202 protein-coding genes, 3 tRNA genes, 3 rRNA genes and 1 other RNA gene (2 of these 209 cut by a window edge) are annotated in these 229,706 nt (G+C 66.8%); 88 read left to right on the top strand and 121 right to left on the bottom strand.

Annotated elements, in window-relative coordinates; translation table 11 throughout:
• From H3H55_RS03440 to H3H55_RS03415, 6 genes are all read left to right on the top strand, one after another.
• On the top strand, positions 1-3,898 hold the 3' portion of the coding sequence (locus H3H55_RS03440; RefSeq protein ID WP_193097664.1) for a YhdP family protein. It extends 302 nt beyond the left edge of the window; 3,898 of the gene's 4,200 nt are visible here — the last part of the coding sequence; its start codon lies off the left edge, out of view; it ends in the stop codon at positions 3,896-3,898.
• Positions 3,899-3,961: 63 nt separating this feature from the next.
• Entirely contained in the window at positions 3,962-4,789 is an 828-nt protein-coding gene (locus H3H55_RS03435; protein WP_048242938.1) for a carbon-nitrogen hydrolase family protein, read from the top strand.
• An 85-nt stretch (positions 4,790-4,874) separates the two neighbouring features.
• The gene (tldD, locus tag H3H55_RS03430) at positions 4,875-6,341 is read left to right on the top strand and encodes a metalloprotease TldD (protein WP_048242939.1); all 1,467 of its coding nucleotides are present in this window, start codon (positions 4,875-4,877) and stop codon (positions 6,339-6,341) included.
• Between the two features lie 445 nt (positions 6,342-6,786).
• The gene (gene aroG, locus H3H55_RS03425; RefSeq protein WP_046544980.1) at positions 6,787-7,860 is read left to right on the top strand and encodes a 3-deoxy-7-phosphoheptulonate synthase AroG; all 1,074 of its coding nucleotides are present in this window, start codon (positions 6,787-6,789) and stop codon (positions 7,858-7,860) included.
• Between the two features lie 125 nt (positions 7,861-7,985).
• Positions 7,986-8,255 carry a type II toxin-antitoxin system Phd/YefM family antitoxin gene (locus H3H55_RS03420; protein WP_193097663.1) on the top strand — a complete coding sequence of 90 codons (270 nt, stop codon included), beginning with the start codon at positions 7,986-7,988 and terminating at the stop codon, positions 8,253-8,255.
• Entirely contained in the window at positions 8,252-8,641 is a 390-nt protein-coding gene (locus H3H55_RS03415) for a type II toxin-antitoxin system VapC family toxin (RefSeq protein WP_193097662.1), read from the top strand. Before H3H55_RS03420 ends, H3H55_RS03415 begins: the two co-directional genes overlap by 4 nt.
• Before the next feature lie 84 nt (positions 8,642-8,725).
• Here H3H55_RS03415 and hmpA read toward each other — a convergent pair whose 3' ends face one another.
• Positions 8,726-9,934: an NO-inducible flavohemoprotein gene (gene hmpA / locus H3H55_RS03410; protein WP_193097661.1), complete on the bottom strand. Its 1,209-nt coding sequence runs from the start codon at positions 9,932-9,934 to the stop codon at positions 8,726-8,728.
• Positions 9,935-10,029: 95 nt separating this feature from the next.
• On the bottom strand, positions 10,030-10,581 hold the full coding sequence (locus tag H3H55_RS03405; protein ID WP_129513760.1) for a cob(I)yrinic acid a,c-diamide adenosyltransferase: 552 nt from the start codon (positions 10,579-10,581) through the stop codon (positions 10,030-10,032).
• Positions 10,582-10,718: 137 nt separating this feature from the next.
• On the opposite strand from H3H55_RS03405, the gene H3H55_RS03400 reads away from it, so the two are divergent.
• The 6 genes from H3H55_RS03400 to proC all read left to right on the top strand — a co-directional run bounded on the left by H3H55_RS03400 (position 10,719) and on the right by proC (position 17,829).
• Complete coding sequence (locus H3H55_RS03400; RefSeq protein ID WP_193097660.1) at positions 10,719-12,128, top strand: FAD-binding oxidoreductase; 1,410 nt, start codon at positions 10,719-10,721, stop codon at positions 12,126-12,128.
• A 38-nt stretch (positions 12,129-12,166) separates the two neighbouring features.
• Positions 12,167-13,660, top strand: a complete 1,494-nt coding sequence (locus tag H3H55_RS03395; protein WP_193097659.1) for an FAD-linked oxidase C-terminal domain-containing protein — start codon at positions 12,167-12,169, stop codon at positions 13,658-13,660.
• A gap of 185 nt (positions 13,661-13,845) precedes the next feature.
• Positions 13,846-14,934 carry a glycolate oxidase subunit GlcE gene (gene glcE, locus H3H55_RS03390; protein ID WP_048250813.1) on the top strand — a complete coding sequence of 363 codons (1,089 nt, stop codon included), beginning with the start codon at positions 13,846-13,848 and terminating at the stop codon, positions 14,932-14,934.
• A 7-nt stretch (positions 14,935-14,941) separates the two neighbouring features.
• Complete coding sequence (gene glcF / locus H3H55_RS03385; protein ID WP_129513756.1) at positions 14,942-16,168, top strand: glycolate oxidase subunit GlcF; 1,227 nt, start codon at positions 14,942-14,944, stop codon at positions 16,166-16,168.
• Positions 16,169-16,266: 98 nt separating this feature from the next.
• Positions 16,267-16,965, top strand: coding sequence for a YggS family pyridoxal phosphate-dependent enzyme (locus H3H55_RS03380; RefSeq protein WP_193097658.1), 699 nt, complete (start codon positions 16,267-16,269; stop codon positions 16,963-16,965).
• 51 nt (positions 16,966-17,016) lie between these two features.
• Positions 17,017-17,829, top strand: coding sequence for a pyrroline-5-carboxylate reductase (gene proC, locus H3H55_RS03375; RefSeq protein WP_193097657.1), 813 nt, complete (start codon positions 17,017-17,019; stop codon positions 17,827-17,829).
• Positions 17,830-17,927: 98 nt separating this feature from the next.
• Here the strand turns inward: proC and ubiA are convergent, their stop codons facing one another.
• From ubiA to recG, 6 genes are all read right to left on the bottom strand, one after another.
• Positions 17,928-18,791: a 4-hydroxybenzoate octaprenyltransferase gene (gene ubiA / locus H3H55_RS03370; RefSeq protein ID WP_193097656.1), complete on the bottom strand. Its 864-nt coding sequence runs from the start codon at positions 18,789-18,791 to the stop codon at positions 17,928-17,930.
• 211 nt (positions 18,792-19,002) lie between these two features.
• Entirely contained in the window at positions 19,003-19,491 is a 489-nt protein-coding gene (dpsA, locus tag H3H55_RS03365; protein ID WP_193097655.1) for a non-specific DNA-binding protein DpsA, read from the bottom strand.
• Positions 19,492-19,612: 121 nt separating this feature from the next.
• Complete coding sequence (locus H3H55_RS03360; protein ID WP_193097654.1) at positions 19,613-19,768, bottom strand: hypothetical protein; 156 nt, start codon at positions 19,766-19,768, stop codon at positions 19,613-19,615.
• Between the two features lie 110 nt (positions 19,769-19,878).
• Positions 19,879-22,065, bottom strand: coding sequence for a catalase/peroxidase HPI (gene katG, locus H3H55_RS03355; protein ID WP_193097653.1), 2,187 nt, complete (start codon positions 22,063-22,065; stop codon positions 19,879-19,881).
• 625 nt (positions 22,066-22,690) lie between these two features.
• Positions 22,691-23,650 (bottom strand): hydrogen peroxide-inducible genes activator, encoded by a 960-nt coding sequence (locus H3H55_RS03350; protein ID WP_048250800.1) that lies wholly within the window; start codon positions 23,648-23,650, stop codon positions 22,691-22,693.
• Between the two features lie 125 nt (positions 23,651-23,775).
• Positions 23,776-26,106, bottom strand: a complete 2,331-nt coding sequence (gene recG, locus H3H55_RS03345) for an ATP-dependent DNA helicase RecG (RefSeq protein ID WP_193097652.1) — start codon at positions 26,104-26,106, stop codon at positions 23,776-23,778.
• A gap of 167 nt (positions 26,107-26,273) precedes the next feature.
• On the opposite strand from recG, the gene queA reads away from it, so the two are divergent.
• From queA to H3H55_RS03315, 6 genes are all read left to right on the top strand, one after another.
• On the top strand, positions 26,274-27,353 hold the full coding sequence (gene queA / locus H3H55_RS03340; RefSeq protein ID WP_193097651.1) for a tRNA preQ1(34) S-adenosylmethionine ribosyltransferase-isomerase QueA: 1,080 nt from the start codon (positions 26,274-26,276) through the stop codon (positions 27,351-27,353).
• 93 nt (positions 27,354-27,446) lie between these two features.
• Complete coding sequence (gene tgt / locus H3H55_RS03335) at positions 27,447-28,634, top strand: tRNA guanosine(34) transglycosylase Tgt (RefSeq protein WP_129513749.1); 1,188 nt, start codon at positions 27,447-27,449, stop codon at positions 28,632-28,634.
• Between the two features lie 233 nt (positions 28,635-28,867).
• A complete protein-coding gene (yajC, locus tag H3H55_RS03330) occupies positions 28,868-29,191 on the top strand; it encodes a preprotein translocase subunit YajC (protein ID WP_048250795.1) in 324 nt (107 codons plus the stop codon).
• Positions 29,192-29,297: 106 nt separating this feature from the next.
• Positions 29,298-31,319, top strand: coding sequence for a protein translocase subunit SecD (gene secD / locus H3H55_RS03325; protein ID WP_129513748.1), 2,022 nt, complete (start codon positions 29,298-29,300; stop codon positions 31,317-31,319).
• 18 nt (positions 31,320-31,337) lie between these two features.
• On the top strand, positions 31,338-32,288 hold the full coding sequence (gene secF / locus H3H55_RS03320) for a protein translocase subunit SecF (RefSeq protein ID WP_048250793.1): 951 nt from the start codon (positions 31,338-31,340) through the stop codon (positions 32,286-32,288).
• Positions 32,289-32,454: 166 nt separating this feature from the next.
• Positions 32,455-33,972 (top strand): S41 family peptidase, encoded by a 1,518-nt coding sequence (locus tag H3H55_RS03315; protein ID WP_193097650.1) that lies wholly within the window; start codon positions 32,455-32,457, stop codon positions 33,970-33,972.
• A 30-nt stretch (positions 33,973-34,002) separates the two neighbouring features.
• On the opposite strand, the gene H3H55_RS03310 is transcribed toward H3H55_RS03315, so the two are convergent.
• The 4 genes from H3H55_RS03310 to H3H55_RS03295 all read right to left on the bottom strand — a co-directional run bounded on the left by H3H55_RS03310 (position 34,003) and on the right by H3H55_RS03295 (position 37,231).
• Positions 34,003-35,280 (bottom strand): MFS transporter, encoded by a 1,278-nt coding sequence (locus tag H3H55_RS03310; RefSeq protein WP_048250791.1) that lies wholly within the window; start codon positions 35,278-35,280, stop codon positions 34,003-34,005.
• A gap of 176 nt (positions 35,281-35,456) precedes the next feature.
• On the bottom strand, positions 35,457-36,038 hold the full coding sequence (locus H3H55_RS03305; protein ID WP_129513745.1) for a YceI family protein: 582 nt from the start codon (positions 36,036-36,038) through the stop codon (positions 35,457-35,459).
• A 63-nt stretch (positions 36,039-36,101) separates the two neighbouring features.
• Positions 36,102-36,662, bottom strand: coding sequence for a YceI family protein (locus tag H3H55_RS03300; protein WP_129513744.1), 561 nt, complete (start codon positions 36,660-36,662; stop codon positions 36,102-36,104).
• Positions 36,663-36,670: 8 nt separating this feature from the next.
• On the bottom strand, positions 36,671-37,231 hold the full coding sequence (locus H3H55_RS03295; RefSeq protein ID WP_193097649.1) for a cytochrome b: 561 nt from the start codon (positions 37,229-37,231) through the stop codon (positions 36,671-36,673).
• A 258-nt stretch (positions 37,232-37,489) separates the two neighbouring features.
• Between H3H55_RS03295 and H3H55_RS03290 the strand changes: the two genes are divergently transcribed.
• From H3H55_RS03290 to H3H55_RS03265, 6 genes are all read left to right on the top strand, one after another.
• Complete coding sequence (locus H3H55_RS03290; protein ID WP_129513742.1) at positions 37,490-38,164, top strand: paraquat-inducible protein A; 675 nt, start codon at positions 37,490-37,492, stop codon at positions 38,162-38,164.
• Positions 38,161-38,790 carry a paraquat-inducible protein A gene (locus tag H3H55_RS03285; RefSeq protein ID WP_129513741.1) on the top strand — a complete coding sequence of 210 codons (630 nt, stop codon included), beginning with the start codon at positions 38,161-38,163 and terminating at the stop codon, positions 38,788-38,790. Before H3H55_RS03290 ends, H3H55_RS03285 begins: the two co-directional genes overlap by 4 nt.
• A complete protein-coding gene (locus tag H3H55_RS03280; protein ID WP_193097648.1) occupies positions 38,783-40,402 on the top strand; it encodes an intermembrane transport protein PqiB in 1,620 nt (539 codons plus the stop codon). The genes H3H55_RS03285 and H3H55_RS03280 overlap by 8 nt, the downstream gene beginning before the upstream one ends.
• Positions 40,399-41,112 (top strand): membrane integrity-associated transporter subunit PqiC, encoded by a 714-nt coding sequence (locus H3H55_RS03275; RefSeq protein ID WP_193097647.1) that lies wholly within the window; start codon positions 40,399-40,401, stop codon positions 41,110-41,112. The genes H3H55_RS03280 and H3H55_RS03275 overlap by 4 nt, the downstream gene beginning before the upstream one ends.
• Before the next feature lie 474 nt (positions 41,113-41,586).
• Positions 41,587-43,710, top strand: a complete 2,124-nt coding sequence (locus H3H55_RS03270) for a site-specific recombinase (RefSeq protein ID WP_129513738.1) — start codon at positions 41,587-41,589, stop codon at positions 43,708-43,710.
• A 178-nt stretch (positions 43,711-43,888) separates the two neighbouring features.
• A complete protein-coding gene (locus H3H55_RS03265; protein WP_193097646.1) occupies positions 43,889-45,190 on the top strand; it encodes a THUMP domain-containing class I SAM-dependent RNA methyltransferase in 1,302 nt (433 codons plus the stop codon).
• Positions 45,191-45,250: 60 nt separating this feature from the next.
• Here H3H55_RS03265 and H3H55_RS03260 read toward each other — a convergent pair whose 3' ends face one another.
• Both H3H55_RS03260 and H3H55_RS03255 read right to left on the bottom strand, forming a co-directional pair.
• Positions 45,251-45,715, bottom strand: coding sequence for an SRPBCC family protein (locus H3H55_RS03260; RefSeq protein WP_129513736.1), 465 nt, complete (start codon positions 45,713-45,715; stop codon positions 45,251-45,253).
• Positions 45,708-46,040: an ArsR/SmtB family transcription factor gene (locus H3H55_RS03255; protein WP_129513735.1), complete on the bottom strand. Its 333-nt coding sequence runs from the start codon at positions 46,038-46,040 to the stop codon at positions 45,708-45,710. Before H3H55_RS03255 ends, H3H55_RS03260 begins: the two co-directional genes overlap by 8 nt.
• A gap of 162 nt (positions 46,041-46,202) precedes the next feature.
• On the opposite strand from H3H55_RS03255, the gene H3H55_RS03250 reads away from it, so the two are divergent.
• Complete coding sequence (locus H3H55_RS03250; protein WP_048250823.1) at positions 46,203-46,607, top strand: VOC family protein; 405 nt, start codon at positions 46,203-46,205, stop codon at positions 46,605-46,607.
• Positions 46,608-46,680: 73 nt separating this feature from the next.
• Positions 46,681-47,367 (top strand): helix-turn-helix transcriptional regulator, encoded by a 687-nt coding sequence (locus H3H55_RS03245; protein WP_069746174.1) that lies wholly within the window; start codon positions 46,681-46,683, stop codon positions 47,365-47,367.
• 72 nt (positions 47,368-47,439) lie between these two features.
• On the opposite strand, the gene H3H55_RS03240 is transcribed toward H3H55_RS03245, so the two are convergent.
• Positions 47,440-48,363, bottom strand: coding sequence for a carbon-nitrogen hydrolase family protein (locus H3H55_RS03240; RefSeq protein WP_193097645.1), 924 nt, complete (start codon positions 48,361-48,363; stop codon positions 47,440-47,442).
• Positions 48,364-48,443: 80 nt separating this feature from the next.
• Between H3H55_RS03240 and H3H55_RS03235 the strand changes: the two genes are divergently transcribed.
• On the top strand, positions 48,444-49,364 hold the full coding sequence (locus tag H3H55_RS03235) for a LysR family transcriptional regulator (RefSeq protein WP_048250771.1): 921 nt from the start codon (positions 48,444-48,446) through the stop codon (positions 49,362-49,364).
• An 88-nt stretch (positions 49,365-49,452) separates the two neighbouring features.
• Here H3H55_RS03235 and H3H55_RS03230 read toward each other — a convergent pair whose 3' ends face one another.
• Genes H3H55_RS03230 through H3H55_RS03220 form a run of 3 tightly spaced genes read right to left on the bottom strand, consistent with a single transcriptional unit; the run spans position 49,453 to position 52,372 of the window.
• The gene (locus H3H55_RS03230; protein ID WP_129513734.1) at positions 49,453-50,907 is read right to left on the bottom strand and encodes an NAD(P)(+) transhydrogenase (Re/Si-specific) subunit beta; all 1,455 of its coding nucleotides are present in this window, start codon (positions 50,905-50,907) and stop codon (positions 49,453-49,455) included.
• On the bottom strand, positions 50,904-51,221 hold the full coding sequence (locus H3H55_RS03225) for an NAD(P) transhydrogenase subunit alpha (RefSeq protein WP_129513733.1): 318 nt from the start codon (positions 51,219-51,221) through the stop codon (positions 50,904-50,906). Before H3H55_RS03225 ends, H3H55_RS03230 begins: the two co-directional genes overlap by 4 nt.
• Positions 51,222-51,232: 11 nt before the next feature.
• Positions 51,233-52,372 (bottom strand): Re/Si-specific NAD(P)(+) transhydrogenase subunit alpha, encoded by a 1,140-nt coding sequence (locus H3H55_RS03220; RefSeq protein ID WP_193097644.1) that lies wholly within the window; start codon positions 52,370-52,372, stop codon positions 51,233-51,235.
• A gap of 286 nt (positions 52,373-52,658) precedes the next feature.
• Here H3H55_RS03220 and H3H55_RS03215 point away from each other — a divergent pair, with 286 nt between their 5' ends.
• From H3H55_RS03215 to H3H55_RS03205, 3 genes are all read left to right on the top strand, one after another.
• Positions 52,659-53,168, top strand: coding sequence for an NUDIX hydrolase (locus H3H55_RS03215; protein ID WP_129513731.1), 510 nt, complete (start codon positions 52,659-52,661; stop codon positions 53,166-53,168).
• Positions 53,165-54,319, top strand: a complete 1,155-nt coding sequence (mnmA, locus tag H3H55_RS03210) for a tRNA 2-thiouridine(34) synthase MnmA (protein ID WP_193097643.1) — start codon at positions 53,165-53,167, stop codon at positions 54,317-54,319. The genes H3H55_RS03215 and mnmA overlap by 4 nt, the downstream gene beginning before the upstream one ends.
• Before the next feature lie 118 nt (positions 54,320-54,437).
• On the top strand, positions 54,438-56,057 hold the full coding sequence (locus H3H55_RS03205) for an FMN-binding glutamate synthase family protein (RefSeq protein ID WP_193097642.1): 1,620 nt from the start codon (positions 54,438-54,440) through the stop codon (positions 56,055-56,057).
• A gap of 122 nt (positions 56,058-56,179) precedes the next feature.
• Here the strand turns inward: H3H55_RS03205 and H3H55_RS03200 are convergent, their stop codons facing one another.
• Positions 56,180-56,791 carry a glutathione S-transferase family protein gene (locus H3H55_RS03200; RefSeq protein WP_048251619.1) on the bottom strand — a complete coding sequence of 204 codons (612 nt, stop codon included), beginning with the start codon at positions 56,789-56,791 and terminating at the stop codon, positions 56,180-56,182.
• A gap of 186 nt (positions 56,792-56,977) precedes the next feature.
• On the opposite strand from H3H55_RS03200, the gene H3H55_RS03195 reads away from it, so the two are divergent.
• The 10 genes from H3H55_RS03195 to H3H55_RS03150 all read left to right on the top strand — a co-directional run bounded on the left by H3H55_RS03195 (position 56,978) and on the right by H3H55_RS03150 (position 67,548).
• Positions 56,978-58,375: an aminopeptidase P N-terminal domain-containing protein gene (locus H3H55_RS03195; RefSeq protein ID WP_193097641.1), complete on the top strand. Its 1,398-nt coding sequence runs from the start codon at positions 56,978-56,980 to the stop codon at positions 58,373-58,375.
• 70 nt (positions 58,376-58,445) lie between these two features.
• Entirely contained in the window at positions 58,446-59,633 is a 1,188-nt protein-coding gene (locus H3H55_RS03190; RefSeq protein ID WP_193097640.1) for a UbiH/UbiF/VisC/COQ6 family ubiquinone biosynthesis hydroxylase, read from the top strand.
• 137 nt (positions 59,634-59,770) lie between these two features.
• The gene (gene dusB, locus H3H55_RS03185; RefSeq protein WP_048251615.1) at positions 59,771-60,838 is read left to right on the top strand and encodes a tRNA dihydrouridine synthase DusB; all 1,068 of its coding nucleotides are present in this window, start codon (positions 59,771-59,773) and stop codon (positions 60,836-60,838) included.
• Positions 60,835-61,068: a Fis family transcriptional regulator gene (locus H3H55_RS03180; RefSeq protein WP_006476892.1), complete on the top strand. Its 234-nt coding sequence runs from the start codon at positions 60,835-60,837 to the stop codon at positions 61,066-61,068. The genes dusB and H3H55_RS03180 overlap by 4 nt, the downstream gene beginning before the upstream one ends.
• Positions 61,069-61,112: 44 nt before the next feature.
• Positions 61,113-62,678 carry a bifunctional phosphoribosylaminoimidazolecarboxamide formyltransferase/IMP cyclohydrolase gene (gene purH, locus H3H55_RS03175; RefSeq protein ID WP_193097639.1) on the top strand — a complete coding sequence of 522 codons (1,566 nt, stop codon included), beginning with the start codon at positions 61,113-61,115 and terminating at the stop codon, positions 62,676-62,678.
• A gap of 151 nt (positions 62,679-62,829) precedes the next feature.
• A complete protein-coding gene (ruvC, locus tag H3H55_RS03170; protein WP_048251609.1) occupies positions 62,830-63,372 on the top strand; it encodes a crossover junction endodeoxyribonuclease RuvC in 543 nt (180 codons plus the stop codon).
• A gap of 157 nt (positions 63,373-63,529) precedes the next feature.
• Positions 63,530-64,111 carry a Holliday junction branch migration protein RuvA gene (gene ruvA, locus H3H55_RS03165; RefSeq protein ID WP_129513724.1) on the top strand — a complete coding sequence of 194 codons (582 nt, stop codon included), beginning with the start codon at positions 63,530-63,532 and terminating at the stop codon, positions 64,109-64,111.
• Between the two features lie 108 nt (positions 64,112-64,219).
• Positions 64,220-65,290: a Holliday junction branch migration DNA helicase RuvB gene (ruvB, locus tag H3H55_RS03160; protein WP_193097638.1), complete on the top strand. Its 1,071-nt coding sequence runs from the start codon at positions 64,220-64,222 to the stop codon at positions 65,288-65,290.
• A 24-nt stretch (positions 65,291-65,314) separates the two neighbouring features.
• The gene (locus H3H55_RS03155; RefSeq protein ID WP_193097637.1) at positions 65,315-66,268 is read left to right on the top strand and encodes an oxygenase MpaB family protein; all 954 of its coding nucleotides are present in this window, start codon (positions 65,315-65,317) and stop codon (positions 66,266-66,268) included.
• A gap of 143 nt (positions 66,269-66,411) precedes the next feature.
• Positions 66,412-67,548, top strand: coding sequence for a ParB/Srx family N-terminal domain-containing protein (locus H3H55_RS03150; RefSeq protein WP_226799922.1), 1,137 nt, complete (start codon positions 66,412-66,414; stop codon positions 67,546-67,548).
• A 58-nt stretch (positions 67,549-67,606) separates the two neighbouring features.
• On the opposite strand, the gene H3H55_RS03145 is transcribed toward H3H55_RS03150, so the two are convergent.
• The 3 genes from H3H55_RS03145 to tyrS are packed head-to-tail and all read right to left on the bottom strand — an operon-like array spanning position 67,607 to position 69,989.
• The gene (locus tag H3H55_RS03145; RefSeq protein ID WP_193097636.1) at positions 67,607-68,269 is read right to left on the bottom strand and encodes a histidine phosphatase family protein; all 663 of its coding nucleotides are present in this window, start codon (positions 68,267-68,269) and stop codon (positions 67,607-67,609) included.
• A gap of 23 nt (positions 68,270-68,292) precedes the next feature.
• Entirely contained in the window at positions 68,293-68,751 is a 459-nt protein-coding gene (gene dtd / locus H3H55_RS03140) for a D-aminoacyl-tRNA deacylase (RefSeq protein WP_048251602.1), read from the bottom strand.
• Positions 68,748-69,989, bottom strand: a complete 1,242-nt coding sequence (gene tyrS, locus H3H55_RS03135) for a tyrosine--tRNA ligase (RefSeq protein WP_129513720.1) — start codon at positions 69,987-69,989, stop codon at positions 68,748-68,750. Before tyrS ends, dtd begins: the two co-directional genes overlap by 4 nt.
• 142 nt (positions 69,990-70,131) lie before the next feature.
• Between tyrS and H3H55_RS03130 the strand changes: the two genes are divergently transcribed.
• Positions 70,132-71,280: an anhydro-N-acetylmuramic acid kinase gene (locus H3H55_RS03130; protein ID WP_193097635.1), complete on the top strand. Its 1,149-nt coding sequence runs from the start codon at positions 70,132-70,134 to the stop codon at positions 71,278-71,280.
• 102 nt (positions 71,281-71,382) lie between these two features.
• Here the strand turns inward: H3H55_RS03130 and erpA are convergent, their stop codons facing one another.
• The 3 genes from erpA to rplM all read right to left on the bottom strand — a co-directional run bounded on the left by erpA (position 71,383) and on the right by rplM (position 72,804).
• A complete protein-coding gene (gene erpA / locus H3H55_RS03125; RefSeq protein ID WP_011350956.1) occupies positions 71,383-71,754 on the bottom strand; it encodes an iron-sulfur cluster insertion protein ErpA in 372 nt (123 codons plus the stop codon).
• A 218-nt stretch (positions 71,755-71,972) separates the two neighbouring features.
• A complete protein-coding gene (gene rpsI, locus H3H55_RS03120; RefSeq protein ID WP_048251223.1) occupies positions 71,973-72,365 on the bottom strand; it encodes a 30S ribosomal protein S9 in 393 nt (130 codons plus the stop codon).
• A 10-nt stretch (positions 72,366-72,375) separates the two neighbouring features.
• Complete coding sequence (gene rplM / locus H3H55_RS03115) at positions 72,376-72,804, bottom strand: 50S ribosomal protein L13 (RefSeq protein ID WP_009687896.1); 429 nt, start codon at positions 72,802-72,804, stop codon at positions 72,376-72,378.
• 311 nt (positions 72,805-73,115) lie between these two features.
• Between rplM and H3H55_RS03110 the strand changes: the two genes are divergently transcribed.
• Together H3H55_RS03110 and H3H55_RS03105 are read left to right on the top strand one after the other, a co-directional pair.
• Entirely contained in the window at positions 73,116-73,421 is a 306-nt protein-coding gene (locus H3H55_RS03110; protein WP_129513718.1) for a DUF1090 family protein, read from the top strand.
• A 421-nt stretch (positions 73,422-73,842) separates the two neighbouring features.
• A complete protein-coding gene (locus tag H3H55_RS03105; RefSeq protein WP_193097634.1) occupies positions 73,843-74,307 on the top strand; it encodes an OsmC family protein in 465 nt (154 codons plus the stop codon).
• A 68-nt stretch (positions 74,308-74,375) separates the two neighbouring features.
• On the opposite strand, the gene rnpB is transcribed toward H3H55_RS03105, so the two are convergent.
• Positions 74,376-74,787: RNase P RNA component class A (gene rnpB, locus H3H55_RS03100), an RNA gene on the bottom strand.
• A gap of 137 nt (positions 74,788-74,924) precedes the next feature.
• Positions 74,925-75,989: a dihydroorotase gene (gene pyrC / locus H3H55_RS03095; protein WP_027788369.1), complete on the bottom strand. Its 1,065-nt coding sequence runs from the start codon at positions 75,987-75,989 to the stop codon at positions 74,925-74,927.
• Between the two features lie 205 nt (positions 75,990-76,194).
• On the opposite strand from pyrC, the gene H3H55_RS03090 reads away from it, so the two are divergent.
• Entirely contained in the window at positions 76,195-77,106 is a 912-nt protein-coding gene (locus H3H55_RS03090) for a class II glutamine amidotransferase (protein WP_114176117.1), read from the top strand.
• Between the two features lie 651 nt (positions 77,107-77,757).
• A complete protein-coding gene (locus tag H3H55_RS03085; protein ID WP_193097633.1) occupies positions 77,758-83,025 on the top strand; it encodes an autotransporter outer membrane beta-barrel domain-containing protein in 5,268 nt (1,755 codons plus the stop codon).
• Between the two features lie 123 nt (positions 83,026-83,148).
• On the opposite strand, the gene H3H55_RS03080 is transcribed toward H3H55_RS03085, so the two are convergent.
• The 6 genes from H3H55_RS03080 to H3H55_RS03055 all read right to left on the bottom strand — a co-directional run bounded on the left by H3H55_RS03080 (position 83,149) and on the right by H3H55_RS03055 (position 89,002).
• On the bottom strand, positions 83,149-83,874 hold the full coding sequence (locus H3H55_RS03080) for an amino acid ABC transporter ATP-binding protein (protein ID WP_011350949.1): 726 nt from the start codon (positions 83,872-83,874) through the stop codon (positions 83,149-83,151).
• Positions 83,871-84,548 (bottom strand): glutamate/aspartate ABC transporter permease GltK, encoded by a 678-nt coding sequence (gene gltK / locus H3H55_RS03075; protein ID WP_129513714.1) that lies wholly within the window; start codon positions 84,546-84,548, stop codon positions 83,871-83,873. The genes H3H55_RS03080 and gltK overlap by 4 nt, the downstream gene beginning before the upstream one ends.
• Positions 84,548-85,288, bottom strand: coding sequence for an amino acid ABC transporter permease (locus H3H55_RS03070; protein ID WP_129513713.1), 741 nt, complete (start codon positions 85,286-85,288; stop codon positions 84,548-84,550). The genes gltK and H3H55_RS03070 overlap by 1 nt, the downstream gene beginning before the upstream one ends.
• 84 nt (positions 85,289-85,372) lie before the next feature.
• Positions 85,373-86,266, bottom strand: a complete 894-nt coding sequence (locus H3H55_RS03065; RefSeq protein ID WP_164991988.1) for a glutamate/aspartate ABC transporter substrate-binding protein — start codon at positions 86,264-86,266, stop codon at positions 85,373-85,375.
• Between the two features lie 219 nt (positions 86,267-86,485).
• On the bottom strand, positions 86,486-87,772 hold the full coding sequence (locus H3H55_RS03060) for a Glu/Leu/Phe/Val family dehydrogenase (protein WP_193097632.1): 1,287 nt from the start codon (positions 87,770-87,772) through the stop codon (positions 86,486-86,488).
• Positions 87,773-88,048: 276 nt separating this feature from the next.
• On the bottom strand, positions 88,049-89,002 hold the full coding sequence (locus tag H3H55_RS03055; protein ID WP_048251213.1) for a LysR substrate-binding domain-containing protein: 954 nt from the start codon (positions 89,000-89,002) through the stop codon (positions 88,049-88,051).
• Between the two features lie 230 nt (positions 89,003-89,232).
• Between H3H55_RS03055 and purB the strand changes: the two genes are divergently transcribed.
• On the top strand, positions 89,233-90,621 hold the full coding sequence (purB, locus tag H3H55_RS03050; protein ID WP_048251211.1) for an adenylosuccinate lyase: 1,389 nt from the start codon (positions 89,233-89,235) through the stop codon (positions 90,619-90,621).
• Between the two features lie 70 nt (positions 90,622-90,691).
• On the opposite strand, the gene H3H55_RS03045 is transcribed toward purB, so the two are convergent.
• Positions 90,692-92,113 carry an NAD(P)/FAD-dependent oxidoreductase gene (locus tag H3H55_RS03045; RefSeq protein WP_193097631.1) on the bottom strand — a complete coding sequence of 474 codons (1,422 nt, stop codon included), beginning with the start codon at positions 92,111-92,113 and terminating at the stop codon, positions 90,692-90,694.
• Between the two features lie 274 nt (positions 92,114-92,387).
• Between H3H55_RS03045 and H3H55_RS03040 the strand changes: the two genes are divergently transcribed.
• Entirely contained in the window at positions 92,388-93,035 is a 648-nt protein-coding gene (locus H3H55_RS03040; protein ID WP_193097630.1) for a TetR/AcrR family transcriptional regulator, read from the top strand.
• Positions 93,036-93,110: 75 nt separating this feature from the next.
• Here H3H55_RS03040 and H3H55_RS03035 read toward each other — a convergent pair whose 3' ends face one another.
• From H3H55_RS03035 to edd, 4 genes are all read right to left on the bottom strand, one after another.
• Complete coding sequence (locus H3H55_RS03035; RefSeq protein ID WP_193097629.1) at positions 93,111-93,614, bottom strand: gluconokinase; 504 nt, start codon at positions 93,612-93,614, stop codon at positions 93,111-93,113.
• Positions 93,615-93,627: 13 nt separating this feature from the next.
• Complete coding sequence (locus tag H3H55_RS03030; RefSeq protein ID WP_048251207.1) at positions 93,628-94,989, bottom strand: GntP family permease; 1,362 nt, start codon at positions 94,987-94,989, stop codon at positions 93,628-93,630.
• Positions 94,990-95,212: 223 nt separating this feature from the next.
• Positions 95,213-95,839, bottom strand: coding sequence for a bifunctional 4-hydroxy-2-oxoglutarate aldolase/2-dehydro-3-deoxy-phosphogluconate aldolase (eda, locus tag H3H55_RS03025; RefSeq protein WP_048251206.1), 627 nt, complete (start codon positions 95,837-95,839; stop codon positions 95,213-95,215).
• A gap of 19 nt (positions 95,840-95,858) precedes the next feature.
• Complete coding sequence (edd, locus tag H3H55_RS03020) at positions 95,859-97,715, bottom strand: phosphogluconate dehydratase (RefSeq protein WP_193097628.1); 1,857 nt, start codon at positions 97,713-97,715, stop codon at positions 95,859-95,861.
• Between the two features lie 293 nt (positions 97,716-98,008).
• Between edd and H3H55_RS03015 the strand changes: the two genes are divergently transcribed.
• Positions 98,009-98,857: a MurR/RpiR family transcriptional regulator gene (locus H3H55_RS03015; RefSeq protein ID WP_193097627.1), complete on the top strand. Its 849-nt coding sequence runs from the start codon at positions 98,009-98,011 to the stop codon at positions 98,855-98,857.
• Positions 98,858-98,947: 90 nt separating this feature from the next.
• On the opposite strand, the gene H3H55_RS03010 is transcribed toward H3H55_RS03015, so the two are convergent.
• The 9 genes from H3H55_RS03010 to bamE all read right to left on the bottom strand — a co-directional run bounded on the left by H3H55_RS03010 (position 98,948) and on the right by bamE (position 108,184).
• Positions 98,948-99,370 carry a CopD family protein gene (locus H3H55_RS03010; protein ID WP_193097626.1) on the bottom strand — a complete coding sequence of 141 codons (423 nt, stop codon included), beginning with the start codon at positions 99,368-99,370 and terminating at the stop codon, positions 98,948-98,950.
• Between the two features lie 17 nt (positions 99,371-99,387).
• Positions 99,388-100,659 carry a glutamate-5-semialdehyde dehydrogenase gene (locus H3H55_RS03005; RefSeq protein WP_193097625.1) on the bottom strand — a complete coding sequence of 424 codons (1,272 nt, stop codon included), beginning with the start codon at positions 100,657-100,659 and terminating at the stop codon, positions 99,388-99,390.
• 137 nt (positions 100,660-100,796) lie between these two features.
• A complete protein-coding gene (holA, locus tag H3H55_RS03000; protein WP_193097624.1) occupies positions 100,797-101,891 on the bottom strand; it encodes a DNA polymerase III subunit delta in 1,095 nt (364 codons plus the stop codon).
• 18 nt (positions 101,892-101,909) lie between these two features.
• On the bottom strand, positions 101,910-102,461 hold the full coding sequence (gene lptE, locus H3H55_RS02995) for an LPS assembly lipoprotein LptE (protein WP_193097623.1): 552 nt from the start codon (positions 102,459-102,461) through the stop codon (positions 101,910-101,912).
• A 38-nt stretch (positions 102,462-102,499) separates the two neighbouring features.
• Positions 102,500-105,094: a leucine--tRNA ligase gene (gene leuS / locus H3H55_RS02990; RefSeq protein WP_193097622.1), complete on the bottom strand. Its 2,595-nt coding sequence runs from the start codon at positions 105,092-105,094 to the stop codon at positions 102,500-102,502.
• 253 nt (positions 105,095-105,347) lie between these two features.
• Positions 105,348-105,791 (bottom strand): ExbD/TolR family protein, encoded by a 444-nt coding sequence (locus tag H3H55_RS02985; protein WP_193097621.1) that lies wholly within the window; start codon positions 105,789-105,791, stop codon positions 105,348-105,350.
• Between the two features lie 24 nt (positions 105,792-105,815).
• The gene (locus H3H55_RS02980; protein ID WP_193097620.1) at positions 105,816-106,484 is read right to left on the bottom strand and encodes a MotA/TolQ/ExbB proton channel family protein; all 669 of its coding nucleotides are present in this window, start codon (positions 106,482-106,484) and stop codon (positions 105,816-105,818) included.
• An 18-nt stretch (positions 106,485-106,502) separates the two neighbouring features.
• Positions 106,503-107,300, bottom strand: coding sequence for a 4-hydroxy-tetrahydrodipicolinate reductase (dapB, locus tag H3H55_RS02975; RefSeq protein WP_048251198.1), 798 nt, complete (start codon positions 107,298-107,300; stop codon positions 106,503-106,505).
• Between the two features lie 65 nt (positions 107,301-107,365).
• Positions 107,366-108,184, bottom strand: a complete 819-nt coding sequence (bamE, locus tag H3H55_RS02970) for an outer membrane protein assembly factor BamE (protein WP_193097619.1) — start codon at positions 108,182-108,184, stop codon at positions 107,366-107,368.
• A gap of 141 nt (positions 108,185-108,325) precedes the next feature.
• Between bamE and fur the strand changes: the two genes are divergently transcribed.
• Entirely contained in the window at positions 108,326-108,754 is a 429-nt protein-coding gene (fur, locus tag H3H55_RS02965) for a ferric iron uptake transcriptional regulator (RefSeq protein WP_011350926.1), read from the top strand.
• Positions 108,755-108,926: 172 nt separating this feature from the next.
• On the opposite strand, the gene H3H55_RS02960 is transcribed toward fur, so the two are convergent.
• The 3 genes from H3H55_RS02960 to H3H55_RS02950 all read right to left on the bottom strand — a co-directional run bounded on the left by H3H55_RS02960 (position 108,927) and on the right by H3H55_RS02950 (position 111,904).
• Complete coding sequence (locus H3H55_RS02960; RefSeq protein WP_048251196.1) at positions 108,927-109,451, bottom strand: ureidoglycolate lyase; 525 nt, start codon at positions 109,449-109,451, stop codon at positions 108,927-108,929.
• Between the two features lie 14 nt (positions 109,452-109,465).
• Entirely contained in the window at positions 109,466-110,473 is a 1,008-nt protein-coding gene (gene alc, locus H3H55_RS02955; protein ID WP_193097618.1) for an allantoicase, read from the bottom strand.
• 108 nt (positions 110,474-110,581) lie between these two features.
• Positions 110,582-111,904, bottom strand: coding sequence for a C4-dicarboxylate transporter DctA (locus H3H55_RS02950; protein ID WP_048251228.1), 1,323 nt, complete (start codon positions 111,902-111,904; stop codon positions 110,582-110,584).
• A 214-nt stretch (positions 111,905-112,118) separates the two neighbouring features.
• Between H3H55_RS02950 and H3H55_RS02945 the strand changes: the two genes are divergently transcribed.
• Complete coding sequence (locus tag H3H55_RS02945; protein WP_080971041.1) at positions 112,119-112,841, top strand: FadR/GntR family transcriptional regulator; 723 nt, start codon at positions 112,119-112,121, stop codon at positions 112,839-112,841.
• Positions 112,842-112,871: 30 nt separating this feature from the next.
• On the opposite strand, the gene cynR is transcribed toward H3H55_RS02945, so the two are convergent.
• Entirely contained in the window at positions 112,872-113,762 is an 891-nt protein-coding gene (gene cynR / locus H3H55_RS02940) for a transcriptional regulator CynR (protein WP_193097617.1), read from the bottom strand.
• A gap of 310 nt (positions 113,763-114,072) precedes the next feature.
• Here cynR and H3H55_RS02935 point away from each other — a divergent pair, with 310 nt between their 5' ends.
• Positions 114,073-115,272, top strand: coding sequence for an MFS transporter (locus H3H55_RS02935; RefSeq protein WP_193097616.1), 1,200 nt, complete (start codon positions 114,073-114,075; stop codon positions 115,270-115,272).
• Between the two features lie 96 nt (positions 115,273-115,368).
• Here the strand turns inward: H3H55_RS02935 and H3H55_RS02930 are convergent, their stop codons facing one another.
• The 4 genes from H3H55_RS02930 to H3H55_RS02915 all read right to left on the bottom strand — a co-directional run bounded on the left by H3H55_RS02930 (position 115,369) and on the right by H3H55_RS02915 (position 119,835).
• On the bottom strand, positions 115,369-116,427 hold the full coding sequence (locus H3H55_RS02930) for an L-idonate 5-dehydrogenase (RefSeq protein ID WP_193097615.1): 1,059 nt from the start codon (positions 116,425-116,427) through the stop codon (positions 115,369-115,371).
• A gap of 10 nt (positions 116,428-116,437) precedes the next feature.
• Positions 116,438-117,394, bottom strand: a complete 957-nt coding sequence (locus tag H3H55_RS02925) for a 2-hydroxyacid dehydrogenase (RefSeq protein ID WP_193097614.1) — start codon at positions 117,392-117,394, stop codon at positions 116,438-116,440.
• Between the two features lie 74 nt (positions 117,395-117,468).
• Positions 117,469-118,908, bottom strand: coding sequence for an MFS transporter (locus H3H55_RS02920; protein WP_193097613.1), 1,440 nt, complete (start codon positions 118,906-118,908; stop codon positions 117,469-117,471).
• Positions 118,909-119,061: 153 nt separating this feature from the next.
• Positions 119,062-119,835 carry an SDR family NAD(P)-dependent oxidoreductase gene (locus H3H55_RS02915; RefSeq protein WP_193097612.1) on the bottom strand — a complete coding sequence of 258 codons (774 nt, stop codon included), beginning with the start codon at positions 119,833-119,835 and terminating at the stop codon, positions 119,062-119,064.
• 151 nt (positions 119,836-119,986) lie between these two features.
• Between H3H55_RS02915 and H3H55_RS02910 the strand changes: the two genes are divergently transcribed.
• Positions 119,987-120,877: a LysR family transcriptional regulator gene (locus H3H55_RS02910; protein WP_193097611.1), complete on the top strand. Its 891-nt coding sequence runs from the start codon at positions 119,987-119,989 to the stop codon at positions 120,875-120,877.
• Positions 120,878-120,953: 76 nt separating this feature from the next.
• Here the strand turns inward: H3H55_RS02910 and gap are convergent, their stop codons facing one another.
• Both gap and tkt read right to left on the bottom strand, forming a co-directional pair.
• The gene (gap, locus tag H3H55_RS02905) at positions 120,954-121,964 is read right to left on the bottom strand and encodes a type I glyceraldehyde-3-phosphate dehydrogenase (protein ID WP_014898111.1); all 1,011 of its coding nucleotides are present in this window, start codon (positions 121,962-121,964) and stop codon (positions 120,954-120,956) included.
• Positions 121,965-122,051: 87 nt separating this feature from the next.
• Positions 122,052-124,124 carry a transketolase gene (gene tkt, locus H3H55_RS02900; RefSeq protein WP_193097610.1) on the bottom strand — a complete coding sequence of 691 codons (2,073 nt, stop codon included), beginning with the start codon at positions 124,122-124,124 and terminating at the stop codon, positions 122,052-122,054.
• A gap of 217 nt (positions 124,125-124,341) precedes the next feature.
• Here tkt and speE point away from each other — a divergent pair, with 217 nt between their 5' ends.
• From speE to H3H55_RS02885, 3 genes are read left to right on the top strand one after another with little or no spacing between them, the layout of a single operon-like run.
• Positions 124,342-125,199: a polyamine aminopropyltransferase gene (speE, locus tag H3H55_RS02895; protein ID WP_048251188.1), complete on the top strand. Its 858-nt coding sequence runs from the start codon at positions 124,342-124,344 to the stop codon at positions 125,197-125,199.
• Positions 125,200-125,251: 52 nt separating this feature from the next.
• Entirely contained in the window at positions 125,252-125,668 is a 417-nt protein-coding gene (locus H3H55_RS02890) for a VOC family protein (RefSeq protein WP_193097609.1), read from the top strand.
• Between the two features lie 17 nt (positions 125,669-125,685).
• The gene (locus H3H55_RS02885; RefSeq protein WP_193097608.1) at positions 125,686-126,453 is read left to right on the top strand and encodes a 16S rRNA (uracil(1498)-N(3))-methyltransferase; all 768 of its coding nucleotides are present in this window, start codon (positions 125,686-125,688) and stop codon (positions 126,451-126,453) included.
• A 19-nt stretch (positions 126,454-126,472) separates the two neighbouring features.
• Here the strand turns inward: H3H55_RS02885 and H3H55_RS02880 are convergent, their stop codons facing one another.
• The 4 genes from H3H55_RS02880 to H3H55_RS02865 all read right to left on the bottom strand — a co-directional run bounded on the left by H3H55_RS02880 (position 126,473) and on the right by H3H55_RS02865 (position 131,158).
• Entirely contained in the window at positions 126,473-127,216 is a 744-nt protein-coding gene (locus H3H55_RS02880; protein WP_193097607.1) for a hypothetical protein, read from the bottom strand.
• Between the two features lie 207 nt (positions 127,217-127,423).
• On the bottom strand, positions 127,424-127,990 hold the full coding sequence (locus tag H3H55_RS02875) for a barstar family protein (RefSeq protein ID WP_048251226.1): 567 nt from the start codon (positions 127,988-127,990) through the stop codon (positions 127,424-127,426).
• A 16-nt stretch (positions 127,991-128,006) separates the two neighbouring features.
• Positions 128,007-128,438 (bottom strand): ribonuclease domain-containing protein, encoded by a 432-nt coding sequence (locus H3H55_RS02870; RefSeq protein WP_048251184.1) that lies wholly within the window; start codon positions 128,436-128,438, stop codon positions 128,007-128,009.
• 377 nt (positions 128,439-128,815) lie between these two features.
• Positions 128,816-131,158, bottom strand: coding sequence for an NADP-dependent malic enzyme (locus H3H55_RS02865; RefSeq protein WP_276321857.1), 2,343 nt, complete (start codon positions 131,156-131,158; stop codon positions 128,816-128,818).
• A 136-nt stretch (positions 131,159-131,294) separates the two neighbouring features.
• Here H3H55_RS02865 and thiL point away from each other — a divergent pair, with 136 nt between their 5' ends.
• From thiL to H3H55_RS02850, 3 genes are read left to right on the top strand one after another with little or no spacing between them, the layout of a single operon-like run.
• Positions 131,295-132,293: a thiamine-phosphate kinase gene (thiL, locus tag H3H55_RS02860; RefSeq protein ID WP_193097606.1), complete on the top strand. Its 999-nt coding sequence runs from the start codon at positions 131,295-131,297 to the stop codon at positions 132,291-132,293.
• Positions 132,283-132,828, top strand: a complete 546-nt coding sequence (locus tag H3H55_RS02855) for a phosphatidylglycerophosphatase A (protein WP_193097605.1) — start codon at positions 132,283-132,285, stop codon at positions 132,826-132,828. The genes thiL and H3H55_RS02855 overlap by 11 nt, the downstream gene beginning before the upstream one ends.
• A 31-nt stretch (positions 132,829-132,859) precedes the next feature.
• On the top strand, positions 132,860-133,360 hold the full coding sequence (locus tag H3H55_RS02850) for a CinA family protein (RefSeq protein ID WP_193097604.1): 501 nt from the start codon (positions 132,860-132,862) through the stop codon (positions 133,358-133,360).
• Positions 133,361-133,420: 60 nt separating this feature from the next.
• Here H3H55_RS02850 and pyrF read toward each other — a convergent pair whose 3' ends face one another.
• From pyrF to mpl, 17 genes are all read right to left on the bottom strand, one after another.
• The gene (gene pyrF / locus H3H55_RS02845; protein WP_129513681.1) at positions 133,421-134,248 is read right to left on the bottom strand and encodes an orotidine-5'-phosphate decarboxylase; all 828 of its coding nucleotides are present in this window, start codon (positions 134,246-134,248) and stop codon (positions 133,421-133,423) included.
• A gap of 39 nt (positions 134,249-134,287) precedes the next feature.
• The gene (locus H3H55_RS02840; protein WP_129513680.1) at positions 134,288-135,349 is read right to left on the bottom strand and encodes an aldose 1-epimerase; all 1,062 of its coding nucleotides are present in this window, start codon (positions 135,347-135,349) and stop codon (positions 134,288-134,290) included.
• Positions 135,350-135,399: 50 nt separating this feature from the next.
• A complete protein-coding gene (locus H3H55_RS02835) occupies positions 135,400-136,215 on the bottom strand; it encodes an SDR family NAD(P)-dependent oxidoreductase (protein ID WP_193097603.1) in 816 nt (271 codons plus the stop codon).
• Positions 136,216-136,244: 29 nt separating this feature from the next.
• On the bottom strand, positions 136,245-137,261 hold the full coding sequence (gene araH, locus H3H55_RS02830; protein ID WP_193097602.1) for an L-arabinose ABC transporter permease AraH: 1,017 nt from the start codon (positions 137,259-137,261) through the stop codon (positions 136,245-136,247).
• 70 nt (positions 137,262-137,331) lie between these two features.
• Positions 137,332-138,843 (bottom strand): L-arabinose ABC transporter ATP-binding protein AraG, encoded by a 1,512-nt coding sequence (araG, locus tag H3H55_RS02825; RefSeq protein WP_129513677.1) that lies wholly within the window; start codon positions 138,841-138,843, stop codon positions 137,332-137,334.
• Positions 138,844-138,911: 68 nt separating this feature from the next.
• Positions 138,912-139,907, bottom strand: coding sequence for an arabinose ABC transporter substrate-binding protein (locus H3H55_RS02820; protein WP_193097601.1), 996 nt, complete (start codon positions 139,905-139,907; stop codon positions 138,912-138,914).
• Between the two features lie 102 nt (positions 139,908-140,009).
• Positions 140,010-140,789, bottom strand: a complete 780-nt coding sequence (locus tag H3H55_RS02815; protein ID WP_193099437.1) for an SDR family oxidoreductase — start codon at positions 140,787-140,789, stop codon at positions 140,010-140,012.
• Positions 140,789-141,466: a 2-dehydro-3-deoxy-6-phosphogalactonate aldolase gene (locus H3H55_RS02810; RefSeq protein WP_193097600.1), complete on the bottom strand. Its 678-nt coding sequence runs from the start codon at positions 141,464-141,466 to the stop codon at positions 140,789-140,791. Before H3H55_RS02810 ends, H3H55_RS02815 begins: the two co-directional genes overlap by 1 nt.
• Positions 141,467-141,489: 23 nt before the next feature.
• Positions 141,490-142,515: a 2-dehydro-3-deoxygalactonokinase gene (locus tag H3H55_RS02805; protein WP_193097599.1), complete on the bottom strand. Its 1,026-nt coding sequence runs from the start codon at positions 142,513-142,515 to the stop codon at positions 141,490-141,492.
• Positions 142,512-143,411: an IclR family transcriptional regulator gene (locus tag H3H55_RS02800; protein ID WP_048251172.1), complete on the bottom strand. Its 900-nt coding sequence runs from the start codon at positions 143,409-143,411 to the stop codon at positions 142,512-142,514. The genes H3H55_RS02805 and H3H55_RS02800 overlap by 4 nt, the downstream gene beginning before the upstream one ends.
• Positions 143,412-143,759: 348 nt before the next feature.
• Complete coding sequence (locus tag H3H55_RS02795; protein ID WP_129513673.1) at positions 143,760-144,158, bottom strand: EF-hand domain-containing protein; 399 nt, start codon at positions 144,156-144,158, stop codon at positions 143,760-143,762.
• An 82-nt stretch (positions 144,159-144,240) separates the two neighbouring features.
• Positions 144,241-145,851: a S10 family peptidase gene (locus tag H3H55_RS02790; RefSeq protein WP_129513672.1), complete on the bottom strand. Its 1,611-nt coding sequence runs from the start codon at positions 145,849-145,851 to the stop codon at positions 144,241-144,243.
• Positions 145,852-146,276: 425 nt separating this feature from the next.
• Positions 146,277-147,014, bottom strand: a complete 738-nt coding sequence (gene mtgA / locus H3H55_RS02785; protein WP_048251169.1) for a monofunctional biosynthetic peptidoglycan transglycosylase — start codon at positions 147,012-147,014, stop codon at positions 146,277-146,279.
• Positions 147,015-147,028: 14 nt separating this feature from the next.
• The gene (gene aroE / locus H3H55_RS02780) at positions 147,029-147,895 is read right to left on the bottom strand and encodes a shikimate dehydrogenase (protein WP_193097598.1); all 867 of its coding nucleotides are present in this window, start codon (positions 147,893-147,895) and stop codon (positions 147,029-147,031) included.
• Complete coding sequence (locus tag H3H55_RS02775) at positions 147,892-149,985, bottom strand: RNB domain-containing ribonuclease (RefSeq protein ID WP_193097597.1); 2,094 nt, start codon at positions 149,983-149,985, stop codon at positions 147,892-147,894. The genes aroE and H3H55_RS02775 overlap by 4 nt, the downstream gene beginning before the upstream one ends.
• 80 nt (positions 149,986-150,065) lie before the next feature.
• Entirely contained in the window at positions 150,066-150,635 is a 570-nt protein-coding gene (locus H3H55_RS02770) for a YqiA/YcfP family alpha/beta fold hydrolase (protein ID WP_048251166.1), read from the bottom strand.
• On the bottom strand, positions 150,632-152,017 hold the full coding sequence (mpl, locus tag H3H55_RS02765) for a UDP-N-acetylmuramate:L-alanyl-gamma-D-glutamyl-meso-diaminopimelate ligase (protein WP_129513669.1): 1,386 nt from the start codon (positions 152,015-152,017) through the stop codon (positions 150,632-150,634). Before mpl ends, H3H55_RS02770 begins: the two co-directional genes overlap by 4 nt.
• 235 nt (positions 152,018-152,252) lie before the next feature.
• On the opposite strand from mpl, the gene H3H55_RS02760 reads away from it, so the two are divergent.
• The 10 genes from H3H55_RS02760 (at position 152,253) to H3H55_RS02715 (ending at position 160,502) form a co-directional block, all read left to right on the top strand.
• Entirely contained in the window at positions 152,253-152,897 is a 645-nt protein-coding gene (locus H3H55_RS02760) for a UDP-N-acetylmuramate--alanine ligase (RefSeq protein WP_193097596.1), read from the top strand.
• A gap of 7 nt (positions 152,898-152,904) precedes the next feature.
• The gene (locus H3H55_RS02755) at positions 152,905-153,456 is read left to right on the top strand and encodes a TlpA family protein disulfide reductase (protein ID WP_193097595.1); all 552 of its coding nucleotides are present in this window, start codon (positions 152,905-152,907) and stop codon (positions 153,454-153,456) included.
• 194 nt (positions 153,457-153,650) lie between these two features.
• A complete protein-coding gene (aroQ, locus tag H3H55_RS02750) occupies positions 153,651-154,103 on the top strand; it encodes a type II 3-dehydroquinate dehydratase (protein ID WP_193097594.1) in 453 nt (150 codons plus the stop codon).
• A 66-nt stretch (positions 154,104-154,169) separates the two neighbouring features.
• Positions 154,170-154,640, top strand: a complete 471-nt coding sequence (gene accB / locus H3H55_RS02745) for an acetyl-CoA carboxylase biotin carboxyl carrier protein (RefSeq protein ID WP_129513666.1) — start codon at positions 154,170-154,172, stop codon at positions 154,638-154,640.
• Between the two features lie 84 nt (positions 154,641-154,724).
• The gene (gene accC / locus H3H55_RS02740) at positions 154,725-156,092 is read left to right on the top strand and encodes an acetyl-CoA carboxylase biotin carboxylase subunit (protein ID WP_193097593.1); all 1,368 of its coding nucleotides are present in this window, start codon (positions 154,725-154,727) and stop codon (positions 156,090-156,092) included.
• 2 nt (positions 156,093-156,094) lie between these two features.
• Positions 156,095-156,997, top strand: a complete 903-nt coding sequence (gene prmA, locus H3H55_RS02735; RefSeq protein ID WP_193097592.1) for a 50S ribosomal protein L11 methyltransferase — start codon at positions 156,095-156,097, stop codon at positions 156,995-156,997.
• A gap of 45 nt (positions 156,998-157,042) precedes the next feature.
• A complete protein-coding gene (locus H3H55_RS02730; RefSeq protein WP_193097591.1) occupies positions 157,043-158,398 on the top strand; it encodes a zinc-ribbon and DUF3426 domain-containing protein in 1,356 nt (451 codons plus the stop codon).
• A 73-nt stretch (positions 158,399-158,471) separates the two neighbouring features.
• A complete protein-coding gene (tpx, locus tag H3H55_RS02725; protein ID WP_129513663.1) occupies positions 158,472-158,975 on the top strand; it encodes a thiol peroxidase in 504 nt (167 codons plus the stop codon).
• 95 nt (positions 158,976-159,070) lie between these two features.
• Positions 159,071-160,009, top strand: coding sequence for a carbohydrate kinase family protein (locus tag H3H55_RS02720; protein ID WP_048251158.1), 939 nt, complete (start codon positions 159,071-159,073; stop codon positions 160,007-160,009).
• A gap of 19 nt (positions 160,010-160,028) precedes the next feature.
• Positions 160,029-160,502 carry a glycine zipper 2TM domain-containing protein gene (locus tag H3H55_RS02715; RefSeq protein ID WP_047899750.1) on the top strand — a complete coding sequence of 158 codons (474 nt, stop codon included), beginning with the start codon at positions 160,029-160,031 and terminating at the stop codon, positions 160,500-160,502.
• Positions 160,503-160,720: 218 nt separating this feature from the next.
• Here H3H55_RS02715 and H3H55_RS02710 read toward each other — a convergent pair whose 3' ends face one another.
• The 7 genes from H3H55_RS02710 to H3H55_RS02680 form a co-directional block, all read right to left on the bottom strand.
• The gene (locus H3H55_RS02710) at positions 160,721-161,383 is read right to left on the bottom strand and encodes a histone H1-like DNA-binding protein (RefSeq protein WP_080971038.1); all 663 of its coding nucleotides are present in this window, start codon (positions 161,381-161,383) and stop codon (positions 160,721-160,723) included.
• A 28-nt stretch (positions 161,384-161,411) separates the two neighbouring features.
• Positions 161,412-161,738, bottom strand: coding sequence for a hypothetical protein (locus tag H3H55_RS02705; RefSeq protein ID WP_080971037.1), 327 nt, complete (start codon positions 161,736-161,738; stop codon positions 161,412-161,414).
• A gap of 82 nt (positions 161,739-161,820) precedes the next feature.
• Positions 161,821-163,032, bottom strand: a complete 1,212-nt coding sequence (locus H3H55_RS02700; protein WP_048251156.1) for a ribonucleotide-diphosphate reductase subunit beta — start codon at positions 163,030-163,032, stop codon at positions 161,821-161,823.
• Positions 163,033-163,395: 363 nt separating this feature from the next.
• Positions 163,396-166,380, bottom strand: a complete 2,985-nt coding sequence (locus H3H55_RS02695; RefSeq protein WP_193097590.1) for a ribonucleoside-diphosphate reductase subunit alpha — start codon at positions 166,378-166,380, stop codon at positions 163,396-163,398.
• A gap of 450 nt (positions 166,381-166,830) precedes the next feature.
• Positions 166,831-167,421, bottom strand: a complete 591-nt coding sequence (ampD, locus tag H3H55_RS02690) for a 1,6-anhydro-N-acetylmuramyl-L-alanine amidase AmpD (RefSeq protein WP_193097589.1) — start codon at positions 167,419-167,421, stop codon at positions 166,831-166,833.
• Positions 167,418-167,735, bottom strand: coding sequence for a PP0621 family protein (locus H3H55_RS02685; protein WP_129513656.1), 318 nt, complete (start codon positions 167,733-167,735; stop codon positions 167,418-167,420). The genes ampD and H3H55_RS02685 overlap by 4 nt, the downstream gene beginning before the upstream one ends.
• Before the next feature lie 13 nt (positions 167,736-167,748).
• On the bottom strand, positions 167,749-168,642 hold the full coding sequence (locus H3H55_RS02680; protein WP_129513655.1) for an inner membrane protein YpjD: 894 nt from the start codon (positions 168,640-168,642) through the stop codon (positions 167,749-167,751).
• An 89-nt stretch (positions 168,643-168,731) separates the two neighbouring features.
• Here H3H55_RS02680 and ffh point away from each other — a divergent pair, with 89 nt between their 5' ends.
• The gene (ffh, locus tag H3H55_RS02675) at positions 168,732-170,099 is read left to right on the top strand and encodes a signal recognition particle protein (protein ID WP_048251150.1); all 1,368 of its coding nucleotides are present in this window, start codon (positions 168,732-168,734) and stop codon (positions 170,097-170,099) included.
• Between the two features lie 94 nt (positions 170,100-170,193).
• The gene (locus tag H3H55_RS02670) at positions 170,194-170,745 is read left to right on the top strand and encodes a hypoxanthine-guanine phosphoribosyltransferase (protein WP_048251149.1); all 552 of its coding nucleotides are present in this window, start codon (positions 170,194-170,196) and stop codon (positions 170,743-170,745) included.
• A gap of 81 nt (positions 170,746-170,826) precedes the next feature.
• Here the strand turns inward: H3H55_RS02670 and H3H55_RS02665 are convergent, their stop codons facing one another.
• Together H3H55_RS02665 and H3H55_RS02660 are read right to left on the bottom strand one after the other, a co-directional pair.
• Entirely contained in the window at positions 170,827-171,429 is a 603-nt protein-coding gene (locus H3H55_RS02665; RefSeq protein ID WP_129513653.1) for a MarC family protein, read from the bottom strand.
• Positions 171,430-171,450: 21 nt separating this feature from the next.
• Entirely contained in the window at positions 171,451-173,187 is a 1,737-nt protein-coding gene (locus H3H55_RS02660; RefSeq protein ID WP_193097588.1) for a proline--tRNA ligase, read from the bottom strand.
• 218 nt (positions 173,188-173,405) lie between these two features.
• On the opposite strand from H3H55_RS02660, the gene H3H55_RS02655 reads away from it, so the two are divergent.
• Positions 173,406-174,053 carry an RNA pyrophosphohydrolase gene (locus H3H55_RS02655; protein ID WP_129513651.1) on the top strand — a complete coding sequence of 216 codons (648 nt, stop codon included), beginning with the start codon at positions 173,406-173,408 and terminating at the stop codon, positions 174,051-174,053.
• A 13-nt stretch (positions 174,054-174,066) separates the two neighbouring features.
• Positions 174,067-174,675 (top strand): CNP1-like family protein, encoded by a 609-nt coding sequence (locus H3H55_RS02650; protein WP_193097587.1) that lies wholly within the window; start codon positions 174,067-174,069, stop codon positions 174,673-174,675.
• Between the two features lie 96 nt (positions 174,676-174,771).
• Here the strand turns inward: H3H55_RS02650 and proB are convergent, their stop codons facing one another.
• The 4 genes from proB to rplU form a co-directional block, all read right to left on the bottom strand.
• Positions 174,772-175,890 (bottom strand): glutamate 5-kinase, encoded by a 1,119-nt coding sequence (proB, locus tag H3H55_RS02645; protein WP_048251144.1) that lies wholly within the window; start codon positions 175,888-175,890, stop codon positions 174,772-174,774.
• A gap of 87 nt (positions 175,891-175,977) precedes the next feature.
• The gene (obgE, locus tag H3H55_RS02640; protein WP_193097586.1) at positions 175,978-177,093 is read right to left on the bottom strand and encodes a GTPase ObgE; all 1,116 of its coding nucleotides are present in this window, start codon (positions 177,091-177,093) and stop codon (positions 175,978-175,980) included.
• A gap of 191 nt (positions 177,094-177,284) precedes the next feature.
• The gene (rpmA, locus tag H3H55_RS02635; RefSeq protein ID WP_006476999.1) at positions 177,285-177,548 is read right to left on the bottom strand and encodes a 50S ribosomal protein L27; all 264 of its coding nucleotides are present in this window, start codon (positions 177,546-177,548) and stop codon (positions 177,285-177,287) included.
• 24 nt (positions 177,549-177,572) lie between these two features.
• Positions 177,573-177,884 (bottom strand): 50S ribosomal protein L21, encoded by a 312-nt coding sequence (gene rplU / locus H3H55_RS02630; protein WP_006025184.1) that lies wholly within the window; start codon positions 177,882-177,884, stop codon positions 177,573-177,575.
• Positions 177,885-178,094: 210 nt separating this feature from the next.
• Between rplU and H3H55_RS02625 the strand changes: the two genes are divergently transcribed.
• The 9 genes from H3H55_RS02625 to H3H55_RS02585 all read left to right on the top strand — a co-directional run bounded on the left by H3H55_RS02625 (position 178,095) and on the right by H3H55_RS02585 (position 186,009).
• A complete protein-coding gene (locus H3H55_RS02625) occupies positions 178,095-179,090 on the top strand; it encodes a polyprenyl synthetase family protein (protein ID WP_129513649.1) in 996 nt (331 codons plus the stop codon).
• A gap of 177 nt (positions 179,091-179,267) precedes the next feature.
• Positions 179,268-179,344 (top strand) — tRNA-Pro (locus H3H55_RS02620).
• A 142-nt stretch (positions 179,345-179,486) separates the two neighbouring features.
• A complete protein-coding gene (locus H3H55_RS02615) occupies positions 179,487-180,782 on the top strand; it encodes an HlyC/CorC family transporter (RefSeq protein WP_193097585.1) in 1,296 nt (431 codons plus the stop codon).
• 83 nt (positions 180,783-180,865) lie between these two features.
• Positions 180,866-182,140, top strand: coding sequence for a GspE/PulE family protein (locus H3H55_RS02610; protein WP_193097584.1), 1,275 nt, complete (start codon positions 180,866-180,868; stop codon positions 182,138-182,140).
• Positions 182,137-183,348, top strand: coding sequence for a type II secretion system F family protein (locus H3H55_RS02605; protein WP_193097583.1), 1,212 nt, complete (start codon positions 182,137-182,139; stop codon positions 183,346-183,348). Before H3H55_RS02610 ends, H3H55_RS02605 begins: the two co-directional genes overlap by 4 nt.
• A gap of 45 nt (positions 183,349-183,393) precedes the next feature.
• Entirely contained in the window at positions 183,394-184,305 is a 912-nt protein-coding gene (locus tag H3H55_RS02600) for a prepilin peptidase (RefSeq protein ID WP_193097582.1), read from the top strand.
• A gap of 1 nt (position 184,306) precedes the next feature.
• Positions 184,307-184,915, top strand: a complete 609-nt coding sequence (coaE, locus tag H3H55_RS02595) for a dephospho-CoA kinase (RefSeq protein ID WP_193097581.1) — start codon at positions 184,307-184,309, stop codon at positions 184,913-184,915.
• A gap of 109 nt (positions 184,916-185,024) precedes the next feature.
• Positions 185,025-185,780, top strand: coding sequence for a cell division protein ZapD (gene zapD, locus H3H55_RS02590; protein ID WP_048251136.1), 756 nt, complete (start codon positions 185,025-185,027; stop codon positions 185,778-185,780).
• A 28-nt stretch (positions 185,781-185,808) separates the two neighbouring features.
• Positions 185,809-186,009 (top strand): DNA gyrase inhibitor YacG, encoded by a 201-nt coding sequence (locus H3H55_RS02585; RefSeq protein ID WP_193097580.1) that lies wholly within the window; start codon positions 185,809-185,811, stop codon positions 186,007-186,009.
• A 60-nt stretch (positions 186,010-186,069) separates the two neighbouring features.
• Here the strand turns inward: H3H55_RS02585 and H3H55_RS02580 are convergent, their stop codons facing one another.
• The 4 genes from H3H55_RS02580 to secA all read right to left on the bottom strand — a co-directional run bounded on the left by H3H55_RS02580 (position 186,070) and on the right by secA (position 191,583).
• Positions 186,070-186,513 carry an NUDIX domain-containing protein gene (locus tag H3H55_RS02580; protein ID WP_048251134.1) on the bottom strand — a complete coding sequence of 148 codons (444 nt, stop codon included), beginning with the start codon at positions 186,511-186,513 and terminating at the stop codon, positions 186,070-186,072.
• On the bottom strand, positions 186,510-187,379 hold the full coding sequence (locus tag H3H55_RS02575; protein WP_048251133.1) for an ATP-binding protein: 870 nt from the start codon (positions 187,377-187,379) through the stop codon (positions 186,510-186,512). The genes H3H55_RS02580 and H3H55_RS02575 overlap by 4 nt, the downstream gene beginning before the upstream one ends.
• Before the next feature lie 19 nt (positions 187,380-187,398).
• Complete coding sequence (gene argJ, locus H3H55_RS02570) at positions 187,399-188,640, bottom strand: bifunctional glutamate N-acetyltransferase/amino-acid acetyltransferase ArgJ (protein ID WP_193097579.1); 1,242 nt, start codon at positions 188,638-188,640, stop codon at positions 187,399-187,401.
• Between the two features lie 144 nt (positions 188,641-188,784).
• On the bottom strand, positions 188,785-191,583 hold the full coding sequence (secA, locus tag H3H55_RS02565; RefSeq protein WP_193097578.1) for a preprotein translocase subunit SecA: 2,799 nt from the start codon (positions 191,581-191,583) through the stop codon (positions 188,785-188,787).
• 256 nt (positions 191,584-191,839) lie between these two features.
• Here secA and H3H55_RS02560 point away from each other — a divergent pair, with 256 nt between their 5' ends.
• On the top strand, positions 191,840-192,319 hold the full coding sequence (locus tag H3H55_RS02560) for a DUF721 domain-containing protein (protein WP_193097577.1): 480 nt from the start codon (positions 191,840-191,842) through the stop codon (positions 192,317-192,319).
• Between the two features lie 77 nt (positions 192,320-192,396).
• Here the strand turns inward: H3H55_RS02560 and lpxC are convergent, their stop codons facing one another.
• The 18 genes from lpxC to coq7 all read right to left on the bottom strand — a co-directional run bounded on the left by lpxC (position 192,397) and on the right by coq7 (position 212,683).
• Positions 192,397-193,314 (bottom strand): UDP-3-O-acyl-N-acetylglucosamine deacetylase, encoded by a 918-nt coding sequence (gene lpxC, locus H3H55_RS02555; RefSeq protein ID WP_048251129.1) that lies wholly within the window; start codon positions 193,312-193,314, stop codon positions 192,397-192,399.
• Between the two features lie 240 nt (positions 193,315-193,554).
• Positions 193,555-194,061, bottom strand: a complete 507-nt coding sequence (locus tag H3H55_RS02550; protein WP_193097576.1) for a peroxiredoxin — start codon at positions 194,059-194,061, stop codon at positions 193,555-193,557.
• A 188-nt stretch (positions 194,062-194,249) separates the two neighbouring features.
• Entirely contained in the window at positions 194,250-195,446 is a 1,197-nt protein-coding gene (gene ftsZ / locus H3H55_RS02545; protein WP_021159911.1) for a cell division protein FtsZ, read from the bottom strand.
• Positions 195,447-195,557: 111 nt separating this feature from the next.
• Positions 195,558-196,790: a cell division protein FtsA gene (gene ftsA / locus H3H55_RS02540; protein WP_034182640.1), complete on the bottom strand. Its 1,233-nt coding sequence runs from the start codon at positions 196,788-196,790 to the stop codon at positions 195,558-195,560.
• A 26-nt stretch (positions 196,791-196,816) separates the two neighbouring features.
• The gene (locus H3H55_RS02535; RefSeq protein WP_129513639.1) at positions 196,817-197,569 is read right to left on the bottom strand and encodes a cell division protein FtsQ/DivIB; all 753 of its coding nucleotides are present in this window, start codon (positions 197,567-197,569) and stop codon (positions 196,817-196,819) included.
• Between the two features lie 19 nt (positions 197,570-197,588).
• Positions 197,589-198,530, bottom strand: coding sequence for a D-alanine--D-alanine ligase (locus tag H3H55_RS02530; protein WP_048251126.1), 942 nt, complete (start codon positions 198,528-198,530; stop codon positions 197,589-197,591).
• A gap of 1 nt (position 198,531) precedes the next feature.
• Positions 198,532-199,929: a UDP-N-acetylmuramate--L-alanine ligase gene (murC, locus tag H3H55_RS02525; protein WP_129513638.1), complete on the bottom strand. Its 1,398-nt coding sequence runs from the start codon at positions 199,927-199,929 to the stop codon at positions 198,532-198,534.
• Complete coding sequence (gene murG / locus H3H55_RS02520; RefSeq protein WP_129513637.1) at positions 199,926-201,029, bottom strand: undecaprenyldiphospho-muramoylpentapeptide beta-N-acetylglucosaminyltransferase; 1,104 nt, start codon at positions 201,027-201,029, stop codon at positions 199,926-199,928. Before murG ends, murC begins: the two co-directional genes overlap by 4 nt.
• 121 nt (positions 201,030-201,150) lie before the next feature.
• Entirely contained in the window at positions 201,151-202,434 is a 1,284-nt protein-coding gene (gene ftsW, locus H3H55_RS02515) for a putative lipid II flippase FtsW (RefSeq protein ID WP_048251123.1), read from the bottom strand.
• Positions 202,431-203,942, bottom strand: a complete 1,512-nt coding sequence (gene murD, locus H3H55_RS02510) for a UDP-N-acetylmuramoyl-L-alanine--D-glutamate ligase (RefSeq protein ID WP_193097575.1) — start codon at positions 203,940-203,942, stop codon at positions 202,431-202,433. Before murD ends, ftsW begins: the two co-directional genes overlap by 4 nt.
• A 28-nt stretch (positions 203,943-203,970) precedes the next feature.
• On the bottom strand, positions 203,971-205,140 hold the full coding sequence (gene mraY / locus H3H55_RS02505; RefSeq protein WP_006477019.1) for a phospho-N-acetylmuramoyl-pentapeptide-transferase: 1,170 nt from the start codon (positions 205,138-205,140) through the stop codon (positions 203,971-203,973).
• A gap of 16 nt (positions 205,141-205,156) precedes the next feature.
• Positions 205,157-206,563, bottom strand: a complete 1,407-nt coding sequence (locus tag H3H55_RS02500; protein WP_193097574.1) for a UDP-N-acetylmuramoyl-tripeptide--D-alanyl-D-alanine ligase — start codon at positions 206,561-206,563, stop codon at positions 205,157-205,159.
• Positions 206,560-208,098: a UDP-N-acetylmuramoyl-L-alanyl-D-glutamate--2,6-diaminopimelate ligase gene (locus tag H3H55_RS02495; RefSeq protein ID WP_193097573.1), complete on the bottom strand. Its 1,539-nt coding sequence runs from the start codon at positions 208,096-208,098 to the stop codon at positions 206,560-206,562. Before H3H55_RS02495 ends, H3H55_RS02500 begins: the two co-directional genes overlap by 4 nt.
• Positions 208,095-209,942: a peptidoglycan D,D-transpeptidase FtsI family protein gene (locus H3H55_RS02490; RefSeq protein ID WP_129513633.1), complete on the bottom strand. Its 1,848-nt coding sequence runs from the start codon at positions 209,940-209,942 to the stop codon at positions 208,095-208,097. The genes H3H55_RS02495 and H3H55_RS02490 overlap by 4 nt, the downstream gene beginning before the upstream one ends.
• A complete protein-coding gene (gene ftsL, locus H3H55_RS02485; protein WP_048251118.1) occupies positions 209,939-210,280 on the bottom strand; it encodes a cell division protein FtsL in 342 nt (113 codons plus the stop codon). The genes H3H55_RS02490 and ftsL overlap by 4 nt, the downstream gene beginning before the upstream one ends.
• The gene (gene rsmH, locus H3H55_RS02480) at positions 210,277-211,218 is read right to left on the bottom strand and encodes a 16S rRNA (cytosine(1402)-N(4))-methyltransferase RsmH (protein ID WP_193097572.1); all 942 of its coding nucleotides are present in this window, start codon (positions 211,216-211,218) and stop codon (positions 210,277-210,279) included. Before rsmH ends, ftsL begins: the two co-directional genes overlap by 4 nt.
• A 23-nt stretch (positions 211,219-211,241) precedes the next feature.
• Entirely contained in the window at positions 211,242-211,670 is a 429-nt protein-coding gene (gene mraZ, locus H3H55_RS02475) for a division/cell wall cluster transcriptional repressor MraZ (protein ID WP_006487094.1), read from the bottom strand.
• 386 nt (positions 211,671-212,056) lie between these two features.
• The gene (gene coq7, locus H3H55_RS02470) at positions 212,057-212,683 is read right to left on the bottom strand and encodes a 2-polyprenyl-3-methyl-6-methoxy-1,4-benzoquinone monooxygenase (protein ID WP_129513631.1); all 627 of its coding nucleotides are present in this window, start codon (positions 212,681-212,683) and stop codon (positions 212,057-212,059) included.
• A 276-nt stretch (positions 212,684-212,959) separates the two neighbouring features.
• Between coq7 and H3H55_RS02465 the strand changes: the two genes are divergently transcribed.
• Entirely contained in the window at positions 212,960-214,111 is a 1,152-nt protein-coding gene (locus H3H55_RS02465; RefSeq protein WP_129513630.1) for a porin, read from the top strand.
• Between the two features lie 264 nt (positions 214,112-214,375).
• Here the strand turns inward: H3H55_RS02465 and H3H55_RS02460 are convergent, their stop codons facing one another.
• From H3H55_RS02460 to H3H55_RS02425, 8 genes are all read right to left on the bottom strand, one after another.
• On the bottom strand, positions 214,376-216,049 hold the full coding sequence (locus tag H3H55_RS02460; RefSeq protein ID WP_193097571.1) for a long-chain fatty acid--CoA ligase: 1,674 nt from the start codon (positions 216,047-216,049) through the stop codon (positions 214,376-214,378).
• Between the two features lie 136 nt (positions 216,050-216,185).
• Positions 216,186-218,261: a molybdopterin-dependent oxidoreductase gene (locus H3H55_RS02455; protein WP_193097570.1), complete on the bottom strand. Its 2,076-nt coding sequence runs from the start codon at positions 218,259-218,261 to the stop codon at positions 216,186-216,188.
• A 376-nt stretch (positions 218,262-218,637) separates the two neighbouring features.
• Positions 218,638-218,750 (bottom strand): 5S ribosomal RNA (gene rrf, locus H3H55_RS02450).
• 182 nt (positions 218,751-218,932) lie between these two features.
• A 23S ribosomal RNA gene (locus H3H55_RS02445) occupies positions 218,933-221,814 on the bottom strand.
• A gap of 300 nt (positions 221,815-222,114) precedes the next feature.
• Positions 222,115-222,190, bottom strand: a tRNA-Ala gene (locus H3H55_RS02440).
• A 41-nt stretch (positions 222,191-222,231) separates the two neighbouring features.
• A tRNA-Ile gene (locus H3H55_RS02435) sits at positions 222,232-222,308 on the bottom strand.
• 63 nt (positions 222,309-222,371) lie between these two features.
• Positions 222,372-223,904, bottom strand: a 16S ribosomal RNA gene (locus H3H55_RS02430).
• The 16S, 23S and 5S rRNA genes sit together here with 2 tRNA genes alongside, the layout of an rRNA operon.
• A gap of 566 nt (positions 223,905-224,470) precedes the next feature.
• The gene (locus tag H3H55_RS02425; protein ID WP_129513627.1) at positions 224,471-225,247 is read right to left on the bottom strand and encodes an enoyl-CoA hydratase; all 777 of its coding nucleotides are present in this window, start codon (positions 225,245-225,247) and stop codon (positions 224,471-224,473) included.
• A gap of 129 nt (positions 225,248-225,376) precedes the next feature.
• On the opposite strand from H3H55_RS02425, the gene paaN reads away from it, so the two are divergent.
• From paaN to paaK, 5 genes are all read left to right on the top strand, one after another.
• Entirely contained in the window at positions 225,377-227,083 is a 1,707-nt protein-coding gene (gene paaN, locus H3H55_RS02420; protein ID WP_193097569.1) for a phenylacetic acid degradation protein PaaN, read from the top strand.
• A gap of 87 nt (positions 227,084-227,170) precedes the next feature.
• Positions 227,171-228,373 carry a 3-oxoadipyl-CoA thiolase gene (gene pcaF / locus H3H55_RS02415; RefSeq protein ID WP_193097568.1) on the top strand — a complete coding sequence of 401 codons (1,203 nt, stop codon included), beginning with the start codon at positions 227,171-227,173 and terminating at the stop codon, positions 228,371-228,373.
• 45 nt (positions 228,374-228,418) lie between these two features.
• Positions 228,419-229,210 (top strand): 2-(1,2-epoxy-1,2-dihydrophenyl)acetyl-CoA isomerase PaaG, encoded by a 792-nt coding sequence (paaG, locus tag H3H55_RS02410; protein WP_193097567.1) that lies wholly within the window; start codon positions 228,419-228,421, stop codon positions 229,208-229,210.
• Between the two features lies 1 nt (position 229,211).
• Positions 229,212-229,664, top strand: a complete 453-nt coding sequence (gene paaI, locus H3H55_RS02405; protein ID WP_048249737.1) for a hydroxyphenylacetyl-CoA thioesterase PaaI — start codon at positions 229,212-229,214, stop codon at positions 229,662-229,664.
• Positions 229,665-229,702: 38 nt separating this feature from the next.
• Positions 229,703-229,706 carry the beginning of a phenylacetate--CoA ligase PaaK gene (gene paaK / locus H3H55_RS02400; RefSeq protein WP_193097566.1) on the top strand. 1,295 nt of this gene lie beyond the right edge of the window, so 4 of the gene's 1,299 nt are visible here — the first part of the coding sequence; the start codon lies at positions 229,703-229,705; the stop codon falls past the right edge of the window.

The following is a 229,706-nucleotide window of genomic DNA, read 5'->3' as shown; positions in this document are numbered from 1 at the left end:
CCGTGACGGCAAGATCGCGCTGTCGGTGCCGCATGCGACCGCTGCGCTGTCGTGGATGTCGCTGCTGCGGCTGTCGCCCGCGCTATCGAGCCTGATCGTCGACCAGCCCGACCTCGTCGTCGCGCGCGCCGCCGACGGCTCGCTGAGCATCGCGGGTGTCGGCGTCGCGACCACCCACGGCGGCAACGACACGTTCGGTACCTGGCTGCTGAAGCAGGAAGCGATCGTGCTGCGCGGCGGCACGCTGCGCTGGCGCGACGCGCAGCACGACGCGCCGGAGCTCGTGCTGTCGGGCATCCGGATCGCGGTGCTCAACAACGGCCGCGTACACCGGGCCGCACTGCAGGCGCCCGCGAACGGCACGCTGCTGCTCGGCCCGCTCGATTTCCGCGCGCGCTTCACGCACAAGGCGCTCGCGCCGGTCGGCAAGCCGTCCAACTGGACCGGCGATGCGTACCTGTCGACCGGCCCCGTCGATCTGCAGACGCTCGCCCGTTACCTCGACATTCCGCTCACGATCCATGCCGGCCGGATCGACAACGCGATCTGGGCGACCTTCCGCGACGGCCGGCTGCGCTCGGCGGGCGGCGACCTGCAGGGCGCCGACGTCACGCTGCGCGTGCGGCCGACGCAGCCGCGGCTCGACGTGCCGGTGGTCGGATTCGGCTGGGACATGGCAATGGACACGGGGCACGACTACACGCTGCACCTGTCGCGCTTCCATGCGGAACTCGGCCAGCCGCCGCTCGACGACGGCACGCCGCTCGCCCGCTCGCTCGCGCTGTCGACGCTGACGGCCCGTTACCGCGTGCCGACGGCGACCCAGGGGCAACTGATCAGCGTTGTCGGCGACCGCGTCGATCTCGGCATCCTCAGCGAATTCATTCGCGGCCTGCCGCTGCCTGCACGCCTGCGCAACGAACTGATCAAGATCGACCCGCGCGGGATGATGGCGAACTACCAGATCGAAGTCGAGCGCGCGAAACCCGCGCGGGCCGACCTCGCGGAAGAGGAGCGCCGCACCGGCGCCGCGCCGATCGTCCGCTATCGCTTCCTCGGCGACCTGCAAGGCCTCAGCTTCGCCGCGCAGGAGCCGCCGCCCGGCCTGTCGCCGCGCGGCCACCCGCGCGCCGGCTGGCCGGGCATCGAGAACCTGTGGGGCCGCGTCGACGCGAGCGAGACGGGCGGCACCGCGCATTTCGACACGGTCAACGCGGCCGTCACGGTGCCCGGCGAGTTCGACGAGCCGCGCCTGACGTTCGACCGGCTGCGCGGCAACGTCAAATGGGCGATCACGCCCGCGCCCGGCGACAAGCACGCGCGCGTCGACGTGACGCTGCCCGACCTGCTCGTCTCGAACCCCGATGCCGAAATCGCGGTGTCCGGCTCGTACACGAATCCCGGCCACGGCCGCGGCTCGCTCGACCTGCGCGCCGAGTTCGCACGCGCGTCGGTGGCACGCATTCCACGCTACCTGCCGACCGGGATGTCCGAGCACCTGCGCGACTATCTCGGCCACGCGCTGCAGGACGGCACGGTGACCAAGGGCGCGTCGATCGTCGCCCGCGGTCCGCTCGAGAAATTCCCGTTCGAACACGAGCCGGACGCCGGCGTGTTCCACATCGTCGCGCCGTTCACCGGCGGCCGCTTCGAGCCGACGCCGTACCCGCCGCGCAAGCTCGCGAACGGCACGCCGAGCGTCTGGCCGGCGCTCGACGGGATCGACGGCAAGTTCGAGCTCGCGCAGAACAAGCTGCGCTTCGACATCGACCGCGCGCACTACAAGCGCGTCGCGCTGACGAAGGTCGCCGGCCGCATCGACGATCTCGGCAATCCGACCCACTCGCCGCTCGTCATCGACGGCCATGCGCAGGGCCCGCTCGCCGACCTGATCGACTACGCGGACAACAGCTCGCTCGGCACGATGAGCGGGCATATCGGCCAGCGGATCGATGCGCAGGGGCCTGCGTCGCTCGGGCTCAAGATCACGATTCCGCAGCACGTCGCGCATCCGCATACGCACATCGAAGGCGCACTCGCGTTCGGCGGCAACACGCTGTCGACCAGCGGCGTGCCGCCGCTGTCGGCGCTGCGCGGCAGTGTCCGGTTCACCGAGGCCGGCGCGTCGCTGCACGACCTGTCGGGGCGCTTCCTCGGCGGCCCGGTGCACGCGAACGGCAACTTCCAGTCGCACGGCCCGTACACGGTGGACGTCGACGGCCGGCTCGCGCTCGACGCCGCGCGCGGCCTGAACCTGCACGGCCCGGCCGCCGCGCTGCTCGAGCACGTGGTCGGCGACGCACCGTACAAGCTCGCCGTACGCGGCGCGCCGGGCCGCCTGCCCGACATCAGCGCGCATTCCGACCTGACGGGTGTCGCGCTGAATTTCCCGGCGCCGTTCGCGAAGCCGGCCGGCACGCCGATGCCGTTCAGCTTCACGCTGCAGCCGGCGCCGCAGGCGGACGGCAAGCGCCTCGAACACGCCGACCTGACGCTCGGCCCCGTATCCGCGACCTACCTGCTCGATGCGACGCGCGGCCAGCCGCTGCGCGCGGTGCGCGGCGCGATGGGCATCCACCGGATGCCCGACATGCCGCAGGACGGCGTGAGCGCGGCCGTCGACGTCGACGAGCTGGATGCCGACGCGTGGCTCGCGCTCGCCCACACGCTGCAGCCCGCGACGCCGCGCGCGCCGGAGCCGCCGGCCGCGCCGCGCGTCGATTTCGCGAGCTTCGCGCCGAAGCGTTTCGCGTTCCACTTCGGCACGCTGAAGCTGCTCAAGCGCAACTGGGAAAACGTGATCGTCGGCGCATCGCACATCGACGAACTGTGGCAGGCGAACATCGCGTCGAACCAGGTGTCGGGCTACCTGTCGTGGGCGCCGGGCGGCGGCCACAACGGTGCGGGCGTGCTGAACGCGCGGCTCGCGAAGCTCGTGATCCCGGACAGCGCGCAGCACGACCTCGTCGGCCGCGCGATGAACCTGCCGACGCCGACCGACCGCCCGATGCCGTCGATCGACCTGATCGTCGATCAAGTGGTCGCGCGCAATCACGACATCGGCCGTCTGGTCGTCAACGCACGCAACATCGACGAGGACGGCACGCCCGTGTGGCAACTCGACAAGCTGGAGCTGTCGAACCCGGCCGCGAAGCTGACGGCGACCGGCAACTGGCGCACGTCGCGCCGCGCGCTCGCCCGCGGCGCCGACGAAAACGACGCGCCGCGCCGCACCGTGTTCGACTTCAAGCTCGACATCGACAATGCGGGCGCGCTGCTCGACCGCGTCGGCCTGCCGCGCACGCTCGCGGACGGTCACGGCTCGGTCACGGGCAAGGTCGGCTGGCGCGGCGGTCCGACCGCGCTCGACTTCCCGTCGCTCGGCGGCCAGGTCGCGCTCGACCTCGAACACGGGCAGATCCTGAAAGTCGATCCGGGTGCGGCGAAACTCCTCGGCGTGCTGAGCCTGCAAAGCCTCGCGCGCTTCCTGACGCTGAATTTCCGCGACGTGGTCGGCAAGGGGCTGCCGTTCGACAAGATCACGGGCACCGGCCGGATCTCGAACGGGATCGCGCGCACCGACGACTTCTCGATGACGACGGCGCCCGCGAACGTGACGGTACGCGGCGCGGTCGACCTCGGCCACGAGACGCAGGACCTGCACGCGCACGTCGCACCGAAGATCGGCGCCGGCACGGCGGCAATCGCGGCCGCGATCATCAATCCGCTGCTCGGCGTCGGCGTGCTGGCCGCGAACTACGCGCTGTCGGAGACGCTGTCGCACGCGTTCGCGCTCGACTACGCGATCACGGGTTCATGGGCGCACCCGCACATCGAGCGGGTGCGGAGCGATCAGGGTAAGATAAATCACGGTCCCGCCGATGCGGTGAACCAATGAGCCGCGCGTCGAACCGCGCACGGTGCCGGGCCGCACCCCATTTATGACGCAACCGATCCCGCGATGACCGACCACACCCGTTCCGCTACACCCTTTCGGGTTGCCGCGCTGCAGATGGTGAGCACGCCGGACGTCGCGCGCAATCTCGCCGAAGCCCGCCGCCTGATCGCGGAAGCGGCCGGCGAAGGCGCGCAGCTCGTGCTGCTGCCCGAGTATTTCTGCTTCATGGGCCATCGCGACACCGACAAGCTCGCGCTCGCCGAGCCCTATCAGGACGGCCCGATCCAGCGCTTCCTCGCGGACACCGCGCGGCGCCACGGCATCTGGGTGATCGGCGGCACGCTGCCGCTGAAGGCGCCCGAGCCCGATCGCGTGCTGAACACGACGCTCGTGTTCGATCCGTCCGGCAACGAGGCCGCGCGCTACGACAAGATCCACCTGTTCAACTTCGAGAAAGGCGACGAGTCGTTCGACGAGGCGCGCACGATCCGCGCGGGCGATACGGTCGTCGCGTTCGACGCGCCGTTCGGGCGGGTCGGCCTGTCGGTCTGTTACGATCTGCGCTTTCCGGAGCTGTATCGCAGGATGGGCGACTGCGCGATGATCGTCGTACCGTCGGCGTTTACGTATACGACGGGCCGCGCGCACTGGGAAACGCTGCTGCGCGCGCGGGCCGTCGAGAACCAGTGCTACGTGCTCGCGGCCGCGCAGGGCGGCAAGCACGAGAACGGCCGGCGCACCTGGGGCCACAGCATGCTGATCGACCCGTGGGGCGAGATCGTCGCGGTCCGCGACGTGGGCGCAAGCGTCGTGCTCGGCGCGATCGATCCGCAGCGCATCGCCGACGTGCGCCAGAGCCTGCCCGCGTGGCGGCACCGCGTGCTGACCTGAATCCGCTTCGCCGCTTGAAACACCGCGCGGCCAACCCATCTGCCCAGAAGCACCCGACAACTTTTTGAGAAACCCCGATATCCGCATGAACATCATCGAACCCGGCATCCGCAACCTCGCGCTGGCGAAGGACATCCTGCTCACGCCGTACGGCCTCGACGAAAGCCTGCTCACGCGCACGATCGCCGACATCTTCACGCATCGCGTCGACTATGCCGACCTGTACTTCCAGGCGACCCGCAGCGAAGCGTGGAGCCTCGAGGAAGGCATCGTCAAGTCGGGCAGCTTCAGCATCGACCAGGGCGTCGGCGTGCGTGCGGTCGCGGGCGACCGCACCGCCTTTGCATACTCGGACGACCTGTCGCCCGAAGCGATCGCGCAGGCCGCTGCCGCCACCAAGGCGATCGCGGCGGCCGGCGGCGGCCGGCAGAAGATCAAGGCCGCGACGTCGCTGAAGGGCATCTCCGGTCGCGACCTGTACCTGCCGTCCGATCCGCTCGCGTCGCTCGACGCGACGGCCAAGGTCAAGCTGCTCGAGCGCATCGAGCAGATGGCACGCGGGCGCGACCCGCGCGTCACGCAGGTGATGGCGGGCCTCGCCGGCGAATACGACGTCGTGCTCGTCGCGCGCAGCGACGGCGCGCTCGCGGCCGACATCCGCCCGCTCGTGCGCGTGTCGGTCACGGTGATCGCCGAACAGAACGGCCGCCGCGAGATCGGCTCCGGCGGCGGCGGCGGCCGCTTCGACTACGGCTACTTCACCGATGAAGTGCTGTCGCGCTACGTCGACGACGCCGTGCACGCGGCGCTCGTCAATCTCGACGCACGCCCCGCGCCGGCCGGCGCGATGACGGTCGTGCTCGGGCCGGGCTGGCCGGGCGTGCTGCTGCACGAGGCGATCGGCCACGGCCTCGAAGGCGATTTCAACCGCAAGGGTTCGTCGGCATTCGCCGGCCGGATCGGCGAGCGGGTCGCGGCCAAGGGCGTGACCGTCGTCGACGACGGCACGCTGCCGAACCGCCGCGGGTCGCTGAACATCGACGACGAAGGCAACCCGACGCAGTGCACGACGCTGATCGAGGACGGCATCCTGAAGGGCTACATCCAGGACACGCTGAACGCACGCCTGATGAAGATGCCGGTCACGGGCAACGCGCGGCGCGAGTCGTATGCGGCGCTGCCGATGCCGCGCATGACGAACACGTACATGCTGAACGGCGACAAGGATCCGCAGGAAATCATCGCGTCGGTGAAGAACGGCCTGTACGCGGTGAACTTCGGCGGCGGCCAGGTCGACATCACGAACGGCAAGTTCGTGTTCTCGGCATCCGAGGCGTACATGATCGAGAACGGCAAGATCACCTACCCGGTGAAGGGCGCGACGCTGATCGGCAGCGGCCCGGAATCGCTGAAGTATGTGAGCATGATCGGTAACGACATGTCGCTCGACACGGGCGTCGGCGTCTGCGGCAAGGAAGGCCAGAGCGTGCCGGTCGGTGTCGGCCAGCCGACCCTGCGGATCGACAAGATGACGGTTGGCGGTACGGCATAACCGCATCGCGGCGCAGACAATCCGCGCATTTTGAAGAAAACGCGCGGATTTTCCGCATTTTCGACGTTTCCCGGTTGCCAGCCGCACGGCGACGGGGTATAAATTCCGAATCAACTTTTTTTGACGAACCGAATCCCCGTCATGTCCGCCAAGTTTTACTTTTACTTTTTTTGGTATCTCAGACCGCTGGCGGATCGAGAGGGTTGATGGCGCGTAAAGCGCAACCGAAATTCCCGAAAAAACCGCCGGCGAACCCGGCGGTTTTTTTTCGCCCTTCGCCACCCGGTCGCCGCCGCAGCGTCCCGCGGCCCCGACCGACACCACTGAATCGCTTGAATTGATGAATCTGCCGCGCGCGCACTGACCGAACGGCGCCCTCAACCGCTTTGCATGGGACCGGAGTAACCGCTAAAGCGCTAACTCCGGTCGACATAGGAGAAACAGCATGCCCCCGCACAATACCGACGACGTCCGCATTCGCGAACTCAAGGAACTGACGCCGCCCGCCCACCTGATCCGCGAATTCGCGTGCTCCGAAGCCGCGTCCGAGCTGATCTACAACTCGCGCCAGTCGATGCACCGCATCCTGCACGGGATGGACGATCGGCTGATCGTCGTGGTCGGACCGTGCTCGATCCACGATACGAAGGCGGCGATCGAGTACGCGGGCCGGCTCGTGAAGGAGCGCGAGCGCTTCAAGGGCGAACTGGAAATCGTGATGCGCGTGTACTTCGAGAAGCCGCGCACGACGGTCGGCTGGAAGGGGCTGATCAACGATCCGCACCTCGACAACAGCTTCAAGATCAACGAAGGGCTGCGCACCGCGCGCGAGCTGCTGCTGCAGATCAACGAGATGGGGCTGCCGGCCGCGACCGAATACCTCGACATGATCAGCCCGCAGTACATCGCCGACCTGATCTCGTGGGGCGCGATCGGTGCACGCACGACCGAATCGCAGGTGCACCGCGAGCTCGCGTCGGGGCTGTCGTGCCCGGTCGGCTTCAAGAACGGCACCGACGGTAACGTGAAGATCGCGGTCGACGCGATCAAGGCCGCGTCGCAGCCGCACCATTTCCTGTCGGTGACGAAGGGTGGCCATTCGGCGATCGTGTCGACGGCCGGCAACGAGGACTGCCACGTGATCCTGCGCGGCGGCAAGGCGCCGAACTACGACGCGGACAGCGTGAACGCCGCCTGCGCGGACATCGGCAAGGCCGGCCTCGCCGCGCGCCTGATGATCGACGCGAGCCACGCGAACAGCTCGAAGAAGCACGAGAACCAGATCCCCGTCTGCGCGGACATCGGCCGCCAGATCGCGGCCGGCGACGCGCGCATCGTCGGCGTGATGATCGAGTCGCACCTCGTCGAAGGCCGTCAGGACCTGAAGGAAGGCTGCGAGCTGACCTACGGCCAGAGCATCACCGACGCGTGCATCGCCTGGGACGACAGCGTGAAGGTGCTCGAAGGCCTCGCGGAATCGGTCAAGGCGCGCCGCGTGACGCGCGGCAGCGGCAACTGACTGGCACGAGCAGGCTGAATCACGATGGCCCCCGCCTGCCGGCGGGCTGGCCATCTGGCCAGCCTGCGGATGGCGTTCGGCTCTGCTAGACTAGCTAATACATCCTAGCTAACCGGGAATCGACCATGCCGACCGTCAACATGCACGATGCCAAGTCACGGCTCTCGAGCCTTGTCGAGGCGCTTGAATCGGGGCGCGAATCCGAAGTCGTGATCGCCCGCAATGGCCATCCGGTCGCCCGGATCGTTCCTTATGAAGCGCCGAAGCGGATCGGTGCGGCGCGTCAGTTGCTTGCCGGGTTGAACATCCCGGCCACTGTCGAGGCATTCAATGTCGGCGACGAATCGATCGCCGCTGACTTCGATGCCAGCGCGGACCGGGGGCTCGCGCCGTGAGACTGCTGCTTGATACGCATATCGCGCTGTGGGCCGCCGAAGGCGCACCTCAACTTTCGTCGACTGCCGCCGCGTTGATCGACGATCCCGAAAACACGCTGTACGTCAGTGCCGCATCCATCTGGGAAATCGCGATCAAGTACCGCAAAGGCAACCTTCCCGTTCATCCGCGCGACGCACGCTCAGCGTTCCGGCTCGCCGGCTTCGCGGAGTTGCCGATCAACAGCGATCACGTCGAAGCAGTCGCCGCGCTGCCCGACTTCCCGGACCACGCCGACCCGTTCGACCGCGTGATGGTCGCGCAGGCGCTCCACGAAGGCATGCCGCTCGTCAGCGCCGATCCGAAGGTGTGGCGCTACCACGCGACACTGATGTTGCACGCCTGACGTCATTCGCACGGTATCGCAAGCGATAAAAAAGCCCGGCTCGCGCCGGGCTTTCTCGTTGGCCGCACATCATCCTTCAGCCCATCACGCGAGCGCGCCCGAACCGAAGATCTCGGTATTGATGCGTTCCGGCGCGACGCCGAGCGCCACCAGCGCGTCGCGCTGCGCCTTCATGAACGCGATCGGGCCGCAGATGTAGTAATCGGCGTCCGGCACCAGCGCGAATGCCTTCACGCGTTCCGGCGTGAGCCGCCCTTCGACGTCGTGGTCGATGCCGGCGCGATCGTTCGGGCCGACCAGTTCGTACAGCACCGTGCGCCTGACGTTCGCATGCTCGCGCGCCGTATCGTTCAGCCAGTCGCGGAACGCGTGCACCGCGCCCGAACGGCAGGCGTGGACGAACCGCACGTCGCGCGTGCTGCGTTCGTCGACCAGCGTCGATGCCATCGACACCATCGGCGTCAGGCCGACGCCGCCCGAGATCAGCACGACCGGTGTCTCGACGCCCCGCTTCAGCGAGAATTCACCCATCGGCGCGGTCGCCTCGACGATCGCGCCCTCCTCCACGCCATCATGCATCAGCGTCGACACCTTGCCGGCCGGGATCGCTTCCGGCGTGCCGGCCTCGCGCTTCACCGAGATGCGCAGCCACTTGCCGTGCGGCGCATCGGACAGGCTGTACTGGCGCGGCTGGTCGACGCCGAGCTCGCCGACGAAGCGCTTCACCGTGATGTACTGACCCGGTTCGAAGGTCGGCGCCGTGCCGCCATCGGCCGGGCTCAGGTAGAACGACGTGATCTCGTCGCTCTCGCGCACCTTGCGCGCCACCTTGAACGGACGGAAGCCGCTCCAGGCCGCGCCCGCGTACAGGTCGGCCTCGGCGCCGATCAGGATCTGCGCGAGCTGGCCGTACGCGACGCGCCAGGCTTCGAGCGTATCGGCATCGACCGCGTCGCCGAGCACTTCGACGATCGACGCGAGCAGGTTCTCGCCGACGATCGGGTAGTGCTCGGGGCGGATGTTCAGGCTCGCGTGCTTGTGCGCGATGTGCGACACCGCACCGCCCAGCGCGCCGAGGTTGTCGATGTTCGCCGCATACGCGTAGACGGCCTTCGCGAGCGTCTCGGGCTGGCTGCCGGTCTTCTGGTGCGTCTGGTTGAACAGGTTCTTCAGTTCAGGATGACGCGCGAACATGCGCTGGTAGAAGTGCTTCGTGATCGTCGTGCCGTGCTCGGCAAGGACGGGGGCGGTGGCCTTCACACGGGCCATCTGGTCAGCGGTGATGTGGGTCATGTTCGTTCTCCGTTAAACATGCACATACGATACATGTTTAAAAAACGACCTTCCCCGGGCAAATTGTCGCAGTGCGCAAAAAGGGCCGCGGCGCGCTAGCGGACGCGCCCGCGCTCCCACAGCACGTCCGCCCCGCCGCCGGCGCGGTTCAGCACGCGCGCCAGCACGAACAGCAGGTCCGACAGCCGGTTCACGTAACGCCGCGGCGCGTCGTTGAGCGTGTCGGTGCGCCCGAGCGCGACGATCGAGCGCTCCGCGCGGCGGCATACGGTCCGGCACACGTGAGCGAGCGACGCCGCGCGCGAGCCGGCCGGCAGGATGAATTCCTTCAGCGGCGGCAGCGTCGCGTTGTAGTCGGCGAGCCACTGGTCGAGACGCGCGAGATGCGTGTCGTCGAGCACCGCATGGCCGGGGATGCACAGCTCGCCGCCGAGATCGAACAAGTCGTGCTGGATCGTGACGAGCGCCGTGCGCACGTCGTCCGGCAGCGTCTCGGCGAGCAGCACGCCGAGGTTCGAATTCAGTTCGTCGACGTCGCCGATCGCCGCGATCCGCGCGTCGTCCTTGCCGATGCGGCGTCCGTCGCCGAGGCCGGTGGTGCCGTCGTCGCCGGTGCGCGTGGCGATCTTGCTCAAGCGGTTGCCCATGCGAATCTCCTGTCATGCGCGGCCGCGATGCAGCCCGCTTGGTTTGGAACGTGATTATCGCAGCCCGCGGCGGCAGGCGCAGCGGGCGTTACGGCGTAGAATGAGCCGAAAGTTCGACAAGCAGCCAGGAGACATTCGTGAATCACCCCGCCCCGCCGGCCGTCACGCGCCGCCCGCTGCCCCCCGCCATGCTCGATGCGCTGCGCGCCGCCTTCGGCGAACGCGTATCGACCGCCGACGCGGTCCGCGCCCACCACGGCCGCGACGAATCGCCGTTCGATCCGCAATTGCCCGACGCCGTCGTGTTCGCCCGCAGCGCCGACGACGTGCGCGAAGCCGTGTCGCTGTGCTCGCTCTACAGCGTACCGCTGATCCCGTATGGCGCCGGCTCGTCGCTCGAAGGCCACCTGCTCGCGGTGCGCGGCGGCATCTCGCTCGACCTGTCGGAAATGAACCGCGTGCTGTCGATCAACGCCGAAGACCTGACCGTGACGGTCGAGCCGGGCATCACGCGCAAGGCGCTCAACGAAGCACTGCGCGACACCGGGCTGTTCTTCCCGATCGACCCGGGCGCCGACGCCAGCATCGGCGGGATGACCGCGACCCGCGCATCGGGCACCAACGCCGTGCGCTACGGCACGATGCGCGAGAACGTGCTCGGCCTGACCGCGGTGCTCGCCGACGGCCGCGTCGTGAAAACGGGCTCGCGCGCGCGCAAGTCGTCGGCCGGTTATGACCTCACGCGCCTGTTCGTCGGCTCCGAAGGCACGCTCGGCGTGATCACCGAGATCACGCTGCGCCTGCACCCGCTGCCCGAAGCCGTATCGGCCGCGATCTGCACGTTCCCGACGATGGGCGACGCGGTGCGCACCGTGATCGAGACGATCCAGATCGGCGTGCCGATCGCACGCGTCGAATTCGTCGATTCGCTCGCCGTGCGGTCGATCAACCGCCACTCGAACCTGACGCTCACCGAAGCGCCGACGCTGTTCTTCGAATTCCACGGCACCGAGGCCTCCGTCAAGGAACAGGCCGAGCTCGTGCAAGCGCTGGCCGGCGAGAACAACGGCCAGGGCTTCGAATGGGCGACCCGTCCCGAAGACCGCAGCCGGCTCTGGGCCGCGCGCCACAACGCGTACTTCGCGATGCTGCAGCTGAAACCCGGCTGCCGCGCGGTGACGACCGACGTCTGCGTGCCGATCTCGCAGCTCGCCGCGTGCGTCGAGGAAACCGAAGTCGACCTGCGCGCGTCGTCGCTGCCCTGCCCGATCGTCGGCCACGTCGGCGACGGCAATTTCCACGTCGCGATCCTGATCGACCCCGACAAGCCCGAGGAACTCGCCGAAGCCGAGCACATCAACGACCGGATCGTCGAGCGCGCGCTGCGCCTCGGCGGCACCTGCACGGGCGAGCACGGCGTCGGGCTGCACAAGATGCGCTTCCTGCCGAAGGAGCACGGCGACAACGCGATCGACACGATGCGCGCGATCAAGCTCGCGCTCGATCCGCGCAATCTGATGAATCCCGGCAAGATTTTCACGTGCTGAGACGGCGGCGCGACGTCGCGCCTCCCGCAGGAGACCCCATGAATGCTCCCGTCGAACTGTCGAGCGCGGCACGCGCGCAGCGCCAGCGCGAAGTCGTGCAGGCGCTGATGGCCGTGCTGCCGACGCACTGCCTGCTGTACCGCGACGAAGATACCGCGCCGTACGAATGCGACGGCCTGTCGGCCTACCGCCGCCTGCCGCTCGCGGTCGCACTGCCCGAAACGGAATCGCAGGTGCAGCGGATCGTGCAGATCTGCCGACGCATGGAAGTGCCGATCGTGCCACGCGGCGCGGGCACGAGCCTGTCGGGCGGCGCACTGCCGATCGCGCTCGGCGTCGTGCTGTCGCTCGCGCGCTTCACGCGCATCGTCGAAGTCGACCCGTACGCGCGCACGGCAACCGTGCAGCCCGGCGTGCGCAACCTCGCGATCTCGGAAGCCGCCGCGCCGTACGGCCTGTATTACGCGCCCGATCCGTCGTCGCAGATTGCGTGCACGATCGGCGGCAACGTCGCGGAAAACTCCGGCGGGGTCCACTGCCTGAAATACGGGCTGACGGTGCACAACGTGATGCGCGTGCGCGCGGTGACGATCGAAGGCGAGATCGTCGAGTTCGGCTCGCTCGCGCTCGACATGCCGGGTCTGGACCTGCTCGCCGTGATGATCGGCAGCGAAGGGATGTTCGCGATCGTCACCGAGGTCACGGTGCGGCTGATCCCGAAACCGCAGACCGCGCAACTCGTGATGGCGAGCTTCGACGACGTGGTCAAGGGCGGCGAGGCCGTCGCGGCGATCATCGCGTCGGGCATCATCCCGGCCGGGCTCGAAATGATGGACAAGCCGGCCACGCAGGCCGTCGAGGCGTTCACGCACGCCGGCTACGACCTCGACGCGAAGGCGATCCTGCTGTGCGAATCGGACGGCACGCCGGAAGAAGTCGCGGAAGAAGTCGTGCGGATGACGGCCGTGCTGCGCGAGCACGGCGCGACGCGCATCCAGGTGTCGCGCAACGAACAGGAGCGGCTGCGCTTCTGGTCGGGCCGCAAGAACGCGTTCCCGGCCGCCGGCCGTATTTCCGCCGACTATTACTGCATGGACGGCACCGTGCCGCGCCGCGCGATCGGCCCGCTGCTCGCACGCATCGAGCAGCTCGAAACGCGCTACGGGCTGCGCTGCATCAACGTATTCCATGCGGGCGACGGCAACATGCATCCGCTGATCCTCTACAACGCGAACGATCCGGACGAGCTGCACCGCGCCGAGCAGTTCGGCGCGGAAATCCTCGAATGCTGCGTGGAATTCGGCGGCAGCGTGACGGGCGAGCACGGTGTCGGCATCGAGAAGCTCAATTCGATGTGCGTACAGTTCTCGCCGCAGGAGCGCGATGCGTTCTTCGCGGTCAAGCGCGCATTCGATCCGGCGGGGCTGCTGAACCCGGACAAGGGCATCCCGACCCGCGCGCGCTGCGCCGAGTACGGCCGCCAGCACGTGCGCGGCGGGCTGCTGCCGCACCCCGACCTGCCGCGCTTCTGAGCGTCGCGCGCGGTGCGCGGCCCGCGCCGGCGGCCGGGCCGCGGCGTACTGCCGTGCCCGCGCGGCCCGTTCGCGCGTCGGCGCGGGCATGCGGTCCGCAATACCGGGCTTAGGGATAGTCGCGATGTGGAATCGCGCCACCCCGGTACAATCGACCGAACAACAAGTCGAGGCAGCAACAGAACATGGAAGAGGACGACATCGTCGCCGGATGGGCCGAACGCGTCCGCGCGGCCAGCGCCGACGGCCGGCCGCTGCGGATTCGCGGCGGCGGCACCAAGGACTGGTACGGCCAGGCGCTCGAGGGCGAAATACTCGACACGCGCGCGTTTCAGGGCATCGTGTCGTACGACCCGGCCGAACTCGTCGTCACGGTCCGCGCGGGCACGCCGCTCGCGCAACTGGAAACCGTCCTCGCCGAGTGCGGCCAGATGCTGCCGTTCGAGCCGCCCCACTTCGGCCGCGCAGCCACCGTCGGCGGCTGCGTCGCGGCGGGCCTCGCGGGCCCGCGCCGTGCCACCTGCGGCGCGCCGCGCGATTTCGTGCTCGGCGTCACACTGATGAACGGCCGCGGCGAAATGCTGCGCTTCGGCGGGCAGGTCGTGAAGAACGTCGCCGGTTACGACGTGTCGCGGCTGATGGCCGGCGCGCTCGGCACGCTCGGGCTGATGCTCGACCTGTCGATCAAGGTGCTGCCGATGCCGGTCGCCGAAGTCACGCTGAAGTTCGAGATGACCGCCACCGACGCGGTGCGCAAGCTCAACGAATGGGGCGGCCATCCGCTGCCCGTCAGCGCGAGCGCGTGGCGCAACGGCACGCTCGTGCTGCGCCTGTCGGGCGCCGAAGCGGCCGTGAAATCCGCGAAAACGCTGCTCGGCGGCGAAGTCGTCGACGCGGTCGAAGCCGAGCGCTTCTGGGCCGGCCTGCGCGAGCATACCGACCCGTTCTTCAACGGCATCCCGCCCGGTTATGCGCTGTGGCGCCTCGCGCTGCCGTCGATCACCGAACCGATGCACCTGCCGGGCACCCAGCTGATGGAATGGGGCGGCGCGCAGCGCTGGTGGATCACCGACGCCGATGCGCAGACCGTGCGCATGAGCGCGAAGCAGGCCGGCGGCCACGCGACGCTGTTCCGCGCGGGCGACGCCTACGACCGCAGCGCGGGCGTGTTCACGCCGCTTCCCGCCCCGATGATGAAAATCCACCGCGGGCTGAAGGCCGCGTTCGATCCCGCGCGCATCTTCAACCGCGGCCGGCTCTACCCCGATCTCTGAGAGCTCGATGCAAACGAACCTCGCCGATTTCATCCGCAATACGCCCGACGGCGACGAGGCCGAAGCGATCCTGCGCAAGTGCGTGCATTGCGGGTTCTGCACCGCGACCTGCCCGACCTATCAGCTGCTCGGCGACGAACTCGACGGCCCGCGCGGGCGCATCTACCTGATCAAGCAGCTGGTCGAAGGCGCGAACGTCACGCGCAGCACGCAGCAGCACCTGGACCGCTGCCTCACGTGCCGCAGCTGCGAGACGACCTGCCCGTCGGGCGTCCAGTACGGCCGGCTCGTCGAGATCGGCCGCAAGCATGTCGAGGCGCAGGTGCAGCGCCCCGTGCAGCAGCGGCTCGTGCGCCGCGTGCTCGCGAGCCTCGTGCCGAATGCGGCGCTGTTCTCGCCGATGATGCGGCTCGGCCAGCACGTGCGGCCGCTGCTGCCGAAGCGGCTGCGCGACAAGGTGCCGCCGCGCACCCGGCTGCTCGAATGGCCGCACCGCACGCATACGCGCAAGATGCTGATGCTCGGCGGCTGCGTGCAGCCGTCGATGCTGCCGAACATCAACATCGCGACCGCGCGCGTGCTCGACGCGCTCGGCATCGAGACGGTCGTCGCGCCCGACGCGGGCTGCTGCGGCGCGATCCGCCTGCACCTGAACTATCACGATGAAGCGCTCGACGACGCGCGCCGCAACATCGACGCGTGGTGGCCCCACGTCGAACAGGGCGCCGAGGCGATCGTGATGAACGCAACGGGCTGCGGCGCGACGGTGCTCGAATACGCACACCTGCTGCGCGACGATCCGATCTACGCGGAGAAGGCACAGCGCATCGTCGCGCTGACGCGCGACATCTCCGACGTGCTGCTCGCGTTCGAGGCAGAACTCGCGACACTCGCACGGCGCCGCGCGATCCATACCGTCGCGTACCACCCGCCGTGCACGCTGCAGCACGGCCAGCAGTCGCGCGGCAAGGTCGAACGCCTGCTCGAGACGCTCGGCATCGACGTGCGGCTGCCGGCCGACAGCCATCTGTGCTGCGGCTCGGCCGGCACCTATTCGCTGACGCAGCCGTCGCTGTCGTACCGGTTGCGCAAGCAGAAGCTGCTGAAGCTGCAGGCGCTCGAACCGCAGATGATCGTCTCCGGCAACATCGGCTGCATCGCGCACCTGCAGAGCGGCACGCAGATTCCGGTCACCCACTGGATCCAGCTCGTCGAGCATTTGCTGTACGGCTAGGCCTCGCGCGCGGCGTCCGTATAATGGACGGATCGATGCGCCGCGTGCCGCGGCGCAGCCGCTTCATGCCCGCTTCCGTGCCTGTCTTCGTGCCCGTCATGTCCGATCTTGCCGCTCGTCTCGAATCCGTTCATCGCCGCATCACCGACGCCGCCCGCGCGGCCGGCCGCGATCCCGCCACCGTGTCGCTGCTCGCCGTCTCGAAGACGTTTCCCGCCGACGACGTGCGCGCCGCGCATGCGGCCGGGCAACGCGCATTCGGCGAAAACTACGTGCAGGAATCGATCGACAAGATCGACGCGCTCGCCGACTTGCGCGCGAACCTCGAATGGCATTTCATCGGGCCGCTGCAATCGAACAAGACGCGCCCGGTCGCCGAGCGCTTCGACTGGGTTCATTCGGTCGACCGACTGAAGATCGCGCAGCGCCTGTCGGAACAACGCCCCGCGCACCTGCCGCCGCTCAACGTCTGCGTGCAGGTGAACATCAGCGGCGAGGCGTCGAAGAGCGGCGTCGCGCCCGCCGACGTGGCCGAGGTCGCGCGCGCGGTGGCCGCGCTGCCGTCGCTGCGGCTGCGCGGCCTGATGGCGATTCCCGAACCGGCCGGCGACACCGAAGCGCAACGCGCACCGCATCGCGCGCTGCGCGAGTTGTTCGACGCGTTGCGCGCCGACGGCCTGGCGCTCGACACGCTGTCGATGGGCATGTCCGCCGATCTCGACGCGGCCGTGCTCGAAGGCGCGACGATCGTGCGCGTCGGCACCGCGATCTTCGGTGCGCGCGATTACTCGCACTGAACGCCGCGCCCTTTCCGCCTTTCCGTTCACTCACTCGCTCAATCGGACATCATGAAAATCGCATTCATCGGCGGCGGCAACATGGCCGCGGCCCTGATCGGCGGCCTGATCAAGCGCGGCGTCGCCGCTGACGGCCTGTATGCCATCGACATCAACGAAGACGTCCGCGCGCGCGCCGCGCAGCAATTCGGCGTGCGCACCGGCGCGGCCGTCGACGCGACGCTCGCCGATTACGACGCGATCGTGCTGGCGGTGAAACCGCAGGTGCTGAAGGACGTCGCACAAGCGCTCGCGCCGCACCTGAAGTCGCAGCTCGTGATCAGCATCGCGGCCGGCATCCGCGGCACGGACCTCGCGCGCTGGCTCGGCGACTACGCCCGTGTCGTGCGCACGATGCCGAACACGCCCGCGCTCGTCGGCATGGGTGTGACGGGCCTCGCCGCGCTGCCGGGCGTCGACGCGACGGGCCGCGAACTCGCATCGAGCGTGCTCGGCGCGGTCGGCGAGATCGTGTGGTTCGACGACGAATCGCAGCTCGACGCCGTCACGGCCATTTCGGGCAGCGGCCCGGCGTACGTGTTCTATTTCATCGAAGCGCTGCAGGAAGCCGCGCGCCGCGTCGGCATGAACGACGAACAGGGCCGCGCGCTCGCGGTCGCGACGTTCGCGGGCGCCGCGCAACTCGCCGCGCAATCGGGCGAGCCGGCGAGCGTGCTGCGCGAACGCGTGACGTCGAAGGGCGGCACGACGGCCGCCGCGCTCGCATCGTTCGACGCGCAGGGCGTGAAGGAAGCGATCGTGCGCGGCGCACTCGCGGCCGAGGCGCGCGCGAAGGAAATGGGCGACGAACTCGGCCGCGCGTAAGCGCGCCCGCGGTGCTGGCTTCTCGGGCACCGGACGTAAAAAAAGCGGCCAATTGGCCGCTTTTTTCATTGGCACCGCACACCGGCGCGCAGCGCCGTTCAGCTGCCGGCCAGCAGGTAATGCGCGGCGATCCCCGCAAACAGCACGCCGCCGAGCCAGTTGTTGTGCCGGAACGCCGCGAAGCAAGGCATCCGCTCGCGGCCCTTGATCAGCGTGTAGTGATACAGCGCGCAGCCGACCGCTGCCGCCCAGCCGGCCCAGTACGCCAGACCGAAGCCGAGCGTCACGCCGATCCACACGTAGATGCCGAGCGTCGCCGCATAGCACGCCATCACGGCCGCGACGTCGAAGCGGCCGAACGTCAGCGCGGACGTGCGAATGCCGATCTTGATGTCGTCGTCGCGATCGACCATCGCGTATTCGGTGTCGTACGCGACCGACCAGAAAATGTTCGCGATCAGCATTACCCATGCGATCGTCGGCACCGTGTCCTGCACGGCCGCGAACGCCATCGGGATGCCGAAGCCGAACGCGATGCCGAGATACGCCTGCGGAATCGCGAAGAAGCGCTTCATGAACGGATACGAGCCCGCGACGAACAGCGCGACGACGGACAGCTCCTTCGTCAGCGTGTTGAGCGGCAGGATCAGCAGGAACGCGATGAACGACAGCCCGACCGCGATCGCGACGGCTTCCCATGCGCGGATCTTGCCCGACGTCAGCGGCCGGTCGGCCGTGCGCTTCACGTGGCGGTCGAAATCGCGGTCGGCGTAGTCGTTCATCGCGCAGCCGGCCGAACGCATCAGCAGCGTGCCTAGCGTGAAGATCACGAGCAGCGGCCAGCGCGGATGGCCGTCCGACGCGATCCACAGCGCGTTGAGCGTCGGCCAGAGCAGCAGCAGGCTGCCGATCGGCTTGTCCATCCGGACGAGCCGCAGATACAGCGGAAAACGGGCAAGCATGGCGAAGCACCGGGAAGATAACCCCGGCATTTTAGAGCCGAGCGGCGCTTCGCGTCATGTCGGCGCGACCCGCGGCCGGCAGTCGCGGCACGCGCATGGACCGCCGAGGCCCGCCGCACGCGGCCGCGCCGCGATACGCATCAATCAAGGGACAGACTCGACGACACCCCGGATCGCGCCGGCCGGCGCGCCCTGCCCGGCCACACCGCGCTTACGCGAGCAGCGACCGCAGCATCCACGCGGTTTTCTCATGCGTCTGCAGCCGCTGCGTCAGCAGGTCGGCGGTCGGCTCGTCGCTCGCCGCGTCGGCAATCGGGAAGATCGCGCGCGCGGTTCGCACGACTGCCTCGTGCCCTTCGACGAGCTGGCGGATCATGTCTTCCGCTGCCGGCACACCGTTCGCTTCCGGCACCGACGACAGTTTCGCGAAATCGCCAAAGGTACCCGGCGCGACGACGCCGAGCGTGCGAATGCGCTCGGCGACCGAATCGACCGCGAGCCACAGTTCGTTGTACTGCGCCTCGAACATCAGGTGCAGCGTGTTGAACATCGGGCCCGTGACGTTCCAGTGGAAGTTGTGGGTCTTCAGGTACAGCGTGAACGTATCGGCGAGCAGGCGCGACAGGCCGTCCGCGATTTTCCTGCGATCGTTGTCGCTGATGCCGATGTTGATCTGCGTGGCGTGAGTCTTCCCGGCCATGTTACGGACTCCTTATTCAATGAACCAAGGCAATGAAAGCGAATCGGGCTACCTGCCTGTCGACACCGCACCACCCGCGCGCACGGCTCGCCACTGCAGCGTGGCGCGTGACGCGCCGCGCTCAGGCGGCCGCGATCGCGTGCAGCGCCTGCGACACCAGTTCGGCCGCACCGCCGATGACGATCGCGAATCCGGCTACGTATCGCGCGATCTCGGCCGGCGCCCGCATCTTCGGCGCCGCCAGTGCGGCGCGCATGTTCAACATCAATTGCGTCATGGTCGTCACTCCTTCAACGAAACTCAGGGTCCAGAAGAAACGGCCGGTCGTTCGACCGGCCGTTTCGCGTTGCTGCGTTACTTCACTACCGCATTACGCGGCGGCAAGGTTCATGCGAGATCGAAGCGGTCGAGGTTCATCACCTTGTTCCAGGCCGCGACGAAGTCGTGCGCGAACTTCTCCTTCGCATCCGCGCTGCCGTACACCTCGGCCAGCGCACGCAGTTGCGCATGCGAGCCGAAGATCAGGTCGACGCGCGTGCCGGTCCACTTGACCTTGCCCGTCGCGCGATCGTGCCCTTCGAACACGTCGTTCGCGGCCGACGCCGGCTTCCATTCCGTGCCCATGTCGAGCAGGTTCACGAAGAAGTCGTTCGTCAGCGCTTCCGGACGGTCGGTGAACACGCCGTGCTTCGCATCGCCGACGTTCGTGCCAAGCACGCGCAGGCCACCGACGAGCACCGTCATCTCCGGCGCGCTCAGCGTCAGCAGTTGCGCCTTGTCGACCAGCAGCGCCTCGGCCGGCGTCTTGTACGCATGCTTCAGGAAGTTGCGGAAACCATCCGCCAGCGGTTCGAGCACGGCCATCGCTTCGATGTCGGTCTGCTCCTGCGACGCATCCGCGCGGCCCGGTGCGAACGGCACCGTCACCGCAACGCCAGCGTTCTTCGCCGCCTGCTCGACACCGGCCGCACCGGCCAGCACGATCAGATCGGCGAGCGACACCTTCTTGCCGCCCGTCTGCGCGTCGTTGAACGCCTTCTGCACGCCTTCGAGCGTCGCGAGTACCTTCGCGAGCTGCGCCGGCTGGTTCACTTCCCAGTCCTTCTGCGGCGCGAGGCGAATCCGCGCACCGTTCGCGCCGCCGCGCTTGTCCGAACCGCGGAACGTCGCAGCCGACGCCCACGCGGTCGACACGAGCTGCGACACCGACAGGCCCGATGCCAGCACCTTCGCCTTCAGCGCCGCGACGTCGGCGTCGTCGATCAGCTTGTGGTCGACGGCCGGGATCGGGTCTTGCCACAGCAGATGCTCAGCCGGCACGTCCGGGCCGAGATAACGGGCGCGCGGGCCCATGTCGCGGTGCGTAAGCTTGAACCAGGCGCGCGCGAACGCATCGGCGAACTCGGCCGGATTCTCGTAGAAACGGCGCGAGATCTTCTCGTAGGCCGGATCGAAACGCAGCGACAGGTCGGTCGTCAGCATCGTCGGGCGATGCTTCTTCGACGCGTCGAAGGCATCCGGAATCACGTCGCCGGCGTCCTTCGCGACCCACTGGTGTGCGCCGGCCGGGCTCTTCGTGAGCTCCCACTCATAGCTGAACAGGTGCTTGAGGAAGTCGTTGCTCCACTTCGTCGGCGTCGACGTCCACGTGACTTCGAGGCCGCTCGTGATCGCGTCCGCGCCCTTGCCGGTGCCGAACGTGCTCTTCCAGCCGAGACCCTGCTGCTCGAGGCCGGCGGCTTCCGGCTCGGCGCCGACGTTCGATGCCGGACCGGCGCCGTGCGTCTTGCCGAACGTGTGGCCACCCGCGATCAGCGCGACCGTTTCTTCGTCGTTCATCGCCATCCGCGCGAACGTCTCGCGAATGTCGTGCGCGGCGGCGACCGGGTCGGGGTTGCCGTCCGGGCCTTCCGGGTTCACGTAGATGAGGCCCATCTGCACGGCGGCGAGCGGGCTTTCGAGATCGCGCTTGCCCGAGTAGCGGCTGTTCGGGCCGCCGCTCAGTTCCAGCCAGATCTTTTCCGAACCCCAGTAGACGTCGTCCGGTTCCCACGTATCGACGCGGCCGCCGGCGAAGCCGAAGGTCTTGAAGCCCATCGATTCGAGCGCGACGTTGCCGGTCAGGATCAGCAGGTCGGCCCACGAGATGTTGCGGCCGTACTTCTGCTTGATCGGCCACAGCAGCCGGCGCGCCTTGTCGAGGCTCACGTTGTCCGGCCAGCTGTTGAGCGGCGCGAAGCGCTGCTGTCCGCCGCCCGCGCCGCCGCGGCCGTCGGCCGTGCGGTACGTGCCGGCGCTATGCCATGCCATGCGGATGAACAGGCCGCCGTAGTGGCCGAAGTCGGCCGGCCACCAGTCCTGCGACGTCGTCATCAGCGCGTGCAGGTCCTTCTTCACCGCCGCGAGGTCCAGCTTCTTGAATGCCTCGGCGTAGTCGAAATCCTTGTCCATCGGATCGGACAGCGCCGAGTGCCGGTGCAGGATGTTCAGGTTCAGCTGATTCGGCCACCAGTCCTTGTTCGTCGCGCCGGCGCCGGTGGCGTGGTTGAACGGGCACTTCGTTTCGTTCGACATGCGTTTTCTCCTTGGCTTGCTCGTATTTCCCCACCTGCGCGATCCGGCATCGTGCCGGAACCGGCGGGTGAAGTGTCATTGCGGGGGTAAGAAACGGAACGGGTGGATCCTCCTGCGTCCTACGGGATGTCGTGCGAGCGCTTCGATACGCGCGTGCCGCGAGCGGCGCGCCGCGGCAGGCGGTGGCCGGCGGGTGGCGTGCCGGCGACGCGTGCGGGTTTCCAGCTTTCTGACATGCGTTGCTCCCTCATGGCTTGACGGCGGGTGACTCGGGGGAACACAGGACCGGCGGGCGGCGGCACTCATCCACCATACGCGCGGTCCGCCAGGTACGCGAATGCGATCGGGCGCAGGCTCAGAATTGCGGCCCTGGCGCGATCTACGACATGTCCGCGCGGCGGGATGTTCCGCTGCGCGTGCCCCAGTATCGAACGCATCATGACATCCTCCTTTGACGCTTGCATTCAGCGTGCGGACCGGCTGCCGAACCGGCAAACGATCCATGTGAGAGATTCTATTAAATACTATTCAAACAAGATATTTGATTAATTTTATCTATTGAATAGATAAAATTAAACGGGGTCGTGAACCCCGTCTATCGGCCAGAGCCGTGGGCCGCGGCGACTCAGTTCATCGTCGCCGGCATGTCGAGCTTCGCGACGCCCGGCAGCACGCACGCGGCAATCGCGTCGCTGATCGCGTCGATCGCGGGCATCCGCGTGAAGCTCTTGCGCCACACGAGCACCACGCGGCGATCGGGCACCGGTTCGTTGAACGGCACGTACGACAGCAGCTCCGCATCGGGGCCGTTCGCGCGCGGGCCGACCTCGGCGACCGACATCCGCGGCAGCACGGTGATGCCGACGCCGCTCGCGACCATGTGACGGATCGTCTCGAGCGACGAGCCCTCGAAGGTTTTCTGGATGCCGTCGGCCGTCTGCGAGAAGCGCATCAGCTCCGGGCACACGCCGAGCACGTGATCGCGGAAGCAGTGGCCGTTGCCGAGCAGCAGCATGGTTTCCTGCTTCAGGTCCTCGGCGTCGATTTCCACGCGCTTCTCCCACGGATGGCCGGCCGGCAGCGCGACGACGAACGGCTCGTCGTACAGCGGTCGCACCATCAGGCCGGTTTCCGGGAACGGCAGCGCCATGATCGCCGCGTCGATCTCGCCCTGCTTCAGCAGTTCGAGCAGCTTCAGCGTGTAGTTCTCCTGCAGCATCAGCGGCATCTGCGGGACACGCTGGATCATCTGCTTGACGAGCGTCGGCAGCAGGTACGGCCCGATCGTGTAGATCACGCCGAGACGGAACGGGCCGACCAGCGGGTCCTTGCCCTGCTTCGCGATCTCCTTGATCGCGAAGGTCTGCTCGAGCACGCGCTGCGCCTGCGTGACGATCTGGTCGCCGATCGGCGTCACGCTCACTTCGCTCGCGCCGCGCTCGAAAATCTGCACGTTGAGCTCGTCTTCGAGCTTCTTGATCGCCACCGACAGCGTCGGCTGGCTCACGAAGCATGCTTCGGCCGCGCGGCCGAAATGCCGCTCACGCGCAACCGCGACGATGTATTTCAATTCAGTCAGCGTCATTGTGGGTCAATCAGAGATATACAGGCGATAGGTTTAATTTATACACCCTCTGGCACCGGTTCGCCAAGTTTCTCTGCATCGCGACGCATCGATTGGCGCTTCGGATCCGGCCCCAAACCGGTGGATCAAGCCTTCAGGTACTGCTCGCGCGCGCCGAGCCAGCGCGCGAGATGCTGCGTGACGACCTCGGGATAGCCGTCGATCAGCCGCGTCGCGGCCTCGCGGGCCGGGTCGATCAGCCAGCCGTCGGTCTCGAGGTTCGCGAAGCGCAGCATCGCCGCGCCCGACTGGCGCGCGCCGAGGAATTCGCCGGGGCCGCGGATTTCGAGGTCGCGCCGCGCGATCTCGAAGCCGTCGGTCGTCTCGCGCATCGTCTTCAACCGCTCGCGACCGGTAATCGACAACGGGCCCGTGTACAGCAGCACGCACACCGACGCCGCGGTGCCGCGCCCGACGCGGCCGCGCAGCTGGTGCAGCTGCGCGAGGCCGAAGCGTTCAGCATGCTCGATCACCATCAGCGACGCGTTCGGCACGTCGACGCCGACTTCGATCACGGTCGTCGCGACCAGCAGCTGCACGTCGTTGCGCGTGAACGCTTCCATCACGGCCGCCTTGTCGGCCGGCGACAGCCGGCCATGCACGAGCCCGACCTTCAGCTCGGGGAGTGCGGCGATCAGCGTCTCGTAGGTCTCGACGGCCGTCTGCAGCTGCAGCGTCTCGCTCTCCTCGATCAGCGGGCACACCCAGTACACCTGGCGCCCGGTCAGCGCGGCCTCGCGCACGCGGGCGATCACCTCCTCGCGCCGCGCGTCGCCGACGAGGCGCGTCAGCACGGGCGTGCGGCCCGGCGGCAGTTCGTCGATGGTCGAGACCTCGAGATCCGCGTAGTACGTCATCGCGAGCGTGCGCGGAATCGGCGTGGCCGACATCATCAGCTGGTGCGGCTGGAAATCGCGCGCGCCGTTGGCCGCGTTCGCGGCCTTCGCGCGCAGCGCGAGACGCTGCTCGACGCCGAAGCGATGCTGCTCGTCGACGATCACGAGGCCGAGCCGCGCGAATTCGACCGTGTCCTGGATGATCGCGTGCGTGCCGATCACGAGCTGCGCGGTGCCGAGCGCGGCCGCCTCGATCGCCGCGCGCTTGTCCTTCGCCTTCAGGCTGCCCGCGAGCCACGCCACCGTGACGCCGAGCGGCTCGAGCCATGCGCGCAGCTTGCGCGCGTGCTGTTCCGCGAGGATTTCGGTGGGCGCCATCAGCGCGGCCTGGTAGCCGGCGTCGATCGCCTGCGTGGCGGCCAGCGCCGCGACGACCGTCTTGCCGCTGCCGACGTCGCCCTGCAGCAGCCGCTGCATCGGGTGCGCGAGCGTGAGGTCGTGCGCGATCTCGTCGACGACGCGCGACTGCGCGCCCGTCAACGTGAACGGCAGCGCCGCGTAGAGCCGGGTCGTCAGCGCATCGGCATCGCTCGCGGTGCGGCGCGGCATCGCGGGCGCCGCACGCGTGCGGCGCTCCTCGTGCGCGCGCTTGAGCGACAGTTGCTGCGCGAGCAGCTCCTCGAACTTGATGCGCGTCCACGCCGGATGCGAGCCGTCCATCAGCGCGGCTTCGTCGGAATCGACGCGCGGATGATGCAGGATCCGCACGGCCTGCTCGAGCGACGGCACGCCGAGCGGCTTCAGGTACGCGCGATCGATCTCGGGCGGCAGCAGCTCGGGCAGCGGCGTGCGCTCGACCGCGTTCTCGATCGCCTTGCGCAGATAGGCCTGCGACACGCCGGCCGTGCTCGGATAGACGGGCGTGAGCACCTGCGGCAGCGGCGCATCCGCTTCGACGACGCGCACCGCCGGATGCACCATCTCCATCCCGAAGAAGCCGCCGCGCACGTCGCCGCGCACGCGCAGCCGCTGGCCGACGGCCATCTGCTTGACCTGCGAGCCGTAGAAATTCAGGAAGCGCAGCACCAGGAGCTCGCCGTCGTCGTCCTGGATCTTCACGACGAGCTGGCGGCGCGGCCGGTACGCGACCTCGTTGTCGAACACGACGCCTTCGGTCTGCGCGATGCCGCCCGGCAGCAGCTCGCCGATCGGCGTGAGCGTGGTTTCGTCCTCATAACGCATCGGCAGATGCAGCACGAGATCGATCGAGCGCGTGAGGCCGAGCTTCGCGAGCTTGTCGACGGTCTTTACCGGTTTGTCGGCGGCGGCCTTCTTCTTGCGCTTCGCACCGGCCGCACCGGCTTCGTCGCTCGCGGCGGCGCCGTCGGCATCGGGCGCGGCGGCGGCCGGCTGCGCGAGCCGCCCGTCGGCGCCGCGCTTCGGCCCGGCGCGGCGCGGCGCGGTGCGCGGCGGCTCGGCAGGCTCCTGCGCGCTTTGCGCGGGGAGCGCGGCATCCTCCGCGTCGAACGGATCGGCGGAATCGGCAACGGTGGCGGTGGAACGGCGTGGTGACACAGGCATCGGATCGTCTGGGTGCTTCGCAAGGCAAGTACAATAGCGGCTTTCACGTCGTCCGAACGAACGACGCCGGCCAGGCCGCGCATCCCGTCATCATAGCGGCTCGCGCGCCCCATTTACGCGTTTCCGCCCTGCCGGCAACGCTCGCCGGCCGTTTCGAACCAGCCCGCATGTTCACGCTTTCCGATTTCGATTTCAATCTGCCGCCCGAGCTGATTGCACAAACCGCGCTGCCCGATCGCACCGCGAGCCGCCTGCTCGAGGTCGACCGCACCGTCGAGCCCGCGCGCCTCGTCGACCGCAAATTCGCCGAGCTGCCGTCGTGCATCGCGCCCGGCGACCTGCTCGTCTTCAACGATACCAAGGTGCTGAAGGCGCGTTTCTTCGGCCAGAAGGCCAGCGGTGGCAAGATCGAGGTGCTGATCGAGCGCGTGACGGGCACCCACACGGCGCTCGCGCAGATCCGCGCGAGCAAGTCGCCGGGCGCCGGCACGACGCTGCGCCTCGCCGACGCGTTCGACGTGACGGTCGGCGAGCGCGTCGAGCCGTTCTTCACGCTGCACTTCCCCGAGCCGTGCCTCGTGCTGATCGAGCAGTTCGGCCGCCTGCCGCTGCCGCCGTATATCGAGCACGATCCCGACGCGACCGACGAGACGCGCTACCAGACCGTCTACGCGAGCAATCCGGGCGCGGTCGCCGCGCCGACGGCCGGGCTGCACTTCGACCAGCCGCTGCTCGACAGGCTCGACGCGATGGGCGTCGAGCGCGCGACGCTGACGCTGCACGTCGGCGCCGGCACGTTCCAGCCGGTGCGCGTCGACAACATCGCCGAGCACAAGATGCACAGCGAGTGGTACGACCTGCCGCAGTCGCTGGTCGACCGGATCGCTGCGACCCGCGCGCGCGGCGGCAACGTGATCGCGGTCGGCACGACGTCGATGCGCGCGCTCGAAGCCGCCGCACGCACGGCCGACGAAGCGGGCCGCCCGCTCGCGGCGACGCAGGCCGAAACCGACATCTTCATCACGCCCGGCTATCGTTTCCGCGTGGTCGACCGGCTCGTCACGAATTTCCACCTGCCGAAGTCGACGCTGCTGATGCTCGTGTCCGCGTTCGCGGGCGTCGAGACGATCCGCGCCGCTTACCGGCACGCGATCGACCAGCGCTACCGCTTCTTCAGCTATGGCGACGCGATGCTGCTCACGCGGCGCGACACGCCGGAGGCGGCTGGCGTGCAAACCAGCGCATAAGCGCGACGTACGCGTTTTTTCCCCGCCGCCGGGTGCCCGGCGGCGTTTCCAACATGCGCCGGACTGTTCTCCGGTAGCAAGGAGCACGACACGATGACCGAAGGTTCATCCCACGATACGCACGCCCCCGTGCAGGACCGCCCGGCAAACGGGCTCGAATTCGAACTGCTGACGACCGACGGCCACGCGCGCCGCGGCCGCGTGAAGCTCAACCACGGCGTGGTCGAAACGCCGATCTTCATGCCGGTCGGCACGTACGGCACCGTGAAGGCGATCCAGCCGCGCGAGCTGCACGAGATCAAGGCCCAGATCATCCTCGGCAACACGTTCCACCTGTGGCTGCGCCCGGGCCTCGACACGATCGACGCGCACGGCGGCCTGCACGCGTTCATGGGCTGGAACAAGCCGATCCTGACTGATTCGGGCGGCTTCCAGGTGTTCTCGCTCGGCGACCTGCGCAAGATCACCGAGGACGGCGTCACGTTCGCGTCGCCGATCAACGGCGACAAGCTGTTCCTGTCGCCGGAAGTGTCGATGCAGATCCAGAAGGTGCTGAATTCCGACGTCGTGATGCAGTTCGACGAGTGCACGCCGTACGCAACCAACGGCGTGCCGACGACGCACAAGGAAGCGGCCGACTCGATGCGCATGTCGCTGCGCTGGGCGAAGCGTTCGCTCGACGAGTTCGACCGGCTCGGCAACCCGAACGCGCTGTTCGGAATCGTCCAGGGCGGGATGTTCGAGGACCTGCGCGACGAATCGCTCGCGGGCCTGTCGGAACTCGGCTTCCATGGCCTCGCGATCGGCGGGCTGTCGGTCGGCGAGCCGAAGGAAGACATGATGCGCGTGCTGCGGCACGTGGGCCCGAAGCTGCCGGCCAACAAGCCGCACTACCTGATGGGCGTCGGCACGCCGGAGGACCTGGTCGAGGGCGTCGCCAACGGCGTCGACATGTTCGACTGCGTGATGCCGACCCGCAACGCGCGCAACGGCTGGCTGTTCACGCGCTTCGGCGACGTGAAGATCCGCAACGCGACGCACAAGAACTCGCTGAAGCCGCTCGACGCGAGCTGCACGTGCTACACGTGCCAGAACTTCTCGCGCGGCTACCTGCATCACCTGCACCGCGTCGGCGAAATCCTCGGCGCGCAGCTCAACACGATCCACAACCTGCACTACTACCTGCAGCTGATGAGCGAGATCCGCGACGCGATCGAAACCCATACGTTCGACGCGTTCCGCCAGCGCTTCGCGGAGGATCGCGCGAGAGGCGTCGACTGACGGGCCGGCGGGCCGCGCGGCGGCCCGTCACATAGGACGAGTACTAAATAACGCGTTCCAGTCGCCCGTCACGACCGCCAAATATTACAATTGCCTTTCCAAACAAGTCGCAACGGTGTCGGTTCGCGCTTTAACAGCTTGATCCGACAGCGCATTTGCCGAGCCGTTTGCGCATGGGGCCGGTGGTAGAATAACCGGCTTATTTTTCGAAGTTCCCCTACGGAGAGACCAACGTGCCGTTCATTTCCAATGCCTTCGCGCAAGGTGCCGGTGGCGCCGAATCGAGCCTGATGAGCTTCCTGCCGCTCATCCTGATGTTCGCTGTGCTCTACTTCATCATGATCCGTCCGCAGATGAAGCGGCAGAAGGAGCACCGCAACATGCTCTCGGCCATGGCCAAGGGCGACGAAGTCGTCACGAGCGGCGGCCTCGTCGGCAAGGTGACGAAGGTCACCGAAGGCTACATCGGCGTCGAGATCGCCGAAGGCACTGAAATCACCGTGCAGAAGGCTGCGGTCACGACCATTCTGCCGAAGGGCACGATCAAGTCGCTGTAAGCCCTTCACCGAGCGTCCGGCTCCCCGCGCCGTGCCCGCCTGAGAGAGCGGGCCGCCGCGGCGCCGGACGCGACGCTTTCACGCCAACCACCCGTTCGGCCCCCTCATGAATCGTTATCCACTCTGGAAATATGTCGTGATGGTCGTGGCGCTCGCCATCGGCTTTCTGTACACATTGCCCAACTTCTTCGGCGAAGCGCCGGCGGTGCAGGTGTCGAGCGGCAAGGCCACGGTCAAGCTCGACTCGACCACGCTGACCCAGGTCGAATCCGCGCTCGCCTCCGCGCAGATCACGCCGGACGACGTCACCTTCGAGAACACGGCGACCAACGCGAACATCCGCGTGCGCCTGAAGGACACCGATACGCAGCTGCGCGTCAAGGACCTGCTGCAGAAGTCGCTGAACGCCGATCCGAACGATCCGCAATACGTCGTCGCACTGAACCTGCAGAGCGCGTCGCCGCGCTGGCTGACCGCCCTGCACGCGCTGCCGATGTATCTCGGCCTCGACCTGCGCGGCGGTGTCCACTTCCTGCTCCAGGTCGACATGACGGGCGCGCTCACGAAGAAGCTCGACTCCGACGCGTCCGACGCGCGCACGCTGCTGCGCGACAAGAACATCCGCGACGGCGGCGTGAGCCGCGTCGACCAGTCCGTCGTCGTCAACTTCAGCGATGCGCAAACGGCGGAAGATGCCCGCAAGGTGCTCGCGCTGTCGATCACCGAACTGCAATGGGCGACCCAGCCCGGCGGCGGCGGCACGCAGGTCGTCGGCACGTTCACGCCGGCCGTGCAGAAATCCGTCGAGGACGCCGCGCTCAAGCAGAACCTGACCACGCTCCACAACCGCGTGAACGAACTCGGCGTGTCGGAGCCGATCCTGCAGCAGCAAGGCAGCGACCGCATCGTCGTCGAACTGCCGGGCGTGCAGGACACCGCGAAGGCGAAGGACATCATCGGCCGCACCGCAACGCTCGAAGCACGCCTCGCCGATCCGATCAACACGCACCCGAACCCGAACGACCCGGTGCCGCCGGGCGAGGAACTGTTCACGCAGGGCATCCAGGCGCCGGTGCTGCTGAAGAAGGACGTGATCTTCACGGGTGACCGCATCATCGATGCATCGGCCGGTTTCGACGACCACCAGCGTCCGTCGGTCAACATCCGTCTCGACTCGGCGGGTGGCCGCTCGGTGCGCACGGTGTCGCGCGACAACATCGGCAAGCCGATGGCGATGGTGCTGTTCGAGAAGGGCAAGGGCGAAGTGCTGACGGTCGCGACGATCCAGTCCGAACTCGGCGACCGCTTCCAGATCACGGGCCAGCCGACGCCGCAGGCCGCGGCCGACCTCGCGCTGCTGCTGCGCGCCGGTTCGCTCGCCGCGCCGATGGACATCATCGAGGAACGCACGATCGGCCCGAGCCTCGGCGCCGACAACATCCGGATGGGTGTCCACTCGGTGATCTGGGGCTTCTGCGCGATCGCCGTGTTCATGATCGCGTACTACATGCTGTTCGGCGTGGTGTCGGTGATCGGCCTGTCGGTGAACCTGCTGCTGCTCGTCGCCGTGCTGTCGCTGATGCAGGCCACGCTGACGCTGCCCGGTATCGCGGCAATCGCACTCGCGCTCGGTATGGCGATCGACTCGAACGTGCTGATCAACGAGCGCGTGCGTGAGGAACTGCGCGCGGGCCAGCCGCCGCAGCTCGCGATCCAGTCCGGCTACGCGCATGCGTGGGCAACGATTCTCGACTCGAACGTCACGACGCTGATCGCCGGCCTCGCGCTGCTCGCGTTCGGCTCGGGCCCGGTGCGCGCGTTCGCGATCGTGCACTGTATCGGTATCCTGACGTCGATGTTCTCCGCGGTGTTCTTCTCGCGCGGGCTCGTCAACCTCTGGTACGGCGGCCGCAAGAAGCTGAAGTCGCTCGCGATCGGCCAGGTGTGGAAGCCGGAAGGCGCCGCAGCCCCCGCCTCGTTCGACGCGGCGGACGAATCGACCGACACCGCGCGCGCCGCGAAGCTCGCCGCCCCCGCGAAGGGCAATGCGCCGCGCACCGGCAAGCCGCAGCTGCGCAACCGCGCGCAGCAAGGCGTGTCGCCGAAGAAACCGGGCTCGACCCAATAAGGCCCCGGAGACGAGACCATGGAATTTTTCCGCATCCGTAAAGACATTCCGTTCATGCGGCACGCGCTGGTGTTCAACGTGATCTCGCTGGTCACGTTCCTCGCCGCCGTGTTCTTCCTGTTCCACCGCGGGCTGCACCTGTCCGTCGAATTCACCGGCGGTACGGTGATCGAAGTGCAGTACCAGCAGACCGCGGAACTCGAACCGGTGCGCGCGACGCTCGGCAAGCTCGGCTACGCCGATGCGCAGGTGCAGAACTTCGGCACGTCGCGCAACGTGCTGATCCGGCTGCAGCTGAAGGAAGGCCTCACGTCCGCGCAGCAGAGCGACCAGGTGATGAACGCGCTGAAGGCGCAGAGCCCGGACGTCACGCTGCAGCGCGTCGAGTTCGTCGGCCCGCAGGTCGGCCGGGAGCTCGCGACCGACGGCCTGCTCGCGCTCGCGTGCGTCGTGATCGGCATCGTGATCTACCTGTCGTTCCGCTTCGAATGGAAGTACGCGGTCGCCGGCATCATCGCCAACCTGCACGACGTCGTGATCATTCTCGGCTTCTTCGCGTTCTTCCAGTGGGAGTTCTCGCTGGCGGTGCTCGCGGCCATCCTCGCGGTGCTCGGCTACTCGGTCAACGAGTCGGTCGTCATCTTCGACCGGATCCGCGAAACGTTCCGCCGCGAACGCAAGATGAACGTGCAGGAAGTGATCAACCACGCGATCACGACCACGATGTCGCGCACGATCATCACGCACACGTCGACGGAAATGATGGTGCTGTCGATGTTCTTCTTCGGCGGCCCGACGCTGCACTACTTCGCACTCGCGCTGACGGTCGGCATCATGTTCGGCATCTACTCGTCGGTGTTCGTCGCGGGCTCGCTCGCGATGTGGCTCGGCATCAAGCGCGAAGACCTGATCAAGGACAAGAAGACCGCGCACGATCCGGACGATCCGAACGCAGGCGCGCAGGTTTAAGCAGCACGCCGCTTCGGCAAACGCAAAAAAGGCCGGTCCGACAGGACCGGCCTTTTTTCATGCGCGGGCCGCGGCCCGCCTCGGCCGGATCGCGGCAGTCCCGCCGGGGCGTCGGCTACAATCGTCGGCGTCCCGCCCCCGCCACCCGTCCGAGACTGCGGCTTCCATGATGCCTCCCGCGCGTGCCGTTCTTCGCCTCGCCCTCTGCAGCGCAGCCGTCGCGGCGGTCGCCATGCCATTCGCGCCGCCGGCCCGCGCGCAATCCGCCTCCGCCCCACCCGCCGCGTCGCAGCCGTCGCCCTGCCCGCCCGACTGGGAACCGCAGCTCTGCGAACTGAAGGCGGCCGTCGAAGTACTGAAGAAGCAGCACCTGACCGACGTCGACATCGGCGCGCTGCTCGACGCCACCGTGCACGACGGCATGAAGACGCTGCCGTACGCGCGCTTCTTCAACGCGAAGGAGGAGCAGGAACGGCGCGACGACGAGCGGCGCGCGCGCGATGGCACACCGGCCATCGGGATCGTCTTCGAGACGCGGCCCGACGGGCTGCACATCATCGACGTGATTCCCGACGCGCCCGCCGAGAAGGCCGGCGTGCGTCCCGACGATCTCGTGGTCGCGATGAACGACAGGAGCGTCGTCGGCATCGACAGCAGCGAGCTCGTGAAACTCGCGAAAGGCGACGCGGGCGTCCCGCTGAAGCTCACGGTGCAGCGCGGCCCGAACCATGCGGTGCTGAACTTCGCGCCCGTGCGCGCGATCGTCAAACCGCATCCGGCGATTGCGAAGCGGCTGGCCGGCGACATCCTGTACACGCGACTGTCGAGCTTTCCGGAACCGGCGGTCGGCGACTACATCGATGCCGTGCAGGCCACGCGCCGCGCCGGCCCGCCGGTGAAAGGCATGATTCTCGACCTGCGCATCAACGGCGGCGGCGCGCTCAATGCGGCGATCGGCATCACCGCGCTGTTCGCGGGACGCGACCGCACCGCGATGGTGACGGTCGAGCGCGGCGACGCCAACCGCCGCCGCTTCTCGACCAACTGGCCCGACTACGAACTGCCGGTGATGCACGGGCAGGATCCGCTCGCGCCACTGCAGGCCGACGACTGGTGGCGCACCGTGCCGCTCGTCGTGCTCGTCGACGGCCAGAGCGCGTCGGCCGCCGAAGCGACCGCGGCGGCGCTGAAGGATCTCGGCCGGGCGAAACTGCTCGGCATGCCGACCTACGGGAAGGGGCTCGCGCAGACCGGTGTCGACCTGATCGACGGCACGCGCCTGAATTTCACGTTCGCGCGCAACCTGCGGCCCAACGGCTGCCCGATGGACGGTTACGGCGTCGTGCCGGACTGGCTCGTGCCACCGCGCCGCGACTCGGACGTCGACGGCGTGCTGCTGTGGTACCGGGAAGCCGATCTCGCCCGCGCGCCGTATGCGGACCGGCTGGCGCCCGACCCGTTCGCGCACGTGCGCAAGGAACGGCAGGCACTGCGGGAGCAGCGCGTGCGCGCGAAGGTCGATACGTCGAAAAGCGCGGCGCTGCCGCAGCGCGCGTTCGGCACGGCCGGCGATTGGCAGTTGCAGCAGGCGCTCGCTGCACTCGCGGGGCGCCCCGTGCGGACCGTCGACGCGCCGGCGCAGCTGATGCCCGCGCAGCCCGTGTGCGAGCGCGGCGGCAGCTGACGCGCCGCCGCCTGCCCGGTCACCGGAACGTCACCGGAACCCGAACCGCCGGCGCAGCACGATCAGCGCCGCGAGGCTCAGCACGGCCGCGAACATCAGGTAGAAGCTCGGCGCGGTCTTCAGCCCGGTCGCGCGGATCAGCCACGCGATGATGAACGGCCCGAAGCCGCCGAAGATCGTCACCGCGACGTTATACGCGAGCGACATCCCGGTCGTGCGCGTCTGCACCGGGAACACCTCGGACAGCAACCCCGGCAGCGCCGCGAAGTAGCCGGTCATCAGGAACGCGAGCAGCACCTGCAGTGCGATCAGCGTGCCGAAGCCCGGATGCGCGACCAGATACGCGAACGCCGGATAGATCAGCACGAGGATGCCGATGGCCGGCGCGACCATCACGCGCACGCGGCCGTAACGGTCCGACCAGTGGCCGACGAGCGGCGCGAACGCCATCTGGATCACGCCGACGACGAGGATCGCCGCGAACGCCGCGGACGGTGCGAGGCCAAGCTGCTTCACGCCGTAGGTCGGCATGAACAGCACCAGATAGGTCGCGACGGTACCGAGCACGACCACGCCCATCGCGGCGACCAGGCGCGCCTTGTGCGACGCGAACGTGTCGCGCAGCGGGTTCGCGGTGCCTTCGGCCGCGAGGAATTCGGGCGTCTCGTCGACCTTCGTGCGGATGTAGTACGCGACGGGCCCGAGCAGCAGGCCGAAAAAGAACGGCACGCGCCAGCCCCACGCGGCCATCTGCGCGGCCGTGAGCTGCGCGTTCAGCACGGTGCCGAAGCCGGCGGCAAGCAGCGTCGTGAGCCCCTGGCTCGCGACCTGCCAGCTCGCGAAGAAGCCGCGCCGGCCCGGCACGTGCTCGGCGAGGAATGCGGTCGCGCTGCCGAACTCGCCGCCCGCCGAGAAGCCCTGCATCAGCCGCGCGGCGACGAGGATCACCGGCGCCGCGACGCCGATCGTCTCGTAGGTCGGCAGCACCGCGATGATCAGCGTGCCGACCATCATCAGCAGGATCGACAGCGTGAGCGCGGCCTTGCGGCCCGCGCGGTCGGCATACGCGCCGAGCACGATCGCGCCGAGCGGCCGCATGAAGAACGACACGCCGAACGTGCCGAGCGTGAGCAGCAGCGACACGGTGTCGTTGCCGGCCGGAAAGAACAGCTTCGCGATCGTCACCGCGAAGAAGCCGTAGACGACGAGATCGAACCACTCGAGCGCATTGCCGATCGACGCGGCGACCACCGCGCGCCACACGCGCGGCGACGAGGCAATGGAACGGGACTGCGTGGCGGCATGCATCGGCGATCTCCTTGTCGTTGTACGTTCTGTTCGAGGCGGCCGCTTGCGGCACCGTCGGCCTGCCCGGCGCCGCGGGCGGCGCTCGGGCGATTATAGGCGCGCAAAAAAATACCGCCGCGCCCCCGGCAACGGGAACGCGGCGGTTGGCTCGCGCCGGGCTGACCCGGCCGGAAACCTTACTGCTGCTTGATCGCTTCGGCCGTGATCAGCAGCTTCGTCTTCATCTTGAAGCCGTATTGCTTGCCGTAGTCGAGGCCGAAATCGTCGCGGCTGAATTCGCCGACCGCGTCGACGCCGCACACTTCACGCTTGAGCATCGGGTGCGGCATGCACTTGAACGAGTCGATCTTCAGCGTCACCGGCTTCGTGACGCCATGCAGCGTCAGGTTGCCGACCACCGATACCGGCTTGTCGCCGTCGAACTTGATCGTGCCCTTGTAGTTCGCCTGCGGAAACTTCGCGACGTTGAAGAACTCGTCCGTTTGCAGATGCTCGTCGAGCTTCGCGCTGCCGGTGTGGATCGACGCGATGTCGGTCGTCACGTCGACCGTACCGGTCTTTGCCGCGCGGTCGAGCGTCACGGTGCCGCTCGACTTGTCGAACTTGCCGCGCCAGACCGACAGGCCGCCCATGTGGTCGCCCTCGAAGCTCGGGTACGTGTGAGCCGGGTCGAACTGGTACGTCGCGCTGTCGGCGAACGCCGAGAACGACAGCGAAGCGGCCAGCGCGCCCGCGGCGATCATCAGATGCTTTTTCAACTCTTTCTCCTTGGAACGGCGCCGCGCCCTCGCGCGGCATTCAGTGAGGTGACAGGCCGCCGCTTACTTCGTGGCGACGAGATGGAACTTGATCTGCACTTCGTCCGCGACGACCGACGTGTCCTTCCATTCGCCGGTGCCGACGTTGAACGTCGAACGCTTGATCGGCAGCACGCCGTCGAAGGTCTGCGTCGCGCCGCTCTGCGTGACGGTGACGGGCACCGTGACGGTCTCGGACTTGCCCTTGACCGTCAGCTTGCCGGTCACGTTGTACTTGTTGCCGCCCGCCGGCGCGATCGCCGACGACACGAACGTCGCCTGCGGGTAGGTCTTCGCGTCGAACCAGTCCTTGCCGGCGACCTGGTCGTTGTACATCTTGTCGCCGAGGTCATAACTCGCGACGTCGATCGTCATCTGGGCGCTGCCCTGCGCGGCCTTCGCCGGGTCGAACTTCACCTGAGCGGAAAACTTCTTGAACGCGCCTTCGGTCGGCACGTTCATCTGCTTCGACACGGCGGACACCTTGCTCTTCGCGAGATCGACATCGGCGAGCGCCGCGCCCGACGCGACAAGTGACACCGCGGCGAACGCGGTCAGCATGGAGCGGGAGAAAGACACTTTCATGGGATCCTTCATTTGGCAAAGGGAAGCATCCGCGACAGCAGGCCGTCGCGGTCCAACAGCTGGTGCTTGAGCGCGGCGACCACGTGCAGCGACACGAGCGCAAGCAGAATGTAATTCAAAGACACGTGGAGCGTCTTGAAGGTTTCCTTCAGCACCGGATCGGGGTCGATCAGCCGCGGCAGCGGCACGATGCCGAGATAGACGACCGGGATGTTCGCCGCCGAGCTGTACAGGTAGCCCGTGATCGGGATCACCAGCATCAGCAGGTACAGCAGGAAGTGCACGCCGCTCGACGCCGCGCGCTGCCATGCCGGCGTATCGCCCGGCAGTGACGGCGGCACGTGGGTCGCGCGCCACAGCACGCGCACGACGGCCAGCACGAATGCCGTCACGCCGATCCACTTGTGCCACGAGAAGTACTTCAGCTTCGTCGGCGTGAAGCCGGGGATGTCCGTCATCACCCAGCCGAGCGCGAAGCCGCAGACGATCAGCAGCGCGATCAGCCAGTGCAGCGCGATCGCGGTCTGCGTATAGCGTACCGGCTTGGCCGGCAGCGAATTCGATGCCATCTTGGATTTCCTCAGTTCAGCGAACAGCCGCGCCGGGCAGGAGTCCGACGCTTGTCAAGGGCGCCATGCTACCGCAACCTTTTGACGTGCGCGGACTCTGAGGACAGGCGTGCCAGCCGCCTGACGGTTTCCTGTCATGTTACCGCTCGGTCACTCAACATGCGATCGTTGACACGCCGAAAAAGGCCTTTTGGTAAGATTGGCGCGGGTTCCGGCCCCGTCGACGCGTCCCCCCGCCGTCGCACAACCGCATTTTCCATGCAACGAAACGACCTGATTGCCTGTCACGAGTGCGACGCACTGTTGCACAAACCGCGCCTCGGCGGCCGCGAAATCGCGCGCTGCCCGCGCTGCGACGCGCTCCTCTATCGCAACAGCGCCGCGCAGATCGAGCGGATCTGCGCGCTCGCGCTCGCGGCGCTGATCACGTTCTCGATCGCGCAGGCGTTCCCGATCCTCGAAATGGATGTGAACGGCAACCGCGTGCAGACGACGCTGATCGGCGCGATCGACTCGCTGTGGCGCCAGGACATGGCGATCGTCGGCGTGATGGTGTTCTGCTCGACCGTGCTGTTCCCGCTCGTCGAGATGGCCGCGCTGCTGTACCTGCTGCTGCCGATCCGCCGCGGCGTCGTGCCGCCCGGCTTCAACCTGGTGCTGCGCGCGATCGAGCTCGTGCGGCCATGGGGGATGATCGAAGTGTTCATGCTCGGGATCCTCGTGACGATCGTCAAAATGGTGAGCCTCGCGCGCGTGGTGCCGGATGCCGCGCTGTTCGCGTTCGCCGCGCTCACGCTGATGATCGCCGTCGTGCTGATGTTCGATCCGCGCACGCTGTGGGACATCGCCGACGACCTGCGCGCCGGGCGCGCGCCTGAATCGCCGGCGCAACCCGACGACGCCGCGCCGCTGCCCGAGGCCGCCCGCCGATGACGACACCGACCGCCGCCCGCGAAGGTTATGCGAGCTGCCACTCGTGCGGGCTCGTGCAGACGCTCGACCGGCCGCACGCGCATTGCGCGCGCTGCGGCGCCGTGCTGCATTTCCGCATCCCGAACAGCATCATGCGCACGTGGGCGCTGCTGCTCGCTGCCGTGATCCTCTACATTCCCGCGAACCTGCTGCCGATCATGCGCACGTCGTCGATCGTCGGTTCGCAGGAAGACACGATCATGAGCGGCGTCATCTATTTCTGGGTGTCGGGCGACTGGCCGCTCGCCGTCGTCGTGTTCGTCGCGAGCATTCTCGTGCCGATGCTCAAGCTCGGCGTGCTGACGATCCTCGTAATCAGCTCGCAGCGCCGCTCGCCGTGGCGACCGATGCAGCGCACGCGCCTCTACCGGATCGTCGAGCGCATCGGCCGCTGGTCGATGCTCGACATCTTCGTCGTGACGCTCACCGTCGCGCTCGTTCATTTTCGTTCACTCGCCGTCATCACGGCCGGCCCCGGCGCACTTGCGTTCGGCTCGGTCGTGATCCTGACGATGCTCGCGTCGATGCAGTTCGATCCCCGCCTGATCTGGGATCCAGTCGAAAACTCAGGAAATCTCAATGAATAGTCCACAAGGCCCGCAGCACGACGCGCCCCGGCCGCCCGATCCGACGATCTCGACGAAAAGCGGCTGGCTGCCGTCGCTCGTCTGGCTCGTGCCGCTGATCGCCGCGCTGATCGGCATCGGCCTCGTGATCAAGTCCGTGCGCGAGCGCGGCCCGGAAATCACGCTGAGCTTCCACACCGCCGAAGGGCTCGAGCCCGGCAAGACCCAGGTCAAGTACAAGGACGTCGAGATCGGCACGGTCAAGACGATCAAGCTGTCGAAAGACCTGTCCCGCGTGCTCGTCCAGGTGCAGCTCAAGAAGGAAGCCGAGGACTTCGCGGTCAAGGGCTCGCGCTTCTGGATCGTGCGTCCGCGCATCGGCGCGACCGGCGTGTCGGGGCTCGGCACGCTGCTGTCCGGCGCGTACATCGGCGTGGACGCCGGCCGCTCGCAGGATTCCCAGACCGACTTCACGGGCCTCGAGACGCCGCCGGCCGTCACCGGCGACCAGAAGGGCACGCAATACGTGCTGCGCGGCGATTCGCTCGGCTCGGTCGACATCGGCTCGCCCGTCTACTACCGCCGCGTGCAGGTCGGCCAGGTGGTCGGCTTCTCGCTCGACAAGGACGGCACGGGCGTTACGTTCAACGTGTTCGTCAATGCGCCGTACGACCAGTACGTCGGCGTGAACTCGCGCTGGTGGCAGGCGAGCGGCGTCGACCTGCGGCTCGATTCGAGCGGCCTGAAGCTGAACACGCAGTCGCTCGCGACGGTGATCCTCGGCGGCATCGCGTTCCAGACACCGCCGAACCAGGGCAGCGGCACGACGGCGCCGAACAACACGACGTTCCGCCTGGGCTCCGACGAGGGCGACGCGATGCGCGACCCGGACGGCCAGCCGCTGCAGGTCGTGATGAACTTCAACCAGTCGCTGCGCGGGCTCGCCGTCGGCGCGACGGTCGACTTCCGCGGCATCGTGCTCGGCGAAGTGACGAATATCGGCATCGACTTCGATCCGAAGTCGAAGAACTTCATGATGCCGGTGACGATGAACGTGTATCCGGAGCGCCTCGGCCGCCGCTTCCGCGAGTCGATCGAGAGCAAGGGCGAACCGGCCCGCCGCGAGATCGTCGAGCGGCTCGTCCAGCACGGGCTGCGCGGCCAGCTGCGCACCGGCAACCTGCTGACGAGCCAGCTGTACGTCGCGCTCGACTTCTTCCCGAAGGCGCCGGCCGCGAAGCTCGACACGTCGCGCCAGCCGCTCGAGCTGCCGACCGTGCCGAACACGCTCGACGAACTGCAGCTGCAGGTCGCCGACATCGCGAAGAAGCTCGACAAGGTGCCGTTCGACCAGATCGGCGCGAACCTGAACAGCGCGCTGTCGAACGCCGACAAGCTGTTCAAGCAGCTCGACACGCAGGTCGCGCCGGAAGCGCGCGACACGCTGTCGGCCGCGAAGCAGACCTTCTCGACCGCCGAGGCAACGCTGCAGCAGGATTCGCCGCTGCAGTCCGACGTGCGCGGCGCGCTGAAGGAACTCACGCGCACGCTGCAATCGCTGAACGCGCTCGCCGACTATCTGGAGCGTCACCCCGAATCGCTGCTCAAGGGCAAGCCAGGAGATCAACAATGACGACACGCGTGAACGGTTTCGCGAGCGGCGCGGCGGCGGCCATCGCCGCACTCGCGCTCGCCGCGTGCAGCTCGCCGCCCGCGCGGTTCTACACGCTCAGCCCGGCCGACGCCGCAGCGCCGGTACGCACCGCGCCGGCCAACCCGGCGTTCCTGATCGAGGTGCCGTCCGTCGGCGTGCCCGAGCAGGTCGCGAAGAACCAGCTGGTCGTGCAGAAGAACGCCGCGCAGGTCGACGTGCTCGAGCAGGAACGCTGGGCGTCGCCGCCCGCCGACGAGATCCGCCGCGCGCTGTCCGACGATCTCGCCGCGCAGCTCGGCACGATCGACGTCGCGAATTCCGCGTACCCGGCCGGCGTGCCCGTGTATCGCGTCAGCGTGAACGTGCAGCGCTTCGAGTCGTGGCCCGGCAAACGCGCGGCGGTCGACGCCGTGTGGAGCGTGCGCTCGCTCGGCACGCAGGCCGTGATGACCTGCCGCACGAGCGTCGCGGAACCGGTCGCCGACGGCTATGACGCGCTCGTCGCCGGCCACCGGCGCGCGCTCGACGTGATTGCCACGCAGGCCGCGGCCGGCGTGCGCGCGATGGCCGCACGCCGCGGCGCGACCGCGCCGCAGACCGGCAGCAAGACGGCCGCCGCGCCGGTCGTGCCGTGCCCGGCCAACCCGACGTCGGGCAGCGACGGCGCGACAGGCAAGTCCGGCGCATAAGCGCGCGGCGCGCAGGCGAACGTCCGAAGCGGCGTTCGTCCGCGCGGCTGCGTCCGGCCCGGTGCGGCCGATCGCGATCGCCGGCAGCCACCGGCATGATCCGGCCGCAGCCAGCCTCGCCCCGCCGTCATCGGCCGAACGGCCGGTTTGCATTGTTTGTCAAAGTCGGCCGGAACCGGCGTCAATCAACGCGGTCGGCTTGCGTTTTCCGGCCCGATTGACGATCCTACGCACTTTCAGGCTCGCGCCGCCCGTCGGGCGCGCCAGTCAGCGGCGCCGGGCCGCGTTCGGCCCGACCGCCGTGCCTCCCGGCGCCTGCACGCGATCGGCGTGCATCGCAGCGGGGCAGCCGCATCGCGGGTCGCCGCGCATCGTCCGGCAACCGGCCCCGTCTCACCCGTTCTCCCCGGCGCCGTGCCGAATTCCCGGCAGGCATCCCGAACCCGCCCGTCCAGGGCTTTCGCTATTCCGTTTATGTTTCGTTCCCTGACGACCCTGATCAAGAAGTGGCGCGCGTCGCGCAATGCCGGTCACCAGCTCGATGCGCTGCTCGCGCACGCCGATGCCGATGCGTCGTATGCCGAGCGCAGCGAATGGCTGATCGAACTCGCGCACTGGCTGCGCCGCGGCGGCACGATGCAGGCCGCGCAGGAAGCCGCGGCCGATCGCGACGCCGACGCGCGCGCGTATCCGGCTCATGCGCGGCTGCGCTACCTGTTCCACGTGCTCGATCGCAACCCCGCATGGAAAGCGCACGCCGCGCGCATCCTGCGCGGCGTCCTGCGCGATTGCGACGGCATCTCGCTGCTGTGCGACGCCGGCATGCCCGTGCACTCGGGCTTCTTCGGCGCGCTGTTCGAGCGGATCGACTCGTCGCTGATCCCGCCCGCGCCGAACCGCCGCGAGCTGTCGGCGCTGTTCACGCTGATGTTCCCGACGCCCGACGACGTGCAATGGATCGACGCGCTGCCCGACGACCTGCTCACGCGCCTCGCCGACCTGATCTCGTTCGACGTCACCGACGAGGAACGCCACGAGCCGGGTTCGTTCTCGCGCGACCTGCTGGCCGCGCTGCACAACCTGACCTGCCAGATCAGTTCGACCGGCCTGTCACAGACGGTGCGTAGCCGGCTGTCCGACGACGATGCGCGCAAGCCGCTCGAAACGCAGCCGTTCTACCGCCTCACGCGCGCGATGCTCGCGGTGGAGACCGCGCACGCGGCCGTCGAGGACGGCGGCGACCCGAGCAAGCTGCTGCATGAAGTGAACTACCTGCGCGTGCTGCTCGACGAATGCCGGATCGCCGTCGACGACGTGTTCTCGCACCTGTACCGCAACGGCGTATCGGTCGACATCGTGTTTCAGGTCGAGCGGATGCGCATGCGCATCCTGCGCGCCGAAACGCTGCTGAACGCGTGGATGGCGCGCGACGACCTGCACGGGATGGCGCGCCTGACGGCCGAACTGGTCGACGCGAACCAGAACAGCCAGAGCGTGACGCACCTCGTGCGCAGCAACTTCTCGCTGTTCGCGCGCAAGCTGGTCGAGACCAACGCGGATACCGGCGAGCACTACATCTCGCGCGGCCGCGCCGAGTACCTGAAGATGCTGCGGATGGCCGCGGGCGGCGGCCTCGTCACCGTCGCGACCGTGTGCGTGAAGTTCGCGATCACGGGCGCGCACCTGCAATCGATGCTCGAAGGGCTGCTCGCGGGCGTCAACTACGCGGCCAGCTTCATGCTGATGCACTTCCTGCACTTCACGCTCGCGACCAAGCAGCCCGCGATGACCGCGCCGACGCTCGCCCGCGAGCTCGACGACACCGGCCACGACGAAGGCGTGAAGACGTTCGTCTCGTCGGTGATCGCGCTGATCCGCACGCAGGCGGCCGCGATTTCCGGCAACGTGCTCGTCGTGCTGCCCGTGTGCCTGCTCGTGCAATTGTTCGCGGGCAACGTGCTGCACGCAAACCTGATCTCGCCGGAGAAGGCGCACGCGACGCTGCACTCGTTCTCGCTGCTCGGCCCGACGCCGTTCTACGCGGCGCTGACCGGCGTGCTGCTGTGGGCGTCGAGCCTGCTCGCGGGCTGGGCCGACAACTGGTTCGTGCTGCACCGGGTCGGCGACGCGCTCACGTACAACCGCCGGCTGCGCCTCACGCTCGGCGCGGCCGGTGCCGCGAAGCTCGCGCACTTCTGCCGCTCGAACGTCGCCGGCGTGGTCGCGAACGTCGGCCTCGGCCTGATGCTCGGCCTGATTCCGGCGATCGTCACCGTGTTCATGTTCCCGTTCGAGGTGCGGCACGTGACGCTGTCGGCCGGCTCGATCGGAATCGCGCTCGGCGTGCTGGGCAAGGATGCGCTCGGGACGCCCGAGCTGTGGTGGGCCGGCGCCGGCGTGCTCAGCATGGCGATCCTCAACGTGCTCGTGAGTTTCGCGCTCGCGTTCACGATGGCCGTGCGCTCGCGCAGCCTGCGCCCGACCAAGGTGCGCGCGCTCGTCGCCGCGATCGTCCGCACGATGCTGTCGAATCCGCTCGCGCTGTTCTGGCCTGCCGGCGGCCAGGCCACGCGCGCCGGTCAGCCGGGCTCGCACTGAGCCTGCGGGGCGGTATGGCGGTGCCCGGCCGGGCGCCGCCACACCGGCCTCCCGGCACGCAATCGCGGCCGTCGCGCCCGCGTCGCCGCGCCGAAACGCCCCGCCCCGCGATGCAACCCCGGCCCCGGCCGCCCGCGCCGCGTACAATAGTGGACTTTTGCACGTCCTCCCCCGCCTTATGTCCTCGCCCACCCTGTACGAATTCTTCGCCCCCTGCCCGCGCGGCCTCGAAGCGGCGCTTGCCGCCGAGCTGGCCGAAATCGCCGGCCGACACCTGAACGGCGCGCCGTTCACCGCGGGCGCGCAGGTGCCGGGCGGCATCCATTTCAGCGGCGGCTGGGCGGCCGGCATGGCCGCAAACCTTCATTCGCGGATCGCGAGCCGGGTCCTGCTGAAGATCGCGCACCGCGCGTACCGCAACGAGCAGGACGTCTACGCGCTCGCGCTCGAGCAGCCGTGGGAGCGCTGGTTCGCGGCGACGCAGACGCTGCGCGTCGACATCACCGCGATCAAGTCGCCGCTGAAGAGCCTCGAATTCGCGACGTTGCGCGTGAAGGACGCGATCTGCGACCGGATGCGCGACAAGACCGGCGCGCGCCCGAGCATCGATACCGGTGCGCCGGACGTGCGCGTGTTCGCGTTCCTGACGGCCAACGAATGCACGCTGTACCTCGACACGTCGGGTGAGCCGCTGTTCAAGCGCGGCTGGCGTCTCGACAAGGGCGCGGCGCCGCTGCGCGAGAACCTCGCGGCCGGCATCCTGCGCCTGACGGGCTGGACGCCCGGCACCGCGCTGTACGACCCGATGTGCGGCAGCGGCACGTTCCTCGCCGAAGCCGCGCAGATCGCGCTCGGCGTGGCGCCCGGCGTCGAGCGCCGGTTCGGCTTCGAGAAACTCAAGCAGTACGACATCACCGCGTGGCAGGGCCTGAAGGTGCCGGCGCTGGACGCGAAGCGCGCGGCGCGCGGCAAGCGCGCCGACGCGCTTGGCGTGTACGGCAGCGACATCTCGGGCGACATGCTCGAGAAGGCGCGCGCGAACCTCGAACGCGCGGGCGTGCCGTCGGTGTGGCTCAAGCAGGTCGACGCGCGCGGAATGACGCCGCCGTGCGACGGCCCGGGCATCATCCTCGCGAACCCGCCGTACGGCGAGCGGATCGAAGTGCGCGGCCGCAGCGCGCGCGGCGAGGTGCGCGAAACCGGCCGCAACCGCGGCAACGACGACGCATTCCGCCGCACGCACACCGACGCGCCGGACAGCGAGTTCTTCAACGCGCTCGGCGATGCGCTGAAGCAGCGCTTCACGGGCTGGCAGGCATTCCTGCTGACGTCCGACCGTTCGCTGCCGGGCCAGCTGCGGCTGCGCGAATCGGCAAAGACGCCGCTGTTCAACGGCGCGCTCGAATGCCGGCTGTTCCGCTTCGACCTGATCGCCGGCAGCGTGAAGGCGCGCCCGGCCACGCCGGAAGGCGACGCGTAAGCAACGCTAGCGCGCGGGGCCGCCATCGCGGCGCCCGCGCGCGCCTCCCCCCGGTGCCGGTCAGTGCTTCGACTTCGACCAGCGCTCCATCGTGAACGGCAGCGCCTGCCCTGTCTCGAGCAGCGTCTTCAGGCTCGACAGCACGACCGGCCACCCGCCGCGAATCCCGCGATCCATCTCCGAACCGGCCACGAGCCCGTCGTGCGTGACGGTCAGCTTCACGACGCCCTCGAACGGCTCGACGAGATAGGTCACGCGCGATTCCTCGCCTTCCCCTGACGGCGTACGCCACGTGACGACCAGCCGGTGCGGCGGATCGTTCTCGACCACTTCGCCGACGATGTCGACACGCGACGGATCGTCGTAGTCCTGATGCTCCCACCGCGAGCCCGGCCGCCAGTCTGGCGACGCGTTGCGATGCCGCACCCAGTAGTCCTTCGTCAGCTCGGCATTGGTCAGCGCGTCGAACACGCGCTCGGGCGTCGCTGCGATGAAAGTCACGTACACAAAAGCGGGATTACCCATCGTCGTCTCCTGTCTCGCGGGCCGCTTCCAGCCCGCGCTTGAGATCCGCCAGCGCCTGCAGGCGCTGACGCTCGAACTTGCCGATCCAGCGTTCCGCGATGTCGTGGATCGGCACCGGATTCAGGTAGTGCAGCTTCTCCCTGCCGCGCCACGCGGTCGCGACGAGGTTCGCGGCCTCGAGCAGCGCGAGATGCTTGCTCACGGCCTGCCGGCTCATCGCGAGCCCGTCGCACAGTTCGGACAGCGTCTGGCCGTTTTTCGCATGCAGCAGGTCGAGCAACTGGCGGCGCGTGGCATCGGCCAGCGCCTTGAAAACGAGATCCATGCCGCTCCCGGGTCAATGGCTTTATTATGCAACCAAACGGTTGCATGTCAAGGGTGACAACTCTACTGACAATACGGTGTCAGCAGGCCGCGATCACACTGCAATCCCGGCGCAATGCAAGGCTGGTTTCCACACAGAACCCGAACGAACAAGGAGCTCGTCATGACGTCCGCAACTGCCACCGCAACCCTGGAGCGCGCGATCGCGTGGTTCGACATTCCGTCCCTCGATTTCGACCGGGCGATCCGCTTCTACGAAACCGTGCTGCAAACGACGCTGCAGCGCGAAGTCATCGGCGGCGTGCCGATGGCCACGTTCGATCGCGATGCGTCGAGCACGGGCGGCAGCATCGTGTTCGATCCGCAGCAGATGAAGCCGAGCGCGAACGGCGTGCTCGTGTACCTGAACGCCGGCGAGTCGGTCGTCGCGGCGCTCGAACGCGCGAAGCGCGCGGGCGGCATCGTGCAGGGCACGGTCGTCGAACTGCCGAACAACTACGGCTATATCGGCTACCTGATCGATACCGAAGGCAACCGCGTCGGCCTGCACGCGCCGAAATGCCATTGAGCGCATCGGCCATCGGGCCGGCGCGGCGCTATCATCGCGAAGTCCCCGTTGCTGAAGGAATCGAGGTGCTGCCATGACGCGCCGTGCCGACCGCCTGTTCCAGATCGCCGAGCTGTTGCGCGGACGTCGTCTCACGACCGCGCAGCAGCTTGCCGACTGGCTGTCGGTGTCGCCGCGCACGGTCTATCGCGACGTGCGCGACCTGCAACTGTCAGGGGTGCCGATCGAAGGCGAAGCCGGCATCGGCTACCGGCTGAACCGCAACGCGAGCCTGCCGCCGCTCACGTTCACGGCCGAGGAGCTCGCGGCGCTCGCGACCGGCGCGCGCATGCTCGAAACCTGGGGCGGGGCACGCTTCGCGAGCGGCGCCCGCTCGGCGCTCGCGAAGATCGCGTCGGCGATGCCGGCCGACAAGCGCACGGCGCTCGACCGCCTGCCCGTGTTCGCGCCGTCGTTCCACATCGACGAGACGTTCTGCGCGAAGGTCGACGCGATCCACCAGGCCATCGACACGCGCCACGTCGTCAGCTTCGGTTACCGCGACCGCCTCGGCGCGCATTCGCAACGCCGCGTGTGGCCGCTCGGGCTCGTCTACTGGGGCGGCCGCTGGACGATCGGCGCGTGGTGCGAGCTGCGCGACGATTTCCGCACCTTCGACATCGCACGGATGGGCGACATCACCGTGCACGAGCAGTTTCCGGACATGGAGGGACGGCGGATCGCCGACTACATGCGGATCGCGGAAGCGCCGATGCGCTGACGCGGCACGACGGCGGGCGCGCACCACGTGCGTGCCGCGCGCCGCCGCCGTTCGTTCCCTATCTCGCCGTTCCTACCCGCCGAACACCACCGGCCGCTTCGGCCGCTCGTCGACGTGCAGCGAAAACACGTCGGCACGCGCGTAGTGGCCGACGACGTCGAAGTCGTAGCGCGCACGCACGAGCTCGTCGGTATCGATACGCGCGGTCACGAGCCCGGCCTCGCCGATCAGCGGCTCCGTCAGCAGGTCGCCGAGCGGCCCGACGATCACGCTGCCGCCGCGGATCAGCGGCCGTTCGGGATCCCAGCCCGGCACGTCGATACCGAGCGCGCGCGGCGACGGCTGCACCTGGCACGCGCTCACGACGAAGCAGCGCCCCTCGTGCGCGATGTGCCGCATCGAGCTCTGCCACAAGTCGCGCTCGTCGACGGTCGGCGCACACCAGATCTGCACGCCTTTCGCGTACATCGCGCAGCGCAACAGCGGCATGTGGTTCTCCCAGCAGATCGCGGCGCCCGCGCGCCCTGCGGCCGTGTCGACGACCGGCAGCGTCGAGCCGTCGCCCTGCCCCCAGATCAGCCGCTCGGTGCCGGTCGGCATCAGCTTGCGGTGCTTCGCGACGAGCCCGTCGCGCGGATCGAAGAACAGCGCCGTGCAGTACAGCGTGCTGCCGCCGCGCTCGATCACGCCGACCACGAGGCTCGCTCCCGTGCGCTGCGACAGCGCGGCCAGCTCGTCGGTTTCGGGCCCCGGCACATCGATCGCCTGCGCGGCGTAGCGTCCATACGCGTCGCGACCTTCGGGCAGCCGGTAACCGAGCCGCGTGCCGAAGATCTCGCCTTTCGGATAGCCGCCGAGCACGGCCTCGGGCAGCACGACGAGCGACGCGCCGCTGTCGCGGATCGCGGTTTCGTAGCCGAGGATCGTATCGAGCGTGGCGCGCGTGCCGGCGGGTGATGCGCCGATCTGCAGCGCGGCGATGACGGATGTGGACATGAGGGCGTCTCCGGTGAATGGGATGCCGCCATCTTTATCGATAAGATGTCATCGATCAAATCGATAGAACGATAACTGTCATGAATGCGGATGATATCGCCGGCCTCGACCTGAACCTGCTGAAGGTATTCGAGGCACTGTACGAGGAAGGCGGCGCAAGCCGCGCGGCGCTGCGGCTCGATCTCACGCAGTCGGCCGTCAGCGCGGCGCTCGCGCGGCTGCGCGTGATCTATGCCGATCCGCTGTTCGTGCGCACTGGCCGCGGGCTCGCGCCGACGCCGCGCGCGGACGAGCTGAAGCCGATCCTGTCCGACGCGCTCGACCGCTGCCGCGAAAGCCTCGCGATCGCCGCCGACAGCGGCGACCGCGTCGGCCGCACGATCTCGATCGGGCTGTCGGACGACTTCGAGATCGCGCTCGGCCGCGCGCTGATCGACGCGGTCGCGCGAGAGGCCGCCGGCATCCGGCTGATCTTCCGGCAGACCCACAGCGGCATCGCCGGCGACGCGCTGCTGCGACACGGCGTCGATCTCGCGATCGCGTCGGGCGGCTTCTCGGCGAACGGGCTCAGCCGCCGCGCGGTCGCGACGGGCGGCTATGCGTGCCTGATCGATCCGGCCGCCCGCGCGCGGCCGCCGCGCACGCTCACGCTCGCCGATTTCCTGCGGCGCGACCACCTGCTCGTGTCGTCGGGCGGCGTGATCGGGATCGTCGACGAAGCACTGGCCGCGCTCGGCCACAAGCGCCGCGTCGCGGCATCGACCACGCATTTCGCCGCGTTGCCGTATCTGCTCGCCGGCTCCGACGCGGTGGCAACGATTCCCGCACACGCGGCGCGCGCGATCGCGCAATCGGCACCGCTGCGCGCGCTCGCGTGCCCGGTCGAGCTGCCGCGCTATCCGGTCGAAATCGGCTGGCGCACGAGCACGCAGCGCGACCCGGCGATCGTGCGCGTGCGGGACACGATCGCCGCCTGCGTCGCGAACCTCGTCGCACCATGAAAAAAGCCCGGCCGGCTTGCGCCGGTCGGGCCGTTCCGGGCGAACCGCCCGCGAATCGAAGCAGGCGGGCGCGTTGCCGGTCCGCGCGTTACTCGACGGACTTCACCATGTCCTCGATGACCTTCTTCGCATCGCCGAACACCATCATCGTCTTGTCCATGTAGAACAGGTCGTTGTCGAGGCCCGCGTAGCCGGCCGCCATCGAGCGCTTGTTGACGATCACCGTGCGCGCCTTGTACGCCTCGATGATCGGCATCCCCGCGATCGGCGATTTCGGATCGTTCTTCGCGGCCGGGTTCACCACGTCGTTCGCGCCGAGCACCAGCACCACGTCGGCCTGGCCCATCTCGCCGTTGATGTCCTCCATCTCGAACACGATGTCGTACGGCACTTCCGCTTCCGCGAGCAGCACGTTCATGTGCCCCGGCATCCGCCCGGCAACCGGGTGAATTGCGTAGCGCACATCGACGCCCTTCTCGATCAGCTTGTCGGTCAGTTCCTTCAGCGCGTGCTGCGCGCGGGCGACGGCCAGCCCGTAGCCCGGCACGATCACGACCGATTCCGCGTTGCCGAGCATGAACGACGCATCCTCGGCCGAGCCCGACTTCACCGGGCGCTGCTCCTGCCCGCCCGCCGCACCGCCGGCCGACGCCTCTCCGCCGAAGCCGCCGAGGATCACGTTGAAGAACGAACGGTTCATCGCGTGGCACATGATGTACGACAGGATCGCACCCGACGAGCCGACGAGCGAGCCGGCGATGATCAGCATCGCGTTGTTCAGCGAGAAGCCGATGCCGGCCGCCGCCCAGCCCGAGTACGAGTTCAGCATCGACACGACCACCGGCATGTCCGCGCCGCCGATCGGGATGATGATCAGCACGCCGAGCACGAACGCGATCGCCGTCATGATGATGAACGGCAGCCACGCCTGCGTGATGACGAACAGGATGCCGAAGCCGAGCATCGCGATCGCGAGCATCAGGTTGATCAGGTGCTGGCCCGCGTACACGACCGGTGCGCCTTGGAACAGCCGGAACTTGTACTTGCCCGACAGCTTGCCGAACGCGATCACCGAACCGGAGAACGTGATCGCGCCGACGAACGTGCCGATGAACAACTCGACGCGGTTGCCGTACGGGATGAAGTTCGCCGCGACGGCGTCCTGCGGTACGAGCCCGAACGCTTCCGGCTCCGACACCACCGCATACGCGATGCACACGGCCGCGAGACCGATCAGCGAGTGCATCGCCGCGACGAGTTCCGGCATCTTCGTCATCTCGACGCGCGCGGCGACGAATGCGCCGACGCCGCCGCCGACGATCAGCGCACCGAGCACCAGTGCAAGGCCGAGCGGCAGGTTCGCGCCGAGCCAGGCCGCCTGCTTGACGATCAGCGCGACCGTCGTGAGGATCGCGATGGCCATCCCGACCATCCCGAACAGATTGCCGCGCCGCGCGCTCTTCGGGTTCGACAGGCCTTTCAGCGCCTGGATGAAGCACACCGAGGCGACGAGGTACAGCAGCGTAACGACGTTCATGCTCATCGCGCGCCCTCCTTCGCCGCCTTCGGCTCCTTCTTGCGGAACATCTCGAGCATTCGCCTCGTCACGAGAAAGCCGCCGAACACGTTGACGGCCGCGAGCGCGACCGCGAGCGTGCCGAAGAACTTGCCGGTCACGCCGACGGTGAGCGCCGCCGCGAGCATCGCGCCGACGATCACGATCGCCGAGATCGCGTTGGTCACGGCCATCAGCGGCGTATGCAGCGCCGGCGTGACGTTCCAGACGACGTGGTAGCCGACGTACACCGCCAGCACGAAGATGATCACGTTGATCACCGTGTGATTGATGACTTCCATGGTCTCCTCCGTTATTTGCGCGTGACTTCGCCGTCGCGGCACAGCAGCGTCGCGGCGACGATGTCGTCGGTCAGGTCGATGTTCAGCGTGCCTTCCTTCGTGACGATCAGCTTCATGAAGTCGAGCAGGTTGCGCGCGTACAGCGCCGACGCGTCCGACGCGACCATCGATGCGAGGTTCGTGTAGCCGGCGATCGTCACGCCGTTGTGCACGATCACCTGGTCGGCGACCGTCAGCGGGCAGTTGCCGCTCTTCCTGCCATCGAATTCCGGGCCGCGGCCGGCCGCGAGATCGACGAGCACCGAGCCGGGCTTCATCGACTGCGCGGTTTCGACCGAGATCAGCGTCGGTGCCGGGCGCCCGGGAATCAGCGCGGTGGTGATCACGATGTCGGCCTGCTTCGCGCGCTCGTGCACGAGCGCGGCCTGACGGCCGAGCCACGACGGCGGCATCGGGCGCGCATAACCGCCGACACCCTGCGCGGCCTCGCGCTCTTCGTCGGTTTCGAACGGGACGTCGAGGAATTTCGCGCCGAGCGACTCGATCTGCTCCTTCACGGCCGGCCGCACGTCGGAGGCCTCGATCACCGCGCCCAGCCGCTTCGCGGTCGCGATCGCCTGCAGGCCCGCGACACCCGCGCCGAGGATCAGCACGCGCGCGGCCTTCACCGTGCCCGCAGCGGTCATCAGCATCGGGAAGAAGCGCGGATACAGCGCGGCGGCGACCAGCACGGCCTTGTAGCCCGCGATGTTCGCCTGCGACGACAGCACGTCGAGACTCTGCGCGCGGGTCGTGCGCGGCGCGGCTTCGAGCGCGAAACCGGTCACGCCGGCCGCCGCGAGTTTCGCCGCCTGCTCGGCGTTGAACGGCTCGAGCATGCCGACCAGCACGGAGCCGCGCTTCAGCGATGGCAGTTCGGGGTCGGTAGGCGCCTGGACCTTCAACACGATGTCGGCATCAAAAGCAGCCGACTGATCGGTCAATTCGGCACCGGCGGACGCATAGGCTTCGTCGGGATAACTGGCTGCGCTGCCCGCCCCTTTCGCGATACTGACGCGATGGCCGGCGGCCGCGTATTTCTTCACGGTTTCCGGCGTCGCAGCCACACGCGCCTCGTTCGCCCGCGTTTCAGCAGGCACTCCAATATGCATCGTCAGTTCCTCCAGTCATTGTCAGTATTTCTTTTCTTGCAATTTTTACTGCACAACGAGCCGGACAGGCTGACTTACCGGCTCACGAGCAACGGCATTTACGCTGCACTTTAACCGAAAGCGATGGTCGCGCCAGCACATTCCGCACGATCGTGCGCGAATGAGACATTAGCCCGGCCCGCGCCGCCGCGCATCGGCGGGACGGATGATCCGCGGGGGTCGGATTCGTCTATCGTCTGATCAGACGGCCGGCAGCGTTCGGGCGCAACCGGTAAAATGCCGATCCATGAAACCCGAAATCTGGACCCCGCATGTGACGGTCGCCGCGCTCGTCGAGCACGCCGGCCGCTTTCTCGTGATCGAGGAAGAAACCTCGACGGGCCTGCGCATCAACCAGCCGGCAGGCCATCTCGAGGCCGGCGAAACGCTGGCCGACGCCGTGATCCGCGAGACGCTCGAGGAAACCGCGCACCCGTTCACACCCGACGCGCTCGTCGGTGTTTATCTCGCGCACTACGAGCGCCCCGGCACCGCCGGCGCGACCTACCTGCGCTTCACGTTCTGCGGCACGGCCGGCGAGCCGGTCGCGGGCCACGCGCTCGACGAAGGCATCGTCCGCACGCTGTGGATGACCGCCGACGAACTGCGCGCGTGCAGCGAGCGCCACCGCTCGCCCGCGGTGATGCGCTGCGTCGACGACTATCTCGCCGGGCGGCGCATTCCGCTCGATTTCGTGCACACGCATTCGGTCGCGCCGCGCCCCGAGGCATTCGAACGTCAGGCGGTCAACAAATGAGCAAGCGCCGTGTAGTGGTAGGCATGTCGGGCGGCGTCGATTCGTCGGTGACCGCGTGGCTGCTGAAGGAACAGGGCTACGACGTGGTCGGCCTGTTCATGAAGAACTGGGAAGACGACGACGACGGCGAATACTGCTCGACGCGCCAGGACTGGATCGACGTCGTGTCGGTGGCCGACCTGATCGGCATCGACGTGGAAGCCGTCAACTTCGCGGCGGAATACAAGGACCGCGTGTTCGCCGAGTTCCTGCGCGAATACTCGGCCGGCCGCACGCCGAACCCCGACGTGCTGTGCAATGCCGAGATCAAGTTCAAGGCGTTCCTCGATCACGCGATGTCGCTCGACGCGGAAATGATCGCGACCGGCCACTATGCGCGCGTGCGCGAGCGCGACGGGCGTTTCGAACTGCTGAAGGCCTTCGATCATACGAAAGACCAGTCGTACTTCCTGCACCGGCTGAACCAGGCGCAACTGTCGAAGACGATGTTCCCGCTCGGCGAGATCCCGAAGACGAAAGTGCGCGAAATCGCCGCGCAGATCGGGCTGCCGAATGCGAAGAAGAAGGATTCGACGGGCATCTGCTTCATCGGCGAACGGCCGTTCCGCGATTTCCTGAACCGCTACCTTCCGACGAAACCCGGCCCGATGAAGACGCCCGACGGCAAGGTCGTCGGCAAGCACATCGGCCTCGCGTTCTACACGTTCGGCCAGCGCAAGGGTATCGGTCTCGGCGGCAGCAAGGACGGCAGCGGCGAACCGTGGTTCGTCGCCGCGAAGGACATCGCATCGAACACGCTGTACGTCGTGCAGGGCCACGATCATCCGTGGCTGCTGTCGCGCGAGCTGGTCGCCGGCAACGTGAGCTGGGTCGCGGGCGAGCCGCCGGCGGAAGGCTTTGCGTGCGGCGCGAAGACGCGCTACCGGCAAGCCGATGCGGCGTGCACGTTCGGCGGCGCCGCGTCCGGTCCGGAAGGCGAAGCGCGCTTCTCGCTCGCGTTCGACGACGCGCAGTGGGCCGTCACGCCCGGCCAGTCGGCGGTGCTGTACGACGGCGAGATCTGCCTCGGCGGCGGCATCATCGAATCCGCGGCGGCCAGCCCTTCCGCACCGGCGGAAGGTCGCGCCCCGGCGCTCGCCGACGCACGCTGACACATATTCGGTTTAGACTTGCGGCACGCCGCGCCCGGCGGAACACGATTCCGCCGAGGCCGGCAGACCGCCGCGCAGCGCACGCATGGCGGTATTTCAAGATTCTTACGGAGTCCCCATGCTTTCAAGACGCTATCTGGCGATGTGGTGCGCCGTCCTGCTGCTCGTCGCAACGGCCGCGCTCGCGTCGATCCACGCCCTCTCGTGGCTGTGGATCCTGATCCCCGCCGCCCTCGTCGCGCTCGGCGTGTACGACCTGAACCAGGACCGTCACGCGATCCTGCGCAACTACCCGCTCTGGGGCCACTTCCGCTTCCTGTTCGAGTTCATCCGCCCCGAGATCCGCCAGTACTTCGTCGAGGACGATACCGACGAGAAACCGTTCTCGCGCGCGCAGCGCAGCCTCGTCTACCAGCGCGCGAAGAACGTCGCCGACAACCGCCCGTACGGCACCGAGCTGAACGTGAAGGCCGTCGCGCACGAATGGATCAGCCACTCGCTCGCGCCGACGAAGCTGCCGAACCACGATTTCCGCATCCGCGTCGGCGCGAATCGCGCGCAGCCGTACGACATCTCGATCTTCAACATCTCGGCGATGAGCTTCGGCTCGCTGTCCGCGAACGCGATCCGCTCGCTGAACCTCGGCGCGAAGAAAGGCGGTTTCGCGCACGACACGGGCGAAGGCTCGCTGTCGAAGTACCACCGCGAGAACGGCGGCGACATCATCTGGGAAATCGCGTCCGGCTACTTCGGCTGCCGCAACGACGACGGCACGTTCAACCCCGACAAATTCGCGAAGCAGGCCGCCGATCCGCAGGTCAAGATGATCGAGGTAAAGCTGTCGCAGGGCGCGAAGCCGGGCCACGGCGGCGTGCTGCCGGCCGCGAAGATCACGCCGGAGATCGCCGAGACGCGCGGCGTGCCGATGGGCAAGGACTGCATCTCGCCCGCGACGCACTCGGAGTTCTCGACGCCGCGCGGGCTGCTCGAATTCGTCGAGCGGCTGCGCACGCTGTCGGGCGGCAAGCCGACCGGCTTCAAGCTGTGTGTCGGGCATCCGTGGGAATTCTTCGGGATCGCGAAGGCGATGGTCGAGACGGGCATCGTGCCGGACTTCATCGTCGTCGACGGCGCGGAAGGCGGCACGGGCGCGGCGCCGCTCGAATTCACCGACCACGTCGGCGTGCCGCTGCAGGAAGGGCTGCTGCTCGTGCACAACACGCTGGTCGGGATCGGCGTGCGCGATCGCGTGAAGATCGGCGCGAGCGGCAAGATCATCACCGCGTTCGACGTCGCGCGCACGCTCGCGATCGGCGCGGACTGGGTGAACTCGGCGCGCGGCTTCATGTTCGCGGTCGGCTGCATCCAGGCGCAGACCTGCCACACGGGCCGCTGCCCGACCGGCGTCGCGACGCAGGACCCGGTGCGCCAGCGCGCGCTCGTCGTGCCCGACAAGGCCGACCGCGTGTACAACTTCCACCGCAATACGCTGCACGCGCTGCAGGAACTCGTGCAGGCGGCCGGCCTGTCGCATCCGTCGGAGCTGCGCGCGCATCACATCGTGCAGCGCATCTCGCCGCACGAGGTCCGGCTGATGTCGCAGTTGCTGAAGTACCTGAAGCCCGGCGCGCTGCTCGACGGCAACCATTGCGGCTTCACGCTGTACGACAGCTGGTGGCCGATTGCGCGCAGCGATTCGTTCACGCTCGGCGAGGCCGTGTACGCGTCGATCGAGTGACGCTCGCGGCCGCCCTGCTCCGGCGGCGGCCCGGCAAAAAGAAAAGCGCCCCGCGGGGCGCTTTTCTTTTGTCTGCCGAATACGTGAAGACTTGAACGCTTGAACGCGCAGCCGGCAGCGGCTCAGTTCTGCGGCAACGTGTCCGCGAACGACTGCCGTTGCTGCAGCTTGACGAAGTGCTTGTCGAGGTTCGGGTGATGCTCGCGCCAGTTCAGTTCGGGCATCCGGAAGTCGAGATAACCGAGCGCGCAGCCGAGTGCGATGTCGGCGAGCGTGTAATGATTACCGACGCACCACGTCTTGCCGCCGAGGCCCTGCGACATCGCGACGAGCGCATCGTCGATCTTGCGCTGCTGGCGCGCGATCCAGCTTGCGCTGCGCTGCACGTCGTCGCGCAGCGTGTATTCGAGACGAATCGCGACGGCCGCGTCGAGCACGCCGTCGCCCAGCGCTTCCCAGCAACGCACTTCGACGCGCTCGCGGCCCGACGGCGGAATCAGCTTGCCGACCGGCGACAGCGTATCGACGTATTCGCAGATCACGCGGGAATCGAACACCGCGGCACCATCCTCCATCACGAGGCACGGGACCTTGCCGAGCGGATTCGATGCATGAATATCCGTCTCCGGCGCCCACACGTTCTCGAGCTCCAGCTTGTAGTCGATCTTCTTTTCAGCAAGCACGATCCGCGCCTTTCGGACGTACGGGCTGCTGAGCGAACCGATTAATTTCATCATCTGCCTTTTTAAGGGAACCGCCGAGAGTATACGTTGTCGCCGATCATAACCGGGCAGGGTCGCGCGGTAGAAAATCGCCCGGCCGGCCTGTGGATGGTTTGCAACAGCCGCCGCGCGGGCCTGCCGGCGCGGCTCGCGGCCGCCCCTCTCACGCGCCGCGTCCGGCGGCGCTACAATCGCACGATGAATGCGCCCCTCGATACCGCCATCGCCGTCGACGTCTACCGCCAACGCCGTGAACGCGTGCTTGCCGCACTGCGCGCCGCGGGCGGCGGCGTCGCCATCGTCCCCACCGCGCCGGAAATGCTGCGCAACCGCGATACGGCCTACCCGTACCGGCACGACAGCTACTTCCATTACCTGACGGGCTTCACCGAGCCGGATGCCGTGCTCGTGCTGAACGCGGCCGCGCCGCACGGCGCGCCGGAGTCGATCCTGTTCTGCCGCGGCAAGAATCCCGACCGCGAGATCTGGGAAGGTTTCCACTACGGCCCCGAAGCCGCGCGCGACGCGTTCGGCTTCGACGCGGCGTTCGCGGTCGACGTGATCGACACCGAGATGCCGCGCCTGCTCGCCGACGCGGGCACCGTGCACTACCGGTTCGGCGCATCGGCCGACTTCGAACGCCAGCTCGCCGGCTGGCTCGACGCGGTGCGCGCGCTGGCGCGCACGGGTGTCGCCGCGCCGGACGCGATGCTCGACCTCACGCCGCTCGTCGACGACATGCGGCTCGTGAAGGACGAACACGAACTCGCGATCATGATGCGCGCCGCGCACATCTCCGCACTCGCGCACCGCCGCGCGATGCAGGTGTGCCGCCCCGGCATCCGCGAATACGAACTCGAGGCCGAGCTGCTGTATCTGTTCCGCAAACACGGCGCGCAGGCGCCCGCGTACGGCTCGATCGTCGCGGCCGGCGCGAATGCGTGCGTGCTGCACTACCCGGCCGGCAACGCGGCCGCGAAGGACGGCGACCTGATCCTGATCGACGCCGCGTGCGAACTCGACGGCTATGCGTCGGACATCACGCGCACGTTCCCGGCCAACGGGCGCTTCTCGCCCGCGCAGCGCACGCTGTACGACATCGTGCTCGCCGCGCAGCAGGCCGCGATCGACGCGACGCGCGCGGGCGTGCCGTTCGAGGCACCGCACGACGCGGCCGTGCGCGTGCTCGCGCAGGGGCTGCTCGACACCGGCATCATCCCGAAAACACGCTTCTCGAACGTCGACGACGTGATCGCCGAGCGCGCATACACGCGCTTCTACATGCACCGCACGGGCCACTGGATCGGGATGGACGTGCATGACTGCGGCGACTACCGCGAGCGACTCGCCGAGCGCGACGGCAATGGCGCGCTGCCGTGGCGCACGCTGAAGCCCGGCATGACGCTGACCGTCGAACCCGGCCTGTATGTGCGGGCAGCCGACGACGTGCCGCCCGAGTACTGGAACATCGGCATCCGCATCGAGGACGACGCGATCGTGCGCGAGCACGGCTGCGAGCTGATCACGCGCGGTGTGCCCGTCGCCGCGGACGAGATCGAAGCGCTGATGCGCGCAGGCGCGGCGCACGGCGCATGACCGGCCGCCGCCTGTTCGTCGCGCCGCCGTCGACCCGCCGTCGACCGTTATTTCCGTATCACGAATCAAGATGACGACCGCTTCCTCCCCGGCCACGCCGGACTACGACCTCGCCATCGTCGGCGCCGGCCCCGTCGGGCTCGCGCTCGCCGGCTGGCTCGCGCGCCGCAGCGCAACCCAACACGCGTCGATCGCGCTGATCGATGCGCGCGAACCGGTCGCGAGCGTGAACGACCCGCGCGCGATCGCCGTCTCGCACGGCAGCCGCGTGCTGCTCGACACGCTCGCGTGGCCCGCCGACGCGACACCGATCGAACATATCCACGTGTCGCAGCGCGGCCATTTCGGCCGCACGCTGATCGACCGCGACGAGCACGACCTTGCCGCGCTCGGTTATGTCGTGCGCTACGGCTCGCTCGTGCAGGCGCTTGCGGGCGCCGTGCGCGGCACGCGCGTCGACTGGCTCACGTCGACCACCGCGCGCGCGCCGCAGCAGGATACCGACGACGTCACGCTGACGCTCGACGGCCCGCAAGGCGAGCGCACGCTGCGCGCGCGCATCGTCATCAACGCCGAAGGCGGGCTGTTCCACGAACAGGCGGCCGACGCCGGCCAGCATCGCCGCGACTACGGGCAGACCGCGCTCGTCGGCACGGTCACGGTCTCGGCGCCACGCCCGAACGTCGCATGGGAACGCTTCACGCACGAAGGCCCGCTCGCGTTGCTGCCGCTCGGCGGGCCGCGCCAAGCCGACTACGCGCTCGTCTGGTGCTGCACGCCCGACGAAGCGGCACGGCGCGCCGCGCTGCCCGACGACGCGCTCCTGCGCGAGCTCGGCAGCGCGTTCGGCGAACGCATGGGCCGGTTCGTCGCGATCGCGGGCCGCGCGGCGTTCCCGCTCGGCCTGAACGCCGCGCAGACGCTCGTCAGCGGCCGCGTCGCGATCGTCGGCAATGCCGCGCAAACCCTGCACCCCGTCGCGGGCCAGGGGCTCAACCTCGGGCTGCGCGATGCGCATACGCTGGTCGACACGCTGTCCGCGCAAGGCCTCGAAGCGACCGCGCTCGCGGCCTTCAACGCACGACGCGCGCTCGACCGGCGTTTCACGATCGGCGCGACCGACACGCTTGCCCGCCTGTTTACGATCGACTCGGGCCCGCTGCCGCTGCTGCGCGGCGCCGCGCTCACCGCGCTCGAATTCGTGCCGCCGCTCAAGAAGGTGATCGCGCGCCAGATGATGTTCGGCCAGCGCAACTGACGCGCGGCGCACCTCAGGGTGCGCCCGGCCGGACCACGCAAACCGGGTCAAATCGGCGGGGCATGGGAATACGGTAAAATGCGCGTTTTCCGTCCGCCCTTTTCATGCCCGCACCTGTCGCGGGCGGTGCCATTGCGATGCCCGTTATCGGCCCTCACGTATTGCGTAACAACCTGTTCGTCGCACCGATGGCCGGCGTGACGGATCGTCCGTTCCGCCAGCTGTGCAAGCAACTGGGGGCCGGTTACGCCGTGTCCGAGATGGTCGCGTCCAACGCGCAGCTGTGGAAAAGCGCGAAGACGATGCGGCGCGCGAACCACGAAGGCGAGGTCGAGCCGATCGCGGTGCAGATCGCGGGCGCCGATCCGGCGATGATGGCCGAAGCGGCCCGCTACAACGTCGACAACGGCGCGCAGATCATCGACATCAACATGGGCTGCCCGGCGAAGAAGGTCTGCAACGTCGCGGCCGGTTCCGCGCTGCTGCAGAACGAGCCGCTCGTGCAGCGGATCGTCGAGGCCGTCGTCGCGGCGGTCGGCACGGGGCCCGATGCAGTGCCCGTCACGCTGAAGATCCGCACCGGCTGGGACCGCGAGCACAAGAACGCGATCACGGTCGCGCGCCTGGCCGAAGCCGCCGGCATCTCGATGCTGACCGTGCACGGCCGCACGCGCGCCGACCTGTACCGCGGCGACGCCGAATACGAAACCATCGCGGCCGTGAAGGCGGCCGTCAGGATTCCGGTCGTCGCGAACGGCGACATCACGTCGCCCGCGAAGGCGAAGGCCGTGCTCGACGCAACGGGCGCCGACGCGCTGATGATCGGTCGCGCCGCGCAAGGCCGGCCGTGGTTGTTCCGCGAAATCGATCATTTCCTGCAAACCGGCGAGCTGCTGCCCCCGCCGCGGATCGACGAGATCCAGCACGTGATGAACGAACATCTGGAAGACCACTACGCTTTCTATGGTGAATTCACGGGAGTCCGTACTGCGCGCAAGCACATCGGCTGGTACACTCGCGGCCTTTCCGGTGCCAACGGGTTCCGGCACAGGATGAACACGCTCGATTCCACCCGCGAGCAGCTCGCCGCCGTCAATGAATTCTTCGAGGCGCAAAAAGCGCTGTCGGACCATCTCGTCTATGTCGATGACGAAGAGGAAAACGGCCAGGGCGAGTCGGACGACCATAACCAGTTAGCAGCATGAGCAAGCACAACATCGAACAATGTGTCCGCGAGAGCCTGGACGTGTATTTCCGGGATCTAGACGGCTCCAATCCGCACGACGTCTATGAAATGGTGATGTCCTGCGTCGAAAAGCCGATGCTCGAGGTCGTGCTCGTACAGGCAGGCGGCAACCAGTCGCTCGCCGCGGAGTACCTCGGCATCAATCGCAATACGCTGCGCAAGAAGCTGCAGCAGCACGGCCTGCTGTAGCCGGCCGTCCCGTCCCCGTTTCCCTGGCTATTGGTGGTTCCATCATGATCAAGCAAGCGCTCATTTCCGTTTCCGACAAGACCGGCATCGTCGACTTCGCGAAGTCGCTGTCCGACCTCGGCGTCAAGCTGCTGTCGACGGGCGGCACCGCGAAACTGCTCGCCGACGCGGGCCTGCCCGTTACCGAAGTGGCCGACTACACAGGCTTTCCGGAAATGCTCGATGGGCGCGTGAAGACGCTCCACCCGAAGGTGCACGGCGGCATCCTCGCCCGCCGCGACCTGCCCGAGCACATGCAGGCGCTGGAACAGCACGGCATCCCGACGATCGACCTGCTCGTCGTGAACCTGTATCCGTTCGTCGCGACGATCGCGAAGGACGACTGCACGCTCGCCGACGCGATCGAGAACATCGACATCGGCGGCCCGACGATGCTGCGCTCGGCCGCGAAGAACCATCGCGACGTGACGGTCGTCGTCGATCCGGCCGACTACGCGGTCGTGCTCGATGAAATGAAGGCGAACGGCAACGCGGTCGGCTACGCGACCAATTTCCGCCTCGCGACGAAGGTGTTCGCGCACACCGCGCAATACGACGGCGCGATCACGAACTACCTGACGAGCCTGACCGACGAGCTGCAGCACGCATCGCGCAACGCGTACCCGGCGACGCTGAACATCGCGTTCGACAAGGTGCAGGACCTGCGCTACGGCGAGAACCCGCACCAGAGCGCGGCGTTCTACCGCGACATCGCGCCGCAAGCCGGCGCGCTCGCGAACTACCGCCAGCTGCAGGGCAAGGAACTGTCGTACAACAACATCGCGGATTCGGACGCGGCGTGGGAATGCGTGAAGACGTTCGACGCGCCGGCCTGCGTGATCATCAAGCATGCGAACCCGTGTGGCGTCGCGGTCGGCAACGACTCGGCCGACGCTTACGCGAAGGCGTTCCAGACCGACCCGACCTCCGCATTCGGCGGCATCATCGCGTTCAACCGCGAAGTCGACGAAGCGGCCGCTCAGGCTGTCGCGAAGCAGTTCGTCGAAGTGCTGATCGCACCGTCGTTCTCCGACGCCGCGAAGCAGGTGTTCACCGCGAAGCAGAACGTGCGCCTGCTCGAAATCGCGCTCGGCGACGGCCATAACGCATTCGACCTGAAGCGCGTGGGCGGCGGCCTGCTCGTGCAGTCGCTCGACTCGAAGAACGTGCAGCCGCACGAGCTGCGCGTCGTCACGAAGCGCCAGCCGACGCCGAAGGAAATGGACGACCTGCTGTTCGCGTGGCGCGTCGCGAAGTACGTGAAGTCGAATGCGATCGTATTCTGCGGCAACGGCATGACGCTCGGCGTCGGCGCGGGCCAGATGAGCCGCGTCGATTCCGCGCGCATCGCGAGCATCAAGGCGCAGAATGCAGGCCTGACGCTCACCGGCTCGGCCGTCGCGTCGGATGCGTTCTTCCCGTTCCGCGACGGCCTCGACGTCGTCGTGGCAGCCGGCGCGACCTGCGTGATCCAGCCGGGCGGCTCGATGCGCGACGACGAAGTGATCGCCGCGGCCGACGAGCACAACATCGCGATGATCCTGACGGGCGTGCGCCACTTCCGTCACTGATCGCACACGGCCCGCGCGGCCGTTGTACGCAAGCCCGGCGGCGTCGCACCCGCCGGGTTTTTTATTGCGCGACGCCCCGGCGCGCGACCCTGCTGCCGGGTCGCCGCACCATTCGTTGTAGTATCGCTGCATCAGGCAACTCTCCTCACTCATGCGAATTCTCGGCATCGACCCCGGCCTGCGCGTCACCGGCTTCGGCGTCATCGACGTCAGCGGCCACCAGCTCGCCTATGTCACGAGCGGCGTGATCCGCACGCCGACGGCTGACCTGGCCACCCGGCTCGGCACGATCTTCCAGGGCGTCTCGACGATCGTGCGCGAACATGCGCCCGACCAGGCCGCGATCGAAAAGGTGTTCGTCAACGTGAACCCGCAGTCGACGCTGCTGCTCGGCCAGGCGCGCGGCGCCGCGATCTGCGGCCTCGTCGCGGGCGGCCTGCCCGTCGCCGAATACACGGCGCTGCAGCTCAAGCAGGCCGTCGTCGGCTACGGCCGCGCGACCAAGACGCAGATGCAGGAAATGGTCACGCGGCTGCTCAATCTCTCCGGACAACCGGGCTCCGACGCGGCCGACGCGCTCGGCATGGCGATCTGCCATGCGCACGGCGGCACGACACTCAGCACGCTCGGCGGCCTCGCGCCGGCGCTCGCGAAGAAGGGGCTGCGCGTGCGGCGCGGGCGGCTGGTCGGCTGACACCGGGCACGCCGTCGCCCGGCACGCCGGATCGACCGTTTTGACCGCGCACGGCGCGCACACGACACGCCTTGCTTCGGCCTGACGGCCGATCCCGTCGGCATTGCGCCGCGCGTGCGCTACACTCGCGCTTTCTTCCTCGCATCCCGCCCCCCCCATGATCGGTCGCATCGCCGGCATCCTGCTCGAAAAGAACCCGCCTCACCTGCTCGTCGACTGCAACGGCGTCGGCTACGAAATCGACGTGCCGATGAGCACCTTCTACAACCTGCCGCAAACAGGCGAACGCGTCGTGCTGCTCACGCAGCAGATCGTCCGGGAGGACGCGCACCTGCTGTACGGCTTCCTGACGCTGCAGGAGCGCACGACCTTCCGCGAGCTGCTGAAGATCACCGGCATCGGCGCGCGCATGGCGCTCGCCGTGCTGTCCGGCATGAGCGTGCAGGAGCTCGCGCAGGCCGTGACGATGCAGGACGCCGCGCGCCTCACGCGCCTGCCCGGCATCGGCAAGAAGACGGCCGAGCGCCTGCTGCTCGAGCTGAAGGGCAAGCTCGGCGCCGATCTCGGCGCGCTCGCCGGCGCCGCATCGCCGTCCGACCACGCGACCGACATCCTCAACGCACTGCTCGCGCTCGGTTACTCCGAAAAGGAAGGCCTTGCCGCGATCAAAAACGTGCCGGCCGGCACCGGCGTGTCCGAAGGCATCAAGCTTGCGCTGAAGGCGCTGTCGAAGGCGTAACGCGCGGCCGAACCGGCTGTTGAAGTCAGTGTCGCGCGGCCGCGCGGCGCTCGCCAGTCGGCCGTTTGGTCAGGTGGGCGGGACCACTGCGCGCGGTACAATGGCCGCATGATTGAAACCGACAAACTCGCCACCGAGCAGCGGATCATCGCCGCCACGCCCGCCTCGTCGCACGAGGAGGTGTTCGAACGTGCGCTGCGGCCGCGCCAGCTCGACGACTACGTCGGCCAGGAAAAGGTGCGCGGCCAGCTCGAGATCTTCATCGAAGCCGCCAAGCGCCGCTCGGAGCCGCTCGACCACGTGCTGCTGTTCGGGCCGCCCGGTCTCGGCAAGACGACGCTCGCGCACATCATCGCGCGCGAGATGGGCGTGAACCTGCGCCAGACGTCGGGCCCCGTGCTCGAACGCGCCGGCGATCTCGCCGCGCTGCTGACGAACCTCGAAGCGAACGACGTGCTGTTCATCGACGAGATCCACCGGCTGTCGCCGGTCGTCGAGGAAATCCTGTATCCGGCACTCGAGGATTACCAGATCGACATCATGATCGGCGAAGGCCCGGCCGCGCGCAGCGTGAAGCTCGACCTGCAGCCGTTCACGCTCGTCGGTGCAACCACCCGCGCCGGGATGCTGACCAACCCGCTGCGCGACCGGTTCGGGATCGTCGCGCGGCTCGAGTTCTACGACGCCGAGCAACTGTCGCGCATCGTGCGACGCTCGGCGTCGCTGCTGAACGCGCAGATCGATCCGAACGGCGCGCTGGAAATCGCGAAGCGCGCGCGCGGCACGCCGCGGATCGCGAACCGGCTGCTGCGCCGCGTGCGCGACTTCGCGGAAGTGAAGGCCGACGGCCAGATCACCGCGGCCGTCGCCGATGCCGCGCTCGCGATGCTCGACGTCGATCCGGTCGGCTTCGACCTGATGGACCGCAAGCTGCTCGAGGCGATCCTGTACAAGTTCGACGGCGGCCCGGTCGGCCTCGACAACCTCGCGGCGGCGATCGGCGAGGAGCGCGACACGATCGAGGACGTGATCGAACCGTATCTGATCCAGCAGGGCTTCCTGCAACGCACGCCGCGCGGGCGCGTCGCGACGCTGCTCACCTATCGCCACTTCGGGCTCTCCGTGCCCGACACCGGCCGCGCCGAACGCGGCGCGTGGGATGCCCCCGACGGGAAGTAGCCCGTCGCCCGAGCCGTACCCGCCATGACGACGCCGCCCAGCCGCCACCCCGCCGCACCCGCACCGGGCCCGCGCTGGGCCGAGCCGATCCGCAAGCGGCTCGTGGCCGGCATCACGCACCTGACGGCGGGTGGCGGCGGCCCGTCGCTCGACCTCTCTTCGCCGCCCGGAGATCCCGGGCTGTTCGGCCCCGACGCCATCTGCTGGCGCGTGCATGCCGACTTCACGTCGATGATGACCGGCGGCATCGCCGCGCTGCTGCTGCAGGCGCTCCATCCGCTCGCACTCGCGGGCGTGTGGGATCACTCGTCGTTTCGCACCGACATCCTCGGCCGCTTGCGGCGCACCGCCACGTTCATCACGGGCACGACGTTCGGCAGTCGCGCGGACGCCCTCGCGCTGATCGAGCGCGTGAAAGCGATCCACGCGCGCATAGCGGGTACCGCACCCGACGGTCGGCCGTACCGCGCCGACGATCCGGCGTTGCTGACCTGGGTGCATATCGCTGAAGTATCGAGCTTCCTCGCCGCGCATCTGTGCTACGTGAATCCGGCGCTGCCGGGCGAATTGCAGGACCGCTATTACGCCGAAACGGCATTGATCGCCGAACTGCTCGGCGCACACGAGGTGCCCCGCTCGCGCGCCGAGGTCGCCGCCTATCTCGCGCGCATGCAGCCCGAACTCGAGGCCGGGCCGCATACCTTCGAAGTGATGTCCATCCTGCTGAATGTGCCGGTCGCGACACCCGCGCTGCGGCCGGCCGCGTCGCTGGTGATGCATGCCGGGATCGACCTGCTGCCGCCGTGGGCACAGCGCATGCTCGGCGTGTCGACGTTCGCGCCGTTGCGTCGCGCGGTGGTCCGGCCCGGCGTACGGACCGTCGCCCCCGTGCTGCGCTGGGCGCTCGTCAACGGCGCGTCGAAGCGCGCGCGCCGCCGCGCGACCGCGACACCGCCCGACGGCGACCCGCCAGTCTGACGATCAGCTTCCTCAGAACATTTCAATTTACTGTCAAATTCCTGTGACAAGCTGACGGGCTCGCACCCGCGCACGGTCACACGTCCCGTACGTCCCGCATGTCCGTTACCCGCGCGGTGTCCTGCCAACCCGACCGACACCCTATGCCCGCGATCCCACGCCTGCCGATCCGTTTCGCCCTTGCCGCCAGCCTGTCCGCCGTCTTCGCCCTGACCGCCTGCGGCGGCGACGATGTCGCCGCCGTCGCGCGCACGGACGCGCAGACGCCGTCCGGCGGCACGACGACAACGCCCGCCCCCACGCCGCCTGCCACCGTCACGCCGCAACCGGGCAAGTGGAAGGCCGCCCGCGCGGGCGACCTGATCGACGTGACGCTCGGCGATCTCCATCCGACGCAGGGCGCGATCGGCTACGACCAGATCTATTACAAGCTCGGCCGCTACGAACTGCAGCCCGACAAGAAATTCGACGACTTCTGCGCGGACGAAGGGCTCGGCGGCGTCGCATCGAGCGGCTACACGGCCAAATCGTCGCTGCGCGAACCCGCGAGCTACGCATGTTCGACGACCGACGCGAACGCCCGCGACCGTTCGGTACTGAACCCCGTCGTGATCGGCCCGAACGGCGATGCGCTGTACCTGACCGACGGCCACCACGGCCTGTCGACCTACTACGAAACACCCGACGGCGGCCCGGCGCTGCACGTGCACGTCGTCGTCAAGGACAACCTGAGCGACTACTCGGGCGACGCGTTCTGGCAGCAGATGCAAAACCGCGGCTATGTGCGCCTGAAGAACGGCGAAGGCAAACCGATCGCGGTTGCGCAACTGCCGACCGGGCTCGGCCTGAAGCTCGGGATGACGAACGACCGCTACCGGTCGCTCGTCTATTTCACGCGCGACATCGGCTACAGCAAGCCCGCGCAAGCCACCGACTACCTCGAGTTCTACTGGTCCGACTGGCTGCGCGCGCAGCCGGGCACGTTCTCGCTCGCCGGCTACGACCTGACGCGTGCCGGTGCGACCGACCCCGATCCGGCGAAGGCCGACACGGGCTACCTGAATGCGGTCTGGATTGCGTCGACGCGCATGGTCGCGGCCACGGACCCGGTGATCGACGGCAAGACGGGCGCCGACCTCGGGCGCGCCGATGCGATCAACGGCGGGAAGAAATACAACAAGGGGGAATTCGACAAGCTGCGCCAGCCGATCACGGCCGACAAGCCCGGCAAGATCGCATACGCGCTCGACTACAAGACGCGCCACGGGCTGCCGCAGTAAGGATCATGCACGAATGGGAACCCCGGCCGGCCATGCCGGGCGGGGCCCGCACACTCAGTCAGAGTACCTTGCGATACCCGTCGTCGTCGCTCTCGGCATCGAGGTGCGACACGTCGGCCCATTGCACAACCTGTGCGCGACCGTCCACGTAATCGACGACGTTGATGCTGGTGTTGAGCAACTGATAGTTGCGCGGTGCGGACAGATCGAGCCCGTTCGCGAAGCGATACACGCAATCGAGCACACCGCCGTGCGCGACGCACGCGATCCGGCCACCCGGATGCGCGGCGACGATCGGCTCGAGCGCATGCAGCACGCGGTGATAGAACGCGCGCTGCGACTCGCCGCCTTCCGGCGCGAAGCCCGGATCACGCGTCTGCCAGGCCGCATACGCGTCCGGAAACAGCGCTTCGATCTCGGTGCTGTCGTGCCCCTGGAACGCACCGTACGAGCGTTCGCGCAGCCCTTCACGCAGCAGCAGCGGCAACCCGAGCGCATCGGCAAACGGCAAAGCGGTCTGCTGCGCGCGCATCAGGTCGCTCGAATACACCGCGTCGAGGCGCGCACCGTCACGCGTTTCGCGTGCGAGCCGCGCGGCCAGCCGTTGCGCCTGCGCGAGCCCCGAGTCGGCCAACGGGATGTCGATATGGCCCTGGATGCGCTTGATGCGGTTCCAGGCCGTCTCGCCATGGCGAATGAAAAGAATCTGCGTGGTGGCCATCGCGGTGCGTCTCCGGGAAAGAATCAGGGCCGCACTTGCAGCCAGAACGTCACGGGACCGTCGTTGACGAGCGACACCTGCATGTCGGCGCCGAACTCGCCCGTCTCGACGACCGGATGGCGCGCACGCGCGGCCGCGACGAAGTAGTCGAACAGCCGCGCGCCTTCGTCGGGCGGTGCGGCCGGCGTGAAGCTCGGACGCAGCCCGCTGTTGGTATCGGCCGCCAGCGTGAACTGCGACACGAGCAGCAGGCCGCCCGCGCGGCCCTCGCCGTCGATGTTCGACACGGGGAGGTTCATCTTGCCGGCCGCATCGCTGAACACGCGGTAGCCGAGCATCTTCGCCAGCAGCTTGTCGGCCGCCGCGTCGGTGTCGCCGCGCTCCGCGCAGACGAGCGCGAGCAGGCCCGCGCCGATCTCGCCCGTCGTGCGCTCGCCGACGCGCACGTCGGCGCGCTTCACGCGCTGGATCAGCGCGATCATGCGGTCAGCGTGACGCGCGCGAAGCGGCGCTTGCCGACCTGCACGACGAACTCGCCGGCCTCGACCTTCAGGCCCTTGTCCGACACGATCGCGCCGTCGATCTTCACGCCGCCCTGCTCGATGTTGCGCAGCGCCTCGCTCGTCGACGGCACGAGGCCGGCCTGCTTCAGCAACTGGCCGATCGCCAGCGGTGCGCCGGCGAGCGTGACCGACGGAATGTCGTCCGGCACCCCGCCCTTCGCGCGGTGGTTGAAGTCCTCGAGCGCACGCTCGGCGTCGGGCTGCGAGTGGAACCGCGCGACGATTTCCTGCGCGAGCAGCACCTTGAAATCGCGCGGGTTGCGGCCGCCTTCGGCCTCGCGCTTGAAGCCGGCGATCTCGTCCAGGCTGCGGAACGACAGCAGTTCGAAGTAACGCCACATCAGCGTGTCCGAAATGCTCATCAGCTTGCCGAACATGTCGGTCGGCTTCTCGCTGATGCCGACGTAGTTGCCCTTCGACTTCGACATCTTCTCGACGCCGTCGAGGCCTTCGAGCAGCGGCATCGTCAGGATGCACTGCTGTTCCTGGCCGTACTGCTTCTGCAGTTCGCGGCCGACCAGCAGGTTGAACTTCTGGTCGGTGCCGCCGAGTTCGAGATCGGCATTCAGCGCGACCGAATCGTAGCCCTGCATCAGCGGGTACAGGAATTCGTGGATCGAGATCGGCACGCCACCCTGGAAACGCTTCGTGAAATCCTCGCGCTCGAGAATCCGTGCGACCGTGTAGCGCGACGCGAGCTTGATCATCCCGTCCGCGCCGAGCGGCATCGACCATTCGCTGTTGTAGCGGATCTCGGTCTTCTCGCGATCGAGCACGAGCGCAGCCTGCTCGAAGTAGGTCTTCGCGTTCGACTCGATCTGCTCGCGCGTGAGCGGCGGGCGCGTTGCGTTGCGGCCCGACGGATCGCCGATCAGCGACGTGAAATCGCCGATCAGGAAGATCACCGTGTGGCCGAGGTCCTGCAGCTGACGCATCTTGTTCAGCACGACCGTATGGCCGATGTGGATGTCGGGCGCGGTCGGGTCGAGGCCGAGCTTGATGCGAAGCGGCGTGCCGGTGGCCGCGCTGCGCGCGAGCTTCTGCGCGAACTCTTCCTCGATCAGCAGCTCGTCGACGCCGCGCTTCGTGACGGCGAGCGCATGCCGGACTTCGTCGGTGATCGGGAAAACAGGCTTGGAACTGGGTTCGGTGCTCATCGGTGCCAGGAAGAATGTCGCAAAAACAGGGATTTTCCCATAACTTGCGCGCGCATCGCTTAACGACGCGTCACGTTACGCGGATAATCGGGCGCAAGACGCGCGGCACCGGCCCGCGCCGCATGATCGAGGAGAACCCAACGTGCCGCAACGACCTCCGCAAAACGCCCATCCGGCCGACGGCATCTACTTCGGGCTGATGTCGGGAACCAGCATGGACGGCGTCGACGGTGTCGCCGTGCGTTTCGAGACCGGCAAGGCGCCGGTCGTGCTCGCGGAAGCGTTCGTCGGATTCGCGCAATCGCTGCGCGACGCGCTGTTCGCGCTGCAACAGCCCGGCGACAACGAGATCGACCGCGAATCGCTCGCGGCCAACGCACTCGTCACGCGCTACGCGGTGTGCTGCCACGAACTGCAGCGCACGGCCGGGCTGTCGCGCGACCAGATCCGCGCGATCGGCGTGCACGGCCAGACGGTGCGCCATCGCCCCGAGCGCGGTTATACGCGGCAGCTCAACAATCCGGCGCTGCTCGCCGAGTTGACCCATGTCGACGTGATCGCCGATTTCCGCAGCCGCGACGTCGCCGCGGGCGGCCACGGCGCACCGCTCGCGCCGGCGTTCCATGCGACGGTATTCGGCGCGCCGGGCGAGACGCGCGTTGTCTGCAATCTCGGCGGGATCAGCAACATCACGATCCTGCCCGGCGAAGGCGGCGACGTGCGCGGCTTCGACTGCGGCCCCGCGAATGCACTGATCGACGAATGGGCGACCCGCCATCTCGGCAAGCCGTACGACGACGGCGGCAAGTTCGCCGCGCGCGGCACCGTGCACGCGCCGCTGCTCGACGCGCTGCTCGACGAGCCGTATTTCGCCGCGCCGCCGCCGAAAAGCACCGGACGCGACCTGTTCAACCCCGCGTGGCTCGACGCGAAGCTCGCCGCGTTCGCACAGGTCGCGCCGGAGGACGTGCAGGCGACCCTCACGGCGCTCACCGCCGTGTCGGTCGCGCGCGAGATCGCGCAGCACGCCCCCGGCTGCAAGGCCGTCTTCGTGTGCGGCGGCGGCGCGCGCAACCCGGTGCTGCTCGACGCGCTCAGGCAAGCGCTGCGCGAGGCCGGCGTGCCGGCCACGGTCGATACGACGGCCGCGCTCGGCGTGCCGCCTCAACAGGTCGAGGCGCTCGCGTTCGCGTGGCTCGCGTACCGCTTCACCGCGCGCCAGCCCGGCAATCTCGCGACGGTCACCGGTGCGGCCGGCGACCGCGTGCTCGGCGCGCTCTATCCGCGCTGATTCGAATCCAGCCGCGCTGTGCTCGCCGCGTATGGGCGCAAAAAAACGGGGCATGAAGCCCCGTTTTTCATTCCGGCGAACCGGAAGGAATCTGCCGTGCGCTCAGACCGAGAACGACGAACCGCACCCGCAGGTGGTGCTCGCGTTCGGGTTCTTGATCACGAACTGGGCGCCGTTGAGGTCGTCCTTGTAGTCGATCTCGGCGCCAACCAGGTACTGGTAGCTCATCGAGTCGATCAGGAGCTGGACGCCGTTCTTGTTCATCACGGTGTCGTCCTCGTTGACTTCCTCGTCGAACGTAAAGCCATACTGGAAGCCGGAGCAGCCGCCACCCTGCACGAACACGCGCAGCTTCAGGTCGGGATTGCCCTCTTCGTCGATCAGTTGCTTGACCTTGTCGGCCGCGGCGTCGGTGAAGACGAACGGAACCGGCATTTCGGCCGTCGTTGCTGCGGATTCGGTAACAGCGTTCATTGCGAACTCTCCAAAAAGCTTTAGCCGCTATTGTAGGGCCGATCAGAAGATCGTGCTGAAGTCCATGAAATCAATAGGTTCTTGTCGATTTCATCAAACGTACCCGGGCGGACCGCCGCTGCACGGGCATGCAAGCGGGCATAAAAAAACCGCCAGCGTGAAAGCTGGCGGTTTTTCCGGCGGACGCCGCCCGAAAGCGGCGAGGCCATGAAGCGGAATTAACGCTTCGAGAACTGCTTGGCGCGGCGTGCCTTGCGCAGACCGACCTTCTTACGCTCGACTTCACGCGCATCGCGCGTCACGAAGCCTGCGCTCGACAGCGACGGCTTGAGCGTCGCATCGTAGTCGATCAGTGCACGGGTGATGCCGTGGCGCACTGCGCCTGCCTGACCCGTTTCACCGCCACCATTCACGTTCACCTTGATGTCGAACGTCTGGCCGTGGTTCGTGAGTTCCAGCGGTTGACGCACGATCATCAGCGACGTTTCGCGCGAGAAGTAGTCGGCGATGGGCTTGCCGTTGACGACGATGTCGCCCTTGCCAGCCTTGATGAAGACACGAGCGACTGCGCTCTTGCGGCGGCCCGTACCGTAGTTCCAGTTACCGATCATGTGGGTCCCCTTAGATCTCGAGCGCCTTCGGCTGTTGAGCCGAGTGCGGATGCGTCGCTTCTGCGTAGACCTTCAGCTTCTTGATCATCGCGTAGCCGAGCGGGCCCTTCGGCAGCATGCCCTTGACCGCTTTCTCGAGCGCACGGCCCGGGAAGCGTTCTTGCATCTTGCCGAACGTCGTTTCATAGATGCCGCCCGGGTAGCCCGAGTGACGGTAGTACTTCTTGTCCAGAGTCTTGTTGCCCGTGACCTTCAACTTGCTGGCGTTGATGATGATGATGAAATCACCAGTGTCGACGTGCGGGGTGAACTCAGGCTTGTGCTTGCCGCGCAGACGGCGTGCCACTTCGCTGGCAACACGGCCGAGAACCTTATCCGTCGCGTCAATCACGTACCATTCGCGCGTCACCTCATGGGCTTTTGCGGAAAACGTCTTCATGATCGATCCAAAAAAAATGCTTTGCCCGATGTGTTCTTCCTGCTTGTCTGTGTGCGCTTCGAGGCGCGGTGCAGGCTCTCCCTGTTCTTTTTCCGTGGGCATGAATGCGGAAAAGCCCTGAATTATAAAGGAAATACGGCGACGCGGTCAAAGGGAATCCACGTCCCGTGTCCGCGGCGCCCGAAATGGGCCAAAATCCGTTCGTGCCCCGACAAGCCAGGCGATCCGAGCGCCCGGGGAGGCACCCATCGACGTGCGGCACCTGACCTTGCCGCGCCAGACCGGCCGAACACGGAAAACAACAAACAAGCATGATGAAACAACGACTTACGCCCTTCTTCGCGGCCACGCTGGTGGCCGCCGCGGCGCCTGCCGTCGCCGCCCACGCCAGTTGCGAAGCCAAGCTCGACGCGCTCGATGCGCGCATTGCCGAAGCCCGGACCGCCCATGCCGAGGATCGCGTCGCCCGCCTGCGCGCGGTGCGAGAACGCGTACGCCACTTCTGCGCACGCGGCCACGGCCATGCGTCGGCCGTCCACGCGCCGGCGCCTGACGCGCGCTCGCGCGGCACCGCGCCCGACGCAACGTCGCAGCCGGCCGCGCGGCAGCCCGCCTAACGATGCCCGGGGCGCGCGAACCGCGCGACGATGTTTGCATGGGACGAAAAAAAGCCCGAACGGCTGGTTCGGGCTTAATCCACCTAAGGAGGAGGGTGGAGGAGACATGCGGAGGTTGCCGCAGCGCGACAACCAATGAGGCTCATTATACGAACGCGCCGCCGACTTCACAAGAAAATTTGCATTACGAAATCAAGCACCATGATGTGAAATTTATGACAGGGCGTCTCAAAAAAGCATTTCTTCTTTTAAATCAGTGGCATAAGACCCGATAACACCGTCGCAAATCCGCTCCGCCTAGAGTAAAACCCCTAAAAACAGCAAGGAAATTGTCGTCCGACGCGCTGCCGCGCCGCGCCCGCCCGGGTCCGGCATTTCACGTCGTGCGGTGCATCAGCCGAGCGTTGCGCTGCGGGCTACAATGCCGGATCGAATCCGAATCAGGCAACGCTGGAGTGCAAGCATGGAATGCAAAGTAAGCTGGATGGGTCAGGACGGCATGGCGTTTTCCGCCGAGACCGGAAGCGGGCACCTCGTCGCGATGGACGGCGCGCCCGAAGGCGGCGGCCACAACCTCGCGCCGCGCCCGATGGAAATGGTGCTGCTCGGCACCGGCGGCTGCACGGCCTATGACGTCGTGCTGATCCTGAAGAAGAGCCGCCAGGAAGTCACCGGCTGCTCGGTCACGCTGAAGGCCGAGCGCGCGAGCGAAGATCCGAAGGTGTTCACGAAGGTGCACTTCCACTTCACCGTCACGGGCCGCAACCTGAGCCCGGCCACGGTCGAGCGCGCGATCAACCTGTCGCACGACAAGTACTGCTCCGCGTCGATCATGATCGCGAAGACGGCCGAACTCACGCATTCGTTCGACATCGTCGCCGCCTGAAGCCACGGCGCGCGCATGAAAAAAGGGCCGGCGCTCCGCAAGGAGACGCCGGCCCTTTCGCATTCGAACGGCAAAGCAGGCCGATAAGCCGGATTCTGTGCACGCTGTGCGCCGAAACGCCCAGCGCGTGGCAGCCATTCCTCTAGGCGCGCCATTGCTGACGCGCTCAAGCTTCCTACCCGCAGACGAGACGGGGGCCCCGTCCTGCATCCGAAAATGCGCGCCTGCCTACTTGGAATTGCTCCGGGTGGAGGTTACCGTGCCGGCGAACGTCGCCGTCGCCGCGGTGCGCTCTTACCGCACCGTTTCACCCTTACCTGATCCCGGCTTGCGCCGGGCCATCGGCGGTTTGCTTTCTGTTGCCCTGTTCCGCGTGTCGCCACGGATGGCCGTTAGCCATCACCCTGCCCTGTGGAGTCCGGACTTTCCTCGCCCCCGCGCGCCCGAAGGCGGCGAGGCCGCGACTGCCTGGCCTGCTTTGCGACGCGCATTCTAGCACTGCGCGACGCGGCCGGGCTCAGCGTCATGCGCAAGCCGCGGCGCGGACCAGTCGATCCGCGCGAAATCCGCCGCCCCGCTACCGGCCGTGTGGCCGGCTTCGCGCGGCGGCGCACCGGTCACGCGAGTTTCCAGCCGATCGTCTCGCCGCCGCGCAACGGCACGACCGGCGTATCGCCCGCGAAGATCTCGCGCGGCAGCTCCCACGCCTCGCGGCGCAGCGTCACGGTCTCGGCGCTGCGCGGCAGCCCGTAGAAATCGGCGCCGAAGAAGCTCGCGAAACCTTCCAGCTTGTCGAGCGCGCCGGCGTGGTCGAACGCTTCCGCGTACAGCTCGAGCGCGTGCAGCGCCGTGTAGCAGCCCGCGCAGCCGCACGCGGTTTCCTTCGCGTCGCGTGCATGCGGCGCGCTGTCGGTGCCGAGGAAGAAGCGCGGGTTGCCCGACGTCGCGGCTTCGACCAGCGCGACGCGATGCGTCTCGCGCTTCAGCACGGGCAGGCAGTAGTAATGCGGGCGAATCCCGCCGACGAACAGCGCGTTGCGGTTGTACAGCAGGTGATGCGCGGTGATCGTCGCGCCGAGCAGGCCGGGCGCGGCGTCGGCATCGCGCACGTAGTCGGCCGCGTCCTTCGTGGTGATGTGCTCGAACACGACCTTCAGGCCCGGGAAATCGCGGCGCAGCGGCGTCATCACGCGGTCGATGAAGACCTTCTCGCGGTCGAACAGGTCGATCGACGCATCGGTCACCTCGCCGTGCACGAGCAGCGGCATGCCGGTTTCCTGCATCGCCTCGAGCGTCTTCGCGCATTTCGCGAGATCGGTGACGCCGTGGTCGGAATTCGTCGTCGCGCCGGCCGGGTACAGCTTCACGCCGTGCACGAAGCCGCTTTCGCGCGCGCGGCGGATCTCGTCGGGCGGCGTGTTGTCGGTCAGGTACAGCGTCATCAACGGTTCGAACGTCATCCCGGCCGGCAGCGCGGCCAGGATGCGCTCTCGATAGGCCTGCGCCTGCGCGGTGGTCGTCACCGGCGGTTTCAGGTTCGGCATGACGATCGCGCGGCCGAACTGGCGCGCGGTGTGCGGCAGCACGGCGGCCAGCATGTCGCCGTCTCGCAGGTGCAGGTGCCAGTCGTCGGGACGGGCGAGCGAGAGCGTCGCCGGGGAGGAAGCGTTCGAGGCAGTCATAGGAGGCATCGTGAGGAACGTGCTGGCCATCGGCGGGGCCGGAACCCACGTGCGCGGGCCGACTGACGGCAAACCGCAACACGAGGCCTTCGGCCGGCGGAATCCGCTTTTTACCGCTGAGGGCTCGGTGATATGCTAGAAGCCGCATTGTACCGGGGTTCGCCCGGTTCGTTACCCCCCGCCTCTGCCTGCCGCCCCAAGTAAAATGTGCCAACTCTTAGGAATGAACTGCGCCGCGCCGACGGACGTCACATTCTCCTTCACAGGTTTCGCGGCCCGGGGCGGGCTCACCGATCACCATGCCGACGGCTGGGGCATCGCGTTCTTCGAGGACAAGGCCTGCCGCCTGTTCATCGATCACCAGGCCTCGGCCACCTCGCCGATCGCCGAAATGGTGAAGCGCTACCCGATCAAGTCCAAGAACACGATCGCGCACATCCGCAAGGCCACGCAAGGGCACATCCTGCTCGAGAACAGCCACCCGTTCATGCGCGAGCTGTGGGGCCGGCACTGGATCTTTGCGCATAACGGCGACCTGCAGGACTACGCACCAGACATGGACGGCAGCGTCTACCATCCAGTCGGCACGACCGACAGCGAACAGGCGTTCTGCGTGCTGATGCAGGGGCTGCGCGAGGCATTTCCCGGCGCGCAGCCGCCGCTGCCCGAGCTGTTCGAGCGGGTCGGCGAGCTGACGCGCGGCATCACCGATCACGGCGTGTTCAACTTCCTGATGTCGAACGGCCAGGCGCTCTTCGCGCACTGCTCGACTCGGCTGCACTACCTCGTGCGGCGCTGGCCGTTCTCGACCGCGCATCTGGTCGACGAAGACCTGTCGATCGACTTCGCGAAATACACGACGCCCGAGGATCGCGTCGCGGTGATCGCGACGCAGCCGCTCACCGACAACGAAGTCTGGACCGCGTTCGAGCCGGGCGAGCTGATCATGTTCCAGTGCGGCGACGTCGCCGCGCGGATGCAGATCCCGGTGCCCGAGCGCGTGCTCGAGAAGCTGCGCAATCCGGCGCTCGACGCGTCGGCATCGGCGCCGCGCGACGCACGCGAGGCGCTCGCAACCGCCGCCGACGGCGATTCGGACGACGCGATCGACTTCTGAGCGCGGCGCGGCGGCGCCCTTCCCTCTTCGCCACGACACGACACCGCAAGACAATCGCCCGCAACGCCCGGTTGCGGCGTTCGGTTGCGTTCGGTTGCGTGCGCACGCGATGCGGCAACCTTCGCGGCCGGAGAAAATCGCTCGCCCGGCGCCGAATTCGTTTCATCCGAACCACACTCGGGCATATCGAATCAACACCGCACAACATTCGCTTGATTTAATTAATTTCCGAGCGAAAATAACACAAATACAAAATAAATAAATCAGCGGATTCGCAATACATATAATCCGGAAGCCACATTTTAGCGCAGCATCCCGACGCAAACCGTGCGCCACCCCACCGATCCGGCATTCATCGATTGATATCGACAAATTCCCACAAAGCCTTATCCACAAAGGCTTTCAGTTCGATTCATCACACAATCAAAATATACCGCCAGAAGTCGGCATTATCGCCACACTCATTATTTTTTTGATAATCGAGCGCCCTCTCGATCAGTAGACTCCGTTCATCCTCGGTGTAACGAATCACGCTTGGCGCAGAAACGGCCACGGCCGCTGCACGTCCATTCAGGCCATTTCTCCACCGCGGATTGCGATTTCACTGCAGCGCGGTGAATACCACTTCAAAAAAAGAAAGAGAGGCTTGTCGTGAATCACTCATTTCGATCGATATGGAGCGAGGCCGCCGGCTGCTGGGTCGCGGTTGCGGAAACGACACGGGCGCGCGGCAAGCGTTCGGGCAGCGAATCGGGCACAAGCCGCCGTGCCGTACGCGCGGCCGCGCGCCGGTCGCCGTTTCGCGTCGCGGCGCTGAGCGCCGCGCTGGCCGCGCTGTCGGCCGGCTCCGCGTATGCGTCGACGTGCGGCAGCGGCGCGGCGGTCGCGAGCGGCGGCAACTGCGCGCTCGGCAGTTTCAGCCCGACCGTCAACGACAACCTGGCCGGCGCCACGACCGTGTCGGGCGGCGACCGGGTCGGCCTGACGGGTGCATGGACCGGCGCGACCGGCGACATGGGCTACACGCTGACGCCGCTCAGCGGCACGTCCGTCGTGTCGGGTAATCCCAACCAGCCGCTGCTGTCGATCGGCGGCAAGACGCAGAGCGTCAGCACGCCCGACGCGATCACCGGCGGCCATGCGTCGGTCGCCACCTACGACTCGACCACGTTTGCCGCGTCGAGCGCGGGTTCGACCAGCGTACCCGTCTATCACGACGTGAACGGTAACCAGTACGTGAACACGCGGATCGGCACGGTCGACAGCTCCGGCGGCACGCTCGACGTGTCGATCGGCAACCCGGCGAGCTCGCCTGCGGCAGCCGGCAACGCGATCACGATGGCGCCGAAGAACAGCGACCTGTTCGTCGCGGACGGCACGGGCGCCGCGAAAAGCGTCGTCAACTGGAATTCGCGCAACCAGATCTGGCTCGGCACGGGCGACTATCTCGCGAGCGGCGGCCCCGTCAGCCATGTCCTGCTCGACGTGCCGGCCTATGCGGGCACCTTCACCGCGTTCAACGGCAGCGCGTGGACCGTCACCGATGCCGCGTCGCTCGCCGCGTACAACAACTTTCTCGTGCGGTCGGTCCAGAACGGCGCGCTCGGTTCGCAGGCCGCCTACGACAACGCGTTCAGCCAGGCCGTCACGTTCTCCACGCAATCCTTCGAGTATGCGAACAACGTGTCGCCGAGCGACAAGAATGCGCTGCCGCTGAACTATCTGTCGGTACTGCACGGCACGGGCGCGAACGCGACGCTGCACATCGGCAAGGATGGCCAGATCGACTTCCGCGGCACCAATACGATCGCCTCGAGCTCGGCGGTCCTCGCCGAAAACGGCGCGCACTTCGTCAACGACGGACGCCTGTCGGGCGACTTCACGCTCGTGCGCCTGCTGACCGGCGCGAGCGGCGTCAACAACGGCGTGATCTCGTCCGGCTACGCCGCCGGCGACAACTTCAATACGGGCGGCACCGCGCTGCCCGACAACTTCAGCCTCAACGCGTACACCGAGGGTAACGGCGTCTACGCGAACGGTGCGGGCACGACGTTCGTCAACCACGGCGTGATGAACGTCGGCGCGTGGACCTTCAACAGCACGCGCCCGGACCTGCAGAACTACGCGGTGGCCGCGACGGGCGGCGCGAGCGCATCGAACGCCGGCACGATCAACGTCGGCGTCAACGCGACGACGCTCGACAGCCAGGTGATCGGCGGCCTCGTCGACGGCGGCAGCTTCACGAACGAAGCCGGCGGCACGATCTACCTCGGCCGCGCGGCCCAGTACGACGCCGCGTCGCCGGAAGCCGCGAATGACGTCGCGCTGTCCGCGCACGCGTACGGCATCCTGCTCGGCGCATCCGGCACCGCGAGCAACCTCGGCACGATCGTGATCGGCTCGCAGACGCAGAACGGCGCCGCGCTGGCGAGCATCGGCTCGTCGTCCGGCACGCTGAGCAACGCGGGCACGATCGTCGTCAACGGCGCGGCGCCCGGCACGCCGCTCGCGAACGTCGGCATGCTGGCCTCCGACACCGCCGCGACCGTGACCAACACGGGCACCATCACGCTGAACGGCGTGAACGGCATCGGCATCATGGTCGTCGGAACCGGCACGAACGCGACCGCCGCGACCTCGACCGGCACGATCAACGTGGCCGGCGGCCTCGATCCCGCATCGGGCACGCGCAACTACGGCGTGTGGGCCGAAGGGCCGCTCGCGAAGGCGACGCTCGACGGCGCGCTCAACCTGACGGGCACCGGCGCGATCGGCGTGCACGCGCGCTCGGGTGCGACGATCGACGTCGGTGCGAACGCGGTGCCCGCGTTCATGTCGGGCACCAGCCAGATCGGCTTTTACGCGTATGGCGCGGGTTCGAAGATCAACGTCGCCGCGCAGCACCTCAGCGTCGACACCGACGACTCGACGCTGTTCCGCGTCGCGGGCGGCGCGGCCTACACCGGCGCGTCGACGGCCGGCGCGCTGACGACCGACGTCAACGGCCAGCGCGCGCACGGCGTGCTCGCGACCGACGCCGGCACCACGCTGTCGACCGGCAACGCGATCTACAACGTCAACGGCGCGAATAGCATCGCGATCGCGGTCGAAGGCGGCGCGAAGGGCACGATCGACGCGGGTGCGACGATCAACCTGAACGCGGCCGGCGCCATTGCGGGCGTCGTCGACGGCCAGGCGCACGACCTTACCGGCGCGAATGCCGGCGCGCCGGCCGCGACGACGCTGATCAACGACGCCGCCGTCACGTCGTCGTCCGCCGGCGTGACGGGCTTCGTCGCGCAAAACCTCGGCACGCTCGAGAACCGCGACACGGTGCTGCTGACGGGCGCCGGCTCGACCGGCGTCGTGGCCGGCACGCTCGGCACGGTGAACAACGCGTCGACGATCCGCGTCTCCGACGGCACCGGCGCGCTCGTGCAGGGCGCGTCCGCGACGCTCGCCAACACGGGTTCGATCGAAGCCGACGACGGCATCGCGGGCGTGCGCCTGACGGGCGCCGGTGCGTCGGTCGCCCTGTCGGGCGCGGGCACCGTCATCGCGAACGGCAGCGCCGACGGCGTGCTGATCGACTCGACCGTATCGGGCGGCGGGCTTGCCGCCGGCGCGACGTCGATCGCGGTCGGCGGATCGGGCAGCGGGATCCGCAACCTCGGCACGAATGCAACGATCGCGTTGTCCGGCACGCAGGTCGCCACCACCGGCAACGGCGCCGATGGCCTCACGTCGACCGGCGCGGGCGCGCGCATCGCGACCGATGCGGCAACGGTCGTCCGCACCGCCGGCGCCAACGCGCGCGGCCTGTTCGTGTCGGGCGCGGCTTCGACGCTCGCGGCCACCGGCACGACCGTCGCGACGACCGGTGCCGGCGCGCATGCGATCGTGATGGACGGCGGTGCGACGGCGCTACTGTCGGGCACGGCCATCACCGCGTCGGGCAGTGCGGCCGATGGCGTCGTCGCGCAGAACGGCGGCCGCGTCGCCGATGCAGGGTCGTCGATCGCCAGCGCGGCCGGCAATGGCGCGACCGCGGACAGCGGCGGCGTGCTCGCGTTGACCGGCACGACGCTCAAGGGCGCGACGGCCGGCGTGCTGACGTCGGACACACTGGCGAACGGCGCGACGAGCTCGGTACTCGTCGACGGCGGCAGCGTGACGTCCGCCGCCGGGCCGGCATTCCTTGCGCGCGGCGGCACGGCCGACATCGCGGTGCGCAACGGCACGGTCGTGACGGCCGGCAACGGTACGCTGCTGAGTCTCGTGAACGGCAGCAACGTGACGTTCAACGCGTCGGCGGTGAACCTCGCCGGCGACATCGTCTCCGACGCATCGAGCACCGGCAACGTGTTCCTCGCGAACGGCACGACGCTGACGGGCAAGATCGATCCGGTCGCGCTGACGATCGACGGCACGAGCACATGGCGCATGACGGGCAGCTCGGTGCTGAGCAGCCTGAACAACGCGGGCCTGGTTGCGTTCGCCGCGCCGGTCGGCTCGCCGACGCTCACGGGCAGCTACAAGACGCTGACGACCGGCAGCTACGTCGGCAACGGCGGCACGATCGCGCTCAACACGTATCTCGGCGCCGATGCGTCGCCGACCGACCAGCTGATCGTGAACGGCGGCACCGCGAGCGGCACGACCGGCCTGAAGATCGCCAATACAGCCGGCACCGGCGCACAGACCAGGGGCGACGGGATTCCCGTGGTCGTCGCCACGAACGGCGGCACGACCACGGCATCGGCATTCCAGCTGGCAGGCCCCGTGCAGGCCGGCGCCTACGAGTACCGGCTCTACCGCGGCGGCCAGAGCGGCACGAACAACTGGTACCTGCGTTCGCAACTCGACTCGACGGACCCGGGCGACCCGATCGATCCGGCCACCACGAACGGCGGCGGCGGCAACGGGAATGGCAACGGCGGCACGCTCGCGTATCGTCCGGGCGTCGCCGGCTACGCGTTGACGCCGCTGCTGAACGCCGACTACGGCTTCTCGACGCTCGGCAAGCTGCACGAGCGCGTGGGCGACATCTACAACCTCGGAAAGCAGCAGCCCGGCAACCGCGACGGTGTGTGGGGGCGCATCGGCGGCGAGAGCCTCGATGCGGACGCGGGGCGCTTCGCAGCCGACGAGCGTACGTTCTTCGCGCAGTTCGGCAAGGACTGGACGCTCGACCAGGCGCCGAACGGCGGCGGCAGCACGCATGCGGGCGTGACGGCCAGCATCGGCGTGTCGAACGCGAGCTTCAGCGACATGGCGCGCGCCGGCTCGCCGAACCTGTCGACGTCGACGGGCTCGGTCGAGATGCACGCGCAGAGCGTCGGCGGCTACTGGACGCGCTATCTGTCCGACGGCACGTACTTCGACAGCGTCGGACAGGTCACGCACTACGGCAACCGCTATCGCGACAGCTACGGCAACGAGGCGTCGCAGAACGGCTTCGGCTTCGCGCTGTCGCAAGAGGTCGGCAAGCCGTTCGCGATCGGCAACACGCCGATCGCGGTCGAGCCGCAGGCGCAGTTGATGTATCAGTACCTGAAACTGAACGGGTTCAACGACAACGTGTCGGCCGTGTCGGGCACGACGACCAACGCGCTGCGCGGCCGCGTCGGCGTGCGCATCTTCCGGCCGAACCTCGCCGCGGATTCGGGCGGCGGCGCCGCGACGCCGTACTTCACGGCCGACGTGCTGCACGACTTCCTGTCGCCGGGCCAGACCGTCGTCGGCGGCACGCCGTTCGCGACGCATCTCGGCCGCACGTGGTACGAGCTCGGCGTCGGCGTCACCGCGGGCTTCGGCAAGTCGGGCGAGCTGTACGCGAATGCGAAGATCGCGCGCAACATCGGCGGCGCGTATCGGCGCGGCGTCGTCGGACAGGTCGGCTACCGGTACAGCTGGTAACGAACGGCGCACGGCCCCGTCCGTCGGCTGCGAGCAACGGCAGCCGGCGAACAAAAAACCGCCCGGCGTTCGGCCGGGCGGTTTCGTATTGGCGCGCACGAAGCGCACGCGATATGCGAACGCTCAGTGCAGGATCTTCGCGAGGAAGTCCTTCGCGCGTTCCGATTTCGGATTCGAGAAGAAATCGTCCTTGCGGTCGTCCTCGACGATCGCGCCCTTGTCCATGAAGATCACGCGATGCGCGACCTTCTTCGCGAAGCCCATCTCGTGCGTGACGACCATCATCGTCATCCCTTCCTGCGCGAGTTCGACCATCACGTCGAGCACTTCGTTGATCATCTCGGGATCGAGCGCGGACGTCGGTTCGTCGAACAGCATCGCGATCGGGTCCATCGACAGCGCGCGCGCGATCGCGACACGCTGCTGCTGGCCGCCCGACAGCTGGCCCGGGAACTTGTGCGCATGCGCCTTCAGGCCGACGCGATCGAGCAGCTTCATGCCCTTCTCGTTCGCCTCGTCCTTGCCGCGGCCGAGCACCTTGACCTGCGCGAGCGTCAGGTTCTCGGTGATCGACAGGTGCGGGAACAGCTCGAAATGCTGGAACACCATCCCGACCTTCGAGCGCAGCTTCGACAGGTTCGTCTTCTTGTCGCCGACCGACTGGCCGTTCACCAGGATCTCGCCCTGCTGGAACGGCTCGAGGCCGTTCACGGTCTTGATCAGCGTCGACTTGCCGGAGCCCGACGGGCCGCACACGACGACCACTTCGCCCTTCTTGACCTCGGTCGTGCAGTCGGTGAGGACCTGAAACTGGCCGTACCACTTCGAAACGTTCTTGATGGAAATCATCGTGTGACCTTTTTCTGGAGACTCTTGACGAGAACAGACGCCAACGAGCAAATCACGAAATAACATGCGCCGGCGAACAGGACCATCTCGACGGTCGTGCCGTCGCGATCGCCGACGTTGGCGGCCGTGCGGAAGAAGTCCGCGAGACTGATCACGTACACGAGCGACGTATCCTGGAACAGGACGATCGCCTGCGTGAGCAGCAGCGGCACCATTGCGCGGAATGCCTGCGGCAGGATCACGAGGCGCATCGCCTGCGCGTAGTTCATGCCGAGCGCGAACGCGGCGTTCACCTGCCCGCGCGGCACCGACTGAATGCCGGCGCGGATGATCTCGGAATAATACGCGGCTTCGAACAGCGAGAACGCGACCATCGCCGATGCGAGACGGATGTCGATCGTCGGCGACAACCCGAGCACGCCCTGCAGCAGCTGCGGCACGATCAGGAAGAACCACAGCAGCACCATCACGAGCGGGATCGAGCGGAACACCGTCACGTAGCCCTGCGCGAACCACGCGAGCGGCTTGACGCCCGACAGCCGCATCAGCGCCAGCAGCGTGCCCCAGACGATCCCGATCACGATCGCGATCAGCGTGATCTGCAACGTGACGATCGCACCCGTCCACAGCGTCGGCAGCGCGCCGGGAATACTACTCCAGTCGAACTGATGCATCACTTGCCTCCGATATAGCCGGGCAGCCGCGTACGGGCTTCGATCCAGCGCATGAACGCCATCACGACCAGGTTGATCAGCACGTACGCGAGCGTGACCGCGATGAACGACTCATAGGTCTGCGCGGTGTAGTCGACGAGCTGGCGTGCCTGCGCGGACAGGTCGAGCAGGCCGATCGTCGACGCGACGGCGGAGTTCTTGAAGATATTCAGGAATTCCGACGTGAGCGGCGGCACGATGATCCGGTACGCAACGGGCAGCAGCACGTAGCGGTACGTCTGCCATTGCGTGAAGCCCATCGCGAGGCCGGCGGCGCGCTGGCCCTTCGGCAGCGCGTTGATCCCCGAGCGCACCTGTTCGCACACGCGCGCGCCCGTGAACAGGCCGAGACAGATGATCGACGCGGTAAAGAACTGCGTGCCGGGCGGCAACTGCTTGATCCAGGTGCCGATCGACGCGGGCAGCAGCTCGGGTATCACGAGATACCAGACGAAGAACTGCACGATCAGCGGAATGTTCCGGAAGATCGACACGTACAGGGTGCCGAGCGCGGACAGCCATTTGTTCGGCACGGTGCGCAGCACGCCGAACAACGATCCGACGATCAGCGCGATGACCCAGGCGGCGAGCGACACTTCGATCGTCACCCAGAAGCCGGACATCAGCCATCCGAAATAAGTCGTCGGCTCGCCGGTCGACACGGGGCTCAGGAAGATGCCCCAGTTCCAGTGGTAAGACATGGGCAAGACTCCAGCAAAAAGAGACGGAAGAAGCGTGGCCTCTTCCGTCTCATTAGCGTCATTTCTGCATCAACGGCCGTGCGGTCAGTCGAGCGCCTTGTCGTTCGGGTTCGCGTACAGCTTCTTCATCGAATCGGACAGCGGGAAGTTCAGGTTCAGCCCCTTCGGCGGAATCGGGTTCTCGAACCACTTCGCGTAGATCTTCGCGGCGTCGCCCGACTTCTCGACCTGCGAGATCGCGTCGTCGACGACCTTCTTGAAATCGGTATCGCCCTTGCGCATCATGCAGCCGTACGCTTCTTCCGATTGCGGCGTGCCGACGATCACCCACTCGCCCGGCTGCTTCGCCTTCGCACGCTCGCCCGCGAGCAGCGCGTCATCCATCATGAACGCGACCGCGCGGCCCGATTCGAGCGTATTGAACGAATCGCCGTGATCCTTCGCGCTGATGATGTTCATGCCGAGCTGCTTCTCGTTGTTCATCTTGCGCAGCAGGCGCTCGGACGTCGTGCCGGCGGTCGTCACGACCGTCTTGCCCTTCAGGTCCGCGAAATCCTTGACGCCCGAATCCTTCTTCGTCATCAGGCGCGTGCCGATCACGAAGATCGTGTCGGAGAACGCAGCCTGCTGCTGACGCTCGGCGTTGTTGGTCGTCGAGCCGCACTCGATGTCGACCGTGCCGTTCTGCACCAGCGGAATGCGGTTCTGCGACGTGACCGGAATGTTCTTCACCTGCAGGTTCGGCAGGTTCAGCTTCTTCTTCACCGCGTCGACCACCTTCATCTGGAATTCGCGCGAATAACCGACCACCTGCTGGTTCTGGTCGTAGTAGGAGAACGGGATCGACGATTCGCGGTGGCCCAGCGCGATCACGCCCGTGTCCTTGATCTTCTTCAGCGTGCCCGTCTCCTGAGCATGCGCGCCGCTTGCGAATGCGCAAAGCGCCGCGATCATCAGGACAGCCTTTTGGTATTTCATTTTGGTCATCTCCTTGGCTAAAACCCGCGCCAGTGTATCAAAGTAATATTTTTGAAAGTACTGGTTGTTTACCGCACTACGAATCGCCCCGTGCGAAGCCTTCCTCCCGGCTCCGGGCAGCCCGAATGCGCGCGCGGGCGGTGCCGGATCCGGCACCGCCCGCGAGGGTTCATATCCGCAATCGGGTGGATTGCGTCATGAATCGATCGAAGTCGACGATCAGGGGTAGAGGCCGCGCATTTCGCGCGCCATCAGGATGCGCTTGCACGCAACGATGAACGCCGCCGTGCGCACCGACACCTTGTGCTCTTCCGCGACCGCCCACACGCCGGCGAACGCATCGCGCATCACGCGCTCGAGACGATGGTTGATCTCGTCTTCCGTCCAGAAGAAGCTCGAGAAATCCTGCACCCACTCGAAGTACGACACGGTCACGCCACCCGCGTTCGCGATCACGTCGGGGATCACGAGCACGCCGTTCGCGCTCAGGATGTCGTCCGCCGCCGTCGTCGTCGGGCCGTTCGCGCCTTCGACGATGATCTTCGTGCGGATCTTCGATGCGTTCTTCTCGGTGATCTGGTTTTCCAGTGCCGCCGGGATCAGGATGTCGGTTTCGACCGTCCAGAACTCGTCGTTCGGCATCGGCTCAGCGCCTTCGAAGCCCGCGACACCGCCCGTGCGTGCGACGTGGTCGAGCAGCTTGTTCGAATCGAGGCCGGCCGGCTGGTAGATCGTGCCCGTGTGATCCTGCACCGCGATCACCTTCGAACCCGCTTCCTGGAACAGCTTCGCCGCGATGCCGCCGACGTTGCCGAAGCCCTGCACCGCGATGCGCGCGCCTGCGATTTCGAGGCCCTTCTTCTTCGCCGCTTCCGAACCGACGACGAACACGCCGCGGCCCGTTGCTTCCTTGCGGCCGAGCGAACCGCCGAGCGCGATCGGCTTGCCGGTCACGACGCCGGTCGACGTCTGGCCCTGGTTCATCGAGTAGGTGTCCATCATCCACGCCATCACCTGTTCGTTGGTGTTGACGTCCGGCGCCGGAATGTCGGTGTTCGGGCCGATGATGATGCCGATTTCGCTGGTGTAGCGGCGCGTCACGCGCTCGAGCTCACCACGCGACAGCTTGCGCGGGTCGACGCGGATACCGCCCTTCGCGCCGCCGTACGGCACGTTCACGGCCGCGTTCTTGACCGACATCCATGCGGACAGTGCCATCACTTCCGACAGCGTCACGTCCTGGTGGTAGCGCACGCCACCCTTGCCCGGGCCGCGCGACACGTTGTGCTGCACGCGATAGCCTTCGAAGTGCGCGACGGTGCCGTTGTCGAGCTCGATGGGGCAGTCGACGATCAGGATGCGCTTCGGACGCTTCAGCGTCTCGAGCCAGCGCGACAGCGAGCCGAGGTACGGCGCGACGCGATCGACTTGCTGAAGGTAGTTGCCCCACGGGCCGAGATCGTCGGCGTGCAGGTAGGACGGGATGGACTGCAATTGCGAAGACATGGATGCTCCAACGGTCAACAGGTGCGCACATTGTCGAAAAACCCGTTTTTTTTATCCAATGCCGTTTGCTTATTCGATTATGCGTTTCTTGCATGATCGCGATTTTTCGCAAATCTGCGGTCGATTTGCGCAAGAACGCCCGCGATCGGTCATGCATCGCGTCCGCGAAAAATCGTGTTGTCGGGTGCGGGCCGGCCGCCGGACAGCCGTCCGACAGGCGCCGCAAGGTCGCCGTCAGCCCGCCGCCTTCAAGCGGCCACAATCAAGCGGCCACAATCAGGCGTCGGTATCGCGCAGCTCGTCGCGCACGACGTCCCACAGCGCCCGCACCAGCTTCTGGCGCGGATCGTCGCCCTGCAGCGCGAGCTTGTCGCAGTACAGCCGGATCTCCATCGTCAGCGTGAACGGATGCGCGCCGCCGCGCACCGACCGGTCGAGCCGGATCAGGCGGCCACCGGCAACCGAGTCCTCGACCGCGCTGTGCGGCAGGAACGCGACGCCGTGGCCCGCAAGCGCCATCGCCTTCAGCCCTTCGGCCATGTCGGTTTCATAGACGCGATCGAGGAACAGCCGGGTCGGCGCGTTCGCGACGATGACTTCCGTCATCCGGCCGAGATACGCGTTCGGCGTATACGACAGGTACGGCACGCGCGCGTCGGCGGTTCCGGGCAGCGTATAGCGCGGCCGGCCCGCTCGGCCGGGCGCCGAGAACGGGCTGATGGGCTCGCTGCCGAGGACCAGCATGTCGTAGCGCGCCGGGTCGAGCGCGACCGGATGGCTTGGATGGTGGTAACCCATCACGAGATCGCAGCCGCCCTCGACGAGCGACAGCACCGCGTCGTGCACGTTCAGCGCGCGCAACCGCGTGTGGACCTGGCCCATCTTCGCCTCGATCCGCTGCAGCCAGCGCGGGAAATACGTGAGCGACAGCGTGTGCGGAACCGCGAACTCGATCGTCGGCACCGGCGCGCCGACGTGGCCGCGCAACAGCGTCCGGGCCTCGTGCGCCTGCGACAGCATCGTCAGCGCCTGCTCGTAGAAGATCTGGCCGGCCTGCGTGAGGCGCGTCGGATAGACCGAACGATCGATCAGTTCGGTCGCGAGCCATGCCTCGAGCGCCTGGATGCGCCGCGAGAACGCCGGCTGCGACACGTGCCGCAGTTCGGCGGACCGGCTAAAGCTGCGCGTTTCCGCGAGCGAAACGAAGTCTTCGAGCCATTTCAGTTCCATGCAGGCGGGCGCGGCGGGCGGCGGTCGGGAAGAAGCCTGCATTCTACCGGCGGCCGGGCCCGGCCGGCGGCGCGGCGAGCGGCCCGGCGGCCCGCTGCGGACGGGCGCCGGCGCGGCGTTCACCCGCGACGGCACCCGCCGGCCGGCCGCGGCCGGGATCGTCCCGCGCCGATGGTAAAATACCGGATTCTCCTCCCCTCGCTTGCCCCGGCTTCAAGGCCCGCCCGATCATGTCCGACACTCGTCCCGATACGCTTTTCGCCCTCACCGCGCTCTCGCCCATCGACGGCCGCTACGCCAGCAAGACCGAAGCGCTGCGCGACTGGCTCTCCGAAGCCGCCTTCATGCGCCACCGCGTCACCGTCGAGGTGCACTGGCTGATCGCGCTGTCGCGCGCCGGCTTCGCGGAAGTCCCGCGCTTCTCCGACGCCGCCGAGCAGTTCCTGCTGCAGCTCGCCGAGCGCTTCACCGCGCACGACGCCGCACGCATCAAGGAAATCGAGCGCGTGACGAACCACGACGTGAAGGCCGTCGAATACTGGCTGAAGGAATCGGTGAAGGGCCAGGCCGAACTCGAGAAGGCGAGCGAATTCATCCACTTCGCGTGCACGTCCGAGGACATCAACAACACGTCGCACGGGATGATGCTCGCCGGCGCGCGCGAACACGTGATCGTGCCGGCGCTGCGCACGGTCTACCAGCGCCTCGTCGCGCTCGCACATGCGCACGCCGAACAGCCGATGCTGTCGCGCACGCACGGCCAGCCGGCCAGCCCGACGACGCTCGGCAAGGAACTCGCGAACGTCGCCGCGCGCCTCGCCCGTGCGATCGTTCGCATCGAGAAGGTCGAGATCCTCGGCAAGATGAACGGCGCGGTCGGCAACTTCAACGCGCACCTGTCCGCGTATCCGGAATTCGACTGGGAAGCGTTCTCGCGCGACGTGATCGAAAACCGCCTGAAGCTCACGTTCAACCCGTACACGATCCAGATCGAGCCGCACGACTACATGGCCGAGCTGTTCGACGCGGTCGCACGCGCGAACACGATCCTGCTCGACCTCGACCGTGACGTGTGGGGCTACATCTCGGTCGGCTACTTCAAGCAGAAGACGAAGGCCGGCGAAATCGGCTCGTCGACGATGCCGCACAAGGTCAACCCGATCGACTTCGAGAACTCGGAAGGCAACCTGGGCCTCGCGAACGCGACGCTGCGCCACCTCGCCGACAAGCTGCCGGTGTCGCGCTGGCAGCGCGACCTGACCGACTCGACGGTGCTGCGCAACATGGGCGTCGCGCTCGGCTACTCGCTGCTCGCGTACGACTCGCTGATCCGCGGCCTCGACAAGCTCGAAGTGAATCCGCAGCGCCTGAACGAAGATCTCGACAACTGCTGGGAAGTGCTCGCCGAGCCGGTGCAGACGGTGATGCGCCGCTACGGCATCGAGAACCCGTACGAGCAGCTGAAGGAACTGACGCGCGGCAAGGGCATCACGCGCGAAGCGCTGCAGCAGTTCGTCGGCACGCTCGCGATCCCGCAGGATGCGAAGGATCGCCTGCTCGAGATGACGCCCGCGTCGTACATCGGCAAGGCCGTCGAACTCGCGAAGCGGATCGCGTAAGCGCCGCCGTCGCCAGACGCGAAAAAGCCCGATGCGAGCGATCGCATCGGGCTTTTTTCCTTTCAGGCGCTCAGAACGAAATCATCCGGCCCGGGTTGAGCGCGCTCATCACGCTCATCGCCGCCTTCGCGGCCGGGATCGCGATCGGCGACAACTGACGGCCGAGCGGAATCGAGCGGTGGTCGATGCCGGTGAGCATCGAGAAATCGTCGTTGCGTCCGACGAAATCGTCGCAGATCGCCTTGCCGATCCGCACCGTTTGCGCGACGCCGTGGCCGCTCCAGCCCTGCACCATGTACATCGGCACGCGGCCGTCGGTCTTGCGGCTGTCGGTGGCGCCGTTCAGCGTGAAATCGCTGACGCCGCTCCAGCAGTAGTCGAGCGCGAACTGGCCGTCGACCTGCGGAAATACCGTGTTCAGCCGCGTCAGCAGATACGCGTTGACGTCGGGCTGCGCCCAGCAGCTGCCGGTACCCTGCCCGCCGAACAGCAGGCGGTTGCCGCGCACCGGCCGGTAGTAGTCGATCTGGAACTGCGTGTCGTACACGGGCATGCCGGCCGGCATCAGCGTCGCGACGTCGACGTCGAGCGGCGCCGTCACGCTCACGTAGGTAAAGAACGGCACGGTCGTCGCGGCGCCGTCGTCGAGCAGCCGGAACGTCGTGTTGTGCAGCGCGAGCACGACACCCTTGCGCGCGGTGATCGTGCCGCCCGGTGTCGTCGCGACGACGCCCGCCGGCGTGTCGTCAAGCTCGAGCACCTCGGTGCCCTCGAACAGCGCGCCACCGTTCAGCCGGAAGCCGTGCACGAGGCCGCGCACCAGCGCGAGCGGGTGAATCTGCCCGCCGATCGTGTCGATCGCCGCGCCGTGGTAGAGCCCCGAGCGCACGTATTCGTCATGCAGTTGATGGCGGCCGACGAGCGTCACGCCCGCGTCGCCGAGATGGCGGCGCGCATCCGCGCCGTCGAGCAGCGCGCTCATATGGCCCGGGTGGACCGCCGCCGTGATGTGGCCGCGCTTGCGGTCGAGATCGAGCGCGTAACGCGCGCCGATCGTATCAATCAGCCCCATCGATTCGGCCGATGCGAAGCGCCACAGCCGCTTCGCATCGTCGTGCGACAGGTGATCGATCATGTCGGCGGCTTCCCAGCGCGCGAGGCCGGGCGTGAGCTGACCGCCATTACGGCCCGATGCCGCCGAGCCGACGTGATGCTTGTCGACGAGAATCGTGTCGACGCCCGCTTCCGCGAGATGCAGCGCGGCCGACGCGCCGAGCAGCCCCGCGCCGATCACGAGCACGTCGCATACGGCGTCGTGCGCGAGCGGCGCGGTGTTCGCGTGGCGCGACAACGACGCCTCGTACCAGTTGGCCGGGCGCTCGCCGTCGTAACGGGCCGGGTCGCACCAGTTCCAGTTGTCTTTTTCGATGTTCAGTTGCGTTTGCTCGAAACGCGATTCGCCCTGGATCAGGGGTTGGTGATTGGAAGTCATGATTGCACTTGCATGGTCTTGGGCCACCTTCGAAGAGCCTGTTGGCTTTGCGTGTGGGGCAGCCGGTTCCACATGGGTGTCAACGAGAAAAGGGGCGCAATGGCCCGTGTTGACGGCGGGCACGCTTGTGCCGCCTGGATCCCGGACTGTGCGAAAGCACGTATTGAAAGGTGCCGGGACACCCAATTTCTACATCGCAGAAATAATTCTACAGTGTAGAATAAGCTTTCGTCAAGTTTACGGCCGGGCCTGCGCCGGCCACCAGTCCGCATCGATGAAAGACAAACCCGCCCAGGGCCCGCGCGGCCTCGACAAGGACGCGATCGTCGCGGCCGCGCTCGCGCTGCTCGAAGACGTCGGCGAAGCCGCATTCAGCGTGCGCAAGCTCGCGCAATCGGTCGGCTGCGACCCGATGAGCGTGCTGTACCACTTCAAGTCGAAGGACGGCCTGAGCCGCGCGATCGCGAACGCGCTGTCGCGCTCGCTCGTGCCGGTCGACGACGCGCTGCCGTGGCGCGACCGGCTGCGCGACCTCGCGCGCCAGTACCGCGCGCTCGCGCTGCGCCACCCTGCCGCGTTCGCGCTCCTGCAGCGCCACATGAGCACGGGGCCCGCCGATCTCGCGCACATCGAGGCCGTGCATCGCGCGCTGGTCGACGCCGGCATCCCGCGCGCGGCGCTGCCGGCCGTGTGCGTCGGCTGGTTTGCGAGCGTGATCGGGCTCGCCGCCGCCGAGGCCGGCGGGCTCACGCGGCCCGCGAACGACGTCGAGCTCGCGGAAATGCACGCGCTGTCCGACACCGAGCATCCGCTCGTCCGGTCGGCCGCGCCGCTCTATGCGCAGCTCGATCCGGCGGCCGTGCACGACACGATGCTCGACGTGCTGCTCGACGGCATCGCGAACCGCGCGCACGCGGCCTGACCGGCCGGCGGGCCGCCAACGAAAAAAGGCGCCCCGAAGGGCGCCTTTTTCATCACGTATTGCCGCGAACCACGCTCAGTGCGGATGCGCGCTGTCGATCTTCGTCATCACCTGATCGACGATCTGTTCGGGCGTCAGCTCGATGCTGACCACGATCGCTTCGTCCGGGCCCGGTTCCTCGAGCGTGTCGAGCTGGCTCTTCAGCAGCGACGGATCGAAGAAATGGCCGGTGCGGGTCTTCAGGCGCTCGTGCAACACCTCGAACGAACCCTGCAGATACACGAACCGCACGTCGGCGTCGGTGCCGCGCAGCACGTCGCGGTACGACCGCTTCAGCGACGAGCAGGTGAAGACGGCCGTCTCCCCCGCGCGCTGCTTTTCCTCGATGGCCGCGCGAATCGCGCGCAGCCACGGCCAGCGGTCGTCGTCGGTCAGCGGAATGCCGTGGTGCATCTTTTCCTTGTTCGCCGCGCTGTGAAACGCGTCGCCGTCGGTATAGCTGCACGACAGGCGTTCCGCCAGCATTTCGCCGATTCGCGACTTGCCCGCGCCCGACACGCCCATTGCGATCAGAATCATTGACTACCCCTTGTTACAAAACCAGGCTCAGCAGCAGCGTGAAGCTCAGACCAAGCACCGAGATGATGGTTTCGAGCAACGACCAGGTCTTGAACGTCTGACCGACCGTCATCCCGAAGTATTCCTTGATCAGCCAGAAGCCGCCGTCGTTCACGTGCGAGAAGATCAGCGAGCCCGAGCCCGTGGCGAGCACCAGCAGCTCCGGGCTGACCGTCGTGCCGGCCGCCGCCGCGATCGGCGCGACGATGCCGCAGGCCGTCGTCATCGCGACCGTCGCCGAGCCCGTCGCGAGACGCATCAGCGCCGCGACGAACCAGCCGAGCAGCAGCGGCGACAGGTGCGCGTGCTTCGCGGTCTCGACGATCTGCTGCGAGATCCCGCTGTCGCGCAGGACGCCGCCGAAGCCGCCGCCCGCGCCGACGATCAGCGTGATCCCGGCGATCGGCGCCAGGCACTCGCTGCAGAACTTCTGGATCTGGTCGCGGTTGAAGCCCTGCTTCGCGCCGAACGTCCAGAAGCTGACCAGCACCGCGATCAGCAGCGCGACGTCCGAGTTGCCGGCAAAGCGCAGCAGGTTGTTCGGCAGCGACTTCGGCGTGAACAGCAGGTCGGCCCAGCTGCCGACGAGCATCAGCACGACGGGCAGCAGGATCGTGAACAGCGTGATGCCGAAGCTCGGCAGTTCGCGCTTGCGGCCATCCGTGTGCGAATCGACGAACTGCGCGGCGAGCGGGTTGTGTTCCGGCAGCTTCACGAACTTCGAGATCATCAGCGCGAACATCGGGCCCGCGATGATCGCGGTCGGCACGCCGACGAGCAGGCCGAACGCGATGGTCTTGCCGATATCGGCGCCGTATTGCTGGACGGCCAGCAGCGCGGCCGGGTGCGGCGGAATCAGGCCGTGCACGACGGACAGGCCGGCCACCATCGGCAGGCCGACGACGAGCAGCGACTTGCCGGTGCGCTTCGCGACGTTGAACGCGATCGGGATCAGCAGCACGAAGCCGACTTCGAAGAACACCGGCAGGCCGACGATGATCGCGACGAACATCATCGCCCAGTGGATGTTCTTTTCCCCGAACCAGTCGATCAGCGTGGTCGCGATCCGTTCGGCGCCGCCCGATTCGGCCATCATCTTGCCGAGCATCGTGCCGAGGCCGACGACGATCGCGATGTGGCCGAGCGTGCCACCGGTGCCCGTCTCGAACGACTTGACGATCTTGTCCATCGGCATGCCGACGACGAGACCGAGGCCGAGCGAAACGATGATCAGCACCAGGAACGGGTAGATCTTGTAGCGCGCGATCATCAGGATCAGCGCGGCAATCGCGATCAGCGTGAATACGAGCAGCATGCTGCCTTGGACAGCCCCCATGTGGCACTCCTCCTAGAATTGTTCGAACCGGGCGAGTCGTTGCGAGTATGCCCGGCTATGCAGGTCTCCGAAACACGGGAGGTCCCCCACCCGCCGTCAGGACGCTGAATTTTACTTATCTTTACGGTCCACGGATAGAACCGGTTCCATCAGCAAAAACCCTCGGTAAAACAAGCACTAAGCGCTTGTTCTCCGAGGGTCAGACTACCATTTCGTACAAGTCTTAGCGGGGCAGCTGGCTCGCGGCTTGCGCGAGGCGCGTGACTTCGGCCCAGTCCTGCGCGGCGAGCGCGGCCTTCGGCGTGAGCCACGAACCGCCGACGCAGACGACGTTCGGCAGCTTCAGGAAATTCGGCGCGCTCTCGACCGTGATGCCGCCCGTCGGGCAGAACTTCAGCGCCGGGAACGGGCCGTGGAACGCCTGCAGCATCGGCACGCCGCCCGCCTGCTGCGCGGGGAAGAATTTCACGATCTCGTAGCCGAATTCGAGCGCCTGGATGATGTCGCTCGGCGTCATCACGCCCGGCAGCAGCGGCAGGCCCGCGTCGAGCGACGCGAGGTGCAGGTCCTTCGTCAGGCCCGGCGACACGCCGAACTTCGCGCCCGCGCGTTTCGCCTGCGCGCAATGCTCGGGTTTCGTGATCGTGCCGACGCCGACGACGATGTCGTCCGCGAGCTGGCTCGCGCGCTGGATCGCTTCCAGGCCGGCCGGCGTGCGCAGCGTGATCTCGAGCACCTTCACGCCGCCCGCGTGCAATGCGCGCGACACCTGTTCGCCCTGCTCGACCGAGTCGAATGCGAGCACCGGAATCACCGGGCCCAGCTTCACGATTTCACCAATCGTCTTCATCGATAACACTCCTTGAAATTCATGCGGCGACGCGGACGGCCGTTTCGCCGACCAGCGTCCCGAAAACCGATGCGCCCTGCTCGGCCGGCGCCGCGGCCGCGCGGAACACGCCGAACAGTTCGCGCCCGAAACCGACTTCATTCTCGGCCTGGTGCTGCGGCTGCGCGACCGGGCGCGCGTGCCACTCGGCGTCGTCGACCTCGATGTCGAGCACGCCGGCTTCCGCGTCGATCACGAGCGTGTCGCCCGTCTTCACCTTGCCGAGCGGGCCGGCCAGCAGCGCCTCCGGCGACACGTGGATCACCGCCGGCACCTTGCCCGACGCGCCCGACATGCGGCCGTCGGTCACCAGCGCGACGTGGAAGCCCTGATCCTGCAGCACGCCGAGCAGCGGCGTCAAACGGTGCAGCTCGGGCATCCCGTTCGCGCGCGCGCCCTGGAAGCGCACCACCGCGACGAAATCGCGCTTCAGCTCGCCTCGATCGAATGCCGCCTGCACGGCTTCCTGCGAATCGAACACGATCGCGGGCGCCGTCACCTTGCGATGCTCGTGCGCGACCGCCGAGATCTTGATCACGCCGCGGCCGAGCCGGCCCTGCATCAGGCGCAGGCCACCGTCCGGCTGGAACGGGTCGCGGATGCCGCGCAGCACCTTCGGGTCGTGGCTCTCGGCCGCGCCGTCGACCCACGTCAGCTTGCCGTCGATCAGCTTCGGCTCCTTCGTGTAGTGCGACAGGCCCTTGCCGGCGACCGTCGTCACGTCCTCGTGCAACAGCCCGCCTTCGAGCAGGTTGCGCACCAGGAACGCGACGCCGCCGGCCGCGTGGAAATGGTTCACGTCGGCCTTGCCGTTCGGGTAGATCTTCGCGAGCAGCGGCACGACGGCCGACAGCTCGTCGAAATCGTTCCAGTCGATCAGCACGCCGGCCGCGCGCGCGATCGCGACGAGGTGCAGCGTGTGGTTGGTCGAGCCGCCCGTCGCGAGCAGCGCGACGATCCCGTTGACGATCGCCTTCTCGTCGATCACATGGCCGATCGGCGTGTAGTGGCCGCGCTCGACGGTCAGGTCGAGCACGCGGCGCGCGGCCTCGGCCGTCAGCGCGGTGCGCAGCGGCGTGTGCGGATGGACGAAGGCCGAACCCGGCAGGTGCAGCCCCATCAGCTCCATCAGCATCTGGTTGCTGTTCGCGGTGCCGTAGAACGTGCAGGTGCCGTGGCCGTGATACGCGGCCGATTCGGCTTCGAGCAGCGCGTCGCGGCCGACCTGGCCGGTCGCGAACTGCTGGCGGATCTTCGCCTTGTCGTCGTTCGACAGGCCGCTCGTCATCGGGCCGGCCGGCACGAAGATCGTCGGCAGGTGGCCGAACTGCAGCGCGCCGATCAGCAGGCCCGGCACGATCTTGTCGCAGATGCCGAGGCACAGCGCCGCGTCGAACATGTTGTGCGTGAGCGCGATCGCCGTGCCCATCGCGATCGCCTCGCGCGAGAACAGCGACAGTTCCATCCCCGGATTGCCCTGCGTGACACCGTCGCACATCGCCGGCACGCCGCCCGCGAATTGCGCGACACCGCCGTTCTCGCGCGCGGCGGCCTTGATGATCTCGGGGAAATCCTTGTACGGCGCGTGCGCGGACAGCATCTCGTTGTACGAGGACACGATGCCGATGTTCGGCTCGCGGATCGCCTTGATCGCGAACTTGTCGTTGCCCTCGAGGCCCGCGAAGCCGTGCGCGAGGTTCGCGCAGGACAGCGCGCCGCGCGCCGGGAACTTGCCCTGCGCGCCGTCGATGCGCTGCAGATAGGCGGAACGGGTCGATTGGCTGCGGGCGATCACGCGTTCGGTGACCTTCGCCAGAGTGGGGTGCAGCGACGTCATGCTGGGCGCTCCTGTATGCCGGCCGACACCGGCGGTTGGAATCGTGGGGACGGTCGAATGCATCGACAGAACGAAGTCAGTCTAGTAGAAAAACTACACGCATGCAATGCAGATCGATTCACGCACAACCCTTACTCCCGCCACCAGCAAGGCTTAACCTAGTGAAAACCCTAATTCCTTCCACCCACACCACCACGAAAGAGCAATGATGTAGCTAGTATTTTTATGTAGATTTTCTACAATTCGATTGCGATACACTCGCTCATCCGAACCCGATTACCGCCTGCCGTCCCATGCTGCCTCGCATTGAAGCGATCCGCGCCGAGTTGCGCCCGTCCGAGCGCAAGCTCGCCGACTACATCCTCGCCGCGCCGCGCGAGGTGCTCGACCTCGCGATGACCGAGCTGTCGACGCGCGCGGGCGTCAGCCAGCCGACGATCGCGCGCTTCTGCCAGGCGCTCGGCTGCAGCGGCTTTCGCGAATTCAAGATCCGGCTCGCGCAGAGCGTCGCGCCGGGCGTGTCGTCGGTGTACCGCGACGTCGAGCCCGACGAACCGGCGCCCGGCATCATCGGCAAGGTGTTCGACCGCACGATCGGCGCGCTGATCGAGGTGCGCAACAGCTTGTCCGCGGGCAGCGTCGCCGATGCGATCGCGCTGCTGTCGAACGCGTCGCGCATCGAGTTCTACGGCGCCGGCGGCTCGGGCATCGCCGCTCAGGACATTCAGCACAAGTTCTTCCGGCTCGGCGTGCCGAGCGTCGCGTATTCGGATCCGCACACGTTCTCGATGTCGTCGGCGCTGCTCGGGCCGCACGACGTCGTGGTCGCGATCTCGAACACCGGCCGCACGCGCGACATCGTCGACGCCGCGCGCTCCGCGCTCGCGTGCGGCGCGCAGGTCGTTGCGATCACGCAGAGCCATTCGCCGCTCGCGAAGCTCGCGACGGTCAGCCTCGCATCGAACGTCGCCGAGGAAACGGACGTGTTCTCGCCGATGACGTCGCGGATGTCGCATCTCGCGATCGGCGACATCCTCGCGGTCGGCGTCGCGCTGTCGCGCGGCCCCGCGCTGATGGAACGGGTCGGCCGCGCGAAGGAAGCGATCACGCGCCGCCGGATCGACGACGGCACGAAGGACTGAAAATGAACCCGCGCGTAAACGACAAACGGCGCCCCGCGGGGCGCCGTTGCGCATGGATCGACGCCGGCAGCACCTAGCCGGCAACACCGCTCAAAACGGCTTGATCACGACCAGCGCGACCGCCGCGAGCATGCCGAGCACCGGCAGCTCGTTGAACACGCGATACCACTTGTCGGTGCGGCGGTTCTCGCCGCGCTCGAACACCCGCAGCAGGTGCCCGCAGTACGCGTGATAGATGACGAGCAGCAGCACGACCGTCACCTTCGCATGGATCCAGCCCTGCCCCTGCCCGATGCCGATCACGAGCCAGAGCCACAGCCCGCAGGCCAGCGCCGGCACCGCGATCATCGTCATGAAGCGGAACAGCTTGCGCGCCATCAGCAGCAGGCGCCGCACCGCGGCCGGATCGGTCTCCATGGCCAGGTTCACGTAGATGCGCGGCAGGTAGAACAACCCCGCGAACCACGCGGCGATCAGAATGATATGGAACGTCTTGACCCAGAGCATTGCCATCGGTTGTGCGCCTCGCTTTACTGGCGGCCTTCGCCGTGTCCGAGCACGACGTACTTCAGCGACGTCAGCCCTTCCAGGCCGACGGGGCCGCGCGCGTGCAGCTTGTCGTTCGAGATGCCGATTTCCGCGCCGAGGCCGAATTCGAAGCCGTCCGCGAAGCGCGTCGACGCGTTGACCATCACGCTCGCCGAATCGACCTCGCGCAGGAACCGCATCGCGCGGTCGTGATCCTCGGTGACGATCGCATCCGTGTGATGCGAGCCGTAATGGTTGATGTGCTCGATCGCGGCGTCGAGGCCGTCGACGACCTTGATCGCGAGCACCGGCGCGAGATATTCGGTGTGCCAGTCTTCCTCGGTCGCATCGACGAGCGGCCCGACGCCCGCATCGGCAAGCACCGTGCGCGCGGCCGCATCGACGCGCAGCTCGACCTGCTTGTCGCGATACAGCTTGCCGAGCGGCGGCAGCAGCGTCGCCGCGATGCCGCTCGCGACCAGCAGCGTCTCCATCGTGTTGCAGGTGCCGTAGCGGTGCGTCTTCGCGTTGTCGCAGACGGTCAGCGCCTTGTCGAGATCGGCGCGATCGTCGACGTACACGTGGCAGATGCCGTCGAGGTGCTTGATCATCGGTACGCGCGCCTCGTTGATCAGGCGCTCGATCAGGCTCTTGCCGCCGCGCGGCACGATCACGTCGACGTAGTCGGTCATCGTGATCAGCTTGCCGACCGCCGCGCGATCAGCCGTCGCGACGACCTGCACCGCATCCTGCGGCAGGCCGGCCGCCTCGAGACCTTCGCCGATCAGCTTCGCGAGCGCCGCGTTCGATTCGAGCGCTTCGGAACCGCCGCGCAGGATCGTCGCGTTGCCCGACTTCAGGCACAGCGCGGCCGCGTCGATCGTCACGTTCGGGCGCGATTCGTAGATGATGCCGATCACGCCGAGCGGCACGCGCATCTGGCCGACCTGGATCCCGCTCGGGCGGAACTTGAGGTTGCCGATCTCGCCGATCGGATCGGCCAGCGACGCGACCTGGCGCAAGCCCTCGACCATCGTCTTCAGTGCCTTGTCCGACAGCGTCAGACGGTCGATGAACGCCGCATCGTGCCCCTTTTCACGGGCGCGGGCGACATCGCGTGCATTCGCCTCCTTCAGCGCCTGCGCGTCGCGTTCGATCGCGCGGGCCACGGCGTCGAGCGCCGCGTTCTTCGCGGCCGTGCTGGCGCGCGCCATCGCGCGGGAAGCGTGCCGGGCGCGGCGGCCCAGGTCGGTCATGTACTGATCGATATCCATCGTGTGACTCGAGAAGCGAGCCGCGCTGGGCGGCATGAATTCGTGGGGAAGCATGTGGGGCGGCGGCCGGATGGCCGCCCCGACCATCGAAGCATTGTAAGCGGGTTGCGCAGTGCGCGCTGACGGCCCGGAGGGACTTAACGCCGCACGCGACCCGCGGTCGGCGGTCGTTCGCCGCGTGCGCCCGCAACCGTCATCGCGAGCTGGAACAGCCCGTCCCACGGATCGGGCGGCGGCTCGTCCTGCGTGCGGCGGCCCGGCATGACGGCCGTGAGCCCCTTGACCTGCCGGTCGAGCTTCGCGGCAAACGCGAGCGCCTTCTCGAGCGCGGGTGCCGACACGCGGTTCAGCGCGGGGCCGATCAACCGCTCGCGCGGCCCCCACACGCGGTTCTCGCGCAGCAGCGTCGCCAACGGCTTGCCGGCGTCCGCACCGCGCTTGATCCGCAGCAGCGTGCGCAACTCCTCGACGACGGCCCACATCACGAGCACGATCGCCTCGCCCTCGCCCTTCAGCCCGTCGATCATCCGCGCGAGCCGCGCGGCGTCGCCGGCGAGCATCGCTTCGTTCAGCTTAAAGACGTCGTAGCGCGCGACGTTCAGCACCGCGTCGTGCACCTGCTCGAACGACAGCGCGCCTTGCGGATACAGCAGCCCGAGCTTCTGGATTTCCTGGTGCGCGGCGAGCAGGTTGCCCTCGACGCGCTCCGCGATGAACTGCAGCGCGCGCCGCCCGTCCTCGCCGGGCGCGGCGCGCTGGCCCTGCAACGCGAGACGCTGGCCGATCCAGTTCGGCAGTTGCGCGCGATCGACCGGATCGATCTTCAGCGCGACGCCGCTGTTCTGCAGCGCGGTAAACCACGCGGATTTCTGCGTGGCCGCGTCGAGGCGCGGCAACGTGACGAGCATCAGCGCATCGGGGTTGGGCGTGGCCGCGAGCGTCTTCAGCGCATCGGCGCCTTCCTTGCCGGGCTTGCCCGATGGAATGCGCAGCTCGATCAGTTGGCGCTCGCCGAACAGCGACATCGCCTGGGTCGCGCCGAGCAGCACGCTCCAGTCGAAGCCGCGCTCGACCGTATGCACCGATCGCTCGGTGAAGCCGGCCGCGCGCGCGGCCGCACGAATGCGGTCGCACGCTTCCTGCGCGAGCAGCGGCTCGTCGCCGTAGACGGTATAGAGCCCGGCCAACCCCTTCGCGAGGTGCGGCTCCAGCGCATCAAGTCGCAATTGCATCGGTGCGTGCGCCGTCGATCAGAGCGGCGGCGGCGGCAGCGGTGCGCGCGGCGAGACGCCCGGCACCACGTCTTCCGGCGCCGGCGTCAGCGAGTGGACGATCGCGAGACGCCGCATCAGCTGATCGACCGCATCGTTCTGCATGTTGCCATACAGGATGTCGGCTTCTTGCGCCTTCGCGTTCGTGTACTGGTCGCTGTACGTCATCGCGCGGTTCAGCGCGATCGCGCTCGGCGGGATCAGCACGGTGCCGTCCTTGCTCGTCAGCGTGTAGTTCAGCGTATAGAACAGCGCGTACTCCTGCACCGAGCCGAGCTTGTTGAGCGTCAGCGTGTTCTGGCCACGCGACTCCCACATGCGCAGCACGGCGTCGGCGTCGTCCGCCGACTTGACGATCTTCGTGTCGCTGCCGGCCTCGACGAGGCGCGTCAGCCGCGCCTCGACAGGCGCCGGCGCGCCGGCCACCAACAGGTGCTTGAACGCGTAGTCCTGCTGGCCGCGCAGCTGGAAGCCGCATGCCGACAGCGCGACCGCGCTGCCGACGAGCATCAAAAACGATCTGCGGATCACCTTCGCTCCTTCTGTGTACGTCCGACGGCCGGCGGCCGTCAGACGACGATGTTCACGAGGCGGCCCGGCACGACGACGATCTTCTTCGCCGGCTTGCCGTCGCTGAACTTCGCGAACGCGTCGTCGGCCACCGCCGCGGCTTCGATCGCCTCGCGGCTCGCGTCCTTCGCGACCTTCAGCGCACCGCGCACCTTGCCGTTCACCTGCAGCACGAGTTCGATCTCGGCCTGCTCGAGCGCAGCCTCGTCGACCTTCGGCCACGGCGCATCGAGCAGCGTACCGAATTCGTCCGCGTAGCCGAGCGTCTTCCACAGCTCGAACGTGACATGCGGCACGACCGGGTACAGCACGCGCAGCAGCACGCCGTACGTCTCGCGCAACACGCCGGGCGTCGCGCCCTTCGCGCCGTCGATCGCGTTCAGCATCTTCATCGCGGCCGACACAACCGTGTTGTACTGCAGGCGCTGGTAGTCGAAATCGGCCTGCTTCAGCACGCTGTAGATCTCGCGGCGCAGCGCCTTGTCGGCTTCACCGAGCGCGGCCGCATCGAAGCCCGCGCGCGCGGCGAGCGCTTCGTTGTTGCCGTAGCCGAAGCTCCACACGCGGCGCAGGAAGCGGCTCGCGCCCTCGACGCCCGCGCCCGACCACTCGAGCTGCTGCTCGGGCGGCGCGGCGAACATCGTGAACAGGCGCGCGGTATCGGCGCCGTACAGGTCGATCAGCACCTGCGGATCGACGCCGTTGTTCTTCGACTTCGACATCTTCTCGATGCCGCCGAGCACGACCGGCTCGCCGTCCGTGTTCAGCGTCGCGCCGACCGGGCGGCCCTTGTCGTCGTGCGTGACCGTCACGTCGGCCGGGTTGTACCAGGTCTTCTTGCCCGATGCGTCTTCGCGGTAGAACGTCTCGTTCAGCACCATCCCCTGCGTGAGCAGGTTCTTCGCCGGCTCGCCGAACTTCACGAGGCCGAGGTCGCGCATCACCTTGGTCCAGAAGCGCGAGTACAGCAGGTGCAGGATCGCGTGCTCGATGCCGCCGATGTACTGGTCCATCGGCATCCAGTAATCGGTGCGCGCGTCGACCATGGTCTCGGCGTCCGGCGCCGTGTAGCGCGAGAAGTACCACGACGAATCGACGAAGGTATCCATCGTGTCGGTTTCGCGCTTCGCGGCCGCGCCGCACTTCGGGCACGTGCAGTTCAGGAACGCTTCCGACTTCGCGAGCGGGTTGCCCGAGCCGTCCGGCACGAGATCTTCCGGCAGCACGACCGGCAGGTCCTGCTCCGGCACCGGCACGTCGCCGCACGACGGGCAGTGGATGATCGGGATCGGCGTGCCCCAGTAGCGCTGGCGCGACACGCCCCAGTCGCGCAGGCGCCACGTGACCTGCTTGTCGCCGAAGCCGCCGGCGTTCAGGTCGGCCGCCACCGCGTCGACCGCGTCCGCATAACGCAGGCCGTCGTACTTGCCGCTGTTCACGCAGACCGCGGTTTCCTTGTCGCCGTACCACTCCTGCCAGGCGTCGAGCGAGTAAGCCTGGCCCTCGGCCGAGATCACCTGCTTGATCGGCAGGTCGTATTTCTTCGCGAACGCGAAATCGCGCTCGTCGTGGCCCGGCACGCCCATCACCGCGCCTTCGCCATAGCTCATCAGCACGTAGTTGCCGATCCACACCTCGACCGGCTCACCCGTCAGCGGATGCTTGACCGAGAAGCCCGTCGCGACGCCCTTCTTCTCCATCGTCGCGACGTCGGCCTCGGCGACGCCGCCGCGCTTGCATTCGTCGATGAACGCCAGCAGCTCGGGCTTGTCCTGCGCGAGGCGCGTGGCGAGCGGGTGCTCGGCCGCGATCGCGCAGAACGTGACGCCCATGATCGTGTCGGCGCGCGTCGTGAACACGCGCAGCAGCTTCTGCTCGCCGTCGAGTTCGTACGGGAAACCGAAGTTCACGCCGAAGCTCTTGCCGATCCAGTTCTGCTGCATGATCTTCACGCGCTCGGGCCAGCCGAGGCCGTCGAGATCGTTCAGCAGCTCATCCGCGTACTGCGTGATCCGCAGGTAGTACATCGGGATCTCGCGCTTTTCGACGAGCGCGCCCGAACGCCAGCCGCGGCCGTCGATCACCTGCTCGTTCGCGAGCACGGTCTGGTCGACCGGGTCCCAGTTCACGGTGCCCGTCTTCTTGTACGCGATGCCCTTCTCGAGCATCTTCAGGAACAGCCACTGGTTCCACTTGTAGTAGTCGGGCTTGCACGTCGCGATTTCGCGCGACCAGTCGATCGCGAGACCCATCGACTGCATCTGGCCCTTCATGTAGTCGATGTTGTCGTAGGTCCACTTCGCGGGCGGCACGCCGTTCGCCATCGCGGCGTTCTCGGCCGGCATCCCGAACGCGTCCCAGCCCATCGGCATCAGCGTGTTGTAGCCGTTCATCCGCAGATAGCGGTACATCACGTCGTTGATCGTGTAGTTACGCACGTGACCCATGTGCAGCTTGCCGGACGGGTACGGCAGCATCGACACGCAGTAGAACTTCGGCTTCTGCGAATCTTCCTTCGTCTTGTAGGCATCGGCTGCGCGCCAGTCGCCCTGGGCGGCGGCTTCGACGTCGGCGGGTACGTATCTCTCGTGCATGGTGTGGTTCGGACTAGGCTTTAAGCGGCGCGACGGCTCGCGCGCAGGTGTGGATCGAAAATCGCGCTTGCCCGGCGCGGGAACAGGCTGGCGGTTTCCAGGCCCGACCGCGGTTGCCGGCAGAACCCGGAACGCCCGGACGAGCTCCGGATGACCAGGGAAACCCTGCAGACCGGGAAAAACGTCGATTATACCGCCCGCGCCGGCCCGCACGGCCGGTCTCGCGGGCTTGGGCCCTCAACACGACGAGGTGTCAGGGTTTCGCGCCGGCGGCGCCCGCCGGCGGCGGCATGTCGGTCACGAAGCCGATCCGCGTGAGGCCCGCGGCCTGCGCGGCCCCCATCACCTGCGCGATCACGTCGTAGCGGGTCGCGCGCGACGCGCGCAGCCGCAGCTCGGGCGGCGCGGCGCCCGCGGCGGCGGCCCGGAAGCGCGCCGGCAGCGCGTCGAGCGCGACGGGCGCATCGTCCCAGTACAGCTTGCCCGCGTCGTCGATCGACAGCGTGACGGATTGCGGCGTGTCGCGCGCGACGCTGGCCGCGACCTTGGGCAGGTCGAGCCGGATCGCATGCGTCATCAACGGCGCGGTAATGATGAAGATAACGAGCAGCACGAGCATCACGTCGATCAGCGGAGTCATGTTGATCTCCGCCATCGGCGCGGACGTCTTGTGGTGCTCGAGTCCGCCGAATGCCATGGTTGCTCCTCCGGGATGGGCGCGTCAGGCTTCCTGCGCGCACACGAACACGTGCAGGTCGCGCGCGAAGCCGTCGAGTTCCTCGGCGAGCTGCCGCACGAGCCGCCCGAGGATGTTGTAGGCCAGCACCGCCGGAATCGCGACGACGAGCCCGAACGCGGTCATGATCAGCGCCTCGCCGACCGGCCCCGCGACGTTCTCGATCTGCGCCTGCCCGCTCGCGGCGATGCTGCCGAGCGCATGGTAGATGCCCCACACGGTGCCGAGCAGCCCGACGAACGGCGCGGTGCTGCCGATCGACGCGAGCAGCACCTGGCCGAATTCGAGACGCCGCTGCGAGCGCAGCATCGCGTGGCGCAACGCGCGCAGCACGCGTTCGTTGCGTTCGACGCGCGCGGCCAGCGCGGCCGGGTCGTGGTCGTCGGCCGCATCGCGCGCGGCTTCGGCGAGCGGCACGAACACGCGCTCGCGATCGGCGCCGGCGAGCGCGGCAATGCCCGCGTCGAGCGACGGCGCGCGCCAGAATGCGGCGAGCGCACGCGGCCCCTGCCGCTTCGCGCGGACCAGCAGCCAGGCTTTCATGAAGAGGAAGCACCAGCTGGCGACGGACATCGCCAGCAGCACATAGGCGACGGCGTGCGTGATCGCATCGCCGCTTTCGAGGTAGTGGACAACGCCGGTGGGAATCGCCATCGGAGTTTCCCCGTTGTGTCAGCGCAGGCCGAGCACGTCCTGCATGTCGAACAGGCCGGCGCCGCGCGCCGACAGGAAGCGGACCGCGCGCAGCGCGCCCTGCGCGTACGACACGCGGCTCGACGATTTGTGCGTGATCTCGATGCGCTCGCCGATCCCGGCGAACAGCACGGTGTGATCACCGACGATGTCGCCGCCGCGCACCGCGGCAAAGCCGATCGACGACGGATCGCGCTCGCCCGTCACGCCGTGGCGGCCGTACACCGCGCAATCGTCGAGCGAGCGGCCGAGCGCGCCGGCGACGGCTTCGCCCATCATCAGCGCGGTGCCCGACGGCGCATCGACCTTGTGGCGGTGATGCGCCTCGATGATCTCGATGTCGTAGCCGTGCGAGAAATGCTTCGCCGCGAATTCGAGCAACTTCAGCGTGACGTTCACGCCGACGCTCATGTTCGCCGCGAACACGATGCCGATCTTGCCGGCCGCGGCCTGCAGTTCGGCCTTCTGCTCGGCGGTGAAGCCGGTCGTGCCGATCACGAGCTTCACGTCGTGGCGCAGCGCGGCCTCGATGTGCGCGATCGTGCCTTCCGGACGCGTGAAATCGATCAGGTAGTCGGCCTGCGCGAATACGGCGTCGAGGTCGTCGGTCAGCTTGATCCCGGTTTCCCTGCCGAGGAACGCGCCCGCGTCCTGGCCGAGGAACGGCGAATCGGCGCGATCGAGCGCGCCGACGAGCTGTGCATCGGGATCGTTGAGAACGGCTTCGATCAGCATCCGGCCCATACGGCCCGATGCGCCGGCAATCGCAATCTTCATGGCTTTCTACACGACAGGTCTAAAGGCGGGCGGCACATGCCGCCCTGTTTCCGCTTGCCGGCCGCTTACTGCGACTGGGCCGGCGCGGTGATCGGCTGGTTCTGCAGCGTGTCCGAGCCTTGCGGGCCGACCGGCGGCGCCGCCTCGTTCGACACGTTCGGCTGCGGCGGACGATGGAACTGGAACTGCGGCTGGATCGCCGGCACCGCGCCCGGCGGCTGGCCGCCCGGCACCGGCGCACCGCCGGCAGCCTGCGTGGACGGCGCGAAACGGCGCGCGTTCGAGCCCTGACCCGACACCTGGTTGGTCGCGCGGTTTGCCGCGCGGGCAGCCTGCGCGTTCGCATCCTGGTCGACCACCGCGCCGGATGCCGGCACGACGGACGGGCTGGCGACGGTATCCGGTGCCGGCGCGCTCGCCGCTTGCGCAGCGCTCGCGGCAGCCGCCTCGGAAGCGGCCCTCGCCGCCGCGGCTGCCTTCGCCTTCTTGCCGCCGCGGTCGCCGTCGATGTCGGCCAGCAGGTCGAGCTCGGACGGCAGGTTGTCGGCGCCGGTCCAGCCCCCGAGGCGATCGCCCGCGAAGGTCACGACGAGATCGCGCTGCTGGACGACTGCCGTCGAGCCGCGCTTGAAGTAGAAGAGGTAATCCCAGCGGTCGGCGTGGAACATGTCCGCCAGCAGCGGCGTGCCGAGCAACGCGCGCACCTGCTCGCGCGTCATGCCGACCTGCAGTTGCGCGGCTTTCTCCTGCGATACGAAGTTGCCCTGCACGACGGTGATCCGATAGGGCGTGATGCTCTGCGCGATGCGCTGCGTCACGCTGTCGTACGACGAACAACCAGCCAGCGCCGCAACGGCGGCGGCAGCGATGATGGCACTCCGCATGCGACTCCTCTGAAAGTGCGAAAGCGATTCTGGGATCATTTCCTTCACCGTGCTGGCCCGTATGCAGGCCGCGCGTGTTTCTGGAACGGCGAAAAGCCGGTAACATTGAAGCCCTGCATTGTACTCTAGGGATGCCTAGCCATGACCAATCCGACGGATCTCAAGAATATTGGGCTCAAGGCCACCCTACCGCGCCTCAAGATTCTCGAGATCTTCCAGCAGAGTCCGGTGCGCCACCTGACGGCCGAAGACGTCTACCGCAACCTGCTCAACGAGCAGCTCGACATCGGGCTCGCCACCGTCTACCGCGTGCTCACGCAGTTCGAGCAGGCCGGCCTGCTCACGCGCAGCAACTTCGAATCCGGCAAGGCCGTGTTCGAATTGAACGAAGGTTCGCACCACGACCACCTCGTGTGCCTCGATTGCGGCCGCGTCGAGGAATTCTTCGACGCCGAGATCGAGGGCCGCCAGCAGGCCATCGCGAAGGAGCGCGGCTTCCGGCTCCAGGAACACTCGCTCGCGATGTACGGTTCCTGCACCACCGAGAACTGCCCGCACCGCAAGCACTAAAGCGCGCGACCCGCGCACGCAGCACGGCCCGGCCGGCATTTCGCCGCCCGGGCCGTGTTCTTTTCGGGGTTGTGCCGCGCGCCGCGCGCGGACCGGTTCGGAACGCTTACGAAAGCCCTTCGGCCGTCTCGCGCCGCCCGCGCCCGGAACCCGGCGCCGGCTGCGCGTCGCGTCAGGCCGTGCTCGCGCAGGCTGGTTCGAACTCGAGCGCCCACGCGACGTCGAGCGGGATCTCGTCGCAATTCGGCTGCGAGCCGCCGCGATCGACGATCACGAAATCGCTGACCGCGTCGAGCGCGAGCAGCGGATGGTGCCAGACGCCCTTCGCATAATTCACGCCCTGCCAGCCTTCGGCCAGGAACGCGCGCATCGCGTCAGGCCGGAATTCGCCGGCCGGTGCGACGACGATCGCGTAGCGCGACACGGCCGCGAGCGGGATGAAAGCCTGGCTGCCGTGCGGATGGCGCTCCATCAGCGTGATGGCGACCGGCAGCGCGCGCGGCTGCGCGCGAAACACGCTGACGAGCGGCCGGCCGCCGTCCGCGCACACGTCGATGGTCGCGAGATCGTGGAAACGTTCGGTCGTGCCGCCGTTGATCGGGAAATGCCGCGCGCCTTCGAGCGCGATCACGTCGCCGAACGGCGCGAACGCTTCGCGGGTCAAGCGCTCGACGCGCAGGATGTGTGGTCCGCTCATGCCGTTACCCTCCTTCAAGCCGGCTCGCCCCACAGACGCAGGCGCGACACGCCGCCATCCGGGAAGATGTTGAAACGCACGTGCGTGACGGGGCCGAGCGCCGCGAGCTGGTCGAACGTATGCACGTGGTCCATCGACAGCTTCTGCTCGCCGAGCAGTTCGGCCCAGAACATCGCCTGCGTGACGAGCGAATCGTCGGTGCCGCCCGCGACCCGCGCGGCCTGCAGCGAGCAGCGGTCGGGGAAGTTGCCCTTGAAGAACGCCGTATCGACCTCGACGCGCCGGATGATGCCCGGCCGCGCGAGCGCGACGATCGCCCAGTCGTTGCCGGGCTCGCGGCGGCGCCGCGTTTCCCAGCCGTCGCCCATGTTCGCGCCGCGCCCCGGCATCAGCATCTGCGATGCCGGGCCGAAGTGCTGGTTGTTCGCGGCCACGAGATGACCGCCGTTCTCGATCGCCGCGAGATCGACGAGCTCGCCGGCCGGCACGTCGCGCCAGTCGCGCTGCGGCTGGCCGTACACGCGCAGCCGCGCCAGCCCGCCGTCCGGATACAGGTTCACGCGCAGGTGCGTGACCGGCTGCGCGTCGTCGACGCTCACGTAGTGATGCGAATTGCCTTGCAACGTCGTCGCGGGGACGATCGTGCGCCACTCGGCATCGTCGGGCGGCGTGTCGCCGTCGGCACTGCACGCTTCTATCGACGCGGCCGGCGGGAAATTGCCGGTGAAGTGGCTCGTGTCGAGATCGACGCCGTGGATCACGCCCGGCCGCGCGAGGCGGACCACGCAGAAGTCGTGGCCGGTCGTGCGCTTGCGGCGCGTTTCCCAGCCGTCCATCCACTTGCCGTGGTCGTCGTACTTGCCGGGAATGAACACGGCCGGCTCGGGATTCAGCATGCGCTCCTTCGGCGCGAAGAATTCGTCGCTGGCGAAGAGCGCCTGCGCACCGAGGCGCGGGTCGGCGAGGTTCATGTAACGCCGCGTAAACGCCGGCGCGTTCGGATCGAGGATGGGGGCTGCCATGTCGTCTCCAGATTAGTGTGAAGCGCCGGCGCATCGAGGCGCCGGGCGCATGTAAATCGATCGCGCGGGACTACCGGGGCCGAAGCCGACCCGCGCGATAAGCGGCGCTCAGAGCGCGTGAGCCTGGTCGCCGGCGACCGGCGCCGTGCGGCCTTCCTCTTCGGCCGGCACGTAGCGCAGCTCGCGGTTCAGCACGCGTGTCGCGCGGGCGCGGTCGATATCGTTCTCCCACACCGCGACGACGACCGTCGCGACGCAGTTGCCGATCAGGTTGGTCAGCGCGCGGGCGATGCCGACGAACCAGTCGACCGGCAGGATCAGCACGAGGCCGAGCACCGGAATCGCCGGAATCGCCGACAGCGTCGCCGCGAGAATCACGATCGCCGAACCCGGGATGCCGTGCGCGCCCTTCGACGTGACCAGCGACACGAGCAGCACGACGATCAAGTCATGCGTCGACAGCGGCGTGTTGGTGGCCTGCGCGATGAACAGCACGGCGAGCGTCAGGTAGATCGAGAAGCCGTCGAGGTTGAACGAATAGCCGGTCGGGATCACGAGGCCGACCGTCGAATCCTTGACGCCCATGTATTCGAGCTTGCGCATCACCTGCGGCAGCACCGCATCCGACGACGCCGTGCCGAGCACGATCGACAGTTCCTCGCGCAGGTAGCGGATCAGCTTGAACACCGAGAAACCCGCGAGTCGCATCACGATGCCGAGCACGACCGTGACGAACACGAAGCAGCTCAGGTAGAACACGGCGACCAGGTAGCCGAGCTGCTTGAGCGACGCGACGCCGTACTTGCCGGTCGTGAACGCGATCGCACCGAGCACGCCGAGCGGCGCGAGCTTGATGATGAAGCCGATGATCCGGAAGAACACGTGCGACAGTTCCTCGATCAGCGAGTTGACGCGCTGCGCCTTGTCGCCGAGCAGCGACAGCGCGGAGCCGAACAGCACCGCGAACACGAGGATCTGCAGGATGTCGCCCTTCGCGAACGCGTCGATCGCGGTCTCGGGGATGATCTTCATCAGGTAGCCGGCCGTGTCCTTCAGGCTTTCGGCGTTCTTCGCGTACGACGTGAGCGACGACGCGTCGAGCGAGCGCAGGTCGATGTTCATCCCGACGCCCGGGCGCGTGAGCCACGCGAGGACGAGGCCGATGCCGAGCGCGAGCGTCGTCATGATCTCGAAGTAGATGACCGCCTTCAGGCCGACCCGGCCGACCTTCTTCAGGTCGCCCGCGTTGGCCATCCCGCTGACCACCACGCAGAACACGATCGGGCCGATGACCATCTTGATGAGCTTCAGGAAGCCGTCGCCAAGCGGTCGCAACGACTCGGCGAAATGCGGGAAGAACGCGCCTAGCGCGACCCCCAGGATCAATGCGACGACTACCCGGCCAAACAGCGAATTGAAGAATTTCGACACGGCGCTCTCCCGATCCAACGGTTGCAGTTTCGTCTGTTCATACTGGTAAGACCAGTGATGTTATGGAGGATAGTAGGAAGCCGATATAGTGGCGTCAAGGACGGACAAAATAGGGATTTCCCGCCCCCCTCCGCACGCGCCCGGTTGCCCCGAAAGCGTGCCTGATCGTGGCTTACCCGTAGGGCGGTCATGCACCGCGCATGTGCGGATTACAATGCCGGTCAGACCGGCCATCGTTCACATCATGAAAAATGTTCCGCATACCGTGACCGACGCCACCATCGCGACGATCCGCGACCGGATCGAGGCAGGCGTTTATCCGGTCGGCAGCCTGCTGCCGGCCCAGCGTCAGCTCTCCGAGGAGCTGGAGATCAGCCGCGCGTCGCTGCGCGAGGCGCTGTCGACGCTCGAGGCGCTCGGGATGCTGCGCATCCGCGCGGGCAAGGGCGTGTACGTCGAAAGCGCGCAGGCAACGGCCGCGCATGCATGGCGGTTCGCCGAGCAATCGTCGCCGCCCGACACGTACCAGATGCGCTATGCGCTCGAAGGGTTTGCCGCGCGGATGGCCGCGCACGTCGTCAGCGATGACGACATCGCGTGGTTCGAGGACAACCTCGCCGACCTGCACGTCGCGCTGACCGAAAGCGCGCTCGACGCGGCATCGCAGCTCGACTTCGACTTCCACATGCGGATCATCCATCTCGCCGGCAACGCGGCGATCGAATCGGTCCTGCGCAGCAGCGCGGACATCATGAAGGAAAGCCAGCGCATGCCGTTCTACCGGCGCGAGCTGCTGCTGTCGACGTGGCACGAGCACCGCGCGATCGTCGACGCGCTGATCGCGCGCGACGCGGCCGCCGCGGGCACCGCGATCGAAACGCACATCGCGAACGCCGCGCAGCGCGCGGGCATCTTCTTCCCGACACCGGGCGCGTAACGCGCCCGGGCCGCCGCCCGGTCGTACCGGTCAACCTCCCGACGGATCGCGATACGCGAGCGCGCGCTCGATGAACGCGCGCGCCGCGACGCTGCGGTATGCGCCCTTGCGCGTCAGCAGCGCGGCCGTGCGGGTCGGCAGCGGCGGATCGATCTCCAGCGCGCACAGGCCGGCGCTTTCACGCGCGACCGCATCGGGCAGCACCGTCGCGAGCCGGCCGCAGCGCACGAGCTCCAGCACCGCGCTGATCGTATTCGTCTCGATCGCGATCAACGGCCGCGCGCCATGCTCGATGAAATAGCGGTCGATGCTCTCGCGCGTCGCGAACGCGCGGCTCAGCAGCACCAGCGGCTCGCCGCTCAGCTCGGCCGGTGTTAGCGCGCGGCGCCGCCGCGCAAGGCGGTGCGTGCGGCCCGTCACGAGCGCGAGCGGTTCGTCCCATAGCGGCAGCGCGTCGATATCCGGCGCGCGTGGCGGCACGAACGCGAAGCCCGCGTCGAGCCGGTCGTCGGCGAGCAAAGCCTCGATGCGCTCCTGCGGCATCGCGTCGATCGTCAATGCGACGTTCGGATAATCGGCATGAAACGCGTCGATCAGCGAGCCGCTCAGGTAGGCCGCGAAGGTCGGCATCATCGCGAGCCGCAGCGAGCCGCTGCCGAGATCGGCGACGTCATGCAGCGCGCGCTGCCCCGTATCGAGTTCGTGCAGCGCGGCGCGCGCGTGGCGCGCATAGACCTCGCCGAATTCGGTGAGCTGCACCGTGCGGCCCGAGCGGTCGAACAGCTGCACGCCGAGCGTTTCCTCGAGCTGGCGGATCTGCTGCGACAGCGTCGGCTGCGACACGTGCAGCGCGTCGGCCGCACGCGTGAAACTGCGCTGCTCGGCGACGGCCAGGAAATAGCGGATATGGCGGAGAAGCATCGCGGCCAATGTATTGGTTTTACCAATGGATACCATAACGATCCAGTCTTGGACGCTATGGTTCGATTCCCGCATGATACGCACATCCGTTCCGCTGCACCGCGCCTGGCCGCACCGGAACGGCACGCCCGGGCCCGCCTGCCCTCGCCCGCCGCACGGCGCTCCGCCGCCCGCCCGATCCGGGCATCGGCCGCGATCCGCCCGGCGCGCATCGGCTCACCGCCGATCCGTCGACGCCGGCCCCGATTTCCGTCACCCCGCGCAGCCAACGGCCCCGTGCCGCCGGCCGGCGCCGCTGTTTTTCGCGACCATGGAACCGCATCACGACACCCATCCTCCCCTGACCCGCGGCATGACGCTGCTGTTCGCCTGCGCGTGCGGCATCGTCATCGGCAACATCTATTACGCGCAGCCGCTGCTCGCCGCGATCGCGCGCAGCTTCGGGCGCGCGCCGACCGAGCTCGGTTATCTCGTCACGCTGACGCAGCTGGGCTACGCGGCGAGCCTGCTGCTGATCGTCCCGCTCGGCGACGCGGTCAACCGCCATACGCTGATCGTACGGCTCCTGATGCTCAACGTCGTCGCGCTGGTCGCGGTCACGTTCAGCACGAACTTCACGATGTTCGTCGTCGCGAACGTCGCGGTCGGCTTCGTCACGTGTTCGACGCAGCTGCTCGTGCCGTTCGCGGCATCGCTCGCTGACGCGCGTTCGCGCGGCCGCGCGGTCGGCACGGTGATGAGCGGGCTGCTGCTCGGCATCCTGCTCGCGCGCGTCGCGGCCGGCGCAATCGCCGACGGGTTCGGCTGGCGCGCGGTGTACGGCATCGCCGCGGTGATGGTGCTCGCGCTGACCGGCGTGCTCGCCGTGAAGCTGCCGAAGGATCGCCGCGATACGCGCGTCGACTATGCGGCGCTGATGAAGTCGCTCGTCGCACTGGTGCGCGCGCAACCACTGATCGCGCTGCGCTCCACCTATGGCGCGCTCGTGTTCGCGTGCTTCAGCCTGCTGTGGACGGGCCTCACGTTCCTGCTGAGCCAGCCGCCGTACAGCTATTCCGAAGGTCAGATCGGCCTGTTCGGGATCGTCGGCGCGGTGGGCGCGCTCGCGGCGACGTCGGCCGGCCGGCTCGTCGATCGCGGCCACGGCAATGCGGCGACGGGGCTGTTCTCAGCGGCCGTGCTCGCGTCGTTCGCGCTGATCGCGACCGGCGCGCACTCGCTCGCGGCGCTGATCGCGGGCATCCTGCTGCTCGACGTCGGCGTGCAGGGCATGCACATCTCGAACCAGAGCGTGATCTATGCGCTGGCGGGCAACGCGCGCAGTCGCGTGACGACGATCTACCTGACGAGCTACTTCATCGGCGGCGCGCTCGGGTCGTTCGCGGCGAGCGTCGCGTACGGCATCGACGGCTGGCGCGGCGTGTGTATCGCGGGCGCGGCGCTTGCCGGCGTGCTGATCGCGCTGTGGCTCGCTTCGCAGCGCGTCGGCGTACGGCAGGTCACGCAGTAATCCGTTTCCAGATCGCCACGAAAAAAGGCACGCCGCGCGAACCGCGAGCGTGCCTTTTTTGCTTGCGCCGTCGTGTTGTGGGCTGGCGCCGGACGATCAGGCGGACTCGTCCGCGAAATCGATCAGCACCTTCATCGCGCGCTGCCGGTCGCCGGCCAGTTCGAACGCCAGATGCGCATCGCGCATCGGGAACACGCGCGTCACGGCCGGCCGCAGGTCGACGCGCCCCGCGTTGATCAACTGCACCGCGAGCGCGAATTCCGCATGGAAGCGGAACGATCCGCAGATCGACAGCTCCTTCGCGACCACAACGTTCTGCGGCAGGCTGACATCGCCGCCGAGCCCGAGCTGCACGACGACCCCGCGCGGACGCATCACGTCCAGACCGTCGCGCAGCGCACGCTCATTGCCCGAACACTCGATCATCACGTCGAACGTGCCCTTGTCGGCGGCGTAGCGCGCGACCCATCCGGCATCGGTCGCCGCATTGATCGTGCGGTCGGCGCCGAGCGAGCGCGCCACTTCCAGCGGCGCCTCGACGACATCGGTCGCGACGATCTCCGCCGCGCCGTGCACGCGCGCCGCCGCGACCGCCAGCACGCCGATCGGCCCGCAGCCCGACACCAGCACGCGCTTGCCGATCAGCGGGCCCGCGCGCGACACCGCATGCAGCCCGACCGCGAACGGCTCGGCGAGCGCCGCGAGCGACAGCGGCACGTGATCGGCAACCGGCACGCACTGCACCGCGTCGCACACGAGCGCGTTGCGAAACGCGCCCTGCACGTGCGGCATCCGCATCGCGCTGCCGTAGAAGCGCATGTCGAGACACTGGTTCGGCAAGCCTTCGAGGCAATAGCGGCACGCGCCGCACGGCCGGCTCGGATTGACCGCGACGCGATCGCCGACCTTCACCGCCGTCACGTCCGGCGCGACCGCCGCGACCGTGCCGGCAACCTCGTGGCCGAGCACCATCGGCTGCTTCAGCCGGATCGCGCCGAAGCCGCCGTGCCGGAAGTAATGCAGATCGGAGCCGCAGATGCCGCCCATCGCGACGTCGACGCGCACCTGGCCCGGGCCGATCTCGCCCGCATCCTGCTCTTCGACCCGCAGGTCGTTCGGCCCGTGGATCACGACACACATGCAACGCATACGCATGACACTCTCCTCAGACGACCGGCGTGAGCAGCGGCTCGCCGGCGAAGTGCGCGGCGAGGTTGTCGCGCACGAGCCAGCCCATCGCCTGGCGCGTCTCGATCGTGCCGCTCGCATGATGCGGCTGCAGCAGCACGTTCGGCAACGCGAGGAAACGCGGGTCGATGCGCGGTTCGTTCCAGAACACGTCGAGCGCGGCACCGGCGATCGCGCCGCGCTCGAGCGCGTCGAGCAGCGCGGGTTCGTCGACGGTCGTGCCGCGCGACACGTTCACGAGATAGCCGTGTGGTCCGAGTGCGTCGAGCACGCGTGCGTCGACGAGCCCGCGAGTCGACGGCCCGCCCGCGAGCGTGACGATCAGCAGGTCGCACCAGCCGGCCAGCTCGGCCAGATCGCCGAAGAAGCGGTGTGGGCTATCCGCGCGCGGCGCGACGTCGAAGTAGCCGAACTCGACGTCGAAGCCGGACAGCCGGCGCGCGAGCGTCGAACCGATGCGGCCGAAGCCGACCACGCCGACGCGCTTGCCGTAGAGCCGCGTGACGAGCGGCATGTCGCCGTCGCGCCATGCGCCGGAGCGCACGTACGCATCGCCGGCGCCGATCCGCCGCATCATCGCGAGCGCGAGCCCGACACCGAGATCGGCGACGTCACCGGTCAGCACGTCGGGCGTGTTCGTCACGCGGATGCCGCGTTCGCGCGCGGCGGCGAGATCGATCGCGTCGGTGCCCACGCCATAACACGCGATGATCTCGAGCTTCGGCAGCGCGGCGATCAGCGCGGTATCGGCGCCGAGGTCGCCGCGTGTCGCGATCGCGCGCACGCCGGCGCCCTGTTCGGCGAGGAACGCCGCGCGGTCGGCGGCCTCCCACAACCGGTGTACGTCGTAGCCGGCCGACAGCCATGCGTCGTCCCACGGCTGGTAAGGGCCCGTCATCAGCAGTGCGGGCCGCTGGGTCGATTCGTGCGCCATCTGCGCTTGCTCCTGTCGAGGTGAGTTGAAGGCGAAACCATGCCGGGCCGGGCCGCGTCGGCCGCCCGGCCCGTTCATGCGTGCCGCGCGAGCGGATCGGCGTCCGGCGCCGGTGCTGTTTGCGCCGCATCGCGCGGATCGTCGAGATCGCGGTTCAGCGTTTCGGGCATCCGCGCGGTCGTGAACAGCGTGATCAGCGTCAGCAGCGCCAGATAGGCGGCGATCGGCACCCACGCGCGCACGCCGGCCGCGTGGTCGCCGCCGTGCAGCGCGATCACGGTCGCGATGAGGGTCGCGCCGATCAGCGGCGCGATCCCGCCCGCGAGCACGGCCGATACTTCGCGCGAGAACGACACGCCCATGTAGCGATGGCGCGCGCCGAACAGCTCGGGCAGCAGCGCGGCCTGCGCGCCGAGCATCCCCCAGTTCGCGAAGCCTTGCGCGACCGAGATCGCGATGACGCTCGCGACCACGTTCCCCTGGCTGAAGATCCACCACACCGGGAACGCGAGCGCGAGTTGCAGCCACGCGAACGCGCGATACACGCGCACGCGGCCGAAGCGGTCGCTCAGCCGGCCCGCCAGCGGTACCGTGCATGCGCCGACCGTCGCCGCGCACACCAGCGCGAGCGCGCCGATCGGCCCCTTCATCCCGATCACGCCCGCGAGATAGCTGACGGCGAGCGCCTGGTAGATCGACGAGCCGCCGTTCTCGGCCATCCGCAGGCCGATGCCGATCAGCAGCGAGCGCTTCGAATGCCGGACCGCGCTCTTCAGCGGATTCGCCGAGACCTGCGCGCGTTTCTCGAGTCGCACGAAGGTCGGCGACTCGTGCAGCCGCACCCGCATGTAGAGCCCGACCGCGACGATCACCGCGCTGAACAGGAACGGCACGCGCCAGCCCCAGCCGTCCGTGACGCGGTCGAGGTTCGCGAGCAGCAGAAAATAGACGGCGGCCGCGAGCACCGTGCCAAGCTGGATGCCGAGAAACGGCAGCGACGCATAGAAGCCGCGCTTGCCGGGCGGCGCGTATTCGGTCATCAGCACCGCCGCGCCGGCCTGCTCGGCGCCGGCGCCGAGGCCCTGCAGGATGCGCAGCAGCACGAGCAGCGCGGGCGCCCAGTAGCCGGCCGTCGCGAAGGTCGGCAGCACGCCGATCAACGTGCTCGCGACGCCCATCAGCAGCACCGTCGCGGTCAGCACGAACTTGCGGCCGATCCGGTCGCCGAGCACGCCGAACACGACGCCGCCGAGCGGGCGCACCGCGAAGCCGACGAAGTAGGTGCCGAAGCTCGCGATCAACCGCATCTCCGCGGTTTGCCCGGGAAAGAACAGCGGCCCGAAGACCAGCGCCGACGCGAGCGTGTACAACGCGAAATCGTAGTACTCGAGCGCGCTGCCGAGCGAGCAGGTCCATGCCGCGCGGTTGAGCTGCTTCGTGTCGACGCCGCGGCGCTCGACGGTCTCGGCCGGCACGGCATCGTGCCGCGCGGGCGGCGGGGAAGTGCGATCCATCGTTGTCTCCTGTCTCCTGCTTCCGTTCCGGAACCTGGCTACGCGGCGCGCGCCGGGACATCGGCCCGCTCGTGCGGCGGGCTCTTCTGGGAATTCGGATGCCGGCCGAAGCCGGCCGACGGCACGCCGCGCATCGCGCGGGCGCGCCGCCGCTCAGACGGCGCTGGTCAGCCCGCCGTCGACGAACAGTGTCTGGCCGTTCACGAAATCGGAGGCGGCCGACGCGAGGAAGATCGCCGCGCCGCACAGCTCGTCGACGCGCCCCCAGCGGCCGGCCGGCGTGCGCTTGCACAGCCAGTCCGAGAACGCCGCGTCGTCGACCAGCGCGCGATTCAGTTCGGTCTCGAAATAGCCGGGCGCGAGGCCGTTCGCCTGGATGCCGTGGCGCGCCCAGTCGGCGCACATCCCTTTCGTCAGCATCCGCACCGCGCCCTTCGTCGCGGCATACGGCGCGATCGTCGGCCGCGCAAGCTCGCTCTGCACCGAGCAGATGTTGATGATCTTGCCGTGGCCGCGCGCGATCATGTGACGCGCGACCGCCTGCGCGACGTTGAACACGCCGTCGAGATTCACGCGCATCAGCGCATGCCAGTCGTCGGGCTCGAAGGTGTCGAGCGGCGCGCGGCGCTGGATGCCCGCGTTGTTCACGAGGATGTCGATCGCGCCGACGCGCGCCTCGAAATCGTCGATCGCCGCGCGCACCTGCGCATGCTCGGCGACGTCGAACACCGCATGGTCGGCCGCGAAACCTTCCTCGCGGAAATGGCGCGCGAGCGTCGCGGCCTTCTCCTCATTGCGATCGTTGATGACGATCGCCGCACCGGCTTCCGCGAGCCCGCGGGCGAGCGTCAGCCCGATCCCGCGTCCGGAACCCGTGATCAGTGCGCGGCGGCCGTCCAGGCGGAACCGTTCAAGCGCGTTCGTCATGCATGTCTCCTCGTGCCGGTGGAGCCGGGCGCCCGTCGCGGCCGGTCTCTCGTTGACGGTATCTTCGGCTGCCGCCCGGGCACCGCGCCAATGGTCTTTTTTGATGCGGTTATCATGAAATCTGATTACTGCCCTCGCCTGCCCGCCGCCCATGGAACTCAAGCAATTGCGCGCCTTCGTCACGCTCGCGGAAGAGCTGCATTTCGGGCGCGCCGCGCAGCGCCTGTTCATCGTGCAGCCCGCGCTGAGCATGCAGATCAAGGCGCTCGAGGAAGAACTCGGCGCGCGCCTGTTCGAGCGCGACCGGCACAAGGTCGAACTGAGCGATACGGGGCGCGTGTTCCTGCCCGAAGCGCGGGCCACGCTGCAGCAGGCCGCGCGCGCGGAACAGATGGCGCGGCTGTCGAGCCGCGGCGAGATCGGCACGCTGCGGATCGCGTTCGTGTCGTCGGTGCTGCCCACGCTGCTGCCGGCCGTGCTGCGCACGATGCGCGAGCGTTATCCGCTGATCACGCTCGAACTGAAGGACATGCCGACACCCGACCAGATCGCCGCGCTGCGCGACCGGCGGATCGATTTCGGGATGATCCGGCTGCCGGCCGCGTATGCGGGCATCGACACGCGCGTGGTGCTCGAGGAAGGTTTCGTCGTCGCGCTGCCGCTCGACCACCCGCTCGCCGCCCACGACGCGATCCCGCCGGCCGCGCTGCGCGGCCAGCCCGCGTTCGTGCTCGCGCGCCGCTACGCGCCCGGCTTTCACGACGACATGCTGCTCGCGCTGAGCCGCGCGGGGACGACGCTCGAGATCGCGCAGGAGTTCGGGGAATTCACGACGATGCTGGCGCTCGTCGCGGCCGGCATGGGCATCGGGCTGATCCCGGCGGAAGCCGCCAGCGCGCTGCCGCCGAACGTGCTCGCCCGGCCGCTCGACCTGGCCGGGCACCGGACCGGCATCGGCCTCGCATGGACCGACCTCGACAGCCCGCTGAAGCGCGCCTTCGTCGACGCGCTCGAGCAGGTGACGGCAGCGTCAACGCAATAAAAAAGCCCGGCCGGAAAACCGGGCCGGGCTCGTTCGCCGCGCGTGCCGCGTTGCGGCGGCCGCGCAACGTGCGGGATTACTTCGCGTTCGCGAATGCGACAGCCGTATCCAGCATGCGGTTCGAGAAACCCCACTCGTTGTCGTACCAGCTCGACACCTTGACGAGGCGACCCGACACCTTGGTCAGCGTCGCGTCGAACGTCGACGAAGCCGGGTTGTGGTTGAAGTCGATCGACACCAGCGGTGCGTCGTTGTAGCCGAGGATGCCCTTCAGCGCGCCTTCCGATGCTTCCTTCATGATCGCGTTGACTTCCTCGACCGTCGTGTCGCGCTTGGCGATGAACGACAGGTCGACGACCGACACGTTGATCGTCGGGACGCGGATCGCGTAACCGTCGAGCTTGCCGTTCAGTTCCGGCAGCACGAGGCCGACGGCCGAAGCAGCGCCCGTCTTCGTCGGGATCTGGCTATGCGTGGCCGAACGCGCGCGGCGGAGGTCTTCGTGATAGACGTCCGTCAGCACCTGGTCGTTCGTGTACGCGTGGATCGTCGTCATCAGGCCGGTTTCGAGGCCGATCTTGTCGTTCAGCGGCTTGACGAGCGGCGCGAGGCAGTTCGTCGTGCACGATGCGTTCGAGATGACGGTGTGCTCGGCCTTCAGCACGTTGTGGTTCACGCCGTAGACGATCGTCGCGTCGACGTCCTTGCCGCCCGGCGCCGAGATGATGACCTTCTTCGCGCCACCCTTCAGGTGCGCGCTTGCCTTTTCCTTGGTCGTGAAGAAGCCCGTGCACTCCATCACGACGTCGACGCCGAGCTCGCCCCACGGCAGTTCAGCCGGGTTGCGGTTCGCCAGCACGCGGATCTTGTCGCCGTTCACGACGAGGTAATCGCCGTCGACCGACACTTCGCCCGGGAACTTGCCGTGTGCGGTGTCGTACTGGGTCAGGTGCGCGTTGGTCTTCGCATCGCCCAGGTCGTTGATCGCGACGATCTCGAGATCGTGCTTCTTGCCGTTTTCATAAAACGCGCGCAGCGTGTTGCGGCCGATGCGGCCGTAGCCGTTGATTGCGACGCGAATCGTCATGGTCTATCTCCTGATGGCTGAAAAAATTCGTTTCGTGCAGCTTCACGGTGCGACGCGCGCGGCAGGGGGCGCGCGTCGCGAATGCATTTAGGCCAGTACGGCCTTCGCGGTCTCGACGACGTGCTCGACGGTGAAGCCGAAGTACTTGAACAGCACGCCGGCCGGCGCCGATTCGCCGAACGTGTCGATCCCGACGACGCCGCCTTCGAGGCCGACGTACTTGTGCCAGAACGACGTCACGCCCGCTTCGATCGCGACGCGGCGCACGCCGTGCGGCAGCACGCGTTCGCGGTATTCGGCGTCCTGGCGGTCGAACACGTTGGTCGACGGCATCGACACGACACGCGCCGCGATGCCCTGCTGCGCGAGCGGCTCGACGGCCTTCATCGCGAGCTCGACTTCCGAACCCGTCGCGATCAGGATGATCTTGCGCGCGACGATCTCTTCGTCCCAGTCCTTCAGCACGTAACCGCCCTTCTCGATGTTGGCGATCTGTGCATCGGAACGCGGGTTGAACGCGAGGTTCTGGCGGCTGAAGATCAGGCTCGACGGACGGTCGGCTGCGATCGCGTGGGTCCACGCGACGGCCGTTTCGACCGTGTCGGCCGGACGCCACACGTCGTGGTTCGGGATCAGGCGCAGGCTCGACACGTGCTCGATCGACTGGTGCGTCGGGCCGTCTTCGCCGAGGCCGATCGAATCGTGCGTGAACACGAAGATCGACGGCACCTTCATCAGCGCGGCCACGCGCAGCGCGTTGCGGCTGTAGTCGGAGAACGTCAGGAACGTGCCGCCGAACGGCTTGTGGCCGCCGTGCAGCGCGAGGCCGTTGATCGCGGCGCTCATGCCGAATTCGCGCACGCCGTAGTTGATGTGGTTGCCGAGCAGCACGCCCGCGCCTTCAGGATTCGCGCGAACGGCCTTCGAGGCCTTCCAGTTGGTCAGGTTCGAGCCGGTCAGGTCGGCCGAGCCGCCGAGCAGCTCGGGCAGCGCGGCTGCCAGCCCTTCGATCGCCTGCTGCGACGCCTTGCGGGTCGCCACCGTCTCGCCGCGCTCGTTCGCGCCGGCGATGATCGCCGCCGCCTTCTGCGCCCAGTCGGCCGGCAGCTTGTTCGCCATCCGGCGCTCGAATTCGGCGGCTTCTGCCGGGAACTTGGCGCGATAGGCAGCGAACGTCGCGTCCCATTCGGTTTCAGCGCGCTTGCCGGCTTCCTTCGCGTCCCATGCCGCGTAGACTTCCTGCGGAATCACGAACGGCTCCCACTTCCAGCCGAGCGCTTCGCGCGTCTTCGCGATTTCTTCCGCGCCGAGCGCCGCGCCGTGCACGTCGTGGCCGCCCGCCTTCGTGGCCGCGCCCTGGCCGATCACCGTCTTGCAGCAGATCATCGTCGGCTTGTCAGACAGCTTCGCCTTCGCGATCGCCGCGTCGACCGCGTCGACGTCATGGCCGTTCACGTTCGGGATCACGTTCCAGCCGTACGCTTCGAAGCGCTTCGGCGTGTCGTCGTGGAACCAGTTCACGACGTCGCCGTCGATCGAGATGCCGTTGTCGTCGTACAGCGCGATCAGCTTGTTCAGCTTCAGCGTGCCCGCGAACGAGCAGGCTTCGTGCGAGATGCCTTCCATCAGGCAGCCGTCGCCGAGGAACACGTACGTGTGGTGATCGACGATCTTCGCGCCGTCGCGGTTGAACTCGTCGGCCATCAGCGCTTCGCCGAGCGCCATGCCGACCGCGTTCGCGAGACCCTGGCCGAGCGGGCCGGTGGTCGTCTCGACACCCGGCGTGATCCCGTATTCCGGGTGGCCCGGCGTCTTCGAGTGCAGCTGGCGGAAGTTCTTCAGCTCTTCGATCGGCAGGTCGTAGCCGGTCAGGTGCAGCAGCGAGTACAGCAGCATCGAGCCATGGCCGTTCGACAGCACGAAGCGGTCGCGGTCTGCCCAGTGCGGGTTCGTCGGGTTGTGCTTCAGGTGGCGCGACCAGAGCGCGACGCCGATTTCGGCCATGCCCATCGGCATGCCGGGGTGGCCGGAGTTCGCTTGCTGGACGGCGTCCATCGCGAGCGCACGGATCGCGTTGGCCATCAGGGTGGTGGAGGCGGGAGACGAAGTCGTCATGTCGAGTCCGGAGAACGAGTCGAGGAAACGGGGGCACGGCGGCATCCGGAAGCTCGAGCGTCAATCGTTCCCGGCGCGCGGTGCGGCGCCTGACGGACGCGAAGCGGACGGAGCCTACGGACGGGGCTGCAAAGCTCGTCATTTTAACAGATGGGCTGACATTTCCCTTGTCCGCGCGTAGTGTTCCGGCACGGTTTTCCGTCAAACCGCGCGCCTCCTATAATTCAGACGTCAGAACTGCCTGCCCTCAGCGGCCCCGCCCGTGAGCACCACGCTTCTCTTTCACCCTACGCCCGACGCCACCTACGGCTTCCCGAATGCGCGGCGGCTCGCGCATGTCGCGTCCCCGCACCAGCAGATCGAGGTCTGGGAAACGCCGCAGCTCGGCCGCCTGTTTACGCTGGACGGCCAGCCGATGACGTCGGTCGGCGACGAGTACGTCTATCACGAGTGCATGACGCACCCGGCCGCGCTCGCACATCCGTCGCCGAGGAAGGCGCTTGTGCTCGGCGGCGGCGACGGCGGCGCGGCGCGCCAGTTGCTCAAGCACGCGTGCATCGAGCGGATCGTGATCGCCGAGCTCGACGACGAGGTGGTCGGGATGGCGCGCCGTTATCTCGACGACGTGCACCAGGGCGCGCTCGACGACCCGCGCGTCGAGGTCGTGATCGGCGACGCCGCGCATTTCGTCGAATCGACCGTCGAGCATTTCGATCTCGTCGTGTTCGACCTCACGCCGCCCGATTCGCCGGCGGCCGGCCTCTATACGCGCGCGTTCTACGCGCGGCTCAAGCGGATCCTCACGCCGTGCGGCGCGATCTCGATGCACCTCGGCTCGCCCGTGTTCCATGCCACGCGCATCGCCGCGCTGCTCGACGACCTGCGCGCGAGCTTCGCGGTCGTCGATCCGCTGTCCGCGCACGTGCCGCTGTACGGCTCGCAGTGGCTGATGGCGATCGCGAGCGACACGCTCGATGCGGCCGCGCTGTTCGCGCACGACATCGACGACCGGCTCGCCGCCCGTCGCGTGCAGGGCTTGCGCTACTACGACGCGCGGCTGCATGCGTCCCTCTTTGCCCTGCCCTGCGCGCTGCGCGATACACTGGGCGCTCGCCGCTGAGCACCCGGGCGGCCCGAGCCGTTCCGCTTTTCCCCACGCAGGAGAACTACCGATGACCGATCCACGTCCGGCCAACGTGCCTTGGTTGACGCCCTACCTGGCCGTACGCAACGCGCGCGCGGCCATCGATTTCTTCAAGGCCGCATTCGGCTTCGAGCTGCGCGACGTGCACGACGAGGACGGCGCGATCATGCACGTCGAGATGGCCTATCGCGGCCAGCTGATCGTGATGTTCGCGCCCGAAGGCGCGTTCGGCTCGACCGCGCTCACGCCGAAAAGCGCGAACACGACCGCGCCGCAATCGTTCTATCTGTATGTCGACGACGTCGACGCCACCTGGCAGCGCGCGCTCGACGCGGGCGCGAAATCGCTGAGCGCGCCGCAGGACCAGTTCTGGGGCGACCGCTTCGCGCAGATCGAGGATCTCGACGGCTACCGATGGGCGCTCGGACACCGTCTCCACGCATGACCGACACCGCAACACGCATGAACGAAGCCACCACCACCGCGGCCGTGCCGCGCTTTTTCGTCGAAGCCGCATTGCGCGCCGACGCAACACTCGCATTGCCGGCCGACGTCGCACGCCACGCACAGGTGCTGCGCCTGCAGCCCGGCGACGTGCTCGCACTGTTCGACGGCACCGGCGGCCAGTACCGCGCGCGGCTCGTCGAGATCGACAAGCGCAGCGCGATCGCGCAGATCGACACGTTCGAACCGGCCGAAGCCGAACCGCCCTACCGCGTGACGCTCGCGCAAGGCATCGCCGGCGGCGACAAGATGGACTGGGTGATCGAGAAAGCCGTCGAGCTCGGCGTCGCGGCGGTCGTGCCGCTGTCGACCGCGCGCGGCGTCGTGAAGCTGTCCGGCGAACGCGCGGACAAGCGCGTCGCACACTGGCGCGGCGTCGTGCGTGCGTCGTGCGAACAGTGCGGACGCAACCGTGTACCCGACGTTGCGCCGGTCGCCGGCTTCCACGCGTGGCTCGATACGCTGCCTGCCACACCGGCCGACGGCGAGCTGCGGCTGCTGCTGTCGCCGCGTGCGAGCATCTCGTTTGCGTCGTTGCCCGACGCGCCGCCCGCGGCCACCGTGACGCTGCTGATCGGCCCCGAAGGCGGGCTGTCGCCCGACGAGGAAAACGCGGCGCGTGCGCGCGGATTCACCGCGCTGTCGCTTGGGCCCCGCGTGCTGCGCACGGAGACGGCCGGCGCGGCTGTGCTCGCTGCGCTCGCCGCACGCTGGGGCGGGTGGTAAGCCCGCCCGCTGCCACGTACTACTTTGCGTCGCCCGGCACCGGAATCGGGTCGACGAGCGCATCGATGACCGGCGACAGCACCTCGCCCGGCCGGCCGTTGAACCAGCCCTTGTCGTTCGTGCCATAAACGTCGAACTTCGACGACACCGTCCGGTTCATCGGCGCATCGTCGAAGATGCGCGTCATGCCCGAGTAGATCGCCGTGAACGTGGCGATCATCGCCTTGTCGCCCTTCGGCTTGCGTCCACCCAGTTGCGCCTGCAGCGCCTTCGCCCCCGGCTCCACATCCGCGACGCGGCATTCGAACGCGACAGTCGCGATCTGCTGGCCTTCGATGTATTCGTTCGGCGCCTGCGTCGAACCGGTCGACTTGCACTGCGTGCGCTGAAGCGCGCGCAGATACGACGTGACCATCGCATCGACCGGCGCACGCAGCGCCGCGCGCGTCTTCGGCGGCATCCGGGACAGCATTCCGTCGGCCATCTCCTTCTTCATGCCGTCGCCTAGATGCGCAATCGCATCGGTATCGATCGGGTCCTTGCCGTCGTACTGCGATCGAACCGCGTCGTTGTACTGGGCGGCCTTCGACGCATCGCCGTTGACGAACATGCCCAGATACAGGTCGACGGTCTGCTCGGGGGTCAGCGGCGCGGCATGCACGGCACCTGCCGCAACGACCAGCGCGGAAACGACGAGCGCACGAACGGCGCGTGCACGCGGACGGCGAGCGACGACGCCCGGCGTGAAACGGGATTGATTCATGGGAATACGGCCCTCTCTCGGATTGTTCGAATGTCGTCCGGCGACGCAATCAGTCGTCCGGGACGGATGCGATTGTCCAGAAAAAAGGGGCGCGACGAAAGGACTTCGTCGGAATGAGACCGGCGACGGGAATCTCGCCGGGCGCGGACGCAAAAAAGCCCGCTCGAAGCGGGCTTTTCACCGGGTCGGCCGCGGGCCGGTTCGCGCTTACGCGAACGAGTAGAACACCCGGAACGCGACCTTGCGTTCGGCCCAGAACTCGGCCGCTTCGCGGAACACGTCGAGCAGCGTCTCGCGCCCTTCCTTGTCGAATTTCTGCGCGATCGGCAGCCCTTCGAGCACGATCACGAAACCGGGCTGCGCGCCGGCCTTCGCGACGAGGTCGGTCAGGCAGTCGTACAGCGCGTCGTAGTTCTTCCCGAAATGCTTCGGAAACAGGAACGACGTCGCGATCGTTTCCATCACTTCCTGCTTCGACTGCGCGGCGCCGCAAAACGCGTACAGGAAATGCTGGCCGAGCCGGGTGGCTTCGTCGGCGAGATCCTGCACGCGGAACGCGCGGATCGACTGCACGAGATTAGGTCGCACGCTCGTGAAAAGGCTCATAGGCTCCTCGTTCGATGAAAGCCCGGGCTCGGCTTCCTGTTGCTCCGGCGCACTGCCGGCCTGCGCCGCCGCGTGAAGTTGGATCACGCGCTGAAACAGATTGCCGTCGCCGGTCGCGAACAGTTCCGCCGCCGTCGCCGTATCGTGCGCGTAGATGGAGTCGCTCATGCCATTCATCCCGAAGTCATTCAACAATACGTTTAAAACTGTTGTAGTGGTCGCCCGTGTAATAACAGTTGTCGATCCGGCGCAACGGCCCGCCACAGACGATCCGGCGCGCGCCGCGATTGCGGGCACGCGGCGTCGGCACCGTGTATTCATGGTAGTAGCCGCGCTTCGCCTTCGGCAGGATCCGCTCGCGGTTGCCGAACACGACGCCGTCTTTCTCGTACGGATAGGGACCGCCGGCGCCGATCAGGCCCAGCGTGGTCACGGCCTCGCGCGGAAGACTGGCGGTCGGAATCGTATCGAGCCCGCTCGCGGCCACGTCGGCCGAAACGGCCTCCCGTGCGTAAGCGGCGGAAACCAGACTGCCCGTCGGCGTGCCGACGATACCCATCGCGAACATCGCGAAGACGGACGCGAGCGCGCCGTTGCGGAGCCACTTGCGTGCCATGAACCAGGGTTCCCGCTGTTAAATCAAGTAGTTGACGACCAACAAAGGCGTTAGCGTAGCGTTATTGGCCGCGCGAATCAATGTCCGTTTGGGAATCGAAAGCCCGACGACGCGCCGATTTGCGCATTTCTTACCGAAATTACACTACATTTATCTTACACAGGATAAAATACAGGCGGCATTTCTCCATGGCAAGACCTGCCTCCTTGCCACGCTCGCTACCCGGAGCGGTGAGAGATGCTGCTGTTGCTTGAGGGAAGCGCGTTTGCGCCCTGCCCGACGGCGTGCCCATTGCGGGCACGCCGCTTTTTTCTTTTGTTTACAATTTCGCCCGACGCGCCACGCCGGTTCGACCGGCCTGGCGCGTTCGTTTTTGCTTAGCGCGTGGCGTTGACATCGGCGACCAGCAGCGCCGCCATGTTGACGATGCGGCGAACGGTCGCCGATTCGGTCAGCACATGCACCGGCTGGGCAGCGCCCAGCAGGATCGGCCCGATCGCGATGTTGTTGCCGGCGGCCGTCTTCAGCAGGTTGTACGCGATGTTCGCGGCGTCGATATTCGGCAGGATCAGCAGGTTCGCTTCGCCTTCCAGCGTCGATTCCGGCAGGATTTCCTTGCGCAGCGCCGCGTCGAGCGCGACATCGCCGTGCATCTCGCCGTCCACCTTCAGCTCCGGTGCGCGTTCCTGCAGGATCTCGAGCGTATCGCGCATCTTCTTCGCCGAAGGTGCGTTGCTCGTGCCGAAATTCGAGTGCGACAGCAGCGCGACCTTCGGCTCGATGCCGAAGCGGCGCACTTCTTCCGCGGCCATGATCGTGATCTCGGCCAGTTGTTCCGGGGTCGGATCGACGTTCACGTGCGTGTCGACCAGGAAAATCTGGCGGCCCGGCAGCACGAGGCCGTTCATCGCCGCGTACACGCTGCAGCCCGGGCGCTTGCCGATCACCTGGTCGATGAAGTGCAGATGGCGGTGCGTGGTGCTGATCGTGCCGCAGATCATCCCGTCCGCTTCGCCCTTCTTCACCAGCATCGCGCCGATCAGCGTCGTGCGGCGGCGCATCTCGACGCGCGCGAGCTGTTCGCTGATGCCCTTGCGCGCCATCAGCTTGTAGTACGTCTGCCAGAAGTCGCGGTAACGCTCGTCGTGCTCGGTGTTGACGACCGTGAAGTCGACGCCCGGATTCAGGCGCAGGCCGTAGCGGTGGATACGGTGCTCGATCACCGACGGGCGGCCGATCAGGATCGGCGTCGCCAGTTTTTCGTCGACGATGATCTGAACGGCACGCAACACGCGCTCTTCTTCGCCTTCCGCGAACACCACGCGCTTCTTCTCTTCCGGCGCGGCGCGCGCGATCTGGAAGATCGGCTTCATCGTCGTGCCGCTGTGATACACGAACTGCTGGAGGTGGACGCGGTACGCCTCCATGTCCTCGATCGGGCGCGTCGCGACGCCGCCGTCCATCGCGGCCTGCGCGACGGCCGGCGCGATCTTCACGATCAGGCGCGGATCGAACGGCTTCGGAATCAGATATTCGGGCCCGAACGACAGGTCCTGGATGCCGTACGCGGTCGCGACGATGTCGCTCTGCTCGTGCTGCGCAAGCTCGGCGATCGCGTTGACGGCGGCGATCTCCATTTCACGCGTGATCGTCGTCGCGCCGACGTCGAGCGCGCCGCGGAAGATGAACGGGAAGCACAGGACGTTGTTGACCTGGTTCGGGTAGTCGGTGCGACCGGTGGCGAGAATCGCGTCCGGGCGCACTTCGAGCGCCGCTTCCGGCAGGATTTCCGGCGTCGGGTTCGCGAGCGCCAGGATCAGCGGGCGCTCGGCCATGCCCTTCACCATCTCCGGCTTCAGCACGCCGGCGGCCGACAGGCCGAGGAAGATGTCCGCGCCGTCGATCACTTCGGCCAGCGTACGGGCTTCCGTTTCGCGTGCGAAACGCTCCTTGTCCGGGTCCATCAGTTCGGTGCGGCCCTTGTAGACCACGCCGGCCAGGTCGGTCACCAGGATGTTCTCGATCGGCAGGCCGATGTCGACCAGCAGGTCGAGACACGCGAGCGCGGCCGCGCCCGCGCCGGACGCGACGAGCTTCACCTTCTTGATGTCCTTGCCGACGACCTTCAGGCCGTTCGTGACGGCCGCGGCCACCACGATCGCGGTGCCGTGCTGGTCGTCGTGGAACACCGGAATCTTCATCCGCTTGCGGCACTCGCGCTCGACGATGAAGCAGTCCGGCGCCTTGATGTCTTCCAGGTTGATCCCGCCGAAGGTCGGCTCCAGCGCGGCGATCACGTCGACGAGCTTGTGCGGGTCCGACTCGTTCAGCTCGATGTCGAACACGTCGATGCCGGCGAACTTCTTGAACAGCACCGCCTTGCCTTCCATCACCGGCTTCGACGCGAGCGGGCCGATGTTGCCGAGACCGAGCACCGCCGTGCCGTTCGTGACGACGCCAACCAGGTTGCTGCGCGCGGTGAAACGCGCCGCGTTGAGCGGATTCTCGACGATCTCCTCGCACGCGAACGCCACACCCGGCGAATACGCGAGCGCGAGGTCGCGCTGGTTGATCATCTGCTTGGTCGGGGCGATCGCGATCTTCCCGGGCGTCGGGAATTCGTGATAGTCGAGCGCGGCTTCGCGGAGCTTGGCTTTGGAGGAGGCTTGCGTGGACATGTGTCTCTTGACGGGCGGATTAGAATAACTCTTCGACGGCATTGTAGCGCCAATCACCGGCCGCCAGACCGGCGTTTCGGGTGCGACAGCCGCGACAAAAATGTCCAGAACGGTACACGAACACCCGCCGTTCGCCTCGTACAATGCCGTTCCTTCAACCGTATCGGATCCATCCGCCGTGCCAGCCGCCCTCTCCGAGTTTTCGCTGATCGAACGCTTCTTCGCGCGCCGCGCGGCACAGGGCACGCGCGCGTCGACGCTCGGCATCGGCGACGATTGCGCGCTGATCACACCCCGATCCGGGAAATTGCTGGCCATTTCGACGGACATGCTGGTCGAGGGCCGCCATTTCTTCCCTGACGTCGCGCCCGACGCGCTCGGCCACAAGACACTCGCGGTCAACCTGTCCGACCTCGCGGCGATGGGCGCCGAGCCGCGCGCGTTCACGCTCGCGTGCGCGCTGCCGCGTGCCGACGCGGCATGGCTCGAGGCGTTCAGCAACGGGCTGTTCGCGCTCGCCGAGCGGTTCGGCTGCGAGCTGATCGGCGGCGACACGACGAGCGGGCCGCTGAACCTGTGCGTGACCGTCTTCGGCGAAGTCGCACCCGACGCGGCGCTGCGGCGCGATGCCGCGCGCGACGGCGACGACGTCTGGGTGTCCGGCACGCTCGGCGATGCGCGCGCCGGCCTCGGCGTCGCACGCGGCGAATGGGCCGCCGGCGTGAACGAAGCGGCCGCGTTCCGGCGCGCACTCGAGCGCCCCGAGCCGCGCGTCGCGCTTGGCCTTGCGCTCGCGGGCGTCGCGCACGCGGCGCTCGACATCTCGGACGGCCTCGCCGGCGACCTGCAACACATCCTCACTCGCTCGAACGTGCGCGCCGAGATCGACGCCGATGCGGTGCCGCGCTCGGCCGCGCTCGCGACGCTGTCGCCCGACGTGCAGCGCCGCTGCACGCTGGCGGGCGGCGACGACTACGAGCTGTGCTTCACCGCGCCGGCCGCGGCCCGCGCGGCGGTCGAAGCGGCCGGTGCAACGGCCGGCGTTGCGGTCACGCGAGTCGGTACAATACGCGCGTTGTCCGCCCCGTCGGAGCAGCCCGCGATCGCGTGGCGCGACGCCGCCGGCGCCCCCCTGGCTCTCACGTTGCACGGCTTCGATCACTTCCATGCAGACTGACCCGACGTCCGCGCACGCCGCGGCCGAGCCCGACGCCGCACAGAACGCGCCGAAGCGTGCGAACGCGCGCTTCATGCTGACGCACCCGGCGCACATCGTGTCGCTCGGCTTCGGCAGCGGGCTCGCGCCGATCATGCCCGGCACGTTCGGCTCGCTGTTCGGCTGGCTCACGTTCGTCGTGCTCAACCGCTACCTGACGGTGCCCGAATGGTGGGGGCTGATCGCGGCCAGCTTCGTGGCAGGCACGTGGATCACCGGTTTCACCGCGAGGAAGATGGGCACGTCCGATCCGGGGCCCGTCGTCTGGGACGAGATCGTCGCGATCTGGCTGGTGATGCTGTTCGTCACGCCCGCGACATTCGTCGGCCAGTTGTGGGCGTTCGTCGCGTTCCGCTTCTTCGACATGCTCAAGCCGCCGCCGATCCGCTACTTCGACCGTCGCCTGAAAGGCGGGCTCGGCATCATGGTCGACGACCTGATCGCCGCGTTCATGACGCTGCTCGTGATCGCCCTGTGGCGCTCCGTCGTCGGCTGACCGATTTCCCGACTCCCGTTTCCCGACGCGCATGCCAACCGATTCCGTCGTCCACCAGCTTGCGATCCGCGCAGGCAACAAGTTGCGTGACGAGCACCTGACGCTCGCCACCGCCGAATCCTGCACGGGCGGCATGATCGCCGCGGCGATCACCGACATCTCCGGCAGCAGCCAGTGGTTCGAGCGCGGCTTCGTCACCTACTCGAACCAGGCCAAGATCGAGATGATCGGCGTGCCGCCCGAGCTGATCGACAAGCACGGCGCCGTCAGCGAGCCCGTCGCGCGCGCGATGGCCGAAGGCGCGCTGCGCAACAGCCGTGCTCAGGTCTCGCTGTCGGTCACGGGCATCGCGGGCCCGGCCGGCGGCAGCGAGAAGAAGCCGGTCGGCACCGTGTCGTTCGGCTGGAGCAACCGGCTGCATACCGACGTCGAGACGCTCGTGTTCAAGGGCGACCGCGAACAGATCCGCACGCAGGCGGCCGTGCACGCGCTGCGCGGGCTCCTGAAGCTGCTCGACGAGCGCGAAGGCTGAAGCACGGCCCGCCGCGCGCGGGCTCGGCAACAGGCCGCCCGGGCGGGCGGCCTGCACATTTCAGCGATACGCGTTGATCGTATCGCGGGTCTTTTGCGCGGCGAGCGCCGCGGCTTCGGCGAAATCCTCGCCGTTGCTCGCGTACAGGATCGCGCGCGACGAGTTGATCATCATTCCCGTCGCGTCGACCGTGCGGCCCGCGTTGACGGTCGCCTGCACGTCGCCGCCCTGCGCGCCGATGCCGGGAATCAAGAGCGGCATGTCGCCGACGATCCCGCGCACGATCTCGATTTCCTTCGGAAACGTCGCGCCGACCACGAGGCCGAGCTGGCCGTTCTTCGCATTCCACTTGTTCGCCGCGAGATCCGCGACGACCTGGTACAGCGGGCGGCCGTTCGTATCGAGGAACTGCAGGTCGGAGCCGCCCGGGTTCGACGTGCGGCACAGCACGATCACGCCCTTGCCTTCATGCTCGAAGTACGGCTCGACCGAGTCGTAGCCCATGTACGGGTTCACCGTGACCGCGTCCGCGCGATAGCGTTCGAACGCTTCGCGCGCGTACTGCTCGGCCGTGCTGCCGATGTCGCCGCGCTTCGCGTCGAGGATCACGGGCAGGCCCGGATGCTGGAGATGGATGTGCGCGATCAGCCGTTCGAGCTGGTCTTCCGCGCGATGCGCGGCGAAGTAGGCGATCTGCGGCTTGAACGCGCTCGCGTACTGCGCGGTCGCGTCGACGATTTGCCGGCAGAATTCGAAGATCGCGTCGGGCTGGCCGTCGAACTGCACGGGAAAGCGCGACGGCTCGGGATCGAGGCCGACGCACAGCAGCGAATTGGTGCGCTGCCACGCGGCGCGCAGCGATTCAATGAAAGTAAGCGGGGAAGACATGGCGGGTACTCGCGGCAAACCGTTGGTAGACCGCGTATTTTACCCGCGTCGCCGGCGTCCCTCGCGTGTCGCGGCATTGCTGCGCGCATCGGCGCGCTCGACGGTGAACGCAAAACGCCGCGTGAGCCGCTCGCCCGGCGCGAGCAGCGTCATCCCGTGCGCGACCGCGCCGCCGGGCAGGTTCATCGCATTGATCGGATGATCGACCGGCTCGAAGCAGAAGAAATCCTCGCCGGGCGGCGTATAGAGCACGTACGCGTCGGTGTCGGCCGCGACGGTCAGCGACAGCCTGCGGCGCGGCCAGCTCACCGTCGCGTGGCCGCCCCAGCCGGTGAACGCATGATTGACGAGCGCGGCCGGCAACGGATAGGCGACGCCGAACTGCCAGGCCGGCGGCACGCTCACGTGCCGCACCGGCAGGAAATCGGCGCCCGACAGCCACAGCCCGCCGGCGGCCGCGGCCAGCTCGGTCACCGCGTCGCGCACGAGGAACGGATGCACGCCGAGCCCGAACGGCAGCCGGGCGCGCCCCGCGTTCTCGATCGACAGCGCGATCGACAGCGTCGCATCGTCGAGTTCGAACGACTGGATCGCGCGGAACGCATACGGCGCGCCGCCGGTGCGATCGAGCGACAGCTGCAGCGTCGTGTCGGTCGCATCGTCCACCTGCCACGGCGCGAGCCAGCCGTCGCCGTGGATCGGCAGCGGTTCGTCGCGGCGGTTACGCGGCACCGCGACGCTGCGGCCGTCGCATTCGAAACGCCCGTCGCCGATCCGGTTCGAGTAAGGCAGCAGCGGGTAACACGCGAGCTCGTTCGGGTCCGTCGCCGTCTCCGGATGCTCGCAACGGCGGAACACCGGCATCAGCGCGCCGTTGTCGCCGCGCCAGTCGAAGCGCGCGATGCCGCCGCCCAGGTGCGGCAACACGTCGAGCCGCAGCGACGCGTTCGACAGCGTGACGGCCGCCGCATGCGCGGCGCCAACGCCCTGCGCGAAGGCGGCCGTCTGCGGGCCGGGGCTGACCGGCTGCGCGGCGGCGGCCAGCCGGGCGCGGCGCGACTGGCTGGTGGACGACGATGCGTGCGAGGACGTGGCGGTCATGATGAGCTCCTTTCCTTCGTCGAAGAAACGATGCAGGTCGGTGCGAACGGTCAGGCCCAGCCGCCGTCGACGATCACGTCCTGCGCGGTGATCATCCGGCTGTCGTCGGCCGCGAGGAACAGCGCCATCCGCGCGAGGTCGCCGGGCAGCAGTTCGGCGTCGAGACACTGGCCGGCCTTGATCGCCGCGCGGCCCGCGTCGTCGAGCCACAGCCGGCGCTGCTTGTCGGTCATCACCCAGCCGGGCACCAGCGAATTCACGCGGATGCCGAACGGGCCGAGGTCGCGCGCGAGGCCGCGCGTCAGGCCCTGCACGGCCGCCTTCGCCATCACGTAGACGGGATAACCGCCGTTCTTCAGCATCCAGCTGATCGAGCCGAGATTGACGATCGAGCCGCCGCCCTGCTGCTTCATGTCGTCGATCACCGCCTGCGCGGCGAAGAACTGGTGACGCAGGTTCACCGCGATGCCCGCGTCGAACGATGCGGGCGTCACGTCGCCGATCGCATGGCGCGTGTCGTTCGCCGCGTTGTTCACGAGCACCGCGATCGCGCCGATTCGCGCACGGATCGCGTCGATCGCATGACGCAGCGCGTCGACATCGGTCAGGTCGCACCGGATGAACAGCGGCGCGTGACGGACATGCGGCACGTGCGCGAGGCTTTCCGCCAGCGCCGTGCCGGCGTCCGCGTCGAGGTCGACGAACGCGACGCGTGCGCCCTGCTGCGCGAAGTGCTCGACGAACGACGCGCCGATGCCGGTCGCGCCGCCCGTGATCAGCACCGCGCGATCCGCGAGGCTCGGGTAACTTGCATAACGCGCAGGGCTCGCGGTGAGCGGGTCGTGCGCGAACGTGTCGATGGTCATGCGGTTCGTCTCCGTGAAGGCGGCTCGGGTCAGTCGCGTACGCCGCGGTTCTTCAGCTGGTCGAGCAGCACGGCCGCGAGCAGGATCGCGCCGCGCACGAGGTATTGATAGAACGCGTCGATGTTCAACAGGTTCATCACGTTTTCGACGGTGCCCATGATCAGCACGCCGATCACGACGCCCGAGATCGTCGCGCGGCCGCCCATCAGCGACACGCCGCCGAGCACGCACGCGGAGATCACGTTCAGCTCGAAGCCCTGCGCGGCGTTCGGCTGGCCCGACGTGATGCGCGACGCGAGGATCACGCCCGCGAGCGCCGTCACCGCGCCCTGGATCAGGAAGATGTACACGCGCGTGCGTTCGACGTTGATCCCCGCGAGCCGCGACGCCTCCGGGTTGCCGCCGATCGCGAGCGTGTTGCGGCCGTACACGGTCTGGTTCAGCAGCACGCCGAACGCGATGAAGCACAGCAGCGTGACCCAGATCGGCAGCGACACGCCGAACATCGACAGCCCGCCGAGCGCGATGAAGGTATCCGACGACACGCCGACCGCCTGCCCCTTCGACACGATGAAGCCGAGCCCGCGCACGATCTCCATCGTCGCGAGCGTCGTGATCAGCGCGTTGATGCGCAGGTACGCGATCACCGCGCCGTTCACGAAGCCGATCGCGGCGCCCGCCGCGACCGCCGCGACGATCGCGACGAACGTGTTGTCGGTCGCGTTCAGCACCATCGCGCACAGCACGCCCGAGAACGCGACGGTCGAGCCAATCGACAGGTCGAAATCGCGCGACGCGAGACAGAACATCATCGTGCACGCGACCATGCCGATCTGCGAGATCGACAGCGCGAGCCCGAGCATGTTGTCGATCGAGAAGAAGTGATCGACCGTCAGCGACATCGTCACGAACATCACCGCGAAGATCGCGATCAGGCTGTATTCGGTCAGATGCTGCCACCACTTCTGGCGGTCGTTCGGCTGCGGAACCAGCGTATCGGCCGACGGCTTCACGGCTGTGCTGGCGAGGTTTTCCCTGACTTGCATGATTGTGTCTCCTGCTCTTGCATCGCGCGGCCCGCGCCGCGCCTGGTCGATTCGAATGTCGTGCGCCGCGTCAGGCCGCCTGGGCGGCGCTCGTCTGCGGCAGCGCGAGGTTCAGCACCGCGTGCTCGTTCGCCTGTTCGCGCGACAGCTCGCCGGCGATCCGGCCTTCGCGCATCACGACGATGCGATCGGACACGCCGAGCACTTCCGGCAGTTCCGACGACACCATCACGATCGCGCAGCCGCGCTCCGCGAGCCGGTAGATCACGTCGTAGATCTCGTGCTTCGCGCCAACGTCGATCCCGCGCGTCGGTTCGTCGAGGATCACGACCTTCAGGTCGGGCTCCGCGAGCCAGCGCGACAGGATCGCCTTCTGCTGGTTGCCGCCCGACAGGAAGCGGATCTTCTGCCGCCGGTTCGGCGTCTTGATCTTCAGCCGCTGGATGAAGCGGTCGGCGGTTTCGTTTTCGGTCTTGCGATCGATGAAGAGCCCTGCGCGCAGCGAATGGCGGCGGCAACTGATGTTGATGTTCTCCGCGACCGACGCGATCGCGATGATCCCTTCTTCCTTGCGGTCCTCGGGGCACAGCACGATGCCGTGGCGGATCGCGTCGCCGGTGCGCTTCACGTCGATGCGCGCGCCGTCGAGCGTCAGCACGCCCGCACGCCGGCGGTCCGCGCCGTACACGAGCCGCATCAGTTCGCTGCGGCCCGCGCCGACCAGCCCGAAGAAGCCGACGATCTCGCCCGCGCGCACCGAAAAGCTCGCGGGCTCGCGCAGCGCCGGGCCGTCGACGCCTTCGGCGGAGAACCGCACGTCGCCGAGCGCGCGCGGCGCGTAATGGTAGATATCCGAAATCTCGCGCCCGACCATCTCGGCGACGAGCCGCTCGCGCGGCACGTCGTCGAGCGACGCGTGCGACGCGACCTTGCGCCCGTCACGGAAGATCGTGCAGCCGTCGCACAGCCGGTAAATCTCGTCCATCCGGTGCGAGATGTAGATCAGCGCGCGGCCCTGCGCGCGCAGGTCGTCGACGAGCTTGAACAGCACCTCGGTCTCGCGATGCGACAGCGAACTGGTCGGTTCGTCGAGCGCGATCACGCGCGCATTGCGCATCAGCGCCTTGCAGATCTCGACCATCTGCCGCTGCGCGATCGACAGCCGCCCGAGCTTCGCGTCGGGATCGAGATCGACGCCCATCGCGGCGAGCCGCTCGCGCACATGGCGTTTCGCCTCGCGCTTCCTCACCCAGCCGAACGCGTTCGGCAGGCGGCCGAGCAGCAGGTTTTCCGCGACCGTCAGGTCGGGCACGTACTGCAGCTCCTGGTGAATCACCGCGATGCCGGCCGCGATCGACGCGGCCGCACTCGCGAACTGCACGGGCTGGCCGTCGACCAGCACGCTGCCCGCATCGGGCTGGTATTCGCCACCGAGAATCTTCAGCAGCGTCGACTTGCCCGCGCCGTTCTCGCCCATCAGGCCATGCACCTCGCCCGCATGCACGTCGAACGAAATGCCGTCGAGTGCGCGCACGCCGGGAAATACCTTGCCGATATTGTCAAAACGCAGTGCCGCTGACACGTCGTCTCCCCACTTCCGAAACCGATCGACCGCCGGCCGCCGCATCGCCGCGGCAGCCGGCGGGCCGCTTACTTCGATGCGAGACCCATCTCCTCGCGCACCTTCGACACGTTGTCGCGCGTCGCGAGCATGCCCGTCGTCAGCGTCAGCGCCGGCGGTGCCTTGCCCTGCGTGATCCACGTGTACATCAGGTCCGAGGTTTCCTCGCCATGGCGCTTCGGGCTGATGATCACGGTGCCGTAGAAGCCCGTCGGCTGCGGCTTCTTGAATTCGTTCATCGCCGAATCGGAACCGCCGATGCCGATACCGACCATGTTGTCCGCCTTGAAGCCGCGCCCTTCAGCCGCGCGCACCGCGCCGAGCACCGCCTCGTCGTTCAGGCCGTACGCGACCCAGTGCTTGAACTGCGGGTTCTTCGTGAGCGCGATGTTCGCCGCGTTGAACGCGTTCTCGGTGTCGGTCTTCGCCTGCGGTGCCGCGATCACGTTCGCCTTCGGGAAACCGGCGGCCACCAGCGCGTCGGTCGCGCCGCTGGTGCGATCGTGCGCGGTCGGCAGCTGCTCGTAGGTGATGTCGATCGCGCCGACGTCCTTCATGTCCCAGCCGCGCTTCTTGATCTCGGCCGCAATGCCGTCACCGACCTGCTTGCCGATGTTGTACGCGGAGATCCCCATGTGCGGCACCGCCTCGATCGGCTTGCCCGCGCCGTCGACGAGGCGGTCGTCGACCGTCATCATCTTCAGGTTGTGCGACTTCGCCTTCGCGACGATACCCGGCCCGAGCTTCACGTCGGGCGTGCAGATGATGAAGCCCTGCACCTTCTGCGCGGACAGGTTGTCGATCGCGCTCATCACCTTCTCGCCCGACGGCGCGCCGATCTTCACGAGCGTGAAGCCCTTTTCCTTCGCCGCCATCTCGGCGAACTTCCACTCGTCCTGGAACCACGGTTCTTCCGGCTGCTTCACCAGAAAGCCGATCTTGACCGGATCGGCCGCGTGCGCGACCGGGCTGCCCATCACCACCGCGGCAGCCGCGGCCAGCGTTACGAACGTTCTGCGTTTCATCTCCAGTGTCTCCTTGTCTTCATCGAACAGGATGCAGCCGCTTGTTGGTTTCGACGCAGCGTGCGCGCGGCCGTCGCACGTGCGGTCTTTCGAATCGTTGCGTCAGTCGTGATACAGCGCCGCGCGCCCGCCATCGACGGTGATGCACGCGGCATTGATGAACGGCGCCTCGTCGGACGCCAGGAACACGGCCGTCATCGCGACCTCCTCCGGCCGGCCGATCCGCTTCATCGGCTGCAGCGCAAGCGTCTCGGCGCGCGCGGCGGCCGGGTCAGGCTGCGCGTCCCACCAGTCGCGCGTGAGCTGCGTCTCGATGTAGCCCGGCGCGATCGCGTTCACCCGCACGTTGCGTGCCGCGTATTCGATGCCGAGCGCGCGCGTGAGGCCCAGCACGCCGTGTTTCGCGACCGGGTACGGAAAGCAGCCCGGGATGATCCGGAACGCATGCGTCGACGCGATATTCACGATGCTGCCGCGGCCGCGTTCGACCATCCCTTCCAGCGCCGCGCGGCAGCCGTGCCACACGCCGTCGAGGTCGACCGCGAAGCAGCGGCGCCAGTCGTCGTCGGTCATCGTCAGCGGATCGGCGAACACATTGATGCCCGCGTTGTTCACCAGCACGTCGAGCGGGCCGAACGCCGCCTCGGTCTGCACGAGCGCGGCGCGCACCGAATCCTGCCGCGCGACGTCCGCATGCAGCGGCAGCACACGCGCGCCGTCGGTGTCGTGCGCAATCGCGGCGGCCGTGTGCTGCGCCTGCGGGAAGTCGAGATCGACGAGCGCGACGGCCGCGCCCTCGCGAGCGAACGCACGGGCGATCGCGGCGCCGATGCCACGGCCCGCGCCCGTCACCATCGCGACCTTGCCCGCGAGGCGGCCCATCATGCGGCTCCGCCGCGCGCGACGCGCAATCCGGCCTGGAACGCGCGCGCGTTCGCCGCGGTCGCGTCGGCCGGCTGGCCGGGCCGGTACAGCGCCGAGCCGAGCCCGAAGCCGTTCGCGCCGGCCGCGAGGAACGGCTGCATGTTGTCGGGCGAAATACCGCCGACCGGGATCAGCGGCACCGCGCGGTTGATCACCGCGCGCCATGCCTTCACGACGGGCACGCCGAGCTGCTCGGCCGGGAACATCTTCAGCACGTCGGCGCCGTTCGCGAGCGCCGCGAACGCTTCGGTCGGCGTCGCAACACCCGGTGCGCTCGCGAGGCCACGCTCGCGTGCGCGGCGGATCACGGCCGCGTCGCTGTGCGGCATCACGATCAGCGCGCCGCCCGCGTCCTGCACGCGGTCGACAAACTCGGCGCGCAGCACGGTGCCGGCACCGACGATCGCGTCGTCGGGCAGCGCGCGCCGCAGCGCCGCGATGCTGCCGAACGGGTCCGGCGAGTTGAGCGGCACCTCGACGATCCGGAAGCCGGCTTCGTAGAGCGCATGGCCATGGTCGGCCGCGTCGGCGGGCGTGATCCCGCGCAGGATCGCGATCAGCGGACACGCATCGAACGCGCGCATCAGTGCGGCGTGGGGCGTGTACGGCGCGGGCAACGTAAGGTCGGACGGCATGACGAGGTTCCTCTGCAATCGGTTCATTGGTCGGCGAAGACGGGCTCGCCGTCCGCACGCACGAGCCCGGCGCGCGACGCGATCCGCCACAGGCCGCGCTCGGTCGCATGCGCGACGACCCGTGCATGCGTGTGGCCGAATTCGCGGAGCGCAGCGACATAGCGCGCACACAGGCTGTCGTCGCCGATCAACAGCAGCGGCTGGGACGCGAGCGCGATGCCGCGCTCCGCGAGCATCGCGTCGAGCGCGTTGAGTTCATGGCCGATCAGCAGGCCCGACAGATAGTCGCCCTGCGCATCGGGCGCGAGCCGGTCGGTCAGGCCGAGCGTGCGCGTGCTGAAAATCGTCGCGAGCAGCCCCGTGCGCTGTGCGCCGCGCGCGACCGACACGCCGCGCACGAACGCCGCGTGGTCGGGCGACGCGCCCGCGCGCATCGTGCGGCCGAGTATCGTGTGGTCGCGCAGCACCGCGAACAGCTCGCCCGTCATGAAGGTCTGGAAGCGCTCGATCAGCCCGTCCTTCACCCACGCCCATTTCGCATGCGTGCCCGGCAAGCCGATCAGTACCCCTGAACGATCGGTGCCAAGCGTGGGATCGCTCGCGAGTGCACCGAATATCTGCGTTTCTTCGCCGCGCATCACGTCGGGCAATTCGCCCGTCGCGATCACGCCCGGCACGATCGATACCGTCGTGCCGCGTGACGTCGTCACCGTGATGAGGCCCGCGACGAGCGCGTCGGCACCGGCCGGCACCGCGACGTACGGCGCCTCGCGCCAGCCCTGCGCGCTGCCGACCATCCCGGCGGCGAGCACCGGCACGCCGGGCGTGCGGTCGAGCCAGTCGCCGCACGCTTCCTCGAACACCGCGTCGAACGCGCGCGCGCCGCCGCCCGGGACATGCATCACGCCTGCCGCACGGCTGCGCGAGTCGACGAGCGCGCCATGCGCATCGTAGAGATAGGCGCGCAGCGACGTCGTGCCCCAGTCGAGCGCGATCAGCGACGGGGTAGCGGAGCTGGCATCCGGAACGGGCCGGGTCGAAGTCGTCATCGTTTGATCCTGCGGGTACCCTGCGGCGGGCTCCAGCCCAGTTCCGCGGAAATCGCTCGCGCTTCGCGCTGCACGAGCGGAATCAGTTCGTCCATCCGGTCATGCGGCATGTACGGAATCGTGCTCGCGACCGATACGGCCGCGACGACCGCGCCCGATGCGTCGCGGATCGGCGCGGCCACGCAGCGGATCGACGCCTCGTTCTCCTCGAGATCGAACGTATAGCCGCCGGCCGCGTAATGGGCCATGCGCTGCAGGAACGCGCTCGTCTCGGGCCGGTTGTCGGGCTTGAAATTGACGCCGGCCAGCGCGCGCCGCGCGGCCTCGAACAGCGAGCGCCACAGATCGGGATCGAGGTCGAGCATCATCGCCTTGCCGATGCCCGTCGATGCGAGCGGCATCCGGTGGCCGACGCGCGAACGCATCTCGAGGCCGCGCGTGCCGGGAATCTTGTCGATGTACAGCACGTCGTCGCCGTCGCGCACGCCGAGATGGATCGTGTCGAGCGTCGCTTCCGCGAGCGCTTCGAGATGCGGCCGTGCCACCGCGGTGAGCGGCATCTGTTCGAGCGCGATCGTGCCGAGCTCGATCAGCTTCGGGCCGAGCAGGTAACCGCCCTGCACCTGCCGCAGGTAGCGCGCCTGCACGAGGCTGCTGACGAGGCGGTGCGTCGTGCTGCGCGTCGTGCCGAGCGCGGCGCCGATCGCACGCATGTCGCGCGCGCCGTTCGCGATCGCCTCGAGGATCGCGAGACCGCGCAGCAGCGTCTGCGTGCCGGCCTGCTGCGCGGCGAGATCGAGCGGCGTGCTGGTCGCGCCGATGCTGTCGGTCAGCGACGTATCGTCCGGCGTCGCGCGCCGGGTGTCGAGGGCAAGGGGTACGGGCATCTTGGTCATGGAGCGGGCTTCTTCAACGGAATCGGTGAAGCCGCTCGCGCGGCGCCGGAACTGCGTCCGGTGCTGCGGCGTGGCGGCGGTCGATGCACCGAGGGAAGCGCCCGGCGAACTTCATGGAATGTGTCTCCGTGTGCGTCGGGCGCCGCGCGATGCGTGGGTCCGAAGCTGTCGATGTGCTTCGGATTGTAGGAGCGCACGCACTTGTCTCCAATATTTGAATGCGTTGCCCAGATAATGAGAATTCGGCGAACATCCGCCACATGCAGGATGAAACGGCCGCGCCAAGTGCACGGGGGCGGAACCCGCTGTCACGCAGGTTCCGCCCCCGTTTGTCCACATCCGTCGCGCTTACTGCTGGCTTGTGCTGCGTGCCTGCATGTAGCGCTGCACGTCGGAGAACGATACGCGGCCGTTGCCGCTCGCGTCGATCTGCCGGAAGTGGTTCGCGACATAACCGAGGCCGGCCGCGCGCGCCTGCGCCTCGGTGATCGAACCCGTGCTCTGCGTATCGGCCGCGTCGAACTGCCGCGCGAGCTTGCGCACCACCTGCGCATGCAGCGCGGCGCCCGTCGTCTGCGTGCCGGCCGTCGGCTTGCGTGCGGCCGGCGGCACGTACGGATCGCCGAGCTGCGCCTGGCGCGCGCGCGCCGGTGCGGCGGTGTCGCTCGCCTGCGCGAACGCGGATACGGATGCTGCGGCGCCGGCGCAAACGAGCGCCGCGGCAACGACGATGAAACGATTCTTCATATCAGGCTCCAGTCTGGAATGAGGTCGTCGACGGCCGGCGACGCGCCACCGTGGGCGTCGGTCGCCGGCCTCGCGCATCGCATCAGTGCGCGGCCGCGTTGTAGAAGGTCACGAGGTCGGCTTTCTCCTGCGGACGCGACGTATCGTCGAGATAGACCATGTGTCCGCCCTGATAGTCCTTGATCGTCAGGTTCGGTTGCGACCCGAGCCGCGCAAGGTCGAGCTCCGTCTGGTAGAACGGCGTCGCGATGTCGTGATACCCGTTCAGCGACAGCACCTTCAGCGACGGATTCAGCGTCAGCGCCGCGGCAAGATCGGGGATCGTGTCGGGCATCGCGAGGCCGTCGTGCGTCCAGTCCCACGTGTTGATCGCATTGCTGCTCAACGAGTACGCCGACTGCGCGGTGTATTTCAGCTCGTTCGGCAGGTAACGGCCGATCGTGTCGGTGAACGGCTGCGTGATGTACGTGCTCGACGGATCGCCGCCCGACGCCAGCGGGCTCGATACCGGCACGTTCACCCGTGCATCGTAGCGACCGATCAGCGTGCCCGGAACCAGCGACAACTGGAAGCTGTTGTCGAAGAAGGTCGGGATCACGTTGAAGTTCGCGTTCCACAGCGCCTGCTTCACGCCGGTCGAGTTCGCCATCGTCGTGACGAGATTCGGCGGCGGCGGCGTATGGCTCGCGAGGTACGCGTTCACGGCAGGCGCGTAGCTGCCGGCCGTCAGCAGCCGCATCTGGTCCGCATACTGCGGCAGGTTCGACGGGTTCGGATTGTCGAGCTGATAGTACGCGCCGACGGTGCCGTACGACGGCACGAAGCCCGCGCAGCTCACCGGGCTCGAACCGTTGTTCGAGTTGCCGATGTAGTCGCTCGCCATGTCGCAGTTCGTGTTGTAGTTCAGGATCGACGACTGCAGCACGATGCCGGCGAGCTTCACGCCGGCCGTCTCGAGCAGGTTCGCGAGCACGTCGGTGCGCGGCGTGCCGTACGACTCGCCGAACAGGTATTTCGGCGAATCGTTGCGCTGATTCACGGTCAGGTAGCGGACCACGAAATCGCGGAACGCGCCGCCGTCCTGGTCGACGCCCCAGAACGACTGGTTCGTGTTCGGCGCAATCGCTTCGGAGAAACCGGTGCCGATCGCATCGACGAACACGAGGTCGGTCGTGTCGAGCAGGCTTTCCTGATTGTCGACGAACGGGAACGTCGACGTGTTCGCGTTCGGGTCGCCCGTCTGGATCCGCCGCGGGCCGAACGAGCCGAGGTGCAGCCACACCGATGCCGAGCCGGGGCCGCCGTTGTACAGGAACGTGACGGGCCGCTTCGCCGCGGGCTGGTTGTCGGCCGTGTAGGCGACATAGAAGAACGACGCTTCGGGCGCGCCTGTCTGCGGATTACGCGCGACGAGGTGGCCGGCCGTGGCCGTGTAATGGATCGTCTTGCCGTTCAGCGTGATCTGGTGATGCGTGACGGCGGCCTTTTCCACCGCGGCGGACGCGTCGAGCGACGCGGTCGCGCTCGACGAATAACTGTTGGGATCGTTGTACGCCCTGTCCACCTGGCTGGCGGGATCGGCTGAATTGTCGGCGCTGGAAGCGGCGGACGACGTCACGTCGTCGTTGCAGGCCGTCAGGATCAGCGAAGAGAACACAACCCCCAACAACAGCTTGGCTTTGCTCGCTGGCATTGTTGCTTTCCTTCTCTCGGATGTTTTTGTATCGAGCAGCCTGATAAGCCGCCCCCCGCCTCGATTGCGGCCGATAAGCCGAGGCGCTGGCCAATATACGCGAGCCCGTCAGCTTTGAAAAATTTTGAAATATTTGGCGGGAGACCGGTGCAGCGCACACCTTTCAGAAATGCTTCGGTTCATGAAACGTTGCATTTCACGTGCCTTTCATCGACTTTCGCGTTTACCCGGCAATACTAAAAAAGCGCGGATTTCGTGCCATATCGCCCAATAAAATCGCGCGATCGAACGTATTGATCAGTAAAGCGAAATAGACGAATTCGTCTAATGGATATGGCCCGAAATGCGCGTGACACGATTGCGCTGCAGCGCACAAACGGCGTGTCGGCGGCGAAACGGACAATGCGACGGCGCGAACGCGCCGCTCACTCGGATTGCGGAAGCGCGGCCGCGCCCATCCGGCGGGCGATGATCGCCGCGCGCTGCGCCTGGTAGGCCGAGCCGCGGTGCGCATCGAACCAGCGCGGCTTCGGCAACATGACCGCGAGGCGCGCCGACTGCCACGCGCCGAGCCGGCTCGCGGGGATCTTGTAGTAATAGCGCGCGGCTGCTTCGGCACCATACACGCCGCGCCCCCACTCGACGGAATTCAGGTAGATCTCGAAGATCCGCTCCTTGTCGAGCACCGTTTCGAGCATCCACGTGATGATGAGCTCCTGCCCCTTGCGGATGTAGCTCTTCTCGCGCGACAGGAACAGGTTGCGCGCGAGCTGCTGCGTGATCGTCGAGCCGCCCGCGACGATCCGGCCGCGCGCCTTGTTCTTCTCCCACGCCTGCAGGATCGCGTCGACGTCGTAGCCGTTGTTGGTCGCGAAGGTCGAATCTTCCGACGCGATCAGCGCGCGCTTCAGGTTGCGCGAGATCTGGTCGTACGGCACCCACTGGTGCTGGATCTGCGCGGGCGGCTGCTCGCGCGACAGCCACCATGCGTCGGTGCGCATGAACGCGGTCGAACCCGGATTCACGAACGACCACAGCGCGATCTGCGCGAGATAGAACAGTTGCGTCGCGAGCCACGCGCCCGCGAACACCGCCCCCGCATAGACGATCCAGCGGGCCGGGCTGACCGTCCGCGTGCGCTGCGTGCCGCTCACCGCCGCCACCTGCCGCGCTCCGCTCAGCTCGCCGCGAGCGCCTGGCGCAGCGCGGCAAGCACCGGTGCACCGTCCGGCCGCACACCGCGCCAGATGAAGAACGATTCGGCCGCCTGCTCGACGAGCATCCCGAGCCCGTCGGCCGTGCGCGCACCGAGCGACGCCGCATGCTGCATGAACACGGTCGGCTGCGCGCCGTACATCATGTCGTACGCCAGCGTGCCCGCGCCGAACGCGGCCGCGTCGCACGCCGGCAGCGCCGCGTCGAGGCTGCCGGCCGTCGCATTGACGATCACGTCGTACGGCTCCGCGCGCACCACGTCGGGGCCGCCGCCCGCGAGCGTGCAGCCCGCATCGTGCGCGGCCTGCATGAACTGGCCGACGAGCGCCTCGGCCTTGCTCGCGGTGCGGTTCACGATCGTGATCGACAGCGGCGCGCGGTCGAGCAAAGGCAGCACGACACCGCGCGCGGCGCCGCCCGCGCCGAGCAGCAGGATGCGTGCGCCCGCGAGCGACACGCCGAGGTTCGACTCGATGTCGCGCACGAGACCGACGCCATCGGTGTTGTCACCGTGGATGCGGCCGTCGGCGTCGATGCGCAGCGTGTTCACCGCACCCGCCGCCGCCGCGCGCGGCGACAGCGTGTCGGCGAGCGCATGCGCTTCGAGCTTGAACGGCACCGTCACGTTCGCGCCGCGACCGCCTTCAGCGACGAACGCACGCACGGCCGCTTCGAAGCCGTCGACCGGCGCGAGCCGGTGCGTGTAGTCGACCGGCTCGCCCGTCTGCGCGGCGAACTGCGCGTGGATGAACGGCGACTTGCTGTGCGCCACCGGGTTGCCGAACACCACGTAGCGGTCGGCGCCGCTCGTCGACGCAGCCGCATTCATGATGCGCGTCCCTCTTCGCTATCGTTGCCGTTGCCGCTCGCGGCTTCGCCGCCGCCGTCCGCCGCCGCACCGTCCGCTTCGGCCAGCGCTTCCGCCTCGGTTTCCGCCGTGGCGTCTTCCGCGTCGATCAGCGTGTCGTCGTCGCCTTCGGCGTCATCCTCTTCCTCGGCCGCATCGCCGCTCGTCACGGTCGGCGCATCGAGCACGTTCAGCAACCGCACCGACGCCTCGATCGTCAGCTCGTCGAGCGACATCACGTCGAGCAGCACGCGCGTGCCGCGTGCATGCACGCCGAGCCCCGGCACATGCAGCAGCAGCGGAATTTCCTCGAGGCGCACGAGATCGCCCTTCACCACCGCCGCGACGACCTGCTTCTTCTTCTCCTGCGCGAGCCAGCGCAGGCACCAGAAATACTCCATCCGGCGCTGGTAGTCGGCGTAGGCCGTGTAGGTGTCGTCGAAGCCCTGCACGACCGCATACAGGTCGGCGTCCTTCGGCTTGAACGGCGCGGCGAGCTTCGCGGTGACGCCATGCTGCACGCACGCGAGCAGTTGCCACTGGTTGACCAGATCGACGTAGCGGCGTAGCGGCGACGTGCTCCACGCGTACTGCGGCACGCCAAGGCCTTCGTGCGGCGCGGCCGTCGTCTGCATCCGCGTGCGCTTCGGGCCCGGCGCGCCGAAGCCGCGCTGCGAGCGGTAGATGCCGGGCACCGTGTGGTCATGCAGGAACGCGCCCCAGGTCGAGTTCGCGAGGATCGCGAGCTCCGACACGATCAGGTCGAGCGGCGACCCGCGACGGCGCGGCGTGATCGACACGTGCTCGCCGTCGACGTAGAAGTTGTAGTCGGTGTTGCGCTGCACTTCGCGCTTCAGGCCGTAGCCCGCGCGCGCAAGCTGGCGCTTCTCGAACAGCGCCTGCGCGAGCGGCCACAGCACGGCGATGTCGTCCTTGTGCGGATACTCGCCGGTGCCGGCCGCGAGCGTCTCTTCGTTGACGAGCTCGTCGAGCGTGTTGTGACGCAGGTTGTTCTTCACGAACACGAGTTCGGCGCGCGTCTCGTTCGCGACGATGTCCTGCGTTTCGCGGTTGACGATGATGTACAGCGACAGCGCCGGGCGGTAATCGCCCTCCTTCAGCGTGAACACGTCGACGACGTCGTCCGGCAGCATCGTGATCTTGTCGCCCGGCATGTAGACGGTCGACAGGCGCGTGCGCGCGATCGCGTCGACCGCGTCGCCGCGCACGATGCCGAGCGCCGGCGCGGCGATGTGCACGCCGATCCGCACGCGGCCGTCGGACAGGTGCTCGACCGAGAATGCGTCGTCGATTTCGGTCGTCGTGATGTCGTCGATCGAGAAGGCCTCGACGTTCGCGCGCGGCAGGTCGTCCGGCAGCGCGCCGACCGTGACGGGCGGAAAGCCCGTGCCGTGCGGGAAGAACTCCGCGAGGAAGCGCGCCTCGTGCAGCGCGCGCGGCGACGCGATGCCGCCGCAGTCCAGCATCAGGCGCGCCGGCGACACTCCGCGTGCGCCGGCCGCCGCTTCCATCGCCTTGTATTCGATCGCGTTCTTGTCCGGCCGCGTCAGCAGCCCGAGCACCTTGCCCGCGAACGCTTCCGGCAGCTTGCCGGCCTTCAGTTCCTCTTCATACTGCACCTGGACCAGCGCCTGCTGGCGCTTGCGCTCGAGCGACGCGAGCGCCATCTTGAGCTGCTCTTCCGGCGCGCGCTGGTACTGGCCGCGCCCCTTGCGGCGGAAATAGACGGGCGAGCCGTGCAGCCGCAGCACCAGCGCCGCGCGCTCGACCGGGCCGTACGTCGCGCCGAAGTACTCCGCGGCCAGCGCCGTATACGCGAACTCGTCGGATGGCGCGCATTCCCACAGGAAATCCAGATCGATCTGCTGCGCGGCCGTATCGGCCTCCTGCATCAGTTCGCCCGCGGCCGGCTTGTCGAATTCGATCAGCACGTCTTTCGCGCGCACCTTCGCGCGCCGCCCGCCGGGCAACTCGACCTGAAATGCGTCGCCCTGGCGCGACAGCACGCTGCCCGCCTTGAAACTGCCCGATTCCTCGAAGAAAACGTTCACTCAGTACTCTCGTTCAGACTGCCGGGCGCCGCGTCGGCGGCGCCGCATGATGATGGGGATTCGATCGGCACAGGGCCGGTTTATCGCGCTTTTCCGTCGCAAAACGCGAGAACGTCGTCGACATAGTCGGCAAATTCGCTGATCCCGTGATCGCTGCCGTCGATCACGCGGGTGTTCGCGCCCGGGTAATGGGCCAGCATCTCGCGGTAGTCGAGCACTTCGTCGCCGGTCGCCGCGAACAGATAGTAGCGTTCGGCACGCGTGATTGCCGGCACCCGCAGCGCGTCGAGCTCGTGCAGGTGATGGCGCTCGACGACGATCGTGCCGCCGCCGTGCCACAGCGGCTGTTCGCCCAGATGCTGCTCGAGATCGCGCTGCGGCACGATGGCCGGATTCAGCAGCACGGCCTTCCAGCCGTGCTTCTCGGCCAGCCAGGTCGCGTAATAGCCGCCGAGCGAGCTGCCGATCACGGTCACGTCGCGTGCGCCCGCGACCTCGGCTTCCGCGACGGCGATCGCCTCGAGCGGCGACACCGACAGCGATGGGCAGCGCCACTCGTCCGTGCGACCGAGTTCGGCCATGCGCGCGGCGAGCAGCCGCGACTTCTGCGATTCCGGCGACGACCGGAAGCCGTGCAGATACAGGATCACGTGCGGCTCCCAAGCGCATCGAGCAGCTTCTGGTGCACGCCGCCGAAGCCGCCGTTGCTCATCACGAGCACGTGGTCGCCCGGGCGCGCGGCCTCGACGACGGCCTTCACCAGCAGGTGGAGATCGTCGAACGCGCGCGCGTTGCCGCCAAGCGGCGCAAGCGCCTCGGCGAGATTCCAGCCGAGCGCATCGCGCCCCGTCGGCGCGCCGTAACCGAACACGAGATCGGCATCGGCCAGGCTCGCCGGCAATTGCGACTTCATCACGCCGAGCTTCATCGTGTTCGAGCGCGGCTCGAGCACCGCGAGGATGCGGGCATTCTGGCTACCGATGCGCGCACGAAGGCCGGCGATCGTGGTTTCGATCGCGGTCGGATGGTGCGCAAAGTCGTCGTAGACGGTCACGCCGTCCACGCTGCCGCGCACTTCCATGCGGCGCTTCACGTTGCGGAACGATGCGAGCGAGGCGGCGGCTTGCGCGGGCGGCACGCCGACGTGGCGCGCGGCGGCAATCGCCGCGAGCGCGTTCATCCGGTTGTGATCGCCCTGCACCTGCCACGCGACTTCGCCGACGCGTTCGGCATGCGAATACACCGCGAAGCGCTCGTCGACCGGCACGCCGTCCTCGGCCGGCAGCGCCTGCCAGCCGCCGTCGACGCCGAACCGCTCGACCTCGCTCCAGCAGCCGCGCGCCAGCACGCGCTCGAGCGCGTCCGAGCGGCCGTTCGTGACGATCCGGCCGACACCGGGCACGGTACGCACGAGATGATGGAATTGCGTCTCGATCGCGGCGAGATCCGGGAAGATGTCGGCGTGATCGAATTCAAGATTGTTCAACACCGCGGTGCGCGGCCGGTAGTGGACGAACTTCGAGCGCTTGTCGAAGAACGCCGTATCGTATTCGTCGGCCTCGATCACGAAGAAGCTCGAATCGGTCAGCCGTGCCGACACGCCGAAGTTCAGCGGCACGCCGCCGATCAGGAAACCCGGGTTCAGCCCCGAGTCTTCCAGCAGCCACGCGAGCATCGACGACGTGGTCGTCTTGCCGTGCGTGCCCGCCACCGCCAGCACCCATTTGCCCGCCAGCACGTGCTCGCCGAGCCATTGCGGGCCCGACACGTACGGCAGGCCGCGATCGAGGATCGCCTCCATCAGCGGGTTGCCGCGCGTGACGACGTTGCCGATCACGAACAGGTCCGGTTTCAGGTCGATCTGTTCGGCGCCGTAGCCTTCGATCAACGTGATGCCCTGCGCCTCGAGCTGCGTGCTCATCGGCGGATAGACGCCCGCGTCGCAACCCGTCACCGTGTGGCCCGCCTCGCGCGCGAGTACGGCGAGACCGCCCATGAAGGTGCCGCAGATGCCAAGAATGTGGATGTGCATAGATGAATGCTTTCGCGCCGCCGGGCGCCGTCGATTCGGAAAAGATGCGTCTGCGGCGCGCCGGACAGGCCGTGCGACCGGCGCTCGTCGCCGCGACACAAAGAGCAGTATTGTAACTGACGGCCTGCCATGCCCGGCGGCCCGAACGATGCGCGCGAACGGCGCCGGCGCGCCGGGCGGCAGGCGGCTGCCCCCGTGCTCGGGCGCCGCAGCGATCGAGTATGATTGCCGGATCATGTCTCGCAAACCTCTTGTCGACCCGCGGCGCGTCCGCGAGGAAATCGCCCAGTCCGCCGCCCGCCTGATCGCGGAGGACGGCCTGGACTACGCCAGCGCGAAACGCAAGGCCGCGCGCCAGTTGCTGGGCGATTCGCGCGTTGCCGGCGAATGGCTGCCGGATAACGACCAGATCGAGGAAGAACTGCGCGAGTATCTCGCCCTGTTCCAGAGCGACACGCAGCCGGACGAACTGCGCCGCCTGCGCGAAGTCGCGCTCGACTGGATGCAGCGGCTCGCCGAGTTCCGTCCGTATGTGACCGGCGCCGTGCTGAACGGCACCGCGAACGCGCATTCGGACATCCATTTGCAGGCATTCCCCGACAACCCGAAGGACGTCGCGATTTACCTGCTGAACCAGAACGTCCAGTACGACGTGTCCGAGACGCGGCACTTCGCGGGCCGCAACGACGTCGAGACGCTGAGCTTCCTGTGGCGCCCGCGGCGCGACGTGGACGCAATCGGCATCCACCTCGCGCTCTATGCGAGCGACGACCTGCGCGGCGCGGTCAAGGCCGACGCGCGCGGCCGCGTCGCCCGCGCGGATGCCACCGCGCTGCGCGCGCTCGTCGAGGCGGGCAAGGCCCCTTCCGAACCGGAATGATTCAACGATGATGATGAAACGCATGATGGCGCTCGCGGTGGTCGCGGCCGCCGCCGTTGCCGGCGGGATCGCCGCCGGCCATTGGTTCCGCGGCAGTGCCGACGACGGTGTCGCCGTCGCCGCGCCCGCCGCGCAGGGCAACCCGGTCGACCAGTTGTGGGCGTCGTCGCTGACCGACGTCGACGGCAAGCCGGTCACGCTGGCCGCCTTCAAGGGCCAGAAGGTCGTCGTCAATTTCTGGGCGTCGTGGTGCGGCCCGTGCGTCGAGGAGATGCCCGAGCTCGTCGCGCTGTCACACCAGTACAAGCAGAAGGGCATCCGTTTCATCGGGATCGGCGTCGATTCCGGGCAGAACGTGAAGAACTTTCTGCAGAAAGTGAAGGTCGACTATCCGGTTTTCGTCAGCGGATATGCGGGGGCCGATCTGGCCCGTAATTTTGGGAATACCGCCGGTGCGTTGCCGTTCACGGTCGTGATCGACCAGACCGGCAAGGTTCGCGAGACAAAATTGGGACAAATCCAGCCGGCCGAGCTGAAAAAGACGCTCGACGCGCTGTAACCTGCCCGAACGACGGCCCGCACGTTGGCGGCGATTTGTGGGTCGATCGCCGCAATTTCGCGTGAATTCGCCGATACTTTACATTCGCACCGGTAATTCTTGCGGGTCCGGCGTGCCCGGCCGTTCGGCGAAACTAGACAAAATTCTCTAAATAGCGCTAAAGTTCGCGCAATTCCGCAGAAATAGAAGCGACCATGACACGATTGCTGGTGCTGCACGGCCCCAACCTGAACCTTCTCGGCACCCGGGAACCGGAGGTGTACGGCCACGTCACGCTGGCGCAGATCGATCAGGCGCTTGCCGCACGCGCCCGGGAAGCCGGTGCCGAACTGTCGTCGTTCCAGAGCAACCATGAAGGTGCGCTGGTCGACCGCATCCAGGCCGCGCGGGAGGAACAGACCGATTTCGTCCTGATCAATCCGGCCGCGTATACGCACACGAGCGTCGCGATCCGGGACGCGATCGCCGGCGTTGGCATCCCGTTCGTCGAGGTTCACTTGTCGAACGTGCATCGCCGCGAAGCGTTCAGGCACCACTCCTACTTTTCCGACCAGGCCGAAGGCGTGATCTGCGGGCTTGGCTGGAAAGGTTATCTGTACGCGCTCGAGTACGCGCTGGACAAGCTGCAAGGCACGTCGCGCGGCTGATTTCGCGATCTAGATTCAGCGCCGGCCCCTAACCGGCGCTTTTACGTATTGAAAGGGGAATTCCCGATGGATCTTCGTAAGCTGAAAACTCTGATCGACCTCGTCTCCGAATCCGGCATCTCCGAGCTGGAAGTGACGGAAGGCGAAGGCAAGGTGCGCATCGTCAAGAACGCACCGCCGGTCTACGTACAGCCGACGGCTGGGTATGCCCCGCAATTCAGCGCACCCGCTCCGTCGGTCGCACTGCCGACCGAAGGCGCTGCTGCGCCGGCAGCCGGCGCTGCAGCGCCCGCCGTCCCGCAGGGCCATATCGTGACGTCGCCGATGGTCGGCACGTTCTATCGTGCGCCGTCGCCGGGCGCGGACCCGTTCGTTCAGGTCGGCGATACGGTCAAGGAAGGCCAGACGATCTGCATCATCGAAGCGATGAAGCTGCTCAACGAGATCGAGTCGGACAAGGCCGGCGTGGTCAAGGAAATCCTCGTCGAGAACGGCCAGGCCGTCGAATACGGCCAGCCGCTTTTCGTGATCGGCTAAGCCCGCCGCGCGGCCAGCCGGCCGCGCGCCGCCGATGCTCGCCAGGCGCCGTTCGCGCGCCCCTCGAAGAGACGAATACTCGCTATGTTTGAAAAAATCCTCATTGCCAATCGCGGTGAAATCGCGCTGCGCATTCAGCGCGCGTGCCGCGAGCTCGGCGTCAAGACGGTGGTCGTCTACTCGGAAGCCGACAAGGAAGCCAAGTACGTGCGCCTCGCGGACGAAGCCGTCTGTATCGGCCCGGCCCCGTCGAACCTGAGCTACCTGAACATGCCGGCGCTGATCAGCGCCGCGGAAGTCACCGATGCCGAGGCGATCCACCCCGGCTACGGCTTCCTGTCGGAGAACGCCGATTTCGCGGAGCGCGTCGAGCAGTCGGGCTTCACGTTCATCGGCCCGCGCCCGGAAACGATCCGCATGATGGGTGACAAGGTCACCGCGAAGCAGACGATGATCAAGACCGGCGTGCCGTGCGTGCCGGGCTCGGAAGGCGCGTTGCCGGACGATCCGAAAGAGATCGTGAAGATTGCGCGCTCGATCGGCTATCCGGTCATCATCAAGGCCGCCGGTGGCGGCGGCGGTCGCGGGATGCGCGTCGTGCACACCGAGGCCGCGCTCGTCAACGCGGTCAACATGACCCGCGAGGAAGCCGGCCGTGCGTTCGGCAACCCGCAGGTGTACATGGAGAAGTTCCTCGAGAACCCGCGCCACATCGAGATTCAGGTGCTGTCCGACGCGTACAAGAACGCGATCTGGCTCGGCGAGCGCGATTGCTCGATGCAGCGCCGCCACCAGAAGGTGATCGAGGAAGCGCCGGCGCCCGGCATTCCGCGCCGCCTGATCGACCGCATCGGCGACCGCTGCGCGGACGCATGCAAGAAGATGGGCTACCTCGGCGCGGGCACGTTCGAGTTCCTGTACGAAAACGGCGAGTTCTACTTCATCGAGATGAACACGCGCGTGCAGGTCGAGCACCCGGTGTCGGAAATGATCACCGGCGTCGATATCGTGCAGGAACAGATCCGCATCGCGGCCGGCGAGAAGCTCGCGCTGCGCCAGCGCGACATCCAGTTCCGCGGTCATGCGATCGAGTGCCGGATCAACGCCGAGGATCCGTTCAAGTTCACGCCGTCGCCGGGCCGGATCACGTCGTGGCATACGCCGGGCGGCCCCGGCGTGCGCGTCGACTCGCATGCCTACAATGGCTATTTCGTGCCGCCGAACTATGATTCGATGATCGGCAAGCTGATCACCTACGGCGCCACGCGCGACCAGGCGATCCGCCGGATGCGCATCGCGCTGTCGGAAATGGTCGTCGAAGGCATCCAGACCAACATCCCGCTGCACCGCGAGCTGATGATCGACTCGAAGTTCGTCGAAGGCGGCACCAGCATCCATTACCTCGAAAACCGGCTCGCGCAGAAGCAGCAGGTCGCACCGGAAGAAGCGTAAGCATGAGTTATCGCGAACTCGTCGTCGAACTGGCCCGTGAGCATGCGGAGGCATTGTCCGACGCGCTGCTCGAACTCGGCGCGCTGTCGGTGTCCGTCGAGGACGCCGACGCCGACACGCCCGACGAACAGCCGCTCTTCGGCGAGCCGGGCCTCGTGCCCGATCGCACCGCGTGGCAGCACTCGCGCGTGGTCGCGCTGCTGTCGGCCGACCACGAGCCGGCCGTGCTGCTCGCGGCGGCCGCGAATGAAATCGGCGTCGCCGAGACGCCGACCTTCACCGTTCGCGAAGTCGAGGAACAGGACTGGGTACGGCTCACGCAATCGCAGTTCGAGCCGATCCCGATCGGCGAGCGGATCTGGGTCGTGCCGTCGTGGCACGATGCGCCCGATCCCGACGCGCTCGTCCTCGAACTCGACCCCGGCCTCGCATTCGGCACCGGCAGCCACCCGACCACGCGCCTTTGCATGGAATGGCTCGAACAGTCGGTGAAGCCCGGCCAGTCGGTGCTCGACTACGGCTGCGGCTCCGGCATTCTCGCGATCCTCGCGAAGAAATGCGGGGCGAACCCCGTCATCGGCATCGACATCGATCCGCAGGCGGTCGAATCGGCGCGGCAGAACAGCGAACGCAACCGTGCGGAAGTCACGTACGGGCTGCCCGATGCATGCCCGGAAGGCGAATTCGACATCGTCGTCGCGAACATCCTGTCGAACCCGCTGAAGCTGATGGCGTCGATGCTGGCGTCGAAGGTCAAACCGGGCGGGCGCATCGCGCTGTCGGGCGTGTTGGCGCGTCAGGCGGACGAAGTCGCGGCCGTCTACGCGCGCTACGTCGACATCTCGGTCTGGCGCGAACACGAAGGTTGGGTATGCCTCGCCGGAACCCGGCGGGAAAGCCATTAGAATAGCGCTGTCCTTCACTCTGGCCAGCAGGCCGCCCGGCTCGACATGCTTCTTGCGACGCGCTGCCCTCATTGCGAAACCGTCTTCCGGCTGCAGCAGGAACAGCTCTCGCTGCATCAAGGGCTCGTGCGCTGCGGGCATTGCCACGAAGTCTTCAACGCGTCCGAATCGCTCGTTCCCGAGCACGCGCAGCAGCCCGAACCGGCCTTGACCGAAACGGCTGCCGCGCCGGACGACGGCGACGCGCACCAGCAGGCCGCGCCGCCACGGCTGTTCACCAGCACACCGGCCGCCGGGTCGCCATCCGACACCGATTACAAGCCGGAAGGCTGGGACATGTGGGCGCCATGGCTCGACGCCGGCGTCGATCCGTCGCTGCAGCACAGCGTGGAGACCGTGCGCACCGAGCCGCTGATACCGCTCGCGCTCCCGGCCACGGAAGCCGGTGTCGTTCACCTGTCGGGTACGCCCTCGCCGATCGCATCCTCGCCGGCCGAACTGGACGCCTCCGCTGCCATCGAGTCACCGACCGAAGCGCATTCGACGCAGCCGCAACACGATACCGAAGCTCCGGCCGCACCCGTCGAGTCGTCGCCCGTCGAGCGCGACCCGCGTGAGCCCCGCTTCGTCGCCCGCGTTCCATCGGACGCGGATACCGCTGCCGATGACGCCGAACCCGTCGGCAACACGCACTTCGCCGTGCCGGAAGACGAACGCGCGCCGCGCGAACCGCGTTTCGCGTTTGCTCCGGCACCGGCTGTAACCGAAGCCGAACCCGAGCCCGACGCCGGCATCGCGCGGCACGACAAGACACCGACCACGGCCGCCGACGAGCCGGCAGCCCCGTTCCCGGCCGCGCTGACCGACGACGATCGCCCGCACTTCGCCGTCACGCGCGAGACGCGCGCGCCGCAGCGGCGCGGGATGCTCGGCGGCTTTTTCGGCGGCCTGGTCGCCGCCGTGCTGGCCGTGCTGCTCGTCACGCAACTCGCGTGGTGGCAACGCGAAACGCTGATGATCTACTGGCCCGTCACGCAGGGCTGGTTCCGGCAGGCCTGCGGGCCGCTCGGCTGCACGGTCGCGCCGCCGCGCGCGATCGACGGCCTGAGGCTCGACGCAACCGACCTGCGCCAGCTCGACGGCCCGCGCGAACTCGAACTGAAGGTACCGCTGACGAACCGCTATCGCGTCGCACTCGCGTATCCGTCGCTCGAGCTGACGCTGCTCGACGACACCAATCACGTAACCGTGCGCCGCGTGCTCGCGCCGCGCGACTACGTGCGCCCGGGCACGCCGATCGACGCCGGGCTGCCGCCCGGTACGACGCAGACGATGATCGTCCGCCTCGAAACGAACGGCACGCCCGCCTCGAATTTCCGCGTCCAGATCTTCTATCCGTGACGCGCCGCGGCGCGCGCAGGCGCGCCCGTCTCAACCCGCGCGCCCGAGCGGCGCGCTATTTCGGAGCACGAACATGAGCAAAGTTACGCTGGGTGGCAACCCGATCGAAATCGCCGGCACGTTCCCGGCCGTCGGCGCGCAAGCCGCCGATTTCAAGCTGGTCGGCAAGGACCTCGCCGACCTGTCGCTCGCCAGCTTCGCCGGCAAGCGCAAGGTGCTGAACATCGTGCCGAGCCTCGACACGCCGACCTGCGCGACGTCGACCCGCAAGTTCAACGAAGCCGCATCGTCGCTCGACAACACGGTCGTGGTCGTCGTGTCCGCCGACCTGCCGTTCGCCGCCACGCGCTTCTGCACGACCGAAGGCCTCGAAAACGTCGTGACGGCTTCGACGTTCCGCAGCGGCCGCGCGTTCGCGAACGCGTACGGCGTCGACGTGACGAACGGCCCGCTGAACGGCCTGACCGCACGTGCGGTCGTCGTGCTCGACGCGCAGGACAAGGTGATCCACGCCGAACTCGTCGGCGAGATCAAGGACGAGCCGAACTACGACGCCGCGCTCGCCGCACTGAAGTAATCCGCTGCCGCCCGGCCCTGCCGCGCGAGGCCCGACGGGCCCGCCGCGCGCCGGCCGGGCGGCGCTTCCCTTTGCTCTCTACAGGAACGCACGCCTTGACTACGCTGATTTGCGGCTCGCTCGCCTACGACAACATCATGACCTTCGAAGGTCGGTTCCGCGAGCACATCCTGCCCGACCAGGTTCACCTTCTCAACGTGAGCTTCCTCGTGCCGACGATGCGTCGCGAATTCGGCGGCTGCGCGGGGAACATCGCTTACGCGCTGCACATGCTCGGCGGCGACGCGCGCATCATGGCGACGGTCGGCGCGAACGACGCGGACCGCTATCTCGAGCGCCTCGACAGCCTCGGCCTGTCGAAGGCAAGCGTGCGCGTGGTGCCCGATACGCACACCGCGCAGGCGATGATCACCACCGATCTCGACAACAACCAGATCACCGCATTCCACCCGGGCGCGATGATGCAGTCGCACCTGAACCGCGCGGACGAAGTGCCGGGCGTGAAGCTCGGCATCGTCGCGCCGGACGGCTTCGACGGGATGGTCCAGCACGCCGAACAATTCGCGAAGGCCGGCATCCCGTTCATCTTCGATCCGGGCCAGGGCCTGCCGCTGTTCGACGGTGCGACGCTGCGCCGCATCATTGAACTCGCGACGTTCGTCGCGGTCAACGACTACGAAGGCAAGCTCGTCAGCGACAAGACGGGCTGGTCCGAACAGGAAATCGCCAGCCGGGTTCAGGCGTTGATCATCACGCGCGGCGAGCACGGCTCCACCATTCTTCACAAAAACGGCGAAGAACAGATTCCCGTCGTGGGTGCCGAGCGCGTCGTCGATCCGACCGGCTGCGGCGATGCCTTCCGGGGCGGCCTGCTGTACGGCATCGAGAACGGCCTCGACTGGGCAACCACCGGCCGCCTCGCGAGCCTCATGGGCTCGCTCAAGATCGCCCACCAGGGGCCCCAGACTTACGTACTGACGCGTGCCGAGATCGACGCGCGCTTCGAGGCTGCCTTCGGGTACAGTCTCAAATGAATTTTGTGGGAGAGCAAAGATGTTGACGAAAAAAACCCTCACGCTCGCGGCCATGCTGACGGCCACGCTGACCCTCGCCGGCTGCTTCACGGCACCGGGTTCGGCCGATGTCTATAGCGTCGGCCAGGCGCAGCGCGAGCAGACGGTCCGCATGGGCGTGGTCGAAAGCGTCCGTGCGGTGCGCATCCAGTCCGACGGCGGCGGCAGCGCGATCGGCACGCTCGGCGGCGGCGCACTCGGCGCGGTTGCGGGCAGCGCGATCGGCGGCGGCAAGGGATCGATCCTGACGGCGATCGCCGGCGGTCTCGTCGGCGCGGTCGCGGGCAACGCAGTCGGCGAAAACCTCAGCACGGCGAACGGTGTCGAAATCACCGTGCGCCTCGACAACGGCGATCTGCGCTCGATCACGCAGGCAGCAAGCGGCGAAGCATTCCGCGCCGGCGAGCGTGTGCGACTGCTGTCGAGCGGCGGCGTCACGCGCGTCACGCACTAACCAGGTACCTCAGCACGCGGCGCAAGCCGCGGTCGAACGCATGTGCGAAGCTGCACATGCGTTTTTTTTCGTCCGTACTCGCCGCGGCCGGCGCATGAACGAACAGAACGCGGGCAAAAAAAAACCCGCCACCTGAGCCAGATGGCGGGACTGATTGAGTAGCGCTACTCAACCCACGGACACCACATGAGTGCCCGGGTGGTGCTGGTCAGCCGCGATTACGGACGGCTGCCGGTCGGGAACGGCCATGCCGCTGCCGGGTTGAGCGCGGTCTTCACGCCCGATGCCGGCGCAACCGATGCGGTCGACGCGGTGGTTGCCGGTGCAGCCTTCTTCACGACGGCCTTCTTCGGAGCAGCAGCCTTCTTCGCCGGAGCAGCGGCTTTCTTCGCCGGAGCAGCGGCCTTCTTCGCCGGAGCGGCAGCCTTCTTCGCAGGGGCAGCCTTCTTGGCGGGCGCAGCCTTCTTCGCAGCAGCCTTCTTGGCAGGCGCGGCCTTCTTCGCAGCAGCCTTCTTCGCCGGCGCGGCCTTCTTCGCAGCAGCCTTCTTGGCCGGCGCTGCCTTCTTCGCAGCAACCTTCTTCACTGCGACTTTCTTCGCTGCAACCTTCTTCGCAGCGGCCTTCTTCGCCGGTGCTGCCTTCTTCGCAGCAACCTTCTTCACTGCGACTTTCTTCGCTGCAACCTTCTTCGTTGCGACCTTCTTCGCAGCGGCCTTCTTCGCCGGTGCTGCCTTCTTCGCGGCAACCTTCTTCACCGCGACCTTCTTCGCAGCAACCTTCTTCACCGCAGCGGCCTTCTTCGCCGGAGCTGCAGCCTTCTTCGCAACGGTCTTCTTGGCAGCAACTTTCTTAGCAGCCGGTTTCTTCTTGGCAGTAGCCATGTTGTTCTCCTTCAGGTTCAGATGAGAGTCAGTTCAAACTACACCCTTCGTCAAAACCCGCTTCCCGCGGACGCTGTTCAGGACGTGCGCTTCGAAGCGGGCTATTCATCGGCGTACGCGGATACCACGCGCTTACGCTAATGAATACGGTATGGCGCGCGTGACCACCCGGCCTCGCGCGCCAAATCAAGTCGGTAGCCGGCGCACCTCGCGCCGCTACCCCTAATCGCTTGATCAAGCGGACCGCCACACGGCCGTCCGCTTTATCCGGAGGGAAGTTTGCCCATCCCACTGAAGGGTTCGCAAAGTGCCTGTCGTATCGTTGGGCCGTTAAGGCACCGGGCATGCTTTGCATCAGGCGTTCTTGCTCCTAAACCTTGGGCCGGGGCCGAGAGGCCGCCGGCTGCTCCATCATGTAACGGGTTCGCTGCTGCGGGTTATTCCCAGGACAGCGCGCCCCCCGTCTGATACTCGATCACACGCGTCTCGAAGAAGTTGCGTTCCTTCTTCAGGTCGATCATCTCGCTCATCCACGGGAACGGGTTTTCCTCGTTCGGGTACAGCGGATCGAGGCCGATCTGCTGGCAACGACGGTTGCTGATGAAGCGCAGATAGCTCTTGAACATCGACGCGTTCAAACCCAGCACGCCGCGCGGCATCGTGTCCTCGGCGTAGCGGTATTCGAGTTCGACAGCCTGCTTGAACAGCTCGCGGATCTCGGCGCGGAATTCCGCGGTCCAGAGATGCGGATTCTCGAGCTTGATCTGGTTGATCAGGTCGATGCCGAAGTTGCAGTGCATCGACTCGTCGCGCAGGATGTACTGATATTGCTCTGCAGCACCCGTCATCTTGTTCTGGCGGCCGAGGGCGAGGATCTGCGTGAACCCGACATAGAAGAACAGGCCTTCCATGATGCAGGCAAACACGATCAGCGACTTCAGCAGCTTCTGATCCGCTTCGAGCGTGCCGGTCTTGAAGGCCGGATCCGTCAGCGTGTGGATGAACGGAATCAGGAATTCGTCCTTCGCGCGGATCGACGAGACCTCGTGGTACGCGTTGAAGATCTCGCCTTCGTCGAGACCGAGCGATTCGACAATGTATTGGTACGCGTGCGTGTGGATCGCCTCTTCGAACGCCTGGCGCAGCAGGAACTGCCGGCACTCGGGCGCCGTGATGTGGCGGTACGTGCCGAGCACGATGTTGTTCGCCGCGAGCGAGTCGGCCGTCACGAAGAAACCGAGGTTGCGCTTCACGATGCGGCGCTCGTCCTCGGTCAGACCGTTCGGGTCCTTCCACAGTGCGATGTCGCGGGACATGTTGATTTCCTGCGGCATCCAGTGGTTCGCGCAACCAGCCAGATACTTTTCCCACGCCCACTTGTACTTGAACGGCACCAGCTGATTGACGTCAGTCTGGCCGTTGATGATGCGCTTGTCGGCGACATTGACCCGGGCTTCCGAACCGCCGGCGGGAACAGCCGATGCTTGCGGCGGCACCGCAAGATCGCCTTCGAAAATGTCGCGGACCTGATGGGCGGCAGGCGTTGCAGCCTGCATTCCGACAGCCATCCCGGCGGAGGTGCGCATCGCGTTTTGCTGCGCTCCGCTCGCGGGAGTTACGGCAGTCTTCTCTTCATCCCAGTTGAGCATAAATTCTCACCATCAATTTAGAACGGTTTGTACCATCTTTTCCTGAGCGATAAAAGGGTTCGCTCACGAAAAATCCTTTTTTCGATTCGCGTTGCGACCTCGATACAACACTTTGAGCAACGCATCGTCGTTCATGCAGAGCGCGACGTGTGTCGCGCGTGTATCGCGAGGTGCATTCGACGCATCGAACGCTGATCGAAACGCGACGTCGTCGGGGATGTTTCGATCGCTTGTCACTGCCTGCAACGCAGGTGCCGCGTTACAGATTCCTTATCATTTTTTTAGTAGAGAGCGGCGCACACTTCAACCTCGATCGGTTGTCGTGCGCGCCGCCCGGCACATCTTCAGGTCATACGCACTGCGTTACTGGCACGCTTCGCACTCGTCGAAGCCCGGATCGCCCGGACGCATCGTGCACACTGGACCGTCGGCCTCGACCGGTGCGAGTGCCGCCGCGTTGATCGCGCCCGACGACGCATCGCCGCCTGCCGCACCGAAACCGCCGGCTGCGCCTTGCGCGCCGCCGCTGCTCGAACCACCTGTCGGCACTGCGTTCAGCGCGCCGTGTGCAACCGTCGACTTCTCGACGTGCGTCGCCGCCATCGTGCGGAGGTAGTAGGTCGTCTTCAGACCGCGCAGCCATGCGAGCTTGTAGACCTCGTCGAGCTTCTTGCCCGACGCGCCGCCCATGTAGATGTTCAGCGACTGCGCCTGGTCGATCCACTTCTGGCGACGCGATGCCGCCTCGACCAGCCACGTCGGGTCGACTTCGAACGCGGTCGCGTAGATCGCGCGCAGGTCGGCCGGGATGCGGTCGATGCGCGACAGCATGCCGTCGAAGTACTTCAGGTCGGAGACCATCACCTCGTCCCACAGGCCGCGTTCCTTCAGGTCGCGAACCAGGAACTCGTTCACCACCGTGAATTCGCCCGACAGGTTCGACTTCACGTACAGGTTCTGGAAGGTCGGCTCGATGCACGCCGACACGCCGATGATGTTCGAGATCGTCGCCGTCGGCGCGATCGCGACGCAGTTCGAGTTGCGCATGCCGTGCGAGGCGATCCGCGAACGCAGCGTCGTCCAGTCGAGCGACTCGGACGTGTCGACCTCGACGTAACCGCCGCGCGCTTCGGCCAGCAGCTTCAGCGTGTCCTGCGGGAGGATGCCGCGATCCCACAGCGAGCCGCGGTAGCTCGAGTAGCGGCCGCGCTCTTCGGCCAGCTCGGTCGACGCGTAGTACGCGTAGTAGCAGACCGCTTCCATCGAACGGTCGGCGAACTCGACTGCCGCTTCCGACGCGTACGGCGTGCGCAGCAGGTGCAGGCAGTCCTGGAAGCCCATGATGCCCATGCCGACCGGACGGTGCTTCAGGTTCGAGTTACGCGCCTTCGGCACCGCGTAGTAGTTGATGTCGATCACGTTGTCGAGCATGCGCATCGCGACGCTGATCGTGCGCTTCAGCTTGTCGTGGTCGAGCGCGTAGCTGCCGTCGGCCTGCTTCACCAGGTGGGCGACGAGGTTCACCGAGCCGAGGTTGCACACCGCGATTTCGGTGTCGCTCGTGTTCAGCGTGATTTCCGTGCACAGGTTCGACGAGTGGACGACGCCGACGTGCTGCTGAGGCGAGCGGATGTTGCACGGATCCTTGAACGTGATCCACGGGTGGCCCGTCTCGAACAGCATGCCGAGCATCTTGCGCCAGAGCTGCGCCGCCGGGATCTTCTTGAACAGCTTGATCTCGCCGCGCGCGACCTTGTCTTCGTAAGCCGTGTAAGCCGTCTCGAACGCCGCGCCGAACTTGTCGTGCAGGTCCGGGCAGGTCGACGGCGAGAACAGCGTCCAGTCGGCGCCTTCCATCACGCGCTTCATGAACAGGTCGGGAATCCAGTTCGCCGTGTTCATGTCGTGCGTACGGCGGCGATCGTCACCCGTGTTCTTGCGCAGCTCGAGGAACTCCTCGATGTCGAGGTGCCACGATTCGAGGTACGCGCAGACCGCGCCCTTGCGCTTGCCGCCCTGGTTGACCGCGACGGCCGTGTCGTTGACGACCTTCAGGAACGGGACCACGCCTTGCGACTTGCCGTTCGTGCCCTTGATATGCGAGCCGAGTGCGCGCACGCGCGTCCAGTCGTTGCCGAGACCGCCGGCGAACTTCGACAGCAGCGCGTTTTCCTTCAGCGCTTCATAGATGCCGTCGAGATCGTCCGCGACCGTCGTCAGGTAGCACGACGACAGCTGCGAGCGGTGGGTGCCCGAGTTGAACAGCGTCGGCGTCGAGCTCATGAAGTCGAAGCTCGACAGCACGTTGTAGAACTCGATCGCGCGCGTTTCGCGGTCGATCTCGTTCAGCGACAGGCCCATCGCGACGCGCATGAAGAATGCCTGCGGCATTTCGATGCGGGTGCCTTCGACGTGCAGGAAGTAGCGGTCGTACAGCGTCTGCAGGCCGAGGTAGCCGAACTGCATGTCGCGGCTCGCGTCGAGCGCGTCACCGAGGCGCTTCAGGTCGAACTGCAGCAGCTTGTCGTCGAGCAGGCCGGCGTCGACGCCGCGCTTCAGGAACTGCGGGAAGTATTCCGAGTAACGCGCCGACATCTCGGCCTGCACCACTTCCTCGCCGAGGATCTCGCGACGGATCGTGTGCAGCAGGATGCGGGCGGTGACCTGGCTGTATGCCGGATCCTTCTCGATCATCGTGCGCGCAGCGAGGATCGCCGAGTCGTAGACCTGGCTCATCGGCACGCCGTCGTACAGGTTCTTCACCGTTTCCGCGACGATCGGCTCAGGGTTAACCGCAGCGCCGAGGCCATCGCACGACGACGCGATCAGCGCGCGCAGCGCGTTCAGGTCGAGCGGACGCGTGACGCCGTTGTCGACGACGTTGATGCCGGTGTTCGACTCGCCGCCCACCGCCGCTTCCTCGCCCGAATGCTGGCGCTCGAGGTGACGCTTCTCGCGATACAGCACGTAGGCACGCGCGACGTTGTGCTCGCCGCCGCGCATCAGCGCGAGTTCGACCTGGTCCTGGATGTCTTCGATATGGAACGTACCGCCGTTCGGGCGGCTGCGCACGAGCGCGCGCACGACGCTGTGCGTCAGCTGTTCGACCTGCTCGCGCACGCGAGCCGATGCCGCGCCCTGCCCGCCGTTGACGGCCAGGAAAGCCTTGGTCACCGCGATCGCGATCTTCGAAGGCTCGAACGACACCACGCTGCCGTTGCGGCGGATCACCTTGTAGTCGGCGAACGTGGCCTGCGGCGCGAGCGCCTTTGCGCCCTGTTCGGTCCCGCCGAGCGGACGGCTCGAGGCGCTCTCGTACTGGGACGTCGCGTTGTCGGTGGTTTGCATGTGCAAAGCTCCTGGTGTTGGATGGTGCGGAGAGAACCGCGGATTAAAACGAACGCTGCGCAACGCGGTGCGCGAGCGGTAAGAGGCGAGCGATGCGCCGGGGAAGCCGGTTCGGTCGATGCGCGACAACCGATCCGGTCGTGTGCTTCGTCATGTATCCCCTGCCCCGTCGAAGTTCGCTGCGCTGATCGCGACGCCTGGACCGCCGGCCTGACGCGCCGCCCTGAGAACCCTGTCCGCCGGCGTTGCCCGCCGGCCGGTGCCGCTCGGGTTTCCCCTGCGACACACACTATATCTAGTGCAGAACTGCTCAACTGGCACCAAGTATAGTGGACATTCGGACGACGTCCAAACGGATAATTTGCGATGAAGGTCTTGACATCGCTCACGCGCCGACACGACAAGGCATTGGTCGGAGAAAAAACTTTCTCCGGTCAAAAAACCCCGCGCTCAGTGCTGACGGAAAGGAAAGTATTCGGCGGAAAAGCCGGCATCGCTCGCGAAGCGTTGCCAATCGAAGTGCGGGCCCGGGTCGGTCTTGCGGCCCGGCGCAACGTCCGAGTGCCCGGCGAATGCGTCGACCGGATAGCGTGCGGCGAGTGCACGGGAAAGCGCGGCGAGCGTCGCGTACTGCGCGTCGTCGAACGGCACGTCGTCCGCGCCTTCGAGCTCGATGCCGATCGAGAAGTCGTTGCAGCGCGGCCGGCCGAAGAACTCGGACGAACCCGCGTGCCACGCGCGCTCGTCGCACGACACGAACTGCACGAGCTCGCCGCCGCGGCGGATCAGGAAGTGCGCGGACACGCGCACGCCGCGCAGGTGGCTCTGGTAATAGGGGTGCGCGTCGCAGTCGAGGCGATTCAGAAACAGCGCCTCGATCGCATCGCCGCCGAATTCGCCGGGCGGCAGGCTGATGTTGTGGACGACCACGAGCGTCGGCACCGCACCGGCGGGCCGCGCCTCGAAGTTCGGCGACGGCGCATGGCGCGCTTCGCGCACCCAGCCGTTCGCGTCGACCGACAGCAGCGGCGCGTCGTTCATCGCGCGTCGTGACCGCTCGCGCGCGCCGCGTGACGCTGCGCGTGCTCGGCGCTGCAGAAGTATTCGCCGCCCGCGGCGACGGCATCGCCCTTCGGCGCATGCACGCCGCATTCGGCGCAGCGCACCATCGGCTCGGGCAGCGAACGCGCGTCGCCGTTCGGGCGCGCCGCGCCGGCCGCGCCGGAGCCGGGCGTGCCGTCGTGACCCGCGCCGCGGCCGGTACGCGCCTGTGCGTGCTCCTGGGCCTGGCGCAGCTTGCGCGCGATCCACGAACCCGCGAAGAAGAGAAGAATCAGGAGAAGAATCTGTCGCATCGGAAACCTGCGGTCAAACCACGGAACGGTGCAGCAGCACCTCGAAAACGAACCGGCTGCCGACATACGCGAGCAGCAGCGCGGCGAACGACACGAGCACCCAGCGCGCGGCGCCGCGCCCGCGCCAGCCGGACGTCTTGCGGGCGACCAGCAGGCCGCCGAACATCAGCCACGACAGGATCGCGAACACGGTCTTGTGGTCGAGCCGCAGCGCGCGCGCGTCGACCTGCTCGCTGAACAGGATGCCCGACGCGAGCGTCAGCGTGAGCAGCACGAAGCCGGCGCCGATCAGGCGGAACAGCAGCTTCTCGAGCGTGAGCAGCGGCGGCAGCGTTTCGAGCCAGCTCGCGATCCAGCCCGTCGAGCCGTCGCGCCCGCCGCTGCGCAGCGACTGCAGGCGCCGCTCGACCATCAGCATCAGGACCGCATGCAGCGCCGCGATCGCGAACAGGCCGTACGCGATGTTCGCAATCAGGAAGTGCAGCTTGAACAGCGGCGCTGCGGCATAAGGAAGCACCCGCACGCCGCCGAACATCAGCGGCAGCAGCGATGCGCCGCACGCGAGCGGCAGCACCAGCAGGCGCAGGCTGTCGAGCGGGAAGAAGAAGCTCTCGATCCAGTAGATGCCGGCGCCGAGCCAGAACATCGCGGACAGCGCGAACGCGAAACCGAACACCATCGCGTCGTGCGGAAAGATCGTCGTATGGAGCAGCACACCGTGCGCGACGAGCGCGGCGAACAGCAGCCCGCGGCCGGCCCCGCTCATCCCGGACGCGGCGGACGCGGGAACCGGCACGGCCGGCACGCTCGCGACGAGCGGCGTCGCGCCCTGGCGGTGCGTGCGCCAGCCTGCGACGGCGAGGCCGCCGTACAGGAATGCGGTGAGGGCATACAGTACAATATCCATGTTCGAAGTTTACACTAGGCCCCCTTCCCGCGACGGCTCCCTTTGTTCGGTTCCGCCGCGCCTTCGGGCCCCACTGTCCATCGCTCCCCATGCTCGACAATCTCACTCAACGGATGGCGCGCGTCGTCAAGACGCTGCGCGGCGAGGCCCGGCTTACCGAGGCGAACACCCAGGAGATGCTCCGCGAGGTGCGTCTCGCGCTGCTGGAGGCCGACGTCTCGCTGCCGGTCGTCCGCGAATTCATCGCCAAGGTCAAGGAAAAGGCGCTCGGCGAAGAAGTGATCAGCAGCCTGTCGCCGGGTCAGGCGCTCGTCGGCGTGGTCCAGAAGGAACTGACCGCCGTGATCGGCGGCGACTACGAAGGCAAGGCCGCCGAGCTGAACCTCGCTGTCACGCCGCCCGCCGTGATCCTGATGGCCGGCCTGCAGGGCGCGGGCAAGACCACGACCGTCGGCAAGCTCGCGAAGCTGCTGCGCGAGAAGTACAAGAAGAAGGTGCTGACCGTGTCGTGCGACGTGTATCGCCCGGCCGCGATCATGCAGCTGAAAACGGTGAGCGAACAGGTCGGCGCCGATTTCTTCCCGTCCACGCCGGACCAGAAGCCGGTCGACATTGCAATCGCGGCCGTCGACTGGGCCAAGCGCCACTACCATGACGTGCTGATCGTCGATACGGCCGGCCGCCTCGGCATCGACGAGGCGATGATGCAGGAAATCGCCGCGCTGCACGACACGCTGAAGCCCGCCGAAACGCTGTTCGTCGTCGACGCGATGCTCGGCCAGGATGCGGTCAACACCGCGAAGGCGTTCAACGACACGCTGCCGCTCACGGGCGTCGTGCTGACCAAGCTCGACGGCGATTCGCGCGGCGGCGCCGCGCTGTCGGTGCGTCACATCACGGGCAAGCCGATCAAGTTCGTCGGCGTCGCCGAGAAGCTCGACGGCCTCGAGGTGTTCCACCCCGACCGGATGGCGAACCGGATCCTCGGCATGGGCGACATCCTCGCGCTCGTCGAGGAAGCGCAGCGCGGCGTCGACGTACAGGCCGCGCAAAAGCTCGCCGACAAGGTCAAGAAAGGCGGCGACTTCGACCTGAACGATTTCCGTGCGCAGATCTCGCAGATGAAGAACATGGGCGGCCTGTCGTCGCTGATGGACAAGCTGCCCGCGCAATTCCAGCAGGCGGCGGCCGGCGCCGACATGGGCCAGGCCGAAAAGCAGATCCGCCGGATGGAAGGCATCATCAGCTCGATGACGCCCGCCGAGCGCGCGAAACCCGAGATCATCAAGGCGACGCGCAAGCGCCGCATTGCAGCCGGTGCGGGCGTGCCGGTGCAGGAAGTCAACCGGATGCTGAACCAGTACGACCAGATGCGTACGATGATGAAGAAGCTGAAGGGCGGCAACATGCAGAAGATGATGCGCGGCCTGAAGGGCATGATGCCCGGCATGCGCTGATTCCACCCGTCGGCCGGCGCACGGGTTTTTGCTGTAGCGCGCGCCGTCCGTTCTGCTTCATTCTTATTTGTATACCGACTGCCCGCCAGAACACATGAACCGCGAAGAAGCCCTCCACATTTTCAACCACTCCGAAGAGATCGTCTCGGCCGACGCCGTCAACGCGTCGATCTCCAGGATGGCCGACGCGATCCGCGCCGAGATCGGCGATGCGTTCCCGCTCGTTCTCTCGGTGATGGGCGGCGCCGCGGTGTTTACCGGGATGCTGCTGCCGCATCTCGATTTCCCGCTGGAATTCGACTACATCCACCTGACCCGCTACCGCAACACGACGCAGGGCAGCCCGGAGATGCACTGGCGCGTCGCGCCGCGCGAATCGGTGAAGGACCGGATCGTGCTCGTGCTCGACGACATCCTCGACGAAGGCGAGACGATGGCCGCGATCCGCGACCGTATCCTCGACATGGGCGCGCAGCGCTTCATGTCGGCCGTGCTGTGCGAGAAGACGCTCGCGAAGGCGAAACCGCTGCACCCCGACTTCTGCGGCTTCCCGGTGCCGGACCGCTATGTGTTCGGCTGCGGGATGGATGCGAAGGGATACTGGCGCAACCTGCCGACGATCCGCGCGCTGACCACCAACGTCTGATCGCCCTGCCCGCCCTATAAATAAAAAGCGGCGCTCCGGTTTCCCGGAGCGCCGCTTTTTTTCGCGCGGATGCCGCCCGCGCTATAACTGGTGCACGAACGCGCGGATGCCGGCCAGCAGCATCTCGACCGAAATCGCGACGAGCACGAGGCCCATCAGCCGCTCGAACGCCGCGACCGTCCGCTCGCCGAGCCACTGCTGGATCCGTTCGGCCAGGACCAGCGTGATCGCGCAGACGATCATCGTGACCGTCAGCGCGCCGACCCACTCGAACATCTTGCCCGGCGCCTGCGACGTCAGCAGCATCACCGTCGCCAGCGCGGACGGCCCGGCGAGCGCCGGAATCGCGAGCGGCACGATGAACGGTTCGCCGCCCGCGCGCGGATCGCTGCCGAGCGCGCCGTCCGGATGCGGGAAGATCATCCGCAGCGCGATCAGGAACAGCACGATCCCGCCGCCGAGCCGCAACGACAGGTCGGTGAGGCTCATCATCCGCAGGAAGCGGTCGCCGACCACCATGAAGAACAGGAGGATCACGAACGCAATCCCCACTTCACGCAGGATCAGCTTCACGCGCCGCTCGCGCGGCACATCCCGCATCGCCGAAATGAACAGCGGGATGTTCCCGAGCGGATCGGTGATCAGCACGAGGAGCACGGTGGCCGACAGGAACGTGTATTCCATCGTGTCCCCCGGTCGCCGTGCTTAGCGTGCGAGCGCGGCGCGGATCTTCTCCGCGACCGTCGCCGCGGCCTCATCGGCCGGCAGCAGCGTCGCTTCGGCGTCGCGGCGGCCCTGGTACTCGATCTTGCCTTCCTTCAGGCCGCGCTCGCCGATCACGAGGCGATGCGGCACGCCGATCAGCTCCCAGTCGGCGAACATCACGCCCGGGCGCTCGCCGCGATCGTCGAGGATCACGTCGATGCCGGCCGCGGAGAGTTCCGCGTACAGCTTGTCGGCGGACTCGCGCACCATGTCGCTGCGGTCATAGCCCATCGGGCACAGCACGACCTCGAACGGCGCGATCGACTCGGGCCAGATGATGCCCTTGTCATCGAAGTTCTGTTCGATCGCCGCACCGAGAATACGCGTGACGCCGACGCCGTAGCAGCCCATCAGCATCGGCTGCGGCTTGCCCGACTCGTCGAGGAACGTCGCGCCCATCGCCTCCGAATACTTGGTGCCGAGCTGGAACACGTGGCCGACCTCGATACCGCGGCAGATGTCGATCACGCCCTTGCCGTCCGGCGACTGATCGCCCTTCTTCACGTTGCGCACGTCGGCGACGTCCGGCTCGGGCAGGTCGCGGCCCCAGTTCACGCCCGCGATGTGATAGTCGACCTCGTTCGCGCCGACGACGAAGTCGCTCATGTTCGCGACCGTGCGGTCCGCGATCACCTTCACGGGCTTCTTCGTGCCGACCGGGCCGAGATAGCCCGGCGGCGTGCCGAACCACTCGACGATTTCCTGCTCGGTCGCGAAGCGGTGGTTCTTCAGGCCCGGCAGCTTCGACACCTTGATCTCGTTCAGGTCGTGATCGCCGCGCAGCATCACGAGCCAGATGGTCGGCTCGGCGCCTTCGTTGTCGGTCGCAAGCACGATCGACTTGATCGTGCGCTCGAGCGGGATGGCCAGCAGTTCGGCGACGGCTTCGCACTTCGCCTTGCCGGGCGTCGCGACCTTCTCCATCGCTTCGGCCGGCGCCGCGCGCTCGGCAATCAGCGGCAGCGCTTCGGCTGCCTCGATGTTCGCCGCGAACTCGGACGTCGGGCAGTAGGCGATCGCGTCCTCGCCGGTATCGGCGATCACGTGGAATTCGTGCGAGAAGTTGCCGCCGATCGAGCCGCTGTCGGCCGCGACCGCGCGGAATTCGAGGCCGAGGCGCGTGAAGATGCGCACGTACGCGTCGTACATCTTGCGATACGACTCGTTCAGGCCCGCCGCGTCCTTGTCGAACGAGTACGCGTCCTTCATGATGAATTCGCGGCCGCGCATCACGCCGAAGCGCGGACGGATCTCGTCGCGGAACTTCGTCTGGATCTGGTAGAAGTTCACCGGCATCTGCCGGTAGCTCTTGATCTGGTTGCGCGCGATGTCGGTGATGACTTCCTCGTGCGTCGGCCCGATCACGAAATCGTTGTCCTTGCGGTCCTTGAAGCGCAGCAGCTCGGGGCCATACTGCTCCCAGCGGCCCGATTCCTGCCACAGTTCGGCCGGCTGCACCGCCGGCATCAGCAGCTCGATCGCGCCCGCCCGGTTCATTTCCTCGCGCACGATCGCCTCGACCTTGCGAATAGAGCGCAGGCCGACCGGCAGGTAGTTATAGATGCCGCCGGCGACGCGACGGATCATGCCGGCGCGTACCATCAGCTTGTGGCTGACGATCTCTGCGTCGGCGGGTGCTTCTTTCAGGGTGCCGATAAAGAAACGGGAAGCTTTCATGCGGACGGTTCCAAAAACGGCGCCCCCAGGCGGGGCGCCCGAAAAAGTTTCAAGGTGAAAAAGCTGCGCGCGACGAACGACGATGGCGCAGATGACTTAGCAGACCAATCAGGGACAATTCAACCGGCACACCCCGCGCGGATTCGCTCCGTCACGGTGCGCAGCGCCCGTTATCTGTTTATAATCAAAGCAATTTTAAAGGATTCGAAGGTGGTTGTATGCTGGATCGTGAAGGCTTTCGCCCGAACGTCGGCATCATCCTCTTGAACGCGCGCAACGAGGTGTTTTGGGGCAAGCGGCTCCGCGAGCATTCCTGGCAGTTTCCTCAAGGTGGGATCAAGTACGGCGAGACCCCCATGCAGGCGATGTACCGGGAATTGCACGAGGAAACGGGCCTGCATCCGGAACACGTCAAGATAATCGGTCGCACGCGCGACTGGTTGCGTTACGAGGTGCCTGACAAGTTCATCAAACGCGAAGTACGCGGTCATTACCGCGGCCAGAAGCAGATCTGGTTCCTGCTGCGGATGGTCGGACGCGATTGCGACATTTGCTTGCGCGCGACCGATCACCCGGAGTTCGATGCGTGGCGCTGGAACGAGTACTGGGTGCCGCTCGATGCGGTAATCGAGTTCAAGCGGGATGTCTATCAGTTGGCGCTGACGGAACTGTCGCGCTTCCTGCGCCGCCCGGCGCAGCGAGCCGAGAAGCCGCGTGGCCCGCGCCTGTCGCGCTATCCGCGCGTCATCGGCGTACAGGCCCAGCAGACGTTGACGATTGTCGACACATCGGTAGTCTGTTCGGAGATCGAAGTGGAAGCGGGCACGCTGGACGAGATGCCGCCCCGCGTGATCGTCGGCAAATAACGAGTCGGACTGCATGACCGGGCGCGACCTTGGTGTCGCGCCCTTTTTTTACGAGGAATGCATTTTGAAAGCGATTGCTCTCGCGCTCGCATCGATTGCCGCGGCGGCCACCCTGGCCGGTTGCGCGAATTCGAAGACGCCGACCAACAAGGATGACAGCGAGTTCGTGTATCTGCTGGACCGTCAGGGCAACTGGAAGGAAAACGCGGTCGACACGCTGCCGCCGCTGCCGCAAGCGGGCGACCTGCTGCCGTTCAGCGTATCGCAGAACACGCCGCTCAAGTTCTTCGTCGATGCGAAGTCGCTCGCGGTCGGCACCGACGGCGTCGTGCGCTACGCGGTCGTCATCACGAGCCCGGCCGGCGCGCGCAACGTGAACTACGAAGGCATCCGCTGCGACACGTATGAATGGCGACAGTACGCCGGCCTGAATTCGGATCACGACGGCTGGGACCGCACGGTCGAAAACGACTGGCAGCGCATCGAGAACGGCGAACTGAATGCCTACCACTCGTCGCTCTACCAGGACTACTTCTGCTCGAACAAGATGCCGCAGGGCTCGACCCAGCAAATCCTGGAGAACATCCGGTTTCACCGCACCGCGATGACGCAGTTGCGCTGACGGCGCGCGGTGCGGGCCATACGCCCGTCCCGCCGCATGAAAAAAGCCCGCGTGATGCGGGCTTTTTTATTTGACTGCCGAAACCGCAGCCGGCGGTCACACCAGCACGAGGTTGTCGCGATGGATCAGTTCGGGCTCCAGCATGTAGCCGAGCACGGCCTCGATCTCGCCGCTCGGCTTGCGGTGGATCAGTTTCGTCTCCGCGCTGCTGTAGTTGGTGAGCCCGCGCGCCACTTCGCGCCCGTCAGGGCCGACGCACGCGATCACCTCGCCGCGCGCGAACGCGCCCTGCACGTCGATCACGCCGATCGGCAGCAGGCTCTTGCCACCAGCCGTCAGCTTCTCGACCGCGCCGGCATCGATCACGACATGGCCGCGCACCTGCAGATGGTCTGCCATCCACTGCTTGCGCGCTGCCATCCGCGCGGTACGTGCGATCAATTGCGTGCCGATCGCCTCGCCGGCCGCCAGACGCACGAGCACGTCGGACTCCCGGCCACTCGCGATCACCGTGTTCGCGCCGCTATGCGCCGCACGCTTCGCCGCGAGGATCTTCGTCAGCATCCCGCCGCGGCCGAGGCTCGAACCCGCACCGCCCGCCATCGCCTCGAGTTCCGGCGCGCCCGCATTGGCCTCGGCGACGAGCGTCGCGTTCGGATCCTTGCGCGGATCGGCCGTGAACAGCCCCGTCTGGTCGGTCAGGATGATCAGCGCATCGCCTTCGATCAGGTTCGCAACGAGCGCACCGAGCGTGTCGTTGTCGCCGAACTTGATTTCGTCGGTGACGACCGTGTCGTTCTCGTTGATGATCGGCACGACGCCGAGCCGCAGCAGCGTGAGCAGCGTCGAACGCGCATTCAGGTAACGCTCGCGGTCCGCCAGGTCGGCGTGCGTGAGCAGGATCTGCGCGGTGCGGATGTTGTGCTCGGTGAAGCGGCTCTCATAGACCTGCGCGAGCCCCATCTGGCCGACTGCGGCAGCGGCCTGCAGCTCGTCGATTTCCCGCGGCCGCTTGCTCCAGCCGAGCCGTTGCATCCCTTCGGCAATCGCCCCCGAACTGACGAGCACGACTTCCTTGCCCTGAGCGCGCAGCGCAGCGATCTGGGCCGCCCAGCGGCCGATTGCAGCATGATCGAGCCCCTTGCCGTCGTTGGTCACGAGGCTGGAACCCACCTTCACCACCAATCGCTTCGAATCCGCGATGATCGAACGCATCCTGCACTGTCTCCTGTATCTGATGCCTGCCCGGCCGGGCGCGATTGGCCGACGCCGGGCGGCACGCCCGGCGCGTTCCGGAACCGCTCAGGCGTCGTCGCCCGGCGCTGCACCGCCGTCCGCGGGCGGCGGCGCATCGCGGAAACGCACGTCCGCCGCGAGATCTTCCGCTTCCGCCGCACGATGCGCGTCCGAATGTTCGGACAGGTAGTCGTAGATCGCGTAGCACAGCGCTTCGCAGCCCTGGCCCGTCAGCGCCGAGATCTCGAACACGGGGCCGTCCCAGCCGAAGCGGTCGAGGAAATCGGCGACGCGCGCCTTGCGCTCGTCTTCCGGCACCATGTCGAGCTTGTTGAGTACCAGCCAGCGCGTCTTCTCGAAGAGCGCCTCGTCGTACTTGCGCAGCTCGCCGACGATCGCGGTCGCTTCCGCGACCGGATCGACGCTTTCATCGAACGGGGCCAGGTCGACCAGATGCAGCAGCACGCCGGTGCGCTGCAGGTGGCGCAGGAACTGATGCCCGAGGCCCGCGCCTTCGGCGGCGCCCTCGATCAGCCCAGGGATGTCGGCAATCACGAAGCTCTTGCTCGGGCCGACGCGCACCACGCCGAGATTCGGCGCGAGCGTCGTGAACGGGTAGTCGGCGATCTTCGGCCGTGCGTTCGACACCGACGAGATGAACGTCGACTTGCCCGCATTCGGCATGCCGAGCAGGCCAACGTCGGCGAGCACCTTCAGCTCGAGCTTCAGCATGCGCCGTTCGCCCGGCTTGCCGTCCGTCTTCTGGCGCGGCGCGCGGTTCGTGCTCGACTTGAAATGCAGGTTGCCGAGCCCGCCGGAGCCGCCCTGCGCGAGCATCACCTGCTGGTCGTGCTCGGTCAGGTCGGCGATCAGCTCGCCGGTATCCATGTCGCTGATGATCGTGCCGACCGGCATGCGCAGCGTGACGTCGTCACCGCCCTTGCCGTAGCAATCCGAGCCGCGACCGTTTTCGCCGTTGCGCGCCAGGTGCTTCTTCGCGTAACGGTAGTCGATCAGGGTGTTGATGTTGCGGTCGGCGATCGCGTAGACGCTACCGCCCCGGCCGCCGTCGCCGCCGTCCGGCCCGCCGAACGGGACGAATTTCTCGCGGCGCATCGAAGCGCTGCCATCGCCTCCGTCGCCGGCGATGACTTCGATTCGTGCTTCGTCAATGAACTTCATTCGTCACTCCGCCCAGTATTTCCGCTATTGTGCCGCGCGCCGGTGCGCTTGAACAATCTGCCGTTCGGCCGATCGTACGCCGGTCACGCGACGGTCGCCGGCACGCACATGCGCCCGGCGACCCAATAAAAAAAGGCCCCGCGAAGACTGCGGGGCCTTTCGGCTACGAAGCCCTTGGTGCCTAAATAAACTTAGGCAGCCGCCGGGACAACGATGACCAGATGCTTCTTGTCCGCGCCCTTCGTCGCGAACTTCACGTGACCGTCGACCAGCGCGAACAGGGTGTGATCCTTGCCCATGCCGACGTTCTCGCCTGCGTGCATGCGCGTACCGCGCTGACGCACGATGATGCCGCCGGCATTGATTGCCTGGCCGCCGTACACTTTCACGCCGAGACGTTTCGACTCGGAGTCGCGGCCGTTCCGGGAAGAGCCGCCTGCCTTTTTGTGTGCCATCTGATTGCTCCTTTACCGAGGCGCTTACGCGTTGATCGCGTCGATGCGCAGCTCAGTGTAGTTCTGGCGGTGGCCGCCGTGCTTTTGGTAGTGCTTCCGGCGACGCATCTTGAAGATGGTGACCTTGGCATGACGACCGTGCGACACAACGGTGGCCTTGACGGAAGCCCCACTGACCAGCGGCGTACCGAACTTAATCGATTCGCCTTCGCCCACTGCGAGAACCTGGTCGAGCGTGATTTCAGCGTCAATGTCAGCCGGTATCTGTTCTACTTTGAGTTTTTCGCCAACGGCAACTTTGTACTGCTTGCCGCCGGTTTTTATGACCGCGTACATTGAGAACCTCACTCTGGATCCAAATTTTCCGCACACCACGCGCGGAAAACACGTGATTATACATGGGGTTAGCACCGAAGTCAAAACCGATCGACGATTACCGCGCACGGGCCTCGGCCGGACGGCCAAAATCATGGCCGCGGCGCGTCCGACAGACCGGGATATCGCGGATTCGACTTATAATCCGCGGCATCACCCAATTCCATCATCATGTCGTCGTCCACCGCCTCCCCCACCCTCAGCGCCGCCCACCTGCTCGCTCCGATCACCAGCGACATGGAGCAGGTGAATCGCGTTATCCGGCAAAGCCTCGCGTCCGACGTGCTGCTGATCAACCAGATCGCCGAGTACATCATCGGCGCGGGCGGCAAGCGGCTGCGTCCGGCGTTGCTGCTGCTCGTCGCCGGCGCGCTCGGCGAAACGTCGCATCAGCGGCACGTGCTGGCTGCCGTCGTCGAGTTCATCCACACGGCCACGCTGCTGCATGACGACGTCGTCGACGAATCCGAGCTGCGCCGCGGCCGCCAGACCGCCAATGCGCTGTTCGGCAACGCGGCAAGCGTGCTGGTAGGCGATTACCTCTATTCGCGCTCGTTCGAGATGATGGTCGGCGTCGGCAAGATGCGCGTGATGGAGATTCTGTCCGAAGCGACGACGATCATTTCCGAAGGCGAGGTGCTGCAGCTCCTCAACATGCACGACGCGGACGTCGACGAAACGCGCTACATGCAGGTGATCCGCTACAAGACGGCCAAGCTGTTCGAGGCGTCGGCGCGCCTGGGTGCGGTGCTCTCGGGCGCCGATGCGCCGACCGAGGCTGCCGCCGCCGAATACGGCCGCCGGATCGGCACCGCGTTCCAGATCATGGACGACTGGCTCGACTATGCGGGCACCGTCGAGGCAATGGGCAAGAATGCCGGCGACGACCTGCGCGAAGGCAAGCCGACGCTGCCGCTCATCTATCTGATCGAACGCGGCACGCCCGAACAGTCGGCGCTTGCTCGCGAGGCGATCGAACAGGGCGGCACCGATCGCTTCGACACGATTTTCGAAGCGATCACGCGCTCGGGCGCGCTCGATCACACGCTCGAATGCGCGCGCCAGGAAGCGCAGGCGGCAGCGGCAGCGATCGCGGCATTCCCCGATTCGATCTATAAGGAAAGCCTGCTCGAGCTGTGCTCGTACTCGACGTCGCGGCAGTCTTGAGCGCATCGCATGCGTCGCCACCGCCGTGACGACGCATGTTCGACACGGGACAATCACCCGTCTCGAAAATTTTCTTCGCCAAGGTATTCCATTTTCGAAAAAACGTCGTTATAGTTACGTTCTTGCTCGACGACGCAGCGGTCTTGAAAAAGACTGCGAAATCGGAAGAGTACAAATCGGGGTGTAGCTTAGCCTGGTAGAGCGCTACGTTCGGGACGTAGAGGCCGGAGGTTCGAATCCTCTCACCCCGACCAGATTTGTGAAAAACCGTGCACTGCGTGCACGGTTTTTTTTTGTCCGGCCGCAGCGGACCCATCGTGTCGCGCACGACACATCGCGGTCGCCGGCCTCTGCTATATTCCCTCCATCCCTGTCCTTCACTGCCCTTTCCGACGCGTGGACCAAATTCCCTTATGGGCGCAAATCGGCGCCGTCTTCCTGCTTCTTCTCTGTTCCAGCTTTTTTTCGATTTCCGAGACCGCGATGATGGCGCTCAACCGCCATCGGCTGAAGCATCTCGCCGGCCAGGGCGTGCTCGGCGCGAAAACCACGCAGGGCCTGCTGACGCGGACTGACCTGCTGCTCAGCGTGATCCTGATCGGCAACAACCTGTTCAACACGATCATTCCGGTCCTGACGACGTCGCTCGCGCTCCATACGTTCGGCCGCAACAACCTCGCGCTGTCGATCGCGACCGGCATCGTCGCGTTCCTGATCATCGTGTTCGCGGAAATCGCGCCGAAGATCGTCGGCGCGACCTTCCCCGAACGCATCGCACTGCCCGCGAGCCTCGTGATCGCGCCGCTGATGCGCGTGTTCAAGCCGCTCGTCTGGTTCGTCAACGCGCTCGCGAACGGCGTGCTGTGGGTGCTGCGCATCAATACGAAGAAGGGCCGCGACCAGCGGATGTCGGCCGACGAGCTGCGCGCCATCGTGCTCGAGTCGAGCAGTTTCATGCCGACCAAGCACCGCAGCATCCTGCTCAACCTGTTCGACCTCGAGAACATCACGGTCGACGACGTGATGGTGCCGCGCCGCCAGATCGAGTCGCTGAACTTCTACGCGCCGCTCGACGACGTCCTGCATCAGCTCGAAACCTGCTATCACAACCGCCTGATCGTCTACGAAGGCGACATCGACAAGGTGCTCGGCGTGCTGCACGTGCGCAAGACGCTCACCGCGCTGCACAACCAGGATTTCGACCGCGAGACGCTGCGCTCGCTGCTCGCCGAGCCGTACTACGTGCCGTCGGGCACGCCGGTGGTCCAGCAGCTCCAGTATTTCCAGGAATCGCGGCAGCGTACCGCGCTCGTCGTCAACGAGTACGGCGAGCTCGAAGGGCTCGTCACGCCCGAAGACATCATCGAGGAACTGATCGGCGAATTCACGACGTCGATGCCGCGCAGCGAACGTGCTGGCGGCTGGGACGAGAACGGCGAATGCATCGTCTCCGCCAGCATGCCGCTGCGCGAGCTGAACCGCTGGCTGCACCTGAAGCTGCCGACCACCGGGCCGAAGACGCTGAACGGGCTGATTCTCGAAATCCTCGAGGAAATTCCGGAAGACGACGTGTGCGTGAAAATCGGCGACGTGATGCTCGAGGTGATGCGCAGCGACGATCAGGCCGTGCGCACCGTCAAGATCTTCAAGCCGCGCAGCGGCGCGCGCACCGCACGCGCCGCCACGCGCTAGCCGAACGGCCGACTGCCGGCGCCGCCCGCGACGCGCGACCATCTGCAGGTCACGGTCAACAGGCGGCCAACGTGCCGGCTCACATGCACTTCCCTCCTCCCGGGGCGCCACTGCGCACGCAGCCGCCCCTCCCCGCCGACGCGTCGCCCGCCGCCGCGCCACGCGCGCTCGACGCGGCCCAGCTCGACGATGCACCGGCCGTGCGGTTACTGACCGACACGCTTCACGCGGCACGCGTACGCGACGCGTCCGACATCCACGTCGAACCGTTCGAAGCCGGCTGGCGTATCCGCCTGCGCATCGATGGCGTGCTGCATGAACATGCGCGGCCACCCGTTCATCTGCGCGACGCGCTCGTCACGCGGATCAAGGTACTCGCGCGCATGGACATCGCCGAGCGGCGGCTCCCGCAGGACGGCAGGTTGCGCATCTCGATCGACGGCGGCACGCGCGGCGACTACCGGGTCAGCTCGCTGCCCACGCTGTTCGGCGAAAAGATCGTGCTGCGGCGCCTCGACACGCTGCCGCCCGATCTCACGCTCGCCCGCCTCGGCTTCGACGCGCAGCAGGCGGCCGCGATGGAGGCCGCGATACGCGCACCGCATGGCCTCGTGCTCGTCACGGGCCCGACCGGCAGCGGCAAGACGCTGTCGCTCTACTGCGCGCTGCAGATGCTCGATCGCGATGCGCACAACGTCTGCACGGTCGAGGATCCCGCCGAGATCCAGCTCGACGGGATCAACCAGGTCGGTGTCGCCGAAAAGGCGGGGCTCACCTTCGCGACCGCGCTGCGCGCGCTGTTGCGGCAGGATCCGGACATCATCATGGTCGGCGAGATTCGCGACGCGGAGACCGCCGACGTCGCGATCAAGGCTGCGCAAACCGGCCATCTCGTGCTGTCGACGCTGCACACGAACGACGCGCCGGCAGCCGTCGCGCGGCTGCTCGACATCGGCGTCGCACCGTACAACCTGGCGGCCGCGCTGCACCTCGTCACGGCGCAGCGTCTCGTCCGGCGGCTCTGCACCGCCTGCCGCGCGCACTCGGACGCACCGGCGCGCGTGCTGCGGGAAGCCGGCTGCGACCCCGCGGCCCTGGCAGGCGGATGGCGGCCGTTCGTCGCGCGGGGCTGTTCCGCGTGTCACGGTATCGGCTATCGTGGCCGCATCGGCCTGCATCAGACGATGCCGGTTTCTCCCGAGCTGGCGGAGCGCATCGTCGCGCGGGCGAGCGTCGGTGAACTCGCGCAATGCGCGGCGGCCGCAGGCGTGCGCAGTCTGCGCGACGCGGCCTTCGCGCGTGTCCGGGACGGCACGACGAGCATCGCGGAAGCCGTCGCCGCGACACCCGTGGCATGAGCATGCGCACGCCGCCGCGCGAAACCCGCTTCGCGTGGCGCGGCCGCCGCCGCGACGGCACGCCGTGCCGCGGGGGTGTCATTGCCTTCGACGCCGCCGGTGCACGCGCCACGCTCGCGCGCGACGGCATCGCGGTGTTGTCGCTCGATGTCCGCGGGCCGGCCCGGCCGCCGACGGCCGGCGCACGGGACGTCACGCGCTTCACGCGCCAGCTCGCGAGCCTGCTGCAAGCCGGGCTGCCGCTCGCGCCGTCGCTCGAGATGCTCGCGCGTACGCGTACGCGCGACGGCCTGCCGCGCATCGCGGCGGGCCTCGCCCGCGAGATCGTCGGCGGGCGCCGCTTCGCCGACGCGCTCGCACGCTATCCGTCCCAATTCGGCACGCTGTATCGCCAGCTGATCGAGGTCGGCGAAGCATCCGGCTCGCTCGGCATCGTGCTGACACGGGTCGCGGAACACCGCGAGCGCGCCGACGCGCAGTGGCGCAAGCTGCGCGCCGCGCTCGCGTATCCGGCGGCCGTCATCCTGTTCGCGCTCGCGATCTCGGCTGCGTTGATGGTGTGGGTCGTACCCACGTTCCGGCAGATGTTCGACGGGTTCGGCGCCGCACTGCCCGCGCCGACCCGCGCGCTGCTCGCGATGTCCTCCGCGCTGTCGGCGTGGGGTGGCGTGCTGGTTGCCGGTGCCGCGGCAGCGGGGCTTGCCGCACATCAAGCGCTTCGGCGGTCGGCACCGCTGCGCCACGCGGTCGCACGGCACCTGCTGCACGCGCCGCTCGCGGGCAGCGCGCTCGGGCGGTTCGCGGTCGCCCGATGGTGCCGCTCGCTTGCCACGCTGCTCGGCGCCGGTGTGCCGCTTGCCGACGCCTTCGCCACGCTCGAGCGCACGGCCGGCCATCCGGTGTTCGAGCATGCCACCGCGCACATCGCCGCACGTGTGCTGCGCGGCGCGCGTCTCGCCGACGCGATGCAGTCGGCCGGCTGCTTTCCCGACGACGTCGTGCAGCCGATCGCCGTCGCCGAGGAGACCGGTGCGCTCGACACGATGCTCGCCGACATCGCCGCGCTATGCGAACGCCAGCTCGACGCACGTCTCGAAACGCTCGCCGCGCTCGGCGAACCGCTGATCGTGATCGTGCTGGGCGCACTCGTCGGCGGCCTCGTGATCGCGATGTATCTGCCCATCCTTCAGCTCGGCAACGTGGTGTAGCATCGCAACCGATTCTGTCGCCTTTTAGTCCGAACCTTGAGCCTCATGACGCCAGCGCCCCTGTCCGCCGTTCCCGATTCGCCCGAGAGTACGCTACTCGCGCTGGCGATGCTGCCGCCCGCGCTGCAGTATGCGTTCGCGGTCGTCATCGGTCTCTGTGTCGGTAGCTTCCTGAACGTGGTCGTGCACCGGCTGCCGGTGATGATGCAGCGCGCGTGGCAGGCCGAGATCGCCGAAGCGACCGGCAACACCGACGCCGCCCCCGACGACGGTTATCCGCCGCGCTACGATCTGTGGGGCCCGCGCAGCGCATGCCCGCATTGCGGTCACGTGCTGCGCGCATGGGAAAACATCCCGGTCGTCAGCTACCTGATGCTGCGCGGGCGCTGCCGGCGCTGCAGCCACCCGATCGGCATCCGTTATCCGCTCGTCGAGCTCGCATGCGCGCTGCTCGCCGCCGGCTCGCTCGCGGCGTTCGGCCCGACCGTCGCCGCGCTTGCCGCCTTCGCGCTGTGCGCCGCGCTGCTTGCGATGAGCGCAATCGATATCAGCACCGGCTACCTGCCCGACTCGATGACGCTGCCGCTACTCTGGGCGGGGCTCGTGCTGAACCTCGGCGGTACGTTCACGTCGCTGCGCTCGGCCGTGATCGGCGCGATCGCCGGCTACCTGTTTCTGTGGTCGATCTACTGGCTGTTCAAATGGTTGCGCGGCATCGAGGGCATCGGCTTCGGCGACCTGAAGCTGCTTGCCGCGCTCGGCGCGTGGATGGGTTGGGCCGCACTGCCGCAGGTCGTGCTGTTCGCCGCGGTGACAGGCGCGATCGTCGGGCTGGTCGCGACCTGGCGCGGCCGCATGCGCTTCGAGGAGCCGATTCCGTTCGGCCCGTTCCTCGCGGCAGGCGGCGTCGCGACGCTGTTTTTCGGTACCCCTTTCTATGCGGCGCTCGGAGGCTGACATGTTCGCAGTAGGACTCACCGGCGGCATCGGCAGCGGCAAGACAACCGTCGCCGACCTGTTCGCCGCGCGAGGTGCATCGCTCGTCGACACCGATCTGATTGCCCACCGCATCACCGCGCCGGGCGGCCTCGCGATGCCGGCGATCGAACAGGCATTCGGCCGCGGCTTCGTGGCCACCGACGGCTCGCTCGATCGCGCGAAGATGCGCACACTGATCTTCAGCGACGACGACGCGCGCCGGCGCCTCGAAGCAATCACGCATCCACTGATCCGCGCGGAGACCGATCGCGAAGCCCGCGAAGCGCAGGGCCCGTACGTGATGTTCGTCGTGCCGCTGCTCGTCGAGTCCGGCAACTGGAAGGCGCGCAGCGATCGCGTACTCGTCGTCGACTGCCCGGTGGAAACGCAAATCGCACGCGTGATGCAGCGCAACGGCTTCACGCGCGAGCAGGTCGAGGCGATCATCGCGAGGCAGGCAACGCGCGAAGCCCGTCTCGCGGCGGCCGACGACGTGATCGTCAACGACGCGACGACGCCCGCTGCGCTCGCCGTGCAGGTCAATGCACTGCACCAACGCTATCTCGGATTCGCGGCCGCCGCGCACTGAGCATTGCATGCGATCCTGATGGCGTACGAAATTGGCGCGTTGCTAGGGTAGAGAGTGAGCATTAGAATGTCCTGCATTGTTTCAATCCCTACCCAAGAGGCGAGCGCGCTTGATTCTTTACGAGTATCCGTTCAACGAGCGAATTCGCACGCTGTTGCGCCTCGAAGATCTCTTCGAGCGCTTCACGTTCTTTTTGGCTCAGGAGGACCCGCGTGAACACCACGTCGCGCTGACGACGCTGTTCGAAATCGCCGAGGTAACGGGCCGCGCGGACCTGAAATCGGATCTGATGAAGGAGCTCGAACGTCAACGCCAGACGCTCGCCCCCTTTCGCGGCAATCCGGGCATCGAGCAGAACGCGCTCGAAGCCGTGCTCGGCGAAATCGAGCAGACGCTCGCGAATCTCGCGCAGATGCAGGGCAAGACCGGCCAACACCTCGTCGACAACGAGTGGCTCGCCAGCATCCGCAGCCGCGCAGTCATTCCCGGCGGCACGTGCAAGTTCGACCTGCCGTCGTATTACGCGTGGCAGCAATGGCCCGCCGAGCAGCGGCGCCAGGACATCGCGAAGTGGATCATGCCGATGCTGCCGCTGCGCGACGCCGCGGCAATCGTGCTGCGCCTCGCGCGCGAATCGGGTCAGGCGTCGAAGGTCATGGCAATGCAGGGCAGCTACCAGCAGATGCTGTCCGGCCGCACCTACCAGTTGATGCAGGTGCGTGTGCCGCCGGAGCTGCGCGTCATTCCCGAAGCGAGCGCCAACAAATACATGCTGTGGGTACGGTTCACCATGCAGGACGGCGATGTGCGGCCACGTGCGGTGGACATCGACGTGCCGTTCCATCTGACACTGTGCAATCTGTAACGGCCGCGTGCCGGATCAATGCTTTCGTATGACTACCGTTGTGAAATGCCCGTCGTGCAGCGCCGAAGTGCGCTGGACGCCTGAAAATCAGTTCCGTCCGTTCTGTTCGGCCCGCTGCAAGCAGCTCGACCTCGGCGCATGGGCCGCGGAAAAGTACCGGATCGGCGGCACCTCCGACGAGGGCCCCTCGTCGGAGGAAGACGGAGAGGACGGCCGCCGCGACAGCTGAGCGGCTCGCGGCACCGCCCGCCGCCGATATGGCCCGCCTTTTCGGCAGGGTGCGACGGCGTCAGTGCGACGCCGCTTCCTTCTCGAGCAATTCGAGCACCGGCAGTGCCGCCGGCAGCAGCGGCGCGACGTCGACCGGCAGTTGCTGCCACACGAACGCCTGCCCTTCCTTGCTGTGCGGCTCGCCCGTCCAGCCCGTCACCTTGCAGAAATAAAGCCGCACGTACGCGTGCGGATAATCGTGCTCGAGCGTGTGCCAGCGATGGCTGGCCGTGACGACGATGCCGAGTTCCTCGTGCAGCTCGCGTGCCAGCGCGTCCTCGACGCTTTCACCGGCCTCCAGCTTGCCGCCCGGAAACTCCCAGTAGCCTTCATACGGTTTGCCCTGCAGCCGCTGCGCAAGCAGGTACCTGCCATCCGGCTGCACCATCACGCCGACCGCCACTTCCGTCACCTTGCGGCCATCCGGCGCGCGTACGGCGCCCTGTGCGAGATCCGCGCTCATGCCTGCTCCTTGCGGCCCGACCAGTCACGTGCGAATTGCCACGCCACGCGCCCCGACCGCGAACCGCGCTCGAGCGCCCACACGAGCGCGTCGCCGCGCGCGGACTCGATCTCCGCATCCTCGCAGCCGAAATGACGCAGCCAGTGCGCGACGATGCCGAGGTAGTCGTCCTGCTTGAACGGATAGAAGCTGACCCACAGGCCGAAGCGCTCCGACAGCGAGATCTTCTCCTCGACGACTTCGCCGGGGTGAATCTCGCCGTCCGGGAGATGCTTGTAAGACTCGTTGTCGCTCATGTACTCGGGCAGCAGATGGCGGCGGTTCGACGTCGCGTAGATCAGCACGTTGTCCGACTGCGCGGCGATCGAGCCGTCGAGCGCGACCTTCAGCGCCTTGTAGCCCGATTCGCCCTCCTCGAACGACAGGTCGTCGCAGAACACGATGAACCGCTCGGGGCGCTGCGCGATCAGATCGACGATATCGCCGAGATCGTGCAGATCGTCCTTGTCGACCTCGATCAGGCGCAGCCCGTCCTTCGCATACGCGTTCAGGCACGCCTTGATCAGCGACGACTTGCCGGTGCCGCGCGCGCCGGTCAGCAGCACGTTGTTGGCCGGCTTCTGCTGCACGAACTGCCGCGTGTTCTGCTCGATCAGCCCTTTCTGGCGATCGATGTTGTGCAGGTCGCCAAGCGTGATCGACGATGCGGCAGGCACCGGCTGCAGGTAACCGCGCCCCTGGCGCTTGCGCCAGCGAAACGCGTGAGCGGCGTTCCAGTCGACGGCGGCCGGTGCGGGCGGCAGCATCCCTTCGAGACGGCCGAGCAGCGCTTCCGCGCGCGTCAGAAACTGTTCAAGCTTGTCCATGTCGTTCGAGCGCTCCCGATCAGGAGCGGTAATCCGCGTTGATGCTCACATAATCGTGCGACAGGTCGCACGTCCAGACGGTTGCCTGCGCGTCGCCGCGGCCGAGCAGCACGCGGATCGTGATTTCGCTCTGCTTCATCACGCGCTGGCCATCCTCTTCCTGGTAGGCCGGGTTGCGGCCGCCCGCCTTCGCGACGAGCACGTCGTCGAGATAGAGGTCGATCTTGCCGACGTCGAGATCCGCGACGCCCGCATAACCGATCGCCGCGAGAATCCGGCCGAGGTTGGGGTCGGATGCGTAGAAGGCCGTCTTCACGAGCGGCGAATGGCCGATCGCGTACGCGATCTGGCGGCATTCGGCGACGCTCTTGCCGCCTTCGACCTGCACCGTCATGAATTTCGTCGCGCCTTCGCCGTCGCGCACGATCAGTTGCGACAGCAGCTGCGCGACTTCCGTCACCGCATCGCGCAGCGCCGCATAGGCCGGCGAATCGGTCGACGTGATCGCCGGCAGCGTGCTCTTGCCCGACGCGATCAGGATGAACGAGTCGTTCGTCGACGTATCGCCGTCGATCGTGATGCAGTTGAACGAGCGGTCGGCGACTTCCTTGACGAGGGTGTCGAGCACCGGCTGCGCGACGTTCGCGTCGAACGCGAGGAAACCGAGCATCGTCGCCATGTTCGGCTTGATCATGCCCGCGCCCTTGCTGATGCCCGTCAGCGTGACCGTGTGACCGTCGATCGCGACCTGGCGCGACGCGGCCTTCGGCAGCGTGTCGGTCGTCATGATCGCCTGCGCGGCGTCAAACCAGTTCGCGGCCTTGCGGTTCGCGAGCGCCGCCGGCAGCCCGGCCTTCAGGCGGTCGATCGGCAGCGGCTCGAGGATCACGCCGGTCGAGAACGGCAGCACCTGCGCCGGCTCGATGCCCGCGAGGCGCGCGAGTTCCGTGCAGGTCTCGCGGGTGTTCACGAGACCCGGTTCGCCGGTGCCCGCGTTCGCATTGCCCGTGTTCACGACGAGCGCGCGAATCCCCGCGCCGCCCGCGCGCACCTTCGCCAGGTGCTCGCGGCAAACCGTTACCGGCGCCGCACAAAAGCGGTTCTCGGTGAACACGCCCGCGACCGTCGAGCCTTCGTCGACGGAGATGACCAGCACGTCCTTGCGATTCGGCTTGCGGATGTTCGCTTCCGCCCAGCCGAGCGTGACGCCGGCGACAGGATGGAGTTGGGCGGGATCGATCGACGGAAAATTGACAGCCATGGGGCACACCTGCCGGATGGAAAATGCCGGCACGTGCCGGCATCGATTGGAAGAACCGGCGGCCGCACGCGCGGGCCGCCGCAACTCACATCACTGATTCGAAGCTGCGAACGAAGCGGCACGCATCACGCGCGCCGCCGTCGATCATGACAGCTTCCCGTGACAGTGCTTGTACTTCTTGCCGCTGCCGCACGGGCACGGATCGTTGCGACCGACCTTCGGCATCTCGCCGCCGGGGCCGCTGTGGGCCATCGCGCTGCCGACCATGTCGGCCGTCGCGGCAGCAGCCGCAACGGCTGCCCCGCCGGCCACCGGCGCAGCGGCTTCGGCGAACTCGGCGTGCTGGTACTCGACGTTCTCGAGATGGCCACCGCGCTCCTCGATCTGCTCGGCCGCTTCCTCGAGCTGCTCCGGCGACTGGATCTGCACGTTCATCACGACACGCGTGACTTCCTGCTTGATCGCCTCGAGCATCGCGGCGAACAGCTCGAACGCTTCGCGCTTGTATTCCTGCTTCGGGTTCTTCTGCGCATAACCGCGCAGGTGGATACCCTGGCGCAGGTGATCGAGCGCCGCGAGGTGCTCGCGCCACAGGCGGTCGACCGTCTGCAGCATCACCGAGCGCTCGAACGCGCTGAACGATTCGCGGCCGACCATCGCGACCTTTGCCTCGTACTGCTCGTCGGCGGCCGTCATCACGGCGTCGAGAATCTCCTCGGCCGTGATCGACGTCGACTCGTTCACCATTTCCTGGATCGCGAGGTCGAGCTGCCAGTCGTTGCGCAGCGCTTCCTCGAGCTCGGGCACGTCCCACTGCTCCTCGATGCTGCCTTCCGGCACGAACTGGCGGACGACTTCGGCAATCACGCCGTGACGCATCGCGGAGATCGTCTCGGTGATGTCGTGTGCTTCGAGCAGTTCGTTGCGCTGCTGGTAGATGACCTTGCGCTGGTCGTTCGACACGTCGTCGTATTCGAGCAGCTGCTTGCGGATGTCGAAGTTGCGCGCTTCGACCTTGCGCTGCGCGGATTCGATCGAGCGCGTGACGATGCCCGCCTCGATCGCCTCGCCTTCCGGCATCTTCAGGCGATCCATGATCGAGCGCACGCGGTCACCCGCGAAGATGCGCAGCAGCGGATCGTCGAGCGACAGGTAGAAGCGCGACGAGCCCGGATCGCCCTGGCGGCCCGCACGGCCACGCAGCTGGTTGTCGATCCGGCGCGATTCGTGGCGTTCGGTGCCGATGATGTGCAGGCCGCCCGCGGCCTTCACCTGCTCGTGCAGCGTTTCCCACTCGTCGTGCAGCTGCTTGATGCGGCGCGCTTTCTCGTCGGCGGGAATCGCGTCATCGGCTTCGATGAACGCGGCTTGCTTCTCGGCGTTGCCGCCAAGCACGATGTCGGTGCCGCGGCCGGCCATGTTGGTCGCGATCGTGACGCGCTTCGGACGGCCGGCTTCCGCGACGATCGCGGCTTCACGCTCGTGCTGCTTCGCGTTCAGCACCTCGTGCGGCAGCCCGGCCTGCTTCAGCAGGTGCGACAGCAGCTCGGAGTTCTCGATCGACGTCGTGCCGACCAGCACCGGCTGGCCACGTTCGTAGCAGTCGCGGATGTCGCGGATCACCGCGTCGTAACGCTCCTTGGCCGTCTTGTAGATCTGGTCCTGCTTGTCGATCCGCTTCGGCGGACGATTGGTCGGGATCACGACCGTCTCGAGGCCGTAGATCTCGTTGAATTCGTACGCTTCGGTGTCCGCGGTACCCGTCATGCCCGACAGCTTCGCGTACATCCGGAAGTAGTTCTGGAACGTGATCGATGCGAGCGTCTGGTTCTCGCTCTGGATCTTCACGTGTTCCTTCGCCTCGACCGCCTGGTGCAGGCCGTCGGACCAGCGGCGGCCGGCCATCAGGCGGCCCGTGAATTCGTCGACGATGACCACTTCGCCGTTCTGCACGACGTAGTGCTGATCCTTGTGGAACAGCGTGTGTGCGCGCAGCGCCGCGTACACGTGGTGCATCAGCGTGATGTTCTGCGGCGCGTACAGGCTCTCGCCCTCGCCGATCAGGCCCCATTCGGCGAGCAGCCGCTCGGCCTTCTCGTGGCCCGATTCCGTCAGGAACACCTGGCGCGCCTTCTCGTCGAGCGTGTAGTCGCCCGGCTTCTCGACGCCCGTGCCGTCGCCCTTCTCCTCGCCGATCTGGCGCTCGAGCAGCGGCGGCAGCGCGTTCATCCGCACGTACAGTTCGGTGTGATCCTCGGCCTGGCCCGAAATGATCAGCGGCGTACGCGCTTCGTCGATCAGGATCGAGTCCACTTCGTCGACGACCGCGAAATTCAGCGCCCGCTGCACGCGCGCGTCGGTCTCGTAGACCATGTTGTCGCGCAGGTAGTCGAAGCCGAACTCATTGTTCGTGCCGTACGTGATGTCCGCCGCGTAGGCCTGCTGCTTCTGGTCGTGCTCCATGCCGGACAGGTTGATGCCGACCGACAGACCGAGGAAGTTGTAGAGGCGCGCCATCCATTCGGCGTCACGCTGCGCGAGGTAATCGTTGACGGTCACGACGTGCACGCCGCGGCCCGCCAGCGCATTCAGGTACACGGGCAGCGTCGCGACGAGCGTCTTGCCCTCGCCGGTGCGCATTTCCGCGATCTTGCCGTAGTGGAGCACCATGCCGCCGATCATCTGCACGTCGAAGTGCCGCATCTTCAGCACGCGGCGGCTTGCCTCGCGACAGACCGCGAACGCCTCGGGCAGCAGCTTGTCGAGCGACTCGCCGGCCGCGACCCGCTGGCGGAATTCGTCCGTCTTGCCGCGCAACTGGTCGTCCGTCAGCTTCTCGATCTGCGTTTCGAGCGCATTGATCGTCGTGACGGTCTTTTGGTATTGCTTGACGAGCCGCTGGTTGCGGCTGCCAAAAATTTTCTGGAGAAAACCGGTTGTCATCGGATCGGATCCTGCGTCGCAGCACCGGCGCCCGGCGCGTGTTGCGCGCCCCGACGCCCGAGCCTCGGCGGCTTAGCGAATTAGTGGACTCAAACGGTGAATTTTAGCACGCGGGGACGCGTGCGCCCGTGTCTCGGCCGGACGGGCATAACGCGCCGACGGCCGGGCCGACGGGGCGAAAGCCGCCCGTGCACGGGCCCGCGCGGGTACAATCGGCGTCAACGTCCGCGCGCGTGCGCGCCCGAAGAATGCCTCGATGAACCGATTTTCCAAGCGTTTCGGCCCGCTCGCCGCATATCGCCCCCAGCCCGTGTCCGAAGTGCTCAACCGCACCGACGCGTTTGCGGCGCTGCGCGTCGGCGTCGAACAGGTCGCGTCGCTGCAGCGCGATCTGTGCGCGCTGCTGCCCGACTATCTCGCGAATCATGTCGAACCGGGCTTCATCAAGGACGGCACCCTGACCCTCTTTGCCGCGCACAATGCGCTGGCAGCCCGGCTGCGACAGGTCGAGCCGCGGCTGCTCGCCGATCTGCAGAAGCGCGGCTGGCCCGTCACGACGCTGCGCGTGCGCGTGCGTCCGAAGGACGCGCCGGAGCCGCCGCACGTGAAGCAGGCGCGGATGACCTCGGTCGGCGCCGCCGCATTGCGTGACCTCGCCGATCATCTCGAACCGTCGCCGCTGCAGGCCGCGCTCGCACGAATGGCGGCCCGGCACGGCGCGAAATCGCCGCGCTGAGCGCGCCGCCGACGGCGGCAGACCAATAAAAAAGCGGCCCGCAGGCCGCTTTTTTTATTACCGATACCGAATGCCGGTCAGGCGAACGCAGTCTGCGCGTCAAACGCGAAGCCGCGCGGGGCGGCCTGCGGATCGTCGAACGTGACGACCTCGTACGCGTCTTCATGCGCGAGCAGCTCGCGCAGCAGCGCGTTGTTCAGCCCGTGGCCCGACTTGTACGCGGTGTACGACGCCAGCAGCGGATGGCCGATCACGTACAGGTCGCCGATCGCGTCGAGCATCTTGTGCTTCACGAACTCGTCGTCGTAGCGCAGCCCGTCGTTGTTCAGGATGCGGTACTCGTCGAGCACGATCGCATTGTCCATGCTGCCGCCGCGCGCCAGGCCGATCTCGCGCAGCATCTCTGCCTCGTGCGCGAAGCCGAACGTGCGCGCACGCGCGATCTCGCGCACGTACGACGTATTCGCGAAATCGACCTCGAGCTCCTGGCCCGTCTTGTCGACAGCCGGGTGCCGGAAATCGATCGAGAACTTCAGCTTGAAGCCGAAATACGGATCGAGACGCGCGAACTTGTCGCCATCGCGGATTTCGACCGTCTTCTTCACCTTGATGAAGCGCTTCGGCGCGTTCTGCTCCTCGATGCCGGCGGACTGGATCAGGAACACGAAGGTCGCCGCGCTGCCGTCCATGATCGGGATCTCTTCGGCCGTCACGTCGACATACAGGTTGTCGATGCCGAGGCCCGCGCACGCGGACATCAGGTGCTCGACCGTCGACACGCGCACGCCATCCTTCTGCAGCACCGACGCGAGCCGCGTGTCGCCGATCGACATCGCCGAGGCGGGAATGTCGACGGGCGTGGGCAGGTCAACGCGCGAGAAAACGATGCCCGTGCCGGGCGCGGCGGGACGGAGCGTCAGCTCGATCTTGCGGCCCGAGTGGACACCAATCCCCACGGTCTTGACGATGGATTTGATGGTGCGCTGCTTCAGCATGGTGTTCTTCGTCTTGATTGAAGATGTCAATCAGGAGTTATATTCGATAGGCGGGATTATAGCGTAATTCCCTATTCAACGCTGTTTGAAACTGCGTATCAATCTGTTTCGGCAGTTTACCCGCGCCGATACGGGACGGGCCGATGCCCGGAACGGAGGCGTTTCCGGTCATCAGCCCGTGTTACAACTGCCCTGAGGCCGGTGAGCAGCGTTGCCGGCAGGCAACGGCGCACCGCACGATCAGGACGTCAACGTCGCGAGAACACTCGCCGCATCGCTCACTTCGAATTTGCCTGGCGCCTCGACGGCCAGCGTCTTGACCACACCGCCGTCAATCACCATCGCGTAGCGCAGGGAACGAATTCCCATGCCACGCGCGGACAAATCCTGTGTCAGCCCCAGCGCATGAGTGAAAGCCGCGCTGCCGTCCGCCATCATGCGCACCTTGCCCGCGGTGTGCAGATCACGTCCCCATGCGCCCATCACGAATGCGTCGTTGACGGACACGCACCAGATCTCGTCGATACCCACCGAGCGCAGTTGCTCGGCGTGCTCGACATAGCCCGGCACATGCTGCGCCGAGCAGGTCGGTGTGAAAGCGCCCGGCAATCCGAAGATCACCACCCGCTTTCCCGCGACCTGGTCGCGCACGCTGTAGGCGTTCGGCCCCAGCGTGCACCCATCGCGCGCGTCGTCGATGAATTCGAACAATTGCGCGTCGGGCAGCGCGTCGCCCACTTGAATCATGGCTGGTCCCTCATAGCGATACGGTTTTTCAGCGTGTTGCGGACAGCACGGCCCATCCCGCCCCGCCGAAGCGAAGAGGGCACGTTTCCCGGCCCGGCGTCGTATCCGACGCGGCCTGTCGTGGTCCGTAGCATCCGTCACGCCGGCGATACCGCGGCGATTTCGCCGCGGCTTCGCCTGTGTTTGCGTCAGTCAGCCTGCTTGCGCAGGAAAGCCGGGATGTCGTAGGTGTCGACACCCTTCTCCTGCAGCGCCTGCACGTGCGATGCCGCGGTTTCGCGCGAATTGCGCCACACCGCCGGCGTATCGAGCGCGCCGTAGTCGGCCGTGCTGACGTGATGCGCCGGTGCATAACCGTGCGAGACCGCGCTGACCGGCTGGTTGTCCGTACCCGTGCGCAGCAGCGTCATCGGTGCCGACTGCTGCTTCTTCGCCGCACGGCCCAGACCCGTCGCCACGACCGTCACGCGCAGTGCATCGCCCATCGCGTCGTCGTACACCGCACCGAAGATCACCGTGGCATCTTCCGCCGCGTAGCTCTTGATCGTGTTCATCACTTCGCGCGTTTCCGACAGGCGCAGCGAACGGCTCGACGTGATGTTGACCAGCACGCCGCGCGCACCCGACAGATCGACGCCTTCGAGCAGCGGGCTCGCCACGGCCTGTTCCGCCGCGAGGCGCGCGCGATCGACGCCGGCGACCGTCGCCGTGCCCATCATCGCCTTGCCCTGCTCGCCCATCACCGTCTTCACGTCTTCGAAGTCGACGTTCACGAGGCCATCGACGTTGATGATTTCAGCGATGCCTGCGACCGCGTTGTTCAACACGTCGTCCGCGCACTGGAAGCACTTGTCCATCTCGGCGTCGTCGCCCATCACGTCGAACAGCTTGTCGTTCAGCACGACGATCAGCGAGTCGACGTGATCCTCCAGTTGCTGCGAACCTGCTTCGGCGACGCGCATGCGCTTGCCGCCTTCGAATTCGAACGGCTTGCTGACGACACCGACCGTCAGAATGCCCATCTCCTTCGCGATCTGCGCGACCACCGGTGCCGCGCCCGTGCCCGTACCGCCGCCCATGCCGGCCGTAATGAACACCATGTGCGCACCGCGCAGTGCGTCGGCGATGCGCTCACGCGCTTCTTCCGCTGCCGCACGGCCCATTTCCGGCTTCGCACCGGCGCCGAGGCCCGTGTTGCCAAGCTGGATCACCGACGATGCGCGCGAACGCGACAGCGCCTGCGCGTCCGTGTTCATCACGATGAAATCGACGCCCTGCACGCCGCGGTTGATCATGTGCTGTACGGCATTGCCGCCAGCGCCGCCAACGCCCACCACCTTGATGATGGTGCCGTTGGTCTCGGTTTCCAGCATTTCGAATTCCATGTTGCCTCCGTCAAGAGAATTACTGCTACTCGGCCGTTATTCGGCAGGAGATCGGGCAACCCCCTGTCGCGCGCCAGCCGCCGGCACCGGCGCGAATTTCGATTCGGTTCGTCAGAAGTTGCTCAGGAACCATTCCTTCATCCGCGAGAACACCTGCCCCGCGTTGCCGGACTGCACGGCGACCTTGCGGCCGCGCATGCGCTGAGCGCTGCCTTCGACGAGCAACCCCATCGCCGTCGAGTAGCGCGGATTGCGCACGACGTCGGAGAGGCCGCCTGCATACTCCGGCGCGCCGATGCGCACCGGTTTCAGGAAAATGTCTTCGCCGAGCTCGACCATGCCCGGCATCATCGCGGCACCGCCGGTAATGACCACGCCGGAGCTCAGCAGTTCTTCGTAACCCGACTCGCGCACGACCTGCTGCACGAGCGAGAACAGTTCCTCGACGCGCGGCTCGATCACGGCCGCGAGCGCCTGGCGCGACAGCGTGCGCGGGCCGCGTTCGCCGAGGCCCGGCACTTCGACCATCTCGTCCGGATCGGCAAGCGCCTGCTTCGCGATCCCGTAGCCGACCTTGATGTCTTCCGCATCCGGCGTCGGCGTACGCAGCGCCATTGCGATGTCGCTCGTGATCTGGTCGCCGGCGATCGGAATCACCGCGGTGTGCCGGATCGCGCCTTCGGCGAAGATCGCGATGTCCGTCGTGCCGCCGCCGACGTCGACGAGCACCACGCCGAGATCCTTCTCGTCTTCCGTCAGCACGGCCAGCGACGACGCGAGCGGCTGCAGGATCAGGTCGTTCACTTCAAGACCGCAGCGGCGCACGCACTTGACGATGTTCTGCGCGGCGCTCACCGCGCCCGTCACGATGTGCACCTTCACCTCGAGGCGGATGCCGCTCATCCCGATCGGCTCGCGCACGTCTTCCTGGCCGTCGATGATGAATTCCTGCGTGAGGATGTGCAGCACCTGCTGGTCGGTCGGGATGTTGATCGCCTTCGCGGTCTCGATCACGCGCGCCACGTCGGTCTGCGTGACCTCCTTGTCCTTGATCGCGACCATCCCGCTCGAGTTGAAGCTGCGGATGTGGCTGCCCGCGATCCCCGTGAACACGTTGGTGATCTTGCAGTCGGCCATCAGCTCGGCTTCCTCGAGCGCGCGCTGGATCGACTGCACGGTGGCCTCGATGTTGACCACCACGCCTTTCTTCAGACCCTTCGACTCGCTCTGGCCGAGACCGATCACCTCGTAGTGGCCTTCGCCCTTCAGCTCGGCGACGATGGCCACCACCTTCGACGTGCCGATGTCGAGGGAAACCAGCAGATCCTTGTAGTCTTTGCTCATAAAGTGCTCTTGCGTGTGATCTCTCGTTACTTCTTGCGCTTGTCGGTATCGGTCAGGAACCGCATGCCTGCCGCACGAATTGCGAATCCGTTCGGATAACGCAGGTCCGCGTACTCGATGTCGTTGCCCCAGCGCTCCGTGACGGCCGGCCATGCGGCGACAAGGCGCTGGCTCCGGTCATGCAGCGTGTCGCTGTTGCGTTCCTTGCCCAGCTCCACCTGCATGCCGTTCGACAGCTTCACCGTCCACGCGTACCGCGCCGACAGCGTCACTTCTTCCGGCGCCGCCTTCAGCGGCGCAAACCATTTCCCGAAGTCGCGATACCGCGTGACGACTTCCTTCGCACTGCCCTCCGGGCCGTCGAACGCCGGCAGCTCCTGATCCAGCTCGCCCTGGTTCGCGGTGAACAGCTCGCCGTCGACGCTCACGAGCTGGTCGCTGCCCCAGGTCCCGAGCGGTTTGTACTCCTCGAGCGTGACAGCCAGCGCATTCGGCCACACCCGGCGCACGCTCGCATGGCGCACCCAGGGCATCTGCTCGAACGCGGCGCGCGCCGTGTCGAGATCGACGGTGAAGAAATTGCCCTTCAGCCGGCCGACCACGCCCGCGCGCACCGTCGGCGAGTTGATGTGCTCGGTGTCGCCGTCGATCCGGATTTCGCGCAGCGCAAAAGTCGGGCGCTGGATCAGCCAGTAGCAGCCGGCCGCCGCCAACACGAGCAGCAGCAGCGCGTACAGCGCGCTGGCGGCAAGGTTGAGTTGGCGAACGTTGTTCCACATACGTCGTTCCGTTCCTGCGTCAGTCGTTGAGCGTGAGCGACAGCACCTTCACGACCAGCTCCGAATAGCTGATGCCGACCGCACGCGCGGCCTTCGGCGGCAGCGAGTGGTCGGTCATCCCGGGGGCCGTGTTCACTTCCAGGAAATACGCATTGCCGGCCGCGTCGAGCATGAAATCCGCGCGGCCCCAGTCGGTGCAGCCGAGCACGTCGAACGCGCGACGCGCGATGCGCTTCAGTTCCGCTTCCTGTTCGGCCGGCAGGCCGCACGGGATCAGGTACTGCGTATCGTCGGCGACGTACTTCGCGTGGTAGTCGTAGAACTCGCCCGCCGGCACGATCTTGATCAACGGCAGGTCGAGATCGCCGGCGATGCACGCGGTGTATTCGCCGCCGCCCTCGATGCTCTTCTCGACGATCACGATCTTGTCGTGCGTCGCGGCTTCCTCGAGCGCGGCCGGCAGCGCGTCGGCCGTCTTCACCTTCAGCACCGCGACGCTCGAGCCTTCGCTCGCCGGCTTCACGAACAGCGGCAGGCCGAGCTTCGCGACGATTTCCGGCGCGCGCGCCGCGAGGTCGTCGCCACGCATCACCGTCTCGAACGGCGGCGTCGGCACGCCCGTCTGCTGCCACACGAGCTTCGTGCGGAACTTGTCGAGACCTAGCGCCGACCCGAGCACGCCGCTGCCCGTGTAGCGGATCCCGTAGAAATCGAGTGCGCCCTGGATCTGGCCGTTCTCGCCGTAGCCGCCGTGCAGCGCGTTGAATGCGCGCACGAAACCCTCGTCCTTCAGCGCCGACAGCGGCCGCTCGGCCGGGTCGAACGGATGCGCATCGACGCCCGCGTCACGCAGGCCCTGCAGCACGAGGCGGCCCGAGGTGAGCGACACCTCGCGCTCGGCGGATTCGCCGCCGAACAACACCGCCACCTTGCCGAAACGTTTCGGATCGATCCCGCTCATGTCATCCCTTCTGTTGCGTGTTTTGGACGACCTTCGCCGGCACGCCGCCGATCGAACCCGCGCCCATCGTGATCACCACGTCGCCGTTCTGCGCGACCTTCGCCAATGCGTCCGGCACGTCGTCGACCGTCGCGACGAACACCGGGTCAACCTTCCCCACCGCGCGCAGCGCGCGCGACAGCGCGTCGCCGTTGGCCGTCGAGATCGCGGCCTCGCCGGCCGCATAGACTTCCGTCAGCACCAGCGCATCGACCGTCGACAGCACGTTGACGAAATCGTCAAAGCAGTCGCGCGTGCGCGTGTAGCGGTGCGGCTGGAACGCCAGCACGAGGCGACGGCCCGGGAACGCGCCGCGCGCGGCCGCGATCGTCGCGGCCATCTCGACCGGGTGATGCCCGTAATCGTCGATCAGCGTGTACTGGCCGCCGTCCGCGGTCGGCACGTCGCCGTAACGCTGGAAGCGCCGGCCGACGCCGTTGAATTCCGCCAGCGCCTGCTGGATTGCCTCGTCCGCCACGTCGAGGTCGGTCGCGATCGCGATCGCCGCGAGCGCGTTCTGCACGTTGTGCAGGCCCGGCATGTTCAGCACGACCGCGAGCGGGGCACGCCCTTCGCGGATCACCGTGAAATACATCCGGCCGTCGCGCGCGTCGATGTCTTCCGCGCGCACCTGCGCGTCGGGCGACAGGCCGTAGCGCACCACCGTCTTCGAGATGAACGGGATGATCTGGCGCACGTTTGGATCGTCGACGCACACGACCGCGCTGCCGTAGAACGGCAGCCGCTGCGTGAATTCGATGAACGCCTGCTTGAGCCGCGCGAAATCGTGGCCGTAGGTGTCCATGTGGTCGGCGTCGATGTTCGTGATGACTTCGATCACCGGATACAGGTTCAGGAACGACGCGTCCGACTCGTCGGCCTCGGCGACGATGAAATCGCCCGTGCCGAGCCGCGCATTCGCGCCGGCGCTGATCAGCCGGCCGCCGATCACGAAGGTCGGATCGAGGCCGCCCGCGGCGAGCACGCTCGCGACGAGGCTCGTCGTCGTGGTCTTGCCGTGCGTACCGGCGATCGCGATCCCCTGCTTCAGGCGCATCAGTTCCGCGAGCATCACCGCGCGCTGCACGATCGGCACGCGCTTGTGGCGCGCGGCCAGCACTTCCGGGTTGTCCGAGCGCACGGCCGTCGACACGACGACCGCGTTCGCGCCCTCGATGTTCGCCGCGTCGTGGCCGATCGCGATCCGCGCGCCGAGCGCCTGGAGACGATCGGTCACCGCGTTGCGCGACAGATCCGAGCCGCTGACCTCGTAGCCGAGATTGACGAGCACTTCGGCGATGCCGCTCATGCCCGCGCCGCCGATCCCGACGAAATGAATGTGTTTGACGATGTGTTTCATTGCAGTTCTTCCAGGTTCGCGCCGGCCGCCTTCGCGCACACGCGCGCGACTTCCTCGGTGGCCTCGGGCTTCGCCAACGCGCGCGAACGTTCCGCCATTTCCGCGAGCGATGCCCGCGACTGGCCGCGCAGCCAGTCGGCAAGCAGTTCCGCCGACAGGTCGCGTTGTTGCACCAGCACGGCCGCGCCCGCATCGGCGAGGAACGCGGCATTGGTCGTCTGGTGATCGTCAACCGCGTACGGGAACGGCACGAACAGCGCCGCCACGCCCACCGCCGCGATCTCCGACACCGTCATCGCGCCCGACCGGCAGATCACGAGATCCGCCGCCGCATACGCGGCCGCCATGTCGTCGATGAACGGCACGAGCCGTGCGTCTTCGCCGGCCGCGAAACCGGCCGCTTCATAATTCGCCTTCAGTGCGTCGATGTGCTTCGCGCCGGCCTGGTGCACGACGCGCGGGCGTTCGCCCGGCGCCAGCATCGCCAGCGCGCGCGGCACGACTTCGTTCAATGCGGCCGCACCGAGGCTGCCGCCGACGACCAGCACGTTCAGCGGGCCGCTGCGCGATGCATAGCGTGCTTTGGGCGGTTCCGTGCGCGCAAGTTCCACACGAATCGGATTGCCCGTCCATTCCGCGTGCGGCAGCGCGCCGGGGAACGCGACGAGTACGCGTTTCGCGAGTTTCGCGAGCACCTTGTTCGTCAGGCCCGCGATCGAATTCTGTTCATGCAGCACGAGCGGACGCCCCGACAGCGCGGTCATCACGCCCGCCGGGAACGTGATGTAGCCGCCCATCCCGAGCACGACGTCCGGCCGCACGCGGCGCAACGCGCCAAGGCTCTGCCAGCACGCGCGCAGCAGGTTGAGCGGCAGCGTCAGCTTGGTCTTCAGGCCCTTGCCGCGCAGCCCGCCGAACCGCACGTACTCCATCGGAATGCCGTGCTTCGGCACGAGCGTCGCTTCCATCCCGGCCGGATTGCCGAGCCACACGACGCGCCAACCCGCCGCTTCCATCCGGTGCGCGACCGCGAGCCCCGGGAACACGTGGCCCCCGGTGCCGCCTGCCATTACCATCAGCGTGCGTCGCGACGCGGTCATACCTTCCCTCCGCGCATCAACAAGAATGAACGAGCGTTTTGGCTACGGCCGCTGCGCTTAACTTCGCACGCTTCGCGCACGAAGTTAGCCTTCGCCGAAATCGCGTACTGACGCGGGGAGGTCATACCTTCCCTCCCCGCATCAGCACGCGATTTTCATAGTCCACCCGCAGCAGCACCGCAAGAGCGACACAGTTCAGCAGAATGCCGGAGCCGCCGTAGCTCACGAGCGGCAGCGTCAGGCCCTTGGTCGGCAGCAGCCCGAGGTTCACGCCCATGTTGATGAATGTCTGCGCGCCGAACCAGATGCCGATGCCCTTCGCCATCAGGCCCGCGAACGTGCGATCGAGCGCGAGCGCCTGGCGGCCGATCTCGAACGCGCGGCGCACGATCCAGTAGAACAGCAGAATCACGACCAGCACGCCGACGAAACCGAGTTCCTCGCCGATCACGGCGAGGATGAAGTCGGTATGCGCTTCCGGCAGGTAGTTCAGCTTCTCGACGCTGCCGCCGAGGCCGACGCCGAACCATTCGCCGCGACCGAATGCGATCAGCGAGTGCGTGAGCTGGTAGGCCTTGCCCTGCGCGTAGCGCTCGTCCCACGGATCGAGATACGCGAAGATCCGCTCGCGCCGCCACGGCGACAGCCACACCAGCATCGTGAACGTGCCGACCGCCGTCGCGACGAGGCCGCCGAACAGCTTGCCGTTCACGCCGCCCAGGAACAGCACGCCCATCGCGATCGCGGCGACCACCATGAACGCGCCCATGTCCGGTTCGAGCAGCAGCAGCGCGCCGACCAGGCCGACCGCGAACGCCATCGGCAGGAAGCCCTTCGCGAAGCTTTGCATGTATTCCTGCTTGCGCACCGTGTAGTTCGCCGCGTAGATCGTCACGGCTAGCTTCATGATTTCCGACGGCTGCATGTTGGTGATGCCGAGCGGAATCCAGCGGCGCGCACCGTTCACGCCCTTGCCGACGTGCGGGATCAGCACGATCACGAGGCTGACGAGCGCGATCAGGAAAAGATGCGGCGCGTACTTGTCCCACGTCGACACCGGCACGCGGAACGCGACCACCGCCGCGATGAACGCGACGACGAGCGACACGCAGTGGCGCATCAGGAACGCGTAATCGTGATACGACGCGTATTTCGGCGAATCGGGCATCGCGATCGACGCCGAATACACCATCACGACGCCGAGCCCGAGCAGCGCGATCGCCACCCACAGCAGCGAATAGTCGAAGTCGAGCATCCGCGAACGGCTCGGGCGCACGCCGTTGACGACGCTCGCGAGGCCGCCCGTCGCGGCGCGCGTGGCCGACGAGACGCGGCCGCCCGCGGCATTGCCGCCGGCATCGCGCCGGTCGTTGAAACGGGAGACGATGCGATCGGACCAGCTCATGGCGTCGCTCCTTTGTCGATGGCGATTTCGTCGACCGCCGCGCGGAAGACATCCGCGCGATGGGCGTAGTTCCTGAACATGTCGAGGCTCGCGCATGCGGGCGACAGCAGCACCGCGTCGCCCGGCTCCGCCAGGTCGGCCGCTGCGTGCACCGCGCCTTCGAGCGTCACGTGGTCGGCGAGCGGCACGCCCGTTTCGGCGAGCGTGTCGCGGATCGCCGGCGCGTCGCGGCCGATCAGCATCACCGCGCGGCACCAGCGTGCGACCGGCGCGACCAGCGGCGCGAAATCCTGCCCCTTGCCGTCGCCGCCCGCGATCAGCACGATCTTCTGCGCGAGCCCGTCGAGCGCGGCAACCGTCGCACCGACGTTCGTTCCCTTGCTGTCGTCGACGTAGTCCACGTCGTCGATCGTCGCGATCACTTCGACGCGATGCGCTTCGCCGCGGTATTCGCGCAGCGCGTGCAGCAGCGGCGCGGCCGGCAGGTCGATCGCACGCGCGAGCGCGAATGCGGCCAGCGCATTCGCCGCGTTGTGCAACCCGCGAATCCGCAGCGCGTCGGCCGGCATCAGGCGCTTCTGCCCGATGTCGGGCGTATGCGCGGCGTCGCGCTTGCGCCGGCGGGTCGTCGCCGTTTCATCCGGCGCGTCGCGATCGACGGCTTCCACCAGCCATGCGATGCCGTTGTCGCGGGACAGCCCGTAGTCGCCGTCCTGCACCGGTTCGTTCAGGCCGAACGTGACCGTGCGCGGTGCGTCGGCCGCACCCGCAGCCGGCGCGAACTTCATCACGGCGGCATCGTCGCGGTTCAGCACGCGCGTCGTCGTCGCGCCGAAGATCCGGCCCTTTGCCTTCGCGTATGCGTCGAAGCTGCCGTGCCAGTCGAGGTGGTCCTGCGTGATGTTCAGGATCGCGGCCGCATCGGGCGCGAACGTGCGCGCGGTCTCGAGCTGGAAGCTCGACAGTTCGAGCACCCACACGTCGGGCAGCGCCGTTTCGTCGATCGCGCCCGCGAGCCGGTCGAGCATCGCGGGGCTGATGTTGCCCGCGACCGCGACCTTCTTGCCCGCGCGCTGGCACAGCAGGCCCGTGAGGCTCGTCGTCGTGGTCTTGCCGTTGGTGCCCGTGATCGCGAGCACCTTCGGCTGGTAGCCGCTCGTGCCGAGCGCGCGCAGCGCCTGCGCGAAGAATTCCAGTTCGCCCCACACCGCGATCCCGCGCTCGTTCGCCGCCGCGACCAGCGCCGCGAGCGCCGGTTCGAGCGGCGACAGCCCGGGGCTCAGCCCGACGATCTCGACACCGCCGTCGAGCAGCGCGGGCGCGAACGCCCCGCCGACGAATTCCGCATCGATGCCTTCGGCCTGCAGCGCGGCAAGGTTGGGCGGCGCCTCGCGGGTATCGGCAATGCGCAGCCGGCACCCGTGCCTCGCGCACCATCGCGCGATCGCGAGACCCGATTCCCCGAGCCCCAGTACGAGCACCATCGGCCGTTGCCGATCTCCAAACATCTCGCCAGACATCCTTGTTACCTTTCCTTTACCGCAGCTTGAGGGTGGTCAGACCGAACAGGCACAGCATCAGCGTGATGATCCAGAAACGCACCACCACCTGCGTTTCCTTCCAGCCGGACAATTCGAAATGGTGATGCAGCGGCGCCATCTTCAGCAGACGTCGCCCTTCGCCGTAGCGCTTTTTCGTGTACTTGAACCACGAAACCTGCAGCATCACCGACAGCGTCTCCGCGACGAAGATGCCGCCCATGATGAACAGCACGATTTCCTGGCGCACGATCACCGCGACCGTGCCGAGCGCGCCGCCGAGCGCCAGCGCGCCGACGTCGCCCATGAACACCTGCGCGGGGTGCGTGTTGTACCAGAGGAACGCGAGCCCTGCCCCGCCCATCGCGGAACAGAAGATCAGCAGTTCGCCCGCGCCCGGGATGTGCGGGAACAGCAGGTATTTTGAGTACACCGCGCTGCCCATCACGTACGCGAACACACCCAGCGACGCGCCGACCAGCACCACCGGCATGATCACGAGGCCGTCGAGGCCGTCGGTCAGGTTCACCGCGTTGCTCGCGCCGACGATCACGAAGTAAGTCAGCACGATGAAGCCCCATACGCCGAGCGGGTAGCTGATCGACTTCAGGAACGGCAGCATCAGGTCGGCACGTGCCGGCAGCCCCATCGACAGGCCGCTGCGCACCCACGCCATGAACAGGTCGAACACGCGCACGTTGTTCGCCTCGGACACGCTGAAGGCGAGGTAGACGGCCGCGAACAGCCCGATCACCGACTGCCAGAAATACTTCTCGCGCGACGACATCCCGCGCGGGTCCTTGTGGACGACCTTGCGGTAGTCGTCGACCCAGCCGATCACGCCGAAACCGAACGTGACGAGCATCACGATCCAGATGAAACGGTTCGTCAGGTCGCCCCACAGCAGCGTCGCAACCGCGATGCCGATCAGGATCAGCACGCCGCCCATCGTCGGCGTGCCCGACTTGACGAGGTGCGTCTGCGGACCGTCCTTGCGAACGGCCTGCCCGACCTTCATTTGCGTCAGCTTGCGGATCACCCACGGTCCGCACACGAGCCCGATCCCGAGCGCGGTGATGGTGGCCATCACCGCCCGGAACGTGAGGTACGTGAACAAGCGCAAAAAGCTTGCGTCACCTTGCAGCCATTGCGCCAGCGCCAGCAGCATGCTTCCTTCCTTCTACTCAGTGTGCAGCGGGCGCCGTGCCCGCCGCGGGTTGGTTCGTCAGCGCGTCGACCACGCGCTCCATCTTCATGTACCGCGAGCCCTTCACGAGCACCGTCGCCTGCGCGCCGTAGCCCGCCGCGAGCAGCGCCGCCACGAGCGAATCGACGTCGCCGAAATGGCGAGCCGCGTCGCCGTACGCGGTGCACGCATCGCGCGATGCGTCGCCGAGCGCGAACAGCGCGTCGATTCCGCGCTCGCGCGCATACGCGCCGATCTCGCGATGGAACGCCGGCCCTTCGTCGCCGACCTCGCCCATGTCGCCGAACACCAGCACGCGCGGCGCCGGTTGCGCGGCGAGCACGTCGATCGCGGCACGCATCGAATCGGGATTCGCGTTGTACGTATCGTCGACGACCGTCGCGCCCGCGAGACTGCCGGCACTCGCCTGCTTCACCTGCAGCCGGCCCTTGACCGGCTCGAACGATTCGAGGCCCTGCCTGATCGCCGACAGCGCAACGCCGGCGCCCAGCGCCGCGGCCGTCGCGGCCAGCGCGTTGCGCGCGTTGTGCTCGCCGAGCGCCCGCAGCCGCACCGTGACGGCGCCGGCCGGCGTGTCGATCGCGAGCTCACCGCCATGAAGACGGCCCGTGACCTGCGCGTCGTTCTGCCGTTCGGCATCGTGCAATGCGAAATCGAGGATCCGGTTGCCGGTCGCCGCGACGCGCCAGATACCCGCGTACGCATCGTCGGCCGGGAACACCGCGACGCCGTCCGGCGGCAGCGCGTGGATCACGGCCGCGTGTTCGAGCGCGACCGCTTCGACCGTCGCCATGAATTCCTGGTGCTCACGCTGCGCGTTGTTGACGAGCGCGACCGTCGGCGCCGTGAGACGCGCGAGGATTTCGGTCTCGCCCGGGTGATTCATGCCGAGTTCGATCACCGCGAGCCGATGCGCAGCCGACAGGCGCAGCAGCGTCAGCGGCAGGCCGACGTCGTTGTTCAGGTTGCCGGCCGTCGCGAGCCGCGCGTCGGCGCCGACCGCCGCCGCGAAGATCGACGCGATCATTTCCTTGACGGTCGTCTTGCCGTTGCTGCCCGTCACCGCGACGAGCGGCAGCGGGAATCGCTTGCGCCAGCCGTGTGCGAGCGCGCCGAGCGCGGCACGCGTTTCGCCGCCCTCGATCGCCGGCAGCGCGACGCCCGCCGGCAGGTGCGCGACGAGCGCCGCGGCAGCACCACGCGCGGCGACGTCGCCGAGGAAGTCGTGCGCATCGAAACGCTCGCCCTTCAGCGCGACGAACAGGTCGCCCGGGCCGACCGTGCGGCTGTCCGTCGACACGCGGTCGAACGTGACGCCCGCATCACCGTGGACGGTTGCGCCGGGAATCAGGCGAGCGGCTTCGCCGAGACTGAGCATCGTCATTCGCCGCCTCCCTTGCCGTGCGTCGCACGCGCCGCAAGCGCGAGCCGTGCGTGATCCTGGTCGGAGAACGTGCGCTTCTTGCCCATGATTTCCTGCGTTGCCTCGTGGCCCTTGCCGGCCAGCACGACGACATCCTCGCGTGCGGCGCCGCGCACGGCCTGCAGGATCGCGCTCGCGCGATCCTCGATCCGGCGTGCGCGATCCGGCGCGGTCATGCCGGCGACGATCTGGTCGATGATGCGCTGCGGATCTTCGCTGCGCGGGTTGTCGCTCGTGACGACGGTTTCGTCGGCGAGCCGTTCCGCGATCGCGCCCATCAGCGGCCGCTTCGTTGCATCGCGATCGCCGCCGCAGCCGAACATGCAGACGAGCCGGCCGCCGCGCGCCGCGGTGATCGGACGCAGCGCGTCGAGCGTCTTTTCGAGTGCGTCGGGCGTGTGCGCGTAGTCGATCACGACGAGCGGTTCGTCGTTCTGCAGCCGGCCGCCGAGCCGCTGCATCCGGCCGTTGACCGACTCGAGCCGCGCGATCTCGGCGATCGCCGCGTCGAACGGCACGTCGGCCGCGAGCAGCGAGCCGAGCACCGCGAGCAGGTTGCTGACGTTGAACGTGCCGAGCGTGCCGACTTCGACGTCGGCGTCGCCCCACGACGAACGCAGGCGGAATGCCGTGCCGGTCGCGGTGGCGCGCACGTCGAGCGCGACCAGTTCGCGATCGGCGTCGGGCGCCTGCGCGTCGCCGATCCCGTACGCGATGGTGCGCACGCGACCGGCCAGCTTCTCGAGCAGGCGCCGGCCAGCCGCGTCGTCACGGTTGACGACCGCGGTGCGCAGGCCGCGCCATGCGAACAGCTTCGCCTTCGCGGCCTCGTATGCGTCGAACGTGCCGTGATAGTCGAGGTGATCCTGCGTGAGGTTCGTAAACACCGCGATGTCGAATGCCGTCCCGTTCACGCGCCCCTGGTGCAGCGCGTGCGACGACACCTCCATCGCCACGGCCTTCGCACCCGCGTCGCGCAACTGCGCGAGACTGCGCTGCAGCTGCGGCGCGTCGGGGGTCGTGAAGCCCGTCGGCACGAGCTGGCCGGGCATCCCGCTGCCGAGCGTGCCGATCACCGCGCACGGCTGGTGCAGCGCCGTCAGCGCGGTGGCGATCCATTGCGTGCACGACGTCTTGCCGTTCGTGCCGGTTACGCCCACCGCGAGCAGGCTGTCGCTCGGATCGCCGTACCAGCCGCTGGCGATCTCGCCGGCGAGCTGGTCGAGCGCCGGCACCGCGAGCGCGACGGGCACGGCCGGCGCGGCGGCCAGCCCTTCCGGTTGATACAGCACGGCAACCGCGCCGCGTGCAACGGCGTCGGCGATGAACGCACGGTTATCCGCCCCGTCGACCGCATACGCGAGAAACACGTCGCCAGCCTTGAGGCTGCGCGTGTCGGCATGCAGTTGCGCTGCGGGGGTCACATGCTGACGCAGCCACGCAAGCGCGGCTGCGATCTGCTGATGCGCCGGATGGGAACTGCGGGCGGCGCTCATCGAACAACTCCTGGTGAATTACGCGTCGTGCTGGACACGATCATATGCTTCGCACCGCCACCTGCGGCCAGCTTTTGCGGCCCCGATGCGGCGGGTGCTGCCGGCGAATCGTCAGACACGACGAGCTGCTTGATCGGCATGTTCGGCGGTACGTTCAGCGCGCGCATCGTGTCGCCGGCGATCGCCGAGAATACGGGGCCCGACACCGCGCCACCGAAGTGGCTGCCGGCGGTCGGCTCGTCGACCGATACGGCGATGACGACGCGCGGATTCGGCATCGGCGCCATCCCGACGAACGACGCGCGATACTTGCGCGTGTAGCCATGGCCTTCATGCTTGTACGCGGTACCGCTCTTGCCGCCGACGCGATAGCCCGGCACGGCCGCATCCGGCGACGTGCCGCCCGGCGAGACCACCGTCTCGAGCATCGCGCGCACTTCGCGCGCGGTGGTCGGGTTGAACACCTGCGTGCCCGTCACCTGCTGATTGGGGTCGGTCTTGAAAATGGTCACGGGCATCAGTTCGCCGTCATGCGCGATCGCCGTGTACGCACGGGCGAGCTGGAACAGCGACACCGACAGGCCATAGCCGTACGACATCGTCGCCTGCTCGATGCGGCGCCAGCTCTTCCACGGCCGCAGGCGGCCGGCCACCGCGCCCGGGAAACCGACCTTCGGCGCCTGGCCGAGGCCGATGCTCGTATACATGTTCCACATTTCCTCGGGCCGCATCGTCATCGCGATCTTCGTCGCGCCGATGTTGCTCGATTTCTGGATCACGCCACCGACCGTCAGCGTGCCGAAGCCCGCGTCATCGGTGATCGGCGCGCCATCGAGCACGAAATGCCCGTTGCCCGTCTCGACGAGCGTGTTCGGCGTCACGCGATGCAAATCGAGCGCGAGCGACACCGTGAACGGCTTCATGATCGAACCCGGCTCGAACACGTCGGTCATGATCCGGTTGCGCAACTGCTCGCCCGTCATGCGCGAGCGGTCGTTCGGGTTGTACGTCGGGTAGTTGACGAGCGCGAGCACCTCGCCGGTACGCACGTCGACGACCATCGCCGCACCGGCCTTCGCCTTGAACTTGTCGACGGCGGCCTTCAGGTTCGCGTACGCGATGTACTGGATCTTGCTGTCGATCGACAGGTCGACGTCGGTTCCGTTGTGCGGCGGGATCTGCTCGGCGACGTCCTCGACGATGTGCCCCATCCGGTCCTTGATCACGCGACGCACGCCCGACGTGCCGGACAGCATCTTCTGGTCGCCGAGCTCGACGCCCTCCTGCCCTTCGTCCTCGACGTTCGTGAAGCCGATCAGGTGAGCGGTGATCTCGCCTTCCGGATAGAAGCGCTTGTATTCGTTGCGCTGGTAGACGCCCGGGATGTCGAGTGCGGCGACCTTGTCCGCGACGTCGATCGGCACCTGGCGCTTCACGTAGACGAAACCCTTGTCTTCCGACAACTTCACGCGCAGTTCCTTCGGCGTCATGCCGAGGAGCTTGCCGAGCTGGTTGACCTTGTCGGCATCGAGATCGTCCGGCACGGCGTCGGGAATCGCCCAGATCGCGCGCACGGGCAGGCTCGTCGCGAGCACGAGCCCGTTACGGTCGAGGATCTTGCCGCGCGTCGCGGGCAGCTCGATCGTGCGCTGGTAGCGGCTCTCGCCCTGCTTCTGGTAGAACGCGTTGCCGGGGCCCTGGATCCAGAACGCCCGCGCGGCCAGCGCGACGAACGCCATGAACAGCATGAACACGACGAACTTCGAGCGCCACATCGGCAGATGCACGCCCAGCACGGGGCTCGACGAGAATTTCACGTTCTGGCGCTTCGGGGACGGCTTCATTGCGCGCCTCCCTTGCCCTTGCCGGTCGTATCGGCCGAAGCCGGGATCGGCGCGTCGATCGCCTTCGCGGCGCCCGGCGCCAGCGTCAGGTATTGCGTACGGCCGGTCGTGATCGCCTGCATCTTCAGCGAATCGTTCGCGAGCTGCTCGATGCGTGATGTCTTGGACAGCGCGCTCTGCTGATATTGAAGCTGCGCGTAGTCCTGCTGGAGCTGATGCTCCTGCGACTGCGCGCGCTGCAACTGGATGAAGATCTGGCGCTGCTGGTTCGTCGAGTTGACGACCGACAGCGCGCAACCCATCACGATGATCAGCAGGAAGATATTGAAGCGGCTCATGGCGTGACGCGCTCCGCAATGCGCATCACGGCGGACCGGGCGCGCGGATTCGCGGCGACTTCCGCTTCACTCGGAAACTGGCGGCTGATGATCTTGAGCGGCGGGCTCGGGAGGTCGACGGCACGGATCGGCAGGCGACGATCGACCGCAGGCGCACTCGCGTGCGCCTGCATGAATCGCTTGACGATCCGGTCCTCGAGTGAATGAAAGCTGATGACCACCAGCCGCCCCCCTTGCTCCAGCAACGACAGTGCCGCGTCTAGTACGACTTGCAGGTCCGCAAGCTCTTGATTGACGTGAATCCGTATAGCCTGAAAGGTGCGGGTTGCCGGATCCTTGCCCTTCTCACGGGTTTTGACGACGTGACCCACGATTTGGGCAAGCTCGCCCGTGGTGTCGAGAGGCCCAAGACGGTCGGACTCTGCCCGGCGAGCAACAAGCGCCTTTGCAATCTGAAAAGCAAACCGTTCTTCCCCATAATCTCGTATCACCTCCGTCAATTCCTGCACCGAAACCCGCGCGAGCCATTCGGCCGCCGACTCGCCGCGCGTCGGATCCATTCGCATGTCCAGCGGACCATCGGCGCGGAAGCTGAAGCCGCGCGCCGGATCGTCCACCTGCGGCGAGGACACGCCCAGGTCAAGCAACACACCCGACACCTTCTCGACGCCGCGCGCCGCAAGCGCGTCGCGCATCGATGCAAAGCTGTCATGCACGATCGAGAAGCGCGCATCCTCGATGCCCTGCGCCGTCTCGATCGCTCTCGGATCCTTGTCGAACGCGATCACCCGCCCGTCCGCCGCCAGCCGCGCGAGCACCGCGCGGCTATGGCCGCCGCGCCCGAACGTACCGTCGACATAAATGCCGTCCGGGCGCGTCACGAGCGACTCGACCGCCTCGTCCAACAGCACTGTCCGATGCTGCAATTCGTTTCCCATCGCGGGCGTCTCCGTCACCGCAATCAGAACGTGAAATTCTTCAGCGCGTCGGGCATGCCCTGCGCCATCGCTGCCTGCTCCTTCGCGTTGTAGGTCTGCGAATCCCACAGCTCGAAGTGACTACCCATTCCCAACAACATGACTTCCTTTTCCAGTCCGGCTGCCATACGCAGCTCGGGCGATACAAGAATCCGGCCCGCGCTGTCGAGATCGACGTCCATCGCATTGCCGAGAAAAATCCGCCGCCACCAGTGCGCGTCCATCGGCAACGCGGCGATCTTGGCGCGGAACACTTCCCATTCCGGGCGCGGAAACAGCAACAGGCAGCCGTCCGGGTGCTTGGTCACAGTCACCCGTCCTTCTGCCTGTCCTTGCAGCGCTTCGCGATAGCGAGCCGGCACCGACATCCGCCCTTTCGCATCGAGCGTCAGCGCCGACGCCCCTTGGAACACTTTCCGCTCTCCCGTTCAGGGCACCGAAGCACCCGCTCAATGCTGAGAATTTAGCCGGAACAGCCTGCTAAATCACACAAAAATACACTTTCTCACACTGTCTCCCACTTTAGAGGAAGGGTGTGGCACGGTCAAGGGAGCGGCCCGCTTTTTTGACGAATTTTGTTAGTTAGAACAAGGACTTACGCGCACATGCTCATGCGGCCCCTCATTCCAAAAACCGTTATAAATGAATGAGCTAGTGCAACTTGTGAAGGTGATACGTGAGAAAGATGGGCCAGACACGCGTGAGGACGGGGCTTTCGGGGGCGGGAAAACGAGGAGTCAGCGGGCAGTATCGGGGGCGGTGAACCGGGGCGACGTCGCGCGTCGCCCCGGTGAGAATCTCAGAGATAGTACGCAGTGCTCGTCATGACTTTCGACGCGGCGCGCATCAGCATCCGCGCGGGCAGCGGCAGTTCGATCCCGCCGGCGTCGGTCGCGGCCTTGCCGTGCTTCACTTCGTCGATGCGCATCTGGTCGACGATCGCACGCGACGCGGTGTCGGTCTCCGGGAGCTCGGACATGTGGCCTTCGAGATGACTCTCGACCTGCCGCTCCGTCTCGGCCATGAAGCCGAGGCTGACCTTGTCGCCGAGCGTGCCGGCCGCCACGCCGATCGCGAGCGCGCCGGCGTACCACAGCGGGTTCAGCAGGCTCGGGCGCGAGTCGAGCTCCTTCAGGCGGTGCGCGGTCCACGCGAGGTGGTCCTCCTCCTCGCGCGCGGCCTCCTCGAACATCGCCTTCGCCGACGACGTGCGCGCGGTGAGTTTCTGCGCCTGGTAGAGCGCCTGCGCGCAGACCTCGCCGACGTGGTTCACGCGCATCAGCCCGGCGGCATGCGAGCGCTCCGCGGGCGTCAGTTCGACGGCCGGCGCCTCGGCCGGCACGGGCACCGGGCGGCTCATCCGGCTAATGCCGGTCAGCGATCGCAGGCCGCGATCGAATTCGCTGATCAGTTCATCCAACACCATCCTGTTCTCCTGGCTGCGTGTGCTGCCGCGAGCGGCAAGGGCACGAGTCCGCTGCGTAACCGACTTGATTATTCAGCGGAAATTGCGGTTAACCCGTGATTTTAACCATTGTTGCATAAAGGAAACATGGCGGCCTTGCGCTACGCCATTTCGCTTTGTGGCAAAAAACGGTTTTGCTACATTACGTGCGACTTCTTGCGAAGTTGATGGGGCCCGTCAACAGAACATAACTATCCGCCCCGCCAAAAAAATTCAGTGATTCTTGGAGATCCGTTAATGAAAAAGTCGCTTCTCGCGCTCGTCGCGCTGGGCGCGTTCGCTGGCGCTGCCCATGCGCAAAGCAGCGTGACGCTTTACGGCATCATCGATGAAGGCCTGCTCTTCAACAACAACGCAGGCGGCAAGCATCTGTACAGCATGGCCAGCGGCGTGATGCAAGGCAGCCGCTTCGGCATGCGCGGCACCGAAGATCTCGGTGGCGGCCTGAAGGCGATCTTCACCCTCGAAAACGGTTTCGACGTGAACAGCGGCAAGCTCGGCCAGGGCGGCCTGATGTTCGGCCGTCAGGCTTACGTCGGCCTTTCGAGCCAGTACGGTACGGTCACGCTGGGTCGTCAATACGACTCCGTCGTCGACTTCGTCGGCCCGCTCGAGGCAGGCGACCAGTGGGGCGGCTACATCGCCGCTCACCCGGGCGACCTCGACAACTTCAACAACGCGTACCGCGTGAACAACGCAGTCAAGTTCACGAGCCAGACCTACGGCGGCTTCTCGTTCGGCGGCCTGTACAGCTTCGGCGGTCAAGCCGGCCAGTTCTCGAAGAACCAGGTCTGGTCGCTCGGCGCAGGCTACAACAACGGCCCGCTGGTCTTGGGCGTCGGCTACTTGAACGCACGCACGCCGAACCAGTTCGGCGGCATGTTCAACAACGGTTCCGCGTCTTCGTCGGTCTCGTCGCCGGTCTACGGCACGTACGCGAACAATGCGAACACGTATCAGGTCATCGGTGCGGGCGGCGCATACACGTTCGGCGCAGCGACGATCGGCGCGACGTACTCGAACACGAAGTTCAAGGGCTTCTCGGCCGGTCCGTTCGTGAACCAAAGCGCGACGTTCAACAACGGCGAACTCAACTTCAAGTATCAGTTGACCCCGGCGTTGATTCTCGGTGCTGCGTACGACTACACGCAAGGCAGCAAGATCAACGGCAGCTCGGCAGCCAAGTACCACCAGGGCTCGCTGGGCGTCGACTACTTCCTGTCGAAGCGCACCGACGTCTACGCGATCGGCGTGTACCAGCACGCATCGGGCAGCGTGCTCGACGCGAACGGCGACGTCATCAAGGCCACTGCATCGATCAACGGTCTCGCTGGGTCGAGCACCAGCAACCAGGTCGCAGCACGCGTCGGCATCCGTCACAAGTTCTAATCAGCTTGCCTGACAAGCCGCAGTACATTGAAGGCGCCTTCGGGCGCCTTTTTCTTTTCCGGCGCGGCAGCAGGGCCCCGGTGTGCGGCGGATCGGCCAGTCGCGTTGCACGCGTCGCGATGCTCCGCGCCCGGCCGTTGCGTCGAAACGCGCGGCCGGCCGCCTTCCCCCTCGGGAACCCTCCGCTTCCGATCGGTGCTGCAAACAAAAAAGCCCGGCACGAGCCGGGCTTTTTTTCGTTCGACCGCGCGTTCCTACGCGCCGTTACGCGCGTCCGTCGCGCAGCTCGCGCCGCAGGATCTTGCCGACGTTCGTTTTCGGCAGCTCCGTGCGGAATTCGACCAGCTTCGGGCGCTTGTACCCGGTGAGCCGCTCCTTGCAGTACGCCAGGATGTCCTTGTCGGTGAGCGCCGGGTCCTTCTTCACGATGAACAGCTTCACGGCTTCGCCGGAATGCTCGTCCGGCACGCCGACCGCCGCCACCTCGAACACGCCCGGATGCGACGCCACGACGTCCTCGACTTCGTTCGGATACACGTTGAAGCCGGATACGAGAATCATGTCCTTCTTCCGGTCGACGATCTTCACGTAACCGCGGGCATCCATCACGCCGACGTCACCCGTCTTGAAGAAACCATCCGGGAACATGACCTTCGCGGTCTCGTCCGGCCGGTTCCAGTAGCCGGCCATCACCTGCGGCCCGCGGATGCAGATCTCGCCGGGCTCGCCGAGCGCAACGTCGTTGCCGGCGTCGTCGCGGATCGCAACTTCCGTCGACGGCAGCGGCAAGCCGATCGTCCCGCTGTATTCGGTCGCCGTCACCGGGTTGCACGTCGCCACCGGCGACGTCTCGGACAGCCCGTAGCCTTCGATGATGGCGGTATGGGTCTTTTCATACCAGCGCTTCGCAACACCCTCCTGGATTGCCATGCCGCCGCCGTTGGCGATCACGAGCTTCGACAGGTCGAGCTGGTTGAATTCGGGATGGTTCAGCAGCGCGTTGTACAGCGTATTGACCGCCGGAATCGTCGAGATCTGGTAACCCTTCAGTTCCTTGATCATGCCGGCGATGTCGCGCGGATTCGGGATCAGGATGCCCATCCCGCCCGTGCGCATCGTCAGGAAGCCGCAGACGGTCAGCGCGAACACGTGATACAGCGGCAACGCGACAACCGTCACGAACTGTTTCACCTCCGGGTACTTCTCATGCGCCGGATGATGCCAGGCGCCGGCCTGCAGCACGTTCGACACGATGTTCCGGTGCAGCAGCGTCGCGCCCTTCGCCACGCCGGTCGTACCGCCCGTATATTGCAGGAACGCGGCGTCGTCGGGGCCGATCTTCAGCGGCTTAAACGCCTGCCGCGCGCCTTCCGACAGCGCGGCCTTGAAGCGCGTGAACGACGGAAGCTGCCACGCGGGCACCATCTTCTTCACGTTGCGCACGACGTAATTGACGAGCCATCCCTTGATGCCCAGCAGGTCGCCCATCGATGCGACGACGACATGCTTGACCGCCGTATTGGCGATGACGGCCTGCAGCGTCGACGCGAAATTCTCGAGGATGACGATCGCCTCCGCACCGCTGTCCTTCAGCTGATGCTCGAGCTCGCGCGGCGTGTAGAGCGGATTGACGTTGACGACGGTGTAGCCTGCGCGCAGTACCGCGGCAATCGCCACGGGGTACTGCAGCACGTTCGGCATCATGATCGCGACGCGCGCGCCGCGCGCGAGGCCACGGGATTGCAGCCACGCACCGAACTGGCGTGACAGCGTGTCGAGTTCGCCGTAGGTGATGCCCTTGCCCATGCAGACGAACGCCGTGCGGTCGCGATACTGCCGGAAGCTTTCGTCGAGCAGGTCAGGAACAGAGGGATAAGGAGACGCGTCGATTTCGGCTGGAACGCCGGGTGGGTACGATTTCAGCCAAATTTTTTCCATACCGCGCGTCTCCTCACAGATTTTCGAATGGTCGTGCTAAAACGCATCGTAACGGCTCGCCCGTCCCGATACAACAGGGTTAGATGTCCACTTCGAACTTCCGCCGAAATTCGTCTGATCATACGGGGGTATTCGATCAAATCCGCTCAACTTCGACAAGGCAATCGTAAAACGTCGCCGAATTGCCGAGATCGGTCAGCGCCTGGCTCGTCACCTCGTTTGCATTCCTGCCGTCCGGCGACAGCTTCTTCCACCAGATCGACAGCCCGACAACGAGCCCCGCGCGTGCGCGATCGGTAATTCTCGCGAGCGCCTGCATCGATCCGCGGTCGTTGAAGATGCGGACGACGTCGCCCTCCTCAATGCCGCGCGCTTCGGCGTCGGACGGGTGGATGTCGAGATGCGGCTCGCCTTCCGTCGTACGCAGGCTGTCGACGTTCACGAACGTGCTGTTCAGGAAGTGGCGGGCCGGCGGCGAAATCATCGCGAGCGGATAGCGTGCGGCAAGCTCGGGTGCGGCCTCGGCCGATTCGAACGGCGGCAGGTAGTCGGGAACGGGGTCCATGCCCATCTGCTCGAGCCGTGCGCTGTAGAACTCGCACTTGCCGGACGGCGTGCGGAAACCGCCATTCGCGAACGGCGCTTCCGGCAGCTTGAGCTTCAGCCAGCCGTCCCGCTTCAGCGTATCCCAGTCGCTGTCGAGCGCCGGATCGTCCCACCGGAGCGCCGCGCGCGCGACCTCTTCGTCGCTGTGATAGAGCGCGGGCTCGTCGAGCCCCATGCTACGCGCGATGCCGCGGAAGATCTCCGTATTCGGCCGTGCGTCTCCCACCGGCGGAATCGACGGCAGGTTCGCCATCACGTAGGTATGGCCGTACGATTTGTGGACGTCCAGATGCTCGAGCTGTGTGGTAGCCGGCAATACAATGTCGGCGAAATCGACGGTATCTGTCTTGAAATGCTCGAGAACGACCGTGAACAGATCGTCGCGCGCGAACCCCGCCGCGACCTTCGAAGAATCCGGCGCGACGGCCACCGGGTTCGAGTTGTACACGATCACTGCCTCGACCTTCGGCCCGAACGTCGCGTCGCCCTCGTGCAACAGCGCGTCACCGATCGCGTTCATGTTGATGATGCGCGGCAGCTCGTGCGGCCAACCCGGCATCAGATCCGGGCGCAGCAGCGCCGACTGGTTCACCGGCGCAGATTCCGACGACGAGAGCAACAGCCCGCCGGCCCGATCCCGCCACGCCCCCGTCAGCGCCGGCAGGCTTGCAATCGCGCGAACCGCATTGCCGCCGCCTCGTACGCGCTGCATGCCGTAATTGAGACGAATCGATGCCTTGCGGGTCGCGCCGTATCGACGCGCAAGGTCGACCAGCTCCGACGCGTCGATGCCGCAGATCTGCGCAACGCGCTCCGGCGGATAGGACATCGCCCGCTCCTTGAGCGCGTCGAAGCCGAGCGTATGGCTGGCAATGTAGTCGTGATCGAGCAGACCTTCAGTCATCAGCACGTGCATCATGCCGAGCGCAAACGCGCCGTCGGTACCTGGCTTCAATGCGATGTGCTGGTGGCATTTCTCGGCTGTCAGCGAGCGGTACGGGTCGATCGCGACGAGACGTGCGCCGCGGCGCTTTGCTTCCTGCGCACGCGTCCAGAAGTGCAGGCTCGATGCGATCGGGTTCGCGCCCCATATCAGAATCAGCTCGCTTTCCTCGAAATGCTCGAGGTGCATGCCAAGACTCCCGCCGTATGTGTAACGAAGCCCCGCCGCGCCGGCGGCCGCGCAAATCGTGCGCTCGAGCCGTGATGCGCCGAGCTTGTGGAAGAAACGCTGGGCGATGCCCTCGCCCTGCACGAGCCCCATCGTCCCCGCATAGCTGTACGGCACGATCGCTTCCGGTGCACGCGCCGCGATTTCCCCGAGGCGACGGCCGATCTCGTCGAACGCTTCGCTCCAGCTGATCGGTACGAAGCGCCCTTCTCCCTTCGCGCCGACGCGCTTCAACGGGACCGTGAGGCGATCGGGATGATGAACACGATCGGCGTATCGGCTGACTTTCGTGCACAGCACGCCTTGCGTCGGCGGATGGTCGGGGTCGCCCGTCACCTTGATCGCCTTGCCGTTCTCGACGGTCACGCGCATTGCGCACGTGTCCGGACAATCGTGCGGGCAAACGGCCCGAGCTACCTGTGTGGCGGCGTTCATCGTTTTGAATGCGGGGATGGGGATTTGCAAATTTTACGTGGACGCGCCGAATAAAGCGTTCATTTCGTACGGATCTTGGGCTATTCGACCGTGAAGAGCGTTGGGAGGAGCGGGGAGTTTCAGTTGCGACGCATGTCTTCGCGGGGAGCGAACTGCACTGCCAACGCTGTGTTCGGAGTGCAGCTTTGATCGAAGATGGGATCAATATGCCAGTAAATCACGAAACATATCGATCATTGAGAGAATTCGGTGACGCAATAGGTTGCGCTGAGAGAGAGTGGCTTGGGCGGCGAGGACCTCGCCCACCCCGCGTACATTTCCTTCGCCGAAATGCAAAAACCCCCGCCTTTTCGGGCGGGGGTTTCTGGCTTAGGGAGCCTGACGATTACCTACTTTCACACGGGAATCCGCACTATCATCGGCGTAGAGTCGTTTCACGGTCCTGTTCGGGATGGGAAGGGGTGGGACCGACTCGCTATGGTCATCAGGCAAAGAGGGTTGTCGCGTTGCTTCGCAGCGCGACCAATCTTGGAAGAAGCAGTAATTTTGGGTTGTGAGCTGTATCTCACACGTACGCGGTTACTCAACCGTCGTACGCCGAGTGCCTTGCACTCGGCGTTCGACATCCGTAAGCGCTGAAGCGCTAACGGCTGTCGAAACAGACTTGTTATAGGATCAAGCCTTACGGGCAATTAGTATCAGTTAGCTGAACGCATTACTGCGCTTACACACCTGACCTATCAACGTCCTGGTCTCGAACGACCCTTCAAGGGGATCTAGTCCCCAGGGATATCTCATCTTAAGGCGAGTTTCCCGCTTAGATGCTTTCAGCGGTTATCTCTTCCGAACATAGCTACCCGGCGATGCCACTGGCGTGACAACCGGTACACCAGAGGTTCGTCCACTCCGGTCCTCTCGTACTAGGAGCAGCCCCCTTCAAATATCCAACGCCCACGGCAGATAGGGACCAAACTGTCTCACGACGTTTTAAACCCAGCTCACGTACCTCTTTAAATGGCGAACAGCCATACCCTTGGGACCGGCTACAGCCCCAGGATGAGATGAGCCGACATCGAGGTGCCAAACACCGCCGTCGATATGAACTCTTGGGCGGTATCAGCCTGTTATCCCCAGAGTACCTTTTATCCGTTGAGCGATGGCCCTTCCATACAGAACCACCGGATCACTATGACCTGCTTTCGCACCTGCTCGACTTGTCGGTCTCGCAGTTAAGCACGCTTATGCCATTGCACTATCAGCACGATTTCCGACCGTACCTAGCGTACCTTCGTACTCCTCCGTTACGCTTTGGGAGGAGACCGCCCCAGTCAAACTGCCTACCATGCACTGTCCCCGACCCGGATCACGGGCCAAGGTTAGAACCTCAAACAAACCAGGGTGGTATTTCAAGGACGGCTCCACCGAAACTAGCGTTCCGGTTTCATAGCCTCCCACCTATCCTACACAGATCGGTTCAAAGTCCAATGCAAAGCTACAGTAAAGGTTCATGGGGTCTTTCCGTCTAGCCGCGGGTAGATTGCATCATCACAAACACTTCAACTTCGCTGAGTCTCGGGAGGAGACAGTGTGGCCATCGTTACGCCATTCGTGCAGGTCGGAACTTACCCGACAAGGAATTTCGCTACCTTAGGACCGTTATAGTTACGGCCGCCGTTTACCGGGACTTCAATCAAGAGCTTGCACCCCATCATTTAATCTTCCGGCACCGGGCAGGCGTCACACCCTATACGTCCACTTTCGTGTTTGCAGAGTGCTGTGTTTTTATTAAACAGTCGCAGCCACCAGTTTATTGCAACCCCTTCACCCTTTGCCCGCAGGGGCATCAAGCTACAAGGGCGTACCTTATCCCGAAGTTACGGTACCAATTTGCCGAGTTCCTTCTCCCGAGTTCTCTCAAGCGCCTTAGAATACTCATCTCGCCCACCTGTGTCGGTTTGCGGTACGGTCATCGTTAGACTGAAGCTTAGAGGCTTTTCTTGGAACCACTTCCAATTGCTTCGCTCCCTAAGGAGCTCGCGCCACACCCTTGAATTCCGCGCCCGGATTTGCCTAAGCGCCTTCTCCAATGCAGCGACCGGGACTTCCAACACCCGGACAACCTTCCGCGATCCGTCCCCCCATCGCATCTAACAATGGTGCAGGAATATTGACCTGCTTCCCATCAGCTACGCATTTCTGCCTCGCCTTAGGGGCCGACTCACCCTACGCCGATGAACGTTGCGTAGGAAACCTTGGGCTTACGGCGAGGGGGCCTTTCACCCCCTTTATCGCTACTCATGTCAGCATTCGCACTTCTGATACCTCCAGCATCCCTTCCGAGACACCTTCGCAGGCTTACAGAACGCTCTCCTACCATGCGTGCAAAGCACGCATCCGCAGCTTCGGTATATAGCTTAGCCCCGTTACATCTTCCGCGCAGGACGACTCGATCAGTGAGCTATTACGCTTTCTTTAAAGGGTGGCTGCTTCTAAGCCAACCTCCTGACTGTTTTAGCCTTCCCACTTCGTTTCCCACTTAGCTATATTTGGGGACCTTAGCTGGCGGTCTGGGTTGTTTCCCTCTTGACACCGGACGTTAGCACCCGATGTCTGTCTCCCGTGATTGCACTCTTCGGTATTCGGAGTTTGCTATGGCGGGGTAATCTGCAATAGACCCCCCAACCATGACAGTGCTCTACCCCCGAAGGTGAGACACGAGGCACTACCTAAATAGTTTTCGGAGAGAACCAGCTATTTCCAAGTTTGTTTAGCCTTTCACCCCTATCCACAGCTCATCCCCTAACTTTTCAACGTTAGTGGGTTCGGACCTCCAGTACGTGTTACCGCACCTTCATCCTGGCCATGGATAGATCACTTGGTTTCGGGTCTACGCCCAGCAACTGAACGCCCTATTCGGACTCGCTTTCGCTACGCCTGCCCTATACGGTTAAGCTTGCTACTGAACGTAAGTCGCTGACCCATTATACAAAAGGTACGCCGTCACCCCTTACGAGGCTCCGACTGTTTGTATGCATGCGGTTTCAGGATCTATTTCACTCCCCTCCCGGGGTTCTTTTCGCCTTTCCCTCACGGTACTGGTTCACTATCGGTCGATCACGAGTATTTAGCCTTGGAGGATGGTCCCCCCATCTTCAGACAGGATTTCACGTGTCCCGCCCTACTTGTCGTACACTTAGTTCTTTCATACTGTTTTCGCCTACGGGGCTATCACCCGCTATGGCCGCACTTTCCAGAGCGTTCGGCTAACAATACAAATAAAGAGTACAAGGCTCATCCCATTTCGCTCGCCACTACTTTGGGAATCTCGGTTGATTTCTTTTCCTGCGGTTACTTAGATGTTTCAGTTCACCGCGTTCGCTTCGCATGGCCTATGTATTCAGCCATGGATACTCCAAAAGGAGTGGGTTTCCCCATTCGGACATCTACGGATCAAAGCTTGTTTGCCAGCTCCCCGTAGCTTTTCGCAGGCTACCGCGTCCTTCATCGCCTGTGATCGCCAAGGCATCCACCACATGCACTTGTTCGCTTGACCCTATAACGAGTCTGTCTCTCCGACAGTCGTTACAGGTTGAGTTTTCGCGTTGTGCCGTATTCCAATTGAGTCAAACATAGAGTTCGAATCATCTTGAGATACATCGATACAATCACAACCCGGATAGTTTTCACGTCCATCTCAAGACGCTTCCGCTATCCAAATTACTTACTTCTTCCAGATTGTTAAAGAACGACAGCCGATACGTACTACGTATCACTCTGACTGGCTCAATCGCCAATGGCAAATGCTCGTCTCACACGTCACTTACGTGTGATCCAAACGCTTCCCGTTGAAGATTGGTGGAGGCAGACGGGATCGAACCGACGACCCCCTGCTTGCAAAGCAGGTGCTCTCCCAGCTGAGCTATGCCCCCATGAGTACAGATTCCTCAGGTACTACCGCCAGACAAGACATTGGTGGGTCTGGTTGGATTCGAACCAACGACCCCCGCCTTATCAAGACGGTGCTCTAACCGACTGAGCTACAGACCCCTGAGTCTGTCTTTAATTTACAGCCGATAAGCGTGAGCGCTCAACTTTGCGAGATAGCTCTAGAAAGGAGGTGATCCAGCCGCACCTTCCGATACGGCTACCTTGTTACGACTTCACCCCAGTCATGAATCCTACCGTGGTGACCGTCCTCCTTGCGGTTAGACTAGCCACTTCTGGTAAAACCCACTCCCATGGTGTGACGGGCGGTGTGTACAAGACCCGGGAACGTATTCACCGCGGCATGCTGATCCGCGATTACTAGCGATTCCAGCTTCATGCACTCGAGTTGCAGAGTGCAATCCGGACTACGATCGGTTTTCTGGGATTAGCTCCCCCTCGCGGGTTGGCAACCCTCTGTTCCGACCATTGTATGACGTGTGAAGCCCTACCCATAAGGGCCATGAGGACTTGACGTCATCCCCACCTTCCTCCGGTTTGTCACCGGCAGTCTCCTTAGAGTGCTCTTGCGTAGCAACTAAGGACAAGGGTTGCGCTCGTTGCGGGACTTAACCCAACATCTCACGACACGAGCTGACGACAGCCATGCAGCACCTGTGTATCGGTTCTCTTTCGAGCACTCCCACCTCTCAGCGGGATTCCGACCATGTCAAGGGTAGGTAAGGTTTTTCGCGTTGCATCGAATTAATCCACATCATCCACCGCTTGTGCGGGTCCCCGTCAATTCCTTTGAGTTTTAATCTTGCGACCGTACTCCCCAGGCGGTCAACTTCACGCGTTAGCTACGTTACTAAGGAAATGAATCCCCAACAACTAGTTGACATCGTTTAGGGCGTGGACTACCAGGGTATCTAATCCTGTTTGCTCCCCACGCTTTCGTGCATGAGCGTCAGTATTGGCCCAGGGGGCTGCCTTCGCCATCGGTATTCCTCCACATCTCTACGCATTTCACTGCTACACGTGGAATTCTACCCCCCTCTGCCATACTCTAGCCTGCCAGTCACCAATGCAGTTCCCAGGTTGAGCCCGGGGATTTCACATCGGTCTTAGCAAACCGCCTGCGCACGCTTTACGCCCAGTAATTCCGATTAACGCTCGCACCCTACGTATTACCGCGGCTGCTGGCACGTAGTTAGCCGGTGCTTATTCTTCCGGTACCGTCATCCCCCGACTGTATTAGAGCCAAGGATTTCTTTCCGGACAAAAGTGCTTTACAACCCGAAGGCCTTCTTCACACACGCGGCATTGCTGGATCAGGCTTTCGCCCATTGTCCAAAATTCCCCACTGCTGCCTCCCGTAGGAGTCTGGGCCGTGTCTCAGTCCCAGTGTGGCTGGTCGTCCTCTCAGACCAGCTACTGATCGTCGCCTTGGTAGGCCTTTACCCCACCAACTAGCTAATCAGCCATCGGCCAACCCTATAGCGCGAGGCCCGAAGGTCCCCCGCTTTCATCCGTAGATCGTATGCGGTATTAATCCGGCTTTCGCCGGGCTATCCCCCACTACAGGACATGTTCCGATGTATTACTCACCCGTTCGCCACTCGCCACCAGGTGCAAGCACCCGTGCTGCCGTTCGACTTGCATGTGTAAGGCATGCCGCCAGCGTTCAATCTGAGCCAGGATCAAACTCTTCAGTTTAAACCTGTTACTGTTTTCGGTTCAGTTAAGAACCGGTCGCTCACTCAAAGCTGACAGGAATATGAATTGCTTCATAAACCTGACTTACTTTAGTGTGAGACTCTTGATACTTTTGCCATCTGATCCGAGGATCAGCTCGCTTCCATCAAGCGCCCACACTTATCGGCTGTTAATTTTTAAAGAGCAATCTGCGAGGAACTTCGTGTTTCTCAGCAGCGCTGCGTTTTCAGCAGCAGAGAAGCGAGATTATGAACCGTGTTTCGCAGCTCGTCAACAACTTTTTAACTGCTTCGTTGCGACTGCGGGGTTCAACTCCGTGCACTGCCAGGGCTCGTTACCACCACACCCCGACCGCACCGCTTCCCTCTCCCGCGCTGCGTTTCCGTTAGCGCGAAAGAGGCGTGATTCTATGCACCCCGCCCCGTTCGCGCAAGCCCCTTTGTGAAGAAAATTTGAAAAAAGCCCCCGTGCGCTGACGCGCACGGGGGCTCTTAATAGAAAGGGTCGGGCAATCATGCCGGCACCGATACCAACCAGTCGCCGACACCCGCCGCAGTGCGGCCCAATCAGCGGTTCTTGAACGCCGGCTTCCGTTTCTCGACGAATGCCGCCATCCCTTCCTTCTGGTCTTCGGTCGCGAACAACGAATGGAACAACCGGCGCTCGAAGTGGACGCCTTCAGCCAGCGTCGTCTCGTACGCGCGGTTCACCGACTCCTTGACCATCATGACCGCCGGCAGCGAAAACTCGGCGATCGTCGTCGCGGCGGCAATCGCCTCGTCGAGCAGCTTGTCGGCCGGCAGCACGCGCGACACGAGCCCCGCGCGCTCAGCTTCGGCAGCGTCCATGAAACGCGCGGTCAGGCACATGTCCATCGCCTTCGCCTTCGACACCGCGCGCGGCAGACGCTGGGTGCCGCCCGCACCCGGCATGATGCCCAGCTTGATTTCCGGCTGGCCGAACTTGGCGGTGTCCGCCGCGAAGATGATGTCGCACATCATCGCGAGCTCGCAGCCGCCGCCCAGCGCAAAGCCCGCAACCGCCGCAATGATCGGCTTGCGGATCTCGCGGACCGTCTCCCAGTTCCGCGTGATGTAGTCGCCCCGGTAAACATCCATATAGGAGTAGGTCGCCATCATGCCGATGTCCGCGCCGGCCGCAAACGCCTTCTCGCTCCCGGTCACGACGATGGCGCCGATGTCGTCGTCGGCATCGAATGCCTTCAGCGCGTCGCCCAACTCATCCATCAGCGCATCGTTCAGCGCATTCAGCGCCTTCGGACGGTTCAGCGTAACCAGCCCGACACGCCCCCGGGTCTCCACCAGGATGTTCTCGTAAGCCATCTATTTCTCCTCGATCAATGAAATGAGAAACGCCTCGCACATGCGAATAATTTGATGCTACCATTCTCCGACCAACCGGTCGGTTAATTAATCGATCCAATCCCTCTCAACGTTCATCAGGCTGCCGCCATGACCCACGCACTGTTCACGAAGCACGAAGACACGCTGAAGCACGCACTCGCCGCCATCGAGAGCCGCGGGTACTGGAGCCCGTTCGCCGAAATGCCGAGTCCCAAAGTGTACGGGGAAAGCGCGAGCGCCGACGGCGAAGCCGCGTTCAAGTCGCACCTCGACAAGACGTTCGCGCTCGATCAGCCGGCGTCCGGCGAAACGGTCGGCGCGGAGCGCTCGCCGTACGGCATCGCACTGGACATCCGGTATCCGAAATCGACGCCCGACGCACTGATCGCCGCCGCGGCCGCCGCGCAACGCACGTGGCGCGAAGCCGGCCCGAGCGCATGGGTCGGCGTCAGCCTCGAAATCCTCGCGCGCCTGAACCGGGCGAGCTTCGAGATCGCCTACAGCGTGATGCACACCACCGGGCAGGCCTTCATGATGGCGTTCCAGGCCGGCGGCCCGCACGCGCAGGATCGCGCGCTCGAGGCAGTTGCCTATGCATGGGACGAACTGCGCCGCATCCCGGCCGACGCGCACTGGGAAAAGCCGCAAGGCAAGAACCCGCCGCTCGCGATGCACAAGCGCTACATGGTCGTCCCGCGCGGCACGGGGCTCGTGCTCGGCTGCTGCACGTTCCCGACCTGGAACGGCTACCCGGGCCTGTTCGCCGATCTGGCAACCGGTAACACCGTGATCGTCAAACCGCATCCGGGCGCAATCCTGCCGCTCGCGATCACGGTGCGGATCGCTCGCGACGTACTGCGCGAAGCCGGATTCGATCCGAACGTCGTCACGCTCCTCGCGACCGAGCCCAACGACGGCGCCCTCGTTCAGGACCTCGCGCTGCGCCCCGAGATCAAGCTGATCGACTTCACCGGCAGCACGCAGAACGGCACGTGGCTCGAACGCCATGCCCATCAGGCACAGGTCTATACCGAGAAGGCAGGCGTCAACCAGATCGTGATCGACTCGACCGACGACCTGAAGGCCGCCGCCAAGAACATCGCGTTCTCGCTCGCGCTGTACTCCGGCCAGATGTGCACGGCCCCGCAAAACATCTACGTGCCGCGCGACGGCATCCGCACGGCGGACGGCCATGCGAGCTTCGACGAAGTCGCGCAGGCAATTGCCGTTTCCGTGCAAAAGCTCACCGGCGACCCGGCACGCTCGGTCGAACTGATCGGCGCAATCCAGAACGATGGCGTGACCGCTCGCATCGACGACGCCCGCCAGCTCGGCCGCGTGCTCGCCGACAGCCTGACACTCCAGCACCCCGCATTCCCCGATGCTCGCGTGCGCACGCCGCTCGTGCTGCAACTCGACGTGGCCGATCGCGAGAAATTCACGCAGGAGTGGTTCGGCCCGATCTCGTTCGTGATCGCGACCGATTCGACCGCCCAGTCGCTCGATCTCGCCGGCGAAATCGCGGCGGAACATGGCGCGCTGACCCTCTCCGTCTACAGCACCGACGAAGCAATCATCGACGCCGCACACGATGCAGCGGTGCGCGGCGGTGTCGCACTGTCGATCAACCTGACGGGCGGCGTGTTCGTGAACCAGTCGGCCGCCTTCTCCGACTTCCACGGCACGGGCGCGAATCCGGCAGCCAACGCGGCGCTGGCCGACCCGGCGTTCGTCGCCAACCGGTTCCGTGTGGTGCAAAGCCGCGTCCATGTTGCCCCGAAGGCGGTACCTGCGGAAGCTGGCCAACCGGCATAACCCGAATGGCCGACGTGCAAACGCCGCCACGTTCTCTACCATGAACGAATCCGCCACCCGGCGGGTTCGTTGCTCATCGATACGCCCATGACAGACGCCTACATCTGCGATGCGATTCGCACCCCCATCGGCCGCTACGGCGGCGCCCTGAAAGACGTCCGCGCCGACGACCTCGGTGCGGTGCCGCTCAAGGCGCTGATCGAGCGCAACCTCGATGTCGACTGGACGGCAATCGATGACGTGATCTACGGCTGCGCGAACCAGGCCGGCGAAGACAACCGCAACGTCGCGCGCATGTCGGCGCTGCTCGCGGGCCTGCCGACCGCCGTGCCGGGCACGACGCTGAACCGGCTGTGCGGCTCCGGGATGGACGCGGTCGGCACGGCTGCGCGCGCGATCAAGGCGGGCGAGGCGCGCCTGATGATCGCGGGCGGCGTCGAGAGCATGACGCGCGCGCCGTTCGTGATGGGCAAGGCCGCGAGCGCGTTCGCGCGCCAGGCCGACATCTTCGATACGACGATCGGCTGGCGTTTCGTCAATCCGCTGATGAAACAACTGCACGGCGTCGATTCGATGCCGGAGACGGCCGAGAACGTCGCGGTCGACTACAACATTAGCCGTGCCGACCAGGACCTGTTCGCACTGCGCAGCCAGCAGAAGGCCGCGCGTGCGCAGCAGGACGGCACGCTCGCCGAGGAAATCGTGCCAGTCACGATTGCCCAGAAGAAAGGCGATCCGGTGATCGTGTCCCGCGACGAACATCCGCGCGAGACGTCGCTCGAAGCGCTCGCAAAGCTGAAGGGCGTCGTGCGTGCGGATGGTTCGGTGACGGCCGGCAACGCATCGGGTGTCAACGACGGCGCGTGCGCGCTGCTGCTTGCCAATGCGCAGGCAGCCGACCAGTATGGCCTGCGCCGCCGCGCGCGCGTCATCGGCATGGCGACCGCCGGCGTGGAGCCGCGCGTGATGGGTATCGGGCCCGCACCGGCCACGCAGAAACTGCTGCGCCAACTCGGCATGACGATCGACCAGTTCGACGTGATCGAGCTGAACGAGGCGTTTGCGTCGCAGGGTCTCGCGGTGCTGCGCATGCTCGGCGTGGCCGACGACGATCCTCGCGTGAACCCGAACGGCGGTGCGATTGCACTGGGCCATCCGCTCGGCGCATCGGGCGCCCGGCTGGTCACCACGGCGCTCTATCAACTCGAGCGTACAGGCGGCCGCTTTGCGCTCTGTACGATGTGCATCGGCGTCGGCCAGGGCATCGCACTCGCGATCGAACGCGTGTAACTGCCACGCCGCGCGCCTATAACGAAGTCATGAAGGAGACACTGCATGCCCTATCAGGCGATCCAGCTGGATATCGATCAGGCCGCGTGCGTGGCCACGATTACCCTCAACCGCCCCGACAAGCTCAACAGCTTCACGCGGGCGATGCATCGCGAACTGCAGTCGGCACTCGATGAAGTCGAAGCGGCCGGCGCACGCGCGCTGATTCTGACGGGTGCGGGGCGCGGCTTCTGCGCGGGCCAGGACCTGGCCGACCTCGACTTCACGCCGGGGGCATCCACCGATCTCGGCACGCTGATCGACGAGCACTTCAATCCGCTGATCCGCCGCCTGCAGCGTCTGCCGATTCCGGTGATCGCCGCCGTCAACGGCACGGCGGCCGGCGCCGGCGCAAATCTCGCGCTTGCATGCGATCTCGTGTTCGCCGCACGCTCGAGCAGTTTCATCCAGGCCTTCGTCAAGATCGGGCTCGTACCCGATTCGGGCGGCACGTGGTTCCTGCCGCAACGTGTCGGTATGGCACGCGCGCTGGGGCTCGCGTTGACCGGAGACAAGCTCGGCGCCGAACAGGCCGAGCAATGGGGCCTGATCTGGCGCGCGGTCGACGACGACGCACTCGTCGCGTCGGTCCGCGAGCTGGCGACCCAGCTCGCGCAACAGCCGACGCTCGCGATCGCATCGATCAAGCAATCGATGCGCGACAGCGTCACGAACACGCTCGACCAGCAGCTCGACCTGGAACGCGACCTGCAGCGCAAGCTCGGCCAGTCGCACGATTACGCGGAAGGCGTGAAGGCATTCATCGAGAAGCGGGCGCCTCGCTTCGAGGGGCGTTGACATGACGAACGCCACCGCCACGCTCGACCCCGATTCGCTCGCCCGCGCCACCGCGCAGGCCATGTACGACGCGGACGCATGCAGCCGCGCGTTCGGCATGGAAATCGCCGAAGTACGCGCCGGTTACGCACGCCTGCAGATGCGCGTGCGGCCCGAATTCCTGAACGGGCATCAGACCTGCCATGGCGGGATCATCTTCACGCTCGCCGATTCGACGTTCGCGTTCGCGTGCAACTCGTACAACCTGAACACGGTCGCGGCCGGCTGCTCGATCGAATTCCTGCGCCCCGTGCACGGCAACGACGTGTTGACCGCCGAGGCGATCGAACAGGCGCGCGCCGGCCGCCACGGCATCTACGACATCCGCGTCACGAACCAGACCGGCGAAACCGTCGCGATGTTTCGCGGCAAATCCGCCCAGATCAAGGGCACGGTCATCCCGGAAGACCGCTGACGCCGACGGCTCGCACATAACAAGTACTGGAGACATGCATGA

It is taken from the genome of Burkholderia sp. Z1, assembly GCF_014893795.1.
Lineage (GTDB): Bacteria > Pseudomonadota > Gammaproteobacteria > Burkholderiales > Burkholderiaceae > Burkholderia > Burkholderia theae.
This window is presented reverse-complemented; position numbering and strand designations above follow the sequence as displayed.

Bases quoted from the DNA above. Each gene is read 5' to 3' on its own strand.
- paaI (WP_048249737.1), top strand. From the start codon at position 229,212: ATGACGAACGCCACCGCCACGCTCGACCCCGATTCGCTCGCCCGCGCC.
- araH (WP_193097602.1), bottom strand. From the start codon at position 137,261: ATGCAAGTCAGGGAAAACCTCGCCAGCACAGCCGTGAAGCCGTCGGCC.
- tgt (WP_129513749.1), top strand. From the start codon at position 27,447: ATGACCGAAGGTTCATCCCACGATACGCACGCCCCCGTGCAGGACCGC.
- H3H55_RS02500 (WP_193097574.1), bottom strand. From the start codon at position 206,563: ATGACGATGCTCAGTCTCGGCGAAGCCGCTCGCCTGATTCCCGGCGCA.
- H3H55_RS02700 (WP_048251156.1), bottom strand. From the start codon at position 163,032: ATGCTCAACTGGGATGAAGAGAAGACTGCCGTAACTCCCGCGAGCGGA.
- H3H55_RS02580 (WP_048251134.1), bottom strand. From the start codon at position 186,513: ATGAGCGCGGATCTCGCACAGGGCGCCGTACGCGCGCCGGATGGCCGC.
- purH (WP_193097639.1), top strand. From the start codon at position 61,113: ATGATCAAGCAAGCGCTCATTTCCGTTTCCGACAAGACCGGCATCGTC.
- H3H55_RS03215 (WP_129513731.1), top strand. From the start codon at position 52,659: ATGAAACCCGAAATCTGGACCCCGCATGTGACGGTCGCCGCGCTCGTC.
- rsmH (WP_193097572.1), bottom strand. From the start codon at position 211,218: ATGGGAAACGAATTGCAGCATCGGACAGTGCTGTTGGACGAGGCGGTC.
- H3H55_RS03240 (WP_193097645.1), bottom strand. From the start codon at position 48,363: ATGTCCACATCCGTCATCGCCGCGCTGCAGATCGGCGCATCACCCGCC.
- H3H55_RS03300 (WP_129513744.1), bottom strand. From the start codon at position 36,662: ATGAAAGTGTCTTTCTCCCGCTCCATGCTGACCGCGTTCGCCGCGGTG.
- leuS (WP_193097622.1), bottom strand. From the start codon at position 105,094: ATGCACGAGAGATACGTACCCGCCGACGTCGAAGCCGCCGCCCAGGGC.
- paaG (WP_193097567.1), top strand. From the start codon at position 228,419: ATGCCCTATCAGGCGATCCAGCTGGATATCGATCAGGCCGCGTGCGTG.
- H3H55_RS02865 (WP_276321857.1), bottom strand. From the start codon at position 131,158: ATGCCGTCGAAGAGTTATTCTAATCCGCCCGTCAAGAGACACATGTCC.
- glcF (WP_129513756.1), top strand. From the start codon at position 14,942: ATGCAAACGAACCTCGCCGATTTCATCCGCAATACGCCCGACGGCGAC.
- tpx (WP_129513663.1), top strand. From the start codon at position 158,472: ATGAGCAAAGTTACGCTGGGTGGCAACCCGATCGAAATCGCCGGCACG.
- H3H55_RS02660 (WP_193097588.1), bottom strand. From the start codon at position 173,187: ATGAAAGCTTCCCGTTTCTTTATCGGCACCCTGAAAGAAGCACCCGCC.
- secD (WP_129513748.1), top strand. From the start codon at position 29,298: ATGAATCGTTATCCACTCTGGAAATATGTCGTGATGGTCGTGGCGCTC.
- H3H55_RS03295 (WP_193097649.1), bottom strand. From the start codon at position 37,231: ATGGCATCGAATTCGCTGCCGGCCAAGCCGGTACGCTATACGCAGACC.
- ubiA (WP_193097656.1), bottom strand. From the start codon at position 18,791: ATGCTTGCCCGTTTTCCGCTGTATCTGCGGCTCGTCCGGATGGACAAG.
- H3H55_RS03230 (WP_129513734.1), bottom strand. From the start codon at position 50,907: ATGAGCATGAACGTCGTTACGCTGCTGTACCTCGTCGCCTCGGTGTGC.
- H3H55_RS03205 (WP_193097642.1), top strand. From the start codon at position 54,438: ATGCTTTCAAGACGCTATCTGGCGATGTGGTGCGCCGTCCTGCTGCTC.
- murD (WP_193097575.1), bottom strand. From the start codon at position 203,942: ATGTTTGGAGATCGGCAACGGCCGATGGTGCTCGTACTGGGGCTCGGG.
- H3H55_RS02805 (WP_193097599.1), bottom strand. From the start codon at position 142,515: ATGACGACTTCGACCCGGCCCGTTCCGGATGCCAGCTCCGCTACCCCG.
- H3H55_RS02930 (WP_193097615.1), bottom strand. From the start codon at position 116,427: ATGCGTATGCGTTGCATGTGTGTCGTGATCCACGGGCCGAACGACCTG.
- H3H55_RS03195 (WP_193097641.1), top strand. From the start codon at position 56,978: ATGAATGCGCCCCTCGATACCGCCATCGCCGTCGACGTCTACCGCCAA.
- hmpA (WP_193097661.1), bottom strand. From the start codon at position 9,934: ATGACCCACATCACCGCTGACCAGATGGCCCGTGTGAAGGCCACCGCC.
- mraY (WP_006477019.1), bottom strand. From the start codon at position 205,140: ATGCTGCTGGCGCTGGCGCAATGGCTGCAAGGTGACGCAAGCTTTTTG.
- ruvB (WP_193097638.1), top strand. From the start codon at position 64,220: ATGATTGAAACCGACAAACTCGCCACCGAGCAGCGGATCATCGCCGCC.
- dpsA (WP_193097655.1), bottom strand. From the start codon at position 19,491: ATGGCCGGGAAGACTCACGCCACGCAGATCAACATCGGCATCAGCGAC.
- accC (WP_193097593.1), top strand. From the start codon at position 154,725: ATGTTTGAAAAAATCCTCATTGCCAATCGCGGTGAAATCGCGCTGCGC.
- H3H55_RS02760 (WP_193097596.1), top strand. From the start codon at position 152,253: ATGTCTCGCAAACCTCTTGTCGACCCGCGGCGCGTCCGCGAGGAAATC.
- proB (WP_048251144.1), bottom strand. From the start codon at position 175,890: ATGCGTTCGATCATCGCGGATTCGAAGCGATTGGTGGTGAAGGTGGGT.
- ftsW (WP_048251123.1), bottom strand. From the start codon at position 202,434: ATGAGCTGGTCCGATCGCATCGTCTCCCGTTTCAACGACCGGCGCGAT.
- H3H55_RS02960 (WP_048251196.1), bottom strand. From the start codon at position 109,451: ATGAGCGGACCACACATCCTGCGCGTCGAGCGCTTGACCCGCGAAGCG.
- H3H55_RS03060 (WP_193097632.1), bottom strand. From the start codon at position 87,772: ATGTCTTCGCAATTGCAGTCCATCCCGTCCTACCTGCACGCCGACGAT.
- bamE (WP_193097619.1), bottom strand. From the start codon at position 108,184: ATGCGGAGTGCCATCATCGCTGCCGCCGCCGTTGCGGCGCTGGCTGGT.
- H3H55_RS03055 (WP_048251213.1), bottom strand. From the start codon at position 89,002: ATGGAACTGAAATGGCTCGAAGACTTCGTTTCGCTCGCGGAAACGCGC.
- H3H55_RS02850 (WP_193097604.1), top strand. From the start codon at position 132,860: ATGCCAACCGATTCCGTCGTCCACCAGCTTGCGATCCGCGCAGGCAAC.
- H3H55_RS02695 (WP_193097590.1), bottom strand. From the start codon at position 166,380: ATGCAAACCACCGACAACGCGACGTCCCAGTACGAGAGCGCCTCGAGC.
- rpmA (WP_006476999.1), bottom strand. From the start codon at position 177,548: ATGGCACACAAAAAGGCAGGCGGCTCTTCCCGGAACGGCCGCGACTCC.
- H3H55_RS02755 (WP_193097595.1), top strand. From the start codon at position 152,905: ATGATGATGAAACGCATGATGGCGCTCGCGGTGGTCGCGGCCGCCGCC.
- H3H55_RS02685 (WP_129513656.1), bottom strand. From the start codon at position 167,735: ATGCGACAGATTCTTCTCCTGATTCTTCTCTTCTTCGCGGGTTCGTGG.
- H3H55_RS02710 (WP_080971038.1), bottom strand. From the start codon at position 161,383: ATGGCTACTGCCAAGAAGAAACCGGCTGCTAAGAAAGTTGCTGCCAAG.
- edd (WP_193097628.1), bottom strand. From the start codon at position 97,715: ATGACGTCGCTGCACCCCACTCTGGCGAAGGTCACCGAACGCGTGATC.
- H3H55_RS02910 (WP_193097611.1), top strand. From the start codon at position 119,987: ATGGAACTCAAGCAATTGCGCGCCTTCGTCACGCTCGCGGAAGAGCTG.
- H3H55_RS03070 (WP_129513713.1), bottom strand. From the start codon at position 85,288: ATGTCTTACCACTGGAACTGGGGCATCTTCCTGAGCCCCGTGTCGACC.
- H3H55_RS03200 (WP_048251619.1), bottom strand. From the start codon at position 56,791: ATGAAATTAATCGGTTCGCTCAGCAGCCCGTACGTCCGAAAGGCGCGG.
- erpA (WP_011350956.1), bottom strand. From the start codon at position 71,754: ATGAACGCTGTTACCGAATCCGCAGCAACGACGGCCGAAATGCCGGTT.
- H3H55_RS02585 (WP_193097580.1), top strand. From the start codon at position 185,809: ATGACTACCGTTGTGAAATGCCCGTCGTGCAGCGCCGAAGTGCGCTGG.
- dtd (WP_048251602.1), bottom strand. From the start codon at position 68,751: ATGATCGCGCTGATCCAGCGCGTGAAGCGCGCCGACGTGCGCGTCGGC.
- murG (WP_129513637.1), bottom strand. From the start codon at position 201,029: ATGACCGCGTCGCGACGCACGCTGATGGTAATGGCAGGCGGCACCGGG.
- rplU (WP_006025184.1), bottom strand. From the start codon at position 177,884: ATGTACGCGGTCATAAAAACCGGCGGCAAGCAGTACAAAGTTGCCGTT.
- prmA (WP_193097592.1), top strand. From the start codon at position 156,095: ATGAGTTATCGCGAACTCGTCGTCGAACTGGCCCGTGAGCATGCGGAG.
- H3H55_RS02870 (WP_048251184.1), bottom strand. From the start codon at position 128,438: ATGGCACGCAAGTGGCTCCGCAACGGCGCGCTCGCGTCCGTCTTCGCG.
- secF (WP_048250793.1), top strand. From the start codon at position 31,338: ATGGAATTTTTCCGCATCCGTAAAGACATTCCGTTCATGCGGCACGCG.
- ruvC (WP_048251609.1), top strand. From the start codon at position 62,830: ATGCGAATTCTCGGCATCGACCCCGGCCTGCGCGTCACCGGCTTCGGC.
- aroQ (WP_193097594.1), top strand. From the start codon at position 153,651: ATGACACGATTGCTGGTGCTGCACGGCCCCAACCTGAACCTTCTCGGC.
- glcE (WP_048250813.1), top strand. From the start codon at position 13,846: ATGGAAGAGGACGACATCGTCGCCGGATGGGCCGAACGCGTCCGCGCG.
- H3H55_RS03150 (WP_226799922.1), top strand. From the start codon at position 66,412: ATGCCCGCGATCCCACGCCTGCCGATCCGTTTCGCCCTTGCCGCCAGC.
- tkt (WP_193097610.1), bottom strand. From the start codon at position 124,124: ATGCCGCCGTGCCCCCGTTTCCTCGACTCGTTCTCCGGACTCGACATG.
- H3H55_RS03010 (WP_193097626.1), bottom strand. From the start codon at position 99,370: ATGGCAATGCTCTGGGTCAAGACGTTCCATATCATTCTGATCGCCGCG.
- accB (WP_129513666.1), top strand. From the start codon at position 154,170: ATGGATCTTCGTAAGCTGAAAACTCTGATCGACCTCGTCTCCGAATCC.
- H3H55_RS03290 (WP_129513742.1), top strand. From the start codon at position 37,490: ATGCAACGAAACGACCTGATTGCCTGTCACGAGTGCGACGCACTGTTG.
- H3H55_RS02885 (WP_193097608.1), top strand. From the start codon at position 125,686: ATGAACGAAGCCACCACCACCGCGGCCGTGCCGCGCTTTTTCGTCGAA.
- ruvA (WP_129513724.1), top strand. From the start codon at position 63,530: ATGATCGGTCGCATCGCCGGCATCCTGCTCGAAAAGAACCCGCCTCAC.
- H3H55_RS02670 (WP_048251149.1), top strand. From the start codon at position 170,194: ATGAACCGCGAAGAAGCCCTCCACATTTTCAACCACTCCGAAGAGATC.
- H3H55_RS03350 (WP_048250800.1), bottom strand. From the start codon at position 23,650: ATGACGCTGACTGAATTGAAATACATCGTCGCGGTTGCGCGTGAGCGG.
- H3H55_RS02705 (WP_080971037.1), bottom strand. From the start codon at position 161,738: ATGCAAAGCATGCCCGGTGCCTTAACGGCCCAACGATACGACAGGCAC.
- gap (WP_014898111.1), bottom strand. From the start codon at position 121,964: ATGACGATTCGCGTCGCAATCAACGGCTACGGCCGCATCGGCCGCAAC.
- katG (WP_193097653.1), bottom strand. From the start codon at position 22,065: ATGTCGAACGAAACGAAGTGCCCGTTCAACCACGCCACCGGCGCCGGC.
- H3H55_RS03155 (WP_193097637.1), top strand. From the start codon at position 65,315: ATGACGACGCCGCCCAGCCGCCACCCCGCCGCACCCGCACCGGGCCCG.
- lpxC (WP_048251129.1), bottom strand. From the start codon at position 193,314: ATGCTGAAGCAGCGCACCATCAAATCCATCGTCAAGACCGTGGGGATT.
- argJ (WP_193097579.1), bottom strand. From the start codon at position 188,640: ATGGCTGTCAATTTTCCGTCGATCGATCCCGCCCAACTCCATCCTGTC.
- H3H55_RS02610 (WP_193097584.1), top strand. From the start codon at position 180,866: ATGCACTTCCCTCCTCCCGGGGCGCCACTGCGCACGCAGCCGCCCCTC.
- H3H55_RS02800 (WP_048251172.1), bottom strand. From the start codon at position 143,411: ATGACCAAGATGCCCGTACCCCTTGCCCTCGACACCCGGCGCGCGACG.
- H3H55_RS03250 (WP_048250823.1), top strand. From the start codon at position 46,203: ATGACGTCCGCAACTGCCACCGCAACCCTGGAGCGCGCGATCGCGTGG.
- H3H55_RS03395 (WP_193097659.1), top strand. From the start codon at position 12,167: ATGAATGCTCCCGTCGAACTGTCGAGCGCGGCACGCGCGCAGCGCCAG.
- H3H55_RS02575 (WP_048251133.1), bottom strand. From the start codon at position 187,379: ATGGACAAGCTTGAACAGTTTCTGACGCGCGCGGAAGCGCTGCTCGGC.
- paaN (WP_193097569.1), top strand. From the start codon at position 225,377: ATGACCCACGCACTGTTCACGAAGCACGAAGACACGCTGAAGCACGCA.
- H3H55_RS02790 (WP_129513672.1), bottom strand. From the start codon at position 145,851: ATGCCAGCGAGCAAAGCCAAGCTGTTGTTGGGGGTTGTGTTCTCTTCG.
- ftsZ (WP_021159911.1), bottom strand. From the start codon at position 195,446: ATGGAATTCGAAATGCTGGAAACCGAGACCAACGGCACCATCATCAAG.
- H3H55_RS03180 (WP_006476892.1), top strand. From the start codon at position 60,835: ATGAGCAAGCACAACATCGAACAATGTGTCCGCGAGAGCCTGGACGTG.
- H3H55_RS02945 (WP_080971041.1), top strand. From the start codon at position 112,119: ATGCCGGTCAGACCGGCCATCGTTCACATCATGAAAAATGTTCCGCAT.
- dapB (WP_048251198.1), bottom strand. From the start codon at position 107,300: ATGAAGATTGCGATTGCCGGCGCATCGGGCCGTATGGGCCGGATGCTG.
- eda (WP_048251206.1), bottom strand. From the start codon at position 95,839: ATGAAGACGATTGGTGAAATCGTGAAGCTGGGCCCGGTGATTCCGGTG.
- H3H55_RS02535 (WP_129513639.1), bottom strand. From the start codon at position 197,569: ATGTGGAACAACGTTCGCCAACTCAACCTTGCCGCCAGCGCGCTGTAC.
- mnmA (WP_193097643.1), top strand. From the start codon at position 53,165: ATGAGCAAGCGCCGTGTAGTGGTAGGCATGTCGGGCGGCGTCGATTCG.
- H3H55_RS02465 (WP_129513630.1), top strand. From the start codon at position 212,960: ATGAAAAAGTCGCTTCTCGCGCTCGTCGCGCTGGGCGCGTTCGCTGGC.
- secA (WP_193097578.1), bottom strand. From the start codon at position 191,583: ATGACAACCGGTTTTCTCCAGAAAATTTTTGGCAGCCGCAACCAGCGG.
- H3H55_RS03045 (WP_193097631.1), bottom strand. From the start codon at position 92,113: ATGACTTCCAATCACCAACCCCTGATCCAGGGCGAATCGCGTTTCGAG.
- H3H55_RS02605 (WP_193097583.1), top strand. From the start codon at position 182,137: ATGAGCATGCGCACGCCGCCGCGCGAAACCCGCTTCGCGTGGCGCGGC.
- H3H55_RS02840 (WP_129513680.1), bottom strand. From the start codon at position 135,349: ATGACCGCCACGTCCTCGCACGCATCGTCGTCCACCAGCCAGTCGCGC.
- H3H55_RS02890 (WP_193097609.1), top strand. From the start codon at position 125,252: ATGACCGATCCACGTCCGGCCAACGTGCCTTGGTTGACGCCCTACCTG.
- proC (WP_193097657.1), top strand. From the start codon at position 17,017: ATGAAAATCGCATTCATCGGCGGCGGCAACATGGCCGCGGCCCTGATC.
- aroG (WP_046544980.1), top strand. From the start codon at position 6,787: ATGCCCCCGCACAATACCGACGACGTCCGCATTCGCGAACTCAAGGAA.
- H3H55_RS03110 (WP_129513718.1), top strand. From the start codon at position 73,116: ATGATGAAACAACGACTTACGCCCTTCTTCGCGGCCACGCTGGTGGCC.
- H3H55_RS02490 (WP_129513633.1), bottom strand. From the start codon at position 209,942: ATGAAGCCGTCCCCGAAGCGCCAGAACGTGAAATTCTCGTCGAGCCCC.
- H3H55_RS03245 (WP_069746174.1), top strand. From the start codon at position 46,681: ATGACGCGCCGTGCCGACCGCCTGTTCCAGATCGCCGAGCTGTTGCGC.
- H3H55_RS02815 (WP_193099437.1), bottom strand. From the start codon at position 140,789: ATGGGCCGCCTCGCGGGCAAGGTCGCGATGGTGACGGGCGCGGGCCGT.
- dusB (WP_048251615.1), top strand. From the start codon at position 59,771: ATGCCCGTTATCGGCCCTCACGTATTGCGTAACAACCTGTTCGTCGCA.
- H3H55_RS02655 (WP_129513651.1), top strand. From the start codon at position 173,406: ATGCTGGATCGTGAAGGCTTTCGCCCGAACGTCGGCATCATCCTCTTG.
- purB (WP_048251211.1), top strand. From the start codon at position 89,233: ATGTCCGACACTCGTCCCGATACGCTTTTCGCCCTCACCGCGCTCTCG.
- H3H55_RS02530 (WP_048251126.1), bottom strand. From the start codon at position 198,530: ATGAGCGGGATCGATCCGAAACGTTTCGGCAAGGTGGCGGTGTTGTTC.
- ftsA (WP_034182640.1), bottom strand. From the start codon at position 196,790: ATGAGCAAAGACTACAAGGATCTGCTGGTTTCCCTCGACATCGGCACG.
- H3H55_RS02855 (WP_193097605.1), top strand. From the start codon at position 132,283: ATGCAGACTGACCCGACGTCCGCGCACGCCGCGGCCGAGCCCGACGCC.
- H3H55_RS02935 (WP_193097616.1), top strand. From the start codon at position 114,073: ATGGAACCGCATCACGACACCCATCCTCCCCTGACCCGCGGCATGACG.
- recG (WP_193097652.1), bottom strand. From the start codon at position 26,106: ATGCCTGTGTCACCACGCCGTTCCACCGCCACCGTTGCCGATTCCGCC.
- H3H55_RS03005 (WP_193097625.1), bottom strand. From the start codon at position 100,659: ATGGATATCGATCAGTACATGACCGACCTGGGCCGCCGCGCCCGGCAC.
- H3H55_RS03405 (WP_129513760.1), bottom strand. From the start codon at position 10,581: ATGGGCAACCGCTTGAGCAAGATCGCCACGCGCACCGGCGACGACGGC.
- H3H55_RS03015 (WP_193097627.1), top strand. From the start codon at position 98,009: ATGCTGCCTCGCATTGAAGCGATCCGCGCCGAGTTGCGCCCGTCCGAG.
- H3H55_RS03040 (WP_193097630.1), top strand. From the start codon at position 92,388: ATGAAAGACAAACCCGCCCAGGGCCCGCGCGGCCTCGACAAGGACGCG.
- obgE (WP_193097586.1), bottom strand. From the start codon at position 177,093: ATGAAGTTCATTGACGAAGCACGAATCGAAGTCATCGCCGGCGACGGA.
- H3H55_RS02455 (WP_193097570.1), bottom strand. From the start codon at position 218,261: ATGAACGCCGCCACACAGGTAGCTCGGGCCGTTTGCCCGCACGATTGT.
- cynR (WP_193097617.1), bottom strand. From the start codon at position 113,762: ATGCTTCTCCGCCATATCCGCTATTTCCTGGCCGTCGCCGAGCAGCGC.
- ftsL (WP_048251118.1), bottom strand. From the start codon at position 210,280: ATGAGCCGCTTCAATATCTTCCTGCTGATCATCGTGATGGGTTGCGCG.
- H3H55_RS03420 (WP_193097663.1), top strand. From the start codon at position 7,986: ATGCCGACCGTCAACATGCACGATGCCAAGTCACGGCTCTCGAGCCTT.
- H3H55_RS02625 (WP_129513649.1), top strand. From the start codon at position 178,095: ATGTCGTCGTCCACCGCCTCCCCCACCCTCAGCGCCGCCCACCTGCTC.
- H3H55_RS03065 (WP_164991988.1), bottom strand. From the start codon at position 86,266: ATGAAATACCAAAAGGCTGTCCTGATGATCGCGGCGCTTTGCGCATTC.
- H3H55_RS03360 (WP_193097654.1), bottom strand. From the start codon at position 19,768: ATGACGCAATTGATGTTGAACATGCGCGCCGCACTGGCGGCGCCGAAG.
- H3H55_RS03235 (WP_048250771.1), top strand. From the start codon at position 48,444: ATGAATGCGGATGATATCGCCGGCCTCGACCTGAACCTGCTGAAGGTA.
- rpsI (WP_048251223.1), bottom strand. From the start codon at position 72,365: ATGATCGGTAACTGGAACTACGGTACGGGCCGCCGCAAGAGCGCAGTC.
- aroE (WP_193097598.1), bottom strand. From the start codon at position 147,895: ATGAATGCGGCTGCGTCGACGAGCGGCGCCGACCGCTACGTGGTGTTC.
- H3H55_RS02460 (WP_193097571.1), bottom strand. From the start codon at position 216,049: ATGGAAAAAATTTGGCTGAAATCGTACCCACCCGGCGTTCCAGCCGAA.
- alc (WP_193097618.1), bottom strand. From the start codon at position 110,473: ATGGCAGCCCCCATCCTCGATCCGAACGCGCCGGCGTTTACGCGGCGT.
- queA (WP_193097651.1), top strand. From the start codon at position 26,274: ATGTTCACGCTTTCCGATTTCGATTTCAATCTGCCGCCCGAGCTGATT.
- H3H55_RS03030 (WP_048251207.1), bottom strand. From the start codon at position 94,989: ATGGGGGCTGTCCAAGGCAGCATGCTGCTCGTATTCACGCTGATCGCG.
- H3H55_RS03225 (WP_129513733.1), bottom strand. From the start codon at position 51,221: ATGGAAGTCATCAATCACACGGTGATCAACGTGATCATCTTCGTGCTG.
- H3H55_RS03190 (WP_193097640.1), top strand. From the start codon at position 58,446: ATGACGACCGCTTCCTCCCCGGCCACGCCGGACTACGACCTCGCCATC.
- H3H55_RS02560 (WP_193097577.1), top strand. From the start codon at position 191,840: ATGAACCGATTTTCCAAGCGTTTCGGCCCGCTCGCCGCATATCGCCCC.
- H3H55_RS02835 (WP_193097603.1), bottom strand. From the start codon at position 136,215: ATGACCATCGACACGTTCGCGCACGACCCGCTCACCGCGAGCCCTGCG.
- H3H55_RS03435 (WP_048242938.1), top strand. From the start codon at position 3,962: ATGACCGACCACACCCGTTCCGCTACACCCTTTCGGGTTGCCGCGCTG.
- ffh (WP_048251150.1), top strand. From the start codon at position 168,732: ATGCTCGACAATCTCACTCAACGGATGGCGCGCGTCGTCAAGACGCTG.
- H3H55_RS03270 (WP_129513738.1), top strand. From the start codon at position 41,587: ATGTTTCGTTCCCTGACGACCCTGATCAAGAAGTGGCGCGCGTCGCGC.
- murC (WP_129513638.1), bottom strand. From the start codon at position 199,929: ATGAAACACATCGTCAAACACATTCATTTCGTCGGGATCGGCGGCGCG.
- rplM (WP_009687896.1), bottom strand. From the start codon at position 72,804: ATGAAGACGTTTTCCGCAAAAGCCCATGAGGTGACGCGCGAATGGTAC.
- H3H55_RS03265 (WP_193097646.1), top strand. From the start codon at position 43,889: ATGTCCTCGCCCACCCTGTACGAATTCTTCGCCCCCTGCCCGCGCGGC.
- H3H55_RS03285 (WP_129513741.1), top strand. From the start codon at position 38,161: ATGACGACACCGACCGCCGCCCGCGAAGGTTATGCGAGCTGCCACTCG.
- tldD (WP_048242939.1), top strand. From the start codon at position 4,875: ATGAACATCATCGAACCCGGCATCCGCAACCTCGCGCTGGCGAAGGAC.
- H3H55_RS03310 (WP_048250791.1), bottom strand. From the start codon at position 35,280: ATGCATGCCGCCACGCAGTCCCGTTCCATTGCCTCGTCGCCGCGCGTG.
- H3H55_RS02925 (WP_193097614.1), bottom strand. From the start codon at position 117,394: ATGGCGCACGAATCGACCCAGCGGCCCGCACTGCTGATGACGGGCCCT.
- holA (WP_193097624.1), bottom strand. From the start codon at position 101,891: ATGCAATTGCGACTTGATGCGCTGGAGCCGCACCTCGCGAAGGGGTTG.
- H3H55_RS03255 (WP_129513735.1), bottom strand. From the start codon at position 46,040: ATGGATCTCGTTTTCAAGGCGCTGGCCGATGCCACGCGCCGCCAGTTG.
- H3H55_RS02495 (WP_193097573.1), bottom strand. From the start codon at position 208,098: ATGAGCGCCGCCCGCAGTTCCCATCCGGCGCATCAGCAGATCGCAGCC.
- pyrC (WP_027788369.1), bottom strand. From the start codon at position 75,989: ATGACTGCCTCGAACGCTTCCTCCCCGGCGACGCTCTCGCTCGCCCGT.
- H3H55_RS03080 (WP_011350949.1), bottom strand. From the start codon at position 83,874: ATGATTTCCATCAAGAACGTTTCGAAGTGGTACGGCCAGTTTCAGGTC.
- mpl (WP_129513669.1), bottom strand. From the start codon at position 152,017: ATGCACATCCACATTCTTGGCATCTGCGGCACCTTCATGGGCGGTCTC.
- H3H55_RS02550 (WP_193097576.1), bottom strand. From the start codon at position 194,061: ATGATTCAAGTGGGCGACGCGCTGCCCGACGCGCAATTGTTCGAATTC.
- H3H55_RS02980 (WP_193097620.1), bottom strand. From the start codon at position 106,484: ATGGCGATTCCCACCGGCGTTGTCCACTACCTCGAAAGCGGCGATGCG.
- H3H55_RS02425 (WP_129513627.1), bottom strand. From the start codon at position 225,247: ATGGCTTACGAGAACATCCTGGTGGAGACCCGGGGGCGTGTCGGGCTG.
- H3H55_RS02985 (WP_193097621.1), bottom strand. From the start codon at position 105,791: ATGGCATTCGGCGGACTCGAGCACCACAAGACGTCCGCGCCGATGGCG.
- H3H55_RS02880 (WP_193097607.1), bottom strand. From the start codon at position 127,216: ATGAATCAATCCCGTTTCACGCCGGGCGTCGTCGCTCGCCGTCCGCGT.
- H3H55_RS02600 (WP_193097582.1), top strand. From the start codon at position 183,394: ATGACGCCAGCGCCCCTGTCCGCCGTTCCCGATTCGCCCGAGAGTACG.
- H3H55_RS03220 (WP_193097644.1), bottom strand. From the start codon at position 52,372: ATGCATATTGGAGTGCCTGCTGAAACGCGGGCGAACGAGGCGCGTGTG.
- H3H55_RS02795 (WP_129513673.1), bottom strand. From the start codon at position 144,158: ATGAAGAATCGTTTCATCGTCGTTGCCGCGGCGCTCGTTTGCGCCGGC.
- H3H55_RS02730 (WP_193097591.1), top strand. From the start codon at position 157,043: ATGCTTCTTGCGACGCGCTGCCCTCATTGCGAAACCGTCTTCCGGCTG.
- H3H55_RS03145 (WP_193097636.1), bottom strand. From the start codon at position 68,269: ATGGCCACCACGCAGATTCTTTTCATTCGCCATGGCGAGACGGCCTGG.
- H3H55_RS03105 (WP_193097634.1), top strand. From the start codon at position 73,843: ATGCCGGATCGAATCCGAATCAGGCAACGCTGGAGTGCAAGCATGGAA.
- coq7 (WP_129513631.1), bottom strand. From the start codon at position 212,683: ATGGTGTTGGATGAACTGATCAGCGAATTCGATCGCGGCCTGCGATCG.
- pyrF (WP_129513681.1), bottom strand. From the start codon at position 134,248: ATGTCTTCCCCGCTTACTTTCATTGAATCGCTGCGCGCCGCGTGGCAG.
- H3H55_RS02650 (WP_193097587.1), top strand. From the start codon at position 174,067: ATGACCGGGCGCGACCTTGGTGTCGCGCCCTTTTTTTACGAGGAATGC.
- fur (WP_011350926.1), top strand. From the start codon at position 108,326: ATGACCAATCCGACGGATCTCAAGAATATTGGGCTCAAGGCCACCCTA.
- H3H55_RS03275 (WP_193097647.1), top strand. From the start codon at position 40,399: ATGACGACACGCGTGAACGGTTTCGCGAGCGGCGCGGCGGCGGCCATC.
- H3H55_RS02715 (WP_047899750.1), top strand. From the start codon at position 160,029: ATGTTGACGAAAAAAACCCTCACGCTCGCGGCCATGCTGACGGCCACG.
- H3H55_RS02920 (WP_193097613.1), bottom strand. From the start codon at position 118,908: ATGGATCGCACTTCCCCGCCGCCCGCGCGGCACGATGCCGTGCCGGCC.
- H3H55_RS03090 (WP_114176117.1), top strand. From the start codon at position 76,195: ATGTGCCAACTCTTAGGAATGAACTGCGCCGCGCCGACGGACGTCACA.
- H3H55_RS03315 (WP_193097650.1), top strand. From the start codon at position 32,455: ATGATGCCTCCCGCGCGTGCCGTTCTTCGCCTCGCCCTCTGCAGCGCA.
- gltK (WP_129513714.1), bottom strand. From the start codon at position 84,548: ATGCATCAGTTCGACTGGAGTAGTATTCCCGGCGCGCTGCCGACGCTG.
- H3H55_RS03380 (WP_193097658.1), top strand. From the start codon at position 16,267: ATGTCCGATCTTGCCGCTCGTCTCGAATCCGTTCATCGCCGCATCACC.
- H3H55_RS02875 (WP_048251226.1), bottom strand. From the start codon at position 127,990: ATGAGCGACTCCATCTACGCGCACGATACGGCGACGGCGGCGGAACTG.
- H3H55_RS02820 (WP_193097601.1), bottom strand. From the start codon at position 139,907: ATGAAACGCAGAACGTTCGTAACGCTGGCCGCGGCTGCCGCGGTGGTG.
- H3H55_RS03035 (WP_193097629.1), bottom strand. From the start codon at position 93,614: ATGATTCTGATCGCAATGGGCGTGTCGGGCGCGGGCAAGTCGCGAATC.
- H3H55_RS02680 (WP_129513655.1), bottom strand. From the start codon at position 168,642: ATGGATATTGTACTGTATGCCCTCACCGCATTCCTGTACGGCGGCCTC.
- H3H55_RS02810 (WP_193097600.1), bottom strand. From the start codon at position 141,466: ATGCCGTCCGACCTTACGTTGCCCGCGCCGTACACGCCCCACGCCGCA.
- tyrS (WP_129513720.1), bottom strand. From the start codon at position 69,989: ATGAGCACCGAACCCAGTTCCAAGCCTGTTTTCCCGATCACCGACGAA.
- ampD (WP_193097589.1), bottom strand. From the start codon at position 167,421: ATGAACGACGCGCCGCTGCTGTCGGTCGACGCGAACGGCTGGGTGCGC.
- H3H55_RS02665 (WP_129513653.1), bottom strand. From the start codon at position 171,429: ATGGAATACACGTTCCTGTCGGCCACCGTGCTCCTCGTGCTGATCACC.
- H3H55_RS02915 (WP_193097612.1), bottom strand. From the start codon at position 119,835: ATGACGAACGCGCTTGAACGGTTCCGCCTGGACGGCCGCCGCGCACTG.
- H3H55_RS03280 (WP_193097648.1), top strand. From the start codon at position 38,783: ATGAATAGTCCACAAGGCCCGCAGCACGACGCGCCCCGGCCGCCCGAT.
- coaE (WP_193097581.1), top strand. From the start codon at position 184,307: ATGTTCGCAGTAGGACTCACCGGCGGCATCGGCAGCGGCAAGACAACC.
- pcaF (WP_193097568.1), top strand. From the start codon at position 227,171: ATGACAGACGCCTACATCTGCGATGCGATTCGCACCCCCATCGGCCGC.
- H3H55_RS03260 (WP_129513736.1), bottom strand. From the start codon at position 45,715: ATGGGTAATCCCGCTTTTGTGTACGTGACTTTCATCGCAGCGACGCCC.